Origin of the sequence: Bradyrhizobium sp. BWA-3-5 (assembly GCF_032917985.1) — a bacterium.
GTDB lineage: Bacteria > Pseudomonadota > Alphaproteobacteria > Rhizobiales > Xanthobacteraceae > Bradyrhizobium.
Genome location: NZ_CP136626.1, coordinates 7,639,347 through 7,866,507, shown reverse-complemented (window position 1 = coordinate 7,866,507; position 227,161 = coordinate 7,639,347). Strand labels below are relative to the sequence as shown.

The 227,161-nt window shown below is 63.3% G+C and carries 212 protein-coding genes, 2 tRNA genes and 3 pseudogenes (2 of these 217 only partly in view); 133 read left to right on the top strand and 84 right to left on the bottom strand.

Annotated elements, in window-relative coordinates; translation table 11 throughout:
- Positions 1-165 carry the 5' portion of a hypothetical protein gene (locus RX331_RS37735; protein WP_317254620.1) on the bottom strand. The gene continues 156 nt to the left of window position 1, outside the view, so only the first 165 of its 321 coding nucleotides appear in the window; the start codon lies at positions 163-165; its stop codon lies beyond the left edge, outside the window.
- A 210-nt stretch (positions 166-375) separates the two neighbouring features.
- On the opposite strand from RX331_RS37735, the gene RX331_RS37730 reads away from it, so the two are divergent.
- Entirely contained in the window at positions 376-2,073 is a 1,698-nt protein-coding gene (locus RX331_RS37730) for a methyl-accepting chemotaxis protein (RefSeq protein WP_317254619.1), read from the top strand.
- A 140-nt stretch (positions 2,074-2,213) separates the two neighbouring features.
- Here RX331_RS37730 and RX331_RS37725 read toward each other — a convergent pair whose 3' ends face one another.
- On the bottom strand, positions 2,214-3,314 hold the full coding sequence (locus RX331_RS37725) for a transporter (RefSeq protein WP_317254618.1): 1,101 nt from the start codon (positions 3,312-3,314) through the stop codon (positions 2,214-2,216).
- Between the two features lie 372 nt (positions 3,315-3,686).
- On the opposite strand from RX331_RS37725, the gene RX331_RS37720 reads away from it, so the two are divergent.
- A complete protein-coding gene (locus tag RX331_RS37720) occupies positions 3,687-4,187 on the top strand; it encodes a copper chaperone PCu(A)C (RefSeq protein WP_317254617.1) in 501 nt (166 codons plus the stop codon).
- A gap of 519 nt (positions 4,188-4,706) precedes the next feature.
- Positions 4,707-4,913: a hypothetical protein gene (locus tag RX331_RS37715; protein WP_283031128.1), complete on the top strand. Its 207-nt coding sequence runs from the start codon at positions 4,707-4,709 to the stop codon at positions 4,911-4,913.
- Positions 4,914-5,053: 140 nt separating this feature from the next.
- Here RX331_RS37715 and fabA read toward each other — a convergent pair whose 3' ends face one another.
- Entirely contained in the window at positions 5,054-5,584 is a 531-nt protein-coding gene (gene fabA, locus RX331_RS37710; RefSeq protein WP_317254616.1) for a bifunctional 3-hydroxydecanoyl-ACP dehydratase/trans-2-decenoyl-ACP isomerase, read from the bottom strand.
- A 261-nt stretch (positions 5,585-5,845) separates the two neighbouring features.
- Here fabA and RX331_RS37705 point away from each other — a divergent pair, with 261 nt between their 5' ends.
- From RX331_RS37705 to RX331_RS37615, 19 genes are all read left to right on the top strand, one after another.
- Entirely contained in the window at positions 5,846-6,130 is a 285-nt protein-coding gene (locus RX331_RS37705; protein ID WP_317254615.1) for a GYD domain-containing protein, read from the top strand.
- A 321-nt stretch (positions 6,131-6,451) separates the two neighbouring features.
- On the top strand, positions 6,452-7,552 hold the full coding sequence (locus RX331_RS37700) for an endonuclease/exonuclease/phosphatase family protein (RefSeq protein WP_317254614.1): 1,101 nt from the start codon (positions 6,452-6,454) through the stop codon (positions 7,550-7,552).
- Between the two features lie 238 nt (positions 7,553-7,790).
- Positions 7,791-9,062, top strand: coding sequence for a tyrosine-type recombinase/integrase (locus tag RX331_RS37695; protein WP_317254613.1), 1,272 nt, complete (start codon positions 7,791-7,793; stop codon positions 9,060-9,062).
- An 88-nt stretch (positions 9,063-9,150) separates the two neighbouring features.
- A complete protein-coding gene (locus RX331_RS37690; protein ID WP_317254612.1) occupies positions 9,151-10,050 on the top strand; it encodes a hypothetical protein in 900 nt (299 codons plus the stop codon).
- 134 nt (positions 10,051-10,184) lie between these two features.
- A complete protein-coding gene (locus RX331_RS37685; protein ID WP_317254611.1) occupies positions 10,185-10,436 on the top strand; it encodes a hypothetical protein in 252 nt (83 codons plus the stop codon).
- Between the two features lie 42 nt (positions 10,437-10,478).
- On the top strand, positions 10,479-10,715 hold the full coding sequence (locus RX331_RS37680; protein WP_317254610.1) for a hypothetical protein: 237 nt from the start codon (positions 10,479-10,481) through the stop codon (positions 10,713-10,715).
- Between the two features lie 307 nt (positions 10,716-11,022).
- Positions 11,023-13,818, top strand: coding sequence for a DUF927 domain-containing protein (locus RX331_RS37675; protein ID WP_317254609.1), 2,796 nt, complete (start codon positions 11,023-11,025; stop codon positions 13,816-13,818).
- Complete coding sequence (locus RX331_RS37670; protein WP_317254608.1) at positions 13,808-14,458, top strand: hypothetical protein; 651 nt, start codon at positions 13,808-13,810, stop codon at positions 14,456-14,458. The genes RX331_RS37675 and RX331_RS37670 overlap by 11 nt, the downstream gene beginning before the upstream one ends.
- A gap of 421 nt (positions 14,459-14,879) precedes the next feature.
- Positions 14,880-15,548: a DUF1353 domain-containing protein gene (locus RX331_RS37665; RefSeq protein ID WP_317254607.1), complete on the top strand. Its 669-nt coding sequence runs from the start codon at positions 14,880-14,882 to the stop codon at positions 15,546-15,548.
- A 37-nt stretch (positions 15,549-15,585) separates the two neighbouring features.
- Positions 15,586-16,680 (top strand): hypothetical protein, encoded by a 1,095-nt coding sequence (locus tag RX331_RS37660; protein ID WP_317254606.1) that lies wholly within the window; start codon positions 15,586-15,588, stop codon positions 16,678-16,680.
- Between the two features lie 151 nt (positions 16,681-16,831).
- Positions 16,832-17,218 (top strand): hypothetical protein, encoded by a 387-nt coding sequence (locus tag RX331_RS37655; protein WP_317254605.1) that lies wholly within the window; start codon positions 16,832-16,834, stop codon positions 17,216-17,218.
- A complete protein-coding gene (locus RX331_RS37650; RefSeq protein WP_317254604.1) occupies positions 17,215-18,216 on the top strand; it encodes a phage tail protein in 1,002 nt (333 codons plus the stop codon). The genes RX331_RS37655 and RX331_RS37650 overlap by 4 nt, the downstream gene beginning before the upstream one ends.
- A gap of 35 nt (positions 18,217-18,251) precedes the next feature.
- Positions 18,252-18,497 (top strand): hypothetical protein, encoded by a 246-nt coding sequence (locus RX331_RS37645; RefSeq protein WP_317254603.1) that lies wholly within the window; start codon positions 18,252-18,254, stop codon positions 18,495-18,497.
- Position 18,498: 1 nt separating this feature from the next.
- The gene (locus tag RX331_RS37640; RefSeq protein WP_317254602.1) at positions 18,499-19,164 is read left to right on the top strand and encodes a hypothetical protein; all 666 of its coding nucleotides are present in this window, start codon (positions 18,499-18,501) and stop codon (positions 19,162-19,164) included.
- Entirely contained in the window at positions 19,079-19,324 is a 246-nt protein-coding gene (locus RX331_RS37635) for an HGGxSTG domain-containing protein (protein WP_317254601.1), read from the top strand. The genes RX331_RS37640 and RX331_RS37635 overlap by 86 nt, the downstream gene beginning before the upstream one ends.
- Before the next feature lie 148 nt (positions 19,325-19,472).
- Positions 19,473-20,303 carry a hypothetical protein gene (locus tag RX331_RS37630; RefSeq protein WP_317254600.1) on the top strand — a complete coding sequence of 277 codons (831 nt, stop codon included), beginning with the start codon at positions 19,473-19,475 and terminating at the stop codon, positions 20,301-20,303.
- A gap of 25 nt (positions 20,304-20,328) precedes the next feature.
- Positions 20,329-20,886, top strand: coding sequence for a hypothetical protein (locus tag RX331_RS37625; RefSeq protein WP_317254599.1), 558 nt, complete (start codon positions 20,329-20,331; stop codon positions 20,884-20,886).
- A 652-nt stretch (positions 20,887-21,538) separates the two neighbouring features.
- A complete protein-coding gene (locus RX331_RS37620; RefSeq protein WP_317254598.1) occupies positions 21,539-22,291 on the top strand; it encodes a hypothetical protein in 753 nt (250 codons plus the stop codon).
- 19 nt (positions 22,292-22,310) lie between these two features.
- Positions 22,311-22,892, top strand: a complete 582-nt coding sequence (locus RX331_RS37615; RefSeq protein WP_317254597.1) for a hypothetical protein — start codon at positions 22,311-22,313, stop codon at positions 22,890-22,892.
- A 3-nt stretch (positions 22,893-22,895) separates the two neighbouring features.
- Here RX331_RS37615 and RX331_RS37610 read toward each other — a convergent pair whose 3' ends face one another.
- From RX331_RS37610 to RX331_RS39145, 3 genes and pseudogenes are all read right to left on the bottom strand, one after another.
- Positions 22,896-23,447: a thermonuclease family protein gene (locus tag RX331_RS37610; RefSeq protein WP_317254596.1), complete on the bottom strand. Its 552-nt coding sequence runs from the start codon at positions 23,445-23,447 to the stop codon at positions 22,896-22,898.
- 183 nt (positions 23,448-23,630) lie between these two features.
- Positions 23,631-23,792 carry a hypothetical protein gene (locus tag RX331_RS37605; protein ID WP_410708361.1) on the bottom strand — a complete coding sequence of 54 codons (162 nt, stop codon included), beginning with the start codon at positions 23,790-23,792 and terminating at the stop codon, positions 23,631-23,633.
- 15 nt (positions 23,793-23,807) lie between these two features.
- Positions 23,808-23,876 (bottom strand): annotated as a pseudogene (locus tag RX331_RS39145) (transcriptional regulator); the annotation flags it as partial.
- 443 nt (positions 23,877-24,319) lie between these two features.
- Here RX331_RS39145 and RX331_RS37600 point away from each other — a divergent pair.
- Positions 24,320-24,931, top strand: a complete 612-nt coding sequence (locus RX331_RS37600; protein ID WP_317254594.1) for a hypothetical protein — start codon at positions 24,320-24,322, stop codon at positions 24,929-24,931.
- 238 nt (positions 24,932-25,169) lie between these two features.
- Positions 25,170-25,946 carry a hypothetical protein gene (locus tag RX331_RS37595; RefSeq protein ID WP_317254593.1) on the top strand — a complete coding sequence of 259 codons (777 nt, stop codon included), beginning with the start codon at positions 25,170-25,172 and terminating at the stop codon, positions 25,944-25,946.
- A gap of 19 nt (positions 25,947-25,965) precedes the next feature.
- On the opposite strand, the gene RX331_RS37590 is transcribed toward RX331_RS37595, so the two are convergent.
- Positions 25,966-26,880 carry a trypsin-like peptidase domain-containing protein gene (locus tag RX331_RS37590; protein WP_317254592.1) on the bottom strand — a complete coding sequence of 305 codons (915 nt, stop codon included), beginning with the start codon at positions 26,878-26,880 and terminating at the stop codon, positions 25,966-25,968.
- Positions 26,881-27,034: 154 nt separating this feature from the next.
- Here RX331_RS37590 and RX331_RS37585 point away from each other — a divergent pair, with 154 nt between their 5' ends.
- Both RX331_RS37585 and RX331_RS37580 read left to right on the top strand, forming a co-directional pair.
- Positions 27,035-27,490, top strand: coding sequence for a hypothetical protein (locus RX331_RS37585; protein WP_317254591.1), 456 nt, complete (start codon positions 27,035-27,037; stop codon positions 27,488-27,490).
- Between the two features lie 96 nt (positions 27,491-27,586).
- Positions 27,587-27,907: a hypothetical protein gene (locus RX331_RS37580; RefSeq protein WP_317254590.1), complete on the top strand. Its 321-nt coding sequence runs from the start codon at positions 27,587-27,589 to the stop codon at positions 27,905-27,907.
- Positions 27,908-27,979: 72 nt separating this feature from the next.
- Here the strand turns inward: RX331_RS37580 and RX331_RS37575 are convergent, their stop codons facing one another.
- A complete protein-coding gene (locus tag RX331_RS37575) occupies positions 27,980-28,690 on the bottom strand; it encodes a hypothetical protein (RefSeq protein ID WP_317254589.1) in 711 nt (236 codons plus the stop codon).
- Between the two features lie 71 nt (positions 28,691-28,761).
- Positions 28,762-28,838 (bottom strand) — tRNA-Arg (locus RX331_RS37570).
- 168 nt (positions 28,839-29,006) lie between these two features.
- On the opposite strand from RX331_RS37570, the gene RX331_RS37565 reads away from it, so the two are divergent.
- The gene (locus tag RX331_RS37565; protein ID WP_317254588.1) at positions 29,007-29,480 is read left to right on the top strand and encodes a universal stress protein; all 474 of its coding nucleotides are present in this window, start codon (positions 29,007-29,009) and stop codon (positions 29,478-29,480) included.
- A 12-nt stretch (positions 29,481-29,492) separates the two neighbouring features.
- Here RX331_RS37565 and RX331_RS37560 read toward each other — a convergent pair whose 3' ends face one another.
- The gene (locus tag RX331_RS37560) at positions 29,493-29,900 is read right to left on the bottom strand and encodes a YccF domain-containing protein (RefSeq protein WP_317254587.1); all 408 of its coding nucleotides are present in this window, start codon (positions 29,898-29,900) and stop codon (positions 29,493-29,495) included.
- Positions 29,901-30,036: 136 nt separating this feature from the next.
- Here RX331_RS37560 and RX331_RS37555 point away from each other — a divergent pair, with 136 nt between their 5' ends.
- Positions 30,037-31,116 (top strand): LLM class flavin-dependent oxidoreductase, encoded by a 1,080-nt coding sequence (locus RX331_RS37555; RefSeq protein WP_317254586.1) that lies wholly within the window; start codon positions 30,037-30,039, stop codon positions 31,114-31,116.
- Between the two features lie 149 nt (positions 31,117-31,265).
- Positions 31,266-33,200 (top strand): patatin-like phospholipase family protein, encoded by a 1,935-nt coding sequence (locus RX331_RS37550; protein ID WP_317254585.1) that lies wholly within the window; start codon positions 31,266-31,268, stop codon positions 33,198-33,200.
- Here the strand turns inward: RX331_RS37550 and RX331_RS37545 are convergent.
- The 3 genes from RX331_RS37545 to RX331_RS37535 all read right to left on the bottom strand — a co-directional run bounded on the left by RX331_RS37545 (position 33,116) and on the right by RX331_RS37535 (position 39,380).
- Positions 33,116-36,223, bottom strand: coding sequence for an EAL domain-containing protein (locus tag RX331_RS37545; RefSeq protein WP_317254584.1), 3,108 nt, complete (start codon positions 36,221-36,223; stop codon positions 33,116-33,118). The genes RX331_RS37550 and RX331_RS37545 overlap by 85 nt on opposite strands.
- A gap of 182 nt (positions 36,224-36,405) precedes the next feature.
- Positions 36,406-38,181: a putative bifunctional diguanylate cyclase/phosphodiesterase gene (locus RX331_RS37540; RefSeq protein WP_317254583.1), complete on the bottom strand. Its 1,776-nt coding sequence runs from the start codon at positions 38,179-38,181 to the stop codon at positions 36,406-36,408.
- Between the two features lie 236 nt (positions 38,182-38,417).
- Positions 38,418-39,380: a sensor histidine kinase gene (locus RX331_RS37535; protein ID WP_317254582.1), complete on the bottom strand. Its 963-nt coding sequence runs from the start codon at positions 39,378-39,380 to the stop codon at positions 38,418-38,420.
- A gap of 199 nt (positions 39,381-39,579) precedes the next feature.
- Here RX331_RS37535 and RX331_RS37530 point away from each other — a divergent pair, with 199 nt between their 5' ends.
- A complete protein-coding gene (locus tag RX331_RS37530; RefSeq protein WP_317254581.1) occupies positions 39,580-40,074 on the top strand; it encodes a cupin domain-containing protein in 495 nt (164 codons plus the stop codon).
- Between the two features lie 107 nt (positions 40,075-40,181).
- Here RX331_RS37530 and RX331_RS37525 read toward each other — a convergent pair whose 3' ends face one another.
- Positions 40,182-41,558 carry a cytochrome P450 gene (locus RX331_RS37525; protein WP_317254580.1) on the bottom strand — a complete coding sequence of 459 codons (1,377 nt, stop codon included), beginning with the start codon at positions 41,556-41,558 and terminating at the stop codon, positions 40,182-40,184.
- A 234-nt stretch (positions 41,559-41,792) separates the two neighbouring features.
- Here RX331_RS37525 and RX331_RS37520 point away from each other — a divergent pair, with 234 nt between their 5' ends.
- Positions 41,793-42,617, top strand: coding sequence for a DUF4886 domain-containing protein (locus tag RX331_RS37520; RefSeq protein WP_317254579.1), 825 nt, complete (start codon positions 41,793-41,795; stop codon positions 42,615-42,617).
- Positions 42,618-42,772: 155 nt separating this feature from the next.
- Here the strand turns inward: RX331_RS37520 and RX331_RS37515 are convergent, their stop codons facing one another.
- Entirely contained in the window at positions 42,773-44,014 is a 1,242-nt protein-coding gene (locus RX331_RS37515) for an LLM class flavin-dependent oxidoreductase (protein ID WP_317254578.1), read from the bottom strand.
- A 257-nt stretch (positions 44,015-44,271) separates the two neighbouring features.
- Here RX331_RS37515 and RX331_RS37510 point away from each other — a divergent pair, with 257 nt between their 5' ends.
- Together RX331_RS37510 and RX331_RS37505 are read left to right on the top strand one after the other, a co-directional pair.
- Positions 44,272-45,678 (top strand): MFS transporter, encoded by a 1,407-nt coding sequence (locus tag RX331_RS37510; RefSeq protein WP_317254577.1) that lies wholly within the window; start codon positions 44,272-44,274, stop codon positions 45,676-45,678.
- A 128-nt stretch (positions 45,679-45,806) separates the two neighbouring features.
- Entirely contained in the window at positions 45,807-47,018 is a 1,212-nt protein-coding gene (locus RX331_RS37505; RefSeq protein WP_317254576.1) for a PHB depolymerase family esterase, read from the top strand.
- Between the two features lie 30 nt (positions 47,019-47,048).
- Here the strand turns inward: RX331_RS37505 and RX331_RS37500 are convergent, their stop codons facing one another.
- Positions 47,049-47,717, bottom strand: a complete 669-nt coding sequence (locus tag RX331_RS37500) for an MBL fold metallo-hydrolase (RefSeq protein ID WP_317254575.1) — start codon at positions 47,715-47,717, stop codon at positions 47,049-47,051.
- Between the two features lie 119 nt (positions 47,718-47,836).
- Here RX331_RS37500 and RX331_RS37495 point away from each other — a divergent pair, with 119 nt between their 5' ends.
- A complete protein-coding gene (locus tag RX331_RS37495) occupies positions 47,837-48,652 on the top strand; it encodes an RMD1 family protein (protein ID WP_317254574.1) in 816 nt (271 codons plus the stop codon).
- Positions 48,653-48,665: 13 nt separating this feature from the next.
- Here the strand turns inward: RX331_RS37495 and RX331_RS37490 are convergent, their stop codons facing one another.
- Positions 48,666-50,366, bottom strand: coding sequence for an alpha-amylase family protein (locus RX331_RS37490; protein ID WP_317254573.1), 1,701 nt, complete (start codon positions 50,364-50,366; stop codon positions 48,666-48,668).
- 248 nt (positions 50,367-50,614) lie between these two features.
- Positions 50,615-51,736 carry a vWA domain-containing protein gene (locus RX331_RS37485; protein WP_317254572.1) on the bottom strand — a complete coding sequence of 374 codons (1,122 nt, stop codon included), beginning with the start codon at positions 51,734-51,736 and terminating at the stop codon, positions 50,615-50,617.
- A 150-nt stretch (positions 51,737-51,886) separates the two neighbouring features.
- Between RX331_RS37485 and RX331_RS37480 the strand changes: the two genes are divergently transcribed.
- Complete coding sequence (locus tag RX331_RS37480; protein WP_317254571.1) at positions 51,887-52,369, top strand: MmcB family DNA repair protein; 483 nt, start codon at positions 51,887-51,889, stop codon at positions 52,367-52,369.
- Between the two features lie 123 nt (positions 52,370-52,492).
- Here RX331_RS37480 and RX331_RS37475 read toward each other — a convergent pair whose 3' ends face one another.
- Both RX331_RS37475 and RX331_RS37470 read right to left on the bottom strand, forming a co-directional pair.
- Positions 52,493-53,047 (bottom strand): ActR/PrrA/RegA family redox response regulator transcription factor, encoded by a 555-nt coding sequence (locus tag RX331_RS37475; protein ID WP_283031085.1) that lies wholly within the window; start codon positions 53,045-53,047, stop codon positions 52,493-52,495.
- A gap of 109 nt (positions 53,048-53,156) precedes the next feature.
- Positions 53,157-54,491 carry an ActS/PrrB/RegB family redox-sensitive histidine kinase gene (locus RX331_RS37470; RefSeq protein ID WP_317254570.1) on the bottom strand — a complete coding sequence of 445 codons (1,335 nt, stop codon included), beginning with the start codon at positions 54,489-54,491 and terminating at the stop codon, positions 53,157-53,159.
- A 112-nt stretch (positions 54,492-54,603) separates the two neighbouring features.
- Between RX331_RS37470 and RX331_RS37465 the strand changes: the two genes are divergently transcribed.
- The 4 genes from RX331_RS37465 (at position 54,604) to RX331_RS37450 (ending at position 58,749) form a co-directional block, all read left to right on the top strand.
- Complete coding sequence (locus RX331_RS37465; RefSeq protein WP_317254569.1) at positions 54,604-55,398, top strand: ABC transporter ATP-binding protein; 795 nt, start codon at positions 54,604-54,606, stop codon at positions 55,396-55,398.
- Positions 55,395-56,213 carry an ABC transporter permease gene (locus RX331_RS37460; RefSeq protein WP_317254568.1) on the top strand — a complete coding sequence of 273 codons (819 nt, stop codon included), beginning with the start codon at positions 55,395-55,397 and terminating at the stop codon, positions 56,211-56,213. The genes RX331_RS37465 and RX331_RS37460 overlap by 4 nt, the downstream gene beginning before the upstream one ends.
- 127 nt (positions 56,214-56,340) lie before the next feature.
- On the top strand, positions 56,341-57,690 hold the full coding sequence (locus RX331_RS37455) for a polyhydroxyalkanoate depolymerase (protein WP_317254567.1): 1,350 nt from the start codon (positions 56,341-56,343) through the stop codon (positions 57,688-57,690).
- 237 nt (positions 57,691-57,927) lie between these two features.
- On the top strand, positions 57,928-58,749 hold the full coding sequence (locus tag RX331_RS37450) for a M48 family metallopeptidase (protein ID WP_410708052.1): 822 nt from the start codon (positions 57,928-57,930) through the stop codon (positions 58,747-58,749).
- A 147-nt stretch (positions 58,750-58,896) separates the two neighbouring features.
- On the opposite strand, the gene RX331_RS37445 is transcribed toward RX331_RS37450, so the two are convergent.
- The gene (locus tag RX331_RS37445) at positions 58,897-61,119 is read right to left on the bottom strand and encodes a PBP1A family penicillin-binding protein (RefSeq protein WP_317254566.1); all 2,223 of its coding nucleotides are present in this window, start codon (positions 61,117-61,119) and stop codon (positions 58,897-58,899) included.
- A gap of 147 nt (positions 61,120-61,266) precedes the next feature.
- Here RX331_RS37445 and RX331_RS37440 point away from each other — a divergent pair, with 147 nt between their 5' ends.
- Complete coding sequence (locus RX331_RS37440; RefSeq protein WP_317254565.1) at positions 61,267-61,692, top strand: DUF1330 domain-containing protein; 426 nt, start codon at positions 61,267-61,269, stop codon at positions 61,690-61,692.
- Positions 61,693-61,893: 201 nt separating this feature from the next.
- Here RX331_RS37440 and RX331_RS37435 read toward each other — a convergent pair whose 3' ends face one another.
- From RX331_RS37435 to RX331_RS37425, 3 genes are all read right to left on the bottom strand, one after another.
- Positions 61,894-63,120, bottom strand: coding sequence for an ABC transporter substrate-binding protein (locus RX331_RS37435; RefSeq protein WP_317254564.1), 1,227 nt, complete (start codon positions 63,118-63,120; stop codon positions 61,894-61,896).
- Positions 63,121-63,376: 256 nt separating this feature from the next.
- Entirely contained in the window at positions 63,377-64,600 is a 1,224-nt protein-coding gene (locus tag RX331_RS37430; protein WP_317254563.1) for an ABC transporter substrate-binding protein, read from the bottom strand.
- Entirely contained in the window at positions 64,597-64,779 is a 183-nt protein-coding gene (locus RX331_RS37425; RefSeq protein ID WP_317254562.1) for a hypothetical protein, read from the bottom strand. The genes RX331_RS37430 and RX331_RS37425 overlap by 4 nt, the downstream gene beginning before the upstream one ends.
- Before the next feature lie 101 nt (positions 64,780-64,880).
- On the opposite strand from RX331_RS37425, the gene RX331_RS37420 reads away from it, so the two are divergent.
- On the top strand, positions 64,881-65,390 hold the full coding sequence (locus RX331_RS37420) for a methylated-DNA--[protein]-cysteine S-methyltransferase (protein ID WP_410708051.1): 510 nt from the start codon (positions 64,881-64,883) through the stop codon (positions 65,388-65,390).
- A gap of 731 nt (positions 65,391-66,121) precedes the next feature.
- On the opposite strand, the gene RX331_RS37415 is transcribed toward RX331_RS37420, so the two are convergent.
- From RX331_RS37415 to RX331_RS37405, 3 genes are read right to left on the bottom strand one after another with little or no spacing between them, the layout of a single operon-like run.
- Complete coding sequence (locus tag RX331_RS37415) at positions 66,122-66,589, bottom strand: response regulator transcription factor (protein WP_317254560.1); 468 nt, start codon at positions 66,587-66,589, stop codon at positions 66,122-66,124.
- Positions 66,590-66,591: 2 nt separating this feature from the next.
- Positions 66,592-67,263 (bottom strand): response regulator transcription factor, encoded by a 672-nt coding sequence (locus RX331_RS37410; RefSeq protein ID WP_317254559.1) that lies wholly within the window; start codon positions 67,261-67,263, stop codon positions 66,592-66,594.
- Positions 67,260-69,035 (bottom strand): PAS domain S-box protein, encoded by a 1,776-nt coding sequence (locus tag RX331_RS37405; protein WP_317254558.1) that lies wholly within the window; start codon positions 69,033-69,035, stop codon positions 67,260-67,262. Before RX331_RS37405 ends, RX331_RS37410 begins: the two co-directional genes overlap by 4 nt.
- Before the next feature lie 307 nt (positions 69,036-69,342).
- Here RX331_RS37405 and RX331_RS37400 point away from each other — a divergent pair, with 307 nt between their 5' ends.
- The gene (locus RX331_RS37400; RefSeq protein ID WP_317254557.1) at positions 69,343-69,612 is read left to right on the top strand and encodes a hypothetical protein; all 270 of its coding nucleotides are present in this window, start codon (positions 69,343-69,345) and stop codon (positions 69,610-69,612) included.
- Positions 69,613-69,869: 257 nt separating this feature from the next.
- On the opposite strand, the gene RX331_RS37395 is transcribed toward RX331_RS37400, so the two are convergent.
- Positions 69,870-72,665, bottom strand: coding sequence for a [protein-PII] uridylyltransferase (locus RX331_RS37395; protein ID WP_317254556.1), 2,796 nt, complete (start codon positions 72,663-72,665; stop codon positions 69,870-69,872).
- A 206-nt stretch (positions 72,666-72,871) separates the two neighbouring features.
- On the opposite strand from RX331_RS37395, the gene RX331_RS37390 reads away from it, so the two are divergent.
- The gene (locus tag RX331_RS37390; protein ID WP_317254555.1) at positions 72,872-73,381 is read left to right on the top strand and encodes an OsmC family protein; all 510 of its coding nucleotides are present in this window, start codon (positions 72,872-72,874) and stop codon (positions 73,379-73,381) included.
- Positions 73,382-73,538: 157 nt separating this feature from the next.
- Entirely contained in the window at positions 73,539-74,333 is a 795-nt protein-coding gene (locus RX331_RS37385; protein WP_317254554.1) for a hypothetical protein, read from the top strand.
- 135 nt (positions 74,334-74,468) lie between these two features.
- Here the strand turns inward: RX331_RS37385 and mutS are convergent, their stop codons facing one another.
- Positions 74,469-77,204 (bottom strand): DNA mismatch repair protein MutS, encoded by a 2,736-nt coding sequence (gene mutS, locus RX331_RS37380; RefSeq protein ID WP_317254553.1) that lies wholly within the window; start codon positions 77,202-77,204, stop codon positions 74,469-74,471.
- Positions 77,205-77,425: 221 nt separating this feature from the next.
- Between mutS and pcaF the strand changes: the two genes are divergently transcribed.
- The 15 genes from pcaF to RX331_RS37305 all read left to right on the top strand — a co-directional run bounded on the left by pcaF (position 77,426) and on the right by RX331_RS37305 (position 92,515).
- A complete protein-coding gene (gene pcaF / locus RX331_RS37375; RefSeq protein WP_317254552.1) occupies positions 77,426-78,634 on the top strand; it encodes a 3-oxoadipyl-CoA thiolase in 1,209 nt (402 codons plus the stop codon).
- Positions 78,635-78,738: 104 nt separating this feature from the next.
- The gene (pcaH, locus tag RX331_RS37370) at positions 78,739-79,440 is read left to right on the top strand and encodes a protocatechuate 3,4-dioxygenase subunit beta (protein ID WP_317254551.1); all 702 of its coding nucleotides are present in this window, start codon (positions 78,739-78,741) and stop codon (positions 79,438-79,440) included.
- Positions 79,441-80,046: a protocatechuate 3,4-dioxygenase subunit alpha gene (pcaG, locus tag RX331_RS37365; RefSeq protein ID WP_317254550.1), complete on the top strand. Its 606-nt coding sequence runs from the start codon at positions 79,441-79,443 to the stop codon at positions 80,044-80,046. It abuts the gene before it with no gap.
- A gap of 30 nt (positions 80,047-80,076) precedes the next feature.
- Complete coding sequence (locus RX331_RS37360; RefSeq protein ID WP_317254549.1) at positions 80,077-80,970, top strand: dioxygenase; 894 nt, start codon at positions 80,077-80,079, stop codon at positions 80,968-80,970.
- A 24-nt stretch (positions 80,971-80,994) separates the two neighbouring features.
- Positions 80,995-81,837, top strand: coding sequence for a sugar phosphate isomerase/epimerase (locus RX331_RS37355; protein ID WP_317254548.1), 843 nt, complete (start codon positions 80,995-80,997; stop codon positions 81,835-81,837).
- Entirely contained in the window at positions 81,834-82,784 is a 951-nt protein-coding gene (locus RX331_RS37350) for a LysR family transcriptional regulator (protein WP_317254547.1), read from the top strand. The genes RX331_RS37355 and RX331_RS37350 overlap by 4 nt, the downstream gene beginning before the upstream one ends.
- A gap of 102 nt (positions 82,785-82,886) precedes the next feature.
- A complete protein-coding gene (locus tag RX331_RS37345) occupies positions 82,887-83,777 on the top strand; it encodes a shikimate dehydrogenase (protein WP_317254546.1) in 891 nt (296 codons plus the stop codon).
- A gap of 56 nt (positions 83,778-83,833) precedes the next feature.
- A complete protein-coding gene (locus tag RX331_RS37340; RefSeq protein WP_317254545.1) occupies positions 83,834-84,970 on the top strand; it encodes an ABC transporter substrate-binding protein in 1,137 nt (378 codons plus the stop codon).
- A gap of 269 nt (positions 84,971-85,239) precedes the next feature.
- Positions 85,240-86,115, top strand: a complete 876-nt coding sequence (locus RX331_RS37335) for a branched-chain amino acid ABC transporter permease (protein WP_317254544.1) — start codon at positions 85,240-85,242, stop codon at positions 86,113-86,115.
- Entirely contained in the window at positions 86,112-87,110 is a 999-nt protein-coding gene (locus RX331_RS37330) for a branched-chain amino acid ABC transporter permease (protein WP_317254543.1), read from the top strand. The genes RX331_RS37335 and RX331_RS37330 overlap by 4 nt, the downstream gene beginning before the upstream one ends.
- On the top strand, positions 87,107-87,850 hold the full coding sequence (locus RX331_RS37325; protein ID WP_317254542.1) for an ABC transporter ATP-binding protein: 744 nt from the start codon (positions 87,107-87,109) through the stop codon (positions 87,848-87,850). Before RX331_RS37330 ends, RX331_RS37325 begins: the two co-directional genes overlap by 4 nt.
- A 13-nt stretch (positions 87,851-87,863) precedes the next feature.
- Positions 87,864-88,604, top strand: a complete 741-nt coding sequence (locus RX331_RS37320) for an ABC transporter ATP-binding protein (protein WP_317254541.1) — start codon at positions 87,864-87,866, stop codon at positions 88,602-88,604.
- Complete coding sequence (locus RX331_RS37315; RefSeq protein ID WP_317254540.1) at positions 88,601-89,659, top strand: Gfo/Idh/MocA family oxidoreductase; 1,059 nt, start codon at positions 88,601-88,603, stop codon at positions 89,657-89,659. Before RX331_RS37320 ends, RX331_RS37315 begins: the two co-directional genes overlap by 4 nt.
- Complete coding sequence (locus RX331_RS37310) at positions 89,656-91,518, top strand: bifunctional sugar phosphate isomerase/epimerase/4-hydroxyphenylpyruvate dioxygenase family protein (protein WP_317254539.1); 1,863 nt, start codon at positions 89,656-89,658, stop codon at positions 91,516-91,518. Before RX331_RS37315 ends, RX331_RS37310 begins: the two co-directional genes overlap by 4 nt.
- Before the next feature lie 151 nt (positions 91,519-91,669).
- The gene (locus RX331_RS37305; RefSeq protein WP_317254538.1) at positions 91,670-92,515 is read left to right on the top strand and encodes a DMT family transporter; all 846 of its coding nucleotides are present in this window, start codon (positions 91,670-91,672) and stop codon (positions 92,513-92,515) included.
- Between the two features lie 86 nt (positions 92,516-92,601).
- Here RX331_RS37305 and RX331_RS37300 read toward each other — a convergent pair whose 3' ends face one another.
- The 3 genes from RX331_RS37300 to RX331_RS37290 are packed head-to-tail and all read right to left on the bottom strand — an operon-like array spanning position 92,602 to position 95,822.
- Positions 92,602-94,161, bottom strand: a complete 1,560-nt coding sequence (locus tag RX331_RS37300; RefSeq protein ID WP_317254537.1) for an MDR family MFS transporter — start codon at positions 94,159-94,161, stop codon at positions 92,602-92,604.
- A gap of 4 nt (positions 94,162-94,165) precedes the next feature.
- Positions 94,166-95,335, bottom strand: coding sequence for an HlyD family secretion protein (locus tag RX331_RS37295; RefSeq protein WP_317254536.1), 1,170 nt, complete (start codon positions 95,333-95,335; stop codon positions 94,166-94,168).
- Positions 95,328-95,822 carry a MarR family winged helix-turn-helix transcriptional regulator gene (locus RX331_RS37290; RefSeq protein ID WP_410708050.1) on the bottom strand — a complete coding sequence of 165 codons (495 nt, stop codon included), beginning with the start codon at positions 95,820-95,822 and terminating at the stop codon, positions 95,328-95,330. Before RX331_RS37290 ends, RX331_RS37295 begins: the two co-directional genes overlap by 8 nt.
- Positions 95,823-95,960: 138 nt before the next feature.
- On the opposite strand from RX331_RS37290, the gene RX331_RS37285 reads away from it, so the two are divergent.
- Both RX331_RS37285 and RX331_RS37280 read left to right on the top strand, forming a co-directional pair.
- The gene (locus RX331_RS37285; protein ID WP_317254534.1) at positions 95,961-96,446 is read left to right on the top strand and encodes a Fur family transcriptional regulator; all 486 of its coding nucleotides are present in this window, start codon (positions 95,961-95,963) and stop codon (positions 96,444-96,446) included.
- Positions 96,447-96,480: 34 nt separating this feature from the next.
- Positions 96,481-97,419 (top strand): DMT family transporter, encoded by a 939-nt coding sequence (locus RX331_RS37280; protein ID WP_317254533.1) that lies wholly within the window; start codon positions 96,481-96,483, stop codon positions 97,417-97,419.
- Between the two features lie 134 nt (positions 97,420-97,553).
- Here RX331_RS37280 and RX331_RS37275 read toward each other — a convergent pair whose 3' ends face one another.
- Positions 97,554-98,429 carry a sulfurtransferase gene (locus RX331_RS37275; RefSeq protein ID WP_317254532.1) on the bottom strand — a complete coding sequence of 292 codons (876 nt, stop codon included), beginning with the start codon at positions 98,427-98,429 and terminating at the stop codon, positions 97,554-97,556.
- A gap of 279 nt (positions 98,430-98,708) precedes the next feature.
- Between RX331_RS37275 and ispG the strand changes: the two genes are divergently transcribed.
- From ispG to RX331_RS37260, 3 genes are all read left to right on the top strand, one after another.
- Entirely contained in the window at positions 98,709-99,995 is a 1,287-nt protein-coding gene (ispG, locus tag RX331_RS37270) for a flavodoxin-dependent (E)-4-hydroxy-3-methylbut-2-enyl-diphosphate synthase (protein WP_317254531.1), read from the top strand.
- A gap of 148 nt (positions 99,996-100,143) precedes the next feature.
- Positions 100,144-101,037: a TauD/TfdA dioxygenase family protein gene (locus RX331_RS37265; protein WP_317254530.1), complete on the top strand. Its 894-nt coding sequence runs from the start codon at positions 100,144-100,146 to the stop codon at positions 101,035-101,037.
- Between the two features lie 205 nt (positions 101,038-101,242).
- On the top strand, positions 101,243-102,583 hold the full coding sequence (locus RX331_RS37260) for a Rieske 2Fe-2S domain-containing protein (protein ID WP_317254529.1): 1,341 nt from the start codon (positions 101,243-101,245) through the stop codon (positions 102,581-102,583).
- A 145-nt stretch (positions 102,584-102,728) separates the two neighbouring features.
- On the opposite strand, the gene RX331_RS37255 is transcribed toward RX331_RS37260, so the two are convergent.
- Together RX331_RS37255 and RX331_RS37250 are read right to left on the bottom strand one after the other, a co-directional pair.
- Positions 102,729-104,327, bottom strand: a complete 1,599-nt coding sequence (locus tag RX331_RS37255) for a Na+/H+ antiporter (RefSeq protein WP_317254528.1) — start codon at positions 104,325-104,327, stop codon at positions 102,729-102,731.
- 140 nt (positions 104,328-104,467) lie between these two features.
- Positions 104,468-104,842, bottom strand: coding sequence for a nuclear transport factor 2 family protein (locus RX331_RS37250; protein WP_283030998.1), 375 nt, complete (start codon positions 104,840-104,842; stop codon positions 104,468-104,470).
- Positions 104,843-105,166: 324 nt separating this feature from the next.
- Here RX331_RS37250 and RX331_RS37245 point away from each other — a divergent pair, with 324 nt between their 5' ends.
- Positions 105,167-106,954 (top strand): caspase domain-containing protein, encoded by a 1,788-nt coding sequence (locus tag RX331_RS37245; RefSeq protein ID WP_317258340.1) that lies wholly within the window; start codon positions 105,167-105,169, stop codon positions 106,952-106,954.
- Between the two features lie 62 nt (positions 106,955-107,016).
- Here RX331_RS37245 and RX331_RS37240 read toward each other — a convergent pair whose 3' ends face one another.
- Positions 107,017-107,697 carry a DUF1345 domain-containing protein gene (locus RX331_RS37240; protein ID WP_317254527.1) on the bottom strand — a complete coding sequence of 227 codons (681 nt, stop codon included), beginning with the start codon at positions 107,695-107,697 and terminating at the stop codon, positions 107,017-107,019.
- A gap of 18 nt (positions 107,698-107,715) precedes the next feature.
- Positions 107,716-108,636, bottom strand: coding sequence for a farnesyl diphosphate synthase (locus RX331_RS37235; protein ID WP_317254526.1), 921 nt, complete (start codon positions 108,634-108,636; stop codon positions 107,716-107,718).
- 186 nt (positions 108,637-108,822) lie between these two features.
- Between RX331_RS37235 and mtgA the strand changes: the two genes are divergently transcribed.
- From mtgA to RX331_RS37220, 3 genes are all read left to right on the top strand, one after another.
- Positions 108,823-109,530 (top strand): monofunctional biosynthetic peptidoglycan transglycosylase, encoded by a 708-nt coding sequence (mtgA, locus tag RX331_RS37230; protein ID WP_317254525.1) that lies wholly within the window; start codon positions 108,823-108,825, stop codon positions 109,528-109,530.
- A 116-nt stretch (positions 109,531-109,646) separates the two neighbouring features.
- Positions 109,647-109,829, top strand: a complete 183-nt coding sequence (gene rpmF / locus RX331_RS37225; RefSeq protein WP_024509484.1) for a 50S ribosomal protein L32 — start codon at positions 109,647-109,649, stop codon at positions 109,827-109,829.
- A 131-nt stretch (positions 109,830-109,960) separates the two neighbouring features.
- Positions 109,961-110,728: a hypothetical protein gene (locus tag RX331_RS37220; RefSeq protein ID WP_317254524.1), complete on the top strand. Its 768-nt coding sequence runs from the start codon at positions 109,961-109,963 to the stop codon at positions 110,726-110,728.
- 1 nt (position 110,729) lies between these two features.
- Here the strand turns inward: RX331_RS37220 and RX331_RS37215 are convergent, their stop codons facing one another.
- The gene (locus RX331_RS37215; protein WP_317254523.1) at positions 110,730-111,017 is read right to left on the bottom strand and encodes a hypothetical protein; all 288 of its coding nucleotides are present in this window, start codon (positions 111,015-111,017) and stop codon (positions 110,730-110,732) included.
- Between the two features lie 232 nt (positions 111,018-111,249).
- Here RX331_RS37215 and RX331_RS37210 point away from each other — a divergent pair, with 232 nt between their 5' ends.
- Positions 111,250-112,941 carry a bifunctional diguanylate cyclase/phosphodiesterase gene (locus tag RX331_RS37210; protein WP_317254522.1) on the top strand — a complete coding sequence of 564 codons (1,692 nt, stop codon included), beginning with the start codon at positions 111,250-111,252 and terminating at the stop codon, positions 112,939-112,941.
- 313 nt (positions 112,942-113,254) lie between these two features.
- Here the strand turns inward: RX331_RS37210 and phaR are convergent, their stop codons facing one another.
- Positions 113,255-113,854 carry a polyhydroxyalkanoate synthesis repressor PhaR gene (gene phaR / locus RX331_RS37205; RefSeq protein ID WP_317254521.1) on the bottom strand — a complete coding sequence of 200 codons (600 nt, stop codon included), beginning with the start codon at positions 113,852-113,854 and terminating at the stop codon, positions 113,255-113,257.
- Positions 113,855-114,172: 318 nt separating this feature from the next.
- Here phaR and RX331_RS37200 point away from each other — a divergent pair, with 318 nt between their 5' ends.
- From RX331_RS37200 to RX331_RS37190, 3 genes are all read left to right on the top strand, one after another.
- The gene (locus RX331_RS37200; RefSeq protein WP_317254520.1) at positions 114,173-115,351 is read left to right on the top strand and encodes an acetyl-CoA C-acetyltransferase; all 1,179 of its coding nucleotides are present in this window, start codon (positions 114,173-114,175) and stop codon (positions 115,349-115,351) included.
- Positions 115,352-115,592: 241 nt separating this feature from the next.
- Complete coding sequence (gene phbB / locus RX331_RS37195; RefSeq protein WP_317254519.1) at positions 115,593-116,318, top strand: acetoacetyl-CoA reductase; 726 nt, start codon at positions 115,593-115,595, stop codon at positions 116,316-116,318.
- A 133-nt stretch (positions 116,319-116,451) separates the two neighbouring features.
- Positions 116,452-117,321, top strand: coding sequence for a DMT family transporter (locus tag RX331_RS37190; RefSeq protein WP_317254518.1), 870 nt, complete (start codon positions 116,452-116,454; stop codon positions 117,319-117,321).
- 86 nt (positions 117,322-117,407) lie between these two features.
- Here the strand turns inward: RX331_RS37190 and RX331_RS37185 are convergent, their stop codons facing one another.
- Together RX331_RS37185 and gloB are read right to left on the bottom strand one after the other, a co-directional pair.
- Complete coding sequence (locus tag RX331_RS37185; protein ID WP_317254517.1) at positions 117,408-117,839, bottom strand: cupin domain-containing protein; 432 nt, start codon at positions 117,837-117,839, stop codon at positions 117,408-117,410.
- On the bottom strand, positions 117,839-118,606 hold the full coding sequence (gloB, locus tag RX331_RS37180) for a hydroxyacylglutathione hydrolase (protein ID WP_317254516.1): 768 nt from the start codon (positions 118,604-118,606) through the stop codon (positions 117,839-117,841). Before gloB ends, RX331_RS37185 begins: the two co-directional genes overlap by 1 nt.
- 121 nt (positions 118,607-118,727) lie before the next feature.
- On the opposite strand from gloB, the gene RX331_RS37175 reads away from it, so the two are divergent.
- The gene (locus tag RX331_RS37175) at positions 118,728-119,474 is read left to right on the top strand and encodes a class I SAM-dependent methyltransferase (RefSeq protein ID WP_317254515.1); all 747 of its coding nucleotides are present in this window, start codon (positions 118,728-118,730) and stop codon (positions 119,472-119,474) included.
- 159 nt (positions 119,475-119,633) lie between these two features.
- Here the strand turns inward: RX331_RS37175 and RX331_RS37170 are convergent, their stop codons facing one another.
- On the bottom strand, positions 119,634-120,389 hold the full coding sequence (locus tag RX331_RS37170; protein ID WP_317254514.1) for a DUF4167 domain-containing protein: 756 nt from the start codon (positions 120,387-120,389) through the stop codon (positions 119,634-119,636).
- Here RX331_RS37170 and RX331_RS37165 point away from each other — a divergent pair.
- The gene (locus tag RX331_RS37165) at positions 120,312-120,611 is read left to right on the top strand and encodes a hypothetical protein (protein ID WP_317258385.1); all 300 of its coding nucleotides are present in this window, start codon (positions 120,312-120,314) and stop codon (positions 120,609-120,611) included. The genes RX331_RS37170 and RX331_RS37165 overlap by 78 nt on opposite strands.
- A 264-nt stretch (positions 120,612-120,875) precedes the next feature.
- Here the strand turns inward: RX331_RS37165 and prmC are convergent, their stop codons facing one another.
- The 4 genes from prmC to RX331_RS37145 form a co-directional block, all read right to left on the bottom strand.
- Positions 120,876-121,742 (bottom strand): peptide chain release factor N(5)-glutamine methyltransferase, encoded by an 867-nt coding sequence (prmC, locus tag RX331_RS37160; protein WP_317254513.1) that lies wholly within the window; start codon positions 121,740-121,742, stop codon positions 120,876-120,878.
- Positions 121,739-122,818, bottom strand: coding sequence for a peptide chain release factor 1 (gene prfA, locus RX331_RS37155; protein WP_317254512.1), 1,080 nt, complete (start codon positions 122,816-122,818; stop codon positions 121,739-121,741). Before prfA ends, prmC begins: the two co-directional genes overlap by 4 nt.
- 52 nt (positions 122,819-122,870) lie before the next feature.
- A complete protein-coding gene (gene ptsP, locus RX331_RS37150) occupies positions 122,871-125,138 on the bottom strand; it encodes a phosphoenolpyruvate--protein phosphotransferase (protein WP_317254511.1) in 2,268 nt (755 codons plus the stop codon).
- Positions 125,139-125,460: 322 nt separating this feature from the next.
- Entirely contained in the window at positions 125,461-126,714 is a 1,254-nt protein-coding gene (locus RX331_RS37145) for an aspartate kinase (RefSeq protein ID WP_317254510.1), read from the bottom strand.
- Between the two features lie 174 nt (positions 126,715-126,888).
- Between RX331_RS37145 and RX331_RS37140 the strand changes: the two genes are divergently transcribed.
- From RX331_RS37140 to RX331_RS37130, 3 genes are all read left to right on the top strand, one after another.
- On the top strand, positions 126,889-127,368 hold the full coding sequence (locus RX331_RS37140; RefSeq protein ID WP_317254509.1) for a PH domain-containing protein: 480 nt from the start codon (positions 126,889-126,891) through the stop codon (positions 127,366-127,368).
- 3 nt (positions 127,369-127,371) lie between these two features.
- Positions 127,372-128,127, top strand: a complete 756-nt coding sequence (ubiG, locus tag RX331_RS37135; RefSeq protein WP_317254508.1) for a bifunctional 2-polyprenyl-6-hydroxyphenol methylase/3-demethylubiquinol 3-O-methyltransferase UbiG — start codon at positions 127,372-127,374, stop codon at positions 128,125-128,127.
- Positions 128,128-128,233: 106 nt separating this feature from the next.
- The gene (locus RX331_RS37130; RefSeq protein WP_317254507.1) at positions 128,234-129,133 is read left to right on the top strand and encodes an EamA family transporter; all 900 of its coding nucleotides are present in this window, start codon (positions 128,234-128,236) and stop codon (positions 129,131-129,133) included.
- A 103-nt stretch (positions 129,134-129,236) separates the two neighbouring features.
- Here RX331_RS37130 and RX331_RS37125 read toward each other — a convergent pair whose 3' ends face one another.
- The 4 genes from RX331_RS37125 to RX331_RS37110 are packed head-to-tail and all read right to left on the bottom strand — an operon-like array spanning position 129,237 to position 131,724.
- Complete coding sequence (locus tag RX331_RS37125; protein ID WP_317254506.1) at positions 129,237-129,710, bottom strand: DUF1178 family protein; 474 nt, start codon at positions 129,708-129,710, stop codon at positions 129,237-129,239.
- Positions 129,707-130,585 carry a carbon-nitrogen hydrolase family protein gene (locus RX331_RS37120; RefSeq protein WP_317254505.1) on the bottom strand — a complete coding sequence of 293 codons (879 nt, stop codon included), beginning with the start codon at positions 130,583-130,585 and terminating at the stop codon, positions 129,707-129,709. The genes RX331_RS37125 and RX331_RS37120 overlap by 4 nt, the downstream gene beginning before the upstream one ends.
- Positions 130,582-130,857 (bottom strand): glutaredoxin 3, encoded by a 276-nt coding sequence (gene grxC, locus RX331_RS37115; RefSeq protein WP_317254504.1) that lies wholly within the window; start codon positions 130,855-130,857, stop codon positions 130,582-130,584. The genes RX331_RS37120 and grxC overlap by 4 nt, the downstream gene beginning before the upstream one ends.
- 57 nt (positions 130,858-130,914) lie before the next feature.
- On the bottom strand, positions 130,915-131,724 hold the full coding sequence (locus tag RX331_RS37110) for a ComF family protein (protein ID WP_317254503.1): 810 nt from the start codon (positions 131,722-131,724) through the stop codon (positions 130,915-130,917).
- Between the two features lie 77 nt (positions 131,725-131,801).
- Here RX331_RS37110 and RX331_RS37105 point away from each other — a divergent pair, with 77 nt between their 5' ends.
- Positions 131,802-132,647, top strand: a complete 846-nt coding sequence (locus RX331_RS37105; RefSeq protein ID WP_317254502.1) for a methyltransferase domain-containing protein — start codon at positions 131,802-131,804, stop codon at positions 132,645-132,647.
- A 90-nt stretch (positions 132,648-132,737) separates the two neighbouring features.
- On the opposite strand, the gene RX331_RS37100 is transcribed toward RX331_RS37105, so the two are convergent.
- The 3 genes from RX331_RS37100 to RX331_RS37090 form a co-directional block, all read right to left on the bottom strand.
- Positions 132,738-133,148 (bottom strand): (deoxy)nucleoside triphosphate pyrophosphohydrolase, encoded by a 411-nt coding sequence (locus tag RX331_RS37100; protein WP_317254501.1) that lies wholly within the window; start codon positions 133,146-133,148, stop codon positions 132,738-132,740.
- 14 nt (positions 133,149-133,162) lie between these two features.
- Positions 133,163-134,404 (bottom strand): bifunctional glutamate N-acetyltransferase/amino-acid acetyltransferase ArgJ, encoded by a 1,242-nt coding sequence (gene argJ, locus RX331_RS37095; protein ID WP_317254500.1) that lies wholly within the window; start codon positions 134,402-134,404, stop codon positions 133,163-133,165.
- A gap of 161 nt (positions 134,405-134,565) precedes the next feature.
- The gene (locus RX331_RS37090; protein WP_317254499.1) at positions 134,566-135,489 is read right to left on the bottom strand and encodes a peptidylprolyl isomerase; all 924 of its coding nucleotides are present in this window, start codon (positions 135,487-135,489) and stop codon (positions 134,566-134,568) included.
- Positions 135,490-135,836: 347 nt separating this feature from the next.
- Between RX331_RS37090 and secA the strand changes: the two genes are divergently transcribed.
- Together secA and RX331_RS37080 are read left to right on the top strand one after the other, a co-directional pair.
- Positions 135,837-138,677, top strand: coding sequence for a preprotein translocase subunit SecA (secA, locus tag RX331_RS37085; protein ID WP_317254498.1), 2,841 nt, complete (start codon positions 135,837-135,839; stop codon positions 138,675-138,677).
- A 246-nt stretch (positions 138,678-138,923) separates the two neighbouring features.
- A complete protein-coding gene (locus RX331_RS37080; RefSeq protein WP_317254497.1) occupies positions 138,924-141,359 on the top strand; it encodes a hypothetical protein in 2,436 nt (811 codons plus the stop codon).
- Between the two features lie 103 nt (positions 141,360-141,462).
- Here the strand turns inward: RX331_RS37080 and RX331_RS37075 are convergent, their stop codons facing one another.
- The 5 genes from RX331_RS37075 to RX331_RS37055 form a co-directional block, all read right to left on the bottom strand.
- Positions 141,463-141,798: a GYD domain-containing protein gene (locus tag RX331_RS37075; protein ID WP_317254496.1), complete on the bottom strand. Its 336-nt coding sequence runs from the start codon at positions 141,796-141,798 to the stop codon at positions 141,463-141,465.
- Between the two features lie 366 nt (positions 141,799-142,164).
- Positions 142,165-143,643 (bottom strand): L,D-transpeptidase family protein, encoded by a 1,479-nt coding sequence (locus tag RX331_RS37070; RefSeq protein WP_317254495.1) that lies wholly within the window; start codon positions 143,641-143,643, stop codon positions 142,165-142,167.
- Between the two features lie 264 nt (positions 143,644-143,907).
- Positions 143,908-144,870, bottom strand: coding sequence for an acetyl-CoA carboxylase carboxyltransferase subunit alpha (locus RX331_RS37065; protein WP_317254494.1), 963 nt, complete (start codon positions 144,868-144,870; stop codon positions 143,908-143,910).
- A gap of 334 nt (positions 144,871-145,204) precedes the next feature.
- Positions 145,205-146,167, bottom strand: coding sequence for a site-specific tyrosine recombinase XerD (xerD, locus tag RX331_RS37060; protein WP_317254493.1), 963 nt, complete (start codon positions 146,165-146,167; stop codon positions 145,205-145,207).
- Between the two features lie 69 nt (positions 146,168-146,236).
- Positions 146,237-146,383 (bottom strand): histidine kinase, encoded by a 147-nt coding sequence (locus RX331_RS37055; protein ID WP_283030920.1) that lies wholly within the window; start codon positions 146,381-146,383, stop codon positions 146,237-146,239.
- Positions 146,384-146,526: 143 nt separating this feature from the next.
- Between RX331_RS37055 and RX331_RS37050 the strand changes: the two genes are divergently transcribed.
- From RX331_RS37050 to RX331_RS37040, 3 genes are read left to right on the top strand one after another with little or no spacing between them, the layout of a single operon-like run.
- A complete protein-coding gene (locus RX331_RS37050; RefSeq protein ID WP_317254492.1) occupies positions 146,527-147,162 on the top strand; it encodes a shikimate kinase in 636 nt (211 codons plus the stop codon).
- Positions 147,159-148,301, top strand: a complete 1,143-nt coding sequence (aroB, locus tag RX331_RS37045) for a 3-dehydroquinate synthase (RefSeq protein WP_317254491.1) — start codon at positions 147,159-147,161, stop codon at positions 148,299-148,301. Before RX331_RS37050 ends, aroB begins: the two co-directional genes overlap by 4 nt.
- 58 nt (positions 148,302-148,359) lie before the next feature.
- The gene (locus tag RX331_RS37040) at positions 148,360-149,712 is read left to right on the top strand and encodes a hemolysin family protein (protein WP_317254490.1); all 1,353 of its coding nucleotides are present in this window, start codon (positions 148,360-148,362) and stop codon (positions 149,710-149,712) included.
- 41 nt (positions 149,713-149,753) lie between these two features.
- On the opposite strand, the gene RX331_RS37035 is transcribed toward RX331_RS37040, so the two are convergent.
- On the bottom strand, positions 149,754-150,197 hold the full coding sequence (locus RX331_RS37035; protein ID WP_317254489.1) for a hypothetical protein: 444 nt from the start codon (positions 150,195-150,197) through the stop codon (positions 149,754-149,756).
- Positions 150,198-150,513: 316 nt separating this feature from the next.
- Complete coding sequence (locus RX331_RS37030) at positions 150,514-150,792, bottom strand: BolA family protein (RefSeq protein ID WP_317254488.1); 279 nt, start codon at positions 150,790-150,792, stop codon at positions 150,514-150,516.
- A 110-nt stretch (positions 150,793-150,902) separates the two neighbouring features.
- Between RX331_RS37030 and RX331_RS37025 the strand changes: the two genes are divergently transcribed.
- Complete coding sequence (locus RX331_RS37025; RefSeq protein ID WP_317254487.1) at positions 150,903-151,553, top strand: J domain-containing protein; 651 nt, start codon at positions 150,903-150,905, stop codon at positions 151,551-151,553.
- A gap of 193 nt (positions 151,554-151,746) precedes the next feature.
- On the opposite strand, the gene RX331_RS37020 is transcribed toward RX331_RS37025, so the two are convergent.
- Positions 151,747-152,838, bottom strand: a complete 1,092-nt coding sequence (locus RX331_RS37020) for a citrate synthase/methylcitrate synthase (protein ID WP_317254486.1) — start codon at positions 152,836-152,838, stop codon at positions 151,747-151,749.
- Positions 152,839-152,912: 74 nt separating this feature from the next.
- On the opposite strand from RX331_RS37020, the gene RX331_RS37015 reads away from it, so the two are divergent.
- A complete protein-coding gene (locus tag RX331_RS37015; protein ID WP_317254485.1) occupies positions 152,913-154,127 on the top strand; it encodes a citrate synthase family protein in 1,215 nt (404 codons plus the stop codon).
- On the opposite strand, the gene RX331_RS37010 is transcribed toward RX331_RS37015, so the two are convergent.
- On the bottom strand, positions 154,088-154,744 hold the full coding sequence (locus RX331_RS37010) for a DedA family protein (RefSeq protein WP_317254484.1): 657 nt from the start codon (positions 154,742-154,744) through the stop codon (positions 154,088-154,090). The genes RX331_RS37015 and RX331_RS37010 overlap by 40 nt on opposite strands.
- Positions 154,745-155,043: 299 nt before the next feature.
- Here RX331_RS37010 and cobS point away from each other — a divergent pair, with 299 nt between their 5' ends.
- The 7 genes and pseudogenes from cobS to RX331_RS36970 all read left to right on the top strand — a co-directional run bounded on the left by cobS (position 155,044) and on the right by RX331_RS36970 (position 163,071).
- Entirely contained in the window at positions 155,044-156,042 is a 999-nt protein-coding gene (cobS, locus tag RX331_RS37005) for a cobaltochelatase subunit CobS (RefSeq protein WP_317254483.1), read from the top strand.
- Between the two features lie 3 nt (positions 156,043-156,045).
- Complete coding sequence (locus tag RX331_RS37000; RefSeq protein WP_317254482.1) at positions 156,046-156,456, top strand: GNAT family N-acetyltransferase; 411 nt, start codon at positions 156,046-156,048, stop codon at positions 156,454-156,456.
- Complete coding sequence (gene cobT, locus RX331_RS36995) at positions 156,453-158,360, top strand: cobaltochelatase subunit CobT (RefSeq protein WP_317254481.1); 1,908 nt, start codon at positions 156,453-156,455, stop codon at positions 158,358-158,360. The genes RX331_RS37000 and cobT overlap by 4 nt, the downstream gene beginning before the upstream one ends.
- Positions 158,361-158,364: 4 nt before the next feature.
- Positions 158,365-159,438: an esterase-like activity of phytase family protein gene (locus tag RX331_RS36990; RefSeq protein ID WP_317254480.1), complete on the top strand. Its 1,074-nt coding sequence runs from the start codon at positions 158,365-158,367 to the stop codon at positions 159,436-159,438.
- An 88-nt stretch (positions 159,439-159,526) separates the two neighbouring features.
- A pseudogene (locus RX331_RS39140) lies at positions 159,527-160,506 on the top strand (Bug family tripartite tricarboxylate transporter substrate binding protein).
- Between the two features lie 88 nt (positions 160,507-160,594).
- Positions 160,595-161,707, top strand: a complete 1,113-nt coding sequence (locus tag RX331_RS36975; RefSeq protein ID WP_317254478.1) for an NADH:flavin oxidoreductase/NADH oxidase — start codon at positions 160,595-160,597, stop codon at positions 161,705-161,707.
- 263 nt (positions 161,708-161,970) lie between these two features.
- On the top strand, positions 161,971-163,071 hold the full coding sequence (locus RX331_RS36970) for an LLM class flavin-dependent oxidoreductase (protein ID WP_317254477.1): 1,101 nt from the start codon (positions 161,971-161,973) through the stop codon (positions 163,069-163,071).
- Positions 163,072-163,195: 124 nt separating this feature from the next.
- Here RX331_RS36970 and RX331_RS36965 read toward each other — a convergent pair whose 3' ends face one another.
- Both RX331_RS36965 and RX331_RS36960 read right to left on the bottom strand, forming a co-directional pair.
- Positions 163,196-164,320 (bottom strand): DUF2336 domain-containing protein, encoded by a 1,125-nt coding sequence (locus RX331_RS36965; RefSeq protein ID WP_317254476.1) that lies wholly within the window; start codon positions 164,318-164,320, stop codon positions 163,196-163,198.
- Between the two features lie 222 nt (positions 164,321-164,542).
- Positions 164,543-165,838: a DUF2235 domain-containing protein gene (locus RX331_RS36960; RefSeq protein WP_317254475.1), complete on the bottom strand. Its 1,296-nt coding sequence runs from the start codon at positions 165,836-165,838 to the stop codon at positions 164,543-164,545.
- Between the two features lie 171 nt (positions 165,839-166,009).
- Here RX331_RS36960 and RX331_RS36955 point away from each other — a divergent pair, with 171 nt between their 5' ends.
- Positions 166,010-166,918, top strand: a complete 909-nt coding sequence (locus RX331_RS36955) for a hypothetical protein (protein ID WP_317254474.1) — start codon at positions 166,010-166,012, stop codon at positions 166,916-166,918.
- Positions 166,919-167,026: 108 nt separating this feature from the next.
- The gene (locus RX331_RS36950) at positions 167,027-168,511 is read left to right on the top strand and encodes a DUF262 domain-containing protein (RefSeq protein WP_410708049.1); all 1,485 of its coding nucleotides are present in this window, start codon (positions 167,027-167,029) and stop codon (positions 168,509-168,511) included.
- 44 nt (positions 168,512-168,555) lie between these two features.
- Here the strand turns inward: RX331_RS36950 and RX331_RS36945 are convergent, their stop codons facing one another.
- Positions 168,556-170,133, bottom strand: coding sequence for an RNA-directed DNA polymerase (locus RX331_RS36945; RefSeq protein WP_317254472.1), 1,578 nt, complete (start codon positions 170,131-170,133; stop codon positions 168,556-168,558).
- A gap of 226 nt (positions 170,134-170,359) precedes the next feature.
- Positions 170,360-170,668, bottom strand: coding sequence for a 50S ribosomal protein L28 (rpmB, locus tag RX331_RS36940; RefSeq protein ID WP_057860560.1), 309 nt, complete (start codon positions 170,666-170,668; stop codon positions 170,360-170,362).
- Between the two features lie 559 nt (positions 170,669-171,227).
- Here rpmB and RX331_RS36935 point away from each other — a divergent pair.
- The 9 genes from RX331_RS36935 to plsY all read left to right on the top strand — a co-directional run bounded on the left by RX331_RS36935 (position 171,228) and on the right by plsY (position 180,138).
- Entirely contained in the window at positions 171,228-172,031 is an 804-nt protein-coding gene (locus tag RX331_RS36935) for a DUF3108 domain-containing protein (protein ID WP_410708351.1), read from the top strand.
- A 566-nt stretch (positions 172,032-172,597) separates the two neighbouring features.
- Positions 172,598-176,026, top strand: coding sequence for a helicase-related protein (locus RX331_RS36930; RefSeq protein WP_317254470.1), 3,429 nt, complete (start codon positions 172,598-172,600; stop codon positions 176,024-176,026).
- 13 nt (positions 176,027-176,039) lie between these two features.
- Positions 176,040-176,309 (top strand): RNA-binding S4 domain-containing protein, encoded by a 270-nt coding sequence (locus RX331_RS36925; protein ID WP_317254469.1) that lies wholly within the window; start codon positions 176,040-176,042, stop codon positions 176,307-176,309.
- Between the two features lie 148 nt (positions 176,310-176,457).
- The gene (gene fdxA / locus RX331_RS36920; RefSeq protein ID WP_283030876.1) at positions 176,458-176,796 is read left to right on the top strand and encodes a ferredoxin FdxA; all 339 of its coding nucleotides are present in this window, start codon (positions 176,458-176,460) and stop codon (positions 176,794-176,796) included.
- 417 nt (positions 176,797-177,213) lie between these two features.
- On the top strand, positions 177,214-178,017 hold the full coding sequence (locus RX331_RS36915) for a CarD family transcriptional regulator (RefSeq protein ID WP_317254468.1): 804 nt from the start codon (positions 177,214-177,216) through the stop codon (positions 178,015-178,017).
- On the top strand, positions 177,974-178,249 hold the full coding sequence (locus RX331_RS36910) for a hypothetical protein (RefSeq protein ID WP_317254467.1): 276 nt from the start codon (positions 177,974-177,976) through the stop codon (positions 178,247-178,249). The genes RX331_RS36915 and RX331_RS36910 overlap by 44 nt, the downstream gene beginning before the upstream one ends.
- Before the next feature lie 215 nt (positions 178,250-178,464).
- A complete protein-coding gene (locus RX331_RS36905) occupies positions 178,465-178,854 on the top strand; it encodes a hypothetical protein (RefSeq protein ID WP_317254466.1) in 390 nt (129 codons plus the stop codon).
- A gap of 160 nt (positions 178,855-179,014) precedes the next feature.
- The gene (locus RX331_RS36900; protein WP_317254465.1) at positions 179,015-179,143 is read left to right on the top strand and encodes a hypothetical protein; all 129 of its coding nucleotides are present in this window, start codon (positions 179,015-179,017) and stop codon (positions 179,141-179,143) included.
- 308 nt (positions 179,144-179,451) lie between these two features.
- The gene (gene plsY, locus RX331_RS36895; protein ID WP_317254464.1) at positions 179,452-180,138 is read left to right on the top strand and encodes a glycerol-3-phosphate 1-O-acyltransferase PlsY; all 687 of its coding nucleotides are present in this window, start codon (positions 179,452-179,454) and stop codon (positions 180,136-180,138) included.
- Between the two features lie 84 nt (positions 180,139-180,222).
- Here plsY and RX331_RS36890 read toward each other — a convergent pair whose 3' ends face one another.
- Positions 180,223-181,710 carry a M48 family metalloprotease gene (locus RX331_RS36890; RefSeq protein WP_410708350.1) on the bottom strand — a complete coding sequence of 496 codons (1,488 nt, stop codon included), beginning with the start codon at positions 181,708-181,710 and terminating at the stop codon, positions 180,223-180,225.
- A 99-nt stretch (positions 181,711-181,809) separates the two neighbouring features.
- Complete coding sequence (locus RX331_RS36885) at positions 181,810-182,598, bottom strand: thermonuclease family protein (RefSeq protein WP_317254463.1); 789 nt, start codon at positions 182,596-182,598, stop codon at positions 181,810-181,812.
- 83 nt (positions 182,599-182,681) lie between these two features.
- Between RX331_RS36885 and RX331_RS36880 the strand changes: the two genes are divergently transcribed.
- The 5 genes from RX331_RS36880 to RX331_RS36860 all read left to right on the top strand — a co-directional run bounded on the left by RX331_RS36880 (position 182,682) and on the right by RX331_RS36860 (position 189,952).
- Complete coding sequence (locus RX331_RS36880; protein WP_317254462.1) at positions 182,682-183,095, top strand: VOC family protein; 414 nt, start codon at positions 182,682-182,684, stop codon at positions 183,093-183,095.
- 412 nt (positions 183,096-183,507) lie between these two features.
- The gene (locus tag RX331_RS36875; protein WP_317254461.1) at positions 183,508-186,876 is read left to right on the top strand and encodes an adenylate/guanylate cyclase domain-containing protein; all 3,369 of its coding nucleotides are present in this window, start codon (positions 183,508-183,510) and stop codon (positions 186,874-186,876) included.
- A 156-nt stretch (positions 186,877-187,032) separates the two neighbouring features.
- Complete coding sequence (locus RX331_RS36870) at positions 187,033-188,199, top strand: ABC transporter substrate-binding protein (RefSeq protein ID WP_410708349.1); 1,167 nt, start codon at positions 187,033-187,035, stop codon at positions 188,197-188,199.
- Between the two features lie 192 nt (positions 188,200-188,391).
- Complete coding sequence (locus tag RX331_RS36865; protein WP_317254459.1) at positions 188,392-189,186, top strand: enoyl-CoA hydratase; 795 nt, start codon at positions 188,392-188,394, stop codon at positions 189,184-189,186.
- 1 nt (position 189,187) lies between these two features.
- On the top strand, positions 189,188-189,952 hold the full coding sequence (locus tag RX331_RS36860) for a hypothetical protein (RefSeq protein WP_317254458.1): 765 nt from the start codon (positions 189,188-189,190) through the stop codon (positions 189,950-189,952).
- Positions 189,953-190,110: 158 nt separating this feature from the next.
- Here RX331_RS36860 and RX331_RS36855 read toward each other — a convergent pair whose 3' ends face one another.
- From RX331_RS36855 to RX331_RS36845, 3 genes are read right to left on the bottom strand one after another with little or no spacing between them, the layout of a single operon-like run.
- Entirely contained in the window at positions 190,111-190,911 is an 801-nt protein-coding gene (locus RX331_RS36855) for an enoyl-CoA hydratase/isomerase family protein (RefSeq protein WP_317254457.1), read from the bottom strand.
- A 17-nt stretch (positions 190,912-190,928) separates the two neighbouring features.
- Positions 190,929-192,089, bottom strand: a complete 1,161-nt coding sequence (locus RX331_RS36850; RefSeq protein ID WP_317254456.1) for an acyl-CoA dehydrogenase family protein — start codon at positions 192,087-192,089, stop codon at positions 190,929-190,931.
- 31 nt (positions 192,090-192,120) lie between these two features.
- A complete protein-coding gene (locus RX331_RS36845) occupies positions 192,121-193,188 on the bottom strand; it encodes an acyl-CoA dehydrogenase family protein (RefSeq protein ID WP_317254455.1) in 1,068 nt (355 codons plus the stop codon).
- A 279-nt stretch (positions 193,189-193,467) separates the two neighbouring features.
- Here RX331_RS36845 and RX331_RS36840 point away from each other — a divergent pair, with 279 nt between their 5' ends.
- The gene (locus RX331_RS36840; protein ID WP_317254454.1) at positions 193,468-194,250 is read left to right on the top strand and encodes an SDR family oxidoreductase; all 783 of its coding nucleotides are present in this window, start codon (positions 193,468-193,470) and stop codon (positions 194,248-194,250) included.
- 97 nt (positions 194,251-194,347) lie between these two features.
- On the opposite strand, the gene RX331_RS36835 is transcribed toward RX331_RS36840, so the two are convergent.
- Both RX331_RS36835 and RX331_RS36830 read right to left on the bottom strand, forming a co-directional pair.
- The gene (locus RX331_RS36835) at positions 194,348-194,626 is read right to left on the bottom strand and encodes a GlsB/YeaQ/YmgE family stress response membrane protein (RefSeq protein ID WP_317254453.1); all 279 of its coding nucleotides are present in this window, start codon (positions 194,624-194,626) and stop codon (positions 194,348-194,350) included.
- A gap of 41 nt (positions 194,627-194,667) precedes the next feature.
- A complete protein-coding gene (locus RX331_RS36830) occupies positions 194,668-195,243 on the bottom strand; it encodes a YidB family protein (RefSeq protein ID WP_317254452.1) in 576 nt (191 codons plus the stop codon).
- Positions 195,244-195,400: 157 nt separating this feature from the next.
- Between RX331_RS36830 and RX331_RS36825 the strand changes: the two are divergent.
- A pseudogene (locus tag RX331_RS36825) lies at positions 195,401-196,422 on the top strand (2-dehydropantoate 2-reductase).
- Positions 196,423-196,473: 51 nt separating this feature from the next.
- On the top strand, positions 196,474-196,668 hold the full coding sequence (locus tag RX331_RS36820; protein ID WP_317254451.1) for a hypothetical protein: 195 nt from the start codon (positions 196,474-196,476) through the stop codon (positions 196,666-196,668).
- A gap of 12 nt (positions 196,669-196,680) precedes the next feature.
- Here RX331_RS36820 and RX331_RS36815 read toward each other — a convergent pair whose 3' ends face one another.
- Positions 196,681-197,331 carry a hypothetical protein gene (locus RX331_RS36815; RefSeq protein WP_317258337.1) on the bottom strand — a complete coding sequence of 217 codons (651 nt, stop codon included), beginning with the start codon at positions 197,329-197,331 and terminating at the stop codon, positions 196,681-196,683.
- Between the two features lie 258 nt (positions 197,332-197,589).
- Complete coding sequence (locus RX331_RS36810; RefSeq protein ID WP_317254450.1) at positions 197,590-198,546, bottom strand: helix-turn-helix domain-containing protein; 957 nt, start codon at positions 198,544-198,546, stop codon at positions 197,590-197,592.
- 325 nt (positions 198,547-198,871) lie between these two features.
- Between RX331_RS36810 and RX331_RS36805 the strand changes: the two genes are divergently transcribed.
- From RX331_RS36805 to RX331_RS36795, 3 genes are all read left to right on the top strand, one after another.
- A complete protein-coding gene (locus tag RX331_RS36805) occupies positions 198,872-199,510 on the top strand; it encodes an RraA family protein (RefSeq protein WP_317258336.1) in 639 nt (212 codons plus the stop codon).
- Positions 199,511-199,716: 206 nt separating this feature from the next.
- Positions 199,717-200,085 carry a dimethylsulfonioproprionate lyase family protein gene (locus RX331_RS36800; protein ID WP_317254449.1) on the top strand — a complete coding sequence of 123 codons (369 nt, stop codon included), beginning with the start codon at positions 199,717-199,719 and terminating at the stop codon, positions 200,083-200,085.
- Positions 200,086-200,142: 57 nt separating this feature from the next.
- Complete coding sequence (locus RX331_RS36795; RefSeq protein WP_317254448.1) at positions 200,143-201,102, top strand: Bug family tripartite tricarboxylate transporter substrate binding protein; 960 nt, start codon at positions 200,143-200,145, stop codon at positions 201,100-201,102.
- A 322-nt stretch (positions 201,103-201,424) separates the two neighbouring features.
- On the opposite strand, the gene RX331_RS36790 is transcribed toward RX331_RS36795, so the two are convergent.
- Positions 201,425-201,949 (bottom strand): PRC-barrel domain-containing protein, encoded by a 525-nt coding sequence (locus RX331_RS36790; RefSeq protein ID WP_317254447.1) that lies wholly within the window; start codon positions 201,947-201,949, stop codon positions 201,425-201,427.
- A gap of 420 nt (positions 201,950-202,369) precedes the next feature.
- Here RX331_RS36790 and RX331_RS36785 point away from each other — a divergent pair.
- Together RX331_RS36785 and RX331_RS36780 are read left to right on the top strand one after the other, a co-directional pair.
- A tRNA-Arg gene (locus RX331_RS36785) sits at positions 202,370-202,446 on the top strand.
- Between the two features lie 57 nt (positions 202,447-202,503).
- Positions 202,504-203,442 carry a 1-phosphofructokinase family hexose kinase gene (locus tag RX331_RS36780; protein WP_317254446.1) on the top strand — a complete coding sequence of 313 codons (939 nt, stop codon included), beginning with the start codon at positions 202,504-202,506 and terminating at the stop codon, positions 203,440-203,442.
- Between the two features lie 28 nt (positions 203,443-203,470).
- Here the strand turns inward: RX331_RS36780 and RX331_RS36775 are convergent, their stop codons facing one another.
- Entirely contained in the window at positions 203,471-204,115 is a 645-nt protein-coding gene (locus RX331_RS36775) for a TetR/AcrR family transcriptional regulator (protein WP_317254445.1), read from the bottom strand.
- 122 nt (positions 204,116-204,237) lie between these two features.
- Here RX331_RS36775 and RX331_RS39135 point away from each other — a divergent pair, with 122 nt between their 5' ends.
- From RX331_RS39135 to RX331_RS36765, 3 genes are all read left to right on the top strand, one after another.
- Positions 204,238-204,543, top strand: coding sequence for an NAD(P)H-binding protein (locus tag RX331_RS39135; RefSeq protein WP_410708048.1), 306 nt, complete (start codon positions 204,238-204,240; stop codon positions 204,541-204,543).
- Positions 204,492-205,154, top strand: coding sequence for a hypothetical protein (locus RX331_RS36770; RefSeq protein WP_317254444.1), 663 nt, complete (start codon positions 204,492-204,494; stop codon positions 205,152-205,154). The genes RX331_RS39135 and RX331_RS36770 overlap by 52 nt, the downstream gene beginning before the upstream one ends.
- 105 nt (positions 205,155-205,259) lie before the next feature.
- Positions 205,260-206,252, top strand: coding sequence for an alpha/beta hydrolase (locus RX331_RS36765; protein WP_317258335.1), 993 nt, complete (start codon positions 205,260-205,262; stop codon positions 206,250-206,252).
- Between the two features lie 5 nt (positions 206,253-206,257).
- Here the strand turns inward: RX331_RS36765 and RX331_RS36760 are convergent, their stop codons facing one another.
- Complete coding sequence (locus tag RX331_RS36760; protein ID WP_317254443.1) at positions 206,258-207,220, bottom strand: alpha/beta hydrolase; 963 nt, start codon at positions 207,218-207,220, stop codon at positions 206,258-206,260.
- A gap of 231 nt (positions 207,221-207,451) precedes the next feature.
- Between RX331_RS36760 and RX331_RS36755 the strand changes: the two genes are divergently transcribed.
- Positions 207,452-207,694 carry a hypothetical protein gene (locus RX331_RS36755; RefSeq protein WP_317254442.1) on the top strand — a complete coding sequence of 81 codons (243 nt, stop codon included), beginning with the start codon at positions 207,452-207,454 and terminating at the stop codon, positions 207,692-207,694.
- Between the two features lie 89 nt (positions 207,695-207,783).
- On the opposite strand, the gene RX331_RS36750 is transcribed toward RX331_RS36755, so the two are convergent.
- The gene (locus RX331_RS36750) at positions 207,784-209,631 is read right to left on the bottom strand and encodes a di-heme-cytochrome C peroxidase (protein WP_317254441.1); all 1,848 of its coding nucleotides are present in this window, start codon (positions 209,629-209,631) and stop codon (positions 207,784-207,786) included.
- A gap of 226 nt (positions 209,632-209,857) precedes the next feature.
- Between RX331_RS36750 and RX331_RS36745 the strand changes: the two genes are divergently transcribed.
- Both RX331_RS36745 and RX331_RS36740 read left to right on the top strand, forming a co-directional pair.
- On the top strand, positions 209,858-210,541 hold the full coding sequence (locus RX331_RS36745; RefSeq protein ID WP_317254440.1) for an alpha/beta family hydrolase: 684 nt from the start codon (positions 209,858-209,860) through the stop codon (positions 210,539-210,541).
- A 178-nt stretch (positions 210,542-210,719) separates the two neighbouring features.
- Positions 210,720-211,451, top strand: a complete 732-nt coding sequence (locus tag RX331_RS36740; RefSeq protein ID WP_317254439.1) for an aspartate/glutamate racemase family protein — start codon at positions 210,720-210,722, stop codon at positions 211,449-211,451.
- Between the two features lie 188 nt (positions 211,452-211,639).
- Here the strand turns inward: RX331_RS36740 and RX331_RS36735 are convergent, their stop codons facing one another.
- The 3 genes from RX331_RS36735 to RX331_RS36725 all read right to left on the bottom strand — a co-directional run bounded on the left by RX331_RS36735 (position 211,640) and on the right by RX331_RS36725 (position 213,848).
- Complete coding sequence (locus tag RX331_RS36735; RefSeq protein WP_317254438.1) at positions 211,640-212,422, bottom strand: SDR family oxidoreductase; 783 nt, start codon at positions 212,420-212,422, stop codon at positions 211,640-211,642.
- Between the two features lie 25 nt (positions 212,423-212,447).
- Positions 212,448-213,422, bottom strand: a complete 975-nt coding sequence (locus RX331_RS36730) for a ketopantoate reductase family protein (protein WP_317254437.1) — start codon at positions 213,420-213,422, stop codon at positions 212,448-212,450.
- Positions 213,423-213,629: 207 nt separating this feature from the next.
- On the bottom strand, positions 213,630-213,848 hold the full coding sequence (locus RX331_RS36725) for a hypothetical protein (protein WP_317254436.1): 219 nt from the start codon (positions 213,846-213,848) through the stop codon (positions 213,630-213,632).
- 54 nt (positions 213,849-213,902) lie between these two features.
- Here RX331_RS36725 and RX331_RS36720 point away from each other — a divergent pair, with 54 nt between their 5' ends.
- The 9 genes from RX331_RS36720 (at position 213,903) to RX331_RS36680 (ending at position 224,206) form a co-directional block, all read left to right on the top strand.
- On the top strand, positions 213,903-214,994 hold the full coding sequence (locus RX331_RS36720) for a Spy/CpxP family protein refolding chaperone (RefSeq protein ID WP_317254435.1): 1,092 nt from the start codon (positions 213,903-213,905) through the stop codon (positions 214,992-214,994).
- A gap of 76 nt (positions 214,995-215,070) precedes the next feature.
- Entirely contained in the window at positions 215,071-215,871 is an 801-nt protein-coding gene (locus RX331_RS36715) for an enoyl-CoA hydratase-related protein (RefSeq protein WP_317254434.1), read from the top strand.
- Between the two features lie 199 nt (positions 215,872-216,070).
- Positions 216,071-217,054, top strand: coding sequence for a TRAP transporter substrate-binding protein (locus RX331_RS36710; RefSeq protein ID WP_317254433.1), 984 nt, complete (start codon positions 216,071-216,073; stop codon positions 217,052-217,054).
- Positions 217,055-217,071: 17 nt separating this feature from the next.
- On the top strand, positions 217,072-219,105 hold the full coding sequence (locus RX331_RS36705; protein WP_317254432.1) for a methyl-accepting chemotaxis protein: 2,034 nt from the start codon (positions 217,072-217,074) through the stop codon (positions 219,103-219,105).
- An 89-nt stretch (positions 219,106-219,194) separates the two neighbouring features.
- On the top strand, positions 219,195-220,034 hold the full coding sequence (locus RX331_RS36700; RefSeq protein WP_317254431.1) for an aspartate dehydrogenase: 840 nt from the start codon (positions 219,195-219,197) through the stop codon (positions 220,032-220,034).
- 72 nt (positions 220,035-220,106) lie between these two features.
- A complete protein-coding gene (locus RX331_RS36695) occupies positions 220,107-221,471 on the top strand; it encodes an FAD-dependent oxidoreductase (protein ID WP_317254430.1) in 1,365 nt (454 codons plus the stop codon).
- Positions 221,472-221,490: 19 nt separating this feature from the next.
- A complete protein-coding gene (locus tag RX331_RS36690) occupies positions 221,491-222,495 on the top strand; it encodes an ABC transporter substrate-binding protein (RefSeq protein WP_317254429.1) in 1,005 nt (334 codons plus the stop codon).
- 123 nt (positions 222,496-222,618) lie between these two features.
- Complete coding sequence (locus tag RX331_RS36685; RefSeq protein WP_317254428.1) at positions 222,619-223,392, top strand: ABC transporter ATP-binding protein; 774 nt, start codon at positions 222,619-222,621, stop codon at positions 223,390-223,392.
- Positions 223,385-224,206: an ABC transporter permease gene (locus tag RX331_RS36680; RefSeq protein ID WP_317254427.1), complete on the top strand. Its 822-nt coding sequence runs from the start codon at positions 223,385-223,387 to the stop codon at positions 224,204-224,206. The genes RX331_RS36685 and RX331_RS36680 overlap by 8 nt, the downstream gene beginning before the upstream one ends.
- Before the next feature lie 155 nt (positions 224,207-224,361).
- On the opposite strand, the gene gtdA is transcribed toward RX331_RS36680, so the two are convergent.
- On the bottom strand, positions 224,362-225,402 hold the full coding sequence (gtdA, locus tag RX331_RS36675; protein WP_317254426.1) for a gentisate 1,2-dioxygenase: 1,041 nt from the start codon (positions 225,400-225,402) through the stop codon (positions 224,362-224,364).
- A 103-nt stretch (positions 225,403-225,505) separates the two neighbouring features.
- Here gtdA and maiA point away from each other — a divergent pair, with 103 nt between their 5' ends.
- Positions 225,506-226,135, top strand: a complete 630-nt coding sequence (gene maiA / locus RX331_RS36670; protein WP_317254425.1) for a maleylacetoacetate isomerase — start codon at positions 225,506-225,508, stop codon at positions 226,133-226,135.
- Positions 226,125-226,634 (top strand): MarR family transcriptional regulator, encoded by a 510-nt coding sequence (locus RX331_RS36665; RefSeq protein ID WP_317254424.1) that lies wholly within the window; start codon positions 226,125-226,127, stop codon positions 226,632-226,634. The genes maiA and RX331_RS36665 overlap by 11 nt, the downstream gene beginning before the upstream one ends.
- A gap of 179 nt (positions 226,635-226,813) precedes the next feature.
- Here RX331_RS36665 and RX331_RS36660 read toward each other — a convergent pair whose 3' ends face one another.
- Positions 226,814-227,161, bottom strand: partial view of a benzoate-CoA ligase family protein gene (locus RX331_RS36660; protein ID WP_317254423.1) — the 3' end only. Its footprint extends 1,266 nt past the window's final position; the window shows 348 of its 1,614 coding nt (coding positions 1,267-1,614); its start codon lies beyond the right edge, outside the window — the gene reads right to left on this strand; its stop codon occupies positions 226,814-226,816.

The following is a 227,161-nucleotide window of genomic DNA, read 5'->3' as shown; positions in this document are numbered from 1 at the left end:
CGTGCTCCTGGCGATCAGCCGGAAGCGGTCCCGCGTCTCCTTGTCCTTTGCCTTGGCCGCGCGGGCCATGATCTGGTCGCGCCGCTTCTTCACGGCGGCGATCAGGTTCTTATTCTGTGCTTTTGCGATTTGCCGGATGATGACATCGAGATCGGCTTCAGCCATTCTGGTCCACTCTTGCCGCACCATGCGATTCCGTTCGGTGCAGGGATCATGGGCGCGTCGGTTTGTAGGAAAGCGCCATTGTGTCGTCGCGGCGTCGTCATTTCAAGCGCCGATTCTCGCGATCGGAGGCCGCAGGCATCGCTGCAACCCGATAACAGTCGGTTAACGTTGTATTGGTACGCATTCTCAACCAACAGGAAGAGAAGCGGCATGCGTAACCTCACCGTCTACCAGCGTTTTGCGATGATCATTGCCGCGCTGACCATCGTGCTCGTTGCGGTCTCCGCCCTGCAGATCCTGGTGTTGCGCGATGCGGTGCTGGAAGAGCGGCGGACCACGGTCCGCAACCTGGTCGAGGCTTCGATCAAGATCCTTGCCCACCATGAAGGCGAGGCCAAGGCCGGCAAGATCAGCTCGGACCAGGCCCGCCAGATGGCCTTTGCCTCGATCAGCGCCATGCGCTGGGGCGAATATTCCGACTATGTCGGCGTCTACGGCACCGGAAGCGCTGACGCCGGCGTCACCTATGTCCATGCCAATCCGAAATACATCAACGTCAACCGCTGGGAGTTCAAGGACAAGAGCGGCAAGCTGTTGATCCAGGATATCGTAAAGACCGCGCGGGCCGGCGGCGGTTTCGTCGAATATCTGGCGCCGCGCTCGGCCGGCGGCGAGGAAAAACGCAAGGTTTCCTATGTCGGCTTCTTTGGCGCGGGCGACAAGATGCTGGCGCTGCAGGCGGGCGCCTATGTCGACGATATCGACGCGGTGGTCTTTCAGCGGATGATGTGGGCCGGGGTCGCCGGCCTTGCCGGGCTGACGCTTGCGGCGCTGGTCGCGTTCTGGCTTGGCCGTGGCGTGGTCGTTCCGCTCAACAGAACCTGTGCGGCGATGGACGAACTGGCCAAGGGCAACCTTGCGGCCGAAATTCCATTCGTCGACCGCACCAACGAAATCGGCCGAATCGCGCGCAGCCTCCAGGTCTTCAGGGATCATCTGGTCGAGTCTACGCAGCTCCGCACCGAGCAGGAAGCGCTGAAGACGCGTTCCGCCGAGGAGCGGCAGGCGGTCCTGTCCCGTATCGCCGACGATTTCGAGCGCAGCATCGGCGGCGTGATCCGCGGCACTGCTACCGCCGCCGACGAGTTGCAGAACTCCGCCTCCTCGATGTCCAAGGTCGCGGTCGGCACCACCGATCAGAGCGCCAAGGTCGCGGCCGCCGCCGAGACGACGGCCGCGAACGTCCAGACCGTCGCCGCCTCGGCGGAAGAGCTGTCGTCCTCGATCCAGGAGATCGCGCGGCAGGTCACCCAGTCGTCGTCGATCGCCCAGAGCGCGGTCGGGCAGGCCGACAGGACCGAGGCCATGGTCGGCCGCCTGGTCGAGGCCTCGCAGAAAATCGGCGAAGTCATGGCGCTGATCCAAAGCATCGCGGGGCAGACCAACTTGCTGGCGCTCAACGCGACCATCGAGGCGGCGCGGGCCGGCGAGGCCGGCCGCGGCTTCGCCGTCGTGGCCAACGAGGTCAAGGCGCTGTCGTCGCAGACGGCGAAAGCGACCGACGAGATCACCAGCCAGATCCAGGAAATCCGCGATGCGACCGGCTCGACCGTCAACGCGATCCGCGAGATCGGCACCACGATTGGGCAGATGAACGAGATCGCCGGCTCGATTGCCGCGGCCGTCGAGGAGCAGGGCGCTGCGACGCGAGAGATCGCCCGCAGCGTTCAGCAGGCGGCGCAGGGCGCGCAGGAAGTGATGCAGAACATCGCGGGCGTCCGCGAGGCCTCGAGTCAGGTCGACGCCTCCGCAACCCTCGTGCTGAACGCCGCCGCCCAGCTCACCTCGCAATCCGAGCAGCTCGAGACCGAAACCGGCAAATTCCTCGGCAACATCCGTGCGGCCTAAGGGCGCCGGTGCTAACTAGGACGTTATGCCCGGCCGTGAGCCGGGCATCCACGTTCTTGCTCCCTTGCAGCAAAAAGAACGTTCATGGCCGAAACGACCCCGGCCATGACGGAGAGACGGTTGGTCCGCCACCGCAGCGGCTAATTCAGCCGCGCACCAATCCCCGTCAGGATCCGATAATCCGGCTTGGACTGAACGCCATTGTGCTGGTTGATGACAGGCACGCCGAACGACACGAAGCCGGAGAAGCGGTCGACGCCGACGCGGACGCCAGGCGACAGATAGACGGTAGTGCCGCCCGAATTGGGGTCGGCAATGCCGGCGATGCGCTGCTTGTCATGCCATTCGCCGTTGAGCTCGAGCACGAGGTCGAGCGTATAGGGCGTCTTCTTCATGTCGCTGTGGTCGTGGTTGGCGTGGTAGAGGCAGTGCTCCTGGAGCTGGTTGCGCGGCTGCATGCAGTATTCGTGCAGCTCCACCTCTTTCGCCGAGCCGACGGGGCCGACCAGGCGGTACGACACCGCGGTGCCGAACAGGAATCGGTCGCCGAGATTGGTGTTCTGCGTGCCGTTGCTGACCAGGTAGTAGAGGCCGCTCACGTCGAACGCCCAGCGCCCCGTACGTTTGGTGAAGGCCGCGCCGATCAGCCCGTCCCATGAGCCCGAGCCCGGCTGAAACTCGGCCTCGAAGAGCTGGCCGAAGGCGTCGCGCTGGCTGGTGCTGCCGGTCGGCGCCTTGAAGCCGAACAACACGGCGGCGGACGTTCCGGTCTGCGCATTGTTGTGGAAGCGATACTGGCCGAGCATGGTCACGTCGCCGAAGCCGGCGGAGTTGCCGCGCCGGTTGATGCCATCGGCGCTCATCAGGCTGCTCATCTCGCTCGAATTCATCATGCCCATGTGGCCGCCGCTCAGCATGTCCTCGCCGGGCTCGCGAATATCGGAGCGGCGGACGCCGGAAGCGCGAACGGCGAGGGTCAGGTCGTTGGTGATGCCGTAGGCGACCGAGAGCGACATGCTATCGATCGATCTGAGCGAATGCGCGTGCGTGCCGCGGTTCGCGGCGGCGAGCAGATCGGCGTCGCTGAGCTGGCCGAGCCGGATGAATTCGTAGCGGATCGATGCGGCGAACATGCCTTCGGCAAGCGTATCGGCGGAGATGGTGTTGATGGCGCCGCCGCTGCCGGTGTTGCCGCCGCCGCCGGGGTGATGCGCCTCAGTGGGAGCAGCGAAGAAAAGCATTATTGATGAGAAAAGGATGCCGGCCGCGGGCCGATCAAGATACGCACGCACATACGCCCCCTGTACTTACCGTCTGGCGATTAGCCATCGCAATCGGGCGCCAGATTGACTGGATCGTGCGAGAAGCGCGGCCTGCTCGCGACGGAAGCGAAGCGGAAAAACGAAGCCGTGATCCTCGGCGCGACATCTCTGTGGCCATCGCATGGTGGACGAATGGCGAAGCTGGCACGGCATCGCTGCCGGGTTGTACACCCGGTTTTTTCGCGCCGATGCGATGGCCGCAATCACGTCCGGCAGTGGCCGTAATCGCGTCCGATTGTTTCTCTACATGCCTTTCTGTCCAGCGTGAGTATGAGTATCGGAGTGGACGGCATGACAATCATATTTAGAGTCTTCGTTGCATCTGTTGCGGCGGCTGCATTCGCCTCGACCAGCGCCGCGGCGCACGAGTACAAGGTCGGGGCGCTCGACATCGGCCATCCCTGGTCGCGCCCGACCCCGAAGGAAGCCAATATCGCGGGCGGCTATCTCACCATCACCAACAAGGGCAAGACGGCCGATCGCCTGATCGGCGGCTCCTCGCCGGTGGCAAGCCAGATCGAGGTGCACGAGATCGTCGACGTCGACGGCATGGCGAAGACGCGCCCGGTCGCGGGCGGCATCGAGATCAAGCCCGGCAAGACCGTGGAGCTGAAGCCCGGCGCGCTTCGCATCGTGCTGCTCGGCCTCAAGGAGCCGCTGCAGGTTGGCCAGAAGATCAAGGGCACGCTGGTGTTCGAAAAGGCCGGATCGGTCGACATCATCTACAACGTCGAGGAAAACGCTGGAGCCGCCGTTAGCGGCGTCAATGGTGTCGCGCACAAGCACCATTAACGCGGTCATGCGGCTCGCCGGAGACGAGGCGGGGAGCTGACCGGAATCGGATTCAGACACTGCGCCGCCGCTGCCAGCGGCGGCCCGATCTTCGAAGTCGTCATTCTTCATTGGGGACAATCGGTCGTGTCCATCTCAAGCCACATGTCGCTCGTCCCCACCAACAGGCCGCGCTCATCTCCGCGAGCACGGTCCGCGACCTTGCAATCCGTCGCCGCGGTCTTCTCTGCGTCGCTACTTGGAATCGGGCTGGCTTACTGTGCCTGCACGCTGCTCGTTCCGGCAGCGGGTCATCAGGGGAACAGCGCATTGGCCGACGATCGTTCGTCGGGGGTTATCTGCTCAAGCGACCGCACTTTGCCGCAAGCTGTTCGCGCGGGTGAGTAACGTTTCCGGACGCGCGCCGGTCCGCCATCAATAGTTGGGAAACCACGCGCGCGCTCTCCCCGTCGCGCTAACCAATCGAAAATCGTTCTGCCGCAAGTTCGTCTCCGGGAAAGACATGGGGAGATCCGAACAATGAACGGCCTGGCCATCATGGAAAACGTCCGCCGCTACCGCACCATCGCGTCGCTGTGCCGGCAGACCGCGGCTTACCGTCCGACGCACAGCTGTTCCCTGCTGGCGCAAGCCAGCGAATGGGAACACCGCGCCGTCGCCGAGCTGGAAGCCTATTTTGAGGCCTTCTGCGGCACCGCGCCTGCCGCCAGCTACGCGGTGAACTGACGGGCGCCTCGGAAACGGATGCGCCTTGAGTTAACGAAAATTGCGGCGGCGCAGGTAATCCGTTTACCTTCGCCGTCCCGGCTCCAGCGGCACAATCGCCATTATTGAGCGCGCCTGGAACGCCAGCTTCCGCTCCGCCGTCAGCTCGCGGACGCGATCAGCCCGACCCTCAGATCCTTTGCGAGAAAAACGCAGACGTTATCGGCAAAGACACGGCCGTTTGCGATGGCAACCGCCAGTTTGCCCCGCCTCACCTGGCGCATGCTGACCTCGTACCGCACGCGCGCCGTATCCGGGGTGATGCCACCGCGCAATTCGACCTCGCCGACGCCGACCGCGCGGCCCTTGCCCGGTGAGCCCGACCAGCCGAGCCAATAGCCGATGACCTGCCACATGGCGTCGAGGCCGAGGGAGCCCGGCATGATGGGGTCGCCGGCAAAGTAGCAGCCGAAAAACCAGAGGTCCGGCCTGATATCGAGCTCACCGACGACGTGGCCCTTGCCAAATTCGCCGCCATCCGTGCTGATCTCGACGATACGGTCCATCATCAGCATCGGCGGTGCCGGCAACTGGGCATTGCCCGGGCCGAAATAACCGCCCTCGCTCGATTTGAGCAGGTCCTCTTTGCTGTAGGTCGATTGCGGCTTGTGGAAGTCGTGGGGGTTCGTCACGGCGGGCTCACCTTGGCGATGTCGTTGGATAGTGCCAAGCGGGCATGTGGTTCGTTAACGCGACTTTAACAAGGCCGCAGCCGGATCCATTCACTGCCGCTAATGAAGAGCGGCACTGTTGCTTCGCCCGGACGCGGGGGCGCTACGGAGAAGGCGCATCTTGCCGTTCGCGCTACGCACAACGACGTGGCACAGGTCCCTGGAAGGCGTATAATCGGGTGGCCCTTCCCGCATCATGATCAACATCACGTGGAGGTAGCCATGAAATATGTTCTGCTTGGTAATCTGAGCCCGGAGTGGGCAGGCAAGCACTCGGAGCGGATCGGCAAGGCCAAAGCAAAACTCGACAACCTGGGCATCAAGGTCGAGTCGATCCACTACACGCAGGGCTATTATGATTTCGTCGACATCGTAGATGCCCCGAATCAGGGAGCCATGCTCGCGTTCTCCGTCTGGTACGCGAGCCAGGGGCTGGGACGTATCCAGAGCATGCCAGCCTTCGACGGAAAGACCTTCGAAGCAGCGATCAAAGACGCGGCGAGCTAAGCGCCGGGTGGCTCGCAGCTCTGTGGCGACCATTTGCAGCACCGCAACTCATCAAAGAGATTTCGGCGAGCGATTCACCACGCCGTAGTGGCATGGCGTTGAATTGCTTCAGGGGCAACGCTCAGAGCTAGGGATGCTTACGCAGCCCGCGGCGCGGTCTATCTTAGCTACCGAGAAAATGTAAGGTTGTTCACAATCCGGGATACAGCCGCGTGCTAGCATCGGATCCTCGCTGCCTCGTGGCAATGCAGGAGGCCAATGTCTTTGGCTCGGGCCGAACTGCCCGCGCGGCCTTTACTGGCGATTGATTTGAGAGGTGACATGAGTTTACGCATTGCGACGTTTAACGTCGAAAATCTGTTCACTCGCCCGCTCGCTATGGACGCTGACCGGGTGCCGGGCGGACAGGCAGCGATCGATCATCAAGCGGAGCTCAATCGCATCATCAGCAAGACGATCTACGATGCATCCGATAAGGCGCGGCTGATTGCGCTTGACGAGGTTTACCGGTTCAGCGCACTCAATCCGCCGCGCGATGCGCTGGTGCAACTGAACAAGGTTCGCGGCCAGCTATATTCGCGGTCGCAGGCGGGTATCGTGACCGTAGTGGCCGACGGGCGCGCCGACTGGACCGGCTGGTTCTTCCTGCTCACGACAGACATCACCTGGGAAGCGACCTTCAACACCGCTCGGGTGATCGCGGAAGTCAACGCGGATATCCAGGTATGCATCGAAGTCGAGAACCGGCCTACCTTGCTGCGTTTCAACGAGCAGGTGCTCGACGCCAAGTTCAACAAGGCCTATCCGCACGTCATGGTGCTCGACGGCAATGATGAACGCGGCATCGACGTGGGCATCATGAGCCGCTACCCGATCCGCTCGATCAGGAGCCACGTCGACGACCGCAACGGCAACGGCGAGCGCACGTTCTCGCGCGATTGCCCGGAATATCTCATCGATCTGCCCGGCGGCAGCGAACTACTCGTCCTGCCAAACCACTTCAAGTCCAAGCGCGGTGGCAACTCGCCTTCCATGCAGGAACGTCGAAGGGCTCAGGCCGATCGTGCCCACGCCATTGCCAAAGACGGCTTGGCGGTAACGCCGCTCGTGTTGATCGCCGGCGACCTCAACGACACGCCGAACACTCCGCTGTTTGCGTCGCTCTGGCAGGACGGATTCGTCGATGTCAGAGACCATCCATCCTATCCGACCGATCGGCCGGGCACGTTCGACACCGGGACTGCGGCCAACAAGATCGACTACCTGATCATGTCGCCGGCATTGCGACAGAGGCTGACCGGCACCGGGATCGAGCGCCGGGGTTCGTTCCATCCGCACATCTGGGTGCCCTTCGACACCGTGACGAAAAAGGCCGATGAAGCCTCCGACCACCATCTGGTCTGGGGCGACTATTCCATCTAGCGGTGGCGCGGCTTGCCGAATGAATCAGAAAAACTGGCGCACCCGACACGATTCGAACGTGTGACCTTTGCCTTCGGAGGGCAAGGGTGGGGAAATTACCCCTGCTTACCTGAAATCCCTTGGAATTGATGACCCTCAAATGTAGGCTGAAACCCGCCTGATTTGGGGGCTACGGTCGTTGCTCCGAATTTCCCTCGTTTTCCGGCGCGTGCTTACTCAGTGCTTACCCGAGAGAAAAATGCCGAAGCTTACGAAACGCGCTGTCGACGCGGCGGAAACCATCGGCAAGGACCTGTTCCTTTGGGAGGAGGAGCTGCCGGGGTTCGGCCTGCGGGTCAAAAAGAGCGGCGCGAAATCCTTCGTGGTGCAATATCGGAACGCGAACGGGCGCAGCCGGCGGCTCACTCTGGGGCGGTACGGCGTCCTGACGCCGGAGGAGGCCCGTCGAGACGCGAAACTGGCTCTGGCGGATGCGGTTCGCGGGCAAGATCCCGTCGAGGCCAAGAAGCTGGCCCGCGGCGCCATGACAGTCGAGGAGCTCTGCCGGGAGTACCTGGACAAGGCCGAGCGGGGCCTCATCCTCACGCGGCGGGGCGAGGTCAAAAGCAAGACGACTCTGTACAGCGACAAGGGTCGGATCGAGCGGCACATAATCAAGCTGGCCGGCAAGAAGACCGTGAAGGGCTTCACCTCCACAGACGCAAAGGGTCTCCAGCGCGACATCATCGCCGGCAAATCAGCTGCCGACATCAAGACAAAGACCCGGGGTCGGGCGATCGTGACCGGCGGGAGGGGGACAGCGGCCAGGACGATGGGCCTCCTCGGAGGCATCTTCAGTTACGCCGTCGACGAGGGCTATCGGCCCGATAATCCGGTGAGCGGCATTCGGCGCCCAAAAGACCAAACCAGAGAGTGGCGTCTAGATGACGCCGGGTACCGCCGGCTCGGTAGGTGTCTCGCAACCGCCGAAGCAAACGGCGAACATTGGCAGCGGGTCCTCGCGAGCCGGACATCCGCCATGACCGGCTGCCGGTTGGACGAGGTGGAGGGTTTGCTGAAGACCGAGGTCGACACCGCCGGGATGGCCCTTCGCCTGGGCGACAGTAAGACAGGCAAGAGTATTCGCCCTGTCGGACCGGCGGTTATTGCGGTGCTGAAGACGGCAATGGCCAAGTCCAAATCGAAGTATGTGTTCCCCGCCATTACGTCCGAGGCGAAACACCATACCGGTTTGACCCGATGGCTTCAGAAGGTGTCGGCAAAAGACGTTCCGGGAATAACGAGCCACGGATTGAGGCATTCCTTCAGCTCTACAGCCGAGGATCTCGGCTACACCCTGCCTACCATTAAGGCCCTAATCGGCCATTCCAAGAAGGGGAACGTTACGATGGGGTACATTCACAAGATCGATTCGGCGCTGCTGGCAGCTGCCGACCGGATCGCTAGGCACATCGATGATGCCATGAACGGAAACAAAAAGAGCAAGGTCGTCCAGTTTCGGAAGGCCTGATCAATCGGCGCGGCTAGGGTAGCTCCCGAAAAGCTGGTCCGCACCAGCCTGCCGCGTCGTCCTTATGCGGAGCACAAGCGGAAGTGCGATGAGCGTTGAGATAATCGATAAGCAACTGAGTCTTCGGGCCGAGTTCTGGAAAAAGGCACTCGGCTGGCCGAACGATAATGCCTCGTACGTCTTTCTTGGCCGCGCCCTACATGTGATGGGCAAGTCGATGTTCGGGTCTGATTGGACTGGTGATGAGCCTTGTATCGAGCCCCTGCCGAAGCTTACGGTCTTTCCGGAGAAGTCCGGCTGGCGGGCCCGCCTCGTTCATGAGCTGCTCGTCAAGCACCATCCGGAATACAACCGAAAGCCCCTGAAGCCTTACCAGCAATCTTTCGACTTCTCCGGCAAGGAGTGGATGGATGCTGTGATGATCGTTGAGAGGCTTAAGGAGGAAAAAGGTCCCCGCCTTCATCGCCTCATTCAAGTGCAGAACCGGATAATGCAGCTTGCAGAGGCGAGCTTCCTGATCACAGCAATTCGCGAGAAGGCGGGCGGCGATCCAACCCCGATCCCGCGAAGGTGGTGGAACTCGCTCCGCATCAGGGACCGCTTTGATTTTTGCCAGTTGAGACCTGATGATCCGTACAACTTAGGAATTGGCAGCGATCCCTATCAGTGGATTTTCGTCACTCGCGAAAGTCTGATGAGCTGCGCGAGTGGCGAACTCACCGACCGTGAGCAAGCTCCCACACCGGCCGCCACGACGTCGGCCGACGCTCCGCCGCTGGAGGAGCCGGCAAAAGCCCCCCGCCGTCTGCCTGAGGCGAAGATCGAGCCTGCGTTCAGGCAGTGGAGGGAGCAACAGCCTGAAGGCTATATCCCGACCGAGGACGAAGATATCGCTCACATGAAGCAGCTGGGGGTCGGCCGCGACAAGGTGCGCCAACTGCGCAAGGGCTTCCCTACCCGCGGACGTGGCGAGAAAAAGTCCGGCTAACGCGCGGCAATATACGCGGCTAATGCGCGGGCGAAATCCGCAGCGATTACAGCCGCGTATCTTTACCGCGGATTTCTCGACGCTCCATTTACCTCGCACCCACGGAGATTGATCCGTGATTATGCGAGGCCACGATGGACACCGAAGAAGTACATCTCACTGAGCGCCACCTTCGAAGGAAGGATGCCGCCAAGTACGTGACCGACACGTACAACGTACCCTGCTCTCCCAAGACGCTCGCGAAGCTCGCCTGCATCAGCTCGGAAGGCCCGCCCTTTCGGCTCGCCGGGCGCTTCCCGCTTTATCCCGTCTCCGGTCTCGACGCCTGGGCGCAGAGGAAGATCGGGCCACTGGTCAGGTCGACCTCTGAGCTTCGCGTCGCCTGACACCATCCCTCCAAAAGAAAACCCGGCTGCACGATCCACATCTTGGCGGATCAGGTCGTGCGCACCGGGCTTCCAGGAAATCGTAGTATGAAAAGACATAGCAAACGCACCCGGCAATCTCAATCCGTTTCTGACCTGCCGCTCTTCTCGTGGCGCGTCACCGTCCTGACGCCGAGCAGCCAAGCCGGCCTGTTCGTAGCCCGCCGCTACCGCGTGCACCCGGCCTTCGCTGATCTGATCGCCAACCTGGCCGGTCTCGGAAGCGAGGTGCGCCAATGAGCTATCCAGATAGCCCCGGCTTCAAAGCCGTCGGTCCGAGCAGCGAGGCGGCGCAGAAGCTGACGGAGCATGCCGCCACCGTCCGTGAGCGCGTCCTTCACTTTCTCCGATCGCAGCATCCGGCAAGTTTCACGCCGGACCAAATCGCTGCGCGCCTCGAGATCAGCTTCCTGAGTGTCAGGCCGCGGATCTCTGAGCTCCACCTGCAACGCGAGATCGAGCCGGACGGAACGCGATGCAAGAACGTGTCGGGCATGTCAGCCCAGTGCTGGCGCGCCGCAAAGATTTCAGCGGGAGAGCCCCGCTAATGGGAACGATCATGAATAGCTTCAACAGCGCCCAGCGTGTCGATTTCAAGGCCGTCAGCTTGGCGGCCCGCAGTGCATTGGATTTCGTCATCCCCCAGCTGCTGCCTGGCGGACGCCGCGAGTCCGGCGAGTGGGTCGCGCGTAACCCGACCCGCAACGACGCGAAGCCGGGCAGCTTCAAGGTCAACCTGCGCAGCGGTGTCTGGTGCGACTTCGCAACCGGCGACAAAGGCGGCGACGTCATCGACCTCAAGGCGTACCTCGACGGCAAATCGAAGCTGGACGCAGCGCGCGACCTCGCGTCGATGTTGAACGTCCAGTCTACGGCTACGACCAACCTGACCGGGAACGTGCGCGATTCCCAGCCGAAGATGACCGCGAACGTCGCGGCGACGCCGGCCGAGGCCAAAGACGCGCCTGTCCTCCCCGCGCGGACGAAGCCGGATGAGGATGGCAAGCCCCGCTTCATGGTGGCGGGCGACGAGGGGCCGCGCCCGCGTGACAACGAGAAGCGACGCCACATCTACAAGTGCGGCGGCGTGCCTGTTCGCATCAAGATCATGACCAAGGGTGAGCAGCGGGCTTTCAACGCCTATCGCGTTGCAGATGTCGATGGCACCACGGGCTGGCAATACCGCAAGCCCGATGGCTACAAGTCCGTCCCCTACGTGGCTGGGGATCTCGACAGCTCGACCACGGTCTTCTGGCCCGAGGGCGAGAAAGACGTCGATTCCGTCGGCAAGTGCGGCGGCTGCGCCGTCACGTTCGGCGGCGTCGGCGACGGGTTGCCGGCGGGGTGCGAGCAGTACCTCGCTGGTAAGCGTCTCGTCATCCTGGCCGACAACGATGACGAGGGATCGGATCACGCCGATGCAAAGGCGGCGCTCGCATTCGGCGTCGCAGAGAGCGTCCGTGTCGTGCGGTTCCCCGAACTGGAAAAGAAGCAGGACGTGTCCGACTGGATCGAAGCCGGGCACTCATTCCAAGATCTCGAGGAGCGGGCTCAGACGACCGAGGAATGGAGACCGTCAGCGGAAGAGCTCAGCCAGGAGGAGGAGCACATCCAGACCCGGGCCGAGAAGAAGTCGGCCCTGCCGGTTGGCTACAGCTTCTCTGATCGGGGTCTGATGTGGAGCAATCCGGACGATCTGGACAAGCCTGCGATCCTGGTTGCCGGTCACTTCGACGTCGTGGCGGAGACCCGCGATACGGATGGCGCAAGCTGGGGCGTGTTGTTGCGCTGGCGCGATCACGATGGCCGCGAGCACCAGTTCGCGCTGCCGCGGGCGACCTTGGCTGGAGACGGCTCGGAGGCGCGTCGGATCCTGATGGATGGCGGGTTCTTCATCTCGCCCAGCAACACCGCTCGCAACCTGTTCAACTCGTTCCTGCTTCAGGTGAGGTCGCCGAAGCGGGCCAGGGCTACCCAGCGGGTGGGCTGGCACAGCAACTCGTTCGTCATGCCAGACGAGTGCTTCGCCGTTGACGATCGAGATCTCCTGCTGCTGCAGAGCGCGTCTGCCCACGAACACCCGTTTCGTCAGGCGGGCAGCCTGGAGAGCTGGCAACAGAACGTGGCTAGGTACGCCGTCGGCAATAGCCGGCTCGTGCTGGCGCTGTCCGCGGCCTTCGCAGGTCCGCTGGTGGGCCCGTCCGCGGCCGAGGGTGGTGGCGTCCACTTCAAGGGCGCCTCATCCACGGGCAAGAGCACGGCGTTGCATGTCGCTGGCAGTGTCTGGGGCGGCGGCGATACCAATGGCTACATCCGCTCATGGCGATCGACGGCCAATGGCCTGGAGGGCGTCTCACTCGCGCATTGCGACACGTTGCTGTGCCTGGACGAACTGTCCCAGTTGGCGGCGAAGGATGCCGGCGAGGCCGCCTACATGCTCGCCAATGGCTCAGGCAAGTCCCGCAGCACGCGCGACGGCTCGGCCCGTCGGGCGGCGAAGTGGCGCGTCCTCTTCCTGTCTTCGGGTGAGATCGGCCTGTCCGACAAGGTGGCCGAAGATGGCCGTGGCAAGCGTTTGGCAGCCGGTCAGCAGATCCGAATCGTGGACGTGTCGGCAGATGCCGGTGCCGGGATGGGGATGTTCGAGCAGCTGCACGGGTTCACGTCACCGGACGCACTCGCGGTTCACCTGAAGACCGCGACCCAGCAGCACTACGGCGCCGCCTCCAGGCAGTATCTCGCGGCCATCGTTCCGCACATCGAGGACATCCGGAAGACCGTGAAGGATGTCGTAAACAGCTTCTGCGACACCTATGTACCGGCAGGAGCTGACGGGCAGGTTGGCCGCGTGGCTCAGCGGTTCGGGCTCATCGCTGCCGGCGGCGAGATCGCGACGCTGTACGAGATCTTGCCCTGGTCGCGAGGAGACGCCGTGAAGGCAGCCGCCCTGTGCTTCGAGCAGTGGCTCGCAGCGCGCGGTGGGCATGAAGCGGCGGAGACGGCAGCCGGAATGGAGCAGGTGAGAACCTTCCTGCTGAAGGACGGTATGTCTCGCTTCATCCCGGCATGGGAGGACAACGCCCCCAAGGGGATGCAAGCTCGCGACGTCGCCGGCTTCAGAGAGCAGATGGGCGATGGTTGGGACTTCTACGTCACCACCACGGCATGGAAGGAAATCTGCGCCGGGCTCGACCCGCGGCGCGTAGCAGCGACGCTGAGGCAGAAGGGCTACATCGAGGGCGAAGGCTCCCACATGGCGAAGTCAGTCCGGGTACCCGAGTACGGGAAGATGCGGCTCTACCACATCCGCTCGACGTTCCTGGAGGATGCAAATGAAGCATGACTTGCAAGCCTTCTCCCGGGACATCATGGCCCTCATGAAAATGAGTGGGGACAGTGGTGGCAGTGGGGACACTTTCGAGAAGTCCCTGCGGCACATGGACTTTTTTGTCCCCACTCAAGAGACGATCGTGTCCCCACTCGAAAACGAGTGGGGACAGCCCCTGGCGGCGAGTGGGGACAGAAAACCGCAACAAATTGAATCGGTTACGCAAGGTGTCCCCAGTGTCCCCACTGCCACCACTGATTTCGAAGAGGGGCGAACGACCCAATTCTTCGAGGACGACCCGGCCGGATGGCATGCAATTCTGCAGCAGCTGAAGCGGATGCAGGCCCCCGATTGGGCCGGCGCAGAGCGATGGTCTCAGATGATCGAGGACGCCAATGCCTTCCTGTCGAACTGGGATCGTGCCGCTTGCGATCTCGGCTGGACCGCCCTGGACTTGTTCGGCGTTCACCCCGTCGCGCCAGGACGCCGATACGACCTCATGGGACTGATGATGCTGCTCGGTGGCGGGACCGTGTTCGCGTTGACCGAACAGACAGCGGCTTTCCGGCGGCCGTCAGGATCGGCGCTCACCTATCGACGGAAGCATATGTCGGGCGCCACGCTACTCTGTGGAGATCACCATGCGATCCGCTGAAGAAAGTCCTTGGAAGGTTCTCGTCCCGTACGATCCGCGTGAGGGTATAGGTCTGAAAGAAGCGGCGGCTCGAGCCGGCAAATCCGAAGCCACTCTGCGCAACTGGTGCGCACAATATGGGCTTGGCAGGCGGGTCGGTGGAGGCATCTGGGTAGTTAGTCAAGTCGCGCTCGCGATGTTTCTTGACGATGATCACAGAGCCTTGTCTGCCTATCACGGTGGTGATCGCGCGAGCTCATTGGTGAAGCGATACTTTGAGCGCATCCGCTTGTCTCGGGGTTCGTAAGACCGCGCTCGGTCGAGCATCTTTGTGCCAAGTAAGGCTCGCCCCGATGAAATCATTGTAGCTTTGCAAGTCGAGCCAAGTCGAGCTATGCTCTCTGAGATTGAGTGCGGAGCTTTTGTTAGCCTGGAGGCGGAAATGACCTTCACGGGGGTGCGAGAGCAAGTCGTCCATATATCCCGACGTGAACTGCTTGCGTCGATTGTGGCTTTTCCAATTCTCAGTGCGACTACCGGGATGGCGCATCCTGAAGGTAGATTTGTTGGAACGGTTGCCGCGGAATGGATTGGTGACCGTCGCATGCGTCTCCTCAAGCCATTTGAGTTTATCGACGCAAGCGGTCGTCGCTGGCCGGTTCCTGAAGGAGCCATGATCGATGGGGCATCAATACCGCGCGTATTCTGGAGCATCATCGGAGGTCCCTTCGAGGGAAACTACCGTGGACCGTCAGTTATTCATGATTACTACTGCGACACGCGCACTCGGAAGTTCGCGGAGGTTCATCTCAACTTCCATCAGAGCATGCTTGTAGCCGGCGTGGGCCCCAGCTTAGCGTGGCTCATGTATCGAGCGGTGGCGGTATTCGGGCCGAGTTGGCCAGATCCAAAAATTCCCGCGAAGTGCGAAATTGTGGATAACAATTACGACTTCGAGTTCTGTGCGCAGAACGCCGCGAAACCAGAAGTTACGTTCCCGAAAACTGCAAGAATAGACCTCAATGCATTCGCTCAAGAGCTCGAAGCCGAAGGGAAGGTCGATCCCTCCGACCTGGCGAAGCTCCGAAAATCGATAGAAGCGACACCGTAGCTCAAACCGCTCATATCCGAATGAAATGGAGATGCACATGATCATCTCTGCGCTTCGGGTTCCGCTCTGCCTTTACCTGCTATGGACATGTTCTCTTTCCACACCGTCGGCAGCAAGTGATAAGGATCTAGCCGCTCCAAGCTGCGACCTCAGGCTCGAGGGAGAAATTGCGGAAGGCAGTTTGAAACGGCTTCAAGTTGACTATGCCGCCGCGAACAAGAAGTTCGCTGCGATTCCCAAGAAGCCGACCGAATCCGTCACCTTCGCCCCCACTCTCTGCCTCAGTAGCCCAGGGAGAAATCTTCAAGAGGCGCTCCGAATAATAGAGTGGCTCCGCGAGACTACCTTTATCACGACCTTTGTCCCGCAGAACGCAAGGTGCCTCTCTGCCTGCGCATTGATCTTCATGTTTGGAAACTTCAACGAAGGTCACGGCATCATTGGGCCAAGGCGTAAGCTGCACCACCTAGGTCAACTTGGTTTTCATAGCCCACATATAGCCCCCTTGATAGACGCGAAGGACCCAGTTTTGTCCGCTCGAGCCTATCGATCAGGTATCAAGGCCATCGGAGAACTTCTTGAAAAGGATTCCGATGACATCTTTTTCCCGAAGACTCTGTTGGTCGAAGCCCTCAGAAAGGAGCCCGAGGAATTTATGTTTGTGGACACTGTGCAGCGAGCAGCATCATGGGGAATCGATGTCGTCGGCTTCGATCCACCGAAACAGCTAACAGCGAGAATGTTAGAGGCGGCATGTTTGAATAAGGCTCGTCCAGATCAGTTCAAGGGGGCAAGAGGGATGACGCGGTGGTGGGGCGCTGGCGACTCTCCAACTGGGCAAAGAGAAGAGCTTACGGCATCTGCGGCCACTATCATGCTTCGTGGGGGCCAACATCGTGCGGTCTTCAGTAAGTTCGGCGATGAAGATGCGTTTGTCTGTGTTGTCGATGTGTACTCGAAGCAGGGTGGCGACTTGGCGATTGATATCAATTTTGGTGAAAGTGCCCGCGATAAAAGGGTTCCCAAGCCGAGGCGTGTGAATGCCGAATATGATGGAAACTCACCACTCTGGTACACCTTCACGGGGAGTGTGCGACTACAGGATCTTCCGAAAAAAATCGAAAAGCGCTAGTTGGCTGCAGCCGGATCGTGCTGCCTGGTGCTATGAAGGTCGCCGATTGAACCTAATAGTCGCAAAGTCCGCAAGAGTCTCAGCTTTAATATGGCTCGATGTAAGCAACTTCCTTACTGACAATCTCATGCAATCTGCATGAGGACGAACGATGGACCACCCCGCCACATTCGAGCAACTGATACAATTTCGCGCCCCCGCGAACCTGTCAAAAGCGATCGACAGGGCCGCAAGCCAGCGTTGCCAATCGAAATCAGACTACATTAGACAGGCGTTGGTCGACCGGCTTCACGCCGACGGCGGCTCTCCTCTCGGCGAGCAGCAATATTGCCTGGTCATCGATGGCGAGCTGATCGCAACGAGCTTCAGGCCAACTAAGGATGACCGCGGAGGCGTATGGCTCCCGATCGAGAACGAGGACAATCAGCCCTTCGACCCGGCTCTGCACTGGCGCCTGAAGCCACTTCCGCTCCGCTTGGATGGTGATCGCGTGGTGCGGACCTATCCCGTCATCGCCAAGTGCCAGGAGCACGCATGAGCGGGTTGGCGTGGTGGTCTCAGACCGCAAACAGCAATGCGAACGGCAACGGGGATGTCGCCATCAATATGGCTGAGGGAATGGCGCCCTCATCCGTAAATGACAGCGTTCGGGCGCTGATGGCCTCGGCTGCCAAATATCGCGACGACATTGCTGGTGCGATCGTGACGGGTGGCACCTCTACGGCGCTCACTGTGGCTACCTATCAGAGCTTCGACACCTTGGCCCGCCTCAGTGGGCAGGTAGTTGCTTTCACACCTCACACCACGAACGGCGGCCCCACCACGCTCAACGTGGATGGCCTCGGCGCAAAGCCGTTACGGTCAGCACCGAGCACAGAGCTTGCTGCCGGCCATCTCGTCCAAGGCACGCCCTACGTCGCGGTCTACAACAACAGCGACGCAGCCTTCTACCTGAGGGGCTTCTACGGCAATCCGTACTCGGTGCCTATCGGAGCCACCATCGACTTTATCGGCTCGACCGCGCCTAACTCGAGCTTCGTGCTGGCCTACGGCCAAGCCATCTCCCGAACGACCTACGCCACGTTATTCGCGATGATTTCAACCACCTACGGCATTGGCGACGGCTCGACCACCTTTAATGTGCCGGACCTTCGCGGTCGCGTTGTCGCTGGCAAGGACGACATGGGCGGGAGCGCGTCGGGCCGACTGACCAGCGCGACCATCAGTTCCGGGAGCCCAACCACCCTGGGCGGTACCGGCGGCTTAGAGACGATGCAGCTCGGGACGGCTAACTTGCCCCCATACACTCCGTCCGGCACCATCACGAACGGAGCTATTTCCATTTCGCATAACGCCGTCAGCTTGGCGCCCAGTATGACAGGTGGTGGTGCCTTTTCGGCTGGCGCAAACACCGCGAGCATTTCAGCGTCACAGGCCGCCTCGACGTTCACCGGCACGGCGCAGGGTGGCACGAGCGCGGCGTTCGGCAGGCTTCAGCCCACCATGATCCTGAACAAGCTCCTGAGGATCATCTGATGACTGAGACATGTATCGCAGAAAGTCCCGAGACCTTGCGCATCCAGCAGCGGCCGTTCTCCAAGGCAGACGTTGTGGAGCGAGTGACGGCGGGCGAACAGCTTGTCTGCCTTACCGAGCGTGCAGCCAACGGAACGGAAATCCGCAGCGCCGCGGCCACGGCCAGCACGATCCCCATTCAGCGCCAGTATTTCGAGACCACCAGGGAGCCGGATAGTTCTATCGAAATCCGCGGGCTTGTGGATGTCCTGGCTCAACGATTGGACAGCTTGCGAGGTTGAAGTGGGACGCAAGGTCAAGAAGAACGCCCCCCCTGCCGAGCAGGTCCCGGCGGCATCGACGCCAGTGACCAAGGCGAACGTTGCGTATTGCCCCCCTCCGGACGAGCTCGACACCAGCGTGCCCGAACTGAAGCACCTGGGTGGGTCTAAGTCCGACCAGTGGAATCTGATGCTCTGCAATCAGGTCATCAGCACCGCCTGGTACGGACGCAATCCGCAGCCTGGCAAGGATCTGGACGACAAGAGGACGGCCATCCTCGCCTTCATGGCGGGGGTCAACCCGAAGGACACGATCGAGGGCATGATGGCTGCCCAGCTCTTCGCTTCTCACGCCGCTGCCATGGAGTGCTATCGCCGAGCGATGCTTCCTGACCAGAGCGTTGAGGGCAAGCAGATGAACCTCACGCTGGCGGCCAAGCTAACGAAAGCGAATGCGGAGCAGGTCGCAGCGCTATCGAAGTACCGCGGTAAGGGCCAGCAGAAGGTCGTCGTCGAGCATGTGCACGTTTACCAAGGCGGCCAAGCCATCGTCGGACAGGTCACCCCAGGGGGGTCTATGAAGAATTTGGAGGCTCAACCCCATGCTATTGGATATGCAGAATGCTCCCCGTTGCGGTGCGAGATCGAGGAGAAGCGGGAAGCCCTGCCAGTCGCCGGCAATGCCTAACGGCCGCTGCCGGATGCACGGAGGCCTTTCGCCCGGAGCTCCGAAGGGCAACCAGAACGCCTTCAAGCACGGGCGGTACTCCGCGACGTACATTGCGGAGAAGCGAGAGATCGCCGCACTTCTGCGGCGGATGCGTGCGTCCCCGTTGCTCGAGGTGTGAGGCTACTAGCCGGCATGGGACTTCCGCAAATATGAGTAGACTGATCAAGATGGGGCGTGACGATAGCTCTCGCACTAAGGCCACCCTTCGTGGTATTCTGGCAATAGGTTGACTTGCCGGGATCTTCCAAAGTTTAACGCTTAGTGCGATGCCCAAGAAGGACATAACACTCCATATCGAAGGTCACCCGGGCCACCGTGGGAATGCGCTTGCGCATGCGCTGGTCGAGAAGTTGCAAAAATTGCTGTCCGCCCTCGGGCAAGCCGAGAGGGCATTTATCGACAAGCGAGCCCGTCAAACTGACTATGAAGTCGTCGACGCAGGAAAGGTAAATCCGACGCACCTAACGCTTCATCCTATTCCGCGTAAGGTGAATTATGATCCCATGCCCGCGTTTCAGTGGACGTTCGAACAAATCGAGCGTGTCGCCACCGGCAGAGAAGTTGATGAGCGAGTTGATGCCACTTTAGCCAGGACCCTCTCCGATATAGCGAAGAAGGATCACGAAGACGATTACATTAATCTTTGGATTAGTGTCGACGGCGCCAAGGTCATCTTGGATGATGCGTTTCGCATTCGCTCCGAGGCGCTTGCAAGCCGGAAGGTTGAGCAGGAGCGACCGCCAGAATGGTTCGCGGGAGTTTCTCACGGCTCCATTGTGGGCGATCTTTTGCAGGTTGCCGATATTGATGGCGAACGCCAGTTTGTAATTATCCCCCCGCTCGGGGCTGGAAGCATTACCTGCACCTTCCCCGAGTCCAAGCGAGAGGAGATGCGGAAGCATCTCTTCAAGACTGTGCGGGTTATCGGTAAACTTCACTATCGGCAAGACTCCCCATTTCCCGTCCAAGTTGATATGGAAGATATCGAGCGAGCCTCTGCGTTTGAAGAACCACCTCACTTGCTGGACATGCGGGGCCTCTTCAAAGGGCTGGAGCGCGACAGCGATGATGCGGAAGCTATGTTGAATGGCATCTGAGCCAACATATTATTGGGACGCATGCATGTTCTACGAGGTACTTGGCGACGAGCCGGTATCTCCGGAGAAGAAGGGGGCAATTCAGGAGGTCTTGGAGGCCAATAAAGTCGGCGGGAATGTAATCTTCACGTCTGTCATCACGCATTTGGAGGTCATTCCTTCCAAGATCGAAGCGAAAAAACCGGGCGCGGAAAAGCAATATCTTGGGACGTTTGATGGGAAGCGCTTTGTAGATCTAGAGATAGGCCGAAATATCCTTCAAAGGGCCCGAGAAATCAGGGAATTTTACTACCGCCCTCCGGATGCCGCAGGCAAGGGGGCTAAGGTAATGGATGCTGCGGATGCGGTGCATTTAGCGACCGCCACGATCTATCGCGCTCATGAGTTTCACACCCGCGATAATGACGACCGCGGGACAAAAATTCCGCTAGTGACACTGTATCAGTGGAGCGGCTTGGACAAAGTCTGCAACAAGTATCCGCTTCAAATCGTTTCGCCTGAACACAAGCAAAAGGTCTTTCCATTCGACCAAAGTAAAACTGAAACTGCTGCAGAAGAGAAAGCTGGCAACGGAGCCGGATGACTTAGTTTTGGCCGCCCTTGCACTCCGCCTTCGGATCGGCCGTGGCAGCGTGAGCTTCACCGGAACCGAAGCATCATGCGTGGCTGGTCAACCACATCAATTGCATGTCGTAGTGCTCATGATGCCGGTGCGCATGGTGTTGCAGACCACAGGATCGGCTCTTGCCGCAGCGACTGGCGGGACGTAGGGCGCATTGCCTCCTCCTCCTCCGCCTCTCAGGCTTGCGACCTCGGCCCGCTGCCTGTCGGCCTCCATTGCGAGCCTCTGAGCCTCGCAGCCCGTGGCTCCTGAGCGAGCCAGGCAGTCCTTATAGGCAGCTACTGAAGCGTCGTACGAATTGTTGGCCTGAACGCTTCGGACCACGCCGCAGCCCGACAGGACCACTGCGGCAAGCAGAGCGGAAACGCGCAGTACAGGGCAAAAGACCAAATATAGTCGGTTCATGGCAAAGCTCCCCCTAGAGGTGATTCAACCGGAACGAGCGAGCTAAAGCAACAGCCACGTCCTCGCAATGGCGGGCTGTTCGTCCCCAGGGGTTAAATTCGCTTTCGTGAGCAAATTCAAAGGCATGTTTTCGGTTCAGTGTGAAGGCCTGGCAAGTAGATGGCCTGGGTCATAAGCTGCATCTGGACCGGGAAGAAGGAGAGGTTTCGTGGCAAGGGGCGAGGACGACAACGAGGAGGATAGGTCTCCTAAGTTGAGGCTCGTCAGCGGTAACCCGAATGCTCGCGCCGATCGACAGATTGAACTGGCCAAATGCGAAGTCCAGAACGCACTGTCTCAATTCGCCGGCGCGTTGCTTCGTACAATTGCGGGCAACGACACGGAAGCGGTCTATCTCATCCGTCGTCTGGCTCTCGTCGTGGAGGCGATCAACAAGTTCGAGAAACAGGCGGATCGCGGGATGTCGGCTGCAGAGTTGCAGGAGGCGCTGTGCTTGCCCCAAGCTGAAATGGATCATTCGGCGGACGATGATTGGCGCTATCGTCGCTGGCGCCGCGAGGACGGCTTCGACGACATTGTGAAAGGGGCGCTCCGCCTGGCGGCACATAAGCTTCTCGGGGAAGAGCCGGCCTTCGGTGGGATGCATTCCGAGAGAGTAATCGAGCGGGGAATTGAGGCGCTCGAGGAGTTGAAACGTCCCCCACCCTCATCCAAGCCTCGACCGACGCAAACTAAGAAGCTGGCCGGCAGTTGGGATGACCTTGTCCTAAGTCCAACACGGAAACCCAAGCGGAAGTTCGGCGAGCGGCTCGGGGGACCGCCCAAGCGCTCTGTAAGCCGAAGTACTGGGTTCGATGAAGCCGATCTGAAGGAGCTTCGAAAGGCGATCAAGGCGAAGGACAACAAGCGCATAGCCGAGCTGACGGCCAAGATTGGCCGGCGTAAATTCGAAGAACCCTAGAGTGACTAGAATCCAGAGCATGGCGAAAAAGGTTAGAGACGAGCAAAATTTCCTCAAGGAAACCGATGGCCGCCCCCTCACATCCGAAGAGATGCTCGAAATCCTGAACACGAACTGCACATCCGAAGAAGCAAAATCCCGCTCCCAAGAGAGGGCTAGAATCAGAAGCGCTGCAGACCGGATTAAGGGGCGCCCGCCGGAAGCTTGGCCCACATTTGAAATACGTTGGGATCTCTCTCCAGCGCACTTCTACCGCGTTTTCGACGGGGCGGATCCCGATAGCGTTGAGGAGAATGAATGTGCGGTCATCCCCGATGTCCCGCTGGCGAATATCGATGCAGTTCTTACCCCTTGGTGGCATCGAACCGCTGCCCAAGTCTGGAGTGTTGGAGACCCTGATAAGGCGGCCCGGGCGATAGTGCATTGGTCAGAAGGTCGGTTAATGACTCCGCCCCTGCTCGTTCCTACCAGCGATGGGCAGCTAGCCATTGCGGGCGGCAGCCACAGACTAGCTGTAGCAAGGGCAAAGGGAGTAAGCCGCCTACCAATATTGGTGAAGTCGGCAGAACAGGCGCGTGTACGGAAGATTCTGAAAATTTAGCACTCACCAGCGGTCGGCCGGTTCATCAGAACAGGTGGCCGGCCTGCCGCCCGCTTTGACGCAGGCACGGTACTTCCAAGGTTCGACAAAGCTTCCAGCCCAGATCCCGCGGCCGGCCCTCTCCGCACCGCGCTGCGCGTCCTCATACTTGCCTTTGGAGTACGTCGGCCAATCGAGCGCGTGACCGTTGGCGACAAGCCAGTGCCCGATGTCGGGGCCTGGCGTTCCAAGTGAGCAGGTCGCTACCGTGCGCCCGTAGTGGTCTCGGTCTACCGGAGAACAGGTGACGGGCCGCTGGATGGCCCAGAGCAGTCCTGCGAGCGCCGTCGCGGCAGCCCGACCGCACTGGTACAGCTTACTGTCGTCGTTCCGGCAGAGCTGATCACTCTCGGGGGCGTCGATACCCCAGAGCCTAATGCGCTGGCCATGGATCTCGATCGTGTCGCCATCGACGACGCTGGCCTGGCCAACCAGGTCGCCCGCAAAGGTCGCAGGAGCGTTTAGAACCGACATGGTCAGGGCGAGCCCAAAAATTTGATTTATTTCAATTTCCAAGATGATTTCTCACCCTTGAAAAATAGGGGAATCGTGAATTTGGCGGCAAAATAATTCCCTCTTTTATGGGGTGCGTAAGTTCGTCGGATTTACCGTTTGGCTGCACTGCGAAAAATGGCCTTTTGTCGCTCGCAAGTAGGAAGGCTGGGGCCCCAAAAGGGGTGGGGCACCTCTGAAAAAAAATCAACGCTTCCGCTTCTTCATCCTCACCCCGGCGCCCCCGCCATTCTCCGGGATGAACTCAACGCCGGCTTTCTCGAGCGCAGCGCGGACTGCATCCCGCACATCTTCGGATACGGCCGAGCCGTCATCGCTCTCACGTTCCAGGCGCTTGATGGTTGGCAACGATCTTCCTGCGGCTTCCGCAAGGTCCGTCTGAGACCAACCCAGTAGTCCCCGCGCAGCTCTTATCTGTTCGATTGAAATCATCACGATTCCCACTTGACACTTTTTGGATCATTGCTATGATCCATTTTGTATCAAGACCGCAGCCCAAAGGCAACCCAGATGAGCAACAGCACCTCTCCGGTGAACGGCGGAGCTATGTCCGCCCCTTTCCTCACTGATCAGCAGGCCGGGCAATTCATCCCCACCCCAGCTTTGAGCCGCCGTGAAGCTTCCGTTAGCAGGAAGCCGCGCTCATCGGCCAACGCGCTCCGCTCTAAGCTCATGACCGAGGCCCACGCCCGCGCCAAGGCGGACTATGCCGACGAACTCGCCTGCCGTGGTCGCGCTCACCACGTCAACCGCTCCTATAGATATTACCTCGCGCTCCAGATGCGCAGCGGCTTCGCTGAGGCCCGTGTTGCGCGAACTGGTGTGGCGCCAGCTTTCGAACTTCCCCCGCAGCATTGGGCATAAAGGAGCAGGACATGCTTTCCCCTACCACCAACGTCGACCGCGTTCGCGTTCCGGCTCGTCTGCTGCCGAAGGGCGACGTCACTGGCTCCGGCGAAACCGTCCTCAGTGTGAGCGCTGGCGTTGCGACGCCACGCGGCAAAGTCGAAGTGTCTCTAAGCAAGGGCGAACACGGTCGTGTGGCGGTATGGAATGCCGGTACAATCATCGTCGTGCGCCGCGGCACTTCCAATGCCTCCGCACCTGGGGTGGCCGACGATATCGCCGAGATCCCCCTCTCTGACCGGCTGCCTACATTTAATGAGCTGGCCAATTTCGATGCTGGCAAGGCATGGGACCTGCTCTCTCCGGAACAGCAGCGAGCCATCGGCGTGCTCGCACTCAGGTTCGGCACGGTCGGCCAGTGTGAGGGCTACTTCCACGACACCATTGAAGGCGTGCGCAAGGGCTTCAACTCGGCTCATTGGACGCCCCAGGTTCAGGCGACAGCCGTTTGGCCGCGCCTGCACGTAGAACTGATCGAGAGCGCAGCTCAGGTCGCGTTTCAGGACCTGTGCCAGCACTTCGATCCCCTATGGCCCCAGCTATTCGGCTGGCAAGCTCGAAAGGAGGTGAAGCAACCCTAGGCTTGCCATCTGTCACAGACCGGGTACGGGCGGTGCCCGGTCAATCTAACAATCCGCAATATAGAGAACTGACATGAGCAACGCGGTAGCTAATGGCGCCACGGGCGCCGGACTATTTTCATCATCTTCCCACAAGCAGGAAAGCGGGCTGGACGCATGTCAGCCCGGATCAGCGCACCCCGAACCATTGGCTTCTCCAAGCATTCCTGTGCCCGGGGCAATCAGCAGGAGGCTTCTCGTGAACTCACTCGTTTCAATTTCGCTGGCAGGTGCCACTCCCGTCGCCGCTCCTGCTATGCAAGCCACTGATCGCCGAGCCTTGGAGGCCTATGCGTCGTGGCTTCACATGGAGCGGCGCCTGCTGTGTCTCGAGCTCTGGCCTCACATGGGCTCCGACGCTGAGAAGTACGTCTGGGCCGACAACGCCGGCTATCATTGGCATTTCCGTGGTGAGGGAGATTGGCGCGACCTCCCTCAACCGTCGACGCGAGCTGCGGCCGTGCTGGATCTTGTGGGGGTGGATTGGAAGGACCGGAGCTATGGCAACACGAGCCCCCGTGACAATGAAGAACGGCCAGCGCTTCCTGCCGGCTGGCCCGAGACCGATCCGATACTGACCGCAATCGGGAACCACAAAGCGGCCGTCGCTGCATACAATGCCCTTTGCGTTCAGCAGGACCGGCTCGAGGCCGAGATACCCCAAGAAGTACGTCGCTCCAAGTATGCTGATGAGGAAATGGCCGACACCGACGATCCTCGCTGGATCGCCTTCCAGAATCTGCTGCAGTCTCTTTCAGATGCTGAGGTGGAAGCCGAGTGCCAGCTCGCAAATATCGCGCCGACTACACTTGCCGGTGTCATTGCGTTGCTCAGCTACGCCGTTGAGGTCGAGAGAGATCTTGGTTTCAGGGAGATCTACTTCGATCCGGACGAACCCAACCAAAAGATGGGGCGCAGCTGGTACTACTTCGTCAACCGCAACCTCGTCGAAACGCTGAAGAGCATCGCGGCCTGACTGGCTCCGGCCCGCCGGCTCACGCTGGCGGGCCGCCCTCCTCGGATCTCTTGAGGGGCGCGAAGAGCTTGATTGATTGACTTGGAGCCCATTCCCTTGAGCCTTGTGCCGGAGACTGCAAGCACTCATCAATCAGGTGGCGGTGCCAGACAAGGCCAATGCTGGCGTTGTTATCGTCGTCGAAGAGACGGCCGGAATAGATGCCCATAAATTCCGAGGTGATAATATTGTCGAGCCGCGTCGTGAAATCAGCCAGTGGAGCGGGACCGAAGATTCGAGCGAACACGGGCGAGCCAGACATCCCCTTGGAGGTTCGACAGTCGATCAAGAATGCCGGCCTCATGTTCCATGGGACAATAATTTCACTGGCGATGCTTCCACGCTTCCAGATCGGAAACGGCACGGGATAAGCATTGGTGCTCTCGGGTAAGGCGTGGCCAAGCACAAATACATCGCTACCGGCAAAATGCAGATATCTGTCGTACGTCATATCATTTACGCAGAAAACCCGGCTCTGATCTGGAAGATTGACGAGCTCCAAAGCGACAAGATCAACGTTCCATTCGAATGCCATCGAATGCTGAATCCAAAATGGGTTGTGAAAATCCTCGTAGAGCGGAACGTTCACTGTCGGCGCGAATCCGGTGCGCGTCCTGGGGGCCGAGGGAATTGACGGATTGTTTTCGACCTGACGTTCGAAATAACTCAGCTCAATTCGCTCGGGTACCCAACCGTTGCCGATTGGCTTGCCGTCCATCATGTTGATGCCGGTTACAACATGCCAATTCGTTATCAGAAACACCTTGCTGCCCATTCGCCAGAAGAAGCCTGTCGCCTGGCGTGGTTCGTTGCCAACCCCTTTCAGCTTGAGAAAGCAAGCGGCTAGAGACAGAATGTCAAAGCGGGTCGCATAATCGGGGAGGCTCAAGTGCATGGTTCTCTCGTCAGCAATTCCATGAACGTTCTGCTCTCATAATGCCGGCGCCGAACTCCGGACTAGTGCCTTGCATCCGTTCTTGATCACCATGACCAATGGTACTCTTACCTATATGCTTGACTGATTCTAGCGCTGGATGCTTGGGCCTAACATGAGCACTGAACCAGATGTTTATTCAAAGCAGGCCGAAGCGGCTTATCAGCTCAGTTTCGAGCTGCTGAAGAGTGCCAGGGCTGCGCAGATTGAATACGGCCGTTGGCTGGTGAACACCCTCTGGCTGATGCATTCAGGGGCCATTGTCGGCCTTCTCTTCAAGGCGCATGCTGGAGAGCATCCTCCATCTTACTCGGGTGCACTGTTTTGGTTCGTGGCTGGCATAGTTTCGGCGTTCGTCGCGGCATTCGCTGCTTGGTGGAATTTCACTTTCGCGGCTGTACTGTTTCATAGTTGGACCGACGTCAGAATGCTTTCCGATCCCAAGTATTGGCCGCAGCCAGACAAAGGCAGAGCTATGAAGGCGACCATGTGGATTGCGATAGTCGGCGGGGTGGGCTCGTTGGTCTGTCTAGTTGTAGGGAGTATCGCCGTTTGGCGGACGTGGATTTAAGAGAAGCTATGGGAGCAGTGCTTTTCGACGATCATAAGCCTGAAAAGATCAGACTGTTCGTGGACTTGATTGGTACTTCTAATCAAAGGATCAACAATGGGAAAGCCAACCAAAGAAGACAAGGAGCGTTTCCTTGCTGAAATGAACTCTGAGCGCATCGATAATATTGCTGAATACGCAAGTACTGGCCGTGTCCATCGCGAGCTGAGCAACGATCAGCTAATCGATGCTTTCGTGGAAGCCATGAAAGCACAAGCCGCGACGCCAAACGCAGTGGTCGCCGAATTGCAGCCGCTGCAGTACGAGATGGAGTTACGAAAGATCGAGCCACCGTACGATCGAATAGCGACTGCGGTCTCTAAAATTAGCAGGAACGCTATCGACCGACTTAGGAAGGCGTATGACAAGCTGCGATGACCGTCAGGGTTGTCGCCAAAGGTATGAGCCCAGCACTGACGATGATCGCCTATCTTCGGCCGCTGAGGATCTTCACGAAGTAACGTCGAGGTGTGCCACCTCAAATTTGGTGCCGGCGTAGCGATCCACTTCTTTAAAGGTAAGATTTCGAGTCAGAAGCAATTCATACTCCTGCGATTTCCCAACATGTCCCCACATGGCCGGCAAGGGGGCCTTGAGCTCAAGGACGCACACGAGAGGTTTCCCGTTCTTCATATCAATGCCCGTCCTTGCGAATGCTCTATTTCTGGCCACCACCGGATGAAGGCTCGTCGAGACAAAGGTCGGGTAAGGTCGTTGGGCCGCGAGAAGCCAATCCGCTCGGCCATGAAAGAGAATCTGACCGGCCGGGATGATTATTTGGGACTGAGCGATCTCGCCTGCCAGCCCTTCAACCAACGCAAGCTGTTTCTCATCAGCTGTACCGGCGGCGACTGCGCGGGCAGCATCGTGGTAGAGATCGAATGCCCTACGCCGGTATTGAGGAAAGTGCTTCAAGTCTTTTAGATGCGCTCGCTTTGCTTTCCAAGCCGCCACTATTGGACTCTTGCTAATGCGATCAATGATGGGGCCATGAAGTCGAGCAAAGAGGTCATTCTCGTCATCGGCCAAAAGGCGCATGAAGTCACCGATGCTAGAATAATTAAGAAGCGTATCGGGTCGCCCTTGACCTGTAAGGCGTTCCACCGTGCTCGAATTGCTCAACTGAAATGACCAAGTGTCTTGGTCGAAAGTAACTGTCACCCGGCGCTTACCTAATGCTTACCCGGACCCTCAAAGAATCTTGGCAATCGCCTGCAACTCATTGATTTTCTTGGCGCACCCGACACGATTCGAACGTGTGACCTTTGCCTTCGGAGGGCAACGCTCTATCCAGCTGAGCTACGGGTGCTTCGCCGCATCATTTAGCCGATTGGCCGGGCAGGGGCAACCGGCCGTTGCAGGGGACGGGGGCGACGAAGGTGGCATGACGAAGGCAGTGTTTCCTTTGCAAAATTCCGATCCGTTCCCGCCGATTGGTGGTAGTCTTGGCGCGTTGAACCATGGATGGGGACGTCCGATGTATAAGAAGGTTCTTCTCGCCTATGACGGTTCGGTCGAAGGGCGGCGCGCGTTGCGGGAGGGCGCAAAGCTCGCACAACTCTGCCGATCCGAGGTTTTCTTGCTCGCCGTCGTCGAGGTTTCCTCGATCATGACGCCGGAGGCCGGGCTCACGATCCCGATCGAACTGCAGACCGAGGACTACAAGGCCATCCTGAACGAGGGCACCGAGCGGCTGAAGGCGCTGGGTTTTATGCCGACTGCGCGTCTTGAAGTTGGCGACGCCGGCCAGAAAATCGCCGAGGTCGCCGAGGAAATCGGCGCGCATCTCGTCGTGGTCGGTCACCGCCCGCAGGGGACGTTGGCGCGCTGGTTCGGCTCGATCGGCAGCTATTTGGTCAAGCGCCTGCGCTGCAGCGTGCTGGTCGCGCAGACCGAGATCAGCGACGCCGAGTTCGAGCGGCTGAAACCGGCGCCGGCGGCGGCGGAATAGCCCGACGCGAGCTCAGCCCGTGGGGACGATGATCTTGCCGATTGGCCATAGCGCGATGCCGGCAAGCTTCAGGTGTGCCCAGGCAAAGGGAATGCCGATGATGGTCACGGCCAGCAACACGGCCGTGATCACATGGCCGAGCGCCAGCCACCATCCCGCCAGCACCAGCCAGATGACATTGCCGATCACCCCGAGCGGCCCGGTGCCGATATCCTCTTGGCCCGTATAGGCATCGCGCGAGATTGCCGTGAAGCCGAACGGAAACAAGGTATAGGCCGCGATGTTGAACGCGGCCCGGGCCCAGGGGATGCCGACGATCGTGATCGCCATCACGATGGCGGCGACCAGCCAGCCGAACGCCATCCACGCGCCGCCGAGAACGATCCAGATGATGTTGAGCAGCAGCGAGACCGGAGACATGGCCGGGATTCTAGCGTGCCGTGGACGTGATTGAAATCGAAAACCGCTTGCGGCGGAGCCCGATTGCCCCGCGCCTCGTAGCCGCTAAAGTCGGTGCCCAACGACCAGGCAACAAGCGTCGATGAGGAGAAACGTCATGCGCTCGCTCGAATTCGGTTGGTATCTGCCCACACATGGCGACACCACGGCCTATGGCCTGATGGAGGCGCAGATTCCGGGCTCGCCCGAACTGTGCGACCGCGTCGTGCAGGCGGCAGAGAAGGCCGGCTTCGAATATCTCCTGATCCCGGTCGGCTCGGTGTGCTGGGAGGCGTGGATCACCGGCGCGTTCATGGCGGCGCGCTCGTCCTCGATCAAGCCGCTGATCGCGGCGCGGCCGGGCTATATCAATCCGGTGCTGCTGGCGAAAATGATCTCGACCTTCGACCAGATGTCAGGCGGGCGCATCTGCATCAATCTGATCGCGGGCCAGAACGAGAGCGAGGTCGAAGGCGAGGGCGTCCGCTATCCGAAGGAGGCCCGCTACGAGCTGATGGAAGAGGAAGTCTCGATCCTCAAGGCGCTGTGGACGACGCGCGGGCCGGTAAACTTCGAGGGAAAGTTTCACAAATTGTCAGGTGCGCATATCAGGCCGCGCCCGCACCAGCAGCCGTTTCCAAAATTCTATCTGGGGGGCGGCTCACGCCAGGCCTGGGAATTGTCGGCGAAGCATTCCGACGTGCATCTGTTCTGGGGCGACCTGCCGGAAAAGATCGCCGCCAATATCTATGAAATCAGGCAGATGGCGCGGGCGCATGGCCGCGAAAGCGACATCGGCTTCGGCATGCGGCTGCAGGTGATCTGCCGCGAGAACGAGGCGGACGCCTGGGAGGCTGCCGACCAACTGGTGCGGCATGCCACCGAGCGCCAAAAGCAGGAGATGAAAACGCTCTACAACCGTTCGGAAGCGAATATGCGCGTGCAGCAGCTCGCGCGCGAGCATGGCGATCTCTTGCTGCCTCACCTATGGACCGGCATCACCAAGGTTCGCCCCGGCGCCGGCATCGCCGTCGTCGGCAATCCCGAGCAATGCGCCGATATGCTGCAGCAGTTCATCGACGCCGGCTGCCATTCCTTCTGCCTGTCCGGCTATCTGCATGACGAGGAGGCCGAGCGCTTCGGCCGGCTGATCCGGCCCATCCTGGCGGAGAATAATCGCGGCCGGTGGGCGGCGTAGAGCAGCGGCAATCCTCATGCTGCAGTGCATTTACCCTGACATCGACACCCGGTCTACGGCTGCACTGCGCTAGTCTGCAAGCCTTTATATCACTCGCGATGGTCTGTGCCCGGCGCTAAAGTCGGGCCGTTTCAACTGGGTACCGCCCAATGAATGGATCGAGCTCGGTCCTGGCCTGGAGCTCTGCGCTGGAGGAGTTCGCGCTGTTCCGAACGCTCAGTTCCGAACAGCGGCTGAAGGCGCTGGGTGCCATGGTCCGGCAGGATCTGGTGCGCGGCCAGATGCTGGTCGCGCAGGGCGGGCCTTCGGATTCGCTTTTCCTGGTGCTGCATGGCGCGCTCGCGGTGCGCAAGACCGGCTATCACGAGCCGATCGCCGAGCTTCGCGCGGGCGAACTGGTCGGCGAGATCGGCTTCTTCGCCAACGTACCGCGCACCGCCGATGTGATCGCCATCCGCGATACGAGCGTGCTGGCGCTGACGCGCCCGGCCTATCAGAAGCTCGCTACCGAGGCTCCCGCCATCGTCGAGGCGCTGCTCGCCGCGCTGGCGCAGCGCTTCGCCAGGGAGACCGCGCGCATCGCCCCGTTCCGCACCTCGCCGAAGGCGCGGACCGTGGCGCTGATCGGTGGCGGGGTCGAGCCGCTGCCTGCCAATTTCGATCGGCGGATGCGCGAAGGGCTGGCGGCGACCTATGCCGAGATCGTCGACGTGGCCCGCTTGCAGGCAACTTTTCCCGGACGTGCGCTCGATGCGCATGAAGTCACCGAATGGCTCAACAAGCTCGAACACACGGCGCCGCTGGTGGTCTATCTCGGCGGCCACGAGTCCTCGCCTTGGGCGCGCAAGGCGATCCGGCAGGCCGACATGGTGGTGTTCGCCTGCCGCGGGGAAGCGCCGGCGGCCGCACTGACCGAAATCGAGGCGTTTGCCTGCGAGGTTCATCCGATTTCGGCAAGGCGCCTTGTCCGCGTTCACGACAAGCGCCGCGGCGCGGTTTCGGGGACGGCCGCTTGGCTCGCCCGGCTGCCTTCCTTCATGCATCATCACGTTGCGCTGGAGGACCAGGTCGATATCGACAGCCTGGTCCGCTTCCTGTGTGGCCGGGCCGTCGGTTTCGTCGCCGCCGGCGGTGGCAGCTTCGGCAGCGCGCATGTCGGAATCTACAAGGCGTTTCGCGAACGCGGCGTGATGTTCGACATCTTTGTCGGTACCAGCGTCGGCTCCGCCATGGTGGCGGGATTTGCCAAAAATCTCGAAGCCGAGCACCTCGAGCGCGGCACGCACGAGATCTTCGTCAAGAGCCGGAGCTTTCGCCGGCCGACCTGGCCACGCTATTCCCTGCTGGATCACAAGGCGTTCGACCGCGCGCTGGCGCAACAATATGGGCCCGACTGCCGTATCGAGGACTGCTGGCGGCCCTTTGCGGCCGTCGCCACCAACCTATCGACCCACAGTCTCGAACTGATCCGCACCGGCCCGGTCTGGCAGGCGGTCCGTGCCTCGAGCGCCATTCCGGGACTGCTACCGCCGTTCTATACGCCTGATGGCGCGATGCTGGTCGATGGCTGCCTCATCGACAACGTGCCGCTGGCCTCGATGCACCAGCTCAAGAGCGGGCCCAATCTGGTCGTGCATTTCGGCGAGCCGGCGGCGGAGATGTTCGACGTCGACTATGCGTCGCTGCCGGGAAGGTTCGAGCTGATCGCCGCGATGCTGACGCCGTTCCGCAAGAAGCTGCTGCCGGCGGCGCCGAGCGCGGTGAACGTGCTGTGGCGGAGCCTCGTCGCGCACCAGCGCTACGATACCTTGCCGACCGGGCCGTTCGATACGGTGATGCGGCCGCCGCGTCCGCCGGATATTGAGGTGACGGATTTCGATCGCCACACCGAAATCTTCGAGGCGTCCTACATCTGGGCCAAGGAGGCGATTGCGGCGCTGGAGGCGGGCGGCAGTTCGGCGATCGCGGCCATCCTCGACGCGGGCGCGCTGGAGCGGCGTCAGGCCACCGCGGTTGCGACTTCCAATCGTGCCCCCAACAGCCGCCTTGCTTCGGCGGCCGGCTTCGGCGCGCTGAACAGGTAACCCTGCATCTGGGTGCAGCCGAGCTGGCGCAGCATCTCGCGCTGCTGCTCGGTCTCGACGCCCTCGGCGGTCGTCGTCATGTTGCGGGCGGCCGCGATGTTCACCACCGCCTGCACGATCGCCGCCGAGCCGTCGTCCTCGATGTCGCTGATGAAGCAGCGATCGATCTTGATCTTGTCGAACGGGAAGCGCTTGAGGTAGCTCAACGAGGAGAAGCCGGTGCCGAAATCGTCGAGCGCGATGCGCACGCCGATGACGCGAAGCTGATGCAGGATCGCCAGCGCGCTTTCATCGTCATGGATCAGGACTGCCTCGGTGATTTCGAGCTCGAGCCGGTCGGGCGCAAGGCCCGAGGCGGCGAGCGCGCCAGTGATCCGCAGCGCCAGCGTCGGCGACTTCAACTGGATCGGAGAAACATTGACGGCGATCCGGACCCGGGACGGCCACCTTGCCGCTTCCGCGCAGGCGGTCTGGATCACCCAGTCGCCGATCTCGTTGATCAGGCCGGTATCCTCTGCGACCGGAATGAATTCGGCCGGCGAGATCATGCCGCGCTCGGGATGGCGCCAGCGCAGCAGCGCCTCGCAGCCGGTCACCTCGCCGCTCCCGAGGTCGAGCAACGGCTGGTAGTGGAGTTCGAAGCTGCCGTCGGACAGCGCCTGCCGCAGATCCTGCTCCATGGTCAGCCGCGCCTGCGCGCGGGCATCCATGGCGGGCTCGAAGAAGCGATGGGTGCGGCGCCCCTCGGCCTTGGCGGCGTACATCGCCAGATCAGCATGCTTGATCAGCTGGTCGAGCTCGGTGCCGTCCTCCGGCGCGAGTGCGATGCCAATGCTGGCGTCGGTCGAGAGCTGATGGCCGAGGCACTGGTAGGGGTGGCGGATCACCTCGTAGATGCGGGCGACAAATTCCTCGACGTCCCGGCGGCCACTGACCGCGGTCTGGATCACCGCAAATTCATCGCCGCCCAGGCGGGCGATCAGATCGCCCGGCTTGGTGCAGGCCTTGAGGCAGGCCGCGACCGCCTTCAACAGCTCGTCGCCGACATGGTGTCCGAGTGAATCGTTGATGCCCTTGAACTCGTCGATGTCGATATACAGCAGGGCGAACTGCTCGCCCTCCGTCGCCTTGCGCAACGCACGCTCGATCTGCTCGCGGAACAGCACCCGGTTCGGAAGGTCGGTCAGCGCATCGTAATGCGCCAGATGCGCGATCTTCTCGTTGGCGAGCCGGCGCTCGGTGACGTCGTCGACGACGTTGATGATGTAGCGCGCCTGTCCCGCCGAATTGCGGATGCTGAGCCGCCTGGAGGTGAGGTAGCGCGGGCCCATGCCCTGGGTTTCCCAGACATGCTCGTCCTTGAACAGGCCGTCAGGGGATTGCAGCGTCTTCTCCTCGTCGGCCGCGATGATCGCGGCGGCGGCCGGCGGAAAGATCTCGTCGGCCGTCTTGCCGATGATCAGGTCGCGCGAGATGCCGAACTGCGCCTCGGCCACGCGGTTGACCAGCAGATAGCGGCGGTCGTGCACGTCCTTCACGGTGATCTGCGAGGGAATGTGATCGATGATCTGGCTCAGGAAAGCGTAGTTGCGGTCGCGCTCCTGTTCGAGATTGCGCCGCTCGGTGATGTCTTCCATGGTGGCGACCCAGCCGCCATCCGCGAGCGGCCTGCTGACGGCCAGGAAAGCGCGCCCGTCCCGGCACTGCATGACGCTGTGGGTGACCTGACCGCGTGCCACGTTTCGCATGACCAGCGAGCAGAACGCGTCGACGTCGCCGTCGAATGATCCGTTCTCCCTGCGATGCTGCATCAGGTCGCGGAAGTGGCAGCCCGGCTTCACGATGTCGGCGGACAGATCGTGCATCTCGATATAGCGCCGGTTGAAAGTGACGATTCGCGCCGCGGCGTCGAACGTGACCAGCCCCTGGATCATGTTGTTCAGCGCGGTGTCGAGGCGGCTTCGTTCCGCCTCCAGTCGCTGTTGCGCCTGGCGGCTTTGCCGGGTGATTTGCCGGATGATAAGGAACAGCGTCAGGGCGATCACCGCCGCCGCCAGCGTCGCTGCCATGACCAGCAATCGGGTCTGCTCGCGCCAGTCGGCGAGCGCGTCGGCAACGGTGTTGGTCGCGACCACCACGCCGGAATAATGCGCGAGCGGCGCGGCGGATCCGAGCCGCGACGTCTGGTCGATCGGGCTTTGCACCCGCAGCGTCTGCGGGGTCCCGCGTTCACGGACCTGCTGCAACAGCGGCGCGGTCGAGAAATTCTTCCCGATCAGTTCGTCGACGCGCGGATATCTTGCGAGCAGGGTGCCGTCGGCGTGAAACATCGAAATCGCCGCGCCCGAGCCGAGCGCGACGGAAGCGAAGAACTTTTCGTAATTGGCCGGGTTGATCCGCCGCGTCATCACGCCGAGAAAGCTGCCGTCCTCGCCGCGCAGCCGGTGCGCGATGACCGAGTTCAGATTACCCGTGATGTAGCTGCGAACCGACTCGGCCAGGACGGATGGCGATTGCGGATCGAACTTGAAGCGGTTGAAATACGTCCGCTCGGATATGTTGAGTTTGGGGGCGGGCAGCGGCCGCGACCAGTTGATCATGTCGCCATTGGAATCGAAGATCGAGATGTCGCCGAGATAGGACAGCACGCCGGCCTTGGACCTCAGGATCTCGTGCGCTTCGGTGCTTGCGACGCGGTCACGGAATTCGTTCTCGGAGCCGATGCCTGAAATCTGCAGCCGTGAGATCACGTCGTCGGCGAGGGTATCGGAATCATCGAACTGCTGGTCGAAGTGACGGGCGAGCAGGAGGACGGTGTTTTCCAGTTCGCGCTCGCTGTTGGCAAGCGCGCGGTCGCGGAATTGGCCGGCCATCATGATGGTGCCGGCGAAAATCGCCGCGACCAATAGACCGCCGCACAGCGTCAGCCACAGCACCGGCCCCCGGATCGTCGCGGCAAGCTGCCGCCCGATGGCTGCGGTTCGGGCCTTCGTGCCGTGCAGGTGGTGAAACAGACCGCGCATTCTCCCTTTCCCCCAGGATATGCATACGATGCGCAGAGGTCATAAGCGGTTAGGAAAACCGGTTAGCTAAAACTTAATTGCATGTCCTTTGGGCGCGGGCGGGGCGACGAGACGGTATTTCGCGGCTTCCGGTGTTCTGTTGGCGAGATGAAGCGCTTGTCCGCGACGGGCGCTTTTATCCTTTAGCGACGGTAGCTGCCGCCACGCGAATAGGCGGCGCGGGTCTCCGGCGCCGGGCGGCTGGTGATGTTGCCGCGTGCCTCGCTGGCGCGCGGGGAGGCCAGCCTGAGGTCTTCCAGGAAGATCGGCTTCGAGAAGTAGTAGCCCTGCGCATAACGGATCTTGGTCGCGGCCTGCAGATAGGCGAGCTCCTCGAAGCTTTCGAGCCCCTCGGCGATCACGGTCATGCCGAGCGCCTCGCTCAAGGATTCGATCGCCCGCAGGATGCCCTGGCTGCGCGGGCGCTTATGGATGTCGGTGATGAAGGAGCGGTCGATCTTGATCTCGTCGGCGGTGATGTCGGCGAGCGCCGACAGCGACGAGTAGCCGATGCCGAAATCGTCGATCGAGATCTTGACGCCGAGCTTGCGGAAGATCGGCAGGATCTCGTCCTGGATATGCGTCTTGGTGACGAAGGCGTCTTCCGTCACCTCGATCATGAAGCGCTGCGGGAATCCGGTGGCCTCGAGCGCTTCGGCGAACGGCCGCATGAAGTCGGGATTGCCGGCCTGCTTGGCGGCGACGTTCATGCTGATCGTGATGTCGGCGCCGAAGGTCTCGTTGATCAGGTCGATCGACTTGACGATCTCCGCCAGCACGAGATGCGTCAGCTCGTCGATCAGGCCGAGCTCGGTGGCCAGATTGATGAAGGTGCTGGGGGCCTGAATCACCCCGTCGTCGTCGCGCAGGCGGACCAGCGCCTCGACGCCCGTGACCGCCTGGGTCCGGATATCGACCTTGGGCTGGAAGGCGCAGCAAAAACGCTTCTCCAAAATCGCCAGCCGCAATGACTGCTCGATCTTCATGCGCGCCAGCGCCTCGCGCTCCATGCTGGCATCGAAGAACGCCGCGTCGCCCTTGCTGTCGTTCTTGACGCGATACATCGCGATGTCGGCGTTCTGGCGCAGCACCTCATAGCTGCGGCCATGTTCGGGGTAGAGGCTGACACCGATCGAGGTCGATGCGAAAATTTCGGATTGATCGATGAAGAACGGTGCCTTCAGCCGCTGCAGGATGAAGTGGATGAACTCCTCGACCTCGGCGATGCTCTCGACCGGGTTGAGCAGCAGCACGAATTCGTCGCCGCTGATGCGCGACAGGATATCGGATTCGCGCAGGTCCAGTCCCAGCCGCTTGGCGATCTCCGCCAGCAGCGCGTCGCCGACGGTGTGTCCGTAATAGTCGTTGATGTGCTTGAAATTGTCGACGTCGAGAAAGGCTAGCGCGAAGCGGCCCTGCCCGTTGTCGTATTTCAGCAGGCTGTCGACGCGGTGCTCGATCACGCGCCGGGTCGGAAGGCCGGTCAATTCGTCGTAATAGGCGGAGCGGAACAGGTGGTCCTCGAACGCCTTCTGCTCGCTGATGTCGGTAGAGCTCGAAATCAGGAAATCGCGCCCGGCAATCCTGATGGGCCGGTGCGAAGTCAGAAATACCTGCTTGGTCGGACTGCCGGCCATAGCCTCTTCCAGCACGGCCGGGCGGCCGGCACGAAGCAGTTCGAGACAGGTTTCGCGGCGGTCGCTCAATTGCGAAGACGTTCCCGCCGTCGTCGCCCGCTGCAACAGGGTTGCCCCAGCGTCGTTCATCAGCACGAACTCGCCGCTCTCGTCCTGAACGGTCACGCCGGCCGGAAGCAGCTTGAAGACATCCCGCAGGAGGCTCAATTCGGAATCAAATATGCTTTCATTGCTGGCCTGCGTCGCCGCGGCCTGAAAGTTTTTCTTGTAGGGACTATGCATGTCACAGAGCTTCGCAAAGTCCCTTGTAGCATTGGTTAAGTGGAACTACGAAAAACCGCGACAACCGTAAAAGTCGGAGATTTCCGATCTTATTGGCCGGATCGTCATTAACAGAGTCTCAACGTGATGCGAGAGACGGACGGCTGCGACGTGAACTTCCGTTCATGTATTGCGGCGGACCAGTGCCGCGTTTGCACCGAGCGGATGCCCGAAACTTACGACAGTGCTATCGCGCCTCAGGCGGCGGGAATCCGGCATTGCATCGTGCAATGCACGCCCGACTTCAGGAAGCTGATTTCGGTCTTGCCGTCGAACGCGCGGAGCGCTGATTGCAGCAGTTTGGTGCCGAAGCCGCTCGGGCCTACCTTTTCGATCACGGGACCTTCGGTCTCGTCCCAGGTGACGTTGAGACGGCCGTCCGATGTCGTCCACGATACCTGCAACAGGCCGCGCGCGGAGGAAAACGCGCCGTACTTGCCGGCGTTGGTCGCCAGCTCGTGAAAGATCAGCGCCAGGCTGACCGCCAGCTTGGCCGGCAGGAACAGCGAGTCGCCGTTCAAGGTGAAGCGGACATGGCCATAGGGGCCGAGTTCGGACCGCAGCATGTCCTTGATGTCGCAGCCGCTGCCATCGAGCCGCGCGATCAGGTCATCGGTCGCCGACAATGCCCGGAGGCGATGGTCAATCCTGCCCCAGACCTGCGGCTGATCTTGCAGCACCTGATGCAGCACGGCGTGAATCGTCGAGGTCTTGTTCTTCAGCCGGTGCTGCAATTCCTCAACCAGCAGCTTGCGGTATTCCTCTTCCTTGACCAGGCGCTTGGCGTCTTCCCGCTGCTGCGTGACGATCGTACGGTAGTGCTCGACGCCCCAGATGGCGAAGCCGCACACGGCCCAGAACATCAGGAGCAGCGCGAATCGCGCGGTGTCGACGTTGGTGTTGCTGAAGCTGACGGTCACGCCGAGCACGCCGCCCGCGATCGCCGTCGCTATACCAGCCCGGGCGCCGCCGACCGCGGCCGCGAGGAACACGGCGGGGAAATAAGGCGTGAAGAACACATCGGGGCGAATCTGGGCAACGCCCCAGCGGGCGAGCGTCGACGCGGCGAGGCAGCCGGCCGCAAACACCGTGCTGAACAGCAGCGAGGGCTGGGCAATCCCCTGCCAGCCGCGTCTGAACTCGTCGATCAATTTCTTCATCGGGCTTGTCACTCCACGTGATCAGCGAATCCACAATAAGGCCGATCATAGCGAAAATAGGGGATTTCTGAGCCTTCGAAGGGCCATCGCCCGGCCCGCGCCGGAGGGGCCCGATGGAACAAGCTCGCTTGCCATGCCGGCGAGGGGCGGGAATATTGCTCCTCGTGACGACAAGCACATAACGCAAGGGGAGACGCAAATGTCCGCAACGTTCCGGCTGTCGCCGGCATCAGAAGGCCGCCCGTTTTACCTCGCCGTCATTGCCGGCCTCGCCTGCGCCTTCCTGATCGGCAAGGCCCTGCCGTCGACCATCGATGCCGTTTCGACGATCATCGAGCCTTTGTGCGCCAACAGCGTTACCGGCTCGCAGGACGTCGTCGAGCCGATCTCCTCGCATGCCTTGCCGAACGTGGCGGGCAAGCGCGTCAGTATCGTCCGCGTCTTCTACGGCCCTGGCGGATTTACGCCGCCGCACCGCCATGCCGGCTCCGTCACCGCCTACATCACCAAGGGCGAAATCCGCTCGCAGCTTGCCGGCGGCCCGGTCGAGACGTTCGGCGTCGGGCAGTCGTTCTTCGAGCCGCCCGGCTCGACGCATATGGTATCGGCCAACGCCAGCGTCACCGAGCCCGCGGAATTGATCGCGGTGTTCGTGGCCGATGAAGGCGCGCAACTCACGACGCTGGTGAAGTAGATTGTAGGGTGGGCAAAGCGGAAGCGTGCCCACCATCTTATCTCGGCTGGAATGGTGGGCACGGCGCTGGCGCACCTTTGCCCACCCTTGTATTAGCGCGCGGTGTCTTACACCGGCTTGATCGTCACCTTGAGCCCATCCCGTGGCTTTGGAATCGGCCACATCTGCCAGTCCGACTTGTAGCCCGGCTCCAGCGAGACGCTGAGATTCTGCAGGAAATGCCGCGCAAAGCATTTCGCCTGCATGTAGGCGAAGTGCAGGCCGAGGCACATATGCGCGCCGCCGCCATACGGAACCCATGCAAAGCGATGGCGGTTGCGCTGCGCCTCGTCGGTAAAGCGCAGCGGGTCGAATCTGTCCGGCTCGGGCCAGATCTCCGGCATGTGGTGCGTGAACAGCGGGTTGACGCCGACCAGCGTGCCGGCGGGAACGCTGTACCCCCTGAACGAAAAGTCGCGCACCGCGCGGCGCGGCATCGAGGGCACCGGCGGCTTCAGCCGCAGCGCTTCCTTGAAGGCCATTTCCGAGAGCGGCATCTTTTCGAGATTGTCGACGCTGGAGGGATCGTTGGCCTCGATGCCGAGGCCTTTGACTTCCTCGCGTAACCGTTGCTGCCAGTCGCTGTTCGCGGCCAGCTCGCCGACAAAGGAGGTCAGCGACGAGGTCAACGTGTCATGCGCTGCCATCATCAGAAAACTCATGTGATCGATGATGTCCTGGGTTGATAGCAGCGCGCCGTCCTCGTGCGTCGCCTGGCACAGCTGTGAGAACAGGTCATCACCGCTGCCGCGCGCCCGGCGGATCGGAATCTGCTCGGCGAAATAGGCGATGATCCGCTTGCGGCCGGCAACGCCGCGGCCCATCTGCGTGAACGGCAGCGGCCGCCGGATCGGCGCCACCGCCGCGGCCACCATGTCGACGAAGGCGCGGGTGATGTCGTCGACCTCGGGCCCGATGTCGGTGCCGAGGAACGACGTTGCCGCCAGGTCGAGCGTGAGCTGCTTCATCGCCGGATACACCAGCATCTCACCCGGTTGCGCCTTCCACTGCCTGACCCGCGCGGCAATGCCGCGGTCGAGACCGACGAGGTAGGATTTCATCGGCCCCGACTTGAATGCGACCGACAGGGCGCGGCGGTGCAGACGGTGCTCTTCAAAATCCAGCAGCATCAGCCCGCGCGGAAACAGCAGGCCGAGGATCGGTCCCCAACCATGCGTCGAGGAGAACAGCCGCCCCTGGTCGAACAGCACAAGCTCATTGGCCTCGGGCCCGAGCATCGTCACGCTGGTCTCGCCGAACAGATGGGTGCGGTAGATCAGGCCATATTTGGCGGCTGACTTCTCGATCTGTCCCTTCGGGTCGGCCAGTACGGCCAGCGTGTTGCCGATGAACGGCCACCCTTCGTTGCCGGGAATATGTCGCAACGCCCTGGGGTTCGGTGGCACCGGTATGTTGGCGGGGGACGCAACACTCTGCATCGACATGGCGATTGCTCCGGTTCTGTCTATTATTGCGCCGATATTATCAATTGTACGGTGGCTTTGTCGTGGCCCGGATATTGCGCCGCGGCCGTCGCTTGCCCTGCAAGTAAGGTTTGTTTCCCGCCAGCCTATAGCACGAACGCGTGGCGGCGTGCGCCGCGGCCGGTTCAATTCCACGCCAAACCGCCCCGAAGGCGTGCTATCGTGTCCCAAAATCAAGCATATCAGGGGGAGCCTATGACAAAGCTGTTTCGTGTTCTTGCGATTGCCGTTATCGCACTGATCGGACTTGCGTCCGCGGCGAGCGTTGCGAAGGCGCAGACCAAGCCGCTGGTGACCAGCCTCGGGCCGGACTATCCCAAGACCGAAATCTTCATCGGCAACAGCTTCTTCTATTACAACAACAGCATGCACAGCCACGTGTTGGCGATGCAGCGCGCCGCAGACGCCGCCAACAAGCAGGCCTACCGCGCCACCTCGGTCACGATAAGCGGCTCAGGCATCGATTGGCATGATGTCGAAAGCTATTTCCGGCCCAAGGCGATCGGCTCCTATTCCTTCGACGAGAACAACAATGTCGTCTTCAACAAGCCCGACAAATTGTTCGACGTCGCCATCATGATGGATTGCAGCCAGTGCCCGATCCATCCGAACCTGAAGTCGGTGTTCACCGAATTCGCCAAGAAGAGCAGCGACATCGTCCGCGCCAGGGGCACCCGGCCGGTGTTCTTCATGTCCTGGGCCTACGCCAACAAGCCGGAAATGACGGCCCAGCTCGCCGAGGCCTATACGATCGCCGGCAATGAGAACAATGCGCTGGTGATTCCGGCGGGCCTCGCCTTCGCCAAGGCGATCGACAAGCAGCCCGAGATCAATCTCTACGCGGCCGACAAGCGCCACCCGAGTGCGGCCGGCACTTATCTGGCCTCCTGCGTTGTGTTTGCCGCGCTCACCGGGCGCTCGCCGGTCGGCAACGCCTATCTCGCCGGCCTCGATGCGCAGACGGTCAAGTTCCTGCAGAACATCGCCTGGGACACCGTGCAGGAATATTATGGGAGGTAGACGCGCTTCCGCTGCGTCGGTAGGGCAACGCTGCCTACCCCGTCATTGCGAGCGCAGTGAAGCAATCCATAGCGCCACAAGCCGAGGCATGGATTGCTTCGTCGCGTTGCTCCTCGCAATGACAAGGAGGGACTTCGTCGTCCCTCACAACTCCGTCACGCCTTGCGCTTCGCCGCTTCCTTCTGCAAATCCGGCGCATTGATGGTCGGGATCGCTACCCGGCCCGGGCCGGTATGGGCGAGCGCGGCGGCGGCCTTTTCGTTCTCCATGATCTTGGCCATCACGGCCTGGCCCGCCCGCTCGAACACCGCGCGGTTCTCGATCAGGAATTTCTGCGACTCGCGCAGCTTGGTGACGTAGCCGTTGATCTCCGGAATCACGTAGCGCGCGACCATGTCCCAGCTCCGGCGCGTGTTCTCCGGATTGGCCCAGTCATGCACGAAGCCGATGATGGCGCCGACGCCGCCGGAGACGTGCATCAGGTTCTTGATGGTCTTGACGAGATCGTCCGGCGTGCCGATGGTGGACGCCGCGTTCTCCCCGCCCGCGGTCTTCTCCACCGCATCCTCCGCCGAGGTGAACGGCTCGAGGCCCGGTCGCTGCAGCGTGCGGACGTTGTACTCGTTGTGCCAGCGCATCAGGCCGGGACCGGCCTCGCGCTGCGCCTGTTCGCGCGTCTCGGCGATGTGCCAGGATAGCAGCACGCGCCAGTCGTCGCGGCTCACGGTGGTGCCGGCCTTGTTGGCCGCGTCCTCGGCAAAGCCCCATTGCGTCGGCAGCGCCATCAGCCCCTGCGTCGACATCGAGCCGAGCGAGATGATGCCGATGCCGTATTTGCCGGCGAGGGTCATGCCCGAGGGCGAGATCTGCGAGGCCACCACGAACGGCATGTCTTCCTGCAGCGGCAGGAGCTGCAGCGCGGCGTCCTGCATGGTGAACCAGTCGCTTTTGGCGGTGACGCGCTCGCCCTTGAACAGGCGGCGGATGATCGCGATCGCCTCCTCCTGGCGGTCGCGCTGCGTCATCGGGTCGATGCCAAGCGTATGCGCGTCGGAGGCGAGCGCGCCCGGACCCGAGCCGAAGATGGCGCGGCCGCCGGTCATCCAGTCGAGCTGCACCATGCGCTGCGCGACATTGTAGGGATGGTGATAGGGCAGCGAGATCACGCCGGTCCCGAGCTTGATGCGCTTGGTGCGTTCGCCGGCGGCGGCGAGGAACATTTCTGGCGAGGCGATCATCTCCCAGCCCGAGGAATGGTGCTCGCCGCACCAGAACTCGTCATAGCCGAGCGTGTCGATCTGCTCGACGAAATCGAGGTCGCGGCGGAACTGGAGCAGCGGATTCTCGCCGATCGGATGATGCGGGGCGAGAAAGGCTCCGAATTTCAGGCGTGCCATGGGTGGTTCTCTCCGGATTTATTGTTGTTTTGGAATTGCTTGCCATCAAACCTACGGGTTGGACTGCAGCAAGGCAATCCTCGTCAGCCTGCCGCCAGCGCATGGTTGTCGCGCGGAGTTCGGCTGACTTGCCGCCGCCCGGAATACGCGCCCTTTCGCGGCCGAATTTGAAGAAAGTTACCCGCCAGGTAATCGCCGGAATGGTCTGCGCCTGAAATCATCGGGCACCAGGATTCCCCGGACCAGGCCCTTGTCTCATGCACCAGATCGTCTCGCATCCCGTCGACACGTCGCGCCGCTGGTTCGTGCTCGCGACCGTCGTCGCGGCGCAGTTCATGTTCGGGGTCGATGCCTTCATCGTCAATGTCGCGATCCCGACGATCGCGGCGGAGCTCAAGGCGAGCGCCGCGCAGATCGAGGCCGTCATCGCGATCTACCTGATCGCCTATGCCACCCTCGTCGTTACCGGCGGCCGGCTCGGCGACATCTACGGCACGCGCAACGTGTTCATCGCAGGCGTCGCCGGCTTCACCGTGACCTCGCTGTGGTGTGCGCTGGCGCAATCCGGCCCGGAATTGATCGCGGCAAGGCTGGCGCAGGGCGCGACCGCGGCATTGATGGTGCCGCAGGTGCTCGCCACCATTCATTTGTTGTTCGCAGACGGCGCGAGGGCTCGTGCTTTCGGCATTTACGGCATCGTACTCGGGCTTGCCGGCGCGGCCGGCTTCCTGCTCGGCGGCCTGCTGGTGACGCTCGATCTGGCTGGTCTTGGCTGGCGCGCGGTGTTCTTCGTCAACGTGCCCTTTGGTGCGATCATTATCGCGGCGGCCTTAAAGATCATGCCCATGGCGCCTCGGCGTGCCGGTACGCGGCTCGATATTCGCGGCGCGATCGTGCTGTTTCTCGGCCTGCTCTGTCTGATCGGTCCGCTGCTGTTCGGGCATGACCTGCACTGGTCGCCTGCGGTCTGGGGCGCCATGGCTGCCGGCATCGCGATCATCGCCATGTTTCTGCGGCTGGAGCGCGCGGTCGCCCGCCGCGGCGGCATGCCGCTGATCGATCTTTCCCTGCTGTCGGATGCCGCGTTCATGCGCGGGCTTGTGGCCGTGTTCTTTTTCTTCCTCGCCAATCTGTCCTTCTACCTCGTCATGACGATCTACTTGCAGAAGGGGCTGCATATTCCGCCCCTGCAGGCCGGCCTCGTGTTCGTGCCGCTGGCACTGACCTTCGTCCTCGCCTCGCGGCATAGTGGCACGCGCGCCAAACATCGCGGCACGCTGGTATTGATCGAGGGCTGCGCCGTGCAGATCGCCGGCCTTGCCGCTTTGGCTGTCACAGCCGGGAAGATCGACGCGCCGTCAGCGATCGTGCTCTCGCTGGTGTTGACGATGTTCGGCTACGGCCAGGGCCTCGTGATGGCGCCGCTCTCCAGCGCCGTGCTCTCGACGGTAAAGCCGGCCAGCGCCGGCGCGGGCTCCGGCATGTACGGCACCACGGCGCAAATCGCCAACGCGGCGGGCGTGGCCGCGATTGGCGCGGTATTCTTCGCGATCGAATCTGCCGGATCGGCGCGGCTCGCTCTGCTCGTGACGTCAGCGCTGTTTGCGCTCTCGATCAGCGTCTGTGCCGCATTTCTGACATCGGTGCGTCACTTCACGGCGTGACAAATTCACGTCATCTGCCAAAATTTGATTGTGGGGAAGGACAGCACACGGTCTTTTTAGTTTGCGGTGCGGCAACTATCTGTTCTGGGTAGCATTGTCTTGAGAAGAATCGCCCCCAGGAGAAGTCGTTGTCGCTCGCCAAGAATGTCGAATTCCTGCGCCATTTTCCGAAGCTGAATGGCTTCAATGGCTTGGGAAGCTATGGCCGCGGTGCTTCGTCTGGCGCAACGAGCCCGCTCGTCGAAATCACCGGATTCGGCACCAATCCCGGCGCGCTGAAGATGTTCGCCTATGTGCCCGACGCGTTGCCGCGCGCCTCCGCGCTCGTCGTCGTGCTGCACGGCTGCGGCCAGACCGCCGCCGGTTACGATTTCGGCACCGGCTGGTCGACGCTCGCCAAACGTTACGGCTTTGCGCTGCTGATGCCCGAGCAGCAGGCGGCCAACAATGCCCACACCTGTTTCAACTGGTTCAATCCCGGCGACATCACCCGCGGCCGCGGCGAAGCCGCGTCGATCCGCCAGATGGTCGCGCGCATGGTGGCCGATCACAAGATCGATCCGCGGCGCATCTACATCACCGGGCTTTCCGCCGGCGGCGCAATGACCTCGGTGATGCTGGCGACCTATCCGGAAGTGTTTGCCGGCGGTGCCATCATCGCCGGCCTGCCATACGGTATCGCCAGCAATGTCCGCGAAGCGCTCGGCGGCATGATGCAGTCGACCTCGCGTCCCGCGGGCAAGCTCGGCGATCTCGTGCGCAAGGCCTCGAAGCATAGGGGGCCATGGCCGAAAGTGTCGGTGTGGCATGGCAGCGCCGACCGCACCGTCAACCCCGCCAACGCCGATGAGATTGTCAAGCAATGGCTCGACGTCCACGGCCTGCCGTCGGCGCCGATGTCGAGCGGGCAGGTCGATGGCCATCCGCGCGACGTCTGGTGGAACGCCGATGGCGAAACCGTCGTCGAGTCCTACACCATCACCGACATGGCCCACGGCACGCCGCTCGGGCTCGCCGGCAACGACGAGCGCTATGGCGCGGAAGGCGCGTTCCTGATCGAGGCGGGGATTTCCTCGTCCTATCACATCGCGAATTTTTTCGGCCTGACCGATCGTGTCAGCCCGGCCAGCGAAGTGGCCAAGCCGGCAGAAGCGCCGAAGATCGTTCCATCGGCCGCCACCGAATCCCTGCAGTCTTCGGATATCGCCGCCGGGCTGTGGTCGAGGACCCACAAGCCGGTTCGCCAGCCGACGCCGGCACCACGTGCTCCAAAGCGCCGCGGTATCGATGTCGGCGCCGTCATCACCCGCGCGCTGACGGCTGCGGGATTGATGAAGTAGCCGCGCTCCGCGTCGGCACGCCGCCTTCGCTCACATCTCGCCGGTCAGGAAGGGATTGGTCAGGCGTTCCTGGCCGAGGCTGGAGCCGGCGCCGTGGCCGCAGATGAAGCCGACATCGTCGCCGAGCGGCAGCAGCTTTTCCTTGATCGAGTTGATCAGCGTGGCGTGGCTGCCGCCGGGCAGGTCGGTGCGCCCGACCGAGCCGTTGAACAGCACGTCGCCGACATGGGCGAAGCGCAATTCCTTGTTGAAGAACACCACGCTGCCCGGAGAATGGCCGGGGCAGTGCAGGATGTCGAAGGTCAGCTCGCCGATGGAAACCTGATCGCCCTCGTCGAGCCAGCGGTCGGGTCCGAAATTGCGCATGCCGGTCATGCCGAAGCGCTCGCCGCTCGAGACGACGTTGTCGAGCAGAAACTTGTCGGCGATGTGCGGCCCCTCGATCTTGACCTGCAGCGCGTCGCGCAATTCGGCGGCGCCGCCCACATGATCGATATGGCCGTGGGTCAGCCAGATCTTCTCGACGCTGACGCCGGTCTGCTTGATCGCTTCCAGAATCTTCGGAACGTCCCCGCCGGGATCGATCACCACGGCCTTCTTGGAAGGCTCGTGCCAGATAATGGTGCAGTTCTGCTCGAACAGCGTCACCGGCACGATCATTGCGCCGGCCTTGGTCTGGTTATCGGTTTTGTTATCCATACCGGCAACATATTCATCCCGCGGAGGGGGTCAACACGGGTTGCAGGCTATATCTAGCCCGACATGCGACCTACACGGCCGCGTGATAGGTTGCGCCGGCTTCAGCAGTTGGGTGTTCCATGAACCAGGCATCAGCATCGTCGCCGGTCGGGCCCCGCACGACGGCCCGCGCCTTCTTCGTCAGCGACCGCCTGAACACGTCGGGGCTCGAGCGTGGCGATGTGCTTGCCACGATACCGCTGGCGTTTCGCGTCAACGCCAATGGCGTCGCGATCCTCTTCCGTTATGGGGTGGCGGTGCTGATCGGCCTGAATGCGCTGGAAGAGGAGGAATTCCTCGGCAGCCTGGAACAGCGCATGGTGGCTAAGTTCGCGCGGCGCGACGAGGAAACCGCCATCATCGAGCTGGCGCCCGAGAAGGAGGAGCAGATTCCCCCGGGCGGCCCGATCTGCCTGCAGAGCCTGTCGCCCGAGCGGCTGGTCCTGATCGGCGAGGCGCTGGCGAAGAGCGTCGTTCTGGCCCGCCACGAGCGCGAGGTCGCCAGCGTGTTCGACACCACCGAACCGTTCGCGCGGGAATTGGCTCGCAACGGGCGCATGCACGGCAGCCGCCGCTCGATTCTGAAAAATATCGGCAACGCGCTTCTGGTGCGGCACCGGGTGTCGGGGCCGGTCGAAGTGGAAGAGAAGCCTGATGTGCTCTGGGACAAGCCGCATCTGGAGCGATTATATGCCAGGCTCTCGGACGAATATGAGCTCAAGGAGCGCGCGGAAGCGTTGAACCGAAAGCTTGGCGTGATCGCCGAATCCGCGCAGGTGCTAACCGATATCATCGATACGCGGCGCTCGCTGCGGCTCGAACTGATCGTCGTGTTGCTGATCCTGTTTGAGGTCCTGATGACGATCTACCAGCTCGCCATCGGCCGGCATCTCTGAGCGGCAGCGCTGCTCACGCCGACCGTGCCGCCTTGCGCGGTGCCTTGGCATCGATATCGCTGCGCTTGAGCAAATAATCGAGGCCGCCAACGCGGTACCAGTGATAGCCGTAGCCCTCGAGCAATAGCGTGTGCCGGCCCCGCTTGTCGGCGCGGCTGTGGTCTTCGGACAAGAGATTGACCAGCAGCTTGCCTTTTTCGCCCGCTAGCCCGACCGAGAACGTGACCTCCCGGGGCTTGTCGTCGAGATTATGCGCGAACAGCACCGAATTGTTGCGCCAGTCATAGCGGATCAGCAGCACCGCTGGGTCGCGCGTGGAGATGACCTTGAAATCGCCCCAGCCGACCTCCGGCACTTCCTTGCGCATGCGCACGATGCGTTCGGTCCAGTTCAGCATGGAATTGGGATCGCGGCGCTGTTTGGCGGCATTGACGTGCTCATAGCCATACGCGCCCTTGTCGATGACAGGCGCGCAGGGGCGGTCGCCCTCGGTGAAGCCGGCATGCGGCTCGGTCGACCATTGCATCGGCGTGCGCGCGCAATTGCGCTCGGGCAGATCGAGATTGTCGCCCATGCCGAGTTCGTCGCCGTAACGGATCACGGGCGTTCCCGGCAGCGTGCACATCAGGCTGTAGGCCAATTGCAGCCGCCGCTGGTCGCCGCCAAGCATCGGCGCGAGGCGGCGGCGGATGCCGCGATCGTAGAGCTGCATGTCCTTGTCGGCGCCGAACGCCTTGAACACCGTATCGCGCTGCGCCTTGGTCAGCCGGCCGAGATCGAGCTCATCGTGGTTGCGCAGGAACAGGCCCCACTGCGCGGTGGCCGGCCGCGGCTTTGTCGCCTGCAGCGCCTTCGCCAGCGGGCGCGAATCGGCCGCTGCCAGCGCGTAGAACAGATGCTGGTTGACGTGGAAATTGAACATCATGTGCATGCGGTCGCCGTCACTGCCGAAATATTCCATGTCGGTCTTCGGCAGCACGTTGGCCTCGGCCAGGATAATGGCGTCGCCCTGCCGCCATTGCAGGAATTCCCTGAAGGCGCGCAGCATGTCGTATTGCTCGACCGCCTTGCGCACCTTGGCGCCCTTGGTCGAGATCACGAAAGGCACGGCATCCATGCGAAAGCCGGAGACGCCGAGCTGAATCCAGAACCCCATGATCTTGAGGATCTCGGCCTGCACCATCGGGTTTGAGGTATTGAGGTCGGGCTGGAAATCATAGAATCGGTGGAAGAACCAGGCGCCGGCCTCCTTGTCGCGGGTCCAGGTCGATTTCTGCACGCCGGGAAACACCATGCCGGTATCGGCGTTGCCCGGCTTCTTGTCGGACCAGACGTACCAGTCGCGGTAGCGCGAATCCTTGGAACGCCGCGCCTCGCGAAACCATTCATGCTGATCGGACGTGTGGTTGACCACGAGATCGATGATGACGCGTATGCCGCGCTGCTTGCAGCCATGGGTGAATTCGACGAAATCGCCGAGCGTGCCGTAGCGCGGATCGACGCCGTAATAGTCCGAGATGTCGTAGCCATCGTCGCGTCCGGGCGAGGGCTGAAACGGCATCAGCCAGATCGCGGTGATGCCGAGCCCGTGCAGGTAATCGAGCCGGCGCAGCAGGCCCTTGAAGTCGCCGACGCCATCGCCATTGGCGTCCATATAGGTGCCGACCGAAAGGCAATAGATCACGCCGTTCTTGTACCAGAGGTCATCGATCATGCGGACGCCGTCCTCACCGGTCCGCCTCGCGCTTGCCTCAGCGGCCGGGGGATAAGCGGTGAGGGCGGGTCAGGTTCCGCGATCTCGGTGTCGTCCGGCCTTGAGCCGGGACCCATAATCCCGGGCGAGCATTATGCGAAGGCTGTGGCTCCAGCCCGGCGCAACAACGGCCATCGGTGGCTGTGGGTCCCCGCTTTCGCGCGCTTTCGCGGGGACGACTCGTTGAGGCAGCTCGTTATGTCAGCAACTCACCGCTTGATCTGCGCCTTCAGCGTTTCCTCGACGACGCGGTCGAACGAGGAGGCCTTTGGCGGCGCCTTGGCGCGCTGCTCGGCGACATATTTGTCGCGCTTGGCGACCAGCGCGGCGAGCTTCTCGTTGAGCGCCTTGCGTTGGCTCATCTGCTTGTTGACTTCCTCGACGCGCTGCTCGGGCTTCAGCGAGCGCAGATTGTCGGGCAGGTCTTCCTCCTTGATGATGGAAAAGCTGCTGCGGCCGGCGGTGACGTCGGCGACGAGATCGCCGTCGCCAGTGACGGCTTCCGACGTCGCCTTGGAGCGCTTGTTGAGATAGCTCGCCATCTCGGAGGCCTGCGCCGGCGCAGCGGCGGCGACCTCGGACAATTGCTTGGTCTTGCCTTCCGTGCGCTTCTGCAGGTGCTTCGGTCCGTAGGGGATCACGGTGCCGTTGATCTCGCGCTGCAGGATGATGATCTCCTCGTCGAACGGCGTTTCGATCAGCACCACCTCGCCGCCGTCCTGCGGGATCGGAATGAAGCGGCCATTGCCGTGCTGCGCGATGTCGCGCCAGATTCGCGCGGTGTCCTGGGCATTGCCGGCCAGCACCGCGTTGACGATGATATCCTTCTGCTTGGCCACCGACAGCGTCACCGGATATTTGGTGTCCTGCGCATAGTCCATGTGCGGCGGCGCATCGCCGACCAGGAACACGATCCGCCTGACATCGCCACCGCCGCTCCATTGCATCTTGTTGACGGCGACCTCGAGCGCCTCGTTGACGCTTTCCGGCCAGTCGCCGCCCCCGCGGGCCTTCAGCTCTAAGAGGTGGGCGTAGAGATCCTGGATGTCCGACGTGAGGTCGATCATTTTGGTCACATAGTCGTCGCCGATATCGCGGTAGGCGACGAGGCCCATGCGGATGTCGGCGTCGGGGTTGGAATCGACAATGGCTGTGGCAATCGACCAGATCTTGCGCTTAGCACCTTCGATCAGCCCGCCCATCGATCCCGTGGTGTCGAGCACGAAAGCGACCTCCACAGCGGGTTTGGCATTGGCCTGGGACAGGCCGGCGGCGAAGGGAAGGGTCGCGAAAGCGAATGCGAGCGAGGCAAGCGTGGTGCGTGACTTCATGGATCTCCTCCAGATGTTTCGTCCCCTCGAAGCCCGAGTTCCACTGGCGGTGGGCCTGTGGCCGAAAACAAGGCGGGGCGGGGTCGAAATTGCGGCTGATGGTGCGCTGGTCCGCCTGTTGGACGGTGCGAAATCGGTTATGGTTCGAGGATGGAATCGCCTGTCCGCCAGATCAGCCTCGTGCCGCCGCCCGACCGCCGCCAATCGGAGACGGCGCTTGCGATCGCGCGCGGCACCGCGCGGCTGCTACGCTCGCTCGGCTTCTCCTGCATCAGCGAGCTGCCGCTGCCGTCGGGCCGGCGCGCCGACCTCGTGGCGCTGAACGAGCGCGGCGAGATCTGGATCGTCGAGATCAAGTCATCGGTGGAAGATCTGCGCGCCGACCAGAAATGGCAGGATTACCGGATGCATTGCGACCGGCTGTTCTTCGCCTTCACGCAGGATTTGCCGTGCGAGATTTTTCCGGAAGGTACCGGTCTCATCATCGCCGACGCCTATGGCGCGCATCTGCATTGCGAGGCGCCCGAGCATCGCCTGCCGGCCGCTACACGCAAATCGATGACGGTGCGCTTTGCGATGGCCGCGGCGCAACGGATCAACCGTTTGGTCGATCCGCAGGGACATGAGTTTTGAGGGCACGCTATTGAACGTCGTCATGCCCGGGCTTGTCCCGGGCATCCACGTCTTACGGTCTCGCATTGGCAAAGACGTGGATGGCCGGGACAAGCCCGGCCATGGCGAATATCGTGAGAGTAATTACCGCGGCGCGCGCTTCGCGAGAATCCGCTGCAACGTCCGTCGGTGCATGTTGAGCCGCCGCGCGGTTTCGGAAACGTTGCGGTTACACATCTCGTAGATGCGCTGGATGTGTTCCCAGCGCACGCGATCGGCCGACATCGGATTGGACGGCAGCTCGGATTTCTCGGTGCCGCTGGCGAGCAGCGCGGCGACGACGTCGTCGGCATCCGCGGGCTTCGAAAGATAATCCACCGCGCCCATCTTCACCGCGGTCACGGCGGTGGCGATGTTGCCGTAGCCGGTCAGCACGATGGTGCGCGCATCAGGACGCTTGCGCTTCAGCGCCGACACCACATCGAGCCCGTTGCCGTCACCGAGCCTTAAGTCCACCACGGCAAACGCCGGCGCGGCCTTGTTGATCTGCGCCAGGCCGTCGGTCACGGTGTCGCAGGAGGTCACCGCGAAGCCGCGGGTTTCCATGGCGCGCGACAGGCGTTCCAGAAACGGCTTGTCGTCCTCGACGATCAGAAGTGAGCGGTCGGTGAGATCGTTCAGTTCGGCGATGGCGTTCAAGGCAGGGTATCCCCGGGTTACGGATGCACAGCTCTATATAGAGCATATGGCGCGCCGTTTTTGCAGTGCCAAGAGGCCGAAAGGTCGCGCGGTTCCCGTTTTGTTAGATCTAATCGGCTGATCCTGCAGCGGATTCCGTCGGTTGCTCGGCCTCAAAGCGGGCGCGCGGCCAGACGATCTGGACCACGGCGCCGTGATCGGGAAACGTCCGGTTTGAGAACGAAACCCGGGCGCCGGTACGCTCCAGCAGCGTGCGGGCGATGAAAATGCCAAGGCCGAGCCCGGTGCGCCCGTTTTGTGCCTCATCCGCGCTGCGCCGCCGCGATAAATAGGGCTCGCCGATCCGCTTCAGCATGTCGGGCGCGATGCCCGGACCGTCATCGGAGATGACGATTTCGACCATCTCCGCGTTCCACCACGCGTTAACCTCGACCGTCGTGCGCGCAAAATCGACGGCGTTCTCCAGGATGTTGCCGACGCCGTAGAGGATCGCCGGGTTCCGTGCGATCACCGGTTCCTTTGTGGCTGCGACAGCTAGCCGCACCTTGATGGCGACGCCGAAATCGCGATGCGGCGCCACCGCCTCCTCGATAAGGGTCGAGATCGGCATCAGGTCGAACGGCGCCCCGGAGGAGGAAAGCTGGGTCAGCTTGGCCAGAATGTCGCGGCAACGCTGCGCCTGCTCGCGCAGCGTCTTCAGGTCGGCGGCCAATTGGACGTTGCCGTTGATGGTCTTCTCCAGCTCCCGCGAAATCAGGAAGATCGTCGAGAGCGGCGTGCCGAGCTCATGCGCGGCGGCCGCCGCGAGCCCGTCGAGCTGGGTCAGATGCTGCTCGCGCGTCAGCACCAGTTCGGTTGCGGCCAGCGCATCGGAGAGCTTTCGCGCTTCTTCCGTCGCCTGGAACGCGTAGAGGCTGGTGACGCCGATCGCCAGCAGGATCGAGAGCCAGACGCCGAGCAGATAGATCGGCGGCAGCACCAAGGGGTCTTCGCTGTCCCAGGGCAGCGGCAGATGGAAGAACCCCAGCGCCGAGGCGCAGGCCATCGCCAGCAGGCCGAGCCCGATCGTCAGGCGGATCGGCAGCACCGCTGCCGAGATCAGCACCGGCGCAAGGAACAGGAAGGAAAACGGATTCTGCAAGCCGCCGGTCAGGAACAATAGCGCCGCCAGTTCGACGATGTTGAGCGCGAGCAGCGCGGCGGCATAGACCGGCTCCAGCCGCTGCATCGGGTTGAACGCCACCTGCAGCGCGAGATTGAGCAGCGCGGCGACGCCGACAATGGCGACGCAGGGGATGATGGGAACGTCGAACTCCAGTCCCCGCGCGACGACGAAGATCGCGGTGATCTGGCCGAGCGCCGCCAGCCAGCGCAGCCGGAGGATCGTGTCGAGACGGACAAAGCGGTGCGGATGACGGAAGTCAGAGGCGGCATCGTCGGACATATCTGGAGTTTAGCCGCGCGGAGGGGCGATCACAAATGAGCGATCCAGGCGGCATGCAGGCTCTGCTGCCGCCTTGCGCTGCCAGCCCTAATGGCCCAATGAACGAGTCAGCATGGTTGAAAGCGACACAGTGCCACCACCATCGATCGCGGCCGGGCCGGAAAGCCCCGCCGCGATCGATGTCGCGCATTTGATAAAACTCTACAAGACCACGCGCGCGGTGGACGATATCTCGTTCAAGATCGCGCGCGGCAGCGTCACCGGGCTGCTCGGCGGCAACGGCGCCGGCAAGACCACGACAATCGCAATGATCATGGGGCTGGTGCTGCCGACGTCGGGTCGCGTCCGGGTGCTGGGCCATGCCATGCCCGAACAGAGCGCCGACGTGCTCGGGCGGATGAATTTCGAAAGCCCGTATGTCGACATGCCGATGCGGCTGACGGTGCGGCAGAACCTCACCATCTTCGGCAAGCTCTATGCGGTGAAGGATTTGCAGGAGCGTATCGCGCAGCTCGCCGCCGATCTCGACCTGAAAGATTTTCTCGATCGCGCCAATGGAAAACTCTCGGCCGGGCAGAAGACCCGCGTCGCGCTGGCGAAGGCGCTGATCAACCAGCCGGAGCTGCTTTTGCTCGACGAGCCGACGGCCTCGCTCGATCCTGATACCGCCGACTGGGTGCGCCAGCATCTTTTGACCTACCGCAAGACCCATGACGCCACGATCCTGCTCGCCTCGCACAACATGCTGGAGGTGGAACGGCTGTGCGACCGCGTCATCATCATGAAGCGCGGCCGCATCGAGGATGACGACAGCCCCGACCAGATCATGGCGCGCTACAACCGCACCACGCTGGAAGACGTCTTCCTCGACGTCGCGCGCGGCCGCGTGGCGGAGGGGACATCATGAGCGAAATCGCCACCCGTCACGGCATTTCGGCCCATCGCATCCAGGCGATGGTGCTGCGCTACTGGTATCTTCTGATGTCGTCCTGGCCGCGGCTCCTGGAATTGATCTACTGGCCGGCGCTGCAGATCATCACCTGGGGCTTCCTGCAGAACTACATCGCGCAGAACGACAATTTCTTTGCCCGCGCCGGCGGCACGCTGATCGGCGCGGTGATCCTGTGGGACATCCTGTTCCGCGGCCAGCTCGGCTTTTCGATCTCGTTCCTCGAGGAGATGTGGGCGCGCAACCTCGGCAACCTGATGATGAGCCCGTTAAAGCCGATCGAGTTTCTGATCTCGCTGATGATCATGAGCCTGATCCGGCTCGCGATCGGCGTCATCCCGATGACGCTGCTGGCACTGTTCTTCTTCGATTTCAATTTCTTCGCGATCGGGCTGCCGCTGATCGCGTTCTTCTGCAACCTGATCTTCACCAGCTGGTCGCTCGGGATTTTCGTCTCCGGCCTCGTGCTGCGCAACGGGCTGGGGGCCGAAAGCATCGTCTGGACGCTGATGTTCGGCCTGATGCCGCTCGCCTGCGTCTATTACCCGGTCGCGGTGCTGCCGGCCTGGCTGCAAACCATCGCGTGGACGCTGCCGCCGACCTATGTCTTCGAGGGGATGCGCGCGCTTCTGATCGATCACGTATTTCGGATCGACCTGATGGTCTGGTCGCTTACCATCAACGCGGTGCTGTTTATCGCATCATTTGCGATCTTTCTTGCTCTTTTGCGCAGCGCCAAAAAAATCGGATCTTTGCTCGGGGGTGGCGAATAAGTCACTATTTTCCCGTGGATTCACGGGTTTTTTGGCTGTTTCGCCCGTAGATATACATACGTCTGCATTGACGCATAATTACGCATTCGACACTATGCTGCGTCGCAAAACGAGGATCTGAAATAAAATGCCGATTGGTGAGTTTGGCGGCGCACCGCCACTGGTGGCCGAAGGCAGTCCGGCGCTTACGACGCCGATGTACTGGATGTATGAACTGGCCCACGCGTCGCTCAATCCGGCACGCGCCGTGACCGACGCCACCAAGATCCTGTTTCAAAACCCGCTGAATCCGTGGTCGCATACCGATGTCGGCAAATCGATCGCCGCCGCCTGCGAATTGTTCGAGCGCACCACGCGCCGTTACGGCAAGCCCGAATGGGGGCTCGATTTCACCGAAGTCAACGGCGTCCAGACGCCGGTCGAGGTCCGCTCGATCTGGGAAAAGCCGTTCTGCCGCCTGTTACATTTCGATCGCAAGCTGACGCGCCCGCTGCGCGCGCCCCATCCGCGCGTCCTGATCGTGGCGCCGATGTCCGGCCACTACGCGACGCTGCTGCGCGGCACGGTCGAGGCCTTCCTGCCGACGCATGAGGTCTACATCACCGATTGGGCCGACGCGCGCATGGTCCCGCTTGCCGAAGGCCGCTTCGATCTCGACGACTACATCGATTACATCATCGAGATGCTGCACGTGCTCGGCGGCAACATGCATGTGGTCGCGGTGTGCCAGCCATCCGTGCCGGTGGTTGCAGCGGTGTCGGTGATGGAAGCCGCGCGCGATCCCTTCGTGCCGCTGTCGATGACGCTGATGGGCGGTCCGATCGATACCCGCCGCAACCCGACCGCCGTGAACAACCTCGCCGAAGAGCGCGGCATCGAATGGTTCCGCAACCATGTCATCACCAAGGTACCGTTCCCGCATCCCGGCGTGATGCGCGACGTCTATCCGGGCTTTCTGCAGCTCTCGGGCTTCATCACCATGAATCTCGACCGCCACACCGACGCGCACAAGGCGCTGTTCAATAATCTGGTGAAGGGCGACGGCGATATGGTCGACAAGCACCGCGAATTCTATGACGAATACCTCGCGGTGATGGATCTGACCGCAGAGTATTACCTGCAGACCGTCGATGTCGTGTTCGTCAAGCACGCGCTGCCCAAGGGCGAGATGACCCATCGCGGCAAGCCGGTCGATCCGTCAAAGATCCATCGCGTTGCCCTGATGACGGTGGAAGGCGAGAAGGACGACATCTCCGGGCTCGGTCAGACCGAAGCGACGCACGCTTTGTGCCCGCATATTCCCGATCATCGCCGCGTGCATTACGTGCAGAAGGGCGTCGGCCACTACGGCGTGTTCAACGGATCGCGATTCCGTTCCGAAATCGTGCCGCGCATCGCCGATTTCATGATGTCTGCGGCCAACACCAACGTGTCAGCGGCCAATACCAAGCCAACATTGGTCCGTGCAGCCGAATAAGCCCGATGGTCGCGCCGATTCCGGGCCATCGATAAGCTGCTGATAAGATTCAGACATTCCAATTTTCGGCCGAATCAAGGGGTGAGTTCAGAATCACTCCTTGGCGCCCTCGAAGGGACCGCTTTGGGGCCGAGTTCTACCCCAAATTTCGGGTTCCGGGCCCATCCTATAGGGGGTGGTTGGCGCTCAGCCCCTGTATATTGGGCAAATGATTTGTTTTTGCGTCGGGCAATTTAGATGCGATTTCCCTGGCGGCGGATATGGCAGAATCCGGGCGAACTCCTACTCCCCGGACTCCAAGACATGGCTACTCGCGCCCTCCTTTATCGGCGGCCCGCCGAACCCGCGACTATTTTGGTCAAGCACGGCTCGCAAGTCTTTGCGATCAGGATGCGCCGGCACCGCCGAGCGCGTCGATACACCCTTCGCATCCATCCAACCGACCGCGAAGCCATCCTGACTATGCCGCCCCGCGGCACGATTGCGGAAGCCAAGGACTTTGCGCAGCTCCATGGCGGCTGGATCGCTGCGCGTCTTGGCCGTCTGCCGAAGGCCGCGCCCTTTCAACCCGGCACCATTGTCCCGCTGCGCGGTGTTCCGCACCGCCTGGTGCATCGCGCCGGCGAGCGCGGCACGGTGTGGACCGAAACCCGCGACAGCGGCGAGAAGATCCTGTGCGTGGCCGGCGACTACGAGCACATGGACCGCCGAGTCCATGACTTCCTCAAGCGTGAGGCGCGCAAGGACCTGCACAAGGCCTCGCTCGCCTATGCCGCGGAGCTTGGCGTGCGGGTCCGGCGGGTGTCGATCCGCGATCAGTCGAGCCGTTGGGGTTCGTGCACCTCGGCGGGCTCACTGTCCTATTCCTGGCGGTTGATCCTCGCGCCGCCCTATGTGCTGGACTATCTCGCCGCCCATGAGGTGGCGCATCTCGTCGAGATGAACCACTCGCCGCGGTTCTGGCGCGTGGTCGATCGCGTCTGCGACCATGTCGAACGCGCTAAGCGCTGGCTCGACACCTACGGCAACGACCTGCACCGGTATGGGGTCGAGGATTGATACGCGTGTCCCGGACGCGGTGCAGCGCGGGGCGCTGCTCCGCAGAGTCGGGACCCACGTCGTTTTGTGTCGTCCTCAGTCTTGTGGGCCCCGGCTTAGCTGCGCATCACTCGTGCTGCGCAGCATCCGGGGCACGAAAGACTCCCCTTATCTAAACAGCCGATCCATCAGCCAGCCATCCAATCCCGCCGCGGCCTCGGGCCGGGCGTTCGGGTTGGGCGGCGGCGCGGAGCTGCGGGCCGGCGGTGGCCGGTAGGCGCCGGCAGAGGTTGGCGCTGACGGGCTCGGCGTGGCGCTGACCTGCGAGGTCTGGAACAGGTTTGACATGAAGCCGCCGCGCGCCGCGTTCGGCAGGGCCGCGACCGGCACGCCCTGATGCGCCGTGCGCATGAAGCGGGTCCACACCTCCACCGGCAGGCCGCCGCCGGTCGCCTTCTTGGTCGGCGAATTGTCGTCATTGCCGAGCCAGACGCCGGTGACGAGGTTGGCGGTGTAGCCGACGAACCAGGCGTCGCGGAAATCCTGGCTGGTGCCGGTCTTGCCGGCGGCCATCCAGCCCGGAATCTCCGCCTTGCGCGCGGTGCCCGACAGCAGCGTTTCCTGCATCATCGTGTTCATCATCGCGACATGGCGCGGCTCGATCACCTGGCCGAGCTGGTCCGGCTGCCGCGCATATAGCAGCTTGCCCTCATTGGTGCGGATCTTGGTCACGACATACGGGGAGACGCCGAGTCCGCCATTGGCGAACGGGGCGTAGGCGCCGACCAGCTCGATGACGGAGACTTCCGAGGTGCCGAGCGCGATCGAGGGATTGGCATCCAGCTTCGAGGAGATGCCGAGCCGGTGCGCGGTCCGCGCCACGTTCTTCGGTCCGACTTCGAGGCCGAGCCGCACCGCGACCGTGTTGAGCGACATCGCCAGCGCCTGCGTCAGCGTCACCGCGCCGAAATATTCGTGCGTGTAGTTCTCCGGACGCCAACCCTTCAGGTCGAGTGGCGCGTCCTGCCGGATCGTATCCGGCGTCAGGCCACCTTCGATCGCCGTCAGGAAGATGAATGGCTTGAACGCCGAGCCGGGCTGGCGCTTGGCCGTGACGGCGCGGTTGAACTGGCTCTCGGCATAGTTCCGCCCGCCGACCATGGCGCGCACCGCGCCGTCGGGCGTCATCGCCACCAGCGCGCCTTGCGTGACGTTGAATTTCACGCTCTTGGCCGCGAGTTCGTCGATGATCGCGGCTTCCGCGGTGCTTTGCAGCTTCGGATCGATGGTGGTCTCGACCACGATGCTCTGGTCGATCTGGCCGACAAGGTCGTCGAGCACCTCGCCGATCCAGTCGGCGACGTAATTGACGGTGCCCGCGCCGGCCGGCTTCACCTTGTACGAGGCATGGCCGATCGAAGCCTTGGCTTGTGCCTCGGTAATGAACTTGGCGTCGGCCATCGCAGCTAGCACGATCTGCGCGCGGGCTTCTGCGCCTTCCGGGTTGCGGTTCGGCGCCAGCCGCGACGGCGATTTGACGAGACCGGCGAGCATCGCCGCTTCCGCGACCGTGACGTTCTTCGCCGACTTGCCGAAATAGCGCTGCGAGGCGGCTTCGACGCCATAGGCACCGGAGCCGAAATAGACGCGGTTGAGGTACAGCTCGAGAATTTCGTTCTTGGAGTGCTTGCGCTCCAGCCACAGCGCGAGCTCCACTTCCTGCAGCTTGCGTGCCATCGTCCGTTCCTGGGTCAGGAACAGGTTTTTTGCGAGCTGCTGCGTCAGGGTCGAGCCGCCCTGCGAGACGCCGCGGCGCAGCACGTTGGCGACTGCCGCGCGCGCGATGCCGACCGGGTCGATGCCGTAATGCGAATAGAAGCGGCGGTCCTCGATGGCGATGAACGCCTTCGGCAGATAGGGCGGCAGGTCCTTCAGCGCGATATTGGTGCCCGGTGCCTCGCCGCGCGATGCCAGCAGGCTGCCGTCTATACCTGTGATCTGGATGGTCGGTGGGCGTTTTGGAATTTCCAGCGACTGGATCGCCGGCAAATGCGCGCCGGCCCAGATCACAACGCCGACCACCGCGATGACACCCCAGATGCCGAGCACCGCGCCCCAATAGACAAGACGGCCGATCCGGATGCGGCCGCGCGATTTGCCGCGGCGCTTGGCGCCGCTCTTGGCCGCACGCGGCTTGCGCTCGCGCGGCGACGGCTCCTCGCCCTCGTGCTCTTCTTCGATCTTGCGTTTGGCCACTGGCTTCTTCGGCTTCTCTTCGTCCGTGGCGTCAGGGATGCGATCGGCGGGCGAGAGGCGTAGGTCGGCAAGCGCAGCCGGAAGCCCGAACAGCGGCTCCTTGCGTGCGCCGCTCTTTTTTCGTCCCCACGCCATGCCAAACGCCGCTCATACCCGCCCCCCTCGCACGCTAATGGCGGCTGTTTAAGGGTCGGTTACCGAAAGGTTAATGCGGGATTAGGAGGTGCGGCGGGGCGTGCTAGCATCAACACAAAGCCGCAGCGTTCCCGGAGGAAAATCAAGATGGGCCATATCGATCCGACCAAGGAAGTATTCGCGCAGTTCCGGGCCAATGACCGGCCGGGTCCGATCCATATGCTCAACCTGGTCCGGTTGCGCGAACAGGCGGCCTATCCCGACGGCCGCAAGGCGACCGGCGCGGAAGCCTATGCGGCCTACGGGCGCGAAAGCGGCCCGGTGTTCGAGCGACTCGGCGGCCGCATCGTCTGGCAGGGCCGGTTCGAATTGATGCTGATCGGGCCGCTGGAGGAGCGCTGGGATCATTGCTTCATCGCCGAATATCCAAGCGTCGCCGCCTTCGCCGAGATGATCCGCGATCCCGTCTACCGCGAGGCGGTCAAGCACCGCCAGGCCGCGGTCGAGGACTCTCGCCTGATCCGCCACGCCGTGCTGCCGGTCGGCAAGACGTTCGGGGAGGTGCCGAAGTAGATCAGTAGACCCTCATGGTGAGGAGGCGCGTAGGCGCCGTCTCGAACCATGCGGCCCCGCTCGGTGCCATTCATCCTTCGAGACGCCGCAAACGCGGCTCCTCAGGATGAGGTTTGACAGCTACACGATCTCCAAAAAAATCGGCGACCCCGAAGGGCCGCCGATCGCTTCTTCCGCCGATCGTTCCCTGGCTCGACGCGCCTAACCCGCCGGGCCGGCGTCCTCGAGGATCGGCCCGAACAGTTCCCAGCGCTCGCCGTTGAACTTCATCATCTGCAGCTGCTTGTTGACGCGATAGTCGGTCGGCGAGGTGTTGACGAGGATGCCCGGCAGCGACAGATCGAGCTGGACGTCCTTGAGGCTGGTGGCCACCTTCATGACGTTCTCGCGCGTGAGGTTGTCGCCGCACTTCTGGAGCACGTAAACCATCAATTGCGAGGTCGAATAGGCATAGGAGTTGAAGCTCGAATCCTTGTCGCCGTCCGGATAGTACTTTGCCATGAACTCGAAATACTTCTTCATGCCCGGATCGTCCTTCCAGGTCGGATCGAGCGGATCCTTGCCGTAGTTGACGCTGATCACGCCCTTGGAGGCTTCAAGCCCCGCCGGCTTCATCACGGCACCGACCGAGGTGGCGTTGATGTCGAGGATGTGCACCGGCTTCCAGTTCAGCTCATGGATCTTCTTGATCGCCTGGGCTGCCTGCTTGGGGGTCGTCGCCGAGAAGAACAGGTCCGCGCCGGCGTCCTTGATCTTGAGGATTTGCGAATCGACCGTCGGATCCGAGACTTCGTAGGAGGCTTCCGCCACGATCATCTTCGCCGCCTTGTCGCCGAGGCCGGCCTTGATGCCGTTCAGATAGTCCTTGCCGAGGTCGTCATTCTGATAGAGCACGCCGATCTTGGCGTTCGGGTGTTCCTTGAGAATGTACTGGCCGTAGATGCGTCCCTCGACGAAGTAGTTCGGGTTGAAGCCCATGGTCCAGGGGAAGTTCTTAGGATCGGTGAACTTCGACGCGCCGGTTGCTGCGAACAACTGCGGCACTTTCTTGGAGTTGAGATATTTCTGCACCGCCGCGTTCGAGGGGGTGCCGAGCAACTGGAAGGTGAGCAGCACTTCGTCGCTCTCGACCAGCTTGCGCGTCTGCTCGACGGCCTTTGGCGGCGAGTAGGCGTCGTCATACTGGATCAGGTTGATCTTGCGGCCGTTCACGCCGCCCTGATCGTTGATCATCTTCATGTAGGCGGCCTGAGTCTTGCCGATGGTGGCATAGGCCGAAGCCGGTCCGGAGAATGGATTGGTCTGGCCGATCTTGATCTCGGTGTCGCTCGCGCCGGTGTCGTATTTCTTCTGCGCGGAGGCCGTCGAGACCGACAACGCCAGCGCCAGCGCCGTGCCGGTGGCCAGATGGAAAATACCCTTCCTCATAATCCTGCATTCCTCATGTGTTTATGATTGAGCTGATGATCTTTCCCCGGGCTTCATGAGCCCAGGCCGCCATCGCTGCCGCAATAGTGGCGGAAGCTATATTGCATTGCAAGACGCGTTGCGCAGGCCACACTGGTAGGGGGTTCCGTCTGCACAAAAAGAATCCAGTCCCGCCGATCGCCGAACAATGATGCAGGCACCCCGTTGCCGGCTACTGTGCATGGGGTTGTTTTCGATATTTTGTTTGGGTGGTGCGTCAGCCTGCTGGTCCGCGATCCTCGATGATCGGGCCGAACAGCTCCCAGCGCTCGCCGTTGAACCGCATCATCTGCATCTGCTTGTTGATGCGGTAGTCGGTCGGCGACGTATTGATGACCATGCCGGGCAGCGACAGGCTGCCGGTGACGTTTTTCAGGCTGGCGGCCTGCTTCATGATGTTTTCGCGGGTGAGATCGTCGCCGCATTGCTGCAGGATCTTTACCAGCAGCTCCGCGGTCGCATAGCCGTAGGTGTTGACGGTGTTGAGCTTGTCGCCTTCCGGATAATATTTGTCCATGAAGGCGAAGTAGGCCTTCATGCCGGGATCATCTTTCCACTGTGGGTCGCCCGGGTCCTTGCCGTAGGCAGTCGAGATGATGTCCTTGGAGATGTCGAGGCCTGCGGGCTTGAGCGTCGCGGAGATGGGGCTCGCATTGATGTCGAGGATGTGGACCGGCTTCCAGCCGAGATCCGCGGCCTTCTTGATCGCCTGCGCGGCGAATTTCGGCGTCGAGGCGTCGTAGAGCAGGTCGGCGCCGGCCGCCTTCAGCCTGACGATCTGTGAGTCAATGGTCGGATCGGTCAATTCATAGGAGGCTTCGGCAACGATCATGGACGCCGCCTTGGCGCCGAGCGCTTCCTTCAGGCCGGTGATGTAGTCGCGGCCGAGATCGTCGTTCTGATAGAGAATGCCGATCTTGGCATGCGGATGGTTCTTCAGGATGTATTGCCCGTAAATCCGCCCCTCGGACTGGTAGTTGGGATTGAAGCCCATCGTCCATGGGAAATTCTTCGGGTCGGTGAATTTCGATGCGCCGGTCGCGGCGAGAAGCTGCGGCACCTGCTTGGCGTTGAGATATTTCTGCACCGCCGCGTTCGATGGCGTACCGATGATTTGGAAGGTGAACAGAACCTCGTCGCTCTCGACCAGCTTGCGCACCTGCTCGACGGCCTTCGGTGGCGAGTAGGCGTCGTCATACTGGATCAAGTTGAGCCTGCGGCCGTTGATGCCGCCCTGCTCGTTGATCATCTTAAAATAGGCGGCCTGGGTCTTGCCGATGCCGGCATAGGCGGAGGCGGGCCCGGAGAACGGAACGGTCTGGCCGATCTTGATCTCGGTATCGGTCGCGCCGGTATCGTATTTCTTCTGCGCACTGGCTGGCGACGCCAGCGCGAGGGCAACCGCCATGCCTGCGACTAGATGCAGAACGCCGCCTCTCATGCCGCTGCTCCCTTCTGCTTTTGTCGACCGATGATCCTGTTCCGGCGATTGGACCGCCGGCCGTCATCGTTGGCAGGGAGTGTGGCGGAAGGTTTTTGCCGATGCAAGCCGACGAAGGTTACGAACAGGCCCCAGAGCAGGCCCGCAGCGAGAAAACCGTTATAGATGGCGGCCAGCACCTTCGAATCCGGCGCCTTGTCGATCGTACGGAATTCGGGTGGATGCTAGCACGCGCCTGATGGAAAATACCGATGCTTGCCGATATTTTCGGGGAATGCCGATGCCGGAAAACTTCAACCTCGATCGTCTGCCGACACCGATCGGGACGGCGCTGCTGGTCACCGACGCGGATGGCCATCTCCGCGCGCTCGATTGGGAGGACCATGAGGGGCGCATGATGCAGCTGCTGCGCCTGCATTACGGCGCGGTCGACTTGAAGAATGCGAAAGCGCCGCGCGATCTGCGCACCGCCTTGACCGGCTATTTCAAGGGCGACCTCGACCGTCTCGCGTCGATCAGATGGCGCGTCGCCGGCACGCCTTTCCAGCAGAAGGTCTGGCACGCTTTGCCCGGCATTCCCGCCGGTACCACGCTGAGTTACGGCACGTTCGCGCTCGAGCTTGGCGTGCCGCGCGCGGTCCGCGCCCTCGGCCACGCCAACGGCTCCAACCCGATCAGCGTGGTCTTGCCCTGTCACCGCCTGATTGGCGCCAACGGCTCATTGGTGAAGTATGGCGGCGGTCTCGAGCGCAAGCGCTGGCTGCTCAAGCACGAGGGCGTGGCGATCTAGCAGCCAGAACGCGGGCGGCGTAGATGGTGAGCGGGGTTCCGTCGCCAACCGCCGACCTTAGTCAATCTCGACGGCCAGAGGTGTTTCGCAGGTCGCGCAGGATATAGATCAGGACAACAAGCACAGGACCCCACGCGAGTATGGCGCCCACCAGCATCGCGCTCACCGTCGCCATGATGGCTTCTCCACGTTCACCTGCCGGAGCCGCAGTCGCGGGCTGCGACGGGTTGCGGAATGTTATAGAGCCATTTCCAGTAGCTCCGGTTGCGTTCGACTTGGCGCTTGTACATCTCGCGGCACTTCACCGAGCAAAACTGCTCGAAGTACCAACTACGCCGGACCAGCCCGAAGGGACGCTTGCATTCCGGATTTCCGCAACAATTGCTCATGACATGGCCTCCGCATTCGCACGGCGTATCCAGCGGATGAAATCCTCATGGCCCTTGGCCAGACAAGAGCGTCCGCAATACCGTTCACGTGCAGGATTTCGCAACGAGATGATGTTCGCGTCTTCGCTGCCGCAATGAGAGCAGCGCGGTTCCAAATGCATGGCGACCTCCTCTCAAGGAATTGCCACTTGCCAAATAAAAATGTGATGCTTGCGGTCGCCGCCATTCTCTCGGGGGGGCGACGGCGCGAAGTCTCGCGCCGTCATCGCCTTTCCTCAACTTGTCTTGATGGTTGGCGAGATCATCCTTGCGTATATCCGGTAAAGAGCGGGGCTGACCCGCTCAGCGTCCGGCCGGCTGCGCTAGTGCGGTTTTCAGGCATTCGACCATGGTCTCGCCGTCGAAGGGCTTGCTCAGGAAGCAGGTTGCTCCCGCTTTGAGCGCCCGATCGCGGTCGCTTTCGACGGAGAAAGCGGTGACAAAGATGAAGGGCAGACCTTGGCCTTTGGCGAGCAAATGGGCTTGCAAGTCGAGTCCGCTCATCACGGGCATTCTGACGTCGGTTATCACGCAGGATGTATCGCGGAGGTGGGCTGACCGCAGGAAATCTTCGGCCGAGGCGAAGGTATGGACGACATAGCCAAGCGACTTGACGAGATTTGCCGTGGCGGCGCGAACCGAGCCATCGTCGTCGATAATGGATATGACCTGTGGGTTGGACAAGGAGATACTTCCTGGAGGACGACCCGAGGTTGTCCTTTGTGACCTCTTAGCGGGAGATTGCGCCGCAAACGGCGGCGGGAAAATCATACTTAGGTTTGCGCCCGGCCGGATGTGGGCCCGATCCCGAGCAGCTCGGCCATCCTGACCAGATCAGGCAGCGACTTCGCTCCCATCTTCCGCATGATGTGCCCGCGATGGATCTTCACGGTGATCTCGGCAAGGCCGATCTCGGCTGCGATCTGCTTGTTCATGAGCCCCGCGGTGACCAGATTCATCACCTGCCGCTCCCGCGGGGTCAATGTGGCGAAAAGTGCGTGCAGGTCTGAAAGAACTTTTGCTTCATCTCGGCTGTTGCGGTCGCGTTCGATTGCCGCCGTTACGGCGTCGAGCATGTCTTGATCCCGAAACGGCTTGGTCAGGAAATCGACCGCTCCGGCCTTCATCGCCCTTACCGTCATCGGGATATCGCCGTGACCTGTCATGAAGATGATCGGAATGCGGATGTCGGCCTTGGCCAGTTCGGCCTGGAAGTCGAGGCCGCTCAATCGGGGCAGCCTGATGTCAAGGATCAGGCAACTGGGGGCGTTCGGAAGCCTGCTCTGCAGAAATTCATGAGCCGAGCCGAACGTCTCGACCTGCAGGCCGACCGATCGGAAGAGATTACTCAACGCTTCGCGTACGGATGCGTCGTCGTCGACGATGAAGACGATCGCTTCCTCTGCGCTGGTGGTGGAACGAGGCGGTGCAGGGCGCCCGGTCACGGTGAACTGTCCTCCCCATGCGGTGGCAGGGTAAACTGGAATGTCGCGCCAGGGCCGGCATTTTCCGAGGCGACCAGCCGTCCTCCATGAGCCGCGACGATCGAACGGCAGATCGACAGCCCCATCCCCATGCCGCCCGATTTTGTGGTGTAGAATGCCTCGAACAGCCTTTCCGCATTCTCACTGGCAAGTCCGGTACCGCAGTCTTTCACTGCGACCAAGATCTGTCGGTCGTCGTCAAGGCTGGTCCGGATTTCCAGTTCCCGCGGCCGATCCGTGACCGATGCCATCGCCTCAACGCCATTGATGACGAGGTTGATGGCGACCTGTTGCAATTGAATCCGGTCACCGAAAGCGAGGGGGAGGGCAGGCGCAAGTTCCAGGCGCAACAGGACGTGATGCCTGAGCAGTTCGTGCTGCACGAGGCTGATGACCTCGTTGATGACGTCGTTGATATCGAGGGGCGTCTTCTGCTCGGTGGTCTTGTTCGCAAGCGCACGGACGCGCTGGATCACGTCGCCTGCCCGGTTGCCGTCCTTGATGATCGCCTGCAATGTTCCGCGTGCTTCCGTCAGATCGGGGGGCGTGCGATCGAGCCAGCGCTGGCAGGCCGCGGCGTTGGTTACGACGGCGGCGAGCGGCTGGCTCACTTCATGGGCGATCGACGCCGCCAGTTCTCCTAGCGCCATCACCCGCGTGACGTGCGCGAGATTCATCTGCGCTTCATGCAGTTCCGCTTCGGCCCGCTTGCGGGCCGTAACGTCCGAAACCGCTCCGACGAAATCGATGCCGCTCGATCTATCCTTCACCGCATGGGCCCTGACGTGGACATGCTTGACCGAGCCGTCAGGCATCAGCAGCCGATAGCCATGCTCGAAGGACTTCCAATCGCTCAACGCACGCTTGGTGGTCCTTAGAACGCGCGCACGATCATCGGGATGGATGCGTTGGATCACGGTGGCCCGCTTGATTGAAGGCGCCTTGTCGAATCCAAAGATTCTGAACGTTTCTTCCGACCAGATGAGTTCGTCACTGCCGGCGCACCAGCCAAAGCTGCCGGTGTGGCTCAATCGCTGGGCTTCGGCCAGATACATTTCGCTCTGCCGCAATGCATTTTCAGCCTGTTTGCGCTCGGTGATGTCCTCGCAAGCTATCAGGACGATCGGTCGACCATCCATTAGCCGCAAAGCCTTGGCATTTTCGCGTACCCACAACGTCGAACCGTCCCTGCGAACCTTGCAGATTTCCCAGCTATGGGTGCGGCCAATGTTGTTCAGGCAGATAGCAACGTTGTCCTTAGCCGGTTGGTGCTCGTTGTTCGGAAACACCTTCAGGACGGATTGGCCGAGCAATTCGTCGACGGAATAGCCGAGTTGCGCGGCGCCGAAAGTGTTGACGGAAAGCACGGTGCCGGACGCATCAATCATGAAATACATGACAGGATTGTGCTCGAATATCTCCTTCCACTGCGCCTCGCTGTCGCGCAGCGCCTTTGTCGCGCGCTCTTCAGCCTCGCTGCGGCCCTGCAGCACGGCCTCCATCTGGCTGTGCGTGGTGCCCACCAGGCGCATCACGGTCAAAGAGGCGACAATCGAGGCAACAAGCAGTGCGAACGCAACGAAAAAGGCGGGTGCCGGCGGCACCGGAGTGAGCACGAGCCAAATGCATGCGGCCGCCGCCAATGCGAGGGCCATGCCGCCAAGCAGCCACTGCTCGGCCGAGCGCGACAAGCTCATGGTCGGGTAACGCATCATCGGCAGCACTGAGTACATGGCAAGCCGGGTCGCGCCGCGTCGCTAGGTGACTAACATCATCAGCAGCAACGACGTCACCCTTAATAGGCTTGATGCTAGCAGTTTTTCGCCATGCGAAGGATAAAATCAATGCTGGATCGGGGACTCGGGCGCCTCCGCCCCCGGGGAGAAGACCGGGTACGCCCTTAGACCTTGGTATGATCGTGCCAACCGATCGTAATGGCTGGATCAACCTCGGTTCAATGGCCGGTTCCGTCCCAGACAATTACACTATTGGAGTAACTGCCGTCGCGATCGCCGCACCGTGATATTTCGGAGGCCGATGATGTCGAAATCCCGCCTGCGCCTGATCCGTTGCGCCGGTAACATTGAGCCGCAAGCGAGGGATCGCAGACGTGAATGCAGCTTTCGGCTAATCGTTATCGATGGAGGCAGGCGGCCCGTCGCCGTAAAGCAAGCGGATCCCTTGGAAGCCCTGCTCGATGTGTTCGAAAAGGCCCTCTTCGTTGCCGAAGCAAACTATGCAGCCATCCTTGCAGCGAGCCTGACAACGCTTGAGCTCTACGGCAGGACTGCTACCAGCAAGACCAACTAGGGCAGCGCTCTCCGCGAACGGATTTGACGGGCCCGCAAGCGTTTTTTGCAGCGGCCTGCGGCAAACTGACACGACGGACGGATCACTGGATTATCAGAAATCGTGTCATCGCCGGGCTTGACCAGGCGACCCAATATTCCAGAGACGCCGATGATTGAGCCGATGGGCCGCGGCGTACTGGATCCTCCGCTTGCGCGGAGGATGACGGTTGTGTGTTGGGTCGCTACCTCAGCATCACTGCGTGCGAAGCCAGCAACTCACGCCGCCGGCTGAGCGACGTTGTCCTCGGCGGAGAGCAGATGGAGCAGCGCGCTCTTGATCGCGGCCTGGCGGGTCGGTGCGGCGATCTGGGCGCCGAGCAGGTCGGTGACGTAGAACACATCGCGGGCGCGTTCGCCGAAGGTCGCGACATGGGCCGAGGCGATGTTGAGGTTCAGCTTCGAGATCGCGGTCGTGAGCTGATAGAGGAGACCCGGTCGGTCGAGGCCTGAGACCTCGATCACGGTATAGCGGTCCGACCACTGGTTGTTGATGGTGACCTCCGGCTCGACCACGAAGGCGCGCTGCTTGCCGCGGTTGGCGGCCTTGCGCGCCACCACCTCGGGCAGCCGCAACTTGCCTTCGAGCACCTGTTCGATCATCTCGCCGATGCGAGTGGCGCGGCGTCCCTCGTCCTCGTCGCGGTCGTATTCCCTGGAGATCGCGATGGTGTCGAGCGCGAGGCCGTCGGTCGTGGTGTAGATCTGCGCGTCGACGATGTTGGCACCGGCCGAGGCACAAGCGCCGGCAATGATCGACAGCAGCCAGGGATGGTCGGTCGCAAGGATCGTCAGTTCGGTGACGCCGCGCGCCTCGTCGAAACCGACATTGATCGCGAGCTTGTGGCCGGCCTGCTCGCTGGCCCGGATAAAGCGTGCCTGGCGGATCTTGCGTTGCAGGTCGACCTTGAGCCAGTAGGCCGGATAGTGCCGCCCGATATAGGCGCTGAGCTCTTGCTCCGGCCATTCGTTGAAGGCGGCGCGGAATTCCGATTGCGCTAGCGCGATGCGCTGGGCGCGGTTCACTTCCGAGAAGCCGCCGGTCAAGACCGGCTCGGTCTCGTAATACAGCGTGCGCAGGAGCTGCGCCTTCCAGCCGTTCCACACGCCGGGGCCGACGCCCCTGATGTCGGCGGTGGTCAGGATGGTCAGAAGCTTCATCTGCTCGACCGACTGCACGACGGCGGCGAAATTCTCGATTGTCTTGCGGTCGGAGAGGTCGCGCGACTGTGCCACCGTGGACATCGTCAGATGTTCCTCGATCAGCCACGCTACGAGCTCGGTGTCGCCAGGACTGAAGCCAAGCCGCGGGCACAGCCGTCGCGCCACCCGCGCGCCGGCGATCGAATGATCCTCCGGGCGGCCTTTGGCGACGTCGTGCAGCAGGGTCGCGATGTAGATCACCGAGCGGTGCTCAGGCTGCATCTTGCGAAACAGGTCGCTCGCCACCGCGAACTCGTCGATGCCGCCCCGCTCGATATCCTGCAGGAAGCCGATGCAGCGGATCAGGTGCTCGTCCACCGTATAATGGTGGTACATGTTGAACTGCATCATCGACACGATCTTGCCGAAGGCGCGGATGAAATGGCCGAGCACGCCGGTCTCGTTCATCCGCCGCAGCACGATTTCGGCGTTGTCGGAGGTCAGGATCTCCATGAACAGACGGTTGGCCTCCGGACTCTCGCGAAGCTGCGTGTTCACCAGCTTCAGCGAGCGCGTCACCGTGCGCATCGCATCGGGATGGAAGGCGAGGTTGTTCTTCTGCGCCAGGCGGAAGATCCTGATAAGGTTGACCGGATCGTGCTTGAAGACGTCGGGCGCGGCGAGGTTGATGCGGTTGTTGTCGATGATGAAGTCGTCGCTGTCGGGCACCCGCCGCCGCTTGGTGCCCGGCCGCAGCCGCGCCACCACCCGGCTCAGCACCGGCGCGGGCTTGGCCTGCTCGTCTTCCAGCTTGGCGCACAGGATCGCGGTGAGATCGCCGACGTCCTTGGCGACCAGGAAGTAGTGCTTCATGAACCGTTCGACGTCCTGCATGCCCGGATGCGAGGTGTAGCCGAGTCTGACAGCGATCTCGCGCTGCATGTCGAACGACAGCCGCTCCTCGGCGCGTCCCGAGACGAAATGCAAATTGCAGCGCACCGACCACAGGAAGTCGGCGCAGCGGCGGAAGGTGCGGTATTCCTGCGCGTCGAACACGCCGCGCTCGACCAGTTCGCCGGTCTCACGCACCCGGTAGACATATTTGGCGATCCAGAAAAGCGTATGCAGGTCGCGCAACCCACCCTTGCCGTCCTTGACGTTGGGCTCGACGAGGTAGCGCGACTGGCCGGCGCGGCGGTGTCGTTCTTCGCGCTCGGCGAGTTTTGCGGTGACGAATTCGGAGGCGGTGCCCTGGACCACGTCCTTGTCGAAGCGGGCGACCAGTTCATCATAGAGCGGCCGGTCGCCGGTCAGGAACCGCGTCTCCAGGATCGCGGTGCGGATCGTCATGTCGCCGCGCGCCTGGCGGATGCATTCGTCGACCGAGCGCGTGGCATGGCCGACCTTCAGCCCCATGTCCCACAGGCAATAGAGAATGGCCTCGGCGACCTGCTCGCCCCAGGCGGTCTGCTTGTAGGGCAGGATGAACAACAGATCGATGTCGGATTCCGGCGCCATCAGGCCGCGGCCGTAGCCGCCGGTCGCGACAACCGACATGCGCTCGGCGCCGGTGGGGACGTTCGAGCGATAGAGATGCCGCGTCGCGGCCGCGTAGAGGATGCGGATGATCTCGTCCTGCATGAAGCAGAGCCGCTCGGCGCAGCGGCGGCCGTGACGATCCCTGAGCAAAATGGCCTGCGCGGTCGCGCGCGCGGCGATCATCTCGGCCTTGAGCAGTTGCGCCAGCGCCGAGCGAAACGCGTCCTCGCGGCCGGCATGTGTTTCGGCGAGGGCATCGATCGCCGCAGTGATCCGGGCGGTATCGAAACGATCATCCTCCCCCGACGGGGCCTCAGTCACGATGTTATCCATGGCTCTCCGATAACGGACGGCACAAAGGCTGTCACTGAGGATTGTAAGGCAACGTCAAGCTATGCCTCGGCCCGGCCGAATTCCAGCCCTAACCTGTTGAAAAGGCTAATGTCCGGGTAACGTTCAAACGCCGCGTCAGGCGCAGTGATGACATCGCGTCTCTCGCCGATTATACCGGAGCACAAATAAAGTCGGGAGAGAGAAGAATGGACGCCGCCGAACTCCGCGCGATGCAGGCCCCGATCAAGGAACGCTACAAGTCCGATCCCTCTGCCGCTGTCATTACGCTGAAAGCCAAAGGCTCGATCGACAATGAAGGTATCGCCTGCAAGGTCGAGACCGGCCGCGCGCTGGCGGTTGCCGGGCTCCATCCCGCCACCGGTGGCTCCGGCCTCGAACTTTGCTCCGGCGACATGCTGCTCGAAGCGCTGGTTGCCTGCGCCGGCGTCACGCTGAAATCGGTCGCCACCGCCGTCGAGGTCCCGCTCAGAAGCGGCATCGTCATCGCTGAAGGCGACCTCGACTTTCGCGGCACGCTCGGCGTCGACAAGGAAGCCCCGGTAGGTTTCGAGGAAATCCGCCTGCGCTTCGAGGTCGGCACCGACGCGCTGCAGGACAAGCTCGACCTGCTGCAGAAGCTCACCGAGCGCTACTGCGTGGTCTATCAGACCATCAAGAACGGCCCGAAAATCTCAGTCTCGATGAAGCGGGTGTGAGCGGCGCTTACCCTCCCTGGAGGGAGACGGGGTGGGGTGATCCCTCCACTCGGGCACTGTTGGATGTGGAGAGACCGTCACCCTACCCCGACTCATGTTTTCGCTGCGCTCAGTATGAGTTGACCCTCCCCCCTCCAGGGGAGGGTAAGAGAAGAAAATGTCCCCCGAACTTATCTTCCTCCTCACGCTCGGCCTGCGCATGGCGATCACCGCGGCATTCGTGGTGACAGCGTCGATCGTCACCGAGCGCTCCGGCCCCGTCATCGGTGCACTGATCGCCACGCTGCCGATCTCGGCAGGGCCGTCCTACGTCTTCCTCGCGCTCGATCATGACGCCGCCTTCATCGCGGAGGGCGCGCTGGCGAGCCTGCCGATCAACGCCGCGACGATCTTCCTCGGGCTTACTTACGTCGTGCTGGCGCAGCGCCATGGCGCGCTGCTCAGTTGCCTTACCGCCGTTGCCGTCTGGCTCGCGCTGGCCACGGTCATCCGTTCGCTGCAATGGTCGCTCGCCGGCGGCATCCTTGTGAACGCCATTGCCTACGGCATCTGCGTGCCGCTGCTCGCGCGCTACCGCCACGCCAAGATGCCGCCGATCCGGCGCCGCTGGTACGACATCCCGCTCCGGGCTTCGCTGGTCGCGACCCTCGTCGCCATCGTGGTCACGACGTCGAGTTGGGTCGGCCCCAAGGTCAGCGGCATCATCGCGTTGTTCCCGGCCGTGTTCACCTCGATGATGCTGATCCTGCACCCCCGCATCGGCGGCCCGCCGACGGCCGCGGTGCTGGCCAACAGCGCCTGGGGCTTGATCGGGCTGGGCATTGCGATCGCGGTGCTGCATGTCGCGGCACTGCAATTCGGCTCGGCGATCGGGCTCGGCTTGGCGCTGGCAACCTGCGTGGGGTGGAATCTGAGCCTGTGGGCGATCGGGCGAAGGAAGGCGGCGCAATAGCGCCGTCATTGCGAGGAGCGAAGCGACGAAGCAATCCATCTCTCCGCACATGTGGAGGGATGGATTGCTTCGCGAAGCCTGTCATCGGGCGCGCATTGGCGCGACCCGTTGGCTCGCAATGATGGGGTGAGGGTCTTATCCCCTCGGCAACTTCGCCTTCAGCGCATACAGCGCCTCCAGCGCTTCGCGCGGTGACATCTCGTCGGGATGCAGTGCCTTGACGGCTTCCATCAACAACTCAGCCTCGCTCGGCGGCGCTGCTTCCGCAGCGGCGCGCGAAGGGACGGCGAACAGCGGAAGATCATCGGCGAGCGCTCGCGCCGTCTGGCCGCGGTCCTGCGCCTCGAGTTTTGCAAGCACCGACTTGGCCCGCGCGATCACTGCCGGCGGCAGGCCGGCGAGCTTGGCGACCTGGATGCCGTAAGAGCGGTCGGCCGAGCCCGGCAGCACCTCGTGCAGGAACACGACATCGCCCTGCCACTCCTTGACTCGCACGGTGGCGTTGAACATTCGCGGCAGCTTGGCCGAGAGCGCGGTCAGCTCATGATAATGCGTAGCGAACAGCGCGCGGCAGCGGTTGGCTTCGTGCAGATGCTCAATTGCGGCCCATGCGATCGAGAGACCGTCGAAAGTCGCGGTGCCACGGCCGATCTCGTCCAAAATCACCAGCGAACGGTCACTGGCTTGATTCAAAATCACGGCGGTTTCCACCATCTCGACCATGAAGGTCGAACGTCCCCGCGCGAGATCATCCGCAGCGCCGACGCGGCTGAACAGGCGATCGACGACGCCGATGCGCGCGCGCGACGCCGGTACATAGGAGCCGATCTGCGCCATCAGCGCGATCAGCGCATTCTGGCGCAGGAATGTTGATTTACCGGCCATGTTCGGGCCGGTGATCAGCCAGATCTGGCCCGACTTCTGCGAAGGCCCTGGCGAGAGATCGCAGGCATTGGCAATGAACGGCTGGCCGTCGCGCTTCAACGCCTGTTCGACCACCGGATGCCGGCCGCCTTCGACCGCAAAGCCGAGCGAGCCGTCGACCTCGGGTCGCACGTAATTGTCGTCCACTGCCAGCTTTGCCAGCGAAGTTGCGACGTCCAGCATCGCAAACGCATGCGCGGCGGCGCGCAGGTCGTCGCTGGCGGCCAGCGCCATCGCGCAAAGTCGGTCGAAGATTTCCAGTTCGAGATTGAGCGCGCGATCGCCGGCATTGGCGATCTTGGCTTCGGTCTCGCCGAGTTCGGCCGTCGTGAAACGGACCTGTCCCGCCAGCGTCTGGCGGTGGATGAAGGTCGCATTCAGCGGCGGCGCCATCAGTCTGTCGCCGTGCTGCGCGGTAACCTCGACGAAATAGCCGAGCACGTTGTTGTGGCGGATCTTGAGCGCCTTGATGCCGGTGTCCTCGGCGTAGCGCGCTTGCATCGCGGCGACGACAAGACGGGAGGCGTCTCGCAAATTCCGGCTCTCGTCGAGCGCAGCCTCATAGCCTTCGCGAATGAAGCCGCCGTCGCGCTTGATCAGCGGCAGTTGCTCGGCGAGCGCGTGTTCGAACTCGCGGGCGAGATCGCGCGAGGGGCGCCGCAGCGCTTCCATCACAGCAACGATCTCGGATCGCGGCGCTTCGAGCTGCGCGAGCCGGGCCAGCGCCTGGTCGGCAGCGAGGATGCCGTCGCGCAAAGCCGCGAGATCGCGCGGGCCGCCACGTCCGACCGATAGCCGCGCCAGCGCGCGCGACATGTCGGGGGCGGCGCGCAACGTGGTTCGGATATCATCGCGCGCGGCGCTGTCAGCGACGAATGTCGCAATCGCATCCAGCCTTCGCGCGATGGCCGCGCTGTCGGTAAGGGGCGCTGCGAGCCGCTGTGCCAAGAGCCGGGAGCCGGCGGCGGTCACCGTGCAATCGATCGCATCGAGCAGCGAGCCGCGCCGTTCGCCGCCGAGCGTTCGGGTCAATTCGAGATTGGCGCGGGTAGCGGGATCGATTGCCATCGTGGTGCCGGCGGCTTCGCGCGAGGGCGGCGATAGCGGCGGGCGCTTGCCGACCTGCGTGCGGTCGATATAGGTGACGGCGGCGGCTGCCGCAGTCGCCTCCAGCCGCGACATCGCGGAGAGGCCGTCCATGGTCGCAACGGCGAAATAGTCGCACAGCCGCCGCTCGGCCGTGGCGCTGTCGAACACGTCGCGGGTCAGCGGCGTCACCGAGGGCAGTTCCCGCAGCAGCGGTCCGATATCCGCATCGCCATAGAGCGCATCGGTGACGATCGCTTCATTCGGATTGATCCGCGCCAGCGTTGCGGCGAGTTCCGCCATCGCGCATTCCGTGACCATGAACTCCGACGTCGAAATATCGATCCAGGCGAGCCCGATGCGGTCGCCGCCGGATGAGCCGCGGGCGCGCGCAATCGCCAGCAAATAATTGTTGGTGCGGGCATCCAGCAGCGTGTCTTCGGTCAGCGTGCCCGGCGTCACCAGCCGCACCACGCCGCGGGCGACGACGCTCTTGTTGCCGCGCGCGCGTGCCGCGGCGGGATTCTCGGTCTGCTCGCACACGGCAACGCGGTGGCCGGCATTGATCAGGCGATGCAGATAGTCCTCGGAGCGCTCCACCGGCACGCCGCACATCGGGATATCCATGCCCTGATGCTTGCCGCGCTTGGTCAGGACGATGCCGAGCGCCTTCGAGGCGATCTCGGCGTCCTCGAAGAACAGCTCGTAGAAATCGCCCATCCGGTAGAACAGCAGGAGGCCGGGATGGGCGGCCTTGATCTCGAGGTACTGTTCCATCATCGGCGTCACGCGCGACGGCGCGTCGGTCGCCGGGGTGGCTTCGGGGGGCGCCGGGGCGGGGATGGATTGCTGGATGGTCATGCGGGCGGCAAGCTACAAAATTTCGCCGCCCGGTCCTATTCCCGTACCTGCGTTGTCAGAGTTTTCCACGCCTCGGCGCGATGGTGAGTATACGCCCCTAGCATGACGGACCCGCCGCGGAAGAGGCATGCCTCAATTGACCTGCCGCGGGCACGCTCCTAAAACTCGCCGACAGTTCCAGCGGGTCAACGCCTAAAGCACGGCATTCAGGGAGAGATTTGATGCGTGATGTATTCATTTGCGATGCCGTCCGGACCCCGATCGGCCGTTTCGGCGGCTCGCTCGCCAAGGTGCGCGCCGACGATCTGGCCGCGGCCCCGATCAAGGCGCTGATGGCCAAGCATCCCAATCTCGATTGGGCGCAGGTGGATGAGGTGTTTTTCGGCTGCGCGAACCAGGCCGGCGAGGACAACCGCAACGTGGCGCGCATGGCGCTGCTGCTGGCAGGGATGCCGGAGCAGGTTCCCGGCCAGACCCTCAACCGCCTCTGTGCCTCCGGCCTCGATGCGGTCGGCGCGGCGGGGCGGGCGATCCGCGCCGGCGAGATCGATTTTGCGATTGCCGGCGGCGTCGAATCGATGACCCGCGCGCCGTTCGTGATGGGCAAGGCGCCGGAGGCCTTCGCCCGCTCGGCTGAGATCTACGACACCACGATCGGCTGGCGCTTCATCAATCCGTTGATGAAGGCGCAATACGGCGTCGATGCGATGCCGGAGACGGGGGAGAACGTCGCCGAAGAATTCCAGGTGTCGCGCGCCGATCAGGACGCGATGGCGATCCGCTCGCAGCAGCGCGCGGGCGCGGCAATCGCTTCCGGTTATTTTGCCGAGGAGATCACGCCGATCCAGGTGCCCGGCGGCAAGGCCGGCCCGATCACCGTCGACAAGGACGAGCACCCGCGCCCCGAGACCACGCTGGAAGGTCTCGCGAAATTGAAGCCGATCGTGCGCAATCCCGGCACGGTCACCGCGGGCAATGCCTCCGGCGTCAATGACGGCGCGGCGGCGATGATCCTCGCCTCCGAAACTGCGGTGAAGAAGCACGGGCTGACGCCGCGGGCGCGCATCCTCGGGCTTGCTTCGGCCGCGGTGCCGCCGCGCATCATGGGCATCGGCCCGGTGCCGGCGACCAAGAAGCTGATGGAGCGGCTCGGCATCAAGATCTCCGACTTCGATTTGATCGAGCTCAATGAAGCCTTCGCCTCGCAGGGCATAGCCTGCCTGCGGCAACTGGGCGTCAAGGACGACGCCGACTTCGTCAATCCGCATGGCGGCGCGATCGCGCTCGGCCATCCGCTCGGCATGAGCGGTGCGCGGCTGGCGCTGACGGCGGTGCACGGCATGGAGAAGCGGGGCGGGAAGCTTGCCTTGGCAACCATGTGTGTCGGTGTCGGCCAGGGCGTCGCGGTTGCGATCGAAAAGATCAATTAAAACAGCGATATGGGATCGCGAAAACAACGCTTTCCCAAATTAGTTATGTCATATAATGATCTGGCGGCGCGGCTAACTAGGCGCGCTCGAGGGAGGAGTTCGTCATGACATTGGTCTACCCAGTGCAAAGTCTCGTCGCGCATCCGCCGCGGCTGTCTCCCGCCTACAAGAGCACCGTCAAGCGCTCGCCGACCAAGCCGCTGATCCCGATGCGGCATACGCTGTCGGAGTTGAGCGGGCCGGTCTATGGCCACGAGACGGTGCGCGAAGGCGATCACGACCTCACCATCCACGGCAAAAGCGAGCCGATCGGCGAGCGCATCATCGTGCACGGCCATGTGCTCGATGAAGACGGCCGTGGTGTGCCGAACACGCTGGTCGAGTTGTGGCAGGCCAATTCCTGCGGCCGCTACGTCCATGTCGTTGATCAGCATCCCGCGCCGCTCGATCCGAACTTCACCGGCGCCGGCCGCGCGCAGACCGATGCGCAAGGCTATTACCGCTTCGTCACCATCAAGCCCGGCGCCTATCCCTGGGGCAATCATCACAACGCCTGGCGTCCGGCGCATATCCACTTCTCCGTGTTCGGCCACGCCTTCGTCTCGCGCCTGGTGACGCAGATGTATTTCCCCGGCGACCCGCTGTTCCCGTTCGATCCAATCTTCAATTCGGTCACGGATGAAAAGGCGCGCAACCGGATGATTTCGTCGTTCGATCTTGACAATACCAAGCCGGATTGGGCGCTGTGCTATCGCTTCAACATTGTGCTGCGCGGGCGCAATGCCACGCCGATGGAGAACAAATAAGTGTCGCAGGCCAAACCGGACGGAGTCACCCCGTCGCAAACCGTCGGTCCCTATTTCGCCTACGGCCTCACGCCGGGCGGCAAATACGAATGGAACGACGCCTTCACCAACAACCTCGTCACGCCGGATACGTCGGGCGAGCGCATCCGCGTCGAGGGCACGGTATTCGACGGCGACGGCGTGCCGATCGTCGATTGCATGTTGGAGATCTGGCAGGCGGATGCGCAAGGCCGCTTCTCCGATCCGCAGGACAAGCGCGCGCTGCCGAACTCGAGCTTCAAGGGTTTTGGCCGCATCGGCAGCGACGCGAAAGGGTCTTACGCCTTCGACACCATCAAGCCGGGTCAGGTCGCCGATCCCGACGGCAAGCCGCAGGCGCCGCATATCGTGATCGCGGTCTATGCCCGCGGCATGCTGCTGCACCTCTATTCGCGGATCTATTTCGATGGCGAAGCCGCTAATTCAGCCGATCCCGTGCTGGCGCTGGTGCCGGCCGATCGCCGCGGAACGCTGATCGCGACGCGGCAGCCCGGCAACGGCAACCCGGTCTATCGCTTCGACATCCATCTGCAGGGCGACAAAGAAACGGTATTCTTCGACGTCTAGTCAGAGCGCCACAGCCGCCGGGGAAGCGGAATGATCATCGGTCGTCAGCAGGATGTGACAGTCGCGGCGACCGCCGTGATGGAGCGGACAAGCGATCCGCGGCTGCGCGAAATCATGGTGTCGCTGGTCAAGCACCTGCACGGCTTCGTCCGTGACGTCCGCCTGACCGAAGCGGAGTTTCGCGAAGCCACCGCCATCCTCGCCGAGATGGGCCGGCAATCGACCGATACGCACAACGAGGTCGTGCTGATGGCGGGCTCGCTCGGCGTTTCCGCGCTGGTCTGCCTTCTCAACAATGGCGACCAGGGCAACACCGAAACCGCGCAGTCATTGCTCGGACCGTTCTGGCGGTTGAACTCGCCCCGCACCGAAAACGGCGGCTCGATCATCCGGTCCGACACGCCGGGGGTGCCGCTGTTCGTCACGGCGCGCGTCGTGGACGGTGCCGGCAATCCGGTTGCCGGGGCGGAGGTGGATGTCTGGCACGCCTCGCCCGTCGGGCTCTACGAGAACCAGGACCCCGAACAGGCTGACATGAACCTGCGCGGCAAGTTCACGACCGATGCCGATGGCCGCTTCGCCTTTCGTTCGGTGATGATGGTCGGCTATCCGATCCCGACCGACGGCGTGGTCGGGAAGCTGTTGAAGGCGCAGGGCCGCCACCCCTACCGTCCCGCCCATCTGCATGCGCTGATCGTCAAGCCCGGATTCAAGGTCCTGATCTCGCAGGTCTATGATCCCGCCGATCCGCATATCGACAGCGACGTGCAGTTTGGCGTGACCAAGGCGCTGATTGGCAACTTCGTCCGTCATGACGAGCCGCATCCGACCATCGCAGATATCAGCCAGCCCTGGTATTCGCTGGACCATGTCTACCGGATGGAAGCGGGCGAGGCTGTGTTGCCTCGGCCGCCGATCAAGTAAGGTGCCGCGCCTGACGAGACAGTGATGCCCTCATTCTCCCTCGCTGCGCTGACCGTTCTCGAACTTGCGCCTCCGGCGATGATCGACGTCGCCGCGGCCTGTGGCTATCAGCAGGTCGGGCTGCGCATGCTGCCGGCCATGCCAGGCGGCGTCGCCTACCCGCTGATGGACAACGAAGCCGGTTTGAAGGAGACGCTTGCCCGGCTGGATGCGACCGGCGTCACGGTGGCTGACCTCGAAGTGGTTGCGCTGCGGCCGGAAACCGAAATCGCCGCGTTCTCCGCCTTTTTCGAGACCGGCGCGCGGCTTGGCGCCAAACACATTCTGGTCGCCGACTACGATCCCGACCTCAGCCGGTTCAGTGATCGCTATGCATCGTTCTGCGAGGCCGCGGCGCCTTTCGGGCTGACAGCCGATCTCGAATTCATGCCATGGACCTGCGCGCCTGATCTTGCGACTGCGAGCAGCATTGTCGCGCAGGTCGGCCAGCCAAATGCCGGCGTGCTGGTGGATGCCTTGCATTTCGACCGTTCCAGGAGTTCGATCGACGACCTCGCGCGTATTCCCGCACACTTCCTGCATTACTGGCAGATGTGCGACGCGCCCGCCGAGCGGCCCGCCACGACGGAAGCCATGATCGATGCCGCCCGCCGCGAGCGGATGTTTCCGGGCGAGGGCGGCATCGATCTCGTCGCGCTGGCGTGCGCGATGCCGGCGGATATCACGATCAGTCTCGAAGTCCCGACCGCCGAGCTTGCGAAGACGATGGATGCGAAAGCGCGGTCGCAGCGCGCGCTCGATGCCGCGCGGAATGTGATTGCGAGATCGCTCGATGGCGCCGATCACCGCGGGAGTCGCGACGGATGATGACACTTCGCCAGGTCGAGGTGATCCGCGCCGTGATGGTAACAGGCACGATCGGCGGCGCGGCGCGGCTTCTGAATGTCTCCGCGCCCGGCATCAGTCGCCTGGTGAAGTACACCGAGAAGTCTCTCGGCGTCCGCTTTTTCCAGCGTCAGAACGGGCGCTATTTCCCGACGGCTGAGGCTCGCAACATCTTCGAGCAGATCAACGGCGTCTACGAGAAAATGGACGATCTCTCCGAGATCATCTCCAAGATCGGACGCGGCGACCTGTCCGAGCTGCGCATCGGCTCGGTGCCGAGCATCTCGCAAGTGATGGTGCCGCGCGCGATCGAGCGGGTGCGGCGGCGCTATCCCGAACTGCGGATCGACATCAACATCCTCAAGATCGAGGAGGCCGTCGATTATCTCTTGCTCGGCCGCGGCGATTGCGTCGCGATGAGCTACCGGCTCGAGCATCCCGGGCTGGATTTCCTGCCGCTGGCGTCGGGCGAATTGTTCTGCATCGTGCCGGCGGGCCACGAGCTTGCAGGATGCAAGCAGGTCTCGGCCGCGGAGATCATCCGCTATCCGCTGATCGGGATCGATCCCAACGATCCCTACGGGCGGATCATGGCAGAGATTTTTGCGCGCAACAAACTCGATTACGACATCACCATCCGCGCGCGCTTCGGCACCACCGTGTGCGCGCTGGTCAAGGCCGGCCTCGGCATTGCCGTGATCGACCAGTTCACCGTCGCCCATGGCGGCTATCCCGGCGTCGAACTGCTCAAGATCGTCGAGCCGACGCGGTTCGACACCTACATCGCGGTAAAACCGGGTGCGCCGCTCTCGCTTCACATAGAGCATTTCATCGAATGCCTGCGTTCGGAAATGCGCGCGGTGGGGCCGGGCAAGGCGGCGACGCGCAAGCCCAATTCAAAGCCAGAGTCGAGGTCGCGCAAGAAATAACATGATGTTATCTATCCGACATAAATGGGTAATTGTGTTAGGTCGGCAAACCGCTATCGTCGTCCTGCCGCCGATAACGCCTTTGCACCTGATGACGAGATCATGAGCCCTGCCGTCCGACCTCCTGCTCCGGCCGACCGCCGCTTCCTCACCGGCCTGATCGGCGCGCCGATCGCGAATTCCGCGTCGCCGGCGATGCATGAAGGGGCTGCCGAAGCGCTTGGGGCACATTGCCACTACCAGCTCATCGAAGTCGCCGGCGCCGGCCGCGACGAATTGCGGCTCTTGCTCGACGGCGTGCGCCGCCTGGGTTTCGCCGGCGTCAACGTCACCTTCCCGTACAAGGAAGCGGTGGTCTCTCTGCTCGACGAATTGTCGCCGGGAGCGCGGGCGATCGGGGCGGTCAATACCGTCTTGGTCAGGGATGGCCGGCTGATCGGACACAATACCGATACGACGGGGTTCGCGCGCGCGATCACCGAGCTGGTGCGCGATCCCGCGCAAAGCCGCGTTGCGGTGATCGGCGCCGGTGGTGTCGGCAAGGCGATCGGCTTTGCGCTGGCGGCGACGGGCATGCGCGAGATCAGGATTTTCGATACGGATAGCGCCAAGGCCGAACGGCTCGCCGCGCAGCTTGCGGGCCAGGGCGAAGCCAAGGCGGTCGGCAGCGTCGAAGATGCGGTGCGCGGCGCGACCGGCCTCGTCAACGGCTCGCCGGTCGGCATGTTGCCGAACCGCGGTATGCCGGTGCCGGAAACGCTGTTGCACAGGGATTTGTGGGTGGCGGATGCGGTCTATACGCCGCTCTGGACGCCGCTGTTGAATGCTGCAAAAGCCAAGGGCGCCGAGGTCATGACCGGGCGTGAGCTCGCGATCTATCAGGCTGCGGATGCATTCGAGCTGTTTACAGGACTGAAGCCGTCGGCCGTCGAGATGGGAAATGCATTCGACGCGGTGATGGCCAAGCGCTACGCTAAAGTGAACGCAGCCTAAACAACGCGGCCGGTCACAAGGTCGCTCATTAAGAGAAGAGAGAAGAGGGGATGGAAATGAGATCTCGAATTTTCGCTGGGCTCCTGCTCGCCACCGTTTCAGCGGGCGCAGCGTTCGCGCAAGGCGGCCCGATCAAGCTCGCCGATGTCGCCGAACTGTCCGGCGGCGGCGCTACCGTCGGCAACAACTGGAAGAACGGCATCGACCTTGCGATCGAGGAGGTCAACGCCAAGGGCGGATTGCTTGGCCGCAAGCTGGAAGTCACGCATGCGGACTCGCAGTCAAACCCCGGCGTGGCCCGCGCGCAGGTGCAGAAGGCGCTCGACAATGAGCCCTATGTGCTGCTCGGGCCCGGCTACTCCGGATCGGTGAAGGTCACGTCGCCGCTCGCCGCCGAAGCTGGCATCGCGCAGATCATGGGCGGCGAGGCGGCCGAACTGACGCAAGGCGGCAACAAGTTCCTGTTCCGCACCTCATTCGGCCAGCAATCCTCGATGCCGAAGGTCGCGAAATACATCAATGATGAGCTGAAGGCGAAGTCGGTCGCGGTCGTCTGGGTCAACAACGATTTCGGCAAGGGCGGCCGCGACGTCATCACCAAGGAATTCGCCAAGTACAACATCAAGGTCGCGGCTGACATTTCCACGGAAGCCGGACAGGCCGATTTTGCCGCCGACGTCTCCAAGATCAAGGCCGCATCGCCCGACGCCGTCTTCGTCTATCTCAACGAGGAAGAAAGCGCCCGGATATTGAAGGAGCTGAAGCGCCAGGCCGTCACCGTGCCGCTGATGGGCGAGACGACACTGGTCGGCCAGAAGGTCGTCGAACTCGCCGGTGATGCCGCCAACGGCGCGCGCGGCCATGTCGGCCTCACCACCGACGCGCCGGTCGACCTGGTCAAGGCCTTCCGGGAAAAGTTCGTCAAGAAGTACAATTACGTCCCCGACCATAACGGCCTGAAGGGCTATCTCGCGATCTACATGATCAAGGCGACCACCGAGAAGATGGGCAAGGTCGATTCCAAGGCGTTCGCCGACACCTTGCACGGCCTCACCATCAAGGCGGCAAGCGAACCCGGCATCCTCATGGACGTGACCTTCGACGAGAAGGGCGACATCGACCGCCAGGGTTTTCTGGTCGAGATCGTCGAAGGCAAGCAGGTCGTCAAGCAGGTACTGCCGAAGCTGAACTGAGTGTTTGAGAATCGTGGCCCGATGAACTGAGCCGCGAAGACGCTGCGCTCCCTCTCCCGCTTGCGGGGGAGGGCTGGGGTGGGGGTGCCGCCGCGAGTCGCGCTGCCCGTGTGGAGAGAGCCCCCACTCGGATCACATCTTGCGATGTGATCCGACCTCCACCGCAAGCGGGACAGGTGGAGCAACCGTGCGGCTGAGTTATTTGGTCTGTACCATTAAGTCAATTTTCGCGGAGCCAATTTCCGCCTCTGACAGGTGAGGGGAGAAGCATGTCCAATCTGCTTGATCTGCTCGTGGCAGGCCTTGCGACCGGGGCGATCTACGCGCTTGTCGCGGTCGGCTTCACGCTGCTGTGGCAGACGTCGCAAACCATCAATTTCGCGCAGGGTGAATTCGTGATGCTGCCGGCGTTCCTGATGCTGGCGGGAATGCATGCCGGCGCGCCGTTCTGGCTCGCCATCATCCTCGGCATCCTGCTCTCGATGCTGCTGCTCGGGCTCGGCTTCAAGCTGCTGCTGGTCGACCCGATGCTGCGGCACGGCGTCTTGCCGCTGGCGATCGCGACCATGGCGCTGGCGATCGGCATCAAGGAGGCGGTGAAGCAGTTCTTCAGCGCCGAGGCCTCGCCGTTCCCCTCCATCGTGCCGGCTGGTGACGTCTCGGTGCTCGGCCGGGTGATCTCGCTGCAAAGCCTCGGCGTGCTTGCGTTAGCCATCGCGGTCGTGATCGGCCTGACGTTGCTGCTGAATCGCACGTCGATCGGCCATCAGATGCAGGCGACCGCGCAGAACCCGACGGTTGCCCGCATCATCGGCGTGCCGGTCGAGCGCATGATTCTATTGACCTTCCTGATCAACGCGTTCCTGGTGGCGCTGGCCTCGCTGCTGATCACGCCGATCTATCTGGCAAAATTCTCCTCCGGCGAAGTGCTGGGGCAGGCGGCCTTCATCGCGGCGATCGTCGGCGGCTTCAACCAGGTGCGCGGCGCGATTGCTGGCGGGCTCTTGATCGGCGTGGTCGACAATCTCGCGGCGGCGTATGTCTCGACACAGTATCGCGCCGCGGTGCCGCTGGCGCTGTTGATTGTCATCATCCTGTTCCGCCCGCAGGGACTGCTCGGCCGGCCCGAGGAGCGCACGGTATGACCGCCACGGCAAAGTACTGGCGTATCGCGCTCGGCATCGCCGTCATCGCGGCGCTGATCATCGTGCCCTTGAACTTCAACCGCTACGGGCTCTTTATCCTGAGCCAGTGGGCGGTGATGACGATCGCAGCGATGGGGCTGAACCTCACGCTCGGCTATGCCGGCCAGGTCTCGCTGGCGCAGGGCGCCTTTGTCGGTATCGGCGCCTATGCGGCGGCGATCATGACCACGCAGGGCATGCCGCTGATCGCGGCGCTTGGCGTCGCGGTGGTGCTATGCTTTGCGATCGGCTGGATCCTTGGCTATCCGGCGCTGCGCGTGCAGCATCACTACCTCGCCTTCGTAACACTGGCCTTCTCGACGCTCGCCTTCCTCGTGTTCCGCAACGAGGACTGGCTCACCAAGGGCATCTACGGCATCTCCAACATTCCGCGGCCCAATGTCATGGGCTTCGCCACCAACCGGCCGCTGCCGTTCTATTATTTCTGCCTCGGCTCGCTCGTTACCGTTTCGCTCGCGATGTGGTGGCTGATCCGCTCGCCCTGGGGCCGCGCCTTCGTGGCGCTGCGTGAAAATCCGGTGCGCGCACTGTCGCTCGGTATCGACACAAGGCGCTACACGCTGATGGCGTTTGCGATCGGCTCGGCGCTCGGCGGCGTTGCTGGCACGCTCTATGCGCCGCTGACGCAGTATATCGATCCCGTTCCCTTCAACCTCTCGCTCTCGCTCGACCTCCTGATGATGGTGATCGTCGGCGGCTCCGGCTTCTTTTTCGGGCCGTTCCTGGGGGCGATGATCGCCGTGCTCTTGCCGGAGTGGCTGCGCTTCACGCAGGGCTACTATTTGATGCTCTATGCGGTCGCGGTGATGCTGCTGCTGATCTATTCGCCGACCGGCATTTTGGGAATCCTCGACCGCTATCTGGCCGAGCGCCGCACCAAGGCAGCGTCCGCGTTGCGGGCCGTCGCCAAATCCCGCCTGGAGACGGCGCCATGACGGCGGTCCTCGAAGTCAGCAACATCAAGAAGAGCTTTGGCGGCATCAAGGCCGTCGACGGTGTCAGCTTCGACGTGCAGGAGGGCGAGATCCTCGGCCTGATCGGTCCGAACGGCTGCGGCAAGTCCACGCTGTTCAACTGCATCCTCGGCCAGCTCACGCCGACCGGCGGCGAGGTGAAGGTCGACGGCAAGATCGTCACGGGGCTGCGACCGTCGGAGCTCAATCGCCTCGGTGTCAGCCGCACCTTCCAGCTCCTGCAGGTGTTTCCGAAACTGTCGGTAAGGGAAAATCTCATTCTCGCCGGGCAGGAGCACCAGGGCAACATGGTGTCGCGCCTGTTCGGCCCTTCCGATGCCGGATTGAGTGCGGCGGCCGACCAGATGATCGGCTTCTTCAAGCTCGATCATCTCGCGACCGAAGCGGCTGGCGGTCTCTCTTATGGCCAGCAGAAACTGCTCGATGCCGCCATGGCGTTCATGGGCGGGCCGCGGCTGGTGCTGCTGGACGAGCCCGCCGGCGGCGTCAATCTCACCATGCTCGGCGACCTCAAGGAACGGCTGGCGGCGATCAACCGCGAGAAGCGCGCCACCTTCGTGGTGATCGAGCACAACATGGAATTCGTGATGTCGCTGTGCACCCGCGTGATGGTGATGGCGGAAGGCAAGCTGCTCGCGATGGGCACGCCCAGCGAAGTCCGCGCCAATCCCGCCGTCATCGAAGCCTATCTCGGCCACTGAGAGGGACCAGACCATGAGCGACGCCATCCTCGATGTCCAAGGTCTCGTCGGCGGCTACGGCAAGATGACGATCCTCAATGGCACCACCTTCTCGGTGCCCGCCGGCTCCATCACCACCGTGATCGGGCCGAATGGCGCCGGCAAATCGACTGTGTTCAAGGCGATCTTCGGCCTGCTCAAGCTGCGCGAAGGACGGATCATCTTCAAAGGGCGCGATGTCACCGGACTGAGCCAACGCGAATTGCTGACATCGGGGATCTGCTACGTCCCCCAGGGCCGCAACATCTTCCCCGAATTGTCGGTGCGCGACAACATCCAGCTCGGCGCCGTCGTTGCCGGCCGCGACATCACCGATCTTCCTGCGCGGATCGAGACGGCACTCGATAAATTCCCCGCGCTCCGCAAGAGAGCGGCGCAGCAGGCGTCCACGCTCTCGGGCGGCGAGCAGAAGCAGCTCGAAATCGTCCGCGGCCTCTTGCTCAATCCGCAACTGGTGCTGATCGACGAGCCGTCGATCGGGCTGTCGCCGCTGATGGTGCAGCAGACCTTCAACATATTGAAAGAGCTTCGCGACCGCGGCGTCTCGATCCTGATGATCGAGCAGAACGCGCGCTCGGCCCTGGAGATTTCCGATTACGGCATCGTGCTCGAGCTCGGCCAGACCCGCCTCGTCGACAAGGCGGATCGTGTGCTGAGTGATCCCCGCATCGGGCAATTGTTCCTCGGCGGCGCCATGACGGAGAGCGCGGCATGAACGGCGCGATGCGGATCGGTGTGGCAGGCGCGGGGTTGATCGGCCGCAGGCATATCGAGCTGGTCGCCGCGTCGTCCGATTGCATGCTCGCCGGGATTGCCGATCCGTCGCCCGAGGCAAAGGCGTTCGCCGAAGCGCGCAACATCGCCTGGTACGCCGATCACAGCGCGCTGCTGGAGCACGAAAAGCCCGACGGCATGATCGTCGCGTCGCCCAACGCGCTGCATCTGCCGATGGCGCTCGATTGCGTTGCGCGCGAGGTTCCGGCGCTCGTCGAGAAGCCAGTGACGGATACCGTCGCCGCCGCACAGCGCCTCTGCGACGCCGTGCGGCGAAGCGGCGTGCCGGTGCTGGTCGGCCATCACCGCCGGCATAATCCCCGCATCAAAGCGATCCGCGACAAGATCGCCGGCGGCGAGATCGGTCAGCTCACCGCGGTCGTTGGGCTGTGGCTTCTGAAGAAGCCGGACGACTATTTCGAAGTCGCGTGGCGGCGCGAGATCGGCGGCGGGCCGCTCTTGATCAATCTGGTGCACGACGTCGACAATCTCCGTTTCATCTGCGGCGAGGTAGCGGAGGTTCAGGCCATGACTTCGCACAAGGCGCGCGGCTTTGCCGTCGAAGATACCGCCGGCCTGCTCTTGAAGTTTGCGGGTGGCGCAATCGGCACGGTGACGCTGTCGGATGCGACGCCGGCGCCATGGAGCTGGGAACTGTCGTCAGGCGAGAACGCGGCCTATCCGAAGCAAGACCAGCCTTGTTACCTGTTCGCCGGCACCAAGAGATCTCTCTCGGTGCCGACCATGGAGCTGTGGTCGTATCCGGGTGAAGAGGGCTGGTATGCGCAGCTCGCCCGAGCCGCGGTCGATGTGCCCGAGGCCGACCCGCTGGTCGAGCAGCTCCGGCATTTCTGCGCCGTGATCGCCGGACGCGAAGCGCCACTGATTTCCGCCGAGGATGCCATGGGAACCCTCGCCGTCGTAGAGGCCGTGCGCGAAGCCGCGGTCACGGGCAATCGCGTATCGCCGGCCCGGATCATGGAGCAGGCCGCATGAACCAGCGCTCGATCGCTACCGTCTCGCTCAGTGGCGCGCTCGACGAAAAGCTGCGCGCGATCGCCGCGGCCGGCTTCGACGCCGTCGAAATCTTCGAGAACGACCTGCTCTCGTTCAACGGCCGCCCGCGCGACGTCGGCCAGATGTGCCGGGATCTCGGACTGTCGATCTGTGCGTTCCAGCCGTTCCGCGATTTCGAAGGGATGCCGGAGCCGCAGCGAGCGCGCAATTTCGCCCGCGCCGAGCGCAAGTTCGACCTGATGCAGGAGGTGCAGACCGATCTGATGCTGATCTGCAGCAACATCTCGTCGGCCTCGCTCGGCGGCATCGACCGCGCCGCCGCCGATTTCCACGAGCTCGGGGAGCGGGCTGCCGCGCGCGGCTTGCGCGTCGGCTATGAAGCGCTCGCTTGGGGGCTTCACGTCAACGACTATCGGGATGCCTGGGAAATCGTGCGGCGCGCCGACCACACGTCGATCGGTGTTATCCTCGATAGCTTTCATGCGCTGGCGCCGTCATTCCCGACACGGCCGATCCAATCGATTCCGGCCGACAAGATCTTTCTGGTGCAACTGGCCGACGCGCCGAAGCTCGGTCTCGACGTCCTGTCGTGGAGCCGGCATTTCCGCTGCTTCCCGGGGCAGGGCGATCTGCCGGTCGCCGGCTTTGTGGAAGCCGTGCTCGCCACCGGCTATGCCGGGCCGTTGTCGCTCGAAATCTTCAACGACCAGTTCCGCGCCGGCTCCGCAGTCCGCACCGCGACCGACGGCTTGCGTTCACTTGTTCTGCTCGAGGAGCAGGTCCGCGCCGCGACCCCGGCCGCGCCGTTGCAACCGAGGGCGCACAGCCGCGGCGTCGGCTTCGTCGAATTCGCCCTGAGCGAAGACAAGGCCCGCGAACTCGCCGCGCTGTTCGGCCAGCTCGGCTTTCGCAAAACCGGCGTTCACCGCAGCAAGGACGTCGAGCGCTGGTCGCAGGGGAATATCGATCTCGTGATCAATTGCGAGCAGGATGGATTTGCGCATTCGCACTTCGTCACCCACGGTCCCGGCGTCTGCGCCATCGCGGTTGATGTCGACGATGCCCAGAAGACGATGGCCCGGGCGGAGGCGTTGAAGGCGCTGACCTTCTACCAGCCGGTCGGGCCGGGCGAATTGGAAATTCCCGCGATCCGCGGCGTCGGCGGCAGCCTGCTGTATTTCCTGGAAGAGGCCGGCAAGAACTGGGACCTCGATTTCGAGCCGCTGCGCAGCGATGCCTCTGCTGACCGGCTCGATGCCGTCGATCATATCTCGCAGTCGATGCCTTACGACGAGATGCTGTCGTGGCTGTTGTTCTACACCGGCATCCTCGATCTCAAGCGCCTGCCGCAGATGGAGATCGCGGACCCGGTCGGGCTAGTGCAGAGCCAGGCGCTGATCAACGGCAATCAGGGCCTGCGCGTGGTGCTCAACGGTTCGTCGGCCTCGCGCACGCTGTCGGCCCGCTTCATTCACGAATTCTTCGGCTCCGGCGTGCAGCACGTCGCATTCTCCTGCCGCGACATTTTTGCGACGGTCGCCGCCATGCGGGCACGAGGGGCAGACTTCTTGAGGATTCCCGACAATTACTACGACGATGTCGAAGCCAAATACGGCCTCGAGGCCGCGACCATGGCGGCGCTTCGCGACAATCAAATCCTCTATGACCGCGAAGGCGACGGCGAATTCTTCCAGGTCTACACCCACGCCTTCGACGACCGGTTCTTCTTCGAGATCGTCGAACGCCGCAACTATCACGGCTTTGGCGCCGCCAATGCCGCCATCAGGCTCGCGGCGCAAACGAGGGAATCTCGGCTGCTGACCATGCCCAAGGCGTGACTATCGAAAATCAGAATAAGGCTTGGAAGGGGAGCGAGCGGCCGTCGATCATGGAACAGCAGCGACACCAAGCAGGCTTCCAGCTATAGCTGCGAGTAGGCTGGCCGGTTAGGATGGTGCCGTCGCCAGGGCGCGAGCACCGGAAACGAACATGGCCGAACCCAGGGAAGCCGCCAGTAAAGCACGCGAAATGCTCGGCCTGCTCGGCTTCTTGCTGGTGGCCACCGCCCAGGTCTCCAACATGATCCTGGCGCGCGGCGTCGCCGGAAGCGTGCCGCCGTTCTCGATCGCGTTCTTTCGCTGGAGCATCGTCGCGCTCGGCCTCCTGCCGGCCATCGTGCTGGCACTGCGGGAAAAGCCCGGGCTGCTGCAGGGGCAGACGTTCGGCATCGTCGTGGCCGGCTTCCTCGGCATGTTCATTTGCGGCGGCCCGGTCTATCTCGCCGGCGTCACGACCTCCGCAATCAATCTCGCGCTGATCATGGCGCTCGCGCCGCTGGCGGTGCTGCTGTTCTCGTTCGTTTCGGGACAGGAAGCGATCCATCGCAGCCAGATCATCGGCATGCTGCTGTCGCTGGCTGGCGCGGCGCTGATCCTTACGAAAGGCAATGCCGCCATCGCGGCCGGCGTGGTGACCGGCGACCTGCTCGCGCTGATGGCGATGCTGGGCTGGGCGGGCTACACATTACTGCAGAACCGTGTCGGCGGCGGCGTGAGCTTTTTGGCGCGGATCGGCCTTTTCGCGGCCGTGGGCGCACTGTTATCGCTGCCCTTTGCTATCAATGAAATGTGGTCGATGCCGTCAGCCGCGTTCAGCGGCCGCGCAGCGCTGGTCTATCTGTTCGCGGGGCTTATCCCCGGGCTGTTTGCCTATTCGGCCTATGCCCGGCTCGGCGCGAAGTTCGGCGCGGTGTCGACGTCGCTCAGCCTCTATCTCGGGCCGATCGTCAGCGCTGTGTGCTGTCGATCCTGTTCCTGGGCGAAGCGCCGACCATGATCCATCTGATCGGCGGCGCGCTGTCGCTCGGCGGCATGTGGCTGAGCCTGCAGGCCAAGCAAAGCGGGACGAAGTAGGATGGCACGCTAGTCCATCACCGCATGATCGGGCGCCGCCGACTGCGCGCGCAGCGCGGCCTTGGTCGAGCCGATCATGATGGCGAGCGGGATGGCGCAGGCGGTGAAGATCATCACCATCTGATAGTCGTGGGAGAACGCGATGATCTGCGCCTGTATTTTCACCATCATGTCAGCCATTGCGCGCCCCTTGTCGGTGGCAAGGTCGATCATGTCGCGCACGCCGGGCATCTGCAGGGCGTGGTTGAACGGATTGATGTGTTCGGACATGACAGCGTAGGTGTAGCGCGTGCCCTGCGTCAGCTGCGATATGACAAGCGAGATGCCGATCGAGCTGGCGACATTGCGCATCAAGGTCAGCATCGAGGTGCCGTCGGTGCGCAGGTGATTGGGCAGCGTCAGGAAGGCCACGGTCGAGAGCGGCACGAAGACGAGGCCAAAGCCGAATCCTTGCACCACGCTGATGACGACGATCTCGGTCACGCCGGTCTGGTCGGTCCAACCGGTCATGTAGAACAGCGACAGGCAGGTAATGCCAAGGCCGGAGATGATCAGCGTCCGTGCCTCAATATATCTCATCATGCGGCCGACCAGCATCATCGCCACAAACGTGCCGCAGCCGCGGCTCGCCAGCAGAAGGCCCGCCGTGATGATGGGATAGCCGATCACGTTCTGCAGGAACGGCGAGGAAAGCGCCATGGTCGAGAACAGAACCAGGCCCATGACGGCCATGAACACGCAGCCGCCGACAAAATTCTTGTCCTTGAACAGCGCGAACTGGATGAACGGACGGTCCGTTGTCAGCGAGTGCGCCAGGAAATAATAGAAGCCGATGCCCGATATGATGAATTCGGCGATGATCTCGTTGGATTCAAACCAGCCGAGCTGCTCGCCGCGGTCGAGCGCGAGCTGCAGCGCGCCGATCGCGACCGCCAGCGCGGTGAAGCCGAACCAGTCGAAGCGCAGCTCGAGATCTTTCTTCGTCTCGTCCATGAAGATGACGAGGCCGAGCACGGTGATGACGCCGAACGGTAGATTGACGAAGAACACCCAGTGCCAGGAATAGGTCTCGGTCAGCCAGGCGCCGAGCGACGGGCCCATGATCGGTCCCATCATCACGCCCATGCCCCAGATCGCCATCGCCTTGGCGCGCTCCTGCAACGTGTAGGAATCCAGCATCACGGCCTGCGACAGCGGCACCAGCGCCGCGCCGAACACGCCCTGCAACAGGCGGAACAGCACCATCTGGCCGATGTCCTGCGCCAGCCCGCACATCACGGACGCGATGGTGAAGCCGGCCGAGCAGACGATGAAGATGCGCTTGCGGCCGAAGCGGTTGGCGATCCATCCGACCGGCGCGGTCATGATCGCGGCGGCGACGATATAGGAGGTCAGCACCCAGTTGATCTGGTCCTGCGAGGCCGACAGCGTGCCCTGCATGTAGGGCAGCGCGACGTTGGCGATGGTGGTGTCGAGCGCCTGCATGATGGTCGCCGTCATGGCGCAGATCGTCACCATGTTCCGGCGCAGGCCGGGAACGGATGCCGATGGCTGGCCGGGCGGCGTCATGGCGTTAGTCGTGGTCCTGGTTGGCCACGGCCGGCGTCAGGCCGAGCAGGGCCGACAGTGACCGGCGATGGTTGGTGTCGATGGTGGCGTAGACGCTCATGCCCGCCTTCAGCTTGCGGACGAACTCGTCGTTCTTATCGAAATAGATCCGCACCGGCACGCGCTGCACCACCTTGACGAAATTGCCCGAGGCGTTCTGGGGCGGCAGGATCGCGAACTGCGCGCCGGTGCCGGGCGAGAGCGAGCCGACCGTGCCCTTGAACACATGATTGGGGAACGCATCGACCTCGAGTGTAACCGATTGGCCGACCGCGACATGGGTGAAATCGGATTCCTTCGGATTGGCGTCGACCCAGGGGTTGCCGGTGTCGATGATGCTGAACACCGGCGTGCCGGCGGTGACGAAGCGGCCGAGCTGGATCTGCTCGACCTGGGTCGCGATGCCGGCCATCGGCGCGCGCATCACGGTGTGGTCGAGATTGCGCTGGGCCTGGTCGAGCGCCGCCTTCGCCTGCGCATAGGGCGGGAATTCCTCGAGCGGCAGCTCGGGATTGCCGAGCAACTGCGCTTTCGCGGTCGCGATCTTCTGCTGCAGCAGCTGGTACTGCGCGCTCGCGGTGACGAGCGCCGTCGAGGCATTGTCGAGGTCGAGCTGCGAGCCGAAATTGTTCTTCACCAGTGCCGACTTGCGTTCGACGTCGCGCCGCTTCAGGTCCATGCCCTGCTGCGACAATTCGCTCATCTGGCCGTAGATTTTGAGATCGGCAATCAGATTGTCGTAGGTGACCTTGGCCTGGGCAAGATTGGCCTTCGCCTGCGACAAAGCGAGGCGGAACGGCACCGGATCGATCTCGAACAGGACGTCGCCGGGACTGACCTGCTGGCCCTCCTTCACCACCACCCTCTCGATCTTGCCGGAGATGTCGGGCGTGATCAGAACCTTCTGCGCGCCGACATAGGCATCATCGGTGGTCACGTAGCGGCCGCCATTGAGATAAAAAGTCACGCCGGCCACGAGCGCGACCAGCGGCAGCACCACGAGCAGCAAAAAGCGGCGGTAGCGGCGCAGGCCGGCCATCAGCCGGCGGCGCGGCTCGGCCGCGATTTTCGGCCGCGACGGCGTCGCTGGCGCGCTCTTCTGCTCGGGCGGGAATTTGAGGACGGGATCAGCCATAGCGCTGTTCCTTTCGTGGAGCGTCATTCGCCGGATTCTGGATCGCGCTACGAACGTTCTCCTTGATCAGGTCGAGTTGGTCGAGCAGGCGATGCGCGTCGGTGGGATTGATGCCCTCGAGCGCGGTCGCCGTGAGTTCGGAGCGAAGCCCGGCAAGCTTGCCGAGCAGCGGCCGTGCGGCCTTGCGTAAGTAAAGGCGGTTGACGCGGCGGTCGTTCTCGTCGCCGCGGCGTTCGATCCAGCCATTGTCGCAGAGCTTGTCGATCAGCCGCGTCAGCGTGATCGGCTGCATTTCCATCTGCTCGGCGAGTTCCGATTGCTTCAGGCCCTCGGTCCGCTCGACCTTGGCTAGAACCGCCCATTGCGCGCGGGTGATGCCATAGCGCGCCGCCTGCCGGTCAGCATAGGCGCGCACCATCCGCTGCACCTCGCCGAGCGTAAACAGAAAATTCATATCCACGGAACCACGCATGGTCCTCGCCTCCATAAGCTAGCGATATAATAAGCTTGCTTATGAATTCCACACGGGGCGTTAGCGTCGGCCTGATCCGCTTCCAGCACATGGCTGGGAACCGAACGGCCCGCGGGCTTCAGGATTGGCACTCGAGCTGCTACAAAGGCCAGCATGAGCCTGGCAAAACCGACATTTCCGGCGCCCGACCACGACCACGGCCGCTGTACTGCGGAAGCGATCGCGCATGCGGAGGCGGTTTGCGCGAAGCGGGCGCAGAAATTCACGCCGATCCGGCGCCAGGTGCTGGGGGCGCTGCTGTCGAGCCACCGTCCGCTTGGCGCCTATGAGGTAATCGACGAACTCGCCAAATCGATGCCGCGGCCGGCGCCGATCACGGTCTACCGCGCGCTCGATTTTTTGATGGAAAACGGCCTCGTGCACCGCATCGAAAGCCGCAACGCCTTCCTCGCCTGCGCCCATGACCATGACGAGACCTCGATGGTGGCGTTCTTGATCTGCGAGCTCTGCGGTTCGGTCGGCGAAATTCCTGCGGCGCCCGTCGCGCAAAGCCTCAACGCAGCCGCGCGGGCCTCGGGGTTCGCGCCAAAACTCTCCGTCGTCGAGATCGCCGGCACCTGCGCCCACTGCCAGAAATAACAAGAAACGGCGGCAAGGCCGGCCACGAGGAGCGATGTCTTCCAAGCAAGCAGCACTTTCCGCCGGGCGGGCGCTCAGCCCGGGCGCCATCGCCTTGATGCTGATGCTGTGCGTAAGCTGGGGGTTCAACCAGATCGCGGTGAAGCTGGTACTGCCGGATGTGCCGCCGATGCTGCAGGCGTTGATCCGGTCCGTCGGCGCGCTGCCGGTGTTGCTCGCGATCGGCTGGTTTCGCGGCGTGAAATTCTTCGAGCGCGACGGGACGCTGTGGCCCGGGTTTAGCGCGGGCGTGATCTTCGGGATTGAATTCGTGCTGATCTACCGTGGCCTGCTGCTGACATCGGCGTCGCGCGCCGTGGTGTTCCTTTACACGGCGCCGTTCTTCGTTGCGCTCGGCTCCTATGTCTTTCTCGGCGAAAGGCTGCGGCCGCCGCAATGGGGAGGTCTCGCGTTGAGCTTCGCCGGCGTCGCGCTGGCGATCGGGGTGCCTCAGGCCAATGTCGACGCCAAGGTCCTGCTCGGCGATCTCCTGATTGTTGCCGGCGGCGCGCTGTGGGCGGCAACGACGCTGATCGTCAAGACGACGAAACTGATCAGGGCGCCGGCGGAAAAGGGCCTTGGCTATCAAGTAGCGCTATCGATTCCGATTCTCGCGCTGGCCGCGTGGGTATCGGGCGAAACCATCCCCCATGTTCCGACGCCGCTGTCACTGTCGCTGCTGGCCTATCAGTCGTTCTGGGTCGTCGGGCTGACGTTCCTGCTGTGGTTCGCGCTGGTGAAAACCTATTCAGCCAGCAAATTGTCGGCCTTCACCTTCGTGACGCCGCTGTTCGGCGTCGTTGCCAGCTACTTCATCATGCACGATACGCTGACGATTGCCTTCGGCGCCGCCGCGCTACTGGTCATCGCCGGGCTCTATCTCGTCAACAAGCCGGATACCAAGGTGGCGCCAGATCCGAACCTGCCGGCGTGAGGTTTCCGGTTCAATCCGAATTGTCTCCCCGTCATTGCGAGGAGCGCAGCGACGAAGCATCCATCTATCTCCGAGCTGAGGCATGGATTGCTTCGCTGCGCTCGCAATAACGGCGAGAAAGCGCGGACCTCGATCTACCCCGTCTCGATCGGCAGCGACGTATCGTTCGCCCACTCGCCCATGGAGCCATCGTAGAGGGCGAGGTTGTCGTAGCCGAGCTGGTGCAGCAGGAACAAATCGACGGTGGCCGAGATGCCGCCGCCGCAATAGGCGACGACGCGCTTTTCTTTCGTAATCCCCTGCGCCTTGAATTTGGCCTCGGCTTCGGCAAGCGGCACAAAAGCTTTGGTCTTCGGGTCCAGTAGTGTCGCCGCCGAGACGTTGCAACTGCCGGGCACGCGGCCGGGCCGGCCGTAGCGGCTCGGCTCCAGTCCCCTGTGAAATTGCGGGCCGAGCGCGTTGACGATGACGGTGCCCCGTTCGGAGGTCGCGGCGAGCGTCTGGTGCTTGTCGACGAAAAATCCGTCTCTGGGCTTGGCGGTGAAAGTCGCCGGCGCATATCCCTTCGCCGGGCCGCTTTCGAGCGGGCGGTCTTCAAGCTTCCATTTGTCGAGGCCGCCGTCGAGCACGGCGGCGTTGTCGAAGCCGAGCGATCTCAGCATCCACCAGAACCGCGTCGCCCACATCGGTGTGCCGATGCTGTACAGCACGACCCGGCTTGCCTTGGACACACCGTGGGCGCCGAACGCCCGCTCGAGCTGTGCGGCATCAGGCATCATGAACCGAAGCTCGGTCCCGGCCTCGGAGAACTCGCCCTGCAGATCGAGAAAATCGGCGCCCGGAATGTGCCCGGCCTCGAATGTGTGCCGTCCCGCCACCGCGAGATAGGGCAGGTTGGAGCCTTCCGGGGCCGGCTCGAGATAGGTGGTGCAATCGAACAGGCGCAGATCGGGTGACCCGAGAATCCCGGCGAGTTCCGCCGTCGTGATCAGGTCGTTTCGCCCCGGCATGCCCGCCTCCCTTTATTATGTCTCGATTATGTCTCGACCATGCTAGAGGCGGCATCAGGCCATGAAAAGGCGGCCAGCCTGCATGCTCGCCCTTTCAATTCCGCGATTCCTGTCCAATATAGCGGTTAACGAAAGACCGAGGTCTTTTGCCCTGCTTCCGGTCGCTTCATGTGGCCTAAGCTATTGAATATACAAGATAAATCGAGAAGTGTGACGGGGCGCATAGTGCCTTCGCCGCCCACTTGGTGATTGTCACCAAAACCTGTTATTCGAGGCCCCATGAACAAGCCCGAAATGATCCCGCAAGACGACGTCGCCGGCCCCAAGGCCCGGCATAAAACCACCCAGGTCATGGTCGGCAATGTGGCCGTCGGCGGGGGTGCGCCGATCGTCGTGCAGTCGATGACCAATACCGACACCGCCGATATCGAAGGCACCATCGCCCAGGTCGCGGCGCTGACCCGCGCCGGTTCGGAGATGGTGCGCATCACCGTCGACCGCGAGGAGGCCGCTGCCGCCGTTCCGCACATCCGCGACGGCCTGCGCAAGCGCGGCATCACCACGCCGCTGATCGGTGACTTCCACTATATCGGCCACAAGCTGCTTGCCGAATATCCCGCCTGTGCCGAGGCGCTCGACAAGTACCGCATCAATCCCGGCAATGTCGGCTTCAAGAACAAGCGCGACACCCAGTTCGCCGACATCATCGAGATCGCCAACAAGAACAACAAGCCGGTCCGCATCGGCGCCAATTGGGGCTCGCTCGACCAGGAGCTGCTCACCAAGCTGATGGACGAGAACACGGCGTCGCCGAATCCGCGCGACGCCCGCGCGGTGACCCGCGAGGCCATGGTGCAGTCCGCCTTGCTGTCGGCGGCGCGGGCCCAAGAGCTCGGCATGCCCAAGAACCGCATGATCTTGTCCGCAAAAGTTTCCGCCGTGCAGGATTTGATCGCGGTCTATCAGGAGCTGGCGCGCCGCTCGGATTACGCCATCCACCTCGGCCTCACCGAAGCCGGCATGGGCTCCAAGGGCATCGTCGCGTCGTCCGCAGCGCTCGGCATCCTCCTGCAGGACGGCATCGGCGACACCATCCGCATTTCGCTTACGCCCGAGCCCGGCGGCGATCGCACGCTGGAAGTGCAGGTCGCGCAGGAGTTGTTGCAGACCATGGGCTTCCGCACTTTCGTGCCGCTGGTGGCGGCCTGCCCGGGCTGCGGCCGCACCACTTCGACCACGTTCCAGGAGCTGGCGCGCTCGATCCAGGATTTCATCCGCGACGAGATGCCGAACTGGAAGACGCAATATCCCGGCGTCGAGCAGCTCAACGTTGCCGTGATGGGCTGCATCGTCAACGGCCCCGGCGAATCCAAGCACGCCAATATCGGCATCTCCTTGCCCGGCACCGGCGAAGCGCCGGCCGCCCCCGTGTTCGTCGACGGCAAGAAGTTCCGCACGCTGCGTGGCCCGGGCATCGCCGCCGACTTCAAGGCGCTGGTGATCGATTACATCGACCAGCGCTACGGCAAGGGCGCCAAGACGCCGGAGACGACGGCGGCGGAGTAATGCGCAGCGTCATCGCAGAATCGTAGGGCGGATTAGCGCAAGCGTAATCCGCCCTATTTTTTGCGTGGGCGAAATGGCGGATTAGCTATCGCTAATCCGCCCTACATTGCTACGATGCTTCCAATCAAGAACGGTTGGGAGAACACCCATGTCTTCACTGTCCGGCAAACAGGGTCCGCGCTACAGGCACACCGCCGGCGACACCGAACCCTACGAGACCATCGGCATCGAAAAGCTCACCCCGATCATCGGCGCGGAGATTTCCGGCGTCGACATCGCAAAACTCGTCTCCGACGATGCGCGCTCCAACCGGCAGATGGACGAGATCCATCGCGCGCTTGCCGAAAACCTCGTGATCTTCTTCCGCGGCCAGCGCATCACCCCGCAGCAGCACCTCGCCTTCGGCCGCAAGTTCGGCGAACTGCACGTGCACCCGGCGGCGCCCAACGAGGGCGATCCGGCCTTGATGAAGATCTATGCCGACAAAGATTCGCCGCGCGCCAATGGCGAGGGCTGGCACTCGGACGTGTCCTGCGATCTCGAGCCGCCGATGGGCTCGATCCTCTATATCAAGCAGTGCCCGGCGCATGGCGGTGACACGCTGTTCGCCAACATGTACGCGGCCTATGAGGCGCTGTCGGAACGAATGAAGACCTATCTCGACGGGCTGACCGCGCTGCATGATGGCGAGCAGACCTATCGCGGGCTCTACGCCAATTACGGCGTCGCCGACCGGGTAGAATATCCGCGCGCCGAGCATCCGATCGTGCGCACCCATCCGGTCACCGGCAAAAAGGCGCTCTACGTCAACCGCGGCTTCACCCGCCACATTATCGGAATTCCCCGCGACGAGAGCGACGCCATGCTGGCCTACCTTTACCAGCACGCGGAGAACCCGCTGTTCCAGTGCCGCTTCCGCTGGACGGAAAACGCCATCGCCTTCTGGGACAACCGCTGCACGCAACACCGCGCGATGTGGGATTACTGGCCGCATACGCGGTCCGGCACACGGGTGACGGTGAAAGGGGAAAGGCCGGTGTAAGGGGCGTGCCCCGGACGCAGTGCATCGCGAAGCTGTGCGCTGCAGAGCCGGGGCCCACAGTTTGCATCCATGATGGGTCCCGGCTCTGCGGCGCATCACTCCGTGCTGCGCCGCGTCCGGGACACGCGAGCGGGACGAGCGTTGACCTTGTTGGCCTTCCACGTCAATCTTCCACAAAAGCAAATAACAATCCGGAGGCCGCCCGATGCTCCGCGCAGATGACAACAAATTCCTCACCGAGAGCGGTGCAGGCACCGGCATGGGCGAATTGCTCCGCCGTTTCTGGATCCCCGTGCTGCTGTCGGAAGAACTGCCCGAACCTGACGGCACGCCAAAGAAGATCGTCGTGATGGGCGAGGAATTGCTCGCCTTCCGCGACACGCGCGGCGTGGTCGGCGTTATCGATCAATACTGCCCGCATCGCGGCGCCAATCTCTGGCTTGGCCGCAACGAGGAATGTGGCATCCGCTGCGTCTATCACGGCTGGAAGTTCGACACCGATGGCCGCTGCGTCGACATGCCGACCTCCTATCCCGACCTCAACGCGAAAGACCTGATCCGCATCAAGTCCTATCCGGTGCGCGAATGGGGCGACATGATCTGGGCCTATATGGGCCCGGCCGACCAGATGCCCGAATTGCCGGCGCTCGAGATGGCGTTGGTGCCGCCCTCGCACCGCTACGTCACCAAGAAATGGCAGGACTGCAACTGGGTGCAGGCGCTGGAAGGCTCGATCGACACCGCGCATTTCACCTTCGCGCATCTCTCCTTCGAGAAGGAAGAGAACGAGATCCTCGACATCAAGAAGCATTTCGTGAATCCGCTGACTCGCGTCGCGACCGATCACATGCGCTGGATCGCCGAAGACCCGCGCCCGGTGATCAAGATCAATCCCCACGAGGCCGGCCTCACGGTCGCGGGCGGGCGACTGACCGGGTCAGACAATATCTACTGGCGTATCGCGCAGTTTTTGATGCCGATACACGCCTATGCGCCGAGCTCGATGCCCGGCGAGAATATCTTCGGCCAGAGTTTTGTACCGGTGACGGACACCAATTGCTGGATCTACACCTACGCCTGGAATCCGGATCGTCCGCTGACGCAGGCCGAACGCGACGGCTACGACCGCGGCAACGGGGTGATGGCCGTTGTCGACGAGAACTATGTTCCGCTGCGCAACAAGTCGAACGACTATTTGATCGATCGCAAGCTGCAGAAGACCTCGAGCTACACCGGCATCAAGGGCGTGTCCGAACAGGACGCCGCCGTTCAGGACAGCCAGGGGCCGATCGCCGATCGCACCCGCGAGCATCTCGGCGCGACCGATCTCGGCATCATGCATTTCCGCAAACTGGTGATGGACGCCGCCCGCGCGCTGCAGCAGGGTGAGGTCCCGCCGCACCTCAAGCATCAAGACCGCTATACGGTGCGCTCCGGCGCCTGCGTCACCAGCAAGACCAAGGATCTCACGGCCGTCATGATCGAGCGGTTCGGCGATGCGGCGGGTTTTGTCGGCGGTCCCAGCCGGAACGCGGCGGCGGAGTAGGGCACGCTCCCTCGTCGTCCCGGCGAACGCCGGGACCCATGATCACCAGCGATAATTGTTGAGCGAAAGCCGTCAACCATCCTGCTAAACAATCACTGCCGCGGCGTATGGGTCCCGGGCGTTCGCCGGGACGACAGCTACACCACTATTTCCGATACTCCCGATTGCTCAGGCTCGCTTCCTCGAGGTCGAGGTCGCGTTCGATGTGCCGCCGCGCCTCGTCGGTGATCTTGCCCTCGCGCAGCAGGGCGTGGATGAATTTCCGCTCCGCCGCGATCAATTCCCGCGTCAGTGCGTTGCCGGCTGCCGTGATGTCGTGCGCGTCGGGGTCGAGTGAACTGGGCAGCTGGTTGGCGCGGATTTCGTGCCGGGCCCGCAGCAGCTTCACGACTTCGTCGGAGAGCTCGCGGTCGTCGGTGATGGCGTCGAGCGATTTGAGCGCGGCGTCGAGCGCCTCGCGCCGCGCCGCGATCTCGGCCTCGTGTTCCCTGAGATGCTCGCTGCGGCCGTCCTTGGCAACGCCCAGCCAGCGCACCACCGCCGGCAATCCAAGCCCCAGTCCCACCAGCGTGATGAGGATGACGCCGAAGGCAACGAACAGGATCATGTCGCGGTAGGGGAAGGCTTCGCCGCCAGGCAGCGTAAACGGCAGCGCCAGCGCCGCGGCGAGCGATACGGCGCCGCGCACGCCAGTGAAGCTCACGACGAATGTCGCCTGCCAGGACGGCGCCGGATCGCGTTCGCGGATCCGCTTGCTGAGCAGGCGCGGCAGATAGGTCGCGGGATAGACCCAGGCGAAGCGCGCGACGATGATGATGACGGCAACCAGCGCGGTGGTGAGGAGGACGTCGTGCAGCGGAAACGCCTTCGACTTCTCGTATAGCAGCCGCATCTGGAAGCCCGTCAGCAGGAACAGCATGCCCTCGACCAGGTAGATCACGAGATCCCAGAAGAAGATGCCCTGCAGGCGCGTCGCCGATGAAATCAACAGCGGTCCGTTCCAGCTGATATAGAGCCCGCAGGTGACGGTCGCGATCACGCCGGAGCCGCCGAGATGTTCGGGAATCCAGTAGGCGAGATAGGGCGTGAGCAGCGACAGCGTGATCTCGATCTGCGGGTCGCGCGCGTGATGGCGTGCGCGCAAGGACAGCCAGCCAATGGCCAGCCCGAACAGGATTTCACCGATCACAATGCCCGCGAAGGTGCCCTCCGCCTTCGGCAGCGAGAACAGCCCGGTCGTGATCGCCGCGACCGCGAACCGGTAGAGGATCAGCGCGGTCGCATCGTTGGCCAGTCCTTCGCCCTCAAGCACGACAAGAATGCGACGCGGCATGCCGAGCCTGCGGGCGATGGCCAGCGGCGCCACCACATCCGGCGGCGCGACGATGGCGCCGAGCAGGAAGCCGATGCCCCAGGGCAGCCCGATCAGGTAATGGGTTGCGGTCGCGACCGCGCAGGCGGTGAAGATCACGCAGCCGACCGACAATAGAATGATCGGCCGCAAATTGGCTTTGAACTCGCGCCAGCTCATGGCGACGCTCGCCGAATAGATCAGCGGCGGCAGGAAGACCAGCAGTACCAGTTGCGGCGGCAATTCCACCGTCGGCATGCCCGGCACAAAGGCGAGTGCGATGCCGGCGAGCAGCAGCAGGATGGCCGGCGCGACATCGATGCGCCGCGCCAGCAGCGCAGTTCCCGCCAGCGCGGCCAGCAGGATCAAGAAGATCTGAAACGTGGATTCCATGATCGCCCCCCTTCGCAAGGAAAACCCGGGAGGTCAATGCGTGCAGGTACGTGCTCACGAACGAGGGGTGAGGCGGTATCAGGCCGTCCGCCGCCGCAGTACGGAAGCCGCGCCGGCCGCCGAACAAGCTTGATGGAATGCTACTCGCGCAGGTCGTAGCGGTACGATTTCGAGACGATTTTCCAGCCGTCGCGCAGCTTCATCGCCACCAGATAGTCGGTGAAATAACGCGGCGGCAATTGGCAGCGCACCTTGATGAAGGCGGTCTGGTCATCGGAGCGGTCGATGGTGACGATAAAGTCCTCGCGCGGCTTGCCCTCGGCTTTGGCGGAGGGGCGCTTGCGCACCCGGTCGAGCCAGTCCGGCACGGTCAGCACCTGCAATTCGCCTTTCTCCAGCCAGCGCAGATCGGCGGTGGTGTCGAAGATCGCGCCAAGCTTGTCGGCATCGCCCTCATAAAGGCCGTCGAAATAGCTCTGCACCACGGCTTCGACGGTCGATCGGTCAGCGCCCACGGTTTTCCTCCCCGACAAATAACGGAATTATGGAGGGGAAAGTAAGCCATGGACCGGCGGATTGCACTATTGAGAAAAGGCGAACGCTCGCATCACTGCCGACGAATGCGTGCATCCCGGCGGGCCCTCTACCTGGGCGGCGCCGGGGAACCGAAGAGAGCGGCGCCGCGGGCCGAACCTTCCGGCCTCTTTGCCTGACTAAGGATGGAAAGGCACGATTCACGTCTGCGTGGATCGTGACTTAACTCACAAAGCCGGGCGCCGCCTTCTGATAGGCAGACCCGTGTGGTAAAAAAGGTACGAGGCTCCGGAGGAGTCATGACGATGTCTGGATCGCTAAAATTGCTTCGATGGGCCGCGGCAGCGGCCGCCGTCCTGTTGGTGAGCAGCCCCGCTCTGGCCGAGAAGCGCGTCGCGCTGGTGCTCGGCAATTCCAACTACCAGAACGTCGCCCCCCTCGCCAATCCCGTGAACGACAGTTCGAAGATCGCGGCGACGCTGAAGGACGCCGGCTTCGACGTGGTCGATTCCCGCCGCGACCTCGCCGCAGCGGAAACCCGCCGGGCGCTGCGCGACTTCGCCGATCGCGCCCGCGATGCCGATATCGCCGTCGTCTACTATGCCGGCCACGGCATCGAGGTGGACGGCGCGAACTACCTGATTCCGGTCGACGCGCGGCTGGAGCGCGACACCGACGTTTATGACGAAGCCTTCTCGCTGGATCGCATCCTGATCGCGATCGAGCCGGCCAAGAAGCTGCGCCTCGTGATCCTCGACGCCTGCCGCGACAACCCGTTCTCGCGGACCATGAAACGCACCGTCGCCTCGCGGGCGATCGGGCAGGGTCTCGCCAAGGTCGAGCCGACCAGCCCGAACGTCCTGATCGCCTATTCGGCCAAGGCCGGTTCCACCGCGGCCGATGGTGACGGCCAGAACAGCCCGTTCACATCGGCGCTGTCGCACCACCTGACCAAGCCCGGCCTCGACGTGCGCCGCGCCTTCGGCTTCGTCCGTGACGAGGTGCTCAAGACCACCAACAACCGCCAGGAACCCTTCGTGTATGGCTCGCTCGGCGGCGAAGACGTGCCGCTGGTGCCGGCGCCCCGCCAGGCGCCTGCCGCGGCCGCCCCTGCGGCGCCCGCGCTCAGCGCGCAGGCCGAAGCCCGCCGTGACTATGAGCTCGCGCTGCAGATCGGCAACAAGAGCGCGCTCAACGCCTTCCTCGCGCAATATCCCGATGGCTTCTATGCGAGCCTGGCGAAACTTCAGCTCGACAAGCTCGCCGCCGAGGACGCCCGCGTCGCGGCCACCGAGAAAGCGCGCCTGGCCGAGCAGGAGCGGGCGCGGCTTGCCGCCGAAGGCGCCCAGAAGTCGCAACAGGCCAAGGCCGAAGCGGACGCCAAGGCCGCCGAGCAGGCACGCATCGCCGCCGAAAAGGCCAAGCAGGTCGCGCAGGACCAGGCGGCTGCGGCGGAGCAGAAGCGTATCGCTGCCGAGAAGGCCGCCGCCGACAAGGCGCCGGCTCCCGCTGACAAGCCCGTGAATGTCGCTGCCCTCGCCGCGGGACCGCCGCAGGACGACGTCACCAAGTCGGTGCAGTCAGAACTGCGCCGCGTCGGCTGCCTGACCGGCAATGCCGACGGCAACTGGAACAGCTCGTCGCAGCGCTCGTTGACGCAGTTCAACCGCTACGCCGGTACCAAGCTCGACACCAAGGTCGCCAGCGTCGACACGCTCGATACGATCAAGCTGAAATCGTCTCGCGTCTGCCCGCTGGTCTGCGAGCATGGCTTCAAGGCCGAGGGTGAGCGCTGCACCAAGATCGTCTGTGCCGAGGGCTCGTTCCTCAACGACGACAATGAATGCGAGAAGCGCCGCGCCAAGAAGCCGGTCGCGACGCGCGAAAGGCCCGAGCCGCGGCAGCGGCGCGAAGCCAGATCGTACGGCCCGGAACCCAGATCCTATCGGGCGCCGCAGGTCGGGCAGGCCACCGCTGGACGGTATCAGGGAAAGGATCCGAGCATCGGCGCCAATGGCCGCCCGCTCACCGGCCTCGAACGCCAGCAGGGCTGCAATGGCTACCAGGCCATCATGTCGGGCGTCTGCCCGTAACGGCGGCCGGCATCAGGTCAGGTTGACGACATTGGCCCCGCGACAGCGGGGCCAATTGTCTTTCAGATCGCGCTCGCCGCGATATTCACCATCAGTGCCAATAGCGCGGTGTTGAACACGAACGAGACGATGCCGTGCACCGTCGCGGTGCGGCGGATGACCTTGTCGGTGATGCCGACGTCGGAAACCTGCGCGGTCATGCCGATCACGAACGAGAAATAGACGAAGTCCCAATAATCCGCCTCCGCCTGCTTATCGCCGCTTGGAAACTGCAGGCCGCCAGGCTGCTTGCCGCGGTAGAAATCATGGGCGTAGTGCAGCGCAAAGGCGGTGTGCACGAGTGCCCATGACAACGCGATGGTTATCGTCGCGAGGATCAAGCCGGCCTTGTTGCCCTTGGAGGCGCCGAGCTCGAACACGATCGCGCCAAGGCTGGCGAGGGCGCCGAACGCGGTCACCAGCAGGATCAGGAAACGCCCGTCGTCCTGCAGCACCGCGCTGCGCCTGATATGGCCGACGTCACAGCGCAGCATCAGGAAATAGGCGAGCACGAGGTAGAGCGCGGCGAAAACATCCCAGCCGATGATGAGACGCGTCGCGAGCCGTCGTGTGTCCGGCAGCAGGAAGAACACGGCAACGCCGAGCGCGATCGCGATGAAGGTCCGCGGCCGCCCGTAGACGACGCGCACGGGCATCGGCAGGTTCCGGAAGCGAACAAGGTGGTCTTCGAATTCCCTGTCCATCCGGCCTGCCTTCCTGCGCTAGTTCTTGCGCTCCGCGACGAAGCGGGCGGCCGCCCGCAAGATGTCGCCCTTCGCGCCGAAGATCGATAGCGCAGAATCGGCGCGCGCCAGGAGGTCGCGCACGCGCTGCTTGGCGCCGTCGATGCCGAGCTGGGTGACGAAGGTGGTTTTGCCGAGCGCGGCATCGGCGCCGGCCGGCTTGCCGAGCGCCGCCGCGTCGCCCTCGACGTCGAGCAGGTCGTCGGCGATCTGGAAGGCTTCGCCGAGCGCGCGGCCGTAATCGTCGAGCGCCTGATATTCCTTTTGCGAGGACTGTCCGAGGATCGCGCCGGCGATGCAGCCATAGCGCAGCAGGGCGCCGGTCTTCATCTGCTGCAGCCGCGCCACGTCGACCGGCTCGCGGTCGCCAAACCGTCCCTCGCCGGCAAGGTCGAGGATCTGGCCGCCGACCATGCCGCCGATGCCGGAGGCGCGCGCCAGTGCCCGCGTCAGTAGCAGGCGCACCGTGGCGTCCGTGTGGATCTCGTCGCGGGTGACAATGTCGAAGGCGAGCGTCAGCAGGCCGTCGCCGGCGAGGATCGCGGTGGCGTCATCGGTCTTCTTGTGCAGCGTCGGCCGTCCGCGGCGCAAATCGCTGTTGTCCATCGCCGGCAGATCGTCATGGATCAGCGAATAGCAATGGATGCATTCGAGCGCGGCGCCCACCAGCAGCGCGGCCTTGCGCGGAACGCCGAACACAGCGGAACTTTCGACCACCAGAAAGGGCCGCAGCCGCTTTCCGCCGTTCAGGCTGGAATAGCGCATCGCGTCCATCAGCCGCTTCGGCCGCACGATCTCGTCGGGCAGCACCTCATCGGAGAGCAGCTTGGCCAGCAGGGCTTCGGTCTCATCAGCGGTCTGGTCCAGTCGCTTGGCAAAATCGGCAGTGGCGGTCGTCATTAAGAATAGCTCCAGATCAATTTGGCCCGGACAATGTTTGATGGCGGGCGCTTCGTCAATTCCATGACGGGGATCACAGCGCCTTAAAAGGGGCTGGAAAAACCACGAAATATCATGGAGATGTCACGCAGGCGGGGCCTCTTGATCGGTCCCAGGCCGGCTTGGACGGAACCGGAAGCGTCAAATTTGCGGATTGTCCGAATTTTATTGCTGATCCTGCTGGCGGTGCTGCTGCTGCCCTATCTGGTGACGCCGCTCTATCGCACCGGACATCCGGTCTCCACGCTGATGGCCTGGCGCTGGCTCAAGGGCGCGCCGGTCACGCGGCAATGGATCGATTTTGGCGCGATGTCGCCCTATCTGCCGCGCTCGGTGGTGGGCTCCGAGGACGCCAGATTCTGCAGCCATCGCGGCGTCGATTGGGACGCGCTGCGGGACGCGATCGACGATGCCGAGGATGGCGAGCCCGCCCGCGGCGGCTCGACCATTACCCAGCAGGTCGCCAAGAACTTGTTCCTGTGGCCGGGCCGCAGCGTGGTCCGCAAGGCGCTGGAACTGCCGCTGGCGATGTGGATCGACCTGATGCTTTCAAAGCAGCGGATCCTGGAAATCTACCTCAACATCGCCGAACTCGGCCCCTCCGGGCAGTTCGGGGCGGAAGCCGGTGCCCTCTATGCCTTCGGCCGTTCCGCCGCGACGCTTTCGGCGCGCGAGGCGGCCCTCCTGGCGGCGATCCTGCCCAACCCGATCAGGCGAAGCGCGCGCAACCCCGGTCCCGGCGTGCGGCGCCTCGCCGGAACCTATATGGCGCGGGCGAACGCGGTGCCGCGCTGCTGGAGCGAAAATCGGGCTATTGAGCCAATTTCCGGGCCTTTTTACCGTAAGCTGCCCTAGCTTTACGTCACTCCATCCTCTATAAGCGCGGCCTTATCGGCATCGCAGCCCGCGCCCGACGCGCCGGGCCGTCCGGGTTTGGACAATGCCTCCGACAACACCCCTAGAGGATCGTTATGGCCGTTCCGAGAAGAAAAACATCGCCCTCGCGGCGTGGCATGCGCCGCTCGGCGGATGCGCTGAAGAAGCCGACCTATGTCGAGGACAAGGATTCCGGCGAACTGCGCCGTCCGCACCACCTCGACTTGAAGACCGGCATGTACAAGGGCCGGCAGGTACTGAAGAAGAAGGAATCCTGATCGGAGTTCGGGGGATAGGCGCCGCTGGAAGTGGCGTCTGCCCGAATTTGGCCAACGAGTGGGCCAACGGTTCCCGGGGGCGAAGCAGTGCTTTGCCCGGGGACATTCCGGTTTTTAGCAAGGCGCGACCCATGGTCGGTTTTCCGCTGCTTCTGATTCCACTCGCGATCTACAACATCATCGTCTTTCTGATGCCGACCGTGTCGTTCACCGACCCGTTGGTGAAGCTGATGTTGATGTCGGGGGCGGAATGGACGGTGACATTGAGCGATGTCTTGCTCACGCTCACCATCTTCCTGCTGCTTGCCGAGGTCATCAAGGGTGCGCGCCCCGGCGCGAAATATCTCACCGACCATCTGCTGTCGCTGATCGTGTTCGGCGCGGCGGCGGCGGAATTCCTGCTGTGGCCGAAGTTTGCCACCTCGACCTATTTCCTGATGACGGCGCTGTCGCTGGTCGATTTCCTCTCCGGCCTCGCCTTGCGAACGCGGCGTCGCGCCGCCGCGGCAAGGGCTGCACCTGCGCCGCCACCCGAGCCGGCACCACCGCCGAAGGCCGCCGAAAAAGTCGAGGCACGGGCGGCCGAGCCAGAGCCCGCTCCCGCACCGGTACCCGCCGCGCCTGCTGCGCCAACCGTTCCGGCGGCGGCCTCCGTCGCCGAATCCGTGCTTGCAGCGCCCCCCGAACCGAAGCTGTCCGAACGGAAGCCGCCTGAGCCGAAGCCGTCCGAACCTAAAGCGGTGGAGCATCCCGAGCCGAAACCGGCCGCATTGCCGGCTACGCCCGAGGCCGCCGCCCCGGCCGCGCCTTCGCCGGAAACCACATCCCCGGAGATTGCTTCGCCCGGACTGCAGCCGGGGTCACCGCCGCCGGACAAGCCGGATACGCCTTCGCGCTAATTTAGATCGTTTGCCGAGTCCGGAAGCCTACACCGCGGGGCTGGATACGGCTGGCGCCATAGGCCATCTGCGCATCCGCCGGCGAGGCACGCCGAAGCTTGCAGGTTTGCGGCGCCTGATCGGCGGTCGCGATAAGTTGCGCCAGGAAGGTCGGATCAGGCCGCGGCGTCGCCGTCCGCTGCATCCATTGGACGGACTGGGTGACCGGCACCAGCTCGACGGAAGCCGGCTCGTCGAGGTTGACGAACTCGCCGTCCAAGATTTCGTCTGATCGATCGATATCCAGCATCGCACACCGTAACCGGCTTAGACTGTCACGTTTTGGGACGTAACGCCCACCTGCGATCTGACCTCGCAAGCCCTATGCCGATCCCCGCCGGTTCGTTCCCAATGGGCTCGGGAAGTCTCGGAAACATGGTTTCCAGATTATTTATGAACTTCGCCTAGCCTGTCATTCGAAACAGCCACTATCCTCAAGTTTTGAGGAATCACCCGGTGGTGTCCCAAATCGAGGCGTCCTGATGGTCCCTGTCCCGCAAGCCTCCAGCATCCTTGCCTCGCTCGGCCAGGCGACTTTCCTGTGGGACCTGACCGCTGACACCATCACCTGGAGCGACAATGCCGGTGCTGTCTTCGCCGACCTGCCCCTGGAAGCGCTGGCCAGCGGCGCTGGGTTTGCCGGGCTGATCGAACCGTCCCGTTCGATTCGCAACGACGCGCTCACGCAATCGGGGCCGGCGCGGGGCGGCGAAGGCGTCCCCTACCGGATCGAATATGGCGTGCGGGCCTCGAGCTCGGCGCCCGTGCTGTGGATCGAGGAAACCGGTTGCTGGTTCGCAGGCCCCGACGGCAAGCCGTTGCGCGCGCAGGGCATCGTTCGCATCAACAACGAGCGCCACGCCCGCGACGAGCAGCTCATGCGGCTGTCGCGGCACGATCCGCTGACCGGCGAGCTCAACCGCACGCATCTGGTCGCCGCGCTGGCGGAAGGGATCGAAGAGGCCATGCGCTTCCGCTCGTCCTGCGCTTTCATGCTGATCGGCATCGACCACCTGGCCCGCGTCAATGACGCCTTCGGCTTCGATGTCGCGGACGCCGTGATCGCCGAAGTCGGAAAGCGCATCCGCGCCAAGCTGCGCGGCGGCGACGTGCTCGGGCGGTTCTCCGGCAACAAATTCGGGCTGATCCTGCGCAACTGCACGGTCGACGACACCAATATCGCTGCCGAGCGCTTCCTTATCGGAATCCGCGACGAGGTGATCCCGACCAAATCCGGTCCCGTCTCGGTGACGGCCTCGATCGGCGCGATCACCATTCCGCGCTATGCCCGCACGGCCGACGAGGCCGTCAATCGCGCCCAGGAAACGCTAGACGCCGCCAAGCGTCGCCGCGCCGGGTCGTTCTCGTTGTGGAAGCCGAATGTCGAGCGCGACGCCCAGCGGCGCGTCAACATCCGCGTCACCGACGAGATCGTCACCGCCCTGAACGACCGCCGGATCGTCGCCGCCTTCGAGCCCGTGGTGGAAGCGCGCTCGCGCCAGCCGGCATTCTACGAGTGCCTGGTGCGGATGGAGCAGGCGGGCGGCCAGGCATTGCTGGCGCCCGATATCGTTCCGGTCGCCGAGCGCCTCGGCCTGATCCGGCTGGTCGATCACCGCGTGCTCGAGCTTGCGGTCGCCGAACTCGCCGCCTCGCCGAACGTGCGGCTCAGCCTCAACATCTCGCCCGACACCACCATGGACCCGGATTGGTGGATGGGAATCGAATCGCTGATGCAGGCCCATCCCGGCGTCGGCGAGCGGCTGATCGTCGAGATCACCGAAACGGTTGCGATCCAGGATATCGATGACGTCCGCGGCTTCGTTACCCGGTTGAAGAATTTCGGCAGCCAGATCGCGATCGACGATTTCGGCGCCGGCTACACCTCGTTCCGGAATTTGCGCAAGCTCGGCGTCGACATCGTGAAGATCGACGGCGCCTTCGTGCAGAACATCGCACGCTCGGCGGACGATCGCGCCTTCGTGCACACGCTGATCGATCTGGCGAACCGCCTGCACATCAAGACCGTCGCGGAATGGGTGCAGGACGAGGAAGCCGCCGTGATGCTGCGCGAATGGGGTTGCGACTACATCCAGGGCCGTCTGATCGGCCTCGCCTCGCTGGACCGGCCGTGGGTGGTGCCGGGTGATACGGTGCTGCCGGCGGCGGGGTAGTTCTCTCCGTGCGTCGTCCCTGCGAACGCACCACCAAATTTACACTTCGCATCCAGCTTCGCTGCGCGCTGAACGAAAACCTGAGTGGTTGCATCCGTACTGGACTCACTGCACGCCCCAAAAAGGTGTCGCGCAAGCCGTTCGGCGGAGGCGATCGGGCGCAACCACTCCGCTGTCATCGCCCGGCCTTGTGCGCACTTGCGCACTAGGACCGGGCGACCCAGTACGCCGCGGCGTCTCGGCTGTGCTTCGGGCGTCACTGGAATACTGGATCCCCGCCTCCGCGGGGATGACGAGAGGAGGGGATGACTGTCTACTCTTCCTTCTTCGTTTCCTTCGACATGCGCTCGAGGCGATCCTGCATGTCCTTCATCTGGCGGCGAAGATCGTCGATATTGTCGTCGTCGGGCGCCGGCTCCGGCGCCTTTTCCAGTTCGGTCGAAGTGGCTCCCGCGCGCGGCGGCACGAACGGCTTGAACATCGAGAAGGTCTGCTGAAACAATTCCATGTTGCGGCGGACATGTTCTTCGAGCGGGGCGAACGGCGTTCCGCTGAAAGTGTTGGCGAGCTGCTGGCGGAATTTCTCCTGCTCGCGCGTCAGCGTATCGATCGACTGCTCCAGATATTTCGGCACCACCATCTGCATGCTGTCGCCGTAGAAGCGGATCAACTGGCGCAGGAACGTCGTCGGCAGCAGATTTTGTCCCGCCTTGTTTTCCTGCTCGAAAATAATTTGCGCCAGCACCTGGCGGGTAATGTCATCACCGGTCTTGGCGTCGTAGACGAGAAAATCCTCGCCTTCCTTCACCATCGCTGCGAGATCCTCGAGCGTCACATAGGTGCTGGTTCCGGTATTATAGAGCCGCCGGTTGGCGTATTTCTTGATAGTCGTAGGTTGGTCTGACTTTGCCATAAGCTCACACAATAACACCGAGAGCGGGGAACCCGGGCGGCTTCGCCGGCGGGCAGACGAGCAACGCAAACGCAGCAAAGTAAGCATTTTCAATGCGGTTCGGCTACCGTTTTGTGCGGCACGGTTAATTCCAAGGCATGGGCGCTGCTATCAAAACCCTCAGGCGGATCATTTTGAATGCGCCGCGGCAGGAATTTGGGCGTTGGCCGATTGACATGGGTCAATGGCGTTAACAGGATAAGGTGAGAGACAGGCTCGCCACCCCGGCCCGCCCGCCGTCGAAGAACCCAAGCCAAGAAAACCCATAAGGAGATGTCCATGTCAGACGATGTCGTCATCGTCAGCGCCGCCCGCACCCCGGTCGGCAGCTTCAACGGCGCATTCGCCACTACCCCGGCGCACGACCTCGGCGCCGTCGCCATCAAGGCCGCGCTGGAGCGCGCCGGAATCGAGCCGGGCCAGGTCTCCGAAGTCATCATGGGCCAGATCCTGACGGCGGCGCAGGGCCAGAACCCCGCCCGCCAGGCTTCGATCAACGCCGGTATCCCGGTGGAGAGCCCGGCCTGGGGCGTCAACCAGCTCTGCGGCAGCGGCCTGCGTTCGGTCGCGCTCGGCTATCAGGCGCTCGTCAACGGCGACTCCTCGATCGTCGTCGCCGGCGGCCAGGAATCGATGAGCATGGCCCCGCATGCGCAGTACCTGCGCGGCGGCGTCAAGATGGGCGGCCTCGAGCTGGTCGACACCATGATCAGGGACGGCCTGTGGGACGCCTTCAACGGCTATCACATGGGCAACACTGCCGAGAACGTCGCCAAGCAATACCAGATCACTCGCGCCCAGCAGGACGAGTTTGCCGTTGCCTCGCAGAACAAGGCTGAGGCGGCGCAGAAGGCCGGCAAGTTCAAGGACGAGATCACCCCCGTCACCATCAAGACCCGCAAGGGCGACGTCGTGGTCGACACCGACGAATATCCCCGCCATGGCGCTACCCTCGATGCGATGGGCAAGCTCCGCGCGGCCTTCGAGAAGGACGGCACCGTGACCGCCGGCAACGCCTCGGGCATCAATGACGGCGCTGCCGCCGTGGTGCTGATGACCGCCAAGGAAGCCGCCAAGCAGGGCAAGAAGCCGCTCGCCCGCATCGTGTCGTGGGGCCAGGCCGGCGTCGATCCCAAGATCATGGGCACCGGCCCGATCCCCGCTTCGCGTACGGCCCTGAAGAAGGCTGGCTGGAACGTCGGCGACCTCGACCTGATCGAGGCCAACGAAGCGTTCGCGGCGCAGGCCTGCGCCGTTAACAAGGATCTCGGCTGGGATACTTCCAAGGTCAACGTCAATGGCGGCGCGATCGCGATCGGTCATCCGATCGGCGCCTCAGGCGCGCGCGTGCTGGTGACGCTGCTGCACGAGATGCAGAAGCGCGACGCCAAGAAGGGCCTCGCCACGCTGTGCATCGGCGGCGGCATGGGCATTGCAATGTGCATCGCACGCGACTGAACTAAAGGCAGAGTGAACGGTTGAATGATGAAAAGATCATCTCGCAACCGCGGCTCGAATTGGTAAAGATGAAATGCCCGGTCTCGCGCCGGGCATTTTCATCTTGTGCAGGCGTATCCAAAGGCGCTGAAGACAGGGGCGCGCTTGAGAACAAGAGCGCTTGAAGAACGGAAAAATTGAGATTCGTCAAAAGACCGGGACAATTCCGGCGTACTAAGAGTTTACCAAGGAGGACTACGACATGGCACGTGTTGCATTGGTTACGGGGGGTACGCGAGGCATCGGCGCTGCGATCAGCAAGGCGCTGAAGGCTGCAGGCTACAAGGTTGCGGCAAGCTATGCCGGCAACGACGCCGCCGCCGAGAAATTCAAATCCGAAACCGGCATCCCCGTTTACAAATGGGACGTCTCGTCGTTCGATGCCTGCGCCGACGGCATCAAGAAAGTCGAGGCGGATATCGGGCCGATCGACGTGCTCGTCAACAACGCCGGCATCACCAAGGATGGCGCCTTCCACAAGATGACGCTGGAGCAGTGGAATGCGGTCATCAACACCAATCTCGGTTCGCTATTCAACATGACGCGCCCGGTGATCGAGGGCATGCGTGCTCGCAAGTTCGGCCGCATCATCAACATCTCCTCGATCAACGGCCAGAAGGGACAGTTCGGCCAGGTCAACTATTCCGCGGCCAAGGCCGGCGACATCGGCTTCACCAAGGCCTTGGCGCTGGAGAACGCCAAGGGCGGCGTTACCGTGAACGCGATCTGCCCCGGCTATATCAACACCGAGATGGTGCAGGCGGTGCCGAAGGAGGTGCTGGAGAAGAGCATCCTGCCGCTGATCCCGGTCAACCGCCTCGGCGAGCCCGAGGAGATCGCCCGCGCCGTGGTGTTCCTTGCCGCCGACGAGGCGGGCGGCATCACCGGCTCGACCATGACGATCAACGGCGGCCAGTACATGGTGTAGCAGCGCGCGCCGTTACGTACTGCAACAAGAATTCGTCATGCCCGGGCTTGTCCCGGGCATCCACGTCTTTATACAGCGGCAAGAAAGACGTGGATGGCCAGGATAAACCCGGCCATGACGGAATGACAAATCGATGACTCCCCGCACCGCCACGCTGATCGGACTGACCGCAATCCTGATGTGGTCGCTATTGTCAGTCTTGACGCTCGCGACCGGCAAGATTCCGGCGTTCCAACTCGCGGCAATGACGTTTGCGATCGGTGCGTTGGTCGCGTTTGCTAGCTTTCTGTTCCGCCCCGCCGTCTTTGCGGCGCTAAGGCAGCCGCCCGTCGTCTGGGTCGTCGGCGTTGGCGGGCTGTTCGGCTATCACGCGCTCTATTTCCTGGCGCTGCGCTTCGCGCCTCCGGCCGAAGCCGGCCTGCTGAACTATCTCTGGCCGCTCTTGATCGTATTGTTCTCCTCGCTGCTGCCGGGCGAACGGCTGGCGTCGCATCACATCATCGGTGCGCTGCTCGGGCTTGCCGGCACCGTACTGCTGTTTGCCGGCAATGGTGCGAGCTTCGCGCCGGGGCAGATCCCGGGGCTGGCCGCGGCGTTCGTCGCCGCCTTCGTGTGGGCGGCCTATTCGGTGATGTCGCGCCGGCTCAAGGCAGTGCCGACCGATGCGGTGGCCGGCTTTTGCCTCGCGACCGCGCTGCTCGCTGCGCTGGTTCACGGCATGGTCGAGATCACCGTTTGGCCGGAGGCGATCGGGCAGTGGCTCGCCATCATCGCGCTCGGCGTCGGTCCAGTCGGAGCTGCTTTCTTTGTCTGGGACATCGGCATGAAGCGCGGCGATATCCGCGTGCTCGGTGCCGCCTCCTACGCGACGCCGCTGCTGTCGACGGCGTTTCTGATTGTTGCCGGGTTTGCGCAAGCAACCGCGACGATAGCGATCGCCGCGATATTGATTGCCGGCGGTGGATTGATCGCGGCGAAGGACATGGTGCTGAAAAAGAGGTAGGGTGGGACCGAGCGAAGTGAGCCCAGCACGCGGCCGCGCTCGCATCTGGCAATGGTGGGCACGCTGCGCTTTGCCACCCTACGAAGTCACCTAGGCTCCCAATCCTTCGGCGCCAGCTCGAATTTCGCAAACGCAAATCCCGGCGCCACAGTGCAGCCGACCAGCGTCCAGTCGCCGTTGCTCTCGGCGGCCTGCCAGGCATGTGACGGCACGACCGCCTGCGGCGCTTCGCCAGCCGCGATATTCGGGCTGAGCGTCACGCTGCGCTGCCCACTCTCATCGGCGATCTGAAGCGTCAGCGACGCCCCTGCGTAATAATGCCAGACCTCCACCGCATCGATGCGATGCCAGTGCGAGCGATCGCCGCGCGCCAAAAGGAAATAAATCGCGGTCGACCGCGAGCGCCCGTCGGCATCCACGCGTTCGTCGCGAAACGTCTCGCGATAATAGCCGCCTTCCGGATGCGGCTTCAGGTCGAGCCGCGCGATGATGTCGGCGGCTTGTTTCGAAAGCGCCATCAGGACTTGTTCTTGCGTTCGCGCAGCTCGCCGAACACTTTTTCGGCGCTCGCGCCCTTCATGTGCAACGCGGCCGCGACCGACGGCTCGTCGGCGCGCAGGAATACGTTGGCTTTCTTCTCCTCGCCGAGCAGCACCGGGATCGTCGGCTTGTTCTCGGCACGCAGCCGCGCCACTTCCTCGGCCCGCGCCTTCAGCGCCGGGTTATCGGCCTCGACGGTGAGCGCAAATTTGACGTTGGAGGCGGTATATTCATGGCCGCAATAGAGTTTGAAATCGTCGGGCAGCGCGCGCAGCTTGAGCAGCGAATCCCACATCATCGGGTAGGTGCCCTCGAACACGCGGCCGCAGCCGATCGAGAACAGCGTGTCGGCGGCGAACACCGCCTTTTCATTGTCGAACACGTAAGAGACGTGGTCGAGCGTATGTCCCGGCGTTTCCAGCACCCGCGTCAAAAGGCTGCCGACCTTGATCACGTCGCCATGGGCCACGCGCAGGTCGACATTGGCGATCTTGGTCGACCGGTCGTTGGGGGCCACGACGCGGCAGCCATATTTCCGCTTCAGCTCGGCGACGCCGCCGACATGGTCGTGATGGTGGTGCGTGATGAGGATGTCGGTCAGCGTCCACCCCTCACGCTCCAGCGCCCTGATGATCGGCCCGGCCTCGGGCGCGTCGATCGAGGCGGTGGCCTTGGTCGCGGCATCGTGGATCAGATAACCGAAATTGTCGCTGAGGCAGGTGAAGGTGCGAATTTCCGCGGCCATGACAGCTCCGTCGTTTGAGGCTTTCGGCCCTATTAATCCCAAAGAAATATGGCGTTAACGCTTGCACGGCAATGCCATTTTCGGCGCGCCGCAACGAAACACGGTGTGGTAGATTGCACCCATGACCATCGACGTCATCGATCTCCGCGATTTCTATTCGCAGCGCCTCGGCATCGTGGCGCGGCTGTTGATCAACCGCGGCATCCGGGCACGCTGGCCCGACGCGGCGGGGCAGCGTGTGCTTGGGCTTGGCTATCCGACGCCCTATCTCGGCCTGTTTCGCGAAGATGCCGAGCGCTGCATCGCCTTCATGCCGGCGGCGCAGGGCGTGTTGAAATGGCCGACGGCGCGGCCCGCGCTGGCGACCCTGATCGATGAGTTCTCGATGCCGCTGCCGGACGCGGCGGTGGACCGGATCCTGCTCGTGCATTCGCTGGAAATGTCGGATGATCCGGAGCGCCTGCTGCGCGAAGTCTGGCGCGTGCTGGCGCCGTCCGGGCGGCTGATCGCTGTCATCCCGAACCGGCGCGGCGTGTGGACGCGCACCGACAATACGCCGTTCGGCCACGGCCGGCCCTATTCGCGCGCGCAGATCACGCAATTGCTGCGGCAGACCTGGTTCACGCCGGCATCATGGGGCGAGGCGCTGTTTCTGCCGCCGGTCGGCAACAGCTGGTTCCTGCGCTCGGCGCTGGCATGGGAGCGCGTCGGCGCTGCGCTGTCGCTGCCGTTCGCCGGCGTGCATATCGTGGAAGCGACCAAGCAGGTCTATCGCGCGATCCCCGCGGGCCGCGAACGCACGCGGCTGATCCCATCGCTGGAGCCGGTGCTGGTGCCGTCATCGACGGCGACACGCGACAAGGCGTGATCTCTCAACGGGTCTCCCCGCGAACGTGGGGACCCCACCCGTTGGCATTTGTTTGCGGACACCCGTCGTCCCGCGTGCCTCCAATCAGGGCCGCGGCGTATCGGTCCCGGCTCGCGCTTCGCTTGGCCGGGACGACGAGACACGGAGTAGATCTACTACCTACTCATTCCCCGGATTGAAGTCTTCGCTCGGGGCGGCCGGCGCGGCCATGTCGGGGCGCGGGCCGTGCGGACGGCGGCGGCGGCGCGGGAAACGCTCGCCACGACCACCCTCTTCGTAGCCGCCGGGCGCGCCGTTCACCTGCGGCTGCGAGCCGGTGATGAAGGAGGGCAGGCGGTCGACGCCGCCGGTATCGGCAATCACCGGCTGCGGCTGGGGCTGCGGCTGATATTGCGGCTGCGGACGGTGCTCACGGTCACGGTCACGGTCGCGCTCGCTGCGATGCTCGCGTGGCTGCTGCTGGTCGCGCTGATAGGGCTGGGCCTCGCCGCGCTCACGCTGGTTGTTATCGCGGATATAGGGCTGCGGCTGCTGCGGAACGAAGCCCGGCTCCTGGCCGAAATGCGAGAAGCTCTCGCCGTCGTCCTCGCCATCCTCGGTCGGCTGCACGTCGGCATCGATGCGCGGCTGCGGCTGGTTCTGCCGGAACTGCTCCTGCGCGGCGGCGATCAGGCGGAAATAATGTTCGGCGTGCTGGTAGTAGTTCTCGGCGGCGACGGGATCGCCCGATGAGCGCGCATCGCGCGCCAGCTGAACGTATTTTTCGGCAACATGCGAGGCGGTACCGCGGATCTTGATATCGGGGCCGTTCGATTCGAACACCCGGGTCATCGGATTTTGACCACGCCGGTTATTATTGTTGTTATTGTTGTTATTCCGGTTACGCATCCGCTTGTTGTTTTGACCGTTTCTCATGTCTCGCCTTCTATTCCAGCCCTGAAATTATTCCGTTGCCTAGCTATGAACCGTTGCGGCGCACGCGAAGGCGCACCGAATCACGATGCCGTTCGAATTCATGTCATCGATGTCGCCAACCATCGCGTTCAGCAAAGACGCGTTCCCCAACCGGCCGCGAATCAGCCGCGTGCCGGACCAAATCGTTCAGCCTGCCAAAATCAGCCTAATCGTCTTGCGTGACGCCTTCGCGTGACCGGCTGTTGCGTAAGTCTTCAACCGCAATATCAGGCTTTCGTTCGCTTTAAGGCCAAGAGCAGCACACTTCGGTTATTGCGCTCAATTCGACCTGCGTTTGGAACCTTTCACCCGGCGGGCTCTCGTTTCGAGAACTCCGGCCTCACCGTATCGCCTTACGGGGCCGGTAACCCTGGACCGATGTTATGGGCGGAACGTAGTCGCTCCCGGCGAATATTCCAAGGGGTTTTTTTGCGTTCCTGGCGGACTTTATCGGGCCATTTTGTGGCCCGCGACCGCCCTCGGAATGCCCCCCAGATCGGCCCTGGGTGCGGTACCAGGCATTAACCCTGCGGTCGACATCAAGGCCTGAATCTGGCTGCTTTGGCCTGCGCCCGCCTCCACGATCAGGGCGCCGCCCGGCGCCAGAAGGCCGGCGGCTTGGGGAATCAACGCGCGGTAGGCGTCCAGCCCGTCGGCGCCGCCGTCCAGCGCCGCAAGCGGGTCGTGATTCCTGACCTCCGGGGCCAGGGCGGCGATATCGGCCGAGCGGATATAGGGAGGATTGGAGGCGATCAGATCGAACGGGCCGGACAGGCCATTCGCATAGTCGCAGGCGAGAAATGTAGCGCGATCCGACAACCCCGCGCGCGCTGCGTTCGCGGCGGCGGTCTGCAGGGCGCTTTCCGAGATGTCGGTTCCAAACCCTTGCGCCGCCGGCAGCTCCGACAGCAGCGCCAGCAGGATCGCACCCGTGCCGGTGCCGAGATCGGCGATCCGAAACGGACGATGGAGGCCGCCGCTGGCGCGCAGCAGTTCCAACGCCAGTTCGACCACTGTCTCGGTATCGGGCCGCGGCACCAGCGTCGCCGGCGATAGTTGCAGCGGCAGGCCCCAAAATTCCTTCTCGCCGATGATTCGGGCGACCGGCTCGCCATCAAGCCGGCGGACGGCGAACGCTTCGAGGCGCGCTGATTCGTCCGGCGTCAGCCGACGCTGCGCAGCTGATATCAAGCCGGTCAGGTCGAGGCCGAGGGCGTGGCCAAGCAGTAGGCGTGCATCGAGTTCGGCCGATTCAATGGTTTTGAATCTCGCTGCCAGCGCACGCCGCGCCGCCTCGACGGTCGGTGCGCTCACGCCGCGGCGCCTTGCGCGGCGAGCTGCGCCGCCTGGTGCTCGGTCGTCAGCGCGTCGATCAATTCGCCCAGCGCTTCGCCTGATATCACCTGCGGCAGTTTATAGAGCGTCAGGTTGATGCGGTGGTCGGTGACGCGTCCTTGCGGGAAATTGTAGGTGCGGATGCGTTCGCTGCGGTCGCCGGAGCCGACCTTCTCCTTGCGGTCGGCGGAGCGCGCCGCGTCCACGCGCTGGCGCTCGGCGTCATAGATGCGCGAGCGCAGGATGTTCATGGCGGAGGCGCGATTCTTGTGCTGCGAGCGGCTGTCCTGCATCATCACCACGATGCCAGTCGGAATGTGGGTGATGCGGATCGCCGATTCGGTCTTGTTGACGTGCTGACCGCCGGCGCCCTGCGCGCGCATGGTCTCGATCCGCAAGTCCTCGTTCTTGATGTCAACGTCGACATCCTCCACTTCGGGCAGCACCGCAACGGTCGCCGCCGAGGTGTGAATGCGCCCCTGCGTTTCAGTGTCGGGCACGCGCTGCACGCGGTGCACGCCGGATTCGAATTTCAGTTTGGCAAAAGCGCCGCGACCCTGCACCTCGGCGATGATTTCCTTGAAGCCGCCGACCGTGCCTTCCGAGGCCGAGATCACCTCGACCTTCCAGCCCTGCAGGCCGGCAAACCGCTCATACATCCGGAACAGGTCGCCGGCGAACAGCGAGGCCTCGTCGCCGCCGGTGCCGGCGCGGATCTCCAGCATCACGTTGCGGTCGTCCATGGCGTCCTTGGGCAGCAGCGCCACGCGGATTTTCTGCTCGAGGTCAGCGACACGCGCCTGCAGCGTCTCCAGCTCGGCCTCGGCCATGCTGCGCATTTCCGGATCGGTGGCGGCATCGGCCAGAAGCTGCTCGGCGCCGGCGATCTCGGCCCGCGCCGAGCGATAGGTCTTCACCGCGTCGATCAGCGGATTGAGCTCGGCGAGCTCGCGCGTGATCTGGACGTATTTTTCGGAATTAAGCTGGCCCAGCAGCTCGGCCTCGAGCGAGGCGTGATGGGCGAGCAGGATATCGAGTTTGGCTTCGGGTAGCATGGCGTTGTTCTCAAGGGCGGGATGCGGGCGGTGTTGTCGGGCGAGGGCCTCGCTACAACGACAGCCCTTCCGCCTCGGCGAATTCCGTCAGCTTCTGCCGGATCGAGACGCTGCCGGCCGGCGCATCCAGTAGCGGCATCAGGGCAGCCTCGGCCTTCTTGGCGTCAAGGTCCAGGATCATCGCCTTCACCGGGCCGTGGCCGGTGGCGGAAAGCGACAGCGAACGGTAGCCGAGCGCGATCAGAGCGAGCGCGCCGAGCGGTTTTGATGCCATCTCGCCGCACAGCGATGCCGTCTTCTTCGCCGCCTGCGCCTTGCGCACGATGTCGCGCAGCGCGCGCAGGATCGGCGCCGACATGGTGTCGAAGCGCTCGGAAACCTTGGCATTGCCGCGATCGACCGCGAACAGGAACTGGAACAGGTCGTTCGAGCCGACCGAGACGAAATCGACTTTCTTCAGGAGCTCGTCGAGCTGATAGAGCAGCGCGGGTACCTCGACCATGGTGCCGACGTCGATCCGTTCCGGCAGCGCATGGCCGTGCTGGCGCAAATAGGTCAGCTCGCGCTCGACAATCGCCTTGGCCTGGTCGAACTCGGCGACATCGGAGATCATCGGGAACATGATCTTCAGCGCGCGGCCGCCGCCGGCTCGCAGCAGCGCACGGATCTGGCCGCGCAACAGTCCGGGACGGTCGAGCCCGAGCCGGATCGCGCGCCAGCCGAGCGCGGGATTTTCCTCGATCACGGTCTCCATGTAGGGCAGCGCCTTGTCGCCGCCGATATCGAGCGTGCGGAACGTCACCGGCTTGTTGCCGGCGGCATCCAACACGGTGCGATAGAGTGCGAGCTGGTCGGACGAGCGCGGCAGGCTCTGGCCGACCATGAACTGCAGCTCGGTGCGGAACAGCCCGATGCCGGCGCTGCCGGTGTCGTCGATATGCGGCAGGTCGATGACGAGGCCGGCATTGATCATCAGCTCGACCGGCTGGCCGTCCCTGGTCACGCAGGGCTTGTCGCGCAGCGCGGCATATTGCGCCTGCCGCCGGGCGCGGAAGCGCACCCGCTCGGCATAGGCCGATTCGATCTCGGCCGAGGGGCGGATGTAGATCGAGCCCGAGGTGCCGTCGACGATGATGGCGTCGCCGGGGTCGGCGATGCCGGCCGCATTCGGCACTTCGCCGACGGCTGGGATGCCGAGCGCGCGCGCCACGATCGAGACGTGGGAATTGGCGGTGCCTTCCTCCAGCACCAGGCCGCGCAGCCGCTTGCGGTCGTAGTCGAGTAGCGCCGCCGGGCCCATCGCGCGCGCGATCAGGATGGCGTTTTCGGGAAGCTGCTCGCGCGAGGGCGCGTGATCCTGCCCGACCAGTTGCCGCATCAGGCGGTGGCCGAGATCTTCCAAGTCGTGCAGGCGGTCGCGCAAGTACGGATCGGTCGAGCGCAGCATGCGCGCGCGGGTGTCGGACTGCACACGTTCGACGGCGGCTTCCGCGGTGAGGCCGGTGGCGACCGCCTCGTGCAGCTTGTGCGACCAGCCATGGTCGTTGGCGAACATCCGATAGGCTTCCAGCACGTCGCGGTGCTCGCCGCTCTCGGCGACGTCGCCGCGTTCCAGCATGCGGTCGAGGTCGGCGCGCAGCTTGGCCAGCGCCGCTTCGAGCTTCTTGATTTCCTTCGGCAGGTCTTCGGCGATGTAGTTGGTGATGACGACGCGCGGCTCGTGCAGCACGACATGGCCGAGCGCGATGCCGTCGGAGAGGATGGCGCCGGTCTTGTGCAGGGAGTGCCGCGCCGCCGGTTCCGCGCCGGGCTGCGCCAGCGCCGCCAGCTCGCCCGAGGCGATCATTTCCGCCAGCACCATGGCGGTGGTCTGCAGCGCCTCGACCTCTTCCTCGACATAGGTGCGCTTGGCGCGGTTCTGCACGACCAGCACGCCGAGCGTGTTGCCGGCGCGCAGGATCGGCACGCCGAGGAACGAATGGTAGATTTCTTCGCCGGTTTCGGGGCGGAACGAGAACGCCGGATGGCTTTGCGCATCCGAAAGGTTGAGCGGGCTCGCCTCGCTCGCGACGAGGCCGACAAGGCCCTCATGTGCGTGCAGCACCGTGCGGTGCACGGCGTCGCGGTTCAGACCTTCGGTGGCGTAGAGTTCGAGCGTGTTATCGATGCGCAGCACGTAGCAGGAGCAGACCTCGGCCACCATGTTGGCCGCGATCAGCACCACGATCTTGTCCAGCCGTTCCTGGGCCGAGACCTTCTCCGCCATGGTTTCGCGGAGCCGTCTCAACAGGACGCGGGGGCCTCCCGACGTGCTCCGCATGTGCTGGTATCCTCCCCCCGCAAAGCCAGCCTGCCGGGTGGCCGGCAGCTGGCGTGAAACGCACCGAAAACAACAATTTTATTCATTCGGCGCTGCCGCAAGACACCTGATCCCGCCGAATGGGATCGCCAACGATGGTGCAGTGTGCGGCAACCCACCTCCCTAGGCCTATATCCAATCGAGGCTTGCTTTGCCAAGCAAAACGCCTGCCAGATGCAATAACGTGTGTGTCAGGCCCGATGCTGCGCCAGCGAAGCGCATGATCCGCCAAACTGGCCGGTCTGACGATCAGACCAAGCGCTAAATTTGAGAGAAAATCGTTCTAAGCCTGGTCAAGCCCGTAGAGCGTGTGCAGCGTGCGCACCGCAAGTTCGGTATAGGCGGCGTCGATCAGCACCGAAAACTTGATCTCCGAGGTGGTGATGGCGCGGATGTTGATGTTGCGCTCGGAAAGCGCCTTGAACGCCTTGGCCGCGACGCCGGCATGGCTGCGCATGCCGCTGCCGATCACCGAGACCTTCGAGACGTCGGTGGCGCTGTCGAGCCGGGCGTAACCAATCTTGGCCTTTGCCGCAGCGATGGTCTCGCGGGCGCGGTTATAGTCGGCGGCCGGAACGGTGAAGGTGAGGTCGGTGGTCTTGCCGTCCTCGGAGACGTTCTGCACGATCATGTCGACATTGATGTTGGCGTCCGCCAGCGGGCCGAAGATGGCGGCGGCAACGCCCGGCTTGTCCTCGATCTGGCGGAGCGAAATCTGGGCCTCGTCCTTGGTGAAGGCGATGCCGGTGACGACGTGGCTTTCCATGATTTCCTCCTCGCTGCAGATCAGCGTGCCCGGCGGCGTGCCATGCGGGTCGATATCCTCGGGCTTGTCGAAGCTGGAACGGACGAAAACGGGCATGTTATGCACCATGCCGAGTTCCACCGAGCGCACCTGCAGCACCTTGGCGCCCAGCGAGGCGAGTTCCAGCATGTCCTCGAAGGCGATCTTGTCGAGGCGCCGCGCCTTGGGAACCACCCGCGGATCGGTCGTGTAGACCCCGTCGACGTCGGTATAGATATCGCAGCGGTCGGCCCGCAGCGCAGCGGCAATCGCCACCGCCGAGGTGTCAGACCCGCCGCGCCCGAGCGTGGTGATTCGGTTGGTCTGCGGATTGATGCCCTGGAAGCCGGCGATGACGGCGACTTCCTTGCGATCCTTGAAACGGTGGACGATCTCGCTGCCGTCGATCTCGAGAATGCGCGCCGAGGCGTGGGCGTCGGAGGTCTTGATCGGGATCTGCCAGCCCTGCCAGGAGCGGGCCTGGATGCCCATGCCCTGCAACACGATCGCCAAGAGGCCTGAGGTCACCTGTTCGCCGGACGCCACTACCGCGTCATATTCCCGCGCATCATGCATCGGCGAGGCGTCGCGGCACCAATCCACCAGCTCGTTGGTCTTGCCGGCCATCGCAGAGACGACGACGGCGACATCATGTCCGGCGTCGACCTCGCGCTTGACGTGACGCGCGACGTTGCGGATTCGGTCGATATTGGCGACGGATGTGCCGCCGAATTTCATCACGAGGCGGCCCATGACGACGCGTGCATTCCCTGTGAGGATAAGTTACGTGACCCGCACGGAAAGTGGAGCGCCCGGGTCGAAAGCGGCGTATACATAGCGACGCGGTCCGGGGCAAGCACCTCCGGTTCCGTTTTCGACCCAAAATGGCGCAAGTTGCTGTAGTAGCGGGTAATTCAGGGCAGGCGTATGGGCCGTTATATCGATGAAATCCTGCAGCCCGGGGAAAGGGTGCTGTATTCGACGAATGCGCACTGGATGTTCTATCTCCCGGCGCTCGCGACCTGGGCCGTGGCAATCGTCTTCCTGGTGTTGTCGCGCATGGTCACATCGGATGCGCTGATGCTGACCTGCCTGACCGTCGCCGCGCTCGCCGCTTTGGCGGCCCTGTATCTGACGGCAAAGGCCTGGTTCCATCGGTGGACCACCGAGACCGACGTCACCAACATGCGCGTCGTGCACAAAACCGGTTTCATTCAGCGCCGGACCTTCGAGATGAGTCTCGACAAGGTCGAAAGCGTCGACGTCAACCAGACCATTCTCGGCCGCATCATGAACTATGGCGATGTCACCATCATGGGCGTCGGCGAAGGCAAGGAAACCATTTCCACCATTGCGTCGCCGCTGGCGTTCCGCAATGCCATCACGACACGACCGGTCGGCACCTAAATCATGGCCATGCAGCAAAATTCCTCCACCACCGGCTCTACGGTGGACCCGGCCGAGGTTGCGAAGTTCTCAAAACTGTCGGACGAGTGGTGGGACCCCAAGGGCAAGATGGCCCCGCTGCACAAGATCAATCCGCTGCGGCTTGCCTATATCCGCGACGCCGCGTGCCGCAAGTTCGACCGTAACGCCAGGAGTCTGAGTTGCCTGTCGGGCCTGCGCATCCTCGATATCGGCTGCGGCGCGGGCCTCTTGTGCGAGCCGTTCACGCGGCTCGGCGCGCAGGTGATCGGAATCGATCCGTCAGCGACCAACATCGCCGCTGCCAGGCTGCACGCCGACAAGGGCCATCTGTCGATCGACTACCGCTGCACCACGGTGGAGGAGATGGACCACCGCGAGCGCTTCGACATCGTGCTGGCGATGGAGGTGGTCGAGCACGTCACCGACGTCGGCGCGTTCATCGCCCGCTGCGCGGCGATGGTGAAGCCGGGCGGGATCATGGTGGTCTCGACGCTGAACCGCAACTGGAAGAGCTTTGCGCTCGCCATCGTCGGCGCCGAATACGTCCTGCGCTGGCTGCCGCGCGGCACCCATCAGTGGGACAAGTTCGTCACGCCGGACGAGCTTGCGCAGCACCTCGCCAACAGCCGCTTTGCCATCACCGACCAGGCCGGCGTGGTCTATAACCCGCTCGCCGACCGATGGAGCATCTCGTCCGACATGGACGTGAACTACATGGTGGTGGCGGAGGGGGTATAGGGACCACCACCTTCAAGGACCCGGCGCAATCCTGTCATGATGCTGCTCCCGTTGACCTGACGCATCCCGCCCGGCACGGTGCGGCAGCTTCCTGCCGGTATGCCCCATGCTCTCCGTCGCTACGCTCTGGATTCCCTTCACCCTCATCGCTGCGCTGGGCCAGGTCGCGCGCAATGCGATGCAGCGGTCGCTGACCGGGCCGCTCGGAACCTGGGGCGCGACCAATATCCGCTTCCTGTTCGGCTTTCCGTTCTCGCTGGTGTTCTTCGCGCTCGTGGTGACTGCGACGGGTGACCCTGTGCCGTGGCCCACATCGTCGTTCTGGCCATGGCTGATGCTGGGTGCACTTAGCCAGATCGTCGGCACCGGCATGATGCTGCTGGCGATGAATGACCGTTCCTTCGTGGTGACGACGGCTTATCTGAAGACGGAAGCAATCCAGACTGCGATCTTCGGATTCGTTTTTCTCAGCGACCATCTGACCGTGCTGAAGGTCGTCGCGATCCTGATCGCGACTGCGGGCGTGGTCATCGCCGCGCTGCGGCCGGGGTCCGAGAAGGGCTTTGCGGATTTGAAGCCGACGCTGCTGGGTCTTGCCGCGGCGGCGGCATTTGCGCTCTCCGCGGTGGGCTTTCGCGGCGCGGTCATCGTGGTGCCGGGCGTCTCGTTCGTGACGGCGGCGTCGTTCACGCTGGTATTCGGGCTGTTCGTGCAGACGCTGGTGCTGACGGTCTATCTCCTGTTCCGCGCGCCCGACGTGCTCCAGAAAATCCTGGGGCTGTGGCGTCCATCGATGCTCGCGGGCTTCATGGGCGCCTTCGCCTCGCAGTTCTGGTTTCTGGCGTTCGCGCTGACGGCGGCGGCCAACGTGCGCACGCTGGCGCTGGTCGAAGTGGTGTTCGCGCAGGCGGTGTCGTATTATTCGTTCAAGCAGCCGATGTCCGCGCGTGAACTCGCGGGGATCGTGCTGATCGTCGTCGGCGTGGCGCTGCTAGTGGCGGCATAAAAGACCGAACCCTCCCCGCCATTGCGAGCGCAGCGAAGCAATCCATAGCGCAACAAGCACGACGGTGGATTGCGTCGCTACGCTCGCAATGACCGAGGAGACTTTAGTTCCTGTCGTCCGGCAGCACCGGCAGCGGACTTACCTCCACGCCTTCGTCGATCAGCGCGCGTGCTTCTTCTGCGGAAGCCTCGCCGTAGATCGGGCGATGCTCGATATCGCCGTAATGCATCTTGCGCGCCTCGTTGGGGAAGCGCTCGCCGACATTGTCGGCGTTCTTGACGATGTGATCGCGGAGCTCCTTCAACTTGGCGCGCAGTTCGCGCTCCTGCGCCATCAGCAGCGGCGTCGATTCCGATCCGGTCGCTTCGGCAGCAGCCGGCGCCGGCGCGGGCGCGGCCTGCTCGCGGCCCTTCCTCGTCACGATCTGCGGCGCCATGATCGCGCGCTCGACCTTGACCGAGCCGCAGGACGGGCAGCTCACCAGCTTGCGCTTTTCCTGGGACTCATACGCCGCGGAGCTTTGAAACCAGCTTTCGAAAGCGTGGCCCTTCTCGCAGCGAAGGTTGTAGCGGATCATGCCGAGCCCCGGACGAGATGCAGGTGCTCGGGGCCGGCCTTGGGATCGGCGATGCCAAAACGGCGTCCGTGCTGCAGCGACGGCACGCTCTCGCGGGCGGCCTCGACCTTAGACGTATCGACCTCGGCGAGGAACACGCCGGGCTCGACGCCGCCCTCGGCGAGAATTTCGCCCCAGGGCGCGACGATCAGCGAGTGCCCATAGGTCTCGCGCTTGTTCTCATGCATGCCGGCCTGCGCCGCCGCGAACACGAAGCAGCCATTCTCGATGGCGCGGGCGCGCAGCAGCGTATGCCAGTGCGCCTCGCCAGTCTTTTTCGTGAAGGCCGAGGGCACAGTGAGGAACGAGGCGCCGGCTTCGGCCAGCGCGCGGTAAAGCGCGGGAAAGCGCACGTCGTAGCAGATCGTCAGCCCGATCCGGCCCCACGGCAGATCCGATATGACAGCGGTCTCGCCCGGCTGGTAGTTGGCCGACTCGCGATAGCTCTCGCCGCCCGGCAGGTCGATATCGAACATGTGGATCTTGTCGTAGCTGGCGAGCAGATTGCCGTCGGGCCCGATCAGGAACGAGCGATTGACGGCGCGCTCCGGCGAGAAGCGCAGTGCCAGCGAACCGATATGGAGGTGGATCTTCAGTTCCGCGGCGAGCGCGCGATAGGCCTTCAGCGAAAGATCGTCTTCCTCCGACGCAAGATGCTCGAACAGCGCCTTTCGGTTCAGCTGCATCATGTTGCTCACTTCGGGCGTGAGCACATAGTCGGCGCCTTGCGCGACCGCCTCGCGAATCAGGCTGATGCCCTGCTCGAGGCTCGGCTCGGGCAAGAGGCCGGTGCGCATCTGCACCATGGCAGCGGTGAAGGTCGAGCCAGCGCTCATGAGGATGCCTTTTCTCCCGCCAACAGGCCATCGAGCTTGCCCGCGCGGTCCAGCGCATAAAGCTCGTCACAGCCGCCGACATGGGTTGTGCCGATGAAGATCTGGGGAAAGGTCGAGCCGTGGCCGGCGCGGTCGTACATCTCGTCGCGGTAGGCCGGGTTGGTCGCGACGTTGAATTCGGTGAACGCGGCATTCTTGCGCGTCAGCAACGATTTGGCGGCGGTGCAATAGCCGCAGCCCGGGCGGGTATAGATTTCAACGGCAGCAGTCATGGAACGCTCTGATCAGCCAAGTCTTTTTGTCAGGTCTTAGAATTACAAGTCGTTGAATTATATGGGAGCTCGGTGGCTGTCCACAACCCGCGCGAATACCAGCACGTCGACCTGCGCAGCCTTGGCGCGGAGCAGGGCGCGGGCGCAGGCATCCGCTGTGGCGCCAGAGGTCAGGACATCGTCGATCAGGATGACACGGCGGCCGGCGATGTCGGCGCTGCGCTCGGGCGCGACCTTGAATGCACCTTGAACATTGGCGGCGCGCTGCGGCCGGGACAGACCGATCTGCTGCTCGGTGGGTCGGATGCGGCGAAGTGCCTCGGCGGCCAATTTCACACCGCTTTGCCGCGAAATCACCCGCGCCAACGCGCCTGACTGGTTGTAGCGGCGGCTCCAGCCGCGCCGCCAGTGCAGCGGAACCGGCACCAGCACGTCGGCCTCGTCGAGCAATTCCTTGCCGGCGCGGGCCATCCATCGGCCCATCGCGGGCGCCAGATCAGTGCGGTCCTGATACTTCAGCGAATGCACCAGGGTACGGGCGACGTTGTCATAGCGCACGGCGGCGCGGGCGCGCTGGTAAGCCGGTGGGCTCGCGATCGCCTCCATCGACAGCAATTCCGGGCCGGGATCATAGACGAAGGGAATGCCGAGCCGCGGGCAAAAAGGCGGTTCGATGAATGATAGTTTCGACCAGCATGCCGCGCAGACGCCGTCGCCATCGACCGGCTCGCGGCAGGAGACGCACTGCGTCGGCAGCGCGATGTCGAGGGCGAGCCGCGGCAAATGCGTGAGCACGTCGCGGCAGGCGCCGAGCGCGCCGCGGAGGTGACTAGAGAAGGAGCGTGATGGTGATGCCTCGCCGTCCATATGGCGAGGCTAGCGCCGCGCTGCCTGCGGCTCAAGCATGGCATTGCCACCAATACGCAGCCGGCGTACCAACCCGCATGGCTTCGAACCCGACCAGCGCGCCCATCCTGTTCGACCGCGCACTGCTGCGCAGGCGGCTCGACCGCGCGCGGCGGGGTGGGCCGGTGACATTCCTGCTCGATCGCGTCAGGGAGGATTTTGAAGACCGCTTCCAGGCGGTGACACGGAAGTTTGCCGACGTTGCCGATATCTGGACACCGGGCGAGTTGCTGCAAGAAACATTGGCCGATCGCTTTCAGTCGATTGCGCGCATCGATGTCGATCCATCGGAAGTCTTGCCACTGCAGCCGGAATCGCTTGATCTCGCCGTCTCGGCGCTCGCCTTTCAGTTCGTCAATGATCTGCCGGGCGTGCTGGCGCAGATCCGCCGCGCGCTGAAGCCAGACGGGCTGCTGCTGGCGGCGATGGTCGGCGGCGATAGTTTGACCGAGCTCCGGCAATCCTTTGCCGCGGCAGAGGCTGAATGCGAGGGCGGGGTGTCGCCGCGCGTCGCGCCATTTGCGGATTTGCGCGATATCGGCGCGCTTTTGCAGCGGGCCGGCTTGGCGCTGCCTGTCACCGACGTCGATCGCGTCGTGGTGCGCTACGACAGCGCATTTGCGCTGATGGCGGATCTCCGGCGGATGGGGGCAAGCAATATTCTGGTCGAGCGGCGGCGCACGCCGACCCGCCGCGCCACCATGCTTCGGATGGCGCAGATTTACGGCGAGCGTTTTGCCGACGCGGACGGCCGCATCCGCGCGACGTTCGATCTCGTCTGGCTATCCGGCTGGGCACCGCATGAGAGCCAGCAGAAGCCGCTCAAGCCCGGCTCGGCGAAGGCGAGTCTGGAAGCGGCGGTGAAGAAGGCGAAGCGCGATTGACGTGCAGGAAGGGCCCCATTTCTACTGTGCATGGGGTTGTTTTCGATATTTTGTGTGCTGGGCCTGCGCCGCGAGGCGTCGGTCTCCGATTTACATCAACAGATCAATCAGATGCGGGATCAGCGGAATGTCCGCTGGCGGCATCGGGTAGTCGCGCAGTCGGTTGGCGCGGACCCAGGCCAGTTGCTGGCCCTCGCGCGGCGTCACCAGGCCTTCCCAGCGCCGGCAGATGTAGAGCGGCATCAAGAGATGGAAGCTGTCATAGGCGTAGCTTGCGAAGGTCAGCGGCGCCAGGCACGGCTCGCTGACGTCGATGCCGATCTCCTCATGCAACTCGCGGATCAGCGTCTGCTCGGGCCGTTCGCCGGGCTCGACCTTGCCACCGGGGAATTCCCAGAGGCCGGCGAGCGCCTTGCCCTCGGGCCGCTGCGCGATCAGCACGCGCTTGTCGACGTCGACGAGGGCGCAGGCAACCACGAGGGTGAGCTTGATGTCGGCCATGCTCGCTATCTCGTTTACGACCGGTAGTCGCCGTTGATCGCGACATATTCCTTGGTGAGGTCGCAGGTCAGCACGCGGTCGCGGCCCTTGCCGAGACCAAGGGCGACCTTGATCTGGATCTTCGGGCTCTTCATCACCTCGGAGACCTCAGCCTCGTTGTAGGACGGATCGCGCGCACCGCTTTTGGCGACGCGGATGCCGTTGAACGAGATCGAGAGCTTGTCGCGGTTGGCGGGCTCGCCGGCCTTGCCGACCGCCATCACCACGCGGCCCCAGTTGGCATCCTCACCCGCAATCGCCGTCTTCACCAGCGGCGAATTGGCGATCGACATCGCGATCTTGCGCGCCGAGGGCTTGGTGGTGGCGCCTTCGACGACCACCTCGACCAGCTTGCGCGCGCCTTCGCCGTCGCGGGCTACCTGTTCGGCGAGGTTGGCGAGCACGCCATGGAAGGCTTTGGCAAACGCCTTTAGGCGCGGGTCGCTGGCCCGGCTGATCTTTGGCGCGCCATTGGCCGCGGCGGCGCCGGTCGCAAACGCCAGCAGCGTATCCGACGTCGAGGTGTCGCTGTCGATCGTCACGGCGTTGAACGTGTCGTCGACGCCGCTCTTGAGCAGCGCCTGCAGCACGGCGGACGACAGCGGCGCGTCGGTGAATACAAAGGCCAGCATGGTCGCCATGTCGGGCATGATCATGCCGGCGCCCTTGGCCAAGCCGTTGATGGTCACCTTGGTCTTGCCAAGTTTTACGGTCGCGGTCGCGACCTTCGGGAAGGTGTCGGTGGTCATGATCGCTTTCGCCGCGCCCATCCAGTCATCAGGCGCGGCGGCTTCCGCCAGCGTCGCCAGTACGCCGTCGAACTTGGTGGCATCAAGCGGCTCGCCGATTACGCCGGTTGAGGCGAGGAACACGTCGGATGTCGAGCAGCCAACCGCCTTTGCCGCGATCTGCGCCGTCAGCGCCGTCGACTGCTTGCCGGTCTTGCCGGTGAAGGCGTTGGCATTGCCGGAGTTCACCACCAGCGCGCGCGCCTGCCCGCGGCCGAGCTTGGCGCGGCACCATTCCACCGGGGCCGATGGGCATTTCGACTTGGTGAACACGCCGGCGACCGTGGTGCCCTTGTCCATGGTGGCGAGCAGCACGTCGGTACGCCCCTTGTAGCGGATGCCGGCGGCGGCGGTCGCGAGCTTCACGCCTGCAATCGCGGGCATTTCGGGAACATCGGTCGGGGCGAGGGGAGAAACATTGATGGACATGCGGGCACCTTCTTCGACCAGATCAATCCAGGCCGGGCCTGCCGGCTTCAAGCGTCGTCCGGCGCCTTGAACCGGCGACCCGGACATGAAACGGCCGGGCGCTTCGGCCCGGCCATGACGATGCTAGATACTATCGGTCTCGAAGAAGTGACAGCGATTTTTTACTTCTTCGCTGGCGGTGCCATCTTGGAATCGGCGGGCTTGGGCGCGTCGGTCTTGGTGTCGTTCTTGGCGGCTTCCGCCGGCTTGTCCATGCGCTCGACCTTGGCGGCCTCGCGCAGCTTGGCGACGTATTCGGCCTGCGCCTTGCGCGTCACATAGGTCTCGATCTGGGCCCTGACCTGATCGAAGTCGGGGGCCTTGCGGGCGCGCTTTTCCTCGACCTTGATGATGTGCCAGCCGAACTGCGATTTGACGGGGTCGGAGATCTTGCCCGGCTCCAGCGTGAAGGCGACGGCGGAGAATTCCGGCACCATCTGTTCCTTGGTGAAGAAACCGAGATCGCCGCCATCGGAGGCGCCGGGGTCCTTCGACTTCTTCTTTGCCAGCTCGGCGAAGTCGCCGCCCTTCTTCAATTCTTCGGCGATCGCCTTGGCCTCGTCCTCGGTTTCGACCAGGATGTGGCGGGCATGGACTTCCGTTTCGCCGGTGATCTGCTTGGCGGCCTCCTCATAGACCTTCTTCATGGCCTCGTCGGTGGTCGCGGCCTTGCCCTCGCTGGCGAGCAGGCTGTCCATCAAAAGGCGGCTGCGGGTGAACGCCAGGCGCTTCTTGAAGTCCTCGGAATTCTCGATCTTCTTGTCCTCGGCAGCTTTGGCGACGATCTTCAGGTCGATCAGGAACGCCAGCACATTGTCCTTCTTGGTCGCCGGGTCCATTTGCGCGAGGCTGGGGCCAAGTTCCTCTTCCGCGAGCGCGACGTCGCTCTGGCGGATCTCGACACCGTTAACCTTGGCGAGAACGGGATTGTCCTGGGCGCGAGCCGGCAGGCCGGCGGCCAGAACCGCGGCCAGGCAGGCCGTCACGGCCAGGGAGGTCACGCCGAAACGCAGGCCGGTTTTCGTTTCCGGGAACGAGGTGGTCATGGAAAATCCTTGTCTTGAAGAGGGGGCGGCAAAGGCGGCGGGACACTCGCCCAATCAAGCGGCCTTGGCAACGCGAAAGTCTGGCAAAATGATGAATTCCCTGACAGATGGACGCACGTTGACAAGCCCCCCACCCAGCCATATTTGTGCCGGAACCTACGGCGGCGACAGCGCTTATTTTGCTGCGTTTTTTGCCGTTGAACCTTGGATTGCTTAATTCCCACTCATTAGCGGATGAGGCCCCGGAACGGGGGTATTTGCCGCGATGCGTCACGGTGAGTTGATAGGCAACTTGGTGGACCACGTCACGGCTTGCAACGCAAGTAACGGCAAAGGCAGGAATTGGCATGATCGGCGCGCTCGCCCGCAAGTTTTTCGGCTCCGCCAACGACCGGCGGGTGAAGGGATATCAATCCCGCGTCAACGCCATCAACGCGCTTGAGCCCGAGGTCTCGAAACTGTCGGACGAGGCGCTGAAGGCGCGCACCGCCGAATTCCGCCAGCAGCTCGCCGAGGGCAAGACGCTCGACGACATCCTGGTGCCGGCGTTCGCCACCGTGCGCGAGGCCGCCAAGCGCACCCTCGGCCAGCGGCATTTCGATGTCCAGCTGATCGGCGGCATGGTGCTGCACGAGGGCGACATCGCCGAGATGAAGACCGGCGAAGGCAAGACGCTGGTGGCGACGCTCGCGGTCTATCTCAACGCGCTCGCCGGCCGCGGCGTTCATGTCGTCACCGTCAACGACTACCTCGCCCGCCGCGACTCCGGCTGGATGGGCCAGATCTACTCGTTCCTCGGGATGACCACCGGCGTGATCGTGCACGGCCTCGACGACGCCGAGCGCAAGGCCGCCTACGCCTGCGACATCACCTACGGCACCAACAATGAATACGGCTTCGACTATCTGCGCGACAACATGAAGTACCGCCTGGAGGACATGGTCCAGCGCGGGCACTATTACGCGATCGTCGACGAAGTCGACTCGATCCTGATCGACGAAGCGCGCACGCCGCTGATCATCTCCGGTCCGCTCGACGACCGTTCGGATTTCTACAACACCATCGATACCTTCATGCCGCAGCTGCAGAAGGTCGTCGACTTCGAGGTCGACGAGAAGCAGCGCACGGTGACGCTGACCGAAGGCGGCATGGAGAAGATCGAGACGCTGCTGCGCGATGCCGGCCAGCTCAAGGGCGAATCGCTCTACGACGTCGAGAACGTCTCGGTCGTGCACCACGTCAACCAGGCGCTGCGCGCGCACTCGCTGTTCACCCGCGACAAGGACTACATCGTCCGCGAAGGCGAAGTCGTCATCATCGACGAGTTCACCGGACGCATGATGCCGGGAAGGCGCTATTCGGAGGGCCTGCACCAGGCGCTGGAAGCCAAGGAGCACGTCCAGGTCCAGCCGGAAAACCAGACGCTGGCCTCGATCACGTTCCAAAACTATTTCCGCATGTACGAAAAGCTGTCCGGCATGACCGGTACGGCCGCGACCGAAGCCGACGAACTGTTCGACATCTACAAGCTCGAAGTCGTGGAAATCCCGACCAACGTGCCGGTCGCGCGTCTCGACGAGGACGACGAGGTCTACCGCACCCAGGGCGAAAAATACGCCGCGATCCTGGCCGAGATCGAGCGCGCCAATGCGCGGCTGCAGCCGGTGCTGGTCGGCACGGCCTCGATCGAGAAGTCGGAAGTGCTGGCCGAGTACCTGAAGAAGCACGGCTACAAGCAGATCGATTTCGGCAGCGAAGCCGGCATGGAGAAGCTCTATGCCGCCGCCCGCGCCGGCAAGCCGGCAAAACTGTTTGCGGTGCTGAACGCGCGCTTCCACGAGCAGGAAGCCTATATCGTTGCCGAAGCCGGCGTCCCCGGCGCGATCACGATCGCGACCAACATGGCGGGCCGCGGTACCGACATCAAGCTCGGCGGCTCGCTCGAAATGCGGATCCAGCAGGAGACCGCCGGCATCACCGACGAGGCCGAGAAGGCGAAAAAGATCGAGCAGATCAAGGCCGACATCGAGCGCTTCCGCGAGATCGTGCTGAAGGCCGAGGAAGTGGTCGAGCTCGAGCCCGCCAAGGGTTCGAAGCCGGCCAAGACCGTGACCAAGCCCGGCGGGCTCTACATCATGGGCTCGGAGCGGCACGAATCCCGCCGCATCGACAACCAGCTTCGCGGCCGTTCCGGCCGTCAAGGCGACCCGGGCCGCTCAAAATTCTTCCTGTCGCTGGAAGACGATCTGATGCGGATCTTCGGCTCCGACCGGCTCGACAGCATGCTGCAGCGGCTTGGCCTGAAAGAGGGCGAGGCCATCATCCATCCCTGGATCAACAAGGCCCTGGAGAAGGCGCAGCAGAAGGTCGAGGCCCGCAACTTCGACATCCGCAAGAACCTGCTCAAGTTCGACAACGTCCAGAACGACCAGCGCAAGGCGATCTTCGACCAGCGCGTCGACCTGATGAAGGACGACAGCGTCGCCGAGACCGTGACCGACATGCGCCACGCCTTCATCGACGATGTCGTCGCCAAGCATATCCCCGAGCATGCCTATGCCGAGCAGTGGGATACCGCGGGGCTGAAGGACGAATTGAAGCGCGTGCTCGACGTCGATCTTCCGGTCGATGAATGGGCCAAGGAAGAGGGCATCGCCGACGAGGAACTGCTTTCGCGCATCGAGAAGCATGTCGACGAGCGCATGGCGGCCAAGGTCGCGCAATGGGGCCCCGACGTGATGCGCTACGTCGAGAAGACCATTCTGCTGCAGACGCTGGACCATCTCTGGCGCGAGCACCTGATCATGCTCGACCATCTGCGCCAGGTGATTGGCCTGCGTGGCTATGGCCAGCGCGATCCCTTGCAGGAATACAAGCTGGAAGCCTTTAACCTGTTCGAGACCATGGGCTCGCATCTGCGCGAAGCGGTCACCGCGCAGTTGATCCGCGTCGAGATCGTGCCGCCGGAAGAGCCGCAGCCGGTGCTGCCGGCAATGGAGGCGCACAAGTTCGATCCGAATACCGGCGAGGACGAGATGGCCTTTGCCAGCGCCTCGCTGGTGCCCCAGGTCGCCGCCGCCGATCGCGATCCGAAAAACCCCGCCAGCTGGGGCAAGGTCGGCCGCAACGAGGACTGCCCCTGCGGCAGTGGCAAGAAGTACAAGCATTGCCACGGCAAGTATGGTTAAGCCTCAGGCATTTTCGCGGCGCTGCCGGCCCTCCTGCTTCGTCTGACGGCTGAAGCCGCTCTTGAAGGGGCGGAAATGCCGCGCTGGCCCCCCGATATCCGGGCTGGGTGCTAACTGCGAATGCCCGCAGGCCGCGTATCAACGAGTTATTAGGAAGTTGTGTCCATTTTCCTAGTCACGCGTTGGGCGAATGGGTCTAGGAGCACCGATAAGGTCCCCTTCTAGGCTCGGTAAGAGGGCGGCGTCTTGCAATCCATATCCAAGGTCCACAGTCGCTATTATCTGGCGATCTTCGTGCTGGCGTCTGCCACGCTTTCCTACCAGATACTGATCACACGCTTCTTCAGCGTGATGCTCTATTACCATTTCGCGTTCGCCGCCATATCGCTTGCCATGCTCGGGCTGACCCGCGGAGCGATGGAGGTCTACGGCAAGCCCGAACGTTACGCGCCCGAACGGGTTGGCGTCGAATTCGCGCGGCACGCATCTTGGTTCGCGCTCAGTAGCGTTGGCGCAATGGTCCTCCTTCTGTGTACGCCGCTCATTGTGTCTGCGGACTCCGCGGCGATCCTGGTGCTGGCAATCCTTGCCTTCGTGTGGCCCTTCACTGAAGGCGGCATTTGCATAACGCTCTTGCTGACCCGCTTGCCGTATAGCGGCGGATGGCTCTACGCAGCCGATCTTCTGGGAGCCGCAGTTGGATGCCTCGGCGTGATCTTCCTGCTGCTGGTTATCGATCCTGTGAGCGCCACGTTATGGATCGCAGCCCTCTCTGCTGGCGTAGGCTGGATTGTCGTGTGGAACAGCGATGAGGTCCGTAGCCTTCGCTTGAGCGGTGCTGTCGCACTGACGTTGGCCATTGCTGCCACCGTGCATACTGGCCTTGACCTGACCGGCAAAAGCCACCTCGGTGTGTTCTGGGCCAAGGGTGAGGAGCAGGCCGGCACGCTGTTCGAGCGCTGGAATACCTATTCGCGGGTACGGGTGCGGGAGTGGGCAGGGAAAGCCCCGTTCGGATGGGGATTGGTCCGCCAGTCTGATGCCCGGGTTGACCAGCATTATATCGACATCGATGCCGATGCAGGCACGGTCATCACCAGGTTCGATGGCGACGTTGGCAAGCTCAGCTACCTGAAAGATGACGTCATCAATGCCGCCTACCTCGTACAGCCGGTCGCCGACGTCGCGGTCGTCGGCGTTGGCGGCGGCCGTGACATCCTTTCTGGTCTGGTCTTCGGCGCCAAGCAAATACGCGGCATCGAGATCAATCCGGCGATCTTTGAGGTGCTTACCGAAAAATTCGCCGATTTCGCTGGCCATCTTGAGCGCCAGCCCGGCGTTTCCTTGGTCAATGCCGAGGCGCGAAGCTATATCAACCATTCGTCCGAGCGGTACGATCTGGTCCAGATTTCACTGATCGACACCTGGGCGGCGACGGCGGCAGGCGGTCTAACGCTCACGGAAAACCGGCTCTATACCGTGGAGGCGTGGGAAGATTTTTATCGCGCGCTGAAGCCCGGCGGGCTGCTGTCGGTCTCGCGCTGGTACGACGGGGACAAGCACCGCGGCGAATTCTATCGGCTGGTCGCGATCGCTGCTAGCGCCTTGCAGCGCAATGGCGTGTCGGCCACCGAACTCCGCCATCATGTTGTCGCGCTGAACGTCGGTAACATCGTGACCGTCATTACGCGGCCCGACGCTTTCACCGATTTGCAATGGCAGGAGGCGCGCGACAGGATCCAAGCGCAAGGATTTAAAATACTCCTCGGGCCGGATGTCACGTTTGATGCCGTTACCTCGACGCTATTGTCAGACAAGGCGGACTCGGCATTCTTCGATTCGTTGCCGGAAAATCTCGCTCCATCGACGGATGACAAACCCTTCTTCTTCTTCACTTCACGCCTCGGCGATCTGATGAGCGTGAATCCATGGGGCGGAATAAACAAGAACAATATTGCCGTCAGCATGACAGGCTTGCTCATCATCGCCGCGCTGCTTGCCTGCGGATACTACGTCGTCCTGCCCTTCCTCGGTCTTGCGAGGCGGATGCCGTTGTCGACGCTGACGCCGCCGATGGCTTATTTCAGCGCGATCGGAATGGGCTTCATGCTGATCGAGATATCGCAAATGCAGCGCCTGATGGTTTTCCTCGGCCATCCCGTCTACGGGCTGAGTGTGGTGCTTTTTGTGATTCTTCTTTTCAGCGGTATCGGCAGTGCCACAGTCGGCGCTGATACTCCTGGGCCGCGCGCCATCGTCTGGAGGGTTACGGTCCTCCTGATCACGATCCTGGCCGCTGGGCTGCTGACGCCGCTGGTCACCACCTGGACGCGCTCGCAACCAACCGATATGCGCATTCTGGCATCCGTCCTGTTGCTGGCGCCCCCGGCGTTCTGCATGGGGATGATGTTTCCGCTCGGCTTCAGTGTCTGGCGCCGTCATGAAGCGCTGCTGCCGTTCTTTTGGAGCACCAACGGGATTACGTCGATGCTGGCGTCGGTATTGGGTATGGCCCTATCGTTCCAGTTCGGGATCGCCAAAACCTATGCGCTCGGCGTGTGCTTCTACGTGGTCTGCGCCATCGTGATCGTCGCCGGCCGCCGGTTGAACCCGATTGGCATACCCGCCGCGAAGGGCGAGGTCAGGACCGGCCTTCTAACGCAGGAGAAGGCTGCGTCATGATCTTGGGGGCAGATCGGTGGCAGGTCACAACGCCTGCCACCCGTGTCTTAAATGACCTCATTCGACAGCCGCAACCAACCTAGCTGAGCTATCATCAAATCACTTAGCCGCCCGGCGGCGTGTACGCGCCTTTGAGCTGCACCGCCTTTTGCCGGACCTGCGTTATTTCATCCGCCGTCCACAGGCGGGTGAGGGTTACATTGTGGACGGCGCCGCTCGCAATCACGACGCCCGACATCGCCGATGCTGCGTTGGGATCGGGCACATCGAAGATCACGAGAACGCCGGGCCCGTTGGCGGCCGTGCTGTACATCGAAATCAACTTGCCGCCGGCGGCTTCGACCATCTTCTTGGCCGCCTCAAAGCGATTGGTCTTGGGATTTTCCAGAATGGCATTGAGAGATTTTGGCGTGTATTGTGCGGTCATACAAAAATGCATGATGTCCTCCTGTTGGGGGCGCGTTTGATCGATGAGGCGTTCGCCTCTCGTCCGGCTCAAATAAAAAACGAGCCGGCCCAAAACCGGGAATGAAGGACTGCGGCCCTGCCGTGGGCATGACGCCGCTGATACTCTGGCGGGTCTTCGGCACATCCCGCCGGCGGCCTGACGTTACGCTATCTCAACTTCATGCTACGCGGTAGTGTGATCAAATTGCGCTGCGATCCGCGGAAGCGATTGTTCTGACGGCTGAAATGGAATCGGCGGCATTCCGGTACGGCGCTTCAAAATCGAAATGTCGGATTCCAGACGCTTGCGCGAGGATTGCCGGATTGGATGAACGTCCGGAGTGCGATGCGCGCCGGACTACTTCACCGCCCCGAAGCGGCTGTCGAACGAATTGCTCGATACGATCGGCGCCGAGCCCGAGACCTGCGCATTCTTGGCAGCCGGGGCCGGCGCATCCGACACCGACGTCTTCAACTGCGGGCGGCTTGCGGCATGCTTGGCTTCCGGCTTCGGCGCAGCGGCCTTGGACGCTTCGGGACGTGGCGGCTGCTTGGCCTCGGTCGCCTTCGGCTTGGCCGGCGGCGTGCTGGCGGTGGCATCGGCCGAGCCGCCGATGCCGACCTTGCGGGCGAGGCTGGAGAAGAAGCCCTCATCCTGCGCTGCCGGCGCCGCATTGGCGACCCGGGTCGGGGCAGGTGCGGCAGCCGGCGCGGCGGCCAGCTTGGGCTGTTCCGGCGCACCCGCCAGCAGATTCTCTGAAGGCGTACGGCTTTCGGCAGGCACCTTCGGCGGATTGACGTGGGAGGGAATCGTGCCCGGGGCGCGCGCCAGCGAAAAACTCTGCAGGCTTTGCGCGTCGCCACCTTCGGAGAGACCGGTATTGCCCTCGGGCACGCGCGCCGCAAACACCCGGTGCATACCGCCGTCGATGCCAGTGTTGGTTCGCGCCACCGGCGTACCCTTGGCGATCAGCCGCGCGGTCTCGGCGAGGTCGGTCGCCTGTTTTTCGCGAACGGCGTCGGCGACTTCGTCTGCAATCGTATAGTCCGGGCATTTGGCCGAAGCGTCGAACACCGGGTCACGCGTAGCGCCCGGCTTCTTGATCGCATCGAACACGTATTTCTTTTCGCAGAAATCGACCTTCGGCTCCTGCTTCGTCACCTCGAAATGATCATTGCCTTCCTTGATCATTTTCCAGAACGGCATGTTCGGATTGTTGCGGTGCCTCGCCATGTTGGCGGGCGTCATCCGGAACGGATAGGCCTGCAGCTGGAACGATTTCTGGCCGCCGAAGAAAGATTCGCGCCCGAGCGAATAGATTTCCGCGATCTGCTCGTCGGTCATCGCGTAGCAGCCGCGCGAGGAGCAGTCGCCATGCACCATCAGCTGCGAGCCGGTGCGGCCGAGCGCCTTGTCGAAGGCGTTCGGATAGCCGGTGTTGAAGGAGAGGTAATAGGCCGACTGCGGATTCATCTGCGCCGGCGAGATCGAATAGAAGCCCTCCGGTGCCTGGCGGTCGCCCTCCTTGACCTTGGGGCCGAGGTCACCCGACCAGCGGCAGATCGGATAGGTCTTCAGCAAGGCGAAGCGGCCGGAGCGATCCTGTTTCCAGATTTCGAGCTCGGCTTCCTGCTTGAACAGCCGGACGAGGATCGGCGACTGCAGGTCCATGTCCTTCGCCGTCATGTCGGCGACCAGTTTCGGCGGTACCGGCTGGTTGGCCTTGGCGTTGTTGGCCAGCGATATGTCGTCGCCGTTGCAGCCGGCCATCAAGGCGCCCGCGCCCGCAAGGGCAACCGACGTGAGAAGCGCGCGAAGCAGCGAGCGGTTAATCAAAGGCTAAGCTCCACACCCACCGGGCATTTTCGCACCCCAAGTACAGCGAACATGCCCTGAAGCCATTGTTTAAAATATTAGCCATTGCCCCCCTGCGCCGCAACCCGAACAACACCGTCCAGCGGCTGCGGTTAGCAGGGATGGTCAACAGAGTTTAAAGACCGCGGGCGGGGCTGAATTAGGGCCAAATTTTGCAGGTGGGCGAAATAAAGGCATTTACGGGTCATTAACGGGTTGAGGCACTTCGCTGCCGCAACGATTCAATCAGCCGAGTTTGCGGCCGATCTCGAGGAATTTCTGCCGACGCTGCTTGCGGATGGCGTCCGCGTCGAGGTTGCGGAAGTCGTTGAACGCCTCGGCGATGGCGTCGCCCGTAGCCGCAATCATGGCGGCGGGGTCGCGATGGGCTCCACCGGAAGGCTCGTTGAGGATTCGATCGATCACGCCGAAGCGCAGCATGTCCTGCGCCGTGATCTTCATATTGGTGGCGACCTCCTGGGCCTTGGTGCCATCGCGCCAGAGAATCGAAGACGCCGCTTCCGGCGAGATCACGCTGTAGATCGCGTGTTCCATCATCAGCACGCGGTTGGCGGTCGTGATGGCGATGGCGCCGCCTGACATGCCCTCGCCGGTGATGATCGCGACATTGGGCACGCCAAGCGACAGGCACGTATCGGTCGAGCGCGCGATCGCTTCCGCCACGCCGCGCTCCTCGGCGCCGATACCGGGATAGGCGCCCGCGGAATCGACCAGCGACAACACGGGAATGCCGAAGCGGTCGGCCATCTCCATCAGCCGCACCGCCTTGCGGTAGCCCTCGGGGCGGGCCATGCCGAAATTGTGCTTGATGCGGCTGTCGGTGGTGGCGCCCTTTTCCTGGCCGATCACGCAGATGGCCTCGCCGCGGAAACGGCCGAAGCCGCCCATCAGCGCCTCGTCGTCGGCAAACTTGCGGTCGCCGGCGAGCGGGGTGAATTCGGTGATCAGCGCGCCGACGAAATCGGTGAAATGCGGGCGCTGCGGATGACGCGCCACCAGCGTCTTCTGCCACGGCGAGAGGTTGGCATAGAGGTCGGCCAGCGCCTGCTGCGCCTTGTCCTCGATCCGCGAGATCTCGTCGCCGATGTCGCTGCCGGTCGCCGCGAGCGCGCGCAATTCATCGACCTTGGCCTCAAGTTCGGCGACGGGTTTTTCGAAGTCGAGATAGCTGCGCATCGGATCCGGCATCGAGACAATATAGGTAACAACGCACTCTCAGGCGAAGCGGTTTTCGATTCGCTCCAGGAAAGCACGCATCTTCAATGATTTAGCGCGCATCTCGGCCCGGACGAGCCGGGTTGTCGAAAGCGCGCCAAACAAGGCCGCGGGGCGGGAGACGGCTGTTTCGGGGGAGACGCCGCGGAAGTCAAGGCGAGTGTTGCGGGCGGGGATATCTTCGTGTCCCGGACGCGGTGCGGCGTGAAGCGCCGCGCCGCAGAGCCGGGACCCATTTCCACCGCCGATGTGGGCCCGGCTCAGCAGCGCATCACTTGCGTGCTGCGCTGCGTCCGGGGCGCGAGGCCTATTTCTCCGCCAACGGGTGCAGGTCGCGCACCAAGCTTTTCAGCCTTTCCTCGACCACGTGGGTGTAGATCTGCGTGGTCGAGATGTCGGTATGGCCGAGCAGCGTCTGCACGATCCGCAGGTCCGCGCCGTTATGCAGCAGGTGGCTGGCGAAGGCGTGGCGCAGCACGTGCGGCGAGACCAGCCGCGGCGCCAGGCCGGAGGCCGCCGCCAATTCTTTCAGGTCGCGGGCAAAATGCTGCCGCGTCAGATGGCCGCTCTCGCCGAACGAGGGAAACAGCCACTTCGAAGGAGCCGCGCCCTTCTTTTTCTCAGGCTTCAGCGCTTCCATCGCGGCGAGATAATCCGCCATCGCCTGCCGCGACGCCTCGTTCAGCGGCACCAGACGCTCCTTGTTGCCCTTGCCGCGCACCATGATCATGCTGATATCGCGCCGCGCCGCCGATAGCGGCAAGGCGACCAGCTCCGAAACGCGCAGGCCGGTTGCGTAGAGCACCTCCAGCAGACAATAGAGCCGCATCGCGCGCAGCCGCTGTTGCGGGGAGGCATTTGGGGCCCCGGTCAGTTCCTTCGCCCGCGTCAGCATACGGTCGACATCTGATATCGACAGCACCTTCGGCAGCCCGCGACCGCGTTTGGGACCGGACAGGATCGCAGCCGGATCGTCGCTGCGGATGCGCTCGTTCAGCAGGAAGCGGAACAGATGCCGCATCGCCGACAGTCGGCGCGCCACGCTGGACGATTTGAAGCCTCTGGTATCAAGGTCGGCAAGATAGTCGCGCAGGACGTCGGTTTCGGCGCCGGCAAAGCCCTGCCCCTTGCCGCCGAGAAAGTCGGACAGATCGGTGAGGTCGCGGCGATAGGCATCGAGCGTGTTGACGCCCGCCCCCTGTTCCGCCGCGAGCATGTCGAGGAACAGGTTGATCAAACTCTCGTCTTTGGCCGTCTTGCTGGAACGCATGCCCTCGACATCCCCGTCGGCGAGAGCGTCTCCCCCGAGTCCGCCTCTCACCAAACAGAACAATAGCGGCTATTTCTTGAGGAACTTGTCAGCGGGGATGGTGACCGTCATTTCCCGGGGTTTTGGGGTGACGAAATTCGCCAGCGCAAAAATGACGCCATAGATCAGCCCGGCGATGATGCCGACGACCGTCAGAAAACGGAACAAACTGGGCATAGGGGGCTCAGGGCGGCGAATTAACCAATGAAATCATCCAACATGTTCCTCCCCCCGTGGCAAGAGTCTCTGGCAACGGCCTCACAGGGGGTAGTATAGCTGTCGCAGCACGGGGCAACCCCCGCCACCTCAAAGGGTTTTTGATGTCCGAGACCGCCGCACCGGCACCAGCGTGCCCGACCCAGGAGGCCGACGTCACGTCGGCGCTGGGAAAGCGCTCGGTCGTGCTGGTCGGCATGATGGGCGCCGGCAAGTCGACGATCGGCCGGCGGCTGGCGGCCCGTCTCGGCCTGCGGTTTCTCGACGCCGACGTCGAGATCGAGGTCGCCCATGCCGGCATGACCATTCCGGAAATCTTTGCGACCCATGGCGAGCCGTATTTCCGCGACGGCGAGGCGCGGGTGATCGCGCGGCTTCTGGATAGCGGTCCGGCCGTGATCGCGACTGGCGGCGGCGCCTTCATGCGTGAGGAGACCCGCAATCGCATCGGCGAAAAGGCGATCTCGCTGTGGCTCAAGGCCGACATCGATGTCATCATGAAGCGGGTCAAGCGCCGCGCCGACCGGCCGCTTTTGCAGACCGAGGATCCGGTCGCGACCGTCAGCCGTCTGCTCGAAGCCCGCGAGCCGGTCTATCGGACCGCCGACCTGACGATTGCCTCGCGCGACGTGCCGCACGACCGCATCGTCGAGGAGTGTCTCGACGCCCTGCGCGGGCGGCTATGCGCAAAAAACCCTTCCGACCAGCCGACAACCGACGGGATCAGCGTTACGCCATGACTGCGCCCCTGAAACATTCCGCCGACATTATGGTCGACGTCGCGCTCGGCGACCGCGCCTATGACATCGTCATCGGCCGCGGCGTGCTGCAGTCGCTGGGCCAGCGGGTGGCCGCGCTGCGCCCCGGCGTGCGGACCGCCATCGTCACTGATCGTACCGTGGCTAACCACTGGCTGGAGCCGGCCGAGCGTTCGCTGGCGGAAGCAGGGATTCCAACCTCGCGCATCGTCGTCGAGGAAGGCGAGATATCGAAGACCTATGCCGGCCTGGAAAAGGTCTCCGAGGCGCTGATCGCGGCGAAGATCGAGCGCAACGATCTGGTGATCGCGCTTGGCGGCGGCGTGGTCGGCGATCTCGCCGGTTTCGCGGCGGCGATCCTGCGCCGCGGCGTCGATTTCGTGCAGGTGCCGACCTCGCTGCTGGCGCAGGTCGATTCCTCGGTCGGCGGCAAGACCGGCATCAACTCGCCGCAGGGCAAGAACCTACTTGGCGCGTTTCATCAGCCGGTGCTCGTCGTCGCCGATACCTCGGTGCTCGACACGCTGTCGCAGCGCCAGTTCCGCGCCGGCTATGCCGAAGTGGCCAAATACGGCCTGCTCGGCGACGAAGCTTTCTTCACCTGGCTGGAAGCCAACCACGCCGACATCTTTGCCGGCGGGGCGGCGCGCGAGCATGCGATCGCAACGTCCTGTCGCGCCAAGGCCGCGATCGTCTCCCGCGACGAGCGCGAGAACGGCGAGCGTGCGCTGCTCAATCTCGGCCACACTTTCGGCCATGCGCTGGAGGCCGCGACCGGCTTTTCCGACCGCCTGTTCCACGGCGAGGGCGTCTCCATCGGCATGGTGCTGGCGGCGGAGTTCTCCGCCAAGCTCGGCATGATCTCCGCGGCCGACGCTGCGCGCGTCGAGCGTCACCTTGCTTCCGCAGGTCTGCCGACCCATCTGCAGGACATCGCGGGCTTCGCCCAGGAAGGCCTGGCCGATGCCGACGCGCTGATGGCGCTGATGGCGCAGGACAAGAAGGTTAAGCGCGGCAAGCTGACCTTCATCCTGCTGCAGGCGATCGGCCGCGCGTTGGTTGCCAACGATGTCGAGCCGGCGCTGGTGCGCGATTTCCTGCAACAGAAGCTGGCGGGATGAGAACGGGATTGTCCGGACCGCAAGCCCGGCGCGGGGCTGAGGCCGTCATGAGGAATGCATGAGCTCGACCGCGTTCAATCTGCTGCTCGCGATCCTTTTGCTCGCCGCCAACGCGTTTTACGTGGCAGCCGAGTTTGCGCTGGTGAAGAGCCGCGGCTTTCGCATCAGGGCGATGGTCGAGCAGGACCGGTTCGGCGCGCGCCTGTTGCAGGACATGATGGGCAACATCGAGGCCTATCTGGCCTGCTGCCAGCTCGGCATCACCATGGCCTCGCTCGGCCTCGGCTGGGTCGGCGAACCCACGGTGTCGGCGCTGCTCGAGCCGCTGCTGATCCCGCTCGGCATGTCCGAACGCACCCTGCACTTCGTGTCGTTTGTCGCGGGCTTTCTGGTATTCTCGTCGCTGCACATCGTGATCGGCGAGCAGGTGCCGAAGACGTTCGCGATCCGCCAGCCAACGCCGGTCTCGCAGTGGATCGCCTATCCGCTATACCTGTCCTATCTGGTGTTTTATCCCCTCAACTGGCTGCTCAATACCGCGTCCCGCGGCATCTTGCGCATGTTCGGCGTCAAGGAATCATCGCAGCACGAAATCCTCACCGACTCCGAGATCGAGGGGCTGGTGGAGGAATCCGCCGTGCACGGCGGCATCGAGAGCGGCGAGGCCGAGTACATCCACAACGTCTTCCGCTTCGGCGATCTCGCGGTGTCAGACGTCATGGTCCACCGCACCGCGATGGTGATGATCAATGCCGATCTGCCGGCCGACGAACTGGTGCGCGAGGTGCTGGCGACCGAGTACACCCGCATTCCGCTGTGGCGCGACAAGCCGGAAAACATCATCGGCGTGCTGCACGCCAAGGATCTCTTGCGCGCGATCCGCGCCAGCGAAGGCGACACCTCGCGCATCAACGTCTCCGCCATCATGCTGCCGCCCTGGTTCGTGCCGGAGATGCGGCCGCTGTCCGAGCAGCTCAAGGCGTTCCGCCGCCGCAAGACCCACTTCGCGCTCGTGGTCGACGAGTACGGCGAGGTCGAGGGCATGGTGACGCTGGAAGACGTGCTCGAAGAGATCGTCGGCGATATCTCCGACGAGCACGACGTCGCGGTGGCCGGCGTCCGCGTCCAGGCCGACGGCTCGGTCGTGGTGGACGGCTCGGTGCCGATCCGCGATCTCAACCGCGCCATGAACTGGCACCTGCCGGACGAGGAGGCGACCACCGTCGCGGGCCTCGTGATTCACGAGGCGCGTTCGATTCCCGAGCGCGGCCAGAACTTCACCTTCCACGGCTGCCGCTTCCGCGTGCTGCGGCGGGAGCGCAACCGCATCACCGCGCTCAAGATCACGCCGCTGCCGCGCGAGGCCGAAGCCGAGGATCCGAAGCCGAAGCGGGCAGGGACGGCGTTCTAGATCTCGGCCTCTGTTGCGAGGACACACTGCACGCTGAATAGTTATTCAATGTCGATGGTGACGCCGGAGAGCTTCCACTGGCCGTCGGAGGGGATGAAGCCGAGCTGATACTTCACCTTCTTCGGCGCGGTGTCGAAGCGGCCTTTGAGGCGCAGCACGCCCTTGTCGTCGATTTTTGCGTCCTCCTCCGGAATGACGGCGCTGGCAACAATGGCGTCGAACACGGCGTGCTTCTCGACGAGGTCCTTGAATACGGTGCGCAGCTTGTCCGGTGGAAACTGGTCGCGGAACGGTTTTGAGATCTTGGCGTGCAGAACCGTGAAATTATCGGAGGCCACGGCGTCGTTGAGCGTCACGAGGATGCTCTTGATCAGCACCTCCTGGACAAACGGGCTCGGCATGTCGAGCGTCTGCGCCCTGACTGGACAGGCCGCGGCCAGCAGCGCGACGGCAGCGGCCCATTTGAAGCGTGCCCAACATCGCATCGGACGACCTCGTCGACCTGCGATGGCAGCGGGGCAACGACCCCGCATTCACACGGAACTGCGTCCATCGCTTGGAGCGATTGTCTCATAGTTGCGAAACCGGTTCTACCGTTCCGGCCGATCTTCACAGGAAGCTCGCGTCAGATGCTCGATCGCTTCGCCAGCAGCCGTTGGGGCGGATGCGCAGCAGCGAAAATGTCGCCAGAGGCCTTCCGCCAGCCTGCTCTTCCCGGAACCCTCGTAGCCTTACCAAAATGACGAGCTTCTGCGACGTCATCATCGGATGCTCACATTCTTGTGGTAGGCTCTGGGAGAATTACCGGCCGGCGGTTTCTCCCGGCGTCTGCGCCTTGATGGCGAGTGCGTGCACGGAGCCCTGAAGTTCCGCGGCGAGCGTTGCATTTACCATGCGGTGGCGTTCGATCCGGCTCTTCCCTTCGAAGGCCGGAGATACGATATACACCCTGAAATGCGTTTCGCCGCCCGGCCTGTGGCCGGCATGGCCTTCATGCAGATGTGATTCGTCCGCGACATCGAGGCTTTCCGGCAGGAAAGCTTCACGCAACTTGTTTATGATAGTGTCCCTGGTGCTCATGATGGCGGCAGATAATTGTCTGTCTGTTTTTCGTCAATGAGGCATCCGAAGCAGAGGTATTCGCAATGTCAAGACTTGAAGCCTTGCGCATTGCGTAGTCAAAGTCAGCCATGCCGATCGATTCATCCAAGTTCTTCGATTCCATTCGCATCAAGCCCAACAAGGTCAGCGCGAAGGCGCAGGCGCGTGCGAATGAAGAATCCGCCATGTGCGAGTGGGCAGGCTGCCAGAGCAAGGGGCCGCACCGCGCGCCCAAGGGCCGGGAGAATTCCCGCGAGTACTGGCACTTCTGTCTCAATCACGTGCGCGAATACAACCAGTCCTACAATTTCTTCCAGGGCATGAATGCCGATGCCGTCGCGCGCTACCAGAAGGATGCGCTAACCGGCCATCGCCCGACCTGGAAGATGGGCGCCAATACCGCCGGCAAGAAGGGCAAGACGCCGAGCGCCGAGGATTTCGACGGCGCCGCCGATCCGTTCAGCATGTTCTCCGAGCTCAACGGCCGTGGCCGCTGGCGTCCCGGTCCGGGTGCGCAGGCCAAGGCCGAGACGCGCAAGGTGATGAACGCCGAGCGCAAGGCGCTGCAGGTGATGGGGCTTTCCGCCGAAGCCACCCTCGATGACGTCAAGGCCAAGTACAAGGCGCTGGTCAAGCAGCATCACCCCGACGCCAATGGCGGCGACCGCTCCACCGAGGATCGCCTGATCGAGATCATCAAGGCGTATAACTATCTGAAGACCGTGGTGCGCGGCGCATAGCCGCTAGCGCAAATCCGGCGTCGTCCCTGCGAACGCAGAGACCCATACGCCGCGGCTTCTCGATTTTATTCCGCTGGTCGACGGCTTTCGCGCAACAATACGCATTTGTGGTTATGGGTCCCTGCGCCAGTGCGCAACTGCGCACAAAGCAGGGACGACAGCGGAGTTTGTTGGCTCCGCTGTTGGAAACATTCTACTTCGGCATCGGCCCGACATACGCCGAGCTCGGCCGGATCAGCCGGCCGCCGCGCTGCTGCTCGCGGGCATGCGCGGTCCAGCCAGCGGCGCGCGCCACCGCGAAGATCGGCGTAAATGCCTGCCGCGGGATTTTCAGCGCGTCGAGCAGGATCGCGGTGAAGAACTCCACATTGGTGTCGAGCGGGCGGTCCGGATTTTTCTTCCGCAAGGCGTCGCGGATATAGGCCTCGACTTCGCCGGCAAACGGCAGGTCGGTGCCGCCACCCGCGAGCCGCTCGATCGCGCCCTTCAGCACATCGGCGCGCGGATCGCGGACGCGATAGACGCGGTGGCCGAATCCCATCAGCCGCTCGCCGCGGGTCAGTGCGCTGTCGACCCATGGCTTGATGCGCTCGGTTGAGCCGATCGCGTCAAGCATTTCAAGCACCGGCTCCGGGGCGCCGCCATGCAGCGGTCCCGTCAGCGCGCAATAGCCGGCGGTGACGGCGGCGAACAGGTCGGCCTGTGTCGAGGCGACCACGCGCGTCGCAAACGTCGACGCGTTCATGCCGTGGTCGCACACCGTAACGAAATAGGCGTCGAGCGCCGCGGCCTCCCGCGCGTCCGGCTTGCGGCCGAGCATCATCGACAGCGTGTCGGCAGCGTGGCTCGCGGTCGGATCGGGCGCGACCGGATCGTTGCCCCTCACCCGCTGCACCAGGGCGCCTGCGATCACGGGAAACGCGCCGACGATCGTGGCCTCATGTGCCAGCCCCGCCTCGGCGCGTAGCCCCGCAATCGCCGCCCGAAAACTGTCGACGATCGATAGTCCCCGCGTGATGCCGAGGAGATCGGGCAGGCGGGCGAAGGCGCGTTCGCGCCCTGCGCCGAGGGCGGCGCGTACCGCGGCTTCGCCGATCGGCTGGCCGGTGCCGCCGCTCCAGAGCCGGGCAGTCACGCCCTCAAACCCGGTCTTGCGGGCGAGGTCGCCGACCCGCTCGCCGGCGATGATCAGCTCTCCACGCTCACCGTCGACATGGCTGAGCACGGTTTCGGCGGCCGGAATGCCGTCGAGCCCGATTGGGGTCTTTGAAATCTGCATGTTCATGAGGGTTCTCCTTTGCGCTCGGGCAAAGGTCGGGCCTCTCGACAGATTGATCAATCTTGATTATGTCAATCAATATGAAAAAATCCGCCGGCCTTTACCTCTCGGCCCGCGAGGCCTCCGCCGAGCTCGCGATCTCGCAGGCGACCCTTTATGCCTATGTCAGCCGTGGCCTGATCCGCTCGGAGCCGTCGGAGGATTCCCGCAGCCATCGCTATCGGGCCGAGGACGTTCGGACGCTGAAGGAGCGGCGTACGCCGTCGCCGGAGCCGCGCGGCCTGCGCAGTTTCGATGCCGATCTGCCGGTTATGGACTCGGCGGTGGGGACCATCACCGAGGACGGCGCGATCTATCGCGGCGTCAACTGCATCGATCTGGCGGAACGCGACACGCTCGAACATGCCGCGACGCTGTTGTGGGACGTCACCGGCGTCGATCCGTTCGATGCGGACAATTGCCCGATCGTCTCGGACGAAATGCGCGCCGTCACTGAAGCGACCCGCAAGGCCAATGCGATCGACCGCGCCGTCGCGGTGCTGGCGCTCGCCGCCGCCGCGGACCCGCGCGCCTTCACCCGGGCGCCCGATGGTCGCGCGATGGTCGGTGGCCGCATCGTGCGGCTGGTGGTGGCGACCATGCTGAATGCGAAATCATCGGCGAAACCGCTTCATGTGCAGATTGCCCGGGTCTGGGCGCCCGAGCACAAGCACGCGCCGGATCTGATCCGCCGCGCGCTGGTGCTGCTCGCCGATCACGAACTAAACGCCTCGACCTTCACGGTGCGTTGCGCCGCCTCGACCGGCTTGAACCTCTATGACTCTGTGATCGCCGGCCTCGTCGCGCTGAAGGGTCCCAAGCATGGCGGCGCCGGTGTGCTGGCGGCGCAGCTATTGAAGACGCTGGCGAATAGCGAAGTCGCGCCCCTGATCCGCGAGCGCGTCGCGCTCGGCGAGCGTTTTGCCGGCTTCGGCCATGGCGTCTACAAGCATGGCGATCCCCGCGCGCGGGCGCTCCTGGAAGCGCTGGCGCGCTCGGGTGGCAATCGCAAATTCACCCATGAAATCCCTGACAGCATCGCGGAGGCGACCGGCGAGTTCGTCAATATCGACTATGCGCTCGCGGTGCTGGTGCACACGCTCGGCCTGCCGCCCGGCCATGAGCTGGTGCTGTTTTCGATGGCGCGCACGGTGGGCTGGATCGCGCATGCCTGCGAGCAGTTGCAGCACGGCCGGCTGATCCGGCCCCGCGCGCGCTATGTCGGGCCCGCACCGGGACGCAGCCCGCGCGCCTGACGGCGGCGCAGTGTCCAGACGCCAAGCGCGATGATCGCCGCCGCCAACACGGCTAATATCCAGAGATGCTTGCCGACATGCTGGTGATGCGGCAGGCCGGCATAGTGATGCAGCGCGGAGACGGCGAACACGCCCGGCAGCACATGGGCCAGGGCCCATGCCACGACCGCGGCAATATTGACGCTGTAGAAGCGGACCGGCGGCATGCCGAGCGCGCCGGCCGTCACCGGCACGAAGGCGCGGATCGGCGGCACAAAGCGTGCGAATAACACGGCCAGCGTTCCCCAGCGCTGAAAGAACGTCTCGCTCTGCGCCATCACGGCTGGATAGTTTGACATCGGCCAGGCGCCAAGAATCTCCCGTTGCGAGCGATGGCCGGCCCAGAACGCCGAGCCGTCGCCGAGCACGGCGCCTGCGATCGCCGCCGCCAGCACCCCCCATAACGCGAGTTCGCCGCCCGGTACCAGCGCGCTGAGGGCGAGGATGATGGTGGAGCCCGGCACCAGCGCGCCGACGACCGGGATCGCCTCCAGCAACGCGGCAAGGAATAACGCCAGATACGCCAGCCACGGATGGACTGAAATGAACGCAATTAGGGGATCGAGGAATGAAGTCACAACCTGCCGTCCGGTGCGAATGAGCTATCTCAGAGCTATCAAGCCCGCGCGGACGCCGAAAGGGCCCGCCCAGATGCCCGCGCCCGGTGGCCTGCCCAAGAGGGCAAAAGTGCGGCGCGATTCGCAGAGCAGCCCTCCAAAAACCTGATACAGGCCCTATCTCAATGATAAGCCAACGGAACTTTGATTGTGCCGCGGGCTTCTGCCGGCCGTTGCTCTCTGCTAGGTTGGGTAGCAGCCCCCATCCGCAGCCATTCAACAGATCTGGTTTCGGGAATGCCCGGGACCTCGGAGGATTGATGACGACCGCCGCCATGAGCCAAGTTACGGAACCCGTCGGATTGCCCGACATGAAGGTGTCGGTCCGGCAGGTCTTCGGCATCGACAGCGATCTCGAAGTACCGGCCTATTCTGAGGTCGACCCGCACGTGCCGGAAGTCGATTCGGATTACCGTTTCGACCGCGCCACCACGCTCGCTATCCTCGCCGGGTTCGCCAAGAACCGCCGCGTCATGGTCACCGGCTATCACGGCACCGGCAAATCGACCCATATCGAGCAGGTCGCGGCGCGCCTGAACTGGCCCTGTGTGCGCGTCAACCTCGACAGCCACATCAGCCGTATCGATCTGGTCGGCAAGGACTCGATCGTCATCAAGGACGGCAAGCAGGTCACCGAATTCCGCGACGGCATTCTGCCCTGGGCGCTGCAGCACAATATCGCACTCGTGTTCGACGAATATGACGCCGGCCGTCCCGACGTGATGTTCGTGATCCAGCGCGTGCTGGAAGTCTCCGGCCGCCTGACGCTGCTCGACCAGAACAAGGTGATCAAGCCGCACCCGGCGTTCCGCCTGTTCGCGACCGCCAACACGGTCGGCCTCGGCGACACCTCGGGCCTCTATCACGGCACCCAGCAGATCAACCAGGGCCAGATGGACCGCTGGTCGATCGTCACCACGCTGAACTATCTGGCGCATGACGAGGAAGTCGAGATCGTGCTTTCCAAGGCGCACCACTATCGCACCCAGGAAGGCCGCGACATCGTCAACAAGATGGTTCGGCTCGCCGATCTCACCCGCAACGCCTTCGCCAACGGCGATCTGTCGACGGTGATGAGCCCGCGCACAGTGATCACCTGGGCCGAGAACTCCGAGATCTTCGGCGATATCGGCTTTGCGTTCCGTGTCACCTTCCTCAACAAATGCGACGAGCTGGAGCGGCCGCTGGTCGCCGAGTTCTATCAGCGCTGTTTCAACGCGGAGCTGCCGGAATCGGCGGTTAACGTGGCGCTCAGCTAGCCCATGGCGAAGATCTCCGTCGAGCGCACCATTGGACAGACCAAGAAGGCGGTGCTCGGCGGGCTCCTCGGCTTCAACGCCGAGAACATGGGGAAGCAGAAATACAAGCGTCTCGCCATCTCGCTGCGTGAAGGGGACAAGATCGTCGGCGGGATTGTCGGTGAAGTCTGGACCACCGTTTTGTTCATCCAGCTGTTCTGGATGGAGCAGAAGCTTCGCGGCAAGGACTACGGGACGCGGCTGATCAAGGCGATTGAGGACGAGGCGAGAAAATTCGGGGCGACGCGGTCCTATCTGGATACGATGAGTTTTCAGGCGCCGGGCTTCTACCGCGCATGCGGTTACAAGGAGTTCGGCTCCATCGAAGGCTATCCCGGCGGCGTTACGCGGCACTGGTTTACGAAGGCGCTATGAGCACATCATCCAATTCCAAATTCCGCACTGGATCCAAGGAAGCGCCGACCGAGCCGTTCAAGCGCGCCGTGAGCTCTTGCCTGAAGGCGATCGCGAAAGCGCCGGAGCTCGACGTGACGTTCGCGGCCGAGCGTCCCGGCCTTGCGCCGGGCAAGGCGCGGCTGCCGGAGCCGGCGCGCAAGATGACCAAGCGGGATGCCGCGATCGTGCGCGGCCATGCCGATTCGATCGCGCTCAAGCTCGCCTGTCACGATCCCAAGGTGCACCGCAAGCTGATGCCGGGAAATCCGCAGGCGCGCGGCGTGTTCGAGGCTGTGGAGCAGGCCCGCGTCGAAGCCATCGGTTCGCGCCGGATGGCGGGCGTTGCGAAAAATCTCACCGCGATGCTCGACGATCATTTCCATCGCGGCAAATATGACGAGATCACCGACCGCGCCGATGCGCCGCTGTCGGATGCGCTGGCCATGCTGGTGCGCGAACGGCTGACGGGCCTCGCGCCGCCAACCGCCGCCAAGAAGATGGTCGACCTCTGGCGTCCGGTGCTGGAAGACAAGATCGGGGCGCGGCTGGACAAGCTCAGCCGCGTTACCGAAGACCAGGCCAAGTTCGGCGATCTCGTGCACGATCTGTTGTCGGCGCTCGATCTCGGCGACGAGCGCGATGCCGACGCCGATGATGACGAGAACGACGAGAATCAGGACGGCGAGAACGACCAGTCCGGCGCCGAGGGCTCGCCCGACAGCGACGCCGCACAGGAAATGAGCGCCGACCAGGCGCAGGCCTCGACCGATGAAATGTCGGAGAGCGCGATGGAGAGCGCGCAGGCCTCGACATCGGATACGTTCGACGACGGTGAGCTCGGCGACGACGAGACGCCGGGCGAGGCGACGCGGCCGAACACGCGCGGCGCCAACGAGCCGCGCGGGCCGGAATATCATGCCTTCGCGCCGAAGTTCGACGAGGTCATCGCCGCCGAGGATCTCTGCGACCATGACGAGCTGGAGCGCCTGCGCTCCTATCTCGACAAGCAGCTCGCGCATCTGCAGGGCATCGTCGCGCGGCTCGCCAACCGCCTGCAGCGCCGCCTGATGGCACAGCAGAACCGCGCCTGGGAGTTCGATCTCGAGGAAGGCATCCTCGATCCGGCGCGGCTGTCGCGCGTGGTGACCGATCCCTATCATCCGCTGTCCTTCATGCATGAGAAGGAAGCGACCTTCCGCGATACCGTAGTGACGCTGCTGCTCGACAATTCCGGCTCGATGCGTGGCCGCCCCATTACGGTGGCGGCGACTTGCGCCGACATTCTCGCGCGCACGCTGGAGCGTTGCGGCGTCAAGGTCGAGATTCTGGGTTTCACCACCCGCGCCTGGAAGGGCGGGCAGTCGCGCGAGTCGTGGCTCGCCGCCGGCAAGCCGGCCAATCCCGGACGCCTCAACGATCTCCGCCACATCATCTACAAGTCGGCCGATGCGCCCTGGCGGCGTGCGCGCAAGAATCTCGGGTTGATGATGCGCGAGGGCCTGTTGAAGGAGAACATCGACGGCGAGGCGCTGGACTGGGCGCACAAGCGCCTGCTCGGCCGCCCCGAGCAGCGCAAGATCCTGATGATGATTTCGGACGGTGCGCCGGTCGACGATTCCACGCTGTCGGTCAATCCGGGCAATTACCTCGAGCGGCACCTGCGCCACATCATCGAGGAGATCGAGACCCGGTCGCCGGTCGAATTGATCGCGATCGGCATCGGTCACGACGTCACGCGCTATTATCGCCGCGCCGTCACCATCGTCGATGCCGAAGAGCTCGGCGGCGCCATCACTGAAAAACTCGCCGAATTGTTCAGCGAGACCCAGGGTGCCGCGCCTGCCACCAACGGTCATCACCGGCCGCGCCGGTTGCACTCGTGAGAGCATGTTCCCGCGCATAGGCCGCCGCCGCCTTCTAGAATATGCAGCGGCGGCGCTTTCGCTCGCAGCCGTGCCCGGCGCCGCGCTGGCGCAGACGGCCGTTCAGCGGCCGCCGAGGCAGGCCGCTACAGACGAATTCTCGGTCACGACGCCAGTCTCGATCGAGGTCAATGCCCGGCCGCTGCCCTCGTTCGACACCCGCGACAGGTCGCGGACGCGGTTTGGCGAACTCGAATATCGCAGCGGGCTGGTCCTGACCTCGCGGTTTCGCGGCTTCGGCGGATTGTCCGGCCTGCGGCTGGACGCCAAGGGCGAGCGCTTCATCGCGATCAGCGACAAGGCCGGCTGGTTCACCGGGCGCATCGTCTACAAGGGCCGCGAGATGGTCGGGCTCGACGATGTCGAGGCCTCGCCGATCCTCGGGCCTGATGGCAAGCCGATCACCTCGCGCCGCTGGTTCGATACCGAGGCGCTCGCGCTTGACGGACCGCTGGTCTATGTCGGCCTCGAGCGCGTCAACCAGGTGCTGCGCTTCGATTTCACCACAAGCTTCACGCATGCCCATGGCGAGCCGATCGCGCTGCCGCCGGCGGCGCGCAGGCTGCCCTACAACAAGGGCATCGAGGCGCTGGTCGTGGTGCCCAGGGGCAACCAGCCGCTGGCGGGAACGCTGATCGCGATCTCCGAGCGCGGGCTCGACGCGCAGGGCAACATTCTCGGCTTCCTGATCGGCGGTAAATCGCCCGGGCAGTTTGCGGTCCGCCGCACCGACGATTTCGACGTCAGCGACGCGGTGGTATTGCCGTCCGGCGGGCTCTTGGTTCTGGAGCGTAAGTTCTCCTGGATCGGCGGTGTCGGCATCCGCATCCGCCGCATCGCGCTTTCCTCCATCGCTCCCGGTGCGCTGATCGATGGTCCCGCGATCTTCAACGCTGATCTCGGCCACGAGATCGACAACATGGAAGGCATCGATGCCCATGTCACGCCGGAGGGCGACACGGTGCTGACGCTCGTCTCCGACGACAATTTCTCGATCATCCAGCGCAATCTGCTGCTGCAGTTCACGCTCGTGGAGTGACTTTTGCTAGCAGAGGGTGGGTGGCGGATCCTCTCCGCATCCTCGGCCTCGGGGAACGAATAGGAACGATTCTTGCAGCGCTCCGGCAATGAAACCGGAGTATTCGATGTACAAGTCCTTTCGCGCCCTCTGTGTCCTGTCCTGCCTTGTTATTGCCCAGGCGTCGCATGCTGAAACCTGGCCGTCACGGCTGATCAAGGCGACCATTCCGTTCGGCGCCGGCAGCGCCACCGACGTGGTGCCGCGCCTGGTCTTTGAGCGCCTGTCGACCGAACTCGGCCAGCCGATCGTGATCGAGAATCGTGCGGGCGCCGGCGGCACGCTCGGCACCGGACTGGTCGCGAAGGCCGATCCTGACGGGTACAGCATTCTCGCCCATTCCTCGGCGCTGGCGATCGCACCGGCGATTTCTCGAACCTCAGTTTCGACGCGACCCGGGATCTCTCCGCGGCGCTGCTGATCGGCTCCAGCGCCATGGTCATGATCGTGCCGAAGGAGCGGCCGTGGAAGACCATCCAGGATTTCATCGCGGACGCGAAGGCGAAGCCGGGATCGATTTCGTTCGGCTCGGTCGGCATCGGCAGCGCAGTGCATATCGCCGCCGAGAAATTCCGCCTCGCTGCCGGCATCGAAGCGACGCATGTGCCGTATCGCGGCGGACCGGAGGTGATCACCGACATCATCGGCGGGCGGATTGACCTCTATTTCTGCCCGCTCGCCACTGCCTTGCCCTTCATCCGGGAAGGCCAGGTGAAGGCGCTGCTGGTGTCGACGCCAACCCGGGCCGCCGATCTGCCTGACGTGCCGACGCCGTCGGAGGTCGGCTTGAAGGGCGCCGAGAGCGTGAGCTGGTACGGCGTATTCGTGCCGGCCAAGACGCCGCGCGACATCGTTGACAAACTGCATGCGGCCGGGATGAAGGTGCTGGACGATCCGGTGACCCAGGCCAGCCTGAAAAAACTCGCCGTCGAACCGATGCCGATGAAGCCGTCCGAGATCGACGAACTCGTCAAGCGCGAAACGGCGGCCAATCTGGAGCTGATCAAGGCCGCGGGCATCGCGCCGTAGGGGGAGGGTTGCGGCTGGCGCGGGTTGAGCAGGGGAGAGCGGCTCGCTAGCATCAGGGTCGCTTTCGTTCCACTCCGGATCACCCTGCATGAGCGCTCTGTTTACCCCGATCAAGCTGCGCGGCCTTACCCTTGCCAACCGCATCATGGTGGCGCCGATGTGCCAGTACTCCGCCGTCAATGGCGAGGCCACTGACTGGCACTTCACCCACATCAATTCGCTGGCGCTGTCGGGCGCGGCCGTGTTCTGCATCGAGGCGACCGCGGTGGAGGCGAGTGGCCGCATCACGCCGGGCTGCCTCGGCCTTTACAATGACGCCACCGAAGCCGCCTTGAGGCCGATCCTCGCCTCCGTGCGCAAGCGCTCGAAAGCCGCGGTCATGATGCAGCTCGCGCATGCCGGCCGCAAGGCGTCGAGCCACACGCCCTGGGACGGCGGCCAATTGATCCCGGTGACTGAGGGCGGCTGGCGGCCGGAGGGGCCGTCGGCGATCCCGCACAAGGAGGGTGAGACGCCGCCGGTTGCGTTCGACGCCGCGGGCCTGGCACGTGTGCGCGACGCGTTTGTTGCCGCCACCAAGCGCACCGAGCGGCTCGGCATCGACGCCATCGAGGTGCACTCGGCGCACGGCTATCTCTTGCATCAGTTCCTGTCGCCGATATCGAACCGGCGCACCGATCAATATGGCGGCAGCTTGCAAAACCGCATGCGCTTTCCGCTCGAAGTGTTCGATGCGGTGCGCGCGGCGTTTCCGCATGACAAGCCGGTCGGTGTCCGCGTCTCCTCGACCGACTGGGTCGAGGGCGGCTGGGATCTCGCGCAAACCATCGAGTTTGCGCAGGAGCTGAAGAAGCGCGGCGTCGACTGGATCGACGCCTCCTCAGGCGGCGTGTCGCCGCTGCAGAAGATTCCGCTCGGACCCGGCTATCAGGTACCGTTCGCGCAAGCCGTCCGCGAGGCAACCGGGCTGACCACCATCGCCGTCGGCCTGATCACCGAGCCGAAGCAGGCCGAGGAGATCATCGCCTCCGGCAAGGCCGACATGGTCGCGCTCGCCCGCGCCATGCTCTACGACCCGCGCTGGGGCTGGCACGCCGCGGCCGAACTCGGCGGCGAGGTGTTCGCGCCGCCGCAATACTGGCGCTCGCAACCCTCGACGCACAAGGCGCTGTTCGGCGCAACGACGTTCGGGACGCGGTAGCGGCGTGGCCGTCTGCGCCCAAGAGAGGAGCGGCAAGTGTTCCGCTCTCTCCGTCATTGCGAGCGCAGCGAAGCAATCCATGTCACGGCATAGCGGATAGATGGATTGCTTCGCTACGCTCGCAATGACGGCCTCGATAATGACCTCGAAAGCGAACCTCTGCCCAGACAATTCGTCATATCTCGGCCACACGTCGCGGGTGCTATGCTCGCGCTGGCGCGCGATAGACGCGCTTTCAATAACAACATACAGCGAGGACGCCCATGGAGATCGGATATTTCACGATGCCGTCCCATCCGCCGGAGTGCGGGTTGAAGGAGGGCCACGACTGGGACCTGCAGACGCTGCGCTGGCTCGATGAGCTCGGCTACCAGGAAGCCTGGATCGGCGAGCACCACACCGCGCCCTGGGAGCCGCATCCCTCGCCCGATCTCATCCTCGCGCAGGCATTTCTCCAGACGAAAAACATCCGCCTTGGCCCCGGCGGCTTCCTGCTGCCCTATCACCACCCCGCGGAGCTCGCGAACCGCGTCGCGATGCTCGACCACCTTTCCGGCGGACGGCTGAACTTTGGCGTCGCGGCAAGCGGCCTGCCGAGCGACTGGGCGATGTTCAACGTCGACGGGATGTCCGGCCAGAACCGCGACATGACGCGCGAGGCGCTCGAGATCATTCTGAAGATGTGGACCGAGCCCGGTCCATGGACCCACGCCGGAAAATTCTGGACCGTGAGCAAGCCGGACACGATGTTCGACTTCCTTAAACCCCACATCAAGCCGCTGCAGGCGCCGCATCCGCCGATCGGGGTCGCCGGCCTCTCCAAGGGCTCGGATACGCTCAAGCTCGCCGGCGAGCGCGGCTACATCCCGATGAGCCTCAACCTCAACCCGGCCTATGTCGGCAGCCACTGGGAATCGGTCGAGATCGGCGCGGCGAAAACCGGGCGCAAGCCGAAGCGTAGCGACTGGCGCATGGTGCGCGAGGTGTTCGTCGCCGATACCGACGAGGAAGCGTGGCGGCTTTCGGTCGGCGACATGATGGGCCGCATGATGACCGAATACTTCCTGCCGCTGCTCGGCCATTTCGGCTTCAAGGACTACCTCAAGGCCTCGCCCGACGTGGCGGACTCCGATGTGACGGCCGAATACTGCGCCCGCAACAACTGGATCGTGGGATCGCCGGCGACGGTCACCGAGAAGATCGAAAAGATCTACCACGAGGTCGGCGGCTTCGGCACGCTCTTGGTGTTCGGCTTCGACTACAAGCACAAGCCCGAGGCCTGGCACAATTCGCTGCGGCTGTTGAAGCAAGAGGTGATGCCGCGGCTGAAGCACCTCGACGCCGGTCTCACCAAGGCGGCGTGAGGGCAGGCTCCGTCATTGCGAGCGAAGCGAAGCAATCCATATCTCGGCATAACGGATAGATGGATTGCTTCGTCGCTTTCGCTCCTCGCAATGACGGCGCAGGCAGCGTTGCCCGCCTCTTCTCTTAATGCGTCTGCGGTTTCGCATCCGCGGCGCGGACTTGCCAGAATTTCAGGAGGCGGCGGGCGTTTTCGACCGTCAGCTTGGCATACTGCTCTTTCGCCCTTGCCAATTCATGCCGGCCCATGCTCCCGGAGGCGAAGCGGGCCTCGAGCACGGCGGCGACGGTTTCCCAGTCAAGGCCGGCGACGCGGCAGGGGATCAGGACGCCATCATCGCGCAGGCTCTGCATCACCGGGCGGATCACCTCGACGCCCGAGCCGGATAGCTCTGCGAGCGCCGCGACCGTCTCGGCATACTTCCGCTCATTCGCGAATGCCTTCAGCGCCGGCTCGTTCAGCTTGCCGTGCTTGGCCAGCGCCGCGACAAAGCGGCGCGCGGCGGCGAAATCGCGGGTGCGCGACATCTCGCGGCTGGCGCCGTTCGCGGCCGTCGCGATCGCGCTTCTGATCTCCTCGAACATATGCGGCGGCGCGCGCGACAGTAGCCGCTGGCGCACCGCCTCGGTCGCGCTCTTCAATAATTGATGCCGCTGATCGGCCGGCAGGTCGACGCGAATGCCGGTCTCGACCGCGAGATCCGGATCGCTCTCGGCCTGCTTCAGCACGATGGCAAAGCCTGACGCCGACATCCGCGCGCCGGGATTGGTAACGAGCCGCCGGCTGACGGAGGGATAATGCCGCTTCAAAAGCGCATCGGTGACGATCTCGGTCAGCCACCAGCGCCCGGAGATCGCGAGCAGATGCTGCTCGCCCTTGGTCTCGGCCAGCTCGACGAGGTCCTCCGCCGACAGCCGCGCCGATTCGGTCAGCACCGGGCGGGCGATCGTGATCTCGTCATTGTTCGCCAGGCGCCGGACCACCGCGGCCGGGGCCTGCTTGATGGAGGCAAGCTGGGTGGAGGTTTCAGCGAGCGCGATGCGTGCGGCGACGTCGGCCAGCGCGCGCAGCTCGATCGTCTTGATCAGCCGTTCCAGCACGTCGCCGAACACTTCGATCTGCTCGCCGGAATAGTTTTCGGCGGACAGCACAAACAGGTCCGTGACCTGCCGCAGCGCGTCCAGATGTTTTTCGGCGGAGCCGGCCTGGATGGCCGCCTCGACCTCGGCTGTGATCGATCGTGTCAGCATCGCTCGTCCTGAGCGTTTTGAGCCAGTTCTGGCAGCAGATGGCTGAGAATAGGAAGCAGAGTTGAACGATCCGTAAACCATTGGGGTCGCGCGGCGGCGACAATGGGGCCGTAGTATTGCGGAGGCCGGTCGGCCAATGGCCGCTGCTCTTCTCCCTCTCCCGGTTGCGGGGGAGGGAGAAGTCGGGCTCGCCGATCGAGCCGCGGCCGCGCATCGCGCGCCTCAATCCCCCGCCGCCGCTTGCTTCGGCTCTTCCGCGCTGGCATGCGCCGGCGGGATCGGCATGGGGAATTTCTCGAAATGCTTCGGCAGGTTCACTGGGCGGTAGCTCGGCAGCGCGTCCATGCGCTGCAGCGCGCTTTCGTGGATCACAGCGCCATCGGGAATGAAGCGCGGCTCGGCGTCGGGGATGTAATAGCCGAAATAGCTCTGTCGCGCCGGCCATTCCTTGTAGCGCGCACTCTTCGGCAGATATTCGAGCAGCCACCACGCGCCCTTCAATGAGGTGTGGAGATCGCCGCGGATGTCGGGCGCGACGTAGGAGAACGGGCTGCCCTTGCGCTGGACGCCCCAGGCGAGCTGGTTGACGGTGGCCTGGTTCACCTTGAGCCCACATTTCGTGGCTTCGTCGATCATCCAGAGCAGCGGATATTTTGATAAGCCGCTTTGCTTTTCCGGATAGCCGCCGCCGATATCGGCATGCACGCCGGCGAACCACACCTGCAAGATATCCTGCGGCGCATTTTTCACGTCGTTGAAGCGCACCGGCTTGTAGGTCTGCGGGTCGTCCCACTTCTTCAGGCGGAACATGCAGCGCCGCTCGTCGATCGAGATCGCCTGGCGGAAGATCTCGACGCTCGGGTTGACCAGCGTGAACGCGAGCTCCTCCAGGCTCGGCCAATAGAACCGATCGGCCCGTGGCACGATCACGCTCGCGACCGTGTCCCAGACGCCGACAAAGCGGATGGTGGGCCAGCGCGAGGAGGTGATGCGCGCGAACTGCGCGGCGTTGTCGAATGCGGTTTGCACCGCGTCTTCCCCGGCAGCGACCTCGAGCGCCGACTTGAATTTTGCGCGCAGCTTCGGCGCTTCATCCGAGGAGAACTGCTTGTAGGCGATCAGCCCCGAGCCGGCGAGATTGACCTGCTCGGGCGTGATCAGGCCGATCTTGTGAATCAGCCCCGCCAGCACCCGCACGGTATAGGCGCCGCGGGAAAAGCCGAACAGATAGATCGCGTCGCCGGCCTGGTAATGGTGGACCAGGAAGGCGTAGGCCGAAAGCACGTTGTCATCGAGCCCATAGCCGGTGGCGAGCCCCAGGATGGCGTTGAAATCCTGCTTGAACTTGTGCCACGGGTCCGGCCGCGCCAGCGTGCCGACCCCCGGATCGTAATAGACGAGCTGCCGCGGCTCGGTCTTCTCCGTCTTGCGCAGGCAGCGATAGAGCTTGAGCACATTGGAGATGTTCTCGGAAATCTCGTTGCCGGTGCCGTCGCAGCAGATGATGATGTTGCGCATGGTGGACTCGCGGGGGGCAGGGGGTGCTACCTTGGCGAGTATAGCGCGCTTCTTCGAGGAATGGGCCTATCAACTTCTGCGGATAACGCCTGAGCCCGGCCGGCCAAGGACTGGACCCGAAACGAAAAAGTATTAGGCTGCTACCTTTCCGTGCAATGGGGTTTACTAGGCGTGATTGCGAAGCCGACGGCTGACGACTACCTGCAAAGCGTTATTGCTGAGCTCGGCTTCGAAAACGCTCAGTTGGCGGAACGGGCTTACCAATTCAATATGCGTGCTGCCCATCAATCGGCTCTGTCAAGCCCAGAGCTCGGGCAGATCACCGCTCAACTCAGGTCAATGCCGGAGCGATATGCCCATGGGCGCCAAGACCTGCTCTTTTACCCCGCCATACCGCAGGAACTTCCACTGCTCATCAAACCTTTCGCCAGCATGCTGGATAAGCTGTACCGGTCCAATGTTCTGTATAATCGGCAATACCCTGATGCGCCTGCAGAAGGTGGAATCGAATCGAGCCAGCTCTACGAAAAAATTGAAGATCTGCTCCGAACGCGACTAGTCTGCAAGTATTTGGATGGGCCGCGCTTCGTTTGCGAAGACTTGAAGCAGTTCTGTGATCGGAATGGTATCCAGAGTAAGTTCAGGGAGCTCAGCACTGCCGCAGGTTACTACGCTTGGCACTTCTATCTTCAGGTGTCCGTTGAGTTGATGCTGGACACGAAAGTTGTTCCAAAAAACGTTTGGGTTGAAATTCAGGTGTCAACTCAGCTCGCCGAAGTGCTGACGATTCTGACCCATGAACTGTATGAGGCTCGACGCTCTTCCGGTCCGGGCCCCAAGAATAACGATTGGAAGTGGGACGCGAGCTCGCATGATTTTCGCTCGGCGTATCTTGGTCATGGCCTCCACTTGATTGAGGGCGTAATTCAAAATCTCAAGGATGACTTGCTTCGACAGCCGCTAGCTAAGGACGATGGAAGCGCATCCCTGCTCGCTAAGAGCGCTCCACTTTCCGAGAAGCAGTCATCGACAAATCCGGACTCACTGAAGGCTTCATCCGATGATGGCAAGAAAGCTTAGGTAGATATGGCGATAAGTTCACCTCAACCTTCGGTCGTTCACCTCGTAACACTCTTCAGGCAAATCACGTCTGGCGACATTCGTATACCTGCCTTCCAGCGAGAGTTTGTGTGGAAGGAGAAGCAAATCATAGAGCTCCTAGAAAGCGTTGCGGAGGGATTTCCGATCGGCAGCCTCCTGCTATGGGGCGTCGACAAAAAAATGCTTAGGATAGCGCCGACTGACACGACCTCATTTCCGAACGTCAAGGAGCGCTATCCTACCAGCTATATCCTGGATGGCATGCAACGCTTGTCGACTCTCTACGGAGTCTTTCATTTCGGAGCTTCGACAAACGATGTCCGTTTCGATGTCCTGTATGATTTGCGAGAGCAAGCCTTTGCTCATAGAGACGACTTGGACTTATTCACGGATGGATTCATTCCGCTTTCGGCGCTGTTTACACCTCGCCAACTTCTAGAACATCAAGCGCGCCTTTCGTCACTCAATGATGGCGACATTCTAATCGAAAGGTTGCTGCAGCTTCAGGCTGCCTTCCAGGAGTATATGGTGCCTGTTGTCGTGATTAAGAGTGCTGATGTTCACCGAATCGTTGGAATCTTTGAAAAGATCAATTCAACAGGAACACGTCTTGATCCTGTCGATTTCATGAGAGCTATCACGTGGGCGGAAGATTTCGATCTCAACCACTACTTAGATAGCGCAACCACAGCTTTGTCGGAAAAGAGGATTGAGCTTAGTGCTGAGACGATCATCAAATGTGTCGGACTAGTTCTGGGCATGCCTCCCACGAACGACGGATTATTGCAACTGCGCAATGAGGCGCCCAAGAGGCTGACGGATGCGTTTGCCCAGACCGTAGAGTGTGGAGGGCGTGTTTCAGAGTTCTTGCGCGAAGCATTTCAAATTTGGTCTTCTGCTTTCGTTCCGTATGAAGGGCAGTTGCTGCTTCTGTTCAAGACAATAGGTATGAAGGAGGCTGGCAAAGAGTATTGGAGCTCAATTGCGCGCTGGTACTGGGCAACTGGTTTCAATGAAAGTTTGAGAGGAAAGCCAGACCATTATGTTGTGCGCGCGCTGGAAAATTGGCGAGCTCTGATAAAGGGAGAGATTCGAGGATTGGAGCCTCGGCTCAAGCTAACCGAAATTGAGTTCTTTGAGCGGCGTCTAGTGAGTGGCGGAGCGCTATCAGCTACCTTCGCCGCGATGTACGCCGTGAGCAGTCCCAAGAGTATTGTCGATAGTGCACCGATTGATCCGGCGACTTTCATGGGGGGAGCGGATATCAATTTCTTTGAAACCGTGTTTTCTCGTCAGGAACTGATGTCTGGTGGTCTAACCAATGCAATTTCGGCTCGCCTGTTCGGCAACGTTGTTCTGGTAGACAAGACGATGTTGAGACAGCAGGTTAGCAATGATCTTCGTCGCTGGATTTTAGCTGCTGCTGACAAAGGCGAGTGGGGTGTGCTCGCGTCCCAATTCATCGATGCCGACGCTGTGCAGGGACTCCGAAAGGGCGACCCTCAGACCTTTATCAGGCGACGAGTTAGACTCATGTACGAGAGGGCTTTGGATTTAGTCGGATCAAAATAGATTTCTGTTAGTCTCGAAGAGCGCCCCTCGCTGTTTTGGACTGCTCACTGCCGAATGCGGTCGCTGACTATTTCGTCGAGCTTTCCACACTTGTGCTTTATCCAATCACAAAATCTCGCGTCTAGTGGCCGACGAAGGTTCGGTTTGACTGCTCCGACCCAATTGATGAATTCATCACGGGGCAAGCAAGTTGCTCCGAGCATGAAATGTCCTTTCTCAAACACGTTCAGCTCTTCGAAGCGTGTTTTGTTCCGCCGGAAAAAATTGACGTCGCTGTTTAGCCCTCTGATGATAAAGCTTTGTCGTTGGTTAAGTGTGTTGGCTGAGAGCTTCGTCAGCGCCTTGTGGTCGATCTCAAGGCAGCCCCTGACGAATAGTTCTAGTAGCCAAACTTGGATGGTGGGAACAGAGCCGGCCGCGCCGACCTCTAACAACTGAAGAACCTTAGCTTTTTGATCCACGCTAAGCTCAATGCCTGCGTTGTGGAGTGCATCCACCAGCAAGACAAACTCTTTTACGAAGGGCAATAGCTCATCAAATCGCTCAAGAAGAAGTTCGATCGCCTCAGCATTTTCAGTAAGGCGAAGCCCCAAAAAAATCAGCCTAATTTTGCCGAAGTCCCAGTGGTCCTCATCTAATTCCTCTTCGAGCATCTCGACCAAATTTAGGGCTCGAATTGCTTCAACTTCCGTCTCATCTGGCTCTTCGTCAAAATACAATGAGTGAGTCAGCGATTCGATAGCTGCCTGTCCGGCTTTATCGAAAACGTCATCCTGCTGATCGAAAAGAACTTCTTCAAATTCCTTGACACTCCATACTTTCGTTTTTTGGTTATTCAGCGAAAGCCCTTCTGTGGTGGCGAGATGCTCGGCAAGGAAAGCGAGAGCCACATATGGCGTTTGGTCGGCTTTCAGAAAGAGGCGGTAATCATCGACAAAGCGAGTGAAAACTATCCCTTCGTCCGCAAGTGCACTGTCTGCATCGCTTAGAATGGCCTCTGCAATTATTCTGGAGGCGCTGCCACCGACGGGAATACCGTACGATTGCTTGCCGCGTATTCTCTTGATGAGTTTCTCGATGAACGATTTGATGCCCTTCCGATCGGTCGCGACGTCTAGAATATTCTCGATTCGATGGAAATAAATCCGCTGATAGAAGTCTGCGATATCGGTCGCCACAATATAAACGAAAGCGTTCTGCTGTATTTGATCGCGTTGCCATTGTAGCCAATCTTTGTATGAGCGCTGCTCTACAAACAGAGATGCGTCAGCCTTGGTGCCGTCAAATCGATATCCAAACGGGCCGAATTCATCGATGGGCCGTTTTATGTTCTCAACGTCTGATCCTACTTCGATGGCAGCGGCAGTGAAAAGCAACGTCTCAAGCAATGGAAGTTGATGGACAATTCGAAATCCCCAACGGCTTTTTGGCGCGATGGTTTCTATCGCTTGCGCAGGTTCAAAAGTTTCAAGATCGAGTGCGCTTAGCTCTGCGGCGATTTCCGTCTTCTGTTCGACCAGGAAGGCAGTTTCGATTGGATGCGGGAAGACATCGGTATCTCCAAAAGTGGAGATGTGTTCAATTGCTCTTTCTATCGATCCGATGGACAGACGAGTTGCCATGCGTGCCTACTCATTGAGAGGTCTCAGCCAGTTTAAAGGTCGGAACCGCGTCGAGTTGTTATCGGTTCAATTATACCATGTTCGAGTTACCGGCACTGCTTTTGCGTGTGGTTTCACCGTTAGCTACAATAGAGTTGTCCGCTAGGCTTGCCGAGCTTTACCAACAAAAACGGCCGGGTCTTCCGACCCGGCCGCTGCAAACTCAATCCGCCGATGTTGCTTTGGCTCAACTCGCCTTCTTCACGGGCGCGGGCTTGCCGACCTTCTTCTCGATCGCGCGCTTCAGGTCGAGGGCGCGGGGGGAGAGGACGTCGGCCTTGGCCTTGAGCAGGTAGGCGTCGAGGCCGCCATTGTGGTCGACGCTCTTGAGCGCGTTGGTCGAGACGCGCAGGCGCACGTTGCGGCCGAGCGCGTCCGAGATGAAGGTGACGTTGGTCAGGTTCGGCAGGAAGCGCCGCTTGGTCTTGATGTTCGAGTGGCTCACCTTGTGGCCCACCTGGGGGCCCTTGGCCGTCAGTTCGCAGCGCCGGGACATTTTCCAAAATCCTCTTCCATCCCCGCCAAAGCCAAGCGTGTCACGCGGCCAGCGCGCGGGGGTCCAAAATCGCGTCCATTTCCAGGAACCGCGGGTGTATAGGGGGAGATGGCCGCCGGGTCAAGGTTGTTGGGGCGGCTTTGGTCCTCGTGCAGAGGTTCCAAGCCTCTGTTTTTGGCGCGTTTTCTTCAGCGCGAACCGGAAGGCGCCCCACGGATCAAGTCCGAGGGCGTGCTGCGTTAGAAAACGCGATTTGTATCGTCCGCTGTAACGGCTGGTTTACTAGGGCTTCCAGTCACTTAAGGGACCATATAAAGGGCGCAATCCGCGCCGACACCATGGCTTTCGAGAGAGTGCCGCGACCCAAGCCATCCCGCCCGCTCGCGGGTAGCCAGCAGAGGTCGGAATTGCGTGGTTATCGCGAAACACGCGTTGTTTGCCGGATATTTCTGCCTAAATGAACATCAACACGCGCCGACCCCGGGACTTTTCATTGGTGACCACGCCTCGCGCCGCCTCTCCCCCCGCGCTCTCTTCAAGGCTCGGGCTCGTTTTCTGCCTGTTCGCCGGGGCGCTTCTGGCGCTCGTGCCGCAAGGCGCCTCCGCGCAGGGGCGGCTGGATGCGCAATATGAGGCGACGCTGGCCGGCATTCCGGTCGGCAAGGGCGCCTGGACCATTGAAATCGGCGACGACACGTTTGCCGCATCCGCCAAGGGCGGCACCGCGGGGCTTTTGAAGGCATTTTCCGGCGGCAGCGGCTCGGGCGCGAGCGTCGGCCGCATCGTGAACGGTGCGCTGGTGGCGAGCAATTATACCGCGACGACCACCACGCAGAAAAAATCCGAGACCATTCGGATGTCGCTGGCGAACGGCAACGTGAAGGAATTCTCGTTCGACCCGGTACCGCCTGTCGATCCCGACCGCATTCCCGTCACCGACGCGCACCGCAAGGGCGTGCTCGATCCGATGACCGGCTCGATGCTGCGCGTGCCTGGCAATGGCGAGGTGCTGTCGCCGGATTCCTGCCGCACCGGCGCAGGCATCTTCGACGGCCGCCTGCGCTACGACCTCAAGCTCGACTACAAGCGCATGGAAACGGTGAAGGCCGAGCGCGGCTATCACGGGCCGGCGCTGGTCTGCGCCATCTATTTCACCCCGGTCGCCGGCTACATCCCCGATCGCCCCGTCATCAAATACCTCGCTGCCGAACGCCGCATCGAAATCGCCTTCGTGCCGATCGCGGGAACCCGCATCCTGGTTCCGTTCCGGATGAGCATTCCGACCCCGCTGGGCCTTGCGATGCTGGAGGCGACGTCGTTCGTGACATCAGCGGCGCCGCCAAGGGTGGCGAAGACGAATTGAGCCTTGAGAGTAAACCTCGCCCCGCCCTTCGCGGGGAGAGGTCGGCGCGAAGCGCCGGGTGAGGGGCTGTCTCCACGCTCACAGTTCGCGGAGAGAGCCCCTCACCCCAACCCTCTCCCCGCGGAAGAGCGGGGCGAGGGAGCGCAGGGGCGCCCGAGGCAGAACCCGATGCAACCAGCATGAATCATGTTGACTCCGGACCACTTCTGATTCGACTCACGTCTTTAAGAAATCGAGCCCAAAACCGCCGCTTGTGGAGCCCGCGCAAACTTGATCTAGTGCCTCCCTGTGCGCTTCAGCGCGAGATGTTGCGGTGAACGTATCAGGTTTCGGGAGGAGTCAGCGATTCGGACGCGATTCGTTCCAGACTCGTTCCAGAGCTTAAGCCGCGACCGCATCACCGTCGCAAAGTGAAACAGAATGGCGGAATTGACGCCGGACGACCACATCCGTCATCGCGAGCGAAGCGAAGCAATCCATTGCGCGGCATAACGGATGGATGGATTGCTTCGTCGATTTGCTCCTCGCAATGACGCCGGCACTGGACTAAGAAAAACCTGCACCAAATGGCTTTCTCTCCTTCCTCGTTCGCCTCCGAACGCGCGCCCGGCGCGGGTGTCACCGCCGTGCTCGGGCCGACCAATACCGGCAAGACGCACCTCGCCATCGAGCGCATGCTGGGGCATTCGTCCGGCGTGATCGGCCTGCCGCTGCGGCTTCTGGCGCGCGAGGTCTACAACAAGATCGTGGACCGCTCAGGCGTCGAGAGCGTCGCGCTCGTCACCGGCGAGGAGAAGATCAAGCCGAAGGCACCGCGCTATTGGGTCTCGACCGTCGAGGCGATGCCGCGCGATCTCGACGTGTCATTCCTCGCCGTCGATGAGATCCAGATCGCCGCGGATCTCGAGCGCGGGCATGTCTTTACCGACCGTATCCTGCATCGCCGTGGCCGCGACGAGACGCTGCTGCTGGGCGCCGCGACGATGCGCCCGATCATCGAGCGGCTGTTGCCCGGCGCCTCCATCATCACGCGGCCCCGGCTGTCGCAGCTTGAATTCGCCGGCGACCGTAAGATCACCCGCCAGCCGCGCCGAACGGCCATCGTCGCGTTCTCGGCCGATGAAGTCTATGCGATTGCGGAATTGATCCGCCGCCAGCACGGCGGCGCGGCCGTCGTGCTCGGTTCGCTCAGCCCACGCACACGCAACGCGCAGGTCGCGATGTTCCAGAACGGCGACGTCGATTATCTCGTCGCCACCGATGCTGTCGGCATGGGCCTCAACCTCGACGTCGATCACGTCGCGTTCGCTTCCGATCGCAAGTATGACGGCTATCAGTTCCGGCGGCTGACGCCGGCCGAGTTCGCGCAGATCGCGGGCCGCGCCGGGCGCGCCACCCGCAACGGCACTTTCGGCACCACAGGCCGCTGCGCGCCGTTCGAGCCGGAACTGGTGAACGCGCTGCAGAACCACACATTTGACAGCGTCAAAATGCTGCAGTGGCGGAATTCGAAGCTCGATTTCTCCTCGCTTGGCAGCCTGCAGGTCTCGCTGGCGCTGCCGCCGGGGCATGAGGTTTTGACCCGCGCGCCGGTCGCCGAAGACCAGCGCGTGCTCGATCACGCCGCCCGCGACGGCGAGGTGAGGGACATGGCCCACGGGCCGGCCGCCGTGGAGCGGCTGTGGGACGCCTGCGCGATCCCGGATTATCGCAAGATCGCCCCCGCCGCCCATGCCGAGCTGGTGACCACGCTTTATGCATTCCTGATGAAAAAGGGACGCATCCCTGACGCGTGGTTCGCCGCCCAGGTCGACCAGGCCGACCGCGTCACCGGCGATATCGACACGCTATCGGGCCGGATTGCGCAAATCCGCACCTGGACCTTCGTCGCCAACCGCCCGGACTGGCTGGCCGACCCCGACCACTGGCAGGGGATCACTCGTGAGGTGGAAAATAAATTATCCGATGCGCTGCATGAACGCCTAACGGAGCGTTTCGTTGACCGGCGGACCAGTGTATTGATGCGCCGCCTGCGGGAGAACTCAGTTTTGAATACGGAAATTGGCAAGACCGGCGAAGTGATTGTTGAGGGCCACACGATCGGCCGGCTCGATGGATTTACCTTTGCGCCAGACGTGGCGGAGGCGGGATCGGACGCGAAGGCGCTACAGGCCGCCGCGAGCCAGGTGCTGGCGAGCGAGATCGACGCGCGCGCGGCAAAGCTTGCCGCTGCTCCCGATGACCAGTTCGTGCTGACCTCTGACGGTACCATCCGCTGGACCGGCGATGCCGTGGCAAAGCTCGTTGCGGCTGACGACGCGCTGCATCCGCGTATCAGGATCATCTCCGACGAGCGGCTCTCGGGCGCGCCGCGCGAGGCCGTGCAGACGCGGCTCGATCTCTGGCTCAAGACGCATATCGAAAAGCTGCTCGGCCCGCTGTTCGGCCTGTCGAAGGCCGAGGACATCACCGGCATCGGCCGCGGCATCGCGTTCCAGCTCGTCGAGGCGCTTGGCGTGCTGGAGCGTAGCAAGATCGCGAGCGAGATGAAGGATCTCGATCAGACCTCGCGCGCGACCTTGCGAAAATACGGCGTGCGCTTCGGCGCCTACCACATCTATTTCCCCGCGCTGCTCAAGCCCGCAGCGCGTGCGCTGGCGTCGCTGCTGTGGGCCGAGAAGCAGGACAATGTCGACATGTCCGCGCTCTCTGGCGCGCAGCATCTGGCGAGCTCCGGCCGGACATCGTTTCCGATCGACAAGGCGCTGCATCGCGATGCCTATCGCGTGCTCGGTTATCGCCAGTGCGGCGAGCGCGCTGTGCGCGTCGATATTCTGGAGCGTCTCGCCGATCTCATCCGTCCCGCGCTGGCCTGGCGCGAGACCTCGCCGGGCGAGAAGCCCGCTGGCGCGTTCGACGGCCGCGGCTTCGTGGTGACGCAGGCGATGACCTCGCTGACGGGATCGGCCGGCGAGGATTTTGCCTCGATCCTGCGCGCGCTCGGCTATCGTATGGACCGCCGCCCGCCATTGCCGCCGAAGCCGGTGGAAGTGGTGGAGACGGTCGCCGCCGAGACGCCGCCAGTCGAGGCGAGCGCCCAGGCAACGGCCGAAACGCCGGCCGAGGAAGTCGCCGCTGAGCTGCCTGTTTCCGGCGATCCTGCGCCGTCGTCATCGCTGCTCCCGGAAGTCACGCCCTTCGCGCAGGTAGCCGAAAAGGCTACTGCGCCTGAAGTCACGCCGGCGGAAGCCGCGATCCTGGATGCGCCGCCGGAGCAGGAGACGCCGGAAGCCGTCAGCGCTGCGGAAGCTGAAGCCGAGCCTGCGACTGCGAGCGAAGCGCCGGCCGAAGGCGCTGCCGCAGTGGCCGCGCCCACGGAGGCTGCCGCAGAGGCCAAGCCCGAAGCAGAAGCGAAGGCTGAAACACCCGCCGAGCCGCAGCTCGTCGAGGTCTGGCGGCCCGGCGGACGATCCGACGAGCGTCGCCCGCATCACGATCGCAACCGTCAGCGCCATCACGGCCGCGCCGCGGAAGGCGCGCAGACTGCCGAAGGCGAGGGCGCGCAGCGCCACCGCCGCGGCCGTCGCCACGGCGATTTCAGAAAACCGCGCGAGGGAGCGCCTGGCGAAGCCGCAAGCGTGCCTGCCGCTGAGGGCGCAGCAGCACCGGCCGAGGCGCGTCAGCAAACACGTCAGGACCGTCCGCCGCGCGAGCGCTTCGAGGGCAAGGGCCGCGACCGCGACGAGCGGCGCGACAAATTCGATCGCAACAAGGGCGACCGCAAGGGCGGACGCGACAAGGGTGATCGCGAGCGTGGCGGCCGTGACTTCGGCGGACGCGACAAGGGCGGCCGCGATAAGCGCGACTCCGGCCCCTCGCATCGGCAATGGGCGACCAGCGCGAGCCCGCGCGAGCGCGATCGCGTCGCCGATCCGAACTCGCCGTTCGCAAAGCTCGCGGCGCTGAAAGAACAGCTCGCCGGCCGCAAGGAATAACCAAGAGGGTTGATTGGAGCGGCAGCGTCTCGACAAATGGCTGTGGCATGCGCGGGTGGTGAAGGCCCGCACCTCCGCTGCCGCGCTCGTCGAGGCCGGCCATGTCCGCATCAACGGCGTGCGCGAGAAGGCGCCGGGACACTCGGTGAAGGTCGGCGATGTCCTCACCATCGGGCTCGATCGCGGCGTGCGCATCCTCAAGGTGGTGGCTTTTTCCGAGCGGCGGGGCGATGCGGTAGCCGCGCGCGTGCTCTATGACGAATTGCACAGCGGCAAGCCGTAACTATCTGCAAAAGGCTGGCACGGAAGGCTGAAATTGGGCCGTCAAAGGCCCGCTGCTTCCCTTGCGGCAGCGCACTGCATGCGCTACGCAAACCCCGGAAATCTGATCCGTTTCGCTGCCTTGTTCGGAGCCTTATTCGGAGCGCTGGATGACTTACGTCGTCACTGAAGCCTGTATCAAATGCAAATATACCGACTGCGTTGAGGTCTGCCCCGTCGACTGCTTCTACGAGGGCGAGAACATGCTGGTCATCCATCCCGACGAATGCATCGATTGTGGCGTCTGCGAACCCGAGTGCCCGGCCGACGCCATCAAGCCCGATACCGAGCCGGGCCTGGAGAAGTGGCTCGAGGTCAACACCGAGTACGCCAAGAGCTGGCCCAACATCACCCAGAAGAAGGAAGCGCCGGCGGACGCGAAAGAATTCGAGGGTGTCGAAGGCAAGTTCGAGAAATATTTTTCCAAGGAGCCCGGCGCCGGCGACTAAAGGCTGTGGATAAGTTAAGGGCTCATTGAGCCTGTTTTCGGCCCCAATCTGAACCGAACCAGCTTGTCGGATTTAACCCTGTTACCGGGCTTATGGCGGAAACGGCCCCGTAAAGGCCCGGAACCGGCCGTAAACCATTGATTTTTGCGGAAAATGTGCTATATTAGGCACATTACAAGCCGATCCCGGCCATGTGTATCCTGTGGCCCCGGTGGGTTCCCGTAAAAACATCGAACAGGGGCGTGGCAGTTCCGCGCGCAGGCTGTGTCACAGAAAACGCGTAAAAAGAGTGCTTCCAAGAACGTTAAAAAAGCCGCTCCGGCCAGCCGCAGCGCAACCAAGGGCCGTGCCAAGGCGCCCATGAAGGACGCCAGGAAGGTTTCGGCTGCAAAGTCCTCCAAGAACAAAAGAAGCGCGATGCCAGAAAAGACTGCCAAGACCGCCGCGAAAGCGACGGGTTCGAAGACCACTGCTGCGAAAGTTGCTGCCAAGGCTCCCTTGAACAAGGCTCCCGCAAAGACCGCTGTGAAGGCCGCTGCTCCGAAGGCTGCTGTTACGAAGGCCCCTGCCCACAAGCCGGCCGCCCCTGCGCCGCGCGTCGAGGAGCCGAAGAAGGTCGTGACCCAGCGTCAGGGCTTCAAGGCCAATGAATTCGTGGTCTACCCGGCTCACGGCGTCGGCCAGATCCTGGCGATCGAGGAGCAGGAGATCGCGGGCGCCAAGCTCGAGCTGTTCGTGATCAATTTCATGAAGGACAAGATGACGCTTCGCGTGCCGACCGCCAAGGTCGCCAATGTCGGCATGCGCAAGCTGTCCGAGCCGGCGCTGGTCAAGAAGGCGCTGGAGACCCTGAAGGGCCGTGCCCGGGTCAAGCGCACCATGTGGTCGCGCCGGGCGCAGGAGTACGAAGCAAAGATCAATTCGGGCGACATCGTCGCGATCGCCGAAGTGGTCCGCGACCTCTATCGCTCCGAATCGCAGCCCGAGCAGTCCTACTCGGAACGCCAGCTTTATGAAGCGGCGCTCGATCGCCTGTCGCGCGAAATCGCTGTCGTCCAGCATTCGACGGAGACCGAGGCGGTCAAGGAAATCGAAAGCCAGCTCGCCAAGAGCCCGCGCCGCGGCGCCAAGGCTGAGGCGACCGAAGCTGACGCTGAAGCCGACGAGGCGGATGTCGATGCCGACGGTGACGATGCAGCCGTGGCGGACGAAGCCGCCTGAAAGGCTCTCGATCAATGAAATCAAAAGCCCGGTCGAAAGACCGGGCTTTTTGTTTGCACTGATGCGCGTGCCACGGCGGACGCGGCGGTTCCCGATCCCTCAGGGCATCGCCGTGATCGGCCGCAACAAGAGAACCACGCTCGTCACCAGCGTGCAGAAGCTGCTCGACAGGATGAAAAGCAAAAAGTTTTCCATGCGGCGTCTCCCCTTATGTCAGGTAGGTGACGTCTGAGCCGGCGATTCTGTTCCGGCCATTTGCAATTTGCGTAGCTGATTTGCCGCGGGAGACATTCGGGCGATGGCCTGCAATCGAGGCGCGCGACCATAGAACCAAGGCCCGAGTTCCATTTCAATTTCTCAGCGCGGAAAGGACGAGTTTTCGACCTCTTGTAACCCGAATCGAAGGAGATGGTCCCCGCCGCATCCATCTACCGCAAGGGGGATCCGATGAAAGGCCAGTACGTCTTCTTCGCCGTTCTGATGACAGCTCTGTCGGCTGCGCTTCTTCCGATCGGCGCGCCGGCTGCGCAGGTCAAGGAATGCAGTGCTCGCGTGCCCGCCAAGGCGCAAGGACATTGGTCGTGGCGCCTGATCGATGGCCGCAAATGCTGGTACGCCGGCAAGATCGTGATTCCGAAATCAGCATTGCGCTGGCCTGCCACGACGCCGGCGCAAGCCAAGGCTCCCGCGCCCGCTGCGCAAGCCAAAGCCACCGAGGCGATAACCGTCGGTGTCGTGACAGAGAAGCGCAGCGATCCACTGAACGCGCGGGCGCAGATGACCGATGATGCCGACAGTTTTGAATCGCGGTGGCAGGCGCGCGCCCGTGGGCTCTGAGCGAAGAACCTTGTCGCCCGTCCGGCGTTGATTTCGCCGGGCAGCTTGTTCGAGACCAGGTTTCCGATAAGGGAACTTCTGGCGCGCTGATGCGTTGACACTGATGACTTATGAAAACCGAACCGTACCGCCGCGCTCTCGCGAGGAGCGAGCCGCGCTGATGGAAAAACGCCGCGAGGATGCCGAGCAGGCGCTGATTGAGCGCAAGAAGGCCGACGACGCCTTCCGGGCCAATTTCGAGCGGCTCAAGGCCGAGCGTCTCGCGCGCGAGGCTGCAGATAATTCTTGATGGACGGTTTGGCGGCCGCCGTCATTGCGCGGAATTCGCGATAAAATTGCGCGGCAATTTTGCGCTGACGCGACGAAGCAATTCACCGATCCCAGCGTTGGGGCGTGGATTGCTTCCGCCTTCGCTCTTCGAGCTACGTCGGATAAGTCGCCGCGCTCGCAATGACATGGATAGGTCGAGGCGGACTCGTGGTCGCCAAGCGTCTTTCAAGTGTCTTTCCTCTCGGCACGTTCTCTGATCCAGTGACCTTCGCGGCCACCTTTCGGATGCAGCATGATGATGCCTGAATCGGGCGTTAAGGCTGTCCCATGATCTTCTGGATGGTGAGTGCGGTTGGATTGGCGATCGCCTACCTCTTCGGCGCGACGCCCACGGGCTATCTGGCGGGAAAGCTGCTCAGGGGCATCGATATAAGGGAGCATGGCTCCAGATCCACCGGCGCAACAAACGTGTTGCGCACCTTGGGGAAATGGCCCGCGCTGGCGGTGCTCTTGATCGACGTGCTGAAGGGCGTGGCGGCGGTCATCTTTGCCCGCTGGTTCTACGCCTGGCTCTCAACATGGCCGCCGGCCGCGCCACTGGTGGCGCTCGATCAGCAAACCCTTGTGCCGTGGGCCGTGTGCCTTGCTGGATTGGCCGCATTGTTGGGGCATGGCCGTTCGGTTTGGCTGAATTTTACAGGCGGAAAATCCGCCGCGACGGGGCTCGGTGTGTTGCTGGCGATGTCCTACCCGGTGGGTCTGGGTGCCGCAGCGGTCTTCGGCGTTGCGCTGGCCGTCTTCCGAATTGTTTCGCTGAGCTCGATGCTGGCGGCGCTGGCTGCAACTGCCCTCGTCTTGTTCCTGGAGCAGCCCTTGCCCTACCGGTTACTGGTGATCGCGGGCGGCGTCTATGTGGTTGTACGCCATCGCGCCAACATTCAGCGGCTCCTGGCCGGGACAGAGCCGAGCCTTGGGCAAAGCAGTCCGGAAGCGAAAGCGGCACCACAAACCTAGCGCGTGCACGGAAGGACGATTGAGCAACGACGATTGATAACACCGGGGCTTCCGAAATCGATCGGCGCGTGGTACGGCCCGGGCTCAATCCACTACGATCTTGACGCGGTCGCGCGGCTTGACCTGGGCGTGCTGGTCGAGGCCGTTGAGGATACGGAAGCGCTCGGCGGGACGATCGACGCCGGTCATGCGATGGGAGAGCGATTCCACGGTGTCGCCGGGCTGCGCCGTGATCACCTTGATGCGCAGCGGGCGCGCGGCCTGGATTTCTTCTAGCGTCAGGCGGCGGAACGAGTTGACGGTCTCGCGCGCATTGCGCTCGCTTTCGGTGTTGCGCTGCTTGGCGGCGAAGATGAAGCGGTAGACGTCGCTGCCGTAGCGCAGCGCGAAGACCTTGAACTGCCACTGATCGCCGTTCGCGGAGGCCGAAGCCACCGGAAAGCCGTTGATCATGAGGTCTTCGGTCGAGCCCTTGTCGACGCCTTCCATCCAGCCGGAATTGAGGTAGTCGGCAAGCGACTGTTCGGCCGGCACGCGCACCACGTCGAAGCGCATCGCCTGCGTGCCGCCTTCACGCACCCCGATCACGGCCTGCGCGGTGTTATCAAGCGTGAACGTCTCGGGCGCCTGGAAGGTGAAGCCGAGCTTCGGATGCAGGAAGCGGCGGCCGCGCACAAAGCCTTCGCTGGGGTCCTCGCCATAGACGATGTTGTCGATCGCGGCGAGATAGGTCTCCCGGTCGCGCTCGCCGCCCTGCGGGGAAGTGTATTGCCGGGCGCTGGCCTGCGCATTCTGCACGCGCTCGGGGGTGGCCGGATGCGAGGACAGGAAATCCTGCGTGCGCGGATCAAGCGAGGTCTTGCCGGCCTTCAGCGCCGCGTTGCGCTCCATCGCGGCGAGGAAGCGCGAGGCGCCATAGGGATCGAAATGGGCCTTGGCCGAAATGCCGACGCCGATGCCGTCGGCCTCGAATTCCTGCTGCCGCGAGAAGCTCGCCATCGTCAGCTTGGTCTTCGCCAGCGCCAGCGCCGTCAGATCCGGATCATTGCTCATGTCGGTGACGACACGCGTCACCACCGCAGCCTGCCGCGCCTGGTCTTCGCGGATCGAGGCGTGCTTGGCCAGCACATGCGCCATTTCGTGGCTCAGTACCGAGGACAGTTCCGAGGTGTCGCTGGCGAGCGCGATCAGGCCGCGCGTCACATAGAGTTGGCCGGTCGGCAGCGCGAAGGCGTTGACGGCGCCGGAATTGAGGATCGTCACCCGGTAGGCCTGGTCGGGCCGGTCGGAGGCCGCCACCAGGCGGTCGACAGTCTTGCCGATCAGGGTGGCGAGCCTCGGATCGTCGTAGGCGCCGCCATAGGAGGCCAGGATGCGCTCGTGCTCGCGCTCGCTCGCCGGTGTCTGTGCAACGATGCGGGACGGCTTCGGCGCCGGCACGGTCGGTGCGGCGGTTTCGATTTTTCCCAGATTTCCACAGGCGGAAAGCGTCAGCGCGGCGCAGACAAGCGCCGGCGCAGCCAGAAGTCGGCAGCCCGTGTTTCCTTCGCGCCGTCCTGCACGATGCGTCAAATCAGCCACTAAGATCACGCCCCCACCGGAACCGCAATCTCATCCCTGTTTCGCGCCTGATCCTAAGCGAAAACCGGTGCCCAGTCTTCGGATCAAGCGCTATTTCCCGCCCAGCACCTCGATCTGCCCCACCCGGAGCAACTCAATCCGTGGTCCTCCCCGCGACGAGACAACGCCGCGAACACGAATCCTTTTATTTTCAAGCGACTTAGGTCCAAGGCCGGCTCCCTCAAACGCCGGAATGATGCGCCTTGGAATAGTCGCAGCAAAGTCCCGTGTCCAGTTTCGACCGAAATTCAGATAGGTGATTGCCCCCGCCTGTCGAACGGACAGTACTCTGCCTTCGACCACCGTAAAGTGCCCAATCGCGGCCAGAATATCGCCCGGACTTTCCGTGTTTTTTATGGCCGCGGTTTCGGCCCAGATGCCCAATTTGGCGTCCTTGGCCGTTTGTTCCGCTGCTGCCAGCGCTGCGGCGCAATTTTTCTCGGCTGTGTCACTCGAAATCATCGCTTCGCCGCGGCGGAGCAGCTCCGTTTGCACCGAGTGTTCCGAGTCGGCGACGAAGACGAAAGCCGTCTGGCGGCCGTAGCGGTCCGGCGTGTCGTCCTCGCCATGGAGAATCACCTCGCGGCCCGCGACGAGGGCCGACAATGCCGCCCTGGCACTTGCCCGGTCGGTTCCCGTCCGCTCGATGCCGGCGAGGCGGATTTCGCGGCCGTCGTCGAGCCGGAAGCTGCGCGCGTCGACGATAGTGGCGACGCGGCCTTCGCCCTGCCGCTCCAGCGCACAATCGGCGGCGTCAGCGCGCCCGATGCACGCCAGCAGCTGAAGCGATACGACGCTTGCCGGACGCCAGGCGGCGCCGCGCAATATCGAACGGGCCATAGCGCTGCTCACTGTCTCGCCTGTTCCAGTATGCTTGATCGGAAACCGTGTTGCTACCTTAGATAGCTGAGCAGGGGGAGACAATGGAAGTCAACGGCATCGCGCATATTTTTCTCACCGCCTCGAATTTCGAACGGTCCCGCGATTTTTATCGCAAGCTGCTGCCGTTTCTCGGCCTCAAACCTGTCATCGAGACCGAGACGACCTATTACTGCGTCGGCGGCCGCACCGCGGTCGGCATCAGCGCGCCGTCGGCGGAGCATGCGGGCGCCGCGTTCGAGCAGAAGCGCGTCGGCCTGCACCACCTCTGCTTCCGCGCCCGCGAGCGCGCCGACGTCGACGAACTGCATGCCTTCCTTTTGACGCTCGGCGCCAAAATCATCCGCGCACCGCGCGAGGACCAGTGGGCGCCGGGATATTATTCTGTTCTGTTCGAGGATCCCGATGGCATCCGGCTCGAGCTCAACTACGTGCCGGGGAAGGGGTTGCTGGCGTAGCCGCTCTTCCCATCCTACGGACTGTGCCAACGTTCAGCGCTCAGCGTCCCGCAGTGTACAGGATGGACGCAGCGAAGCCATACCCATCATGTTGCGCATGGAGGATGATAAGTTGCGCTCTTCGCGCACGGCGGCACATCGTTTTGCCTACAACACCAAGCAATGAATTCATGAGCGCGCAATGCTGCTTGTTACAAATCGGCTGCGCACCCCGATCGAGTTGTCCCCATCATGTGATGCGCTGCTTGGTAGCGAGCACCGTAGCAGAGCACCGCCTTGAGTACGAAAGCGCGCGCTAACCCGGCGAAGAATGTCTGCATCAGAGCGTGCCATGTCCGAGATATTGAGATAACGTTTCGCTGCCGCGGCCCTCAATTCGGCCTGCTGTCAACCACACACTCGGGTGGATACAATGCAGCAGATTGCGGACTGGCTCGAGAAGCTGGGGATCGGGCAATACGCGAAGCGTTTTGCCGAGAATGGAATCGATATCAGTGTCCTTCCCGACTTGAAGGACGAGGACTTCGACAGGCTTGGAGTCCTGCTCGGCCATCGCCGCAAGATGCTGCGGGCGATCGCCGAACTTGGCCGGGATGAAGCAGCCGCGGCTCGTCGGCACAATGCCGAGCGACGGCATCTCACCGTGATGTTCTGCGACCTGGTCGGATCGACGGCGCTCTCGGCGCGCCTCGATCCCGAGGACATGTGGGAAGTGATCCGGGTCTATCGCGCCGCCTGCGCCAAGGTGATCGCCGCTTACGACGGCATGATAGCCCGGTTCGTCGGCGACGGCATTCTCGCCTATTTCGGCTACCCCCGCGCCCACGAGGATGATGCGGAGCGCGCTGTGCGCGCCGGCCTCGAGATCATTCCGGCGATGAAGCAACTCGAAACGCATGCCCAAGGACTGATCGAGGTGCGGATCGCCATCGCGACCGGGCTCGTGGTGGTAGGCGACCTCACCAGTGGAGGCACGTCGGAGGAGCAGGCGATGGTCGGCGACACACCGAACATCGCTGCCCGGCTGCAGAGCCTGGCGGAGCCGGGAGCAGTCGTGGTTGCGGCTTCGACCCGGCAACTCCTTGGTGATCTCTTCACCTTTCAGAACCTCGGACAGCGCGAGGTCAAAGGCATTTCGGAGCCGATCTCGGTGTGGGCGGTCCAAGGTGCGGCCGCGTCCGAGAGCCGTTTCGAGGCGGTGCGGACGATGCGATCCGTCGGCTTTGTCGGGCGCAAGGCGGAGACCGAGTTCGTGCTGTCCCGACAGCAGCTGGCGTGGCAGGGCGAAGGGCAGGTGGTGCTGATTTCCGGTGAAGCCGGGATCGGTAAATCACGGCTGGTGGCGACCCTGTCCGAGAGCGCCGCGTTGGGGGCTCCGCTGCGGCTGCGCTATCAATGTTCGCCCTACCACTCGAACAGTGCGCTTCATCCCTTCATCGCTCAGCTCGAACGCGCTGCCGGGATCGAGCTGCAGGACAGCCCTGAGCAAAAGCTCGACAAGATCGAGGCAATGCTTGCGCTTGGAACGCAGGAGGTGGCCAGCGTAACGCCGCTCATTGCCGCGCTTCTCTCGATACCGACCGGAGAACGCTACGCACCTTTGGCTTTAAGTCCGGTGCAGCAGCGGCGACAGACCTTTGCGGCTCTGCTCGACCAGTTCGAGGGCTTGGCACGGCGGCAGCCGCTGCTGATCGTCTGCGAGGACATGCATTGGGCAGATGCGACGACGCTCGAGCTGTTCGATCTTGCCGTCGATCGCATCAGGCGATTGCCGGTGCTCGCGCTCGCGACATTCCGGCCCGAGTTCGAGCCGCCTTGGGCCGGGCTCACCAATGTCAACCTGCTGCGGCTGGACCGGCTCGATCGGCAGGACACGCGCGCGCTGGTCGAGCAGGTGGCGGTCGGCCGGCAGCTGCCGAAAGAAATGATGACGCAGATCATCGACAAGACGGATGGCGTCCCGCTGTTTGTCGAAGAATTGACCAAAATGGTGCTGGAGTCGGGACTGCTTACCGAAGAGGCGGGGCGCTACCATCTCGACAGTCCGCTGCCGCCGCTGGCCATTCCCGAGACCCTGCAGGATTCGCTGATGGCGCGGCTTGACCGGCTCGCGCCGGTCAAGGAAGTGGCACAGATCGGGGCCGCCATTGGTCGCGAATTCTCCTACACGCTGCTGCGATCCGTAGCAGGGCGCGATGATCTGACGCTGAACGCGGCGCTGGCGCAACTCGAAGAAGCCGAGCTGCTGATGCGCCAGGGGACGCCGCCGGAGGCGACCTACACCTTCAAACATGCACTGGTTCAGGAAACCGCTTATGAGAGTCTGCTCAAGAGCCGGCGGCAACTGCTCCACAAGCACATTGGCGAGGTTTTGCGCGATGCATTTCCGGTCATCGCGGAGGCGGAGCCGGAAGTCCTTGCGTTCCACTTTACCCAAGCCGGATTGAGCGAAGCCGCCCTTCAATGGTGGCGCACCGCCGGCCAGCAGGCTTTGAGACGCTCCGCCTATACCGAGGCGATCGCGCATTTCGGCGAGGCCATTGCCATTGCAGATGGTCTGCCGCACGAGCCCAGCCGGACCATGAGCCGGCTGCAGCTTCAAATCGCCTATGGCCGCGCGCTCCGGGGCGGCCTTGGGCACAGCGCGCCCGAAACAGTGGCCGCATGGAAGCGAGCCCAACGGCTCGCGGCTGATATCGATGATCCGGTTGAACTGGCGCCGATTCATTCCGGCCTGTTCAATGCGTGCCTCACTCACGGCGAGCTTGCGCCGATGCGTGACTTGGCGGACGCGATCGCGATCGCGGCCAAGCGGCGCCCGGGATCACCCGTGGCTGCCGTCATGGCTCATTGGTCAACCGGCGTAACGTGCTGGTTCGCAGGCAATTACCTGAATGCTCAACTGCATCTCGAGCGCGCCCTGGCAACCTATGAGGCCGAACCAAATCCGGCGACCTTCAAGGCGTCGGCGCTGGACCTGCCCTTCGTCATCATGAGGTTTCTTGCTTTGGTGCTTTGGCCGCTCGGCAGGATCGATCGATCGCGCCGGCTCGCGGCTGAGGCGGTGCGTGCCACGGGAGAAACGCGAGCGCTCTCGCAAGCCAACGCGCTGGTTCACAAAGCCGTCTTTGACGGGCTCTGTGGCGGCATGCTGCAGGAAACGGAGACGATCCTGGCGCTCGCGCTCGCCCGCGATCATACGATGCCGCTGTATGTGGCTGCCGGCGGCTACCTGAATGGCCTGGCCAAGTGGCGCGCCGGCGACCGGACAGATGGGCTTGCGGAAATGCGCCGGGGCTGGACATCGCTTCGCGAAAACGACTGCTATCTTTGCGAACCATTTTGGGGAATGCAGGTTGCCGTGGCGGAAGCAGAAGCCGGCGAGATCGAGGCCGGACTGGAGATCCTGCGGGAGCTGATCGCCTGGACGAAGCAATCCGGGCAGCATTGGCTCGACGCCGAACTTCATCGCAGCCAGGGTGAGCTGTTGCTGCGGCTTGACCCGCCCGATATCCCGATGGCCGAAGACGCGTTCAGCCGCGCGCTCGACATTGCCCGCACGCAACAGACGAAGACGTTCGAACTACGGAGCGCAGTTCGACTTGCGCAGCTCTACCGTGCATGCGGCCGCGAGGGCGCGGTCTCCGCAGTGCTCGCGCCAATCCTCGTCCATTTTGATTCGGAGGAAAATCTCCCCGAAATCAGGGAAGCGGAAAGTCTGCTCAAGCATGGGTTAGGAGCTCAGCTGGGCATGTGTCTTCCTGACCGGCATTCCGCTTAGCGGAAAACGCGAGCCTCGCTGTTCGCGCCTTGCCGCTGCGGACCCCATGCGGCATGATCGCGGCGAAAATTCCGGAAGCTGCAGCCAATGCGGCGCGTGAAGAAGGAGGACTCCGTGAAGAGAGTAGCAGCAGGCATTACCGCCGCCGTGCTGGCGATGTCGGGGAGCGCCGCGATGGCGCAGGGCAAGCCGCCGCTCAAGCTCGGCGGCATTTTGGACATGTCCGGGCTCTACGCCGATATCACCGGGCCAGGCTCGGAGACCGCGGCGAAGATGGCGGTGGAGGATTTCGGTGGCGAGGTGCTGGGCCGCAAGGTGGAGATCGTCGCCGCCGACCATCTCAATAAGGCCGATCTTGCCGCCAGCATCGCGCGCGACATGCTCGACAACCAGGGTGTCGAGATGCTGTACGATGTCGCGGCTTCCGCCACCGCGCTCGCCGCTGGCGAGATCGCCAAAGCGCGCAACAAGATCGTGATGTATAGCGGCCCGGCCTCGATCCGGCTCAGCAACGAGGCCTGCGGCCCCTATACCGTGCATTACTCCTACGACACTTTTGCGCAGGCCAACGTCACCGGGCTTGCCACCGTTAAGTCGGGTTTCGATACCTGGTTCTTTCTGACCGCCGACTATGCCTTCGGCCAGGACCTGGAAAAGGACACCAGCAATGTGGTGGTGAAGGCGGGCGGCAAGGTGCTCGGCAGCGTCAAGCATCCGCTCAACACGTCGGACTTCTCCTCGTTCCTGCTGCAGGCGCAGAGTTCGAAGGCCAAGGTGGTGGGTCTTGCCAATGCCGGCGGCGACACCATCAACGCGATCAAGCAGGCGGCGGAATTCGGCCTGACCAGGAGCGGCGGGCAAAAACTGTCGCCGCTGCTTGCTTTCGTGACCGATATCGACAGCGTTGGCCTTGAGACCGCGCAGGGCCTGCTGCTGGCGGAAGCGTTCTACTGGGACCTCAACGATGACACCCGCGCATTCTCAAAACGCTTCCAGGAGCGCGTCAAGCGGCCGCCGACCGCGGCGCAGGCCAGCGTCTATTCGTCCGTGCTGCATTATTTGAAGGCCGTGAAGGCCGCCAACACCACGGACGCGGCCGCCGTCATGAAGATGATGAAGGAGACGCCGGTCAACGACATGTTTGCCAAAAACGGCAAGATCCGTGATGACGGCCGCATGGTGCACGACATGTATCTGTTCGAGGTCAAGAAGCCGTCGGAGTCGAAGGCGCGCTGGGATTATTACAAGCTGCTGGCGACCATCCCCGGCAACGAGGCGTTCCAGCCGCTGGAGGCGTCGCGGTGTCCGCTGGTGAAGAAATAAATTGGAGGCATTGCCGCTTCCCCGTCATTGCGAGCCACCGGGTCGGGCGAATGCCCGCCCGATGACAGGCTCTGCGAAGCAATCCATATCGCGGCATCACGGATAGATGGATTGCTTCGTCGCTTTGCTCCTCGCAATGGCGGCGAGAGAGCGGAATTCAATCTCAATCAACAACAAACGAAAGCACGACACATGAGCGCAAACGAAATGGTTCTCCAAAAACTCGAACAGGGCCTCCTCACCATCACCATGAACCGCCCGGATCGCCGCAACGCGCTCAATCCCGACATGACGCGCGGGCTGGTGGAGGCGGCGCGGCGTGCGGCTGAGGATCACGAGGTGCGCGCGGTGCTGATCAAGGGTGCTGGCGGCACGTTCTGCGTCGGCGGCGACGTCAAGTCGATGGCCGAGGGCAGGGCGCCGCTTCCGTTCGAGGCCAAGATGGCGAACTTGCGCCGCGGCATGGAAGTCTCGCGCATCCTGCACCAGATGCCGAAGCCCGTGGTGGCGCAGCTCGATGGCGCTGCCGCGGGCGCCGGCCTCTCGATCGCGCTGTCCTGCGACCTGCGCGTCGCCTCTGCCTCCTGCAAGATCACCACCGCCTTCGCCAAGGTGGGCTTCTCCGGCGATTACGGCGGCACCTATTTTCTCACCCTGTTGCTCGGCAGCGCGAAGGCGCGCGAGCTCTATCTTCTGTCGCCGGTCCTGAGTGCGACCGAGGCCTATAATCTCGGCATGGTGACAAGGGTTGTGCCGGACGCCGAGATCGACGCCGAGGCGCGTGATCTTGCGATGTCGCTGGCGAGAGGACCCTCGATCGCGCTCGGCTATATCAAGCGCAACATCAACAATGCCGAGACGATGTCGCTGGAGGCCTGCTTCGATGCCGAAGCGATCCATCACACGCGCGCGGGCGAGACCGCTGACCACAAGGAAGCGGCAAAGGCTTTTGTCGAGAAGCGCAAGCCGGTATTTCAGGGGCAGTGAGATGGCGGAATATCTCAGGCTGCGGCAGATTTGCCTGGTCGCGCCGCATTTGGCGCCGGTGATCTCCGATATATCTGACATCATGGGGCTGAACGTCTGCTACCGCGACGACAACGTCGCGAAGTACGGGCTGGAAAACGCGCTGCTGCCGGTCGACACCATTTTGCTGGAGGTGGTGGCGCCGTTCCAGCCGGGCACCGCGGCGGGACGTTTCCTCGACAAGACCGGCGGCCGCGGCGGCTACATGGCGATCTTCTGTTGCAACGATCCCGACGCGCGCGCCAAGCATGCCAACGCGATCGGCGTGCGCACGGCGAACGTGATCACGCACGCGCCCTATCACGGCGTGCAACTGCACCCGCGCGACTGTCGCGCCGCCTTCATCGAGTTCAACCACACCGACGGCAGCGACGACGTGCTGGGGCCCTATCCGCCGGCGGGGCCGGATTGGCAGAAGGCGATCCGCAAGGATGTGACACTGGCGCTGACGGAAGTCGAAATGCAGAGCCCGGACCCGCAGGGGCTGGCGGCGCATTGGGGGAAGATTTTGCAAGTGCCCGTCAGCGAGGGGGCGGACGGGGAGGTTGAATTGAAACTGCCCAACGCGCGCTTCCGCTTTGTCAACGGCGCCAGCGATTTGATGAGCGGGCTGACATTCAAGGTAGCTGACATCGCCAAGGTGCGAGACGCAGCCAAGGCGAAGGGCTGCACGGTGTCCGGCGACAGCTTCGATCTGTGCGGCGTGACGTTCAAGCTGGTGGCATAGCGAGATCTATCAACGAGTCGTCCCCGCGAAAGCGGGGACGCATAACCACCGCTACTGGTGACGAAAGAAGCTGTCGCTCCTTGTGCCCTTTCCCGCGGGCCGCGGCGTATGGGTCCCGGCTCAAGGCCGGGACGACGGGGCGAGAGAGCTGTGGTAGATCATCGCCCCTTGAAATTCGCTGCTCTTCGCTCAGCCGTGGCCTTGACGCCTTCCTTGAAATCTTCCGTCGCGCGCAGCTTGGTCTGTTCGACGAGTTCGTGGTTGGTCGCGGCCAGCACGCGGTCGGCGAGGCCGGCGCGCATGGTGGCGCGGGTCGAGATCAGGCCGAGCGGGGAGCATTCGGCGATTTCCTGCGCGAGCTTCATTGCTTCGGCGCGGACCTGGTCCTGCGGCACGCAGAGATTGGCAAGGCCCATTTTGGTGGCGTCTTCGCCGGTGACGCGGCGGCTGGTGTAGAAGATCAGCTCGGCATTGTTCTTGCCGACCAGCTCGGGCAGCGTGGTGGTCAGGCCAAAGCCCGGATGGAAGCCGAGTTTTGTGAAGTTCGCCGCAAAGCGCGCTTCGGGGCAGGTGACGCGGAAGTCGGCGGAGACGGCAAGGCCGAGGCCGCCGCCGATGGCCGCGCCGTGGACGGCGGCGACGATCGGCTTCTTGTTGCGGAAGATGCGCACGGCCTGAACGTAGAGATGGTTGATCGGCAGGTTCGCCGCCGGATCTTTTTTCGCGCTCTCTTCCTGCTCTTGCCGCTTCGGATCGGAGAAATCGGCACCGGCACAGAACGCCTTACCTTGGGCGGCGAGCACGGAGGCGCGGATCTCGATGTCGTTGTCGAACTCCTCGAGCGCATCGGCAATCTGGTTGATCAGCGAGACGTCGAAGAAGTTGAGCGGGGGTTTTCGGATTTCGATCAGGCCGACGTGACCATGCTTCTCGACGCCGATATCAGTGTATTTGCTCATAACGTTTCCTCGTTGAATTAGCGCAAGCCCAACCCGCGGGCGATGATGCCGCGCAGCACCTCGGTGGTGCCGCCCTGGATCGTCAGTTTCGGCGCGGTCTTGGTGGCGAAGTCGAGCTGTTTCTCCAGCGTCTCGCGGTTGGTGGCGGTTTCCTCGACGAACGCTGCGAGTTCGCGCACGCGGTGCGGCAGTTGCTGCTCCCAGATGGTGCCGATGTCTTTCACGATCGACGCTTCCACCACCGGCTCCTTGCCGGCCTGCAGCATGCCCGCGACCGACACCGACATGCGCCGCATGGTGTGGACCTGCGCCACCAGGCGGCCGATGCCCTCGGCGCTGCGGGTATCCGGGCCGTTGCCGACGGCACGGACCAGCTCGGTCAGCACATAATAGGTCTCGAGGAAGCGCTCTGGGCCAGAGCGCTCATAGGCGAGCTCGCTGGTCGCCTGCTTCCAGGCGCCATCGATTTCGCCGAGCACGTGATCGTCGGGAATGAAGTGGTCGGTGAACACGACCTCGTTGAACTCATATTGCCCGGTGATCTGGCCGATCGGGTTCACCTGGATGCCCGGCTGCTTCATCTTGACCAGGAATTGGGTCAGCCCGTGGCGGCGGTTCTCCTTGGTCGGCGGCGAGGTCCGGAAGATCGCGATCATGTAGTCGGCGATATGGGCCGACGAGGTCCAGATCTTGGTGCCGTTGATCAGATAGCCGCCGTCGGTCTTGGTGGCGCGGGTCTTCGCCGCGAACAGATCGGAGCCGGAGTTCGGCTCACTCATGCCGATGGCAAAGCAGATCTCGCCTTTGCAGATGCGCGGCAGGATCTCCATCTTGATGTGCTCGGGCGCGTATTTCAAAAGCACGGGGCCGCTCTGGCGGTCGGCGACGAAGAAGCGCCGCGTCGGCGCATTCGCCACGCGCATTTCCTCGGTCACCACGTAGCGCTCCAGGAACGAACGCTCGTGGCCACCATATTTTTTCGGCCAGGTCATGCCGAGCCAGCCGCGCTCCCCGACCTTGCGGGAGAATTCCGGCACGTCGGTGTCTTCGCGGTTCGGTTTGTACGGATCAAAAGTGCCGGCGGCGATTTCCTCGGCGAGAAAGGCGCGCACTTCCTTGCGCAACTGCTCGCATTTTTCCGGCAGGCGGATCGGATCGAAACGAAGGGCTGCGGTCATTGTCTATCTCGACGTCCAATTTGTGTCGGTATCAGCGGGAGGCGACCAGCGGCCACAATTCATCGGCGCCTCTGACGCAGACGAGCTTGCCGAGCTCAACAGCCCAGTAGCTTTCGGAACCGAAATCGTCGCGCCAGGCGAGCGCCCGCAGCGAATAGCGGTGCAGGATGTGCTCGATGGTGAAGCCGATCGCGCCATGCACCTGGTGGGCGATGCCGCCGCCTTTTTCCGCCGCTTCCGCGCAGCGGATTTTTGCAGCGACGGCTTCGAGGAATATCTCGTCGTTGAACGCGGTCGCGTTGGAAATGGCGTCAGCGGCCGAGGTTGCGGCGGCCAGCGCCGCCGCCGATTCGCCGGCGAGCCGTGCGAGGTTGTGCTGCACCGCCTGGAATTTCGAGATCTTCTTCTCGAAGGCGACACGCTCGTTGGAATAACGCACGGAAATTTCCAGCATCGATTCCAGTGCGCCCGCGATCTGCAGGGAGCGCGCGACGCCGCCCATCAGCATCAGCCGGGTCTGGTCAAAGCCTTGCGGCGCCGGCTTGATCGCGTCGGGCTGCACCTTGTCGAGCGTCACGACGTCGGAATTGTCGCCGCCGAGATTTAGCCCGGCCTCGATCCGGCATTTGCCGGCGTCCACCAGCGCGATGGAAACGCTTCCCTTCGCATCGCTCGCCAGCACAGCGAAATGTTTGGCTACCTTGGCAAACGGCACGCCGCGTGCGCGGCCGGACAGGCAGCCATCGGCATTGACGGCAATCCGGTCCTTGGGGCTCGCCGGCACCACGGTCATCTCGCCGCCGGGCGAGGCGATCTTGGCCTGCGCCAGCAGCCATCCGGCTAGCATGGTCTCGGCAAGGGGGACGGCGATCGCAAAGCGGCCGGCGGCGCTCAAAACACTGAAACCTTCGGCCAGCGAGGCGCCCGAGCCGCCGCAATCTTCCGGCACCCAAGACAGCGGCAGGCCGGCGTCGGTGAGCGCCTGCCACAGCGGCGCCTTCCACTCACCCTTCTTGTCGTGATTGATGGTTTGGGCGTCGGCGAGATCGGCGAAGATTTTCTCCGCAGTCTCGGCAACGATGTTCTCACTCTCCGCCACAGCGTTCCCCGATTTGAAATTGGCACGCCAATCCCGATTGTTAGTGTCGGGCCGGCCGCGGTCTTTTCTTGCGCTTTATGATGGGCAAAAGCCATAGGCCTGACAAGCGCTGTCCGCAGGGCGGCCTGCGACGGCGGCATGCTGGTCGGGGCCTGCGAATAAATTCCGCTCAGCGGATTACCGCAAGGTTGCACGCGATGGGCCGCGCGATATGGTACGGCCCGATCCACGAACGGGCGGTTCGAAACCCGGCCCAAAAATCAACAAAAGGAAATGCGGATGTCGAAGGATGGTTTGTGCGCGATAGTGACCGGTTCAGCCTCGGGCCTCGGGGCCGCCACCGCCGCCATTCTGGCCAAGGGCGGTGCGCGCATCGTCGTCAACTATTCCAACAGCAAGGCGGAAGCTGAAGCCACCGCCGACCTCTGCCGCAGCGCCGGCGCCGAAGTCGTGGTCATACAGGGCGACGTCTCGCGCGATGAGGACTGCAAGAAAATCGCGGCGGCCGCCGCGGCGTGGGGTCGGCTCGATGTGCTCATCAACAATGCCGGTACTACCAAGCATGTGCCGCACCACGATCTCGACGGACTTTCGGCGGAAGATTTCCACCGCATCTATGCCGTGAACACCATCGGCCCGTTCCAGATGATCCGCGCGGCGCGTGCCCAGCTCGAGGCCGGCGCAAAAGCCTCCGGCAAGCCCTCTGCCGTGGTCAACGTCTCCTCGGTCGCCGGCATTTCCGGCGGCGGCTCGTCAGTGGCCTATGCCGCGAGCAAGGGAGCGCTCAACACCATGACGCAATCATTGGCGCGCGCGCTGGCGCCGCTGATCCGCGTCAACACGGTTTGCCCCGGCTATATCGATACGCCCTGGTTCACGAAGGGCCGCGGCGAGGCCGGCGCGAAAGCGGTGCGCGACGCGGTGGTGGCGAAGGTGCCGCTCAAGATCGCATCCACAGCGGAGGACATCGCGCAACTGGTGTTGTTCCTGGCCTCGCCGGCGTCGAGCAACATGACCGGCGAGTTCGTCCGCATGGATGCGGGCATGCATCTGGTGCTTTAGTTTCGTCATTGCGAGGAGCGCTAGCGACGAAGCAATCCATTCGGCATCATGGATTGCTTCGCTTCGCTCGCAATGATGGTGGAGAGAGCGGCGCCCTCTATCTATTCCCCGGATCGGAAATCACGCGGCTCGCCACCAGCCGATTCCAGATGAACAGCACCACCAGCGCGCCGATGGTGGCGGTGATGAAGCCGGCGCCCTGGTCGGGACCATAATGGCCGATCGCCTGGCCGATGAAAGTCGCCAGAAACGCGCCGGCAATACCGAGCACCGTGGTCAGGATGAAGCCGGTCGGATTGTTCGGTCCCGGCGACAGGATGCGCGCAATGATGCCGGCTACGAAGCCGACCAGAATGATCCAGAGAATGCCGCTCATGTGCTGTCCTTTTCCGATTGCTCGAGATAGGAGCCGAGACGTCAAATCCGTTCCGACATCTCGTTGTCGCTCGGCAGCCGTCCATCCGGCGTCAGGTGATTGACGACGTCGGGCAGGTACTGGCTGAGGCCCTGCAGCAGATCGTCTCGCGACATTCCGCTTTGCGCCGATAGCTGATCGATCTGGTCGGCGCCGAGCGCATTGGCGAGATCGCCGGGCGAAATCTGCTTGTTGGGGCCGTTGCCGACCCACGAGTCGGCCTGATCGCCGAGGCCCTTCTGTTGCAGCTGATTCAAGAGGTCGCCGAGGCCGCCGCTCAGGATGCTGCCGGCCGCACCGCCCGCGAGCAGGCCGCCGAGGCCACCCTTGAGCATGTCACTGAGGCCGCCACCGCCCAGGCCGCCGGGCAAACCGGTGTTCACATTGCCGGGTGCCGGCGCTGGCTGCGGTGCCGAGCCGGTCTGGTTGCCGCTGAAATGCTTGATGCCTTTCCACGCCAGCAGCGCGAGGATCGCCATGGTAAGGGGCGACATGCCGCCGCCCTGGGATGGCGCGCTCGGGCGGCTTGGGCCGCGCGGGCCGTTCATCATGCCGTTGAGAACGTCGAGTAAACCCATGATAGTCTCCTCCGCGTAGCCCCGGCGTGAAAGATAACGACGGCACAGGGCTGTTACAACTAGGGCTGTTACACGGACCGGCCAGCCGGCGCTTCCGACAGGCGCCATATGTGCGGTCCAGTATTCAAAGCGGGGTGCAAACGCGGTGGGTGGCGAAATGGTTTCGGGCCAGACGATCGGCATTGCAGGGGCGGGCAGCATCGGCTGTTTCGTCGGCGGCATGCTGGCCGCCGGCGGCCACCGCGTTGTGCTGCTGGCGCGGCCGCGCATCATCGCCGAAGTCGAGGCGAGCGGCCTGCGGCCGACGAGCTTTGAAGGGTTCGATCAGACCATCGCCAGCGATAGGCTCGTATTGTCGGAAAATCCTTCCGTTTTCGCGGCCGCCAGCATCGTGCTGGTCACGGTGAAGAGCGTGGATACGGCTGAAATGGCCGAGGTCATCGCAAAGCACGCGCCATCAGATGCCGTCATCGTCAGCCTGCAGAATGGCGTCGGCAATATCGCGGTGCTGCGCGAGCGCCTGCCGGGACGGCGCGTGCTTGGCGGTATGGTGCCGTCAACGTGATCGCACTTGGTGAGGGGCGGTTTCACCGCGCCACCTCCGGCGACATCGTGGTCGAGCAGGACGAGGCGCGCACGGCCGGGAAGCTGTCGGTGCCCGGCCTGAAGGTGCGCGCCACCGATGACATCGCGGGCGTGCAATGGGGCAAGCTCGTGCTCAATCTCAACAACGCGCTCAATGCGCTGGCCGATCTGCCGCTGCGCCGGCAAATCGGCCAGCGGCCATGGCGGCGCCTGTTCGCCGATCAGGTCGCCGAGGCACTCGCGGCGATCAAGGCCGAGGGCATTAGGCCGGTCTCGCCGACGCCGATCCCGTTCGCATGGCTACCGTCGCTGCTCCGCCTGCCGGACTTCTTCTTCGAAATGCTGCTCGGGCGGACCATGAAGATCGATCCCGAGGCGCGCTCGTCGATGTGGGAGGATTTGAAACATGGCCGCCGCACCGAAATCGATTATCTGCAGGGTGTCATTACCGGGATCGCCGATCGTCACGGGCTCAACGCGCCGCTGTCGCGGCGGATCGTGGAGTTGATCCGGCAGGCCGAGCGCGAGGGCAAGGGATCGCCAAGGCTGACGCCGGAGCAGGTTCGCGCGAACCGAGCGATGCCCAGGCTGTGAATTGTCGCTGGCCAAGCGCGACTTTATTATAGGCGCGTGAGGGAGAAGCGAATGAAACGAACGTATCTGGCGCTGATCGCGGTTGCCCTGGCAGGATCGATGTCGACTGCGGCCCACGCCGTGCCGCCGACGGTGACACCGTCACCGGGCTATGATGCGAGGTTGCAGGAACAGCGGGCGGCGTCGCGCGCCGCCACGGCACCCGCCATCAAGCCGCGCCGCGTCAAGCGGGTGCGCACGCATTGACGGGTGGGGGCGTCAGCCTTTCTTCTGCTTGGCCTGCTGTTGCTGCGGCTGCTGCTGCGAATTGAATATACGCTTCAGCCCGTTGATGCTTTCGGAAAGCCGCGGCCAATCGCAGGAGAACTGGTTCTTGGCGCAATGGGCGGCCCTCAGCCGGGCGGCCTGCTTGACCGGGCTCGCCACCGGGATCGGCACCTTCTCGACTTCAACCGGCGGAGGGGCCGGCTCCTCGCGCAGGGAGACTTGCTGTATCCCCTGCACGGGGGGCGGCTCCACCTGTTGCTGCCTGGCTGCCGCCGCCTGCGCCGCGGAGTGGTTGCGCCGCTCGCGCTCAAGATAGGCGGTATATTGCTCGTCGATCTTCTTCTGCTCTTCCGGCGTCGGGTTGGGGCCCGCGATGTCGAAGGTCCGGTCCTGCATGAAATCATAATAGGTGTAACCGCCGCCTGCCTTGCGACGGCCGGCGAACTTCGCGTTGCATTCGGCGAGCTTCGTCGTTTTTTCTTCCTTGGTCGCGGCCTTCTCGGCCACATCAGCACAGGATTCGAAATCGTATGGCGCGCTGCGCCACCACTGCGCATGTGAAGTCACCGGCGCGAGCATGAAGAGCCCCCCGACGGTGGCAACAACAAACGAAGATGCGCGTGAGGCGATCACGGACGGTATTCTCCAGTCGAATTCTCTAGGGAACTTTGAGTGAGTCGATTGTCATCATTTTGGCAGCGCTGTCACGCCGAAATTGCACGCTATTCCCGCTGGCGTTGTGACCTTACCTCCAGCATGTGACTGCTGGAACACAGTGCCATGCCCCTAAAAATCCTGAAGAAATTCAAAGGAGAAGCAAAGTTCCACGCGAGATCTTGCAGTGATTCTAACTGCAAGATTCGAAGGCGAGCGGATAAGCACGCCACATTGTGGCAAGAATCAGTCAGACCCTCGGGCGCGGGCCAGCGTGTGCGACGCCGTTTCGTGGAACGTGGCGCGATAGAGCCGAGCGAACTCGCCCATGTGATGGAAGCCGTTGGCGCGGGCGCAGGACGTCACGGTGACGGCGTCGGACCCTTTCACGAGTTGTGCGCGGGCCGACCAAAGTTGCTTGAGCCGCAAGTAGCGATGCAGGCTCATGCCGCGAACGGTTGCCACCGCCGTGCCCAGCGTTCGCACCGATACGCCGCATCGTTCGGCAAGGTCGGCGCTGTAGATCGCCGAGGCGGCATGGAATGCGACATATTCATCGATCATGCGAACGAGCCGGCAATAGCCCCGGCTGGCAATCCGGTTGGTCAATTCCGGCGTCCGGCTGCGACGGAACATCTCGTCGATCGCGAGCAACAGGCCTTCCTGGATGGCGAGTGCCGAAATCGGTTCCTGCACCAGGTCCGGCTTGGCGGAAGCCGTCTGCAGAATGCGGGTGGTAACGGATCTTACCATCGCAAGGTCGTCGGCGTGCGGCGTGAACGGGCACAGCTCGTCCGGCGTATCGAACCATTCGCGGTCGCGAAGGCCGGCCCCGAGGATGATGATGGCGTGCAGTGACCCGTGCGGCTCGACGAATTGCAGGTCCAGATTGCCGCGCATGCCGACAAAGGTCGGCCGGTCCACGGACAGGCCGTTCACCGATACTTCATAGGCGTCCTGAAGCTGGAATATGACAATGCCATGGGCCGCCCGATAGCTGACATCGACGATGCGGGGAAACGAAGTGAGCACGATGATCTGGCAGTGCGGCAACTGCACGATCGCACGCGCGGTATGGAAATTGGCCAGGGTCAGCGGCACGCTGCGCGCATCCGCGACGAATTCGGCTGGGCGGAAGGCGTCGATGTCAGTAAACTGAACGACCGAAAGCGCCGGCGAGGGCGAAAGGTTCTTGATCAGCATGCGAGGCGGCTGGTTTGAATCATGGAATCCGTTTTAGCGTCGAATGGTCTGGTTAACTTTGTGTTAACAGGTGTGGCCAGCCAAGTACGATTTCACGTCGCGGCCGTGGTATGACCAAATGAGCGCTCGTCCGGTCGCCCAGGCGTTGGGGCGTTCACCGAATTCGGACCATCGGGTATTGCCGTGATGCCGTCCGGCGTGTTGCAAATCCATTATAGCTGCTCCTGCGGAATGCTATTGGTTTTGCCGCCGGGGACGAATTCAAGTGGCCGCGCCGCGCGAACATGGCGAAAGGTTCGGCCCAGGCACAGGGGAAACAATCCGCATGAGCATCACCACCGCCATGGCTAGCGTGCCAAAGCCCGCGCCCGAGCTGATCGAGGCATTCAGGGGCGCACCCACGTCCGTCATTTCTGACAACCTTGCCCGGTTGCCCGGGGCAGTCGGCCTGCGGCCGTTCCATCGCGGCAGCAAGCTGGTCGGCGTCGCTTTCACGGTGCGCACGCGGCCGGGCGATAATCTGGCGATCCACAAGGCGCTCGAACTGGTCGGCCCGGGCGACGTGATCGTCGTCGATGGCGGCGGCGATGAGTCGCGGGCGCTGGTTGGCGAGATCATGAAGAACATCGCCGAATACAGGGGCGCCGCAGGTTATGTGATCGACGGCGCGATCCGCGACGCCGCTTCGTTCGCGGCCTCCGAATTCCCGTGCTTTGCGCGCAGCGCCATCCATCGTGGTCCCTACAAGAGCGGCCCCGGTGAAATCAACGTGCCGGTTTCGATCGGCGGTTCGGTGATCTCCCCCGGCGATATCGTGGTGGGCGACGAGGACGGCGTGGTTTCGTTTCCCGCGTCGATCGCGGCCAGCTTGCTGGAGGCGGTCCGTGCCCAGATCGCCCGCGAGGAGCAGACCATCATCTCGATTCGCGAAGGTCGCTACCAGGGCAGCTACGGCAAGTCTTGAAGTGCACGATGCCGCACTCCCGTGTCCTGGACGCGGTGCAGCGCGTAGCGCTGCGCTGCAGGGCCGGGATCCAGCCGCAGCGTGTGGACCCCGGATCAGCAGCGCACCGCTTTCGCGCTGCGCAGCGTCCGGGGAACGGAAACTACGTGTCGCATTAATCAAATCGCCGTTGGGTAACCAACCCCTCGCGCACTGAAGGAGGAACGATGAGTCAGAAGGACGAATTTCACAACCTGGACAATCCGGCCGACGGCCTGTTTCGCGAGCTGGCCGCCGGCGTCACCACGCGCATTTTCTCCGGCGAGCACGCCATGCTCTCGGTAGTGACGCTAGGCCCGCACGCGCAAGGCACGCTGCACCATCACCCCGAGGAGCAATGGGGCGTGCTGCTCGATGGTTCGGCGATCCGCGTCCAAGGCGGTGAGGAAATACCGGTCAAGAAGGGCGATTTCTGGCGCACCCCTGGAAACGTGCCGCACACCATGCGGGCTGGACCGGAAGGGGCGCGTGTGCTTGACATCTTCAGCCCGCCGCGGCCCGAGTACAAGAAAGCCGGGTCCGGCTTCGGCACGTAAGATCAAGCCTCGCGAACAAAAACAAAAAAGCGGGGCGTCACAGGGAAGAGAGTTCTGGTGAAGATTACACGACGCAACTTGCTTGCGGCGTCAGCCGCGTTTGCGGTGACGCCGGCGCTGGCACAGCCGGCCAAGAACATGACGCTGGTGGTGCCGTTTCCGCCCGGCGGATCGACCGACGCGCTGGCGCGGTTGTTGCAGACTCACTTGCAGACGAAGCTTGGCCGCACCGTGCTGGTGGAGAACAAGTCCGGCGCGGCCGGCTCGCTCGGCGCCATCCAGGTCGCCAAGAGCGCGCCTGACGGCGCGACCTTCCTGGTGACCTTCGATTCGCACGCGGTGATTCCCTCGATTCTCGAAAAGCCGGGTCTCGATGTCGAGAAGGACCTGATGCCGGTGTTGCTGGTCGGCACCGCGCCCTATGTCGTCGCCGCGAATGCCGAGCGTCCCTACAAGACGTTTGCCGACGTGGTCGCGGCCTGCAAGGAAAAGCCCGGCGCGGTGAAATACGCTTCCGTCGGCATCGGCACGCTCGGCCATCTGGCGATGACGGTGCTGGGCAAGAAGGCCGGCGTCGAGATCACCCACGTGCCCTATCGCGGCGGCGGCCCGGCGATGAACGACGTGCTCGGCGGCCATGTCGACATGATCGTGGGCTCGGCGGCGCTGATCACCGCGCAACTCGGCACTAACATGCTGCGGCCGATCCTGCAGATGGGGCGCGAGCGGATGCCGGCGCTCAAGGACACCCAGACCGCGATCGAAGCGGGATTCCCCGATTTCGAGACGCTGGCTTGGTGGGGCATCTTCGCGCCCAAGGATACGCCGGCGGACGTCATCGCCGGCATGGCGAAATCGGCGAAGGAGATCCTTAGCGAACAATCCGTGGCGGCGCAGTTGCAGGAGACGCAACAGATGACGTTGCTGCTCGCCGACGGCCAGGAGTTTTCGACGTTCTTCCTCAAGCAGGTCGGCATCTGGGGCCGGGTCGTCCGCGAGAACAACATCAAGGCGTAGCGCTTTGCTCGGCGCCGTAACCTTGCGCCGGAGCTGAGCGGGATCGTTCCTTTTTGTGGGGATGCCCAACAGGGCGCACGTGGGAGTTCGGCGTGTGCGCACCGAAACGACACGCGGGGAAGAACGGCCTCAGTGCGGCGGGCGCCGAGGCCGTCATTCCAACGGCGTCCGATCATGGGGGATGAAATCGGAGCCATCAATGCGACGTTTGGCAACGCGAATGGTTCCTACTTCGCGGCATCCAGCTCGCGTTTTTTCCTGCTCGGCTCATGAAAAAGGCCCCACCGGAGTGGGGCCTTGATCAGCGAAAAATACCGGACGTTTAGTTGTAATCCGAGTACTTGAACTGCGGCATCGCCTTGAGCTGTTCCTTGGTACCGCTCATCACGGCGTGATCGGGCGTCCAGTCGTTCGCATTGGACGTCCGCGCCGTCGTGGTGGTCGTGGCCGCGCCAGTCGTGGTTTCCTTGCTGGTTGTCTCTTTCGTCGTCGCGGCCGAGCTGGTGCGCATCGGCTCCTCGACGAATTTCAGCTTGTCCATTGAGACGGCGATGTCGTGCTCGCCCATCCCCAGAAAGCCGCCGATGCCGATGATCACGGCGGCGACCTTGCCGCTCTTGTCCAGGATCAGCTCGTTGATGTCGCCGAGCTTCTCGTTGCCCTCATTATAGACGTCGAGACCCATCAGCTTGGATGCGCGCCAATTGCCTTTGAGCGCCATCTTTTCCTGTGAGCTGGTGGTCGTCGCGGCGGGAGCGGCACGGTCGGCGGGCTGCGGAGATTGCGCGTAGGCAGGCGCGCTGAGCACTGCGGCGCTCAGGAGAGCCGCGGCCAAAAACTTCTGCATTGTATCCTCCTCGAAAGGTTGATTGGTGCTTGTAGAACTGAACGGACCAATGAATGTTCCTCGGCGTTTCGGCGGAAGTTTCGGAATGCGCGCTTGTCGATGCGCAGTGTCGCTATGTCGCGGTGAGGAGGAACTGAATGCTTCGTGGAAACATACCGCGATCGCCGGCGTTGAACCGGCAGCTCATGCTGGGTGGCAACCGGCCGTAACGGAGATTGATGGACGCAGTTATTTTGCCGGTTTCTTGCTGCGACACCAACGCATCGGTACGCGCTGACATCTAACCCGTTCCCGGCATGGGCGCCTGTTGCCGTTCACGCCTGCGCCTTTTGGCTGAAGTCAGATGGCCGAGAGGGCTGGCGATGTCCGGCCTGCTTTGCTATGAAGCCCGCAAGCACCCGCCTCGATGCGCGGGTCCGCGGTCCCGTAGCTCAGCCGGATAGAGCGACGGTTTCCTAAACCGTAGGTCGGAAGTTCGAGTCTTCCCGGGATCGCCAGCCTGTTCGGCCTCCACTACGCGGGTCGTCCGCGGTTCGAATCAGCCCCATCAGCCGATGACCGACATCGTCACGATTACTCCAAGCCCGGCGGTCGATCTCTCGACGGCGGTCGACAAGATCGTGCCGGTTGCGAAGATGCGCGGCCGAACGCAGCGGCGCGATCCTGGCGGGGGCGGGATCAACGTCGCGCGGGTCATCAAGCGGCTCGGCGGCGATGCCCGAGCGATCTACCCCGTAGGCGGGCCGATCGGAACGCTGTTGCGCCAATTGCTGGATGCCGAGGGCGTTGCCAGCCACACCTGGACGATTGCGGGCGAAACGCGCGAGAATTTCTTCGTCGATGAGATTTCTGCGGGCCAGCAATACCGCTTCATTCTTCCCGGGCCGCGGCTCAGTGAAGCCGAGTGGAAGCAATGCCTGAAGCTGGTTGCAGAGATCGAGCCGTTTCCGCAGTTTCTGGTGGCGAGCGGCAGCCTGCCCGACGGCGTTCCTAACGATTTCTATGCACGCCTCGCGAGGATTGCAAAACAGCGCGGTGCCAAAATCATCCTCGACACGTCGGGACCGTCGCTCGCCGCGGCGGCGGCCGAAGGCGTCGACCTCATCAAACCGAACCTGCGCGAGATGCGTGAACTGACTGGAAGCGAGCCCGCCGACGCTTACGCGTGGGAGCTCGCGGCCATGGAGCTTGTCGAAACGGGGAAGGCTGACGTCGTCGCGTTGACGATGGCCCATCTTGGCGCGGCGCTGGTGACGCGCGGCGAGGTCTTGCGGGCGCCGCCGATCCCGATCACGCCCCGGAGCGCGGTTGGCGCAGGCGACAGCTTTCTGGCCGCGCTGGTCTGGCAACTTGCCTGCGGGGCTTCGCGCACCGATGCTTTCCGTCTTGCCGTCGCCGCCGGCGCGGCGGCCCTACTCCATCCGGGAACGGAATTGTGCCGGGTGGACGACGTCATGCGCCTGGCCGATCAGGTGACGATCGAAACGGTTTGAGCGGTCGGTCGTCGAGGCGGACGGTCCGCTACGCGCCAGCGGCAGGCTCTGGATAAATCTTGAGAAGCCCAACCGTCGCTTCGCGGGCGCGGCGGGCGATCTCGGCGGCGGTCGGGCGGAGTGCCGCCTGAAGCAGCAAGCCGGTCATCAGGTCGCCCCAGAGCAGTCCGAGGAACTTTTCGGCCATCGGATCAGGATCGCCCGCGAGAAGACCGGCTGATCTTGCGCTCGCCATGATGGCGCGCAATGCGTCACGCGTCGGCTTGCGCGCGATCGTGTCCAGCGCTTGCGCCACCTTCGGCGCGTGCACCGTTTCGGAAATGGCGAGGCGGAACACTGCGACGACGACCGGATCGGTCGTCTCCGTCAGCAACCTCGTGCCAAACGCGCTGAGGACTTCAGCCAGAATGTCCCGGCTTCGCAACTCTGGCAGATCGGCCGGGGCCTTCAGACGCTGGGCGCGCTCGGTGATGCAGGCGACGAGCATCGCTTCCTTGTTGCCGAACAACGCGTAGAGCTCGCGCTTCGACACGCGGGCGCGCGTCGCAATCTCCAGCGTCGAGGTCTGCGCATAGCCGCCCTCCATGAAGGCGGAAAGGGCCGCGCCGATAATTCGCTTCCGGACTTCCATTGCATCGGCGTCCACCTCGCCCGCCTTGATCTTTGGACTCATCGCTGCACTTTTCCGCTTGACTTGGTACTGACGGGTACCGTATTCGGGATTGCTTGGTACCGTATCGTACCAAAAGCGGACCTCGATGTAAAAGGATCGTTCCCATAACGAAACCCGTCCTTGTGACCTCAGCGGCCGGCGGCGCCCAGGGCCGAACCGGACGCCATGTCTCCGAAATCCTGCTCAAGCGCGGCGTGCCCGTCCGCGCCTTCGTGCGCCAGATCGACGAACGCTCCGATCGCCTGAAATCGCTCGGGGCCGAAATTTTTGTCGGGGACTTCTCGACGTTCGCTCGGTCGAACAGGCCGCGAAGGATGTCTCGGCGATTTATTTTGCCTATCCGGTGCAGGACGGGCTGGGGGATGCGACGGCCGCGATGGCGTTTGCGGCGCGCAGGCATGCAGTTTCGCGTCTGGTCAACCTCGTGATGTACCAGTCGTCGATCGATGCGCCGACGCCGCGCATGCGGCAGAACTACCTGTCGGAACAGGTGTTCGAATGGGCCGGCGTCGGCCCGCTGCATCTTCGCGCCACCGTGTTCTATGAGAACGTGGCGCGCCTCGTCGGCGCAAGCATGCCCGCGCGCGGCGCCATCCGCCTGCCGCTGGGCGATGAAGACACCATTCTGCCGCTGATCTCGGCCGAAGACGTTGCGCGGATCGCCGTCGGCCTGCTCACGGGACCCAAACGGCCCGCGGGAAGCGCATTTCCCGTGATCGGCAGCACCAATTCCATCCGCGACATCGTTGGGGCTTTCGCGCGCGTCTTCGAGCGCGACGTGCATTACGAGGAGATATCAGACGAGGCGTGGCGGAGCGAGGTGCTCGCGCGTGGCTGGAACGCGCATGCGGTCGAACATCTCTCCGCGCTGTGGAAGTCGCTCCGCGCTGCCAGTCTGTCGACCGAGACCGCACGCTTTGCCGTGACGGATACGATCGAAAAGATCGGCGGCGCCAGGCCGAAGACCTTCGAGGAGTTCGTCCGCGAGCAGCAGTCGGAACTGGCACCGCAGCAGCCGGCCGGGCGTGCGCAAGCCTGATCGGAAGAGAATGTCATGAACAGACGTCAGCTTCTGGCCGCCGCCATCCTGCCGCTCGCATCGCGCGCGTTCGCGGCCTCCGCATCGAAGAACGAAAAGCCGAACATGCCGACGCAACGGATCGTCGAATGCAACGGCATCCGCATCAACATCGCCGAGCAGGGCGAGGGGCCGCTGGTGCTTCTGGTGCACGGCTTCCCCGAATCCTGGTTCTCCTGGCGGCACCAGATCGCCGCGCTCGCGGCGGCCGGCTTCCGCGTCGTTGCGCCCGACATGCGCGGCTACGGCAGGAGCGATGCGCCGCAGGCGATCGACCAGTACACGATCCTGCATCTCGTCGGCGACATGGTCGGCATTCTCGATACCCTCGGGGTGGCGACCGCCGTCATCGTCGGCCACGATTGGGGCGCCAGCGTTGCGTGGCAGGCCGCGCTGATGCGGCCCGATCGCTTCAGGGCGGTCGCGGCGCTCAGCGTGCCGTTCCGGCCGCGCAGCAAGGCGCTACCGACAAGCTTGATGCCGCGCACGGAGAATGCGCAGTTCTATCAGCTCTATTTCCAGGAACCTGGAGTGGCCGAAGCGGAGCTCGGACGCGATCCCCGCGCGACCATTCGCAACATGCTGTTCGGCGCTTCCGGCGATGGCGTCGCGGCAGCGCGTGCGGCCGCAGCCGCCGGCGGGCCCGCACCGAACCTTGGCATGGTGCCGAAGGGCGGCGGATTTTTGCAAGGACCCGCCGCGCCGAAAACATTGCCGGCCTGGCTGACTGAGAGCGATATCGACTTTTACGGCGAGGAGTTTCGGCGCAGCGGTTTTCGTGGGGCGCTGAACTATTACCGCAACATCGATCGCAACTGGGAGATCACGGGGGCGGTGGCCGGCCTGCCGGTGTCGATCCCGGCGCTCTACATCGCGGGCGACCGCGACTTCATCGTCGCCGTCCCCGGCACCGACCAGTTGCTCGCCAACATGAAAAGCTTCGTTCCGGCCTTGCGCAAGATCCAGATGCTGCCGGGCTGCGGCCACTGGACCCAGCAGGAGCGGCCCAACGAGGTCAGCGCCGCGCTGATCGAGTTTATCAGGGGCGTGCCGGCATAGGTGTTTCAAGCGCCCTTTTCCAGCAACGCCCTAAACTCGGCACGGGCGCGCTGCGCCTCGCGCTTGGCGGTCTCGGAGGCTTCGCCGAGACCGAAATAGCCGTGGATCAGGCCGAGGCCGTCGTAATAGCTGGTCGGCACGCCGGCGGCCTTCAGCGCGTCGGCATAGGCCTTGCCCTCGTCGCGCAGCGGATCGAACCAGGCGGTGGTGACGATCGCCGGTGCAAGGCCGGCGAGATTTTTGGCGCGGAGCGGCGAAACGCGCCAGTCGGCGCCGTGGGCTCTGTCTTCAAGATAGTGGCCGCAAAACCATTCCATGGTCGCACGGGTGAGGAAATAGCCGTCGGCGTTCTCGGCGCGCGAGGGGAAGCGCGCATTCTCCTTGGCATCTGCGAAATTGCCGAGAACGTCGGTGACGGGATAGACCAGCAACTGCGCGGCCAGCCTGATGCCGGCGTCGCGGCAGGCGATCGCGGTCGTGGCCGCGAGATTGCCGCCGGCACTGTCACCGGCGACGCCGACGCGGGCAGCATCGCCGCCGAACTCGGCGATGCGGGCGATGACATCCTTGGTCGCCGCAAAGGCGTCCTCGAACGCGCCGGGAAAGCGCACTTCGGGCGGGCGGCGATAATCGACGGAGACGACGACCGCGCCGGTCTCGATCGCCAGCCAGCGCGCCTGCCGGTCATGGGTTTCGAGATCGCCGGCCACCCAGCCGCCGCCATGGAAGAACACGATGGTTGGCGATTTGCCGTTTCCGTTCCGGTAGACTCGCGCGCCGAGGAGCCCGGTGGCGCCCTTCACCTTGATGTCTTCCGTGCTCGCGACCTGTGGCGGCGGAACTTTCGCGCGCGCGGCGGCGAGGGCGCGCAGGTCATCGCGGCAGGTTTGCGGCGTCATCGTCGCAGGATCGCGCAGCGGCAACAGCGGAATGATCTGGGCGACGACGGGATCGAGCGGCGGAATCATGCGGGGCCTCATGTGGTATGAGGCGGCAGCATAGGTAACGGGCCAGTCCGCCGCAATTGCGCCATTTGCCGGGCAGCCCTGCTGGTTTTCTTCAATTGAGAGTGATTTCGGCAATCAGATGCACGGAGCGAACTGATAGGCTGGCGCCGTTTACTCCTGGTTATCCGTAAACGAGCGCGCGGGGAACGTGCGGGCGCGCCGCTCATTACTCCTCTTCCAGGGAGTGGTGCGATGAATCATTTTGCACGAATGGATCGGGCGCTCGACGAAGTGCTGGTGCAACTCGGCGGCATGGTGCTGAGGCTGTCCAGCCCGGAGGTGACGCGCACAGCGGAAGAGCGGCATGCCCTGAAGCGCTCGGTCAACCAATATGCCATCTGTGCGGCGCACTCAGACGATCCGCGCGTGCACCAGCTCAAATCCGAGCTCGAGGAAACGATCAAGCCACAGCTGCGGCTGGTGGCAAGCCGATAGGCGCGTCGCCCGATCAGTCTTTTGACGCGTGGCATGGCCTTAAGACCCACGGCCGGGCGATGCCCGGCCGTGGCTGCATGCAAACAGGCTCAGAGCGTCTTGAGATACTCGATCAGGGCCTTGCGCTCGTCGGCTGACAGCGCCGGTCCGATCACGCCCTCGATTTCCTTGTTCTCGTCGTAATCCTTGCGGAATTCGTGGCCCCGGTTCGAATTGCCGCGGATGGAAGTGTCCAATTCGAAACCACCGGCGATCGGGTCGGTCTTGTAACCGAGCTTGACGGGATCGTATTCGCGGCTGCCGAGATAGAATTTCTTCGGCCGCTGCTCCGGATCCCCGAGCAGGTCGTCAATAGTCGGCACCGAGCCGTTGTGCAGATAGGGCGGTGTCGCCCAGACGCCGTTCAGGGGGCGGACCTTGTAGGCCAGCTCACCGCGGAGCTCGTTTGGCATATAGCCGTCGGTCCGTTTCCGCTCCGCGGGGCTCGTAGGCGGCGTCCGGTTATCGTAAATATAATTCACTGTCTTCTCGACCAGTTCGCCCAGCGCGAACGCGAAACGGCTGTCCTTGATCCCGAGATGTTCCGGTACCGCGACCTTTCGGGCCAGCATGTCCGCGGCCTGTGCCGGGTCGGTTCCGATATGCGCGATCTTGATATTCTCAACCTTGAGGATCGCTTCGCCCGCCTGGTTCTTGGTCCACCAGTCCTTGTTGTTGAAATCCCAAAACGCTTCGCTGGTCACCGGCGGGCGGTGGCAGCCTTGGCAACGGATCTTGTAGAGCTCGGCGCCCTGGGCGGCCAGCGTCTGATCGATCGCCGGTAGAATATCAGCCGGCCATTTCGGAGATTTCAGGCCCGGAAAACCGTCCTTGGCGTTCGGCTGCGTGTCGCCCTTCATCATCTGCTCCATCTCGAACAGCTTTTTCAGGTTGACGCTCGATTTGTAGAGGCCCTTCGACGGCTCGGTCAGGTTGAGCTCTGCCGAGACGCCGAGCGATTCACCGGCGTTACGGACCATCGGCTGCATGATGGAGCCGTTGTACTGCACCCAATCGAACCACGGCGTATTCCATATCCGCGGAAAATGCACCGGCGCCGAGGAGCCGGCGTAGTTTTCCGGCTTCTTCAGATCGAGCGAGAATACCTGGTTGCCGATCCGGTTGAGCGCGTCGAGCCGTCCATATCCTTCGAGGATGCTCTGGGCGGCGACGCGCTCTTCCAGATCCTTGACCTGCTTGTATTGGGCGAGAACCTGATCGAGCTGGGTCTTCAGCGTCTCGCGGTCGTCGATGGTGGAGTCCGGTCCCAAGATGCGGTCGGCAAAGCGGTCGAACCGTCCGGGCCAGTATCGCGTCAGCGCGAGCGAGATGCCCATGCCCTGCTTCATTCCGAACAGGTTGGTGAGCGCCGGTCCGCCGTCGATGACGACAGCGGTGTCGTTGTAGGTGAAGCTGCCGGTGTGGCAGGCAGCGCAGGTCAGGCCGACACCGTACATCTCTTGCTTGGTTCGCGGGTTCTTCCACGGCGCGCCGGTCGGGTCGAGCATCACGGAGCCTTTCGCGAACCCGATCGGAAGCGCCTCCTTGCCCGGGATGATGGTGTCGGCAATGAAGCCGTAACGATCGAGATAGGCGGGGTCGCTGAGCAGGCCGACCCTGGTGAACGGCACCCACGAAATCGTCGGCTGCTCGAGGGCCATGAACCACTCATAGGGGAAGCCGAAGGTCCGCGTGCCCTGGTCGGCGTGGTAGAACCAGCTCAGCTTTTCCTTGGTTATGCCCTGGTCGAGCCACACCGTCTTTTTGGGCGTCGGATGCTCGACGAGCCTGACGTGAAAATCCTGCCAGGCCTTGGCGATGTCGTCCTTGAAGGCGGCGTAACCGATGACGAGGATCACCAGCACGCCCACAATCTTCGCAATTCTCCAGCCGCGCATGGATTGCCCCCTTCCCCAAACCCGCGCTGTCAGCGCGCAATATCCGTCTGTTATCAAAAAACGCCGGAAGGCGAATCACCCCCGGCGTGCGGTTGAATATGATGCCATCCTATAGTGGCGCCACGGCTCTGTCCATAAATCCAGCTCCCCGAAGCGCGGCGAGGCCGATCGGCCTTTTTTTGCAGTATAGAATCTCCCTGATGGGAGAGAGTGTCAGGCAGATCACATGATGGAAAAAGCCGCGGAGCCTCTTCGAGTTGAAGTCGGTCCTACCGAGGCGGTGTCCGCCCTGCTGGTGCAGCCGCCACAGCCCCGCGCCTGTTACGTGTTCGCGCACGGGGCCGGCGCCGGCATGGCCCATGCGTCGATGGAGGCGGCCGCCCGCGGCCTCGCCGAACGGGGCATTGCATCGCTGCGCTATCAGTTCCCCTATATGGAGAAAGGCAGCAAGCGGCCCGATCCGCCGGCGCTCGCGCATGCTGCGGTGCGGGCGGCGGTGACGGAGGCGGCGCGCAACTATCCGGCGCTGCCCCTGATCGCCGGCGGAAAATCCTTCGGCGGGCGGATGACGTCGCAGGCGCAGGCCGCCTCGCCGCTACCGGGTGTTCGCGGATTGGCATTTCTCGGTTTTCCCTTGCATCCGGCCGGGAAGCCGGCGAGCGACCGCGCCAAACATCTTGCGGAGGTCGAGATACCGATGCTGTTCCTGCAGGGCACGCGCGATGCGCTGGCGGAATTGAGCCTGCTCAAGCCGGTCGTGAAGGGGCTCGGATCGCGCGCGACGCTGCATCTGCTTGAAGCCGCCGATCATTCCTTCCATGTGCTGAAGAGTTCGGGGCGGAACGATCGCGCTGTCCTGGACGAGGCACTGGATGCGTTCGCGGCGTGGGTAGATGAAATCGTTCGCTAGGCTGTCCGGCGTCGTCCCTGCGCACGCAGGGACCCATAACCACAGGAAGGCGTCGTTGACGAAGTCGTCTCCCTTCGTGCCTTTTCCAAGGGCCGCGGCATATGGTCCCGGCTCAAGGCCGGGACGACGAGTGAGGGGATGGAGTTGCGATCCGCATCATCCCGGCTACGATGCCGCCATGACAAAAATCCTGATCGTCAATCCCAACACGACCACCTCGATGACAGAAACGATCGGCGCCGCGGCGCGCGCGGTCGCCGCGCCCGGCACTGAAATATCCGCCGTCACCTCGGCGATGGGCCCGGTCTCGATCGAGGGCTATTACGACGAGGCGTTCGCCGTGCCCGGCCTGATCCAGGCGCTGATCCATGCACCGGACGCCGATGCGGCGATCGTCGCCTGCTTCGACGACACCGGGCTCGACGCCGCGCGGACCGCGGCGCCGTTTCCGGTGGTCGGCATTTGCGAGGCGGCGCTGGTGACGGCCGGCCAGATCGCAAAGCGCATCGCCGTCGTCACCACGCTGCCGCGCTCGATCGTGCCGCTCGAAGAGCTGGTGCGCCGCTATGGCTTTGCCGAGCGGGTGCAGGTCACAGCCTGCGACGTTGCGGTGCTCGATCTCGAAAAGCCCGGTTCGGGCGCGGAAGCGAAACTGGAGGCCGAGATCGCCCGCGCGCTCGATAGGGGCGCGGAAGCGATCGTGCTGGGCTGCGCAGGCATGGCCGATCTCGCGCAGAAACTGTCGCGGAAATTTGGCGTGCCCGTCGTCGATGGCGTGGCGGCCGCAGTGAAGCAGGCCGAGGCGCTGGCCGGATTGAAGCTGACGACCTCAAGGCGCGGGTCGTATGCCGCGCCGGGCGTGAAGGACTACACCGGACTTCTGGAAGGATTCGCGCCGTCAGACCCGTAGTTGCGAGCGAAGCGAAGCCATCCATAAGCATGCAACGCATGGGCCCCGGCTCTGCACCGCACCGCTATGCGCTGCGCTGCGTCCGGGGAAGGGAGACCGGTGGTTGGGCTCAAGGGTTTTCGTGTCCCGGACGCGGCGCGGCACGCAGCGACGCGACGCAGAGCCGGGATCCACGATCACGAATTTGATTACACCGAAGTCGGCGCGCCATAGATCTTGTCGCGCAGCCGGCGCATGCCGGCGAGCCAGCGGTCGCGGTTGGAGGCCTTGCGCAGCATATATTCGGCGACCTGCGGGTGCGACAGGATGAGGAAGCGTTCTTCCGCCATCGCCTCGATCACCATGCGGGCGACTTCCGGCGGCTGCAGCACGCCGTCGACCCGCGCCGCGCTCGGGCCGGGTGTCGTCATGGCTGTCTGCACCGATTGCGGGCACAGCACGGAGACGCGGATGCCGCGGTCGCCATATTGAATGGCGAGATGCTCGGCGAGCGCCACCGCCGCACTCTTCGTCACGCCGTAGGGCATCGAGTTCAGCGATGCCAGCAGGCCCGCCGCGGAAGCCGTGTTGAGGAGGTAGCCGGAGCCGCGGGCGAGCATGCCCGGCACCAGCACACGCGCCGCGAACACGTGGCTCATGACATGAACGCGCCAGCTCACGTCCCAGTCGGCATCGGACGCGGTCTCCTGCCCCTTGCGCGACAGGCCGGCGTTGGAAAAGAACACGTCGACCGGGCCATACTTGTCCTCGGCCGCGGCGATCAGGGCCTTGATGTCCTCCTCCAGCCCGACGTCCGCCGTGATCGGCAGGCCATCGATGTCACCGGCGACTTTCGCGAGCCGGTCACGCGATGTCTTGAGGTCGGCGAGCACGACGCCGCGTGCCCCGGCTTCCGCATAGGCCCGTGCCACGGCTTCACCGATACCGCTCGCAGCTCCCGTGACAACGCAGACCTTGCCCGTGACGTGCATGAAGCAACTCCCTGCCTTGTTGTTTTCAGTTCTTGTAGAGGCCCTTTTCGCGCGCCTGGCGGATCGCGAGCGCGGCCATCATGTCGAGCATCGGTGTCGAAAGTCCGGCGGCGCGCGCGAAGGCGGCGGGTGCGCGGACCAGTACGTCGATCTCCATGGCGCGGCCAAGCTCGTAATCCTGCAGGATCGACGGCTTGTGGTCCGGCGCCGGGCCCGTGCGCGTTACGCGTTTGACCTTGGGAAGGTAGCTCTGCGCGACACTGTTGACCTCGTCCAAAAGGCGCGGCACGATCTCGGCAAGATCAGGATCGTCGCGCACCGCCCGCGCGGTCTGCCCCGTCACAAGGCACAGCACCGACATCGACATGTTGGTCAGGAGCTTTGACCAGATCGTCTCCCTGATCTGCGCGACCTCGGGCGATTCGATTGCAGCCTCGTTGAGCGCCGCGCGCAGCTTTGCAACGCGCGCGCTGGCGCGGTCGTCGCATTCGCCGATCAGGAGGCGGTTGCGCTCCGGCGACAGGTTCGCCACCACGCCCGGCGCAATGACTTCATTGGACGAAAATACCACGCCACCGACGATGCGCGCTCTCGGGATCGCTGCGCGCAGACGGCCAGCGGGATCGAGAAAAGCCAGATCCGGCACCGGCGGATGTGTTGGCGAAAGCCCGATATCATACCACCAGGGAATGCCGTTCTGCGCGAACACCACGGCGGTATCTTCGCCGAGCAGTGGGGGCAAGCCGTCGGCGAGGCTCGGTAGACCCGTGGCCTTCAGCGTGCAGATGACCGCGTCCTGTGGGCCCAGCGCGGCGGGATCGCTCGATGCCGACACCTTCGCCTTGAACTTGTCATCTCCGACCCGCAGCGTCAGCCCGTTGGCTTTTACGGCATCCAGATGAGGCCCGCGCATCACGCAGGAGACGTCATGTCCTGCCTGCGCAAGACGCACCGCAAAATGACTGCCGACGGCGCCCGCACCGAAAACGCAAATCCGCATGGATGAGAAATCCTGCTGGGAGGGAATGGCGTTGCCAGTTTTCACGAAGCCTTGGCTGGGCGCAACCGTTGCGCCGCACAGGGCGGGTTGCGAAGGGCGCGGCCTCGCGAGGCGGGAACTTTTGGCATTCAGTCGGCGTTCATTCCCGTGCCGTCAAGCTTGCGGCACAGCGATGATGGACGTGCGACGATGAGGGGACGCGCCATGTCAAAGATCATCATGGGAATTGCCGCGGTGGCCTTCGCCGTCGCGCTGACGGTGGCGGACTTTGCGATCGCGAAAGGCGGTCATGGCGGCGGCCACGGTGGTGGTCATGGCGGCGGCCACGGCGGTGGACGTGGTGGCGGTCATCACGGCGGTGGCCATCGTGGCGGAGGCCATGGCCATCATTTCGGCGGCCGGCATCATGGTGGCGGCCATTTCCATGCCAGATCCGCACACCGCGCATTTTCCGCGCACCGATCCTTCTCGGCGCACCGGATGAATTTCGCCGGCGGCCGCGCGATGAATGCGCGCGCGCTCGCCCGCAGCTATCGCCATACCGCGGCCCTGCACAGTCCGGCGATGCGCGCCAGCGTCACCGCGGGCGCGGCACTGGCCGGCTGGCACTACGGCCGGGGCAGGGGCGGTGGATGGTGGCGACATGGCAACGGCGGGTACGGCTGGGTCGGCCCGCTGTTCTGGCCGTTCGCCTATTTCGACATGTATGATTATGCGCTGTGGGGACCGCGCGTTGGCGCGCCGTTCTGGTATTACGGCTATGATGACATCTATGCCGGCCTGTTCGGGCCCTATGACTATCAGGGCCTTTCCGGCTACCTGCCGCCGCGCGATGCCGCCGGCGGGCCGGACCGGCTGGCGCTGCTCTGCGGCGAGGACGAGATCGCGGGTCTGCCGATCGACCTGATTGCCCAGACGATCGAACCGACCGAAGTGCAGCGCACCGCGCTTGATGATCTCGCCAATGCGTCGGTCACGGCGGCGCAGAAGATCAAGGCGGCGTGTCCTACCTCGATCGCACTGACGGCATCCGGCCGGCTGGCCTCGATGCAGCAGCGCATCGAGGCGATGATCGCCGGCGTTGCGACCGTGCAGCCGCCGCTTGAGAAGTTCTACGGCCTGTTGAACGACGAGCAGAAGGCGCGGCTGAATGCGGTCGCCGAAGATCAGGAACGAAAGAGCGAGCGGCGACGCAACAGGTCGTTGGCACGGCCCTGCGACGTCGCGGAATCGTCGAGCCAGCGATGGCCGACTGAGGAAATCGAGGCGAGGCTGCATCCGACGGATGCCCAGCGCGCCAAGCTGGCCGCGCTGCAGGACGCCAGCAGCAAGTCGGCGGACATGCTTGCCACGTCCTGCAAGCCCGAGGAAGCCGTGACACCGACGGCACGGCTAGCTGCAATCGGCAAACGGCTCGACGTCATGCTGCAGGCGGTCAAGCAGGTGCGCACAGCGCTCGACGAATTCTATGTAACCTTGAGCGACGAGCAGAAGGCCCAGTTCGAGGCTATCGGGCCGCGACGGACCTCGGTCGCGGACAAGCAAGATAACCGGCGATACGGCCGAAGGTGAGTCGGCGCCCGTGACATCGACTGCGATCCCGGCCTATTGTTCGGCATAACAAGAATGCCGAACAAAGAGGCTGCCAATGACTGCCAATCCTGTCCTGTGGAATCTCGATGCGCGCGGTGTTGCGACCGTCACGCTCAATCGCCCGGAGGTGAACAACGCCTATGATGGCGGGCTGATCGGCGGCGTGCTCGCGGCGATGGACGAGCTTGGTAAGAAGCCGAACCTTCGGGTCGTCGTGCTCAGGGGCAACGGCAAGCATTTCCAGGCTGGCGCCGACCTGAAATGGATCAACGGCGTGCGGCCGAAATCGGCTGAAGAGAACGAGGCGGTATCGCGCGCGACCTTCGAGGCGGTGCAGCGATTGAACACGCTGCCGATCCCGACCGTGGCGCTGGTGCAGGGCGGCTGTTTCGGCGGTGGCACCGGGGTGATCTCGGCCTGCGACGTCGTGATCGCCGCCGACAATGCAATGTTCTCGATCACCGAAGTGCGCTGGGGCCTGACCGCCGCGATTATCATCCCGCAGCTCTGCGACGCCATCGGCGTCCGCCAGGTGCGCCGCTACGCGCTGACCGGCGAACGGTTCGGCGCTGACGAGGCGCGGCGCATCGGCCTGGTGCACGAGGTGGCGCCGCTGGCCGACCTGGAGACGGCCGGCGCAAAGATGGTGGAGCAACTGCTCGCCAACGGGCCGGAAGCGCTGGCGGAGACCAAGGCGCTGGCAATGGAGAGCTCGTTCGGCGGTGTGGCCGTCGATGACGCGGCTTACGCGCGACTGGTAAAGATGCATTCGGCGCGGCGGCAGACGAAGGAGGCGTCGGAGGGGTTGGCGTCGTTTGCGGAGAAGCGGGCCGCGGATTGGGAAGGCAATGCCTAGCAGGTTCGGGCACCGTCAGGCGCGTGCGCCAAAAAAAAAGGAGGAGCCACCGCCGGGTTTGGCAGTTGGACCTCCAGGGCCGGCACTTCCGTCCGGAAGCAATTTAGAATTGCCCGGCGCGCGACGGGCCGCTGCACCTTAAGACCTTAACCATAATTGTTTGGTAGGTCTGCGATCACGGCCACGGCAATGGTGCGACATGCGCAGACAGTTAAGACGATTTTGGATAGCAGGATCGATGATTGCAGCGGCAGCGCTGTTGCCGCCTCCCGCCACCGCTTCACCCCGGCTGATCTCGCTCGCATTCAACTCGCAGTTTCAGGCTCCGCAGCAATTCGGCTCGGACGAGTTTCGTCAGAAACTGCTGGCGCTGTCCGGTAAGCGTATCGTCGTCGACTACCGCGGGAGCGGTGCGCTGGGCAGTGAAAACACGGTTCTTGCCGCTACCAGATCCGGCGCCGTCGATATGGCGGTGATCTCAGGCGGAGTTGTCAGCTCGGTCGTCCCCGAACTGGGTGTGTTCGACGTTCCCTTCCTGTTTCGCGACGTGGCACACGCCAAGGCGGTCGCGCAAGGTCCGATCGGTGCGGCGATCGCCGCCAGATTCGCCGACAAGGGGCTGACGTTGCTGGCGCTTGGCAAGCAGGGCTTTCGCAACATCACGAACTCCAAGCACCCGATTCGCACACCCGCCGACCTCAAGGGCCTCAAGATCCGCGTTATCCCGAACGAGATCTATCCAATGACCTTCAAGGCGCTCGGCGCTGAAGTGGTGCCGATGGAATTTCCGCTGGTCTACGCCGCGCTGAAGGACGGACGGCTGGATGGTCAGGAAAATCCGGTGCCGACGATCGCCAACAGCCGGCTTTTCGAAGTTCAGAAATACCTCACCCTTACCGGGCATTTCTTTGCACCGATTGCCTTCGTCGCCAATCGCGCGATGTTCGAGCAGCTCGATCCCGGCGATCAGGCGGTGGTGATCGCGGCCGCTAAGGCGGCGGCCGAGGTAACCTGGGAGGCCCAGCTTGATGCCCCAAGGCTCGAACAAGTGCGCAAGGGAGGCATGGAGGTGATCGAGACGATCGACCGCCAGGCCTTCCTGGACGCGCTCAAGCCGCTCGATCAGGAATTCGAAAAGCGTTTCGGCAAAGATCTGATCGCCGCCATTCGGTCCACTCGTTAGTAGTTTTCGGAAATCCAATGAAACTGTCTTCCATGATGTCCTGGATTGGTGTCCGTCCGCGGGTATTCGGCGGCTTTGCGCTGGTCCTGAGCTTCCTCGTCGTTCTCGGCGGCTTCGCGATGGTTCAAGTCGAGCGAATCGGCGGAACGGTCAATGAACTCGTGACCAGCGCCGCGGGCGACGCCGGCATGTCGCAGGTGCGCGCCGCGCTGCTGGGCGCCAACGGCGCGGTGGAGAAATTCATCCGGACCTGGAACGTCGGCGACAAGGATGCCGCGACGCAGGCGATCGCGGGCGTCGGCCAACGAGCCGATCAGATCGAACGGCAGTTCGGCACGCTGCAAACCATTGCAGATGGCGTCGGGCCGGTGCGGGCGGCGCTGGAGACCTACCGGTCTTCCTTTGCGGCAGCGGCGGAGGCCGTCGACCGGCTGCGTGCCGCCACGACAAAAACTGACGCACACGGCGCCGTCGCGGCGCTTAATGTCGGCGGCATCCAGGTCGCCCTTGCCAACCGCTCCGATCCGGAACGGCTCCTCAACCCGATGCGGCTCGCCGCCGTCGTCGACGGGCTGCGGATCACGGTGATGCGATATGGGAAGACTCTGTCGACAGCGGATGCCGACGACGCCAAGCTTGCGTTGACCTACGTCCAGCTCGCGATCGCAGACACCGAGGCCGAAATCGCCGGCACAGGAGAGGCCAAACTGAAGGCGCTGGTTGCCGCACTGAAGGCCGCGATCACCGCTGACGCCGCTGCGCTGGACGAGATGGTCAAGGTTGCCGGCGATCTGCGAGCGAAGCAAGCCGATCTGGTGAAAGCCGGTGCCGCGATCGACGAGCAGGTCAACAAGATCAACACGAAACTTGGCGCAATGCGCGCCGAACAAGGTGAGAAAACCGCGGCGGCGGTTGAGCACACGAAGCAGACGGTGATCTTCAGCGCGGCGGGTGCTCTCCTTTTGGGCGCCGTGCTGGCATGGCTGATCGGCGCCAGCGTCTCCGGTCCGATCAGCCGCATGACGGACAGGATGCAATCGCTTGCCGCCGGCGAGCTCGACGATGCGATCCCCGGCGGCGAGTCGCGCGATGAGATCGGCCGGATGGCGCGCGCTGTCGAAGTTTTCCGCGAAAACGCACTCGCTGTCCGCCGCATGGAACGGGAAGCTGCGGCGCAACAGGACGCAGCCGAGGCTGGTCGCCAGCGCATGATGTCTGAGCTCGCTGGCCGCTTCGAGCAGGGCATGCAGGGTGTGATCACGGGCGTCGGTGGCCGCGCGGAGGAGATGGGGCGCAGCGCTGAGGAACTGGCACGGGTTGCTGAACGTGGCCGGGGGCTTGCGGAAGCGGTTGCAACCCGCGCCGAGCAGGCGTCGATGAATGTCCAGACGGTTGCCTCCGCGACCCAGCAACTCGCCGCCTCCATCCGTGAAATATCGAGTCAGGTGCAACGCTCTGTCACGGTGTCAAGCAGGGCAACGGGCGAGACGCAGCGGACCTCTGAGCTGATCGCCGGGTTGTCCAGCGCCGCCGAAAAGATCGGCACCATCGTCCAACTGATCCAGGCGATCGCGAGCCAAACCAATCTTCTGGCGCTGAACGCAACGATCGAAGCGGCGCGGGCCGGCGACGCCGGCAAAGGATTCGCGATCGTCGCCAGCGAGGTAAAAAATCTCGCGTCCCAAACCGCGCAGGCGACGGAACAGATCGCCAGCCAGATCGCAACCATCCAGAGCGCCACCGGCGAAACGGTGGCGGCGATCACGCAATTCGGGACAACGGTCAGGGAAATGGCCGAGATCGCCTCGGCGGTTGCCGCCGCAGTCGAGGAGCAGGGCGCCGCGACAGGCGACATTGCGCGCAATGTAGAGGAAGCGGCGAGCGGAACCGCCGCGGTCACCCAGGAGATCGGCGACGTGCGCGCGGTGGCCAGCGAGACCGACGCCGGTGCCGAAGCAGCTCTCACGGCTGCGGCGGCGCTTCGGCAGCAGGCCGCTTCGCTGAAGAGCAATGTCAGCGACTTTCTGCAGACCATTCGTTCGGCGGCCTGACGGGCAACGCGGGACGTCGTCGTGCGGCTGAGCCCCGATGAGGCGGCTGATATGCGGCTGGTGAAGATGGATTCGGCACCACGGTAGACATGCCTTATACTGTCCGCCGAGGAGTATCGGATTTGCCATCCAAACGTATCGCCATTGCCGGGCTCGGCGAGATCGGCCGAACCGTGGCGCGCAAGGTGGCGCAGGGCCTGCCGGGCCTGACGCTGGTAGCGATCGCAACCAGGGACCGCGAAAAGGCACAAGCCTGGCTCGATCGGGAGGGCATGACCGCTGCGCTGGTTTCGCTCGATGAGCTGCCCGAGCATGCCGACCTCGTCGTCGAATGCGCGCCGGCGGCGATCCTCGAGCAGATCTGCCGGCCGATGCTGCGCGCCGGCAAGCAAGTGATGGTGCTGAGCGCCAGCGCGCTATTGCCGCGTCCCGATCTCATCGATCTGGCGCGGGCGCATGGCGGCCAGATCATCGTGCCGACGGGCGCGCTGATAGGTTTCGATGCGGTTTCGGCGGCAGCGGAGGGCACCATAAGTTCGGTGCAGATGGTGACGCGCAAGCCGCCGCGCGGTCTCGCCGGCGCGCCCCATCTCGTCGAAAACGGGATCTCCGTGGAGGGGCTGACATCGGCGCTCCGTGTCTTCAAGGGCTCGGCGCGCGATGCGGCGGCGGCCTTTCCGGCCAATGTCAACGTCGTGGCGGCATTGTCGCTCGCGGGCATCGGACCCGATCGCACGACGATCGAAATCTGGGCCGATCCTGACGTGACGCGAAACTGTCACCAGATCAGGGTCGAATCCGATTCGGCGTCTTTTTCGATGTCGATCGAGAACGTGCCGTCGGAGAATCCGAAGACGGGCCGCATCACCGCGCTCTCGGTGATCGCGGCGCTGCGCAAGCTGACCTCGCCGCTGCAGGTTGGAACTTGAGCCCATCAGCGCACCGCGCTAGCTAGGACGGGTCGGGGGCCTCAGCCTCCAGTATTGATCCGGGAAGCTACCTTGCCAGTCAAAACCGTCACCGAACCCGCCCGCCAGATCCCGCTCTACGGCGAGTATGAGGTCGCCGTTCTCGGCGGCGGCCCCGCCGGTATAGCGGCTGCCGTTGCGGCGGCGCGCGCCGGCCGCCGCACGCTATTGATCGAGCGCTACGGCTTTCTTGGCGGCATGGGCACCGCTGCCGGTGTCACCAATTTCTGCGGACTGCATGCCAACGTTTACGGCGGGATGCACCGGGTGGTGCAGGGCATCGCCTCCGATCTGCTGGGGCGGATCGACCGGCTCGACGGGCTCAACGCGCCGCATCTGATCCTCGGCAAGATCATTGCGCAAGCCTACGATACCGCAGCCTACAAGATCGCGGCGGATGATCTGGTGGCCGCGCACGGGGTCGACATTCTCTTTCATGCGCTGGGTGCCGGCGTGGTGATGAACGGCGAACGGCGCATCGATGCCTTGATGGTGGAGACCAAGGCCGGGCGTCAGGCGATACGCGCCGGCATCTTCATCGACTGCTCCGGTGATGGCGACCTCGCGGCCTGGGCCGGCGCACCCTTTGAAGTCGGCGACAATGCCGGCGGCATGATGTACCCGTCGATGATGTTCCGCCTCAACGGCATCGATCCCGACAGAGCGGGCGATGCCTGGCGGACCATCCCGGCGCTGATGGAGAAGGCGGAGGCCGCCGGCACGCATCGTTTCCCCCGCAAGACCGCGATCGTCCGGCCGCAGCGCTCTCAGATCGAATGGCGGGTCAACTTCACCCAGCTCGCGCGCGAGGACGGCAGCGCCGTCAGCGGCATCGACCCGGACCAGATGACGCGCGGCGAAATCGACGGGCGGCGGCAGGCGGTCGAGGCGTTCGAATTCCTGCGCACGGTGCCCGGTTTTGAAAAATCCTACATCGTCGATCTGCCGCCGCAACTTGGCATCCGCGAGACGCGGCGCGTGATCGGTGGCTACATGCTGTCGGGTGAGGATGTGCTCGGCTGCGCCTCGTTTGAGGATTCCATCGGCGTCAATGGCTGGCCAATGGAGCAGCATGTCGCAGGCGACGTCGTCTTCAAATTCCCGCCGATCCCGGAATCGCGCGGCTTCAATGAGTTGCCGTATCGCATGCTGGTGCCCGAGGGCATCGACAACGTCCTGATGGCCGGGCGCTGCGCATCGATGACCCATGATGGCCAGTCGGCGGCCCGGGTCTCCGGCGCCTGCTTCGCGATGGGGGAGGCGGCAGGCCTCGCCGCATCATTGGCGCTATCCGGGAACACGATTCCGCGCGACATTGCGGTTGAAAAGTTGCAACAGATGCTGAAACAACAGGGCGCGTTCATCGGGCGGGATCAGAGCGTGCCCGAAGGCCTGTAAGAGAGTTGGAGGAAGCCGGATGAGGATGTTTGCTCGGCTCGCGCTGGCGGGCGTATTGGCGATGGCGGCAGGCGGGACCGCCCGCGCCGAGGACGCGCTGAAGGCCAAGATCGGCGTGCTCCGGCTGTCGTCCTCGGCGCCGGTGTTCATCGCGCAGGACAAGGGCTATTTCCGCGAGGCCGGCCTCGATATCGAGCTGAAATTCTTCGACGCGGCGCAGCCGATCGCGGTCGCGACCACCTCCGGCGACGTTGATTTCGGTATCACTGCGTTCACCGCCGGGCTCTATAACCTTGCCGGCAAGGGCACGCTGAAGGTGATCGGCGGCATGAGCCGGGAGAAGGCCGGCTATCCGCTGATCGGCTATTTCGCCAGCAACAACGCCTACGCCGCCGGGCTGAAGACGCCAAAGGACCTCGCCGGCAAGCGCATCGCGATGACGCAGGTTGGCTCCAGCTTTCATTATTCGCTGGGACTGCTTGCCGACAAATACGGCTTCAAGCTTGCGGAGGTGAAGATCATGCCGCTGCAATCGCTGTCGAACGCCGCGGCAGCGCTGAAGGGCGAGACCGTCGACGCAGCTCTGCTGCCGATCTCGACCGCACGGGCGCTGGTGGATTCCGGTGGCGCAAAGTTCCTCGGCTGGGTCGGCGACGAAACGCCCTGGCAACTCGGCGCAGTGTTCGCCTCGCCGAAGACGCTGACCAACAAACCGCTGGTGACGAAGCTTCTCGGTGCGCTGGCCCGCGCCGACCGCGAATATCACGACGTGATCCTGGCCTCGGTGAAGGATGGCAAGGCCGAGATCAACGACAAGACCAAACCGCTGCTGGAGATTATCGCCAAATACACGAATCTGCCGGTGGAGCAGGTGGTCGGTAATTGCGCCTATATCGATCCCGAGGGCAAGCTCGATGTGAAAAACGTCGCCAACCAGATCAGCTGGCTGCAGGAGCAGGGCTTTGTCGACAAGGGCTTTGACGCCGATGCGATCATCGCGAAGGAATATGTGAAGGCGGATTGAGGAGGCATCAGTGCCGTCATTGCGAGCGCAGCGAAGCAATCCATGTCTCCGCACGGGGAAAAATGGATTGCTTCGTCGCTTCGCTCCTCGCAATGACGGGGCCAGCATTGCACTGGGAACCACGTGGACCTGATCGCCGACCAAATCAGCCACCGCTTCGGCGGCCTCGACGTGCTCGACCGGGTGTCGTTCACCGTCGCCTCCGGCGAGGTGGTCGCGATCGTCGGGCCCTCCGGCTGCGGCAAGAGCACGCTGCTGTCGATTCTCGGCGGGCTGTTGCAGCCGAGCGCCGGTGCCGCCGAGCTGCGCGGCGCGCCGCCGGCGGACAGCCTCAATCCCCTGACCTTCGTGTTCCAGGATTTTGCGCTGCTGCCCTGGTGTACAGTGGAGGCGAATGTCGAATTTCCGCTGGTTCATACCGCGCTCGACGCCGCCGCGCGGAAAGCCGTCGTCGACGATGCACTGCGCCGGACAGGGCTGTCGGATTTCCGCGGCGCCTATCCAAAGCAATTGTCCGGCGGCATGCGCCAGCGCGTCGGCATCGCGCGGGCACTCGCGGTGCGGCCGGCGATTCTGTTGATGGACGAGCCGCTGTCGGCGCTGGATTCGCAGACGCGCGAACTCCTGATGGAGGATTTCATCCGCCTGCTCGCCGACGGCGCGATGGGCGCGGTCTATATCACGCATAATCTGGAGGAGGCGGTTCGCCTTGCTGATCGTGTGGTGGTGTTGTCGCGCCGGCCGGGGCGCATCCGCGAGATCGTGACCATTCCGATGACGCGCGCTGCGCGCGGCGGGATCGATGCCCGCGGCGAATTGCTCAGCCTGCAGAACCAGCTGTGGTCGCTGATCCGCGACGAGGCGATCGATGCCGAGCGCGAGGTGCAGCATGCTTGACCGCGCGCCGCAGGAAGCGCAACAGCGCGAGGGCACCCGGCCGGTCGCCTTTCGCGGTGCTGGCTTTGTGCCGGGCGGAGGCCGCGCGTCGGGGTGGATCGCGCTAGCCCTGGTGATTGCGCTCTGGCAACTCGCCGGCAGCGCCGGCTGGGTCAATCCGCTGTTTCTGCCGCCGCCGTCGGCAATTGCGGTTGCGATGTACAAGCTCGCGATGTCAGGCGCGCTGTGGCAGCACGTTGCCGCCTCGGTGGTTCGTATCGGTTCCGGCTGGCTGATCGGCACTGTGGCAGGCGTGATCGTCGGCTTTGCGATCGGGCTGTCGACCCTGGCGCGCGCTGTCGGCATCACCTTCATCTCGGCGCTGTTCCCGATTCCGAAAATCGCGCTGCTGCCGCTCTTGATCCTCTGGCTCGGGATCGGCGAGGAGCCGAAGATCGCGACCATTGCGCTCGGCGTGTTCTTCTCCACCGCGATCTCGGTCTATAGCGGCGTCGATGCCGTGCCGCGCAACCTGATCCGCATGGCGCAGAGTTTTAACGTGCCGTTCCATGCCATCGTGCGGCGCGTGATCTGGCCGGGCGCGCTGCCCTCGATCCTCGCCGGCTTTCGCATCACCGCTTCGGTGGCGCTATTGCTGGTGGTCAGCGCGGAGATGATCGGCGCGCAGTACGGCATTGGCGCCTTCGTGCTGCAGGCCGGCAATCTCATGCAGACCGATCAGCTGCTCGCCGGCGTCGTGATCCTGTCGCTAATCGGGCTGGCGGTGGGCAAGGCGATCAACATGCTGGAGGCACGGTTGCTGCACTGGCGGTGATGGCGCCACAAACGCGATGTCGTCCCGGCGAAGGCCGGGTCCCATAGTCACAAATGTGTGTTATCGCGGACGAGCGTCTGCCAGATCGCCCTACCGATAAAGCACGCGGTATGGGCCTCGGCCTTCGCCGGGGCGACGGTTGGGGGGCCGATCCCTCACGCGTTCCCGCGGTCTTCGCGGAACAGGTCCAGCTTCTGCTGAACCGGCCGGTCCGAGAACGAGAACAGCACCGCGTCGGTGTCGGCCTCGTGCGTGACCCAGTGCCAGCTTGGCACCACGAACAAATCGCGTGCGCCCCAGTCGAAGATCTGGTCGCCGATCCTGGTGCGGCCCTTGCCCTCGATCGCCGCGAACACGGTGGCATCCGTTGAACGATAGCGCGCGGTCTTGAAGCCTTTTGGCAATAGCTGGATGAAGGTGCCGATGGTCGGCATCGCGAAATCGCCGGTTTCGGGGTTGGAGAATTTCAGCTTCAACCCGTGGCAGGCGTCCCATTCGTCGCGCGTCTTCGCTCGCTCCAGCGCTTCGCGCGTGTAGCTATAGGGATAGTTGAAGATCGGCGAGGTCTTGGATTTGCGCTTCTCGTCGACCGGCAGCAGATTATGGCCGTAGCGGGCAAAGCTGTCGCCGGCGGGTTTTGAGATCTTCTGCTGGTCCTCGTTCGAGCCCTCGGCAAAGGACGCGTCGAAGAACTGCACCATCGGAATGTCGAGCCCGTCGAGCCAGAACATCGGCTCGTTCGTCTCGTTGGAATGGTCATGCCAGGTCATCGACGGCGTGATGATGAAATCGCCGGGCGCCATCGCGGTGCGCTCGCCGTCGACGGTGGTGTGGGCGCCCTTGCCCTCGAGCACAAAGCGCAGCGCCGACTGGCTGTGTCGGTGGGCCGGCGCGACGTCGCCGGGAACCACCATCTGCACGCCGGCAAACAGCGAGGTCGTGACCTTGGACTGGCCACGCAGGCCGGGATTCTCCAGCACCAGCACCCGCCGCTCGGCCTCCTTCGCCGTGATCAGCTTGCCGGCCTCGGTCATGTAGTCGCGGATGGAGTCGAACTTCCACAGATGCGGGCGGCAGGCACTGCGCGGCTCCGGCGTGACGAGATCGCCCAGCACGGTCCACAATGCGGAGAGATTGTCGCCGTCAATCTTCTTGTAAAACGCCTCGCGTTCCGGCGTCTTCTGCACGGCTTCCATGGCAAGCCTCCCGTTTGTTCTCTAGATTGACAGTATACTTACAATATCGATAGACGTCAATGTGGTAAAGTCGTAAGGGTCGGTAAGAATCAGGGAGGTTCCGATGAAGCTGCACGGCTATTTCCGCAGCAGCGCGGCATACCGGGTCAGGATCGCGCTCAACCTCAAGGGACTGACGGCAGAGCACCTGCCGCATCACCTTCGCAAGGGCGAGCAGAGCGCGCCCGCCTATCTCGCGCTCAACCCGCAGGGATTGGTGCCGACGCTGGAGAAATCCGGTGCGGTGCTGACACAGTCGCTCGCGATCATCGAGTGGCTGGACGAGACCCATCCCAGTCCGCCGCTGCTGCCCAAGGATCCGCTGCGCCGAGCAAAAGTGCGCGCCTTCGCACTGGCGATCGCCTGCGACATCCACCCGGTCCAGAATTTGAAGGTGCTGGCCCGGCTGCGCCAGCTCGGCCTGGCGGAAGAGCAGGTGACGGAGTGGGCGGCCTGGGTCAATCGCGAGGGGCTTTCTGCTTGCGAAGCGCTCGTTAAGGGCGAGAAGGGACCGTTCTGCTTCGGCGACAAGCCGACGATGGCCGACCTCTGCCTGGTGCCGCAGCTCGCAAATGCGCGGCGTTTCGGCGTCGATGTTTCAGCGTTTCCCCGCCTGCTCGAGGCGGAAGCCGCGGGTAAGGAAATGAAGGCGTTCGCGGACGCCGCACCGGACAGGCAGAGCGATGCCGAGTAAGCCAGCCCCTATCACCATGGACGCGGTCTACACCGCGCCCGGCTACTTGTTCCGCCGGATGCAGCAGATCGCGGTTTCAATCTTCGTCGAGGAATGCAGCGCATTCGACCTGACGCCGGTGCAATATGCGGCGCTGGTGGCGATCCACACCCATCCCGGCATCGACGCGACGCGCCTGTCGGCAGTGATCGCCTTCGACCGCTCCACGCTCGGCAACGTGATCGAACGGCTCGAGAGCAAGGCGCTGATCGAGCGTAAGCCTTCGCGCGAGGACAAGCGCGTCAAGCTGCTCTATCTCTCCAAGGCCGGCGCCGCCGTGCTGCGCGACATCATGCCCTCGGTCGAGCGCGCGCAGGTGCGCATGCTGCAGCCGCTGAAGCCGGCCGACCGCAAGACGCTGCTGGCGCTCTTGACCCAGCTCGTCGATCTCAACAACGAAGCCTCGCGCGTGCCGCTGCGTGCCGAGGATGCGCTGGTGCATCTGGGCAAGGCGGGGTGAGTGTGTCGGGGACGGGACGAGCCCCAACCCCGCCGTCGTCCCGGCTTTGAGCCGCGACCCATAACTGCAGCCATTTGAATTGGGCAGGCTGTGGCTACACCAGACACACAACTAAGATCGTGGTCATGGGTCCCCGCCTTCGCGGGGACAACAGCGAGTTTGTTGAAGCGGCTTGCCTGCTACATCCTCATCAATGCCTGACGGTCGATCTTCCCGGTGCCGGTCTTCGGCAGCTCCGTGATGAATCGGATCTCGCGCGGATATTTGTAAGGTAGTAGCTTTGCCTTGACGTAGTTCTGCAGTCTCTTCGCGGCGTCACCCTCATCGAATTCGCCCTTGTTCATGACAACCACGGCCTTCAGCGTCATGCGCCTGTCCGGCAGCTCGGCGGCAAACACCGCGCATTCCCTGATGTCGGGGTGCTCGGCAAGGCAGAGCTCGACTTCGAGCGGATAGACCCATTGCCCCGAAATCTTGATCAGGTCGTCGGCACGGCCGCGGAAGAAATGAAAGCCGTCGGCATCGCG

What these genes read in the sequence shown, in the direction of transcription:
- RX331_RS37235 (WP_317254526.1), bottom strand. Translation starts at nt 108,636, where the DNA reads ATGACGACCGCCACTGCCGATTTTGCCAAGCGACTGGACCAGACCGCT.
- RX331_RS37700 (WP_317254614.1), top strand. Translation starts at nt 6,452, where the DNA reads ATGAGTTTACGCATTGCGACGTTTAACGTCGAAAATCTGTTCACTCGC.
- RX331_RS37675 (WP_317254609.1), top strand. Translation starts at nt 11,023, where the DNA reads ATGGGAACGATCATGAATAGCTTCAACAGCGCCCAGCGTGTCGATTTC.
- RX331_RS37340 (WP_317254545.1), top strand. Translation starts at nt 83,834, where the DNA reads ATGAGATCTCGAATTTTCGCTGGGCTCCTGCTCGCCACCGTTTCAGCG.
- RX331_RS36835 (WP_317254453.1), bottom strand. Translation starts at nt 194,626, where the DNA reads ATGAGCGGCATTCTCTGGATCATTCTGGTCGGCTTCGTAGCCGGCATC.
- RX331_RS37245 (WP_317258340.1), top strand. Translation starts at nt 105,167, where the DNA reads ATGTCTGGATCGCTAAAATTGCTTCGATGGGCCGCGGCAGCGGCCGCC.
- RX331_RS37280 (WP_317254533.1), top strand. Translation starts at nt 96,481, where the DNA reads ATGTCTTCCAAGCAAGCAGCACTTTCCGCCGGGCGGGCGCTCAGCCCG.
- RX331_RS36810 (WP_317254450.1), bottom strand. Translation starts at nt 198,546, where the DNA reads ATGCTGATCAAGAACCTTTCGCCCTCGCCGGCGCTTTCGGTCGTTCAG.
- RX331_RS36870 (WP_410708349.1), top strand. Translation starts at nt 187,033, where the DNA reads ATGTCGGGGAGCGCCGCGATGGCGCAGGGCAAGCCGCCGCTCAAGCTC.
- RX331_RS37185 (WP_317254517.1), bottom strand. Translation starts at nt 117,839, where the DNA reads ATGGCGCTTTCGAAACAAGCCGCCGACATCATCGCGCGGCTCGACCTG.
- RX331_RS37540 (WP_317254583.1), bottom strand. Translation starts at nt 38,181, where the DNA reads ATGCATAGTCCCTACAAGAAAAACTTTCAGGCCGCGGCGACGCAGGCC.
- RX331_RS36775 (WP_317254445.1), bottom strand. Translation starts at nt 204,115, where the DNA reads ATGAGTCCAAAGATCAAGGCGGGCGAGGTGGACGCCGATGCAATGGAA.
- RX331_RS37400 (WP_317254557.1), top strand. Translation starts at nt 69,343, where the DNA reads ATGTCGAAATCCCGCCTGCGCCTGATCCGTTGCGCCGGTAACATTGAG.
- RX331_RS37190 (WP_317254518.1), top strand. Translation starts at nt 116,452, where the DNA reads ATGACTCCCCGCACCGCCACGCTGATCGGACTGACCGCAATCCTGATG.
- RX331_RS37285 (WP_317254534.1), top strand. Translation starts at nt 95,961, where the DNA reads ATGAGCCTGGCAAAACCGACATTTCCGGCGCCCGACCACGACCACGGC.
- RX331_RS36875 (WP_317254461.1), top strand. Translation starts at nt 183,508, where the DNA reads ATGCAGCAGATTGCGGACTGGCTCGAGAAGCTGGGGATCGGGCAATAC.
- RX331_RS37390 (WP_317254555.1), top strand. Translation starts at nt 72,872, where the DNA reads ATGGACGCCGCCGAACTCCGCGCGATGCAGGCCCCGATCAAGGAACGC.
- RX331_RS36840 (WP_317254454.1), top strand. Translation starts at nt 193,468, where the DNA reads ATGTCGAAGGATGGTTTGTGCGCGATAGTGACCGGTTCAGCCTCGGGC.
- RX331_RS36765 (WP_317258335.1), top strand. Translation starts at nt 205,260, where the DNA reads ATGCCGACGCAACGGATCGTCGAATGCAACGGCATCCGCATCAACATC.
- RX331_RS37545 (WP_317254584.1), bottom strand. Translation starts at nt 36,223, where the DNA reads ATGCGCGGTCTGTTTCACCACCTGCACGGCACGAAGGCCCGAACCGCA.
- maiA (WP_317254425.1), top strand. Translation starts at nt 225,506, where the DNA reads ATGAAGCTGCACGGCTATTTCCGCAGCAGCGCGGCATACCGGGTCAGG.
- RX331_RS36905 (WP_317254466.1), top strand. Translation starts at nt 178,465, where the DNA reads ATGAAAGGCCAGTACGTCTTCTTCGCCGTTCTGATGACAGCTCTGTCG.
- RX331_RS37360 (WP_317254549.1), top strand. Translation starts at nt 80,077, where the DNA reads ATGATCATCGGTCGTCAGCAGGATGTGACAGTCGCGGCGACCGCCGTG.
- cobT (WP_317254481.1), top strand. Translation starts at nt 156,453, where the DNA reads ATGAGCACATCATCCAATTCCAAATTCCGCACTGGATCCAAGGAAGCG.
- RX331_RS36975 (WP_317254478.1), top strand. Translation starts at nt 160,595, where the DNA reads ATGAGCGCTCTGTTTACCCCGATCAAGCTGCGCGGCCTTACCCTTGCC.
- RX331_RS37490 (WP_317254573.1), bottom strand. Translation starts at nt 50,366, where the DNA reads ATGATCGATGACCTCTGGTACAAGAACGGCGTGATCTATTGCCTTTCG.
- RX331_RS37140 (WP_317254509.1), top strand. Translation starts at nt 126,889, where the DNA reads ATGGGCCGTTATATCGATGAAATCCTGCAGCCCGGGGAAAGGGTGCTG.
- RX331_RS37535 (WP_317254582.1), bottom strand. Translation starts at nt 39,380, where the DNA reads ATGAAGAAATTGATCGACGAGTTCAGACGCGGCTGGCAGGGGATTGCC.
- RX331_RS37635 (WP_317254601.1), top strand. Translation starts at nt 19,079, where the DNA reads ATGCTATTGGATATGCAGAATGCTCCCCGTTGCGGTGCGAGATCGAGG.
- RX331_RS37335 (WP_317254544.1), top strand. Translation starts at nt 85,240, where the DNA reads ATGTCCAATCTGCTTGATCTGCTCGTGGCAGGCCTTGCGACCGGGGCG.
- RX331_RS37105 (WP_317254502.1), top strand. Translation starts at nt 131,802, where the DNA reads ATGGCTTCGAACCCGACCAGCGCGCCCATCCTGTTCGACCGCGCACTG.
- RX331_RS36820 (WP_317254451.1), top strand. Translation starts at nt 196,474, where the DNA reads ATGAAACGAACGTATCTGGCGCTGATCGCGGTTGCCCTGGCAGGATCG.
- RX331_RS37625 (WP_317254599.1), top strand. Translation starts at nt 20,329, where the DNA reads ATGTTCTACGAGGTACTTGGCGACGAGCCGGTATCTCCGGAGAAGAAG.
- RX331_RS37470 (WP_317254570.1), bottom strand. Translation starts at nt 54,491, where the DNA reads ATGTCCGACGATGCCGCCTCTGACTTCCGTCATCCGCACCGCTTTGTC.
- RX331_RS37485 (WP_317254572.1), bottom strand. Translation starts at nt 51,736, where the DNA reads ATGAAGTCACGCACCACGCTTGCCTCGCTCGCATTCGCTTTCGCGACC.
- RX331_RS36800 (WP_317254449.1), top strand. Translation starts at nt 199,717, where the DNA reads ATGAGTCAGAAGGACGAATTTCACAACCTGGACAATCCGGCCGACGGC.
- RX331_RS37455 (WP_317254567.1), top strand. Translation starts at nt 56,341, where the DNA reads ATGCCGATTGGTGAGTTTGGCGGCGCACCGCCACTGGTGGCCGAAGGC.
- xerD (WP_317254493.1), bottom strand. Translation starts at nt 146,167, where the DNA reads ATGCGTTCCAGCAAGACGGCCAAAGACGAGAGTTTGATCAACCTGTTC.
- RX331_RS36740 (WP_317254439.1), top strand. Translation starts at nt 210,720, where the DNA reads ATGACAAAAATCCTGATCGTCAATCCCAACACGACCACCTCGATGACA.
- grxC (WP_317254504.1), bottom strand. Translation starts at nt 130,857, where the DNA reads ATGACTGCTGCCGTTGAAATCTATACCCGCCCGGGCTGCGGCTATTGC.
- RX331_RS37200 (WP_317254520.1), top strand. Translation starts at nt 114,173, where the DNA reads ATGTCAGACGATGTCGTCATCGTCAGCGCCGCCCGCACCCCGGTCGGC.
- RX331_RS37420 (WP_410708051.1), top strand. Translation starts at nt 64,881, where the DNA reads ATGCCGGAAAACTTCAACCTCGATCGTCTGCCGACACCGATCGGGACG.
- RX331_RS37265 (WP_317254530.1), top strand. Translation starts at nt 100,144, where the DNA reads ATGTCTTCACTGTCCGGCAAACAGGGTCCGCGCTACAGGCACACCGCC.
- RX331_RS37300 (WP_317254537.1), bottom strand. Translation starts at nt 94,161, where the DNA reads ATGACGCCGCCCGGCCAGCCATCGGCATCCGTTCCCGGCCTGCGCCGG.
- RX331_RS37465 (WP_317254569.1), top strand. Translation starts at nt 54,604, where the DNA reads ATGGTTGAAAGCGACACAGTGCCACCACCATCGATCGCGGCCGGGCCG.
- pcaF (WP_317254552.1), top strand. Translation starts at nt 77,426, where the DNA reads ATGCGTGATGTATTCATTTGCGATGCCGTCCGGACCCCGATCGGCCGT.
- RX331_RS36850 (WP_317254456.1), bottom strand. Translation starts at nt 192,089, where the DNA reads ATGACCGCAGCCCTTCGTTTCGATCCGATCCGCCTGCCGGAAAAATGC.
- RX331_RS36730 (WP_317254437.1), bottom strand. Translation starts at nt 213,422, where the DNA reads ATGCGGATTTGCGTTTTCGGTGCGGGCGCCGTCGGCAGTCATTTTGCG.
- RX331_RS37030 (WP_317254488.1), bottom strand. Translation starts at nt 150,792, where the DNA reads ATGAGCACCAGGGACACTATCATAAACAAGTTGCGTGAAGCTTTCCTG.
- RX331_RS36750 (WP_317254441.1), bottom strand. Translation starts at nt 209,631, where the DNA reads ATGCGCGGCTGGAGAATTGCGAAGATTGTGGGCGTGCTGGTGATCCTC.
- RX331_RS36715 (WP_317254434.1), top strand. Translation starts at nt 215,071, where the DNA reads ATGACTGCCAATCCTGTCCTGTGGAATCTCGATGCGCGCGGTGTTGCG.
- RX331_RS37075 (WP_317254496.1), bottom strand. Translation starts at nt 141,798, where the DNA reads ATGCATTTTTGTATGACCGCACAATACACGCCAAAATCTCTCAATGCC.
- aroB (WP_317254491.1), top strand. Translation starts at nt 147,159, where the DNA reads ATGACTGCGCCCCTGAAACATTCCGCCGACATTATGGTCGACGTCGCG.
- RX331_RS36860 (WP_317254458.1), top strand. Translation starts at nt 189,188, where the DNA reads ATGGCGGAATATCTCAGGCTGCGGCAGATTTGCCTGGTCGCGCCGCAT.
- RX331_RS36760 (WP_317254443.1), bottom strand. Translation starts at nt 207,220, where the DNA reads ATGATTCCGCCGCTCGATCCCGTCGTCGCCCAGATCATTCCGCTGTTG.
- ispG (WP_317254531.1), top strand. Translation starts at nt 98,709, where the DNA reads ATGAACAAGCCCGAAATGATCCCGCAAGACGACGTCGCCGGCCCCAAG.
- RX331_RS37295 (WP_317254536.1), bottom strand. Translation starts at nt 95,335, where the DNA reads ATGGCTGATCCCGTCCTCAAATTCCCGCCCGAGCAGAAGAGCGCGCCA.
- RX331_RS37275 (WP_317254532.1), bottom strand. Translation starts at nt 98,429, where the DNA reads ATGCCGGGGCGAAACGACCTGATCACGACGGCGGAACTCGCCGGGATT.
- argJ (WP_317254500.1), bottom strand. Translation starts at nt 134,404, where the DNA reads ATGTCCATCAATGTTTCTCCCCTCGCCCCGACCGATGTTCCCGAAATG.
- RX331_RS37615 (WP_317254597.1), top strand. Translation starts at nt 22,311, where the DNA reads ATGGCGAAAAAGGTTAGAGACGAGCAAAATTTCCTCAAGGAAACCGAT.
- RX331_RS37730 (WP_317254619.1), top strand. Translation starts at nt 376, where the DNA reads ATGCGTAACCTCACCGTCTACCAGCGTTTTGCGATGATCATTGCCGCG.
- RX331_RS37585 (WP_317254591.1), top strand. Translation starts at nt 27,035, where the DNA reads ATGAGCACTGAACCAGATGTTTATTCAAAGCAGGCCGAAGCGGCTTAT.
- RX331_RS37650 (WP_317254604.1), top strand. Translation starts at nt 17,215, where the DNA reads ATGAGCGGGTTGGCGTGGTGGTCTCAGACCGCAAACAGCAATGCGAAC.
- RX331_RS37435 (WP_317254564.1), bottom strand. Translation starts at nt 63,120, where the DNA reads ATGAGGAAGGGTATTTTCCATCTGGCCACCGGCACGGCGCTGGCGCTG.
- RX331_RS37000 (WP_317254482.1), top strand. Translation starts at nt 156,046, where the DNA reads ATGGCGAAGATCTCCGTCGAGCGCACCATTGGACAGACCAAGAAGGCG.
- RX331_RS37690 (WP_317254612.1), top strand. Translation starts at nt 9,151, where the DNA reads ATGAGCGTTGAGATAATCGATAAGCAACTGAGTCTTCGGGCCGAGTTC.
- RX331_RS36705 (WP_317254432.1), top strand. Translation starts at nt 217,072, where the DNA reads ATGAAACTGTCTTCCATGATGTCCTGGATTGGTGTCCGTCCGCGGGTA.
- RX331_RS37440 (WP_317254565.1), top strand. Translation starts at nt 61,267, where the DNA reads ATGGGCCATATCGATCCGACCAAGGAAGTATTCGCGCAGTTCCGGGCC.
- RX331_RS37130 (WP_317254507.1), top strand. Translation starts at nt 128,234, where the DNA reads ATGCTCTCCGTCGCTACGCTCTGGATTCCCTTCACCCTCATCGCTGCG.
- RX331_RS36930 (WP_317254470.1), top strand. Translation starts at nt 172,598, where the DNA reads ATGGCTTTCTCTCCTTCCTCGTTCGCCTCCGAACGCGCGCCCGGCGCG.
- RX331_RS37345 (WP_317254546.1), top strand. Translation starts at nt 82,887, where the DNA reads ATGAGCCCTGCCGTCCGACCTCCTGCTCCGGCCGACCGCCGCTTCCTC.
- RX331_RS37355 (WP_317254548.1), top strand. Translation starts at nt 80,995, where the DNA reads ATGCCCTCATTCTCCCTCGCTGCGCTGACCGTTCTCGAACTTGCGCCT.
- RX331_RS37215 (WP_317254523.1), bottom strand. Translation starts at nt 111,017, where the DNA reads ATGCTGGATATCGATCGATCAGACGAAATCTTGGACGGCGAGTTCGTC.
- RX331_RS37090 (WP_317254499.1), bottom strand. Translation starts at nt 135,489, where the DNA reads ATGACCACCTCGTTCCCGGAAACGAAAACCGGCCTGCGTTTCGGCGTG.
- RX331_RS37385 (WP_317254554.1), top strand. Translation starts at nt 73,539, where the DNA reads ATGTCCCCCGAACTTATCTTCCTCCTCACGCTCGGCCTGCGCATGGCG.
- RX331_RS37175 (WP_317254515.1), top strand. Translation starts at nt 118,728, where the DNA reads ATGACCATCGACGTCATCGATCTCCGCGATTTCTATTCGCAGCGCCTC.
- RX331_RS36965 (WP_317254476.1), bottom strand. Translation starts at nt 164,320, where the DNA reads ATGCTGACACGATCGATCACAGCCGAGGTCGAGGCGGCCATCCAGGCC.
- RX331_RS36720 (WP_317254435.1), top strand. Translation starts at nt 213,903, where the DNA reads ATGAATTTCGCCGGCGGCCGCGCGATGAATGCGCGCGCGCTCGCCCGC.
- RX331_RS37720 (WP_317254617.1), top strand. Translation starts at nt 3,687, where the DNA reads ATGACAATCATATTTAGAGTCTTCGTTGCATCTGTTGCGGCGGCTGCA.
- RX331_RS37050 (WP_317254492.1), top strand. Translation starts at nt 146,527, where the DNA reads ATGTCCGAGACCGCCGCACCGGCACCAGCGTGCCCGACCCAGGAGGCC.
- RX331_RS37100 (WP_317254501.1), bottom strand. Translation starts at nt 133,148, where the DNA reads ATGGCCGACATCAAGCTCACCCTCGTGGTTGCCTGCGCCCTCGTCGAC.
- RX331_RS37350 (WP_317254547.1), top strand. Translation starts at nt 81,834, where the DNA reads ATGATGACACTTCGCCAGGTCGAGGTGATCCGCGCCGTGATGGTAACA.
- RX331_RS37310 (WP_317254539.1), top strand. Translation starts at nt 89,656, where the DNA reads ATGAACCAGCGCTCGATCGCTACCGTCTCGCTCAGTGGCGCGCTCGAC.
- RX331_RS37065 (WP_317254494.1), bottom strand. Translation starts at nt 144,870, where the DNA reads ATGCCGGATCCGATGCGCAGCTATCTCGACTTCGAAAAACCCGTCGCC.
- RX331_RS37240 (WP_317254527.1), bottom strand. Translation starts at nt 107,697, where the DNA reads ATGGACAGGGAATTCGAAGACCACCTTGTTCGCTTCCGGAACCTGCCG.
- RX331_RS37560 (WP_317254587.1), bottom strand. Translation starts at nt 29,900, where the DNA reads ATGTCTCCGGTCTCGCTGCTGCTCAACATCATCTGGATCGTTCTCGGC.
- RX331_RS36960 (WP_317254475.1), bottom strand. Translation starts at nt 165,838, where the DNA reads ATGCGCAACATCATCATCTGCTGCGACGGCACCGGCAACGAGATTTCC.
- rpmB (WP_057860560.1), bottom strand. Translation starts at nt 170,668, where the DNA reads ATGTCCCGGCGCTGCGAACTGACGGCCAAGGGCCCCCAGGTGGGCCAC.
- RX331_RS36770 (WP_317254444.1), top strand. Translation starts at nt 204,492, where the DNA reads ATGGCGTTTGCGGCGCGCAGGCATGCAGTTTCGCGTCTGGTCAACCTC.
- ubiG (WP_317254508.1), top strand. Translation starts at nt 127,372, where the DNA reads ATGGCCATGCAGCAAAATTCCTCCACCACCGGCTCTACGGTGGACCCG.
- RX331_RS37395 (WP_317254556.1), bottom strand. Translation starts at nt 72,665, where the DNA reads ATGGATAACATCGTGACTGAGGCCCCGTCGGGGGAGGATGATCGTTTC.
- RX331_RS36725 (WP_317254436.1), bottom strand. Translation starts at nt 213,848, where the DNA reads ATGGAAATGGCCGCCACCATGATGCCGGCCGCCGAAATGATGGCCATG.
- RX331_RS37145 (WP_317254510.1), bottom strand. Translation starts at nt 126,714, where the DNA reads ATGGGCCGCCTCGTGATGAAATTCGGCGGCACATCCGTCGCCAATATC.
- RX331_RS36680 (WP_317254427.1), top strand. Translation starts at nt 223,385, where the DNA reads ATGCTTGACCGCGCGCCGCAGGAAGCGCAACAGCGCGAGGGCACCCGG.
- rpmF (WP_024509484.1), top strand. Translation starts at nt 109,647, where the DNA reads ATGGCCGTTCCGAGAAGAAAAACATCGCCCTCGCGGCGTGGCATGCGC.
- RX331_RS37685 (WP_317254611.1), top strand. Translation starts at nt 10,185, where the DNA reads ATGGACACCGAAGAAGTACATCTCACTGAGCGCCACCTTCGAAGGAAG.
- RX331_RS37260 (WP_317254529.1), top strand. Translation starts at nt 101,243, where the DNA reads ATGCTCCGCGCAGATGACAACAAATTCCTCACCGAGAGCGGTGCAGGC.
- RX331_RS37695 (WP_317254613.1), top strand. Translation starts at nt 7,791, where the DNA reads ATGCCGAAGCTTACGAAACGCGCTGTCGACGCGGCGGAAACCATCGGC.
- RX331_RS37705 (WP_317254615.1), top strand. Translation starts at nt 5,846, where the DNA reads ATGAAATATGTTCTGCTTGGTAATCTGAGCCCGGAGTGGGCAGGCAAG.
- RX331_RS37110 (WP_317254503.1), bottom strand. Translation starts at nt 131,724, where the DNA reads ATGGACGGCGAGGCATCACCATCACGCTCCTTCTCTAGTCACCTCCGC.
- RX331_RS37590 (WP_317254592.1), bottom strand. Translation starts at nt 26,880, where the DNA reads ATGCACTTGAGCCTCCCCGATTATGCGACCCGCTTTGACATTCTGTCT.
- RX331_RS36885 (WP_317254463.1), bottom strand. Translation starts at nt 182,598, where the DNA reads ATGGCCCGTTCGATATTGCGCGGCGCCGCCTGGCGTCCGGCAAGCGTC.
- phaR (WP_317254521.1), bottom strand. Translation starts at nt 113,854, where the DNA reads ATGGCAAAGTCAGACCAACCTACGACTATCAAGAAATACGCCAACCGG.
- RX331_RS37515 (WP_317254578.1), bottom strand. Translation starts at nt 44,014, where the DNA reads ATGGCACGCCTGAAATTCGGAGCCTTTCTCGCCCCGCATCATCCGATC.
- RX331_RS37125 (WP_317254506.1), bottom strand. Translation starts at nt 129,710, where the DNA reads ATGATCCGCTACAACCTTCGCTGCGAGAAGGGCCACGCTTTCGAAAGC.
- RX331_RS37725 (WP_317254618.1), bottom strand. Translation starts at nt 3,314, where the DNA reads ATGCTTTTCTTCGCTGCTCCCACTGAGGCGCATCACCCCGGCGGCGGC.
- RX331_RS37305 (WP_317254538.1), top strand. Translation starts at nt 91,670, where the DNA reads ATGGCCGAACCCAGGGAAGCCGCCAGTAAAGCACGCGAAATGCTCGGC.
- RX331_RS36780 (WP_317254446.1), top strand. Translation starts at nt 202,504, where the DNA reads ATGACCGACATCGTCACGATTACTCCAAGCCCGGCGGTCGATCTCTCG.
- RX331_RS36990 (WP_317254480.1), top strand. Translation starts at nt 158,365, where the DNA reads ATGTTCCCGCGCATAGGCCGCCGCCGCCTTCTAGAATATGCAGCGGCG.
- RX331_RS37290 (WP_410708050.1), bottom strand. Translation starts at nt 95,822, where the DNA reads ATGGAGGCGAGGACCATGCGTGGTTCCGTGGATATGAATTTTCTGTTT.
- RX331_RS37315 (WP_317254540.1), top strand. Translation starts at nt 88,601, where the DNA reads ATGAACGGCGCGATGCGGATCGGTGTGGCAGGCGCGGGGTTGATCGGC.
- RX331_RS37025 (WP_317254487.1), top strand. Translation starts at nt 150,903, where the DNA reads ATGCCGATCGATTCATCCAAGTTCTTCGATTCCATTCGCATCAAGCCC.
- cobS (WP_317254483.1), top strand. Translation starts at nt 155,044, where the DNA reads ATGACGACCGCCGCCATGAGCCAAGTTACGGAACCCGTCGGATTGCCC.
- prfA (WP_317254512.1), bottom strand. Translation starts at nt 122,818, where the DNA reads ATGCTACCCGAAGCCAAACTCGATATCCTGCTCGCCCATCACGCCTCG.
- RX331_RS37495 (WP_317254574.1), top strand. Translation starts at nt 47,837, where the DNA reads ATGAACCAGGCATCAGCATCGTCGCCGGTCGGGCCCCGCACGACGGCC.
- RX331_RS37325 (WP_317254542.1), top strand. Translation starts at nt 87,107, where the DNA reads ATGACGGCGGTCCTCGAAGTCAGCAACATCAAGAAGAGCTTTGGCGGC.
- RX331_RS37600 (WP_317254594.1), top strand. Translation starts at nt 24,320, where the DNA reads ATGCTTTCCCCTACCACCAACGTCGACCGCGTTCGCGTTCCGGCTCGT.
- RX331_RS37405 (WP_317254558.1), bottom strand. Translation starts at nt 69,035, where the DNA reads ATGTACTCAGTGCTGCCGATGATGCGTTACCCGACCATGAGCTTGTCG.
- RX331_RS37445 (WP_317254566.1), bottom strand. Translation starts at nt 61,119, where the DNA reads ATGGCGTGGGGACGAAAAAAGAGCGGCGCACGCAAGGAGCCGCTGTTC.
- RX331_RS37120 (WP_317254505.1), bottom strand. Translation starts at nt 130,585, where the DNA reads ATGAGCGCTGGCTCGACCTTCACCGCTGCCATGGTGCAGATGCGCACC.
- ptsP (WP_317254511.1), bottom strand. Translation starts at nt 125,138, where the DNA reads ATGCGGAGCACGTCGGGAGGCCCCCGCGTCCTGTTGAGACGGCTCCGC.
- RX331_RS36865 (WP_317254459.1), top strand. Translation starts at nt 188,392, where the DNA reads ATGAGCGCAAACGAAATGGTTCTCCAAAAACTCGAACAGGGCCTCCTC.
- pcaH (WP_317254551.1), top strand. Translation starts at nt 78,739, where the DNA reads ATGACATTGGTCTACCCAGTGCAAAGTCTCGTCGCGCATCCGCCGCGG.
- RX331_RS36735 (WP_317254438.1), bottom strand. Translation starts at nt 212,422, where the DNA reads ATGCACGTCACGGGCAAGGTCTGCGTTGTCACGGGAGCTGCGAGCGGT.
- RX331_RS37255 (WP_317254528.1), bottom strand. Translation starts at nt 104,327, where the DNA reads ATGGAATCCACGTTTCAGATCTTCTTGATCCTGCTGGCCGCGCTGGCG.
- RX331_RS36900 (WP_317254465.1), top strand. Translation starts at nt 179,015, where the DNA reads ATGGAAAAACGCCGCGAGGATGCCGAGCAGGCGCTGATTGAGCGCAAG.
- RX331_RS36945 (WP_317254472.1), bottom strand. Translation starts at nt 170,133, where the DNA reads ATGGCAACTCGTCTGTCCATCGGATCGATAGAAAGAGCAATTGAACAC.
- RX331_RS36790 (WP_317254447.1), bottom strand. Translation starts at nt 201,949, where the DNA reads ATGCAGAAGTTTTTGGCCGCGGCTCTCCTGAGCGCCGCAGTGCTCAGC.
- RX331_RS37170 (WP_317254514.1), bottom strand. Translation starts at nt 120,389, where the DNA reads ATGAGAAACGGTCAAAACAACAAGCGGATGCGTAACCGGAATAACAAC.
- RX331_RS37520 (WP_317254579.1), top strand. Translation starts at nt 41,793, where the DNA reads ATGACAAAGCTGTTTCGTGTTCTTGCGATTGCCGTTATCGCACTGATC.
- RX331_RS36805 (WP_317258336.1), top strand. Translation starts at nt 198,872, where the DNA reads ATGAGCATCACCACCGCCATGGCTAGCGTGCCAAAGCCCGCGCCCGAG.
- gtdA (WP_317254426.1), bottom strand. Translation starts at nt 225,402, where the DNA reads ATGGAAGCCGTGCAGAAGACGCCGGAACGCGAGGCGTTTTACAAGAAG.
- RX331_RS37415 (WP_317254560.1), bottom strand. Translation starts at nt 66,589, where the DNA reads ATGATTTTCCCGCCGCCGTTTGCGGCGCAATCTCCCGCTAAGAGGTCA.
- mutS (WP_317254553.1), bottom strand. Translation starts at nt 77,204, where the DNA reads ATGACCATCCAGCAATCCATCCCCGCCCCGGCGCCCCCCGAAGCCACC.
- RX331_RS37500 (WP_317254575.1), bottom strand. Translation starts at nt 47,717, where the DNA reads ATGGATAACAAAACCGATAACCAGACCAAGGCCGGCGCAATGATCGTG.
- RX331_RS37480 (WP_317254571.1), top strand. Translation starts at nt 51,887, where the DNA reads ATGGAATCGCCTGTCCGCCAGATCAGCCTCGTGCCGCCGCCCGACCGC.
- RX331_RS36910 (WP_317254467.1), top strand. Translation starts at nt 177,974, where the DNA reads ATGCCGACGGTGACGATGCAGCCGTGGCGGACGAAGCCGCCTGAAAGG.
- RX331_RS37015 (WP_317254485.1), top strand. Translation starts at nt 152,913, where the DNA reads ATGAAAAAATCCGCCGGCCTTTACCTCTCGGCCCGCGAGGCCTCCGCC.
- secA (WP_317254498.1), top strand. Translation starts at nt 135,837, where the DNA reads ATGATCGGCGCGCTCGCCCGCAAGTTTTTCGGCTCCGCCAACGACCGG.
- RX331_RS37555 (WP_317254586.1), top strand. Translation starts at nt 30,037, where the DNA reads ATGCGCTCGCTCGAATTCGGTTGGTATCTGCCCACACATGGCGACACC.
- RX331_RS37320 (WP_317254541.1), top strand. Translation starts at nt 87,864, where the DNA reads ATGAGCGACGCCATCCTCGATGTCCAAGGTCTCGTCGGCGGCTACGGC.
- RX331_RS36755 (WP_317254442.1), top strand. Translation starts at nt 207,452, where the DNA reads ATGAATCATTTTGCACGAATGGATCGGGCGCTCGACGAAGTGCTGGTG.
- RX331_RS37510 (WP_317254577.1), top strand. Translation starts at nt 44,272, where the DNA reads ATGCACCAGATCGTCTCGCATCCCGTCGACACGTCGCGCCGCTGGTTC.
- RX331_RS37530 (WP_317254581.1), top strand. Translation starts at nt 39,580, where the DNA reads ATGTCCGCAACGTTCCGGCTGTCGCCGGCATCAGAAGGCCGCCCGTTT.
- RX331_RS37460 (WP_317254568.1), top strand. Translation starts at nt 55,395, where the DNA reads ATGAGCGAAATCGCCACCCGTCACGGCATTTCGGCCCATCGCATCCAG.
- RX331_RS36970 (WP_317254477.1), top strand. Translation starts at nt 161,971, where the DNA reads ATGGAGATCGGATATTTCACGATGCCGTCCCATCCGCCGGAGTGCGGG.
- RX331_RS37330 (WP_317254543.1), top strand. Translation starts at nt 86,112, where the DNA reads ATGACCGCCACGGCAAAGTACTGGCGTATCGCGCTCGGCATCGCCGTC.
- RX331_RS37020 (WP_317254486.1), bottom strand. Translation starts at nt 152,838, where the DNA reads ATGAACATGCAGATTTCAAAGACCCCAATCGGGCTCGACGGCATTCCG.
- RX331_RS37630 (WP_317254600.1), top strand. Translation starts at nt 19,473, where the DNA reads ATGCCCAAGAAGGACATAACACTCCATATCGAAGGTCACCCGGGCCAC.
- RX331_RS37580 (WP_317254590.1), top strand. Translation starts at nt 27,587, where the DNA reads ATGGGAAAGCCAACCAAAGAAGACAAGGAGCGTTTCCTTGCTGAAATG.
- plsY (WP_317254464.1), top strand. Translation starts at nt 179,452, where the DNA reads ATGATCTTCTGGATGGTGAGTGCGGTTGGATTGGCGATCGCCTACCTC.
- RX331_RS37450 (WP_410708052.1), top strand. Translation starts at nt 57,928, where the DNA reads ATGCGATTTCCCTGGCGGCGGATATGGCAGAATCCGGGCGAACTCCTA.
- RX331_RS37715 (WP_283031128.1), top strand. Translation starts at nt 4,707, where the DNA reads ATGAACGGCCTGGCCATCATGGAAAACGTCCGCCGCTACCGCACCATC.
- RX331_RS37210 (WP_317254522.1), top strand. Translation starts at nt 111,250, where the DNA reads ATGGTCCCTGTCCCGCAAGCCTCCAGCATCCTTGCCTCGCTCGGCCAG.
- RX331_RS37665 (WP_317254607.1), top strand. Translation starts at nt 14,880, where the DNA reads ATGACCTTCACGGGGGTGCGAGAGCAAGTCGTCCATATATCCCGACGT.
- RX331_RS37525 (WP_317254580.1), bottom strand. Translation starts at nt 41,558, where the DNA reads ATGTCGATGCAGAGTGTTGCGTCCCCCGCCAACATACCGGTGCCACCG.
- RX331_RS36830 (WP_317254452.1), bottom strand. Translation starts at nt 195,243, where the DNA reads ATGGGTTTACTCGACGTTCTCAACGGCATGATGAACGGCCCGCGCGGC.
- phbB (WP_317254519.1), top strand. Translation starts at nt 115,593, where the DNA reads ATGGCACGTGTTGCATTGGTTACGGGGGGTACGCGAGGCATCGGCGCT.
- RX331_RS37550 (WP_317254585.1), top strand. Translation starts at nt 31,266, where the DNA reads ATGAATGGATCGAGCTCGGTCCTGGCCTGGAGCTCTGCGCTGGAGGAG.
- RX331_RS36710 (WP_317254433.1), top strand. Translation starts at nt 216,071, where the DNA reads ATGCGCAGACAGTTAAGACGATTTTGGATAGCAGGATCGATGATTGCA.
- RX331_RS37670 (WP_317254608.1), top strand. Translation starts at nt 13,808, where the DNA reads ATGAAGCATGACTTGCAAGCCTTCTCCCGGGACATCATGGCCCTCATG.
- RX331_RS36745 (WP_317254440.1), top strand. Translation starts at nt 209,858, where the DNA reads ATGATGGAAAAAGCCGCGGAGCCTCTTCGAGTTGAAGTCGGTCCTACC.
- RX331_RS36855 (WP_317254457.1), bottom strand. Translation starts at nt 190,911, where the DNA reads ATGAGCAAATACACTGATATCGGCGTCGAGAAGCATGGTCACGTCGGC.
- RX331_RS37660 (WP_317254606.1), top strand. Translation starts at nt 15,586, where the DNA reads ATGATCATCTCTGCGCTTCGGGTTCCGCTCTGCCTTTACCTGCTATGG.
- fdxA (WP_283030876.1), top strand. Translation starts at nt 176,458, where the DNA reads ATGACTTACGTCGTCACTGAAGCCTGTATCAAATGCAAATATACCGAC.
- RX331_RS36690 (WP_317254429.1), top strand. Translation starts at nt 221,491, where the DNA reads ATGAGGATGTTTGCTCGGCTCGCGCTGGCGGGCGTATTGGCGATGGCG.
- RX331_RS37035 (WP_317254489.1), bottom strand. Translation starts at nt 150,197, where the DNA reads ATGCGATGTTGGGCACGCTTCAAATGGGCCGCTGCCGTCGCGCTGCTG.
- RX331_RS37565 (WP_317254588.1), top strand. Translation starts at nt 29,007, where the DNA reads ATGTATAAGAAGGTTCTTCTCGCCTATGACGGTTCGGTCGAAGGGCGG.
- RX331_RS37430 (WP_317254563.1), bottom strand. Translation starts at nt 64,600, where the DNA reads ATGAGAGGCGGCGTTCTGCATCTAGTCGCAGGCATGGCGGTTGCCCTC.
- RX331_RS37220 (WP_317254524.1), top strand. Translation starts at nt 109,961, where the DNA reads ATGGTCGGTTTTCCGCTGCTTCTGATTCCACTCGCGATCTACAACATC.
- RX331_RS36915 (WP_317254468.1), top strand. Translation starts at nt 177,214, where the DNA reads ATGCCAGAAAAGACTGCCAAGACCGCCGCGAAAGCGACGGGTTCGAAG.
- RX331_RS36880 (WP_317254462.1), top strand. Translation starts at nt 182,682, where the DNA reads ATGGAAGTCAACGGCATCGCGCATATTTTTCTCACCGCCTCGAATTTC.
- RX331_RS36665 (WP_317254424.1), top strand. Translation starts at nt 226,125, where the DNA reads ATGCCGAGTAAGCCAGCCCCTATCACCATGGACGCGGTCTACACCGCG.
- RX331_RS36700 (WP_317254431.1), top strand. Translation starts at nt 219,195, where the DNA reads ATGCCTTATACTGTCCGCCGAGGAGTATCGGATTTGCCATCCAAACGT.
- RX331_RS37040 (WP_317254490.1), top strand. Translation starts at nt 148,360, where the DNA reads ATGAGCTCGACCGCGTTCAATCTGCTGCTCGCGATCCTTTTGCTCGCC.
- RX331_RS37655 (WP_317254605.1), top strand. Translation starts at nt 16,832, where the DNA reads ATGGACCACCCCGCCACATTCGAGCAACTGATACAATTTCGCGCCCCC.
- RX331_RS37055 (WP_283030920.1), bottom strand. Translation starts at nt 146,383, where the DNA reads ATGCCCAGTTTGTTCCGTTTTCTGACGGTCGTCGGCATCATCGCCGGG.
- gloB (WP_317254516.1), bottom strand. Translation starts at nt 118,606, where the DNA reads ATGGCCGCGGAAATTCGCACCTTCACCTGCCTCAGCGACAATTTCGGT.